Annotated in this window: 208 protein-coding genes and 2 pseudogenes (2 of these 210 only partly in view); 124 read left to right on the plus strand and 86 right to left on the minus strand. The window is 62.4% G+C overall.

The window, feature by feature from the left end; translation table 11 throughout:
• From V1292_RS18050 to V1292_RS18060, 3 genes are all read left to right on the plus strand, one after another.
• Positions 1-103, plus strand: the 3' end of a protein-coding gene (locus V1292_RS18050; protein ID WP_334374069.1) for a GNAT family N-acetyltransferase. It extends 326 nt beyond the left edge of the window; 103 of the gene's 429 nt are visible here — the last part of the coding sequence; its start codon lies off the left edge, out of view; its stop codon occupies positions 101-103.
• Positions 104-291: 188 nt separating this feature from the next.
• Positions 292-1518, plus strand: coding sequence for an acyl-CoA dehydrogenase family protein (locus V1292_RS18055; RefSeq protein ID WP_334374070.1), 1227 nt, complete (start codon positions 292-294; stop codon positions 1516-1518).
• Between the two features lie 10 nt (positions 1519-1528).
• On the plus strand, positions 1529-2080 hold the full coding sequence (locus tag V1292_RS18060; protein ID WP_334374071.1) for a flavin reductase family protein: 552 nt from the start codon (positions 1529-1531) through the stop codon (positions 2078-2080).
• A 46-nt stretch (positions 2081-2126) separates the two neighbouring features.
• Here the strand turns inward: V1292_RS18060 and V1292_RS18065 are convergent, their stop codons facing one another.
• Both V1292_RS18065 and V1292_RS18070 read right to left on the minus strand, forming a co-directional pair.
• Positions 2127-3008 carry a polysaccharide deacetylase family protein gene (locus V1292_RS18065; RefSeq protein WP_334374072.1) on the minus strand — a complete coding sequence of 294 codons (882 nt, stop codon included), beginning with the start codon at positions 3006-3008 and terminating at the stop codon, positions 2127-2129.
• Between the two features lie 18 nt (positions 3009-3026).
• The gene (locus V1292_RS18070; protein ID WP_334374073.1) at positions 3027-4133 is read right to left on the minus strand and encodes an LLM class flavin-dependent oxidoreductase; all 1107 of its coding nucleotides are present in this window, start codon (positions 4131-4133) and stop codon (positions 3027-3029) included.
• 170 nt (positions 4134-4303) lie between these two features.
• Between V1292_RS18070 and V1292_RS18075 the strand changes: the two genes are divergently transcribed.
• The 8 genes from V1292_RS18075 to V1292_RS18110 all read left to right on the plus strand — a co-directional run bounded on the left by V1292_RS18075 (position 4304) and on the right by V1292_RS18110 (position 11715).
• Positions 4304-5185, plus strand: coding sequence for an FAD binding domain-containing protein (locus V1292_RS18075; protein WP_334374074.1), 882 nt, complete (start codon positions 4304-4306; stop codon positions 5183-5185).
• Entirely contained in the window at positions 5182-5667 is a 486-nt protein-coding gene (locus tag V1292_RS18080) for a (2Fe-2S)-binding protein (RefSeq protein ID WP_334374075.1), read from the plus strand. The genes V1292_RS18075 and V1292_RS18080 overlap by 4 nt, the downstream gene beginning before the upstream one ends.
• Positions 5664-8057 carry a xanthine dehydrogenase family protein molybdopterin-binding subunit gene (locus tag V1292_RS18085; protein ID WP_334377087.1) on the plus strand — a complete coding sequence of 798 codons (2394 nt, stop codon included), beginning with the start codon at positions 5664-5666 and terminating at the stop codon, positions 8055-8057. The genes V1292_RS18080 and V1292_RS18085 overlap by 4 nt, the downstream gene beginning before the upstream one ends.
• 16 nt (positions 8058-8073) lie before the next feature.
• On the plus strand, positions 8074-8457 hold the full coding sequence (locus V1292_RS18090) for a TOBE domain-containing protein (RefSeq protein ID WP_334374076.1): 384 nt from the start codon (positions 8074-8076) through the stop codon (positions 8455-8457).
• 8 nt (positions 8458-8465) lie between these two features.
• Positions 8466-9299, plus strand: coding sequence for a phosphodiesterase (locus V1292_RS18095; protein ID WP_334374077.1), 834 nt, complete (start codon positions 8466-8468; stop codon positions 9297-9299).
• 110 nt (positions 9300-9409) lie between these two features.
• Positions 9410-10381, plus strand: coding sequence for a Bug family tripartite tricarboxylate transporter substrate binding protein (locus tag V1292_RS18100; RefSeq protein ID WP_334374078.1), 972 nt, complete (start codon positions 9410-9412; stop codon positions 10379-10381).
• A gap of 155 nt (positions 10382-10536) precedes the next feature.
• The gene (locus V1292_RS18105) at positions 10537-10914 is read left to right on the plus strand and encodes a hypothetical protein (RefSeq protein ID WP_334374079.1); all 378 of its coding nucleotides are present in this window, start codon (positions 10537-10539) and stop codon (positions 10912-10914) included.
• Between the two features lie 66 nt (positions 10915-10980).
• Positions 10981-11715, plus strand: a complete 735-nt coding sequence (locus V1292_RS18110; protein WP_334415139.1) for a Crp/Fnr family transcriptional regulator — start codon at positions 10981-10983, stop codon at positions 11713-11715.
• A 15-nt stretch (positions 11716-11730) separates the two neighbouring features.
• Here V1292_RS18110 and V1292_RS18115 read toward each other — a convergent pair whose 3' ends face one another.
• The 10 genes and pseudogenes from V1292_RS18115 to V1292_RS18160 all read right to left on the minus strand — a co-directional run bounded on the left by V1292_RS18115 (position 11731) and on the right by V1292_RS18160 (position 20574).
• Positions 11731-12417, minus strand: a complete 687-nt coding sequence (locus V1292_RS18115) for a cyclase family protein (RefSeq protein WP_334374081.1) — start codon at positions 12415-12417, stop codon at positions 11731-11733.
• Positions 12418-12449: 32 nt separating this feature from the next.
• A complete protein-coding gene (locus V1292_RS18120; protein WP_334374083.1) occupies positions 12450-13739 on the minus strand; it encodes a TRAP transporter large permease in 1290 nt (429 codons plus the stop codon).
• A gap of 5 nt (positions 13740-13744) precedes the next feature.
• Positions 13745-14266, minus strand: coding sequence for a TRAP transporter small permease (locus V1292_RS18125; protein WP_334374084.1), 522 nt, complete (start codon positions 14264-14266; stop codon positions 13745-13747).
• A gap of 99 nt (positions 14267-14365) precedes the next feature.
• Positions 14366-14803 carry a TRAP transporter substrate-binding protein DctP gene (gene dctP / locus V1292_RS18130; protein ID WP_334374085.1) on the minus strand — a complete coding sequence of 146 codons (438 nt, stop codon included), beginning with the start codon at positions 14801-14803 and terminating at the stop codon, positions 14366-14368.
• Positions 14804-14852: 49 nt separating this feature from the next.
• A pseudogene (gene dctP, locus V1292_RS18135) lies at positions 14853-15368 on the minus strand (TRAP transporter substrate-binding protein DctP); the annotation flags it as partial.
• A gap of 46 nt (positions 15369-15414) precedes the next feature.
• Positions 15415-16158: a GntR family transcriptional regulator gene (locus V1292_RS18140; protein ID WP_334374086.1), complete on the minus strand. Its 744-nt coding sequence runs from the start codon at positions 16156-16158 to the stop codon at positions 15415-15417.
• 116 nt (positions 16159-16274) lie between these two features.
• Positions 16275-16976 (minus strand): molybdate ABC transporter substrate-binding protein, encoded by a 702-nt coding sequence (locus V1292_RS18145; RefSeq protein WP_334374087.1) that lies wholly within the window; start codon positions 16974-16976, stop codon positions 16275-16277.
• Positions 16976-19114: a xanthine dehydrogenase family protein molybdopterin-binding subunit gene (locus V1292_RS18150; RefSeq protein ID WP_334374088.1), complete on the minus strand. Its 2139-nt coding sequence runs from the start codon at positions 19112-19114 to the stop codon at positions 16976-16978. The genes V1292_RS18145 and V1292_RS18150 overlap by 1 nt, the downstream gene beginning before the upstream one ends.
• Entirely contained in the window at positions 19111-19581 is a 471-nt protein-coding gene (locus tag V1292_RS18155) for a (2Fe-2S)-binding protein (RefSeq protein WP_334374089.1), read from the minus strand. Before V1292_RS18155 ends, V1292_RS18150 begins: the two co-directional genes overlap by 4 nt.
• 21 nt (positions 19582-19602) lie before the next feature.
• Positions 19603-20574 (minus strand): Bug family tripartite tricarboxylate transporter substrate binding protein, encoded by a 972-nt coding sequence (locus tag V1292_RS18160; protein WP_334374090.1) that lies wholly within the window; start codon positions 20572-20574, stop codon positions 19603-19605.
• Between the two features lie 168 nt (positions 20575-20742).
• On the opposite strand from V1292_RS18160, the gene V1292_RS18165 reads away from it, so the two are divergent.
• From V1292_RS18165 to V1292_RS18185, 5 genes are all read left to right on the plus strand, one after another.
• Positions 20743-21807 carry an ABC transporter substrate-binding protein gene (locus tag V1292_RS18165; protein ID WP_334374091.1) on the plus strand — a complete coding sequence of 355 codons (1065 nt, stop codon included), beginning with the start codon at positions 20743-20745 and terminating at the stop codon, positions 21805-21807.
• Positions 21808-21812: 5 nt separating this feature from the next.
• A complete protein-coding gene (locus tag V1292_RS18170; protein ID WP_334374092.1) occupies positions 21813-23186 on the plus strand; it encodes an MmgE/PrpD family protein in 1374 nt (457 codons plus the stop codon).
• A 6-nt stretch (positions 23187-23192) separates the two neighbouring features.
• Positions 23193-23945, plus strand: a complete 753-nt coding sequence (locus V1292_RS18175; RefSeq protein WP_334374093.1) for a 3-oxoacyl-ACP reductase family protein — start codon at positions 23193-23195, stop codon at positions 23943-23945.
• Between the two features lie 84 nt (positions 23946-24029).
• On the plus strand, positions 24030-26138 hold the full coding sequence (locus V1292_RS18180) for a molybdopterin oxidoreductase family protein (RefSeq protein WP_334374094.1): 2109 nt from the start codon (positions 24030-24032) through the stop codon (positions 26136-26138).
• A 71-nt stretch (positions 26139-26209) separates the two neighbouring features.
• Positions 26210-26992 carry an enoyl-CoA hydratase/isomerase family protein gene (locus V1292_RS18185; protein ID WP_334374095.1) on the plus strand — a complete coding sequence of 261 codons (783 nt, stop codon included), beginning with the start codon at positions 26210-26212 and terminating at the stop codon, positions 26990-26992.
• On the opposite strand, the gene V1292_RS18190 is transcribed toward V1292_RS18185, so the two are convergent.
• The 3 genes from V1292_RS18190 to V1292_RS18200 form a co-directional block, all read right to left on the minus strand.
• The gene (locus V1292_RS18190) at positions 26993-27421 is read right to left on the minus strand and encodes a GlcG/HbpS family heme-binding protein (RefSeq protein WP_334374096.1); all 429 of its coding nucleotides are present in this window, start codon (positions 27419-27421) and stop codon (positions 26993-26995) included.
• A 28-nt stretch (positions 27422-27449) separates the two neighbouring features.
• Positions 27450-30392 carry an FAD-binding and (Fe-S)-binding domain-containing protein gene (locus tag V1292_RS18195; protein ID WP_334374097.1) on the minus strand — a complete coding sequence of 981 codons (2943 nt, stop codon included), beginning with the start codon at positions 30390-30392 and terminating at the stop codon, positions 27450-27452.
• Between the two features lie 98 nt (positions 30393-30490).
• Entirely contained in the window at positions 30491-31216 is a 726-nt protein-coding gene (locus V1292_RS18200; RefSeq protein WP_334374098.1) for a GntR family transcriptional regulator, read from the minus strand.
• 82 nt (positions 31217-31298) lie between these two features.
• Between V1292_RS18200 and V1292_RS18205 the strand changes: the two genes are divergently transcribed.
• The 3 genes from V1292_RS18205 (at position 31299) to V1292_RS18215 (ending at position 34719) form a co-directional block, all read left to right on the plus strand.
• Positions 31299-32540 (plus strand): pyridoxal-phosphate-dependent aminotransferase family protein, encoded by a 1242-nt coding sequence (locus V1292_RS18205; RefSeq protein ID WP_334374099.1) that lies wholly within the window; start codon positions 31299-31301, stop codon positions 32538-32540.
• Between the two features lie 141 nt (positions 32541-32681).
• On the plus strand, positions 32682-33884 hold the full coding sequence (locus V1292_RS18210) for a pyridoxal-phosphate-dependent aminotransferase family protein (protein WP_334374100.1): 1203 nt from the start codon (positions 32682-32684) through the stop codon (positions 33882-33884).
• Between the two features lie 37 nt (positions 33885-33921).
• Positions 33922-34719, plus strand: coding sequence for an enoyl-CoA hydratase/isomerase family protein (locus tag V1292_RS18215; RefSeq protein ID WP_213253379.1), 798 nt, complete (start codon positions 33922-33924; stop codon positions 34717-34719).
• A 13-nt stretch (positions 34720-34732) separates the two neighbouring features.
• Here the strand turns inward: V1292_RS18215 and V1292_RS18220 are convergent, their stop codons facing one another.
• A complete protein-coding gene (locus V1292_RS18220; RefSeq protein ID WP_334374101.1) occupies positions 34733-35074 on the minus strand; it encodes a hypothetical protein in 342 nt (113 codons plus the stop codon).
• A 47-nt stretch (positions 35075-35121) separates the two neighbouring features.
• The gene (locus V1292_RS18225; protein WP_334374102.1) at positions 35122-35493 is read right to left on the minus strand and encodes a hypothetical protein; all 372 of its coding nucleotides are present in this window, start codon (positions 35491-35493) and stop codon (positions 35122-35124) included.
• A gap of 284 nt (positions 35494-35777) precedes the next feature.
• Between V1292_RS18225 and V1292_RS18230 the strand changes: the two genes are divergently transcribed.
• The gene (locus tag V1292_RS18230) at positions 35778-36725 is read left to right on the plus strand and encodes a Bug family tripartite tricarboxylate transporter substrate binding protein (protein ID WP_442894561.1); all 948 of its coding nucleotides are present in this window, start codon (positions 35778-35780) and stop codon (positions 36723-36725) included.
• 5 nt (positions 36726-36730) lie between these two features.
• Here V1292_RS18230 and V1292_RS18235 read toward each other — a convergent pair whose 3' ends face one another.
• Positions 36731-37381 (minus strand): class II aldolase/adducin family protein, encoded by a 651-nt coding sequence (locus tag V1292_RS18235; RefSeq protein WP_334374104.1) that lies wholly within the window; start codon positions 37379-37381, stop codon positions 36731-36733.
• Positions 37382-37472: 91 nt separating this feature from the next.
• Here V1292_RS18235 and V1292_RS18240 point away from each other — a divergent pair, with 91 nt between their 5' ends.
• The 4 genes from V1292_RS18240 (at position 37473) to V1292_RS18255 (ending at position 41686) form a co-directional block, all read left to right on the plus strand.
• On the plus strand, positions 37473-38348 hold the full coding sequence (locus V1292_RS18240; protein WP_334374105.1) for an S-methyl-5'-thioadenosine phosphorylase: 876 nt from the start codon (positions 37473-37475) through the stop codon (positions 38346-38348).
• Positions 38345-39448, plus strand: a complete 1104-nt coding sequence (gene mtnA / locus V1292_RS18245; protein ID WP_334374106.1) for an S-methyl-5-thioribose-1-phosphate isomerase — start codon at positions 38345-38347, stop codon at positions 39446-39448. The genes V1292_RS18240 and mtnA overlap by 4 nt, the downstream gene beginning before the upstream one ends.
• 60 nt (positions 39449-39508) lie before the next feature.
• Complete coding sequence (locus V1292_RS18250; protein WP_334374107.1) at positions 39509-40051, plus strand: tripartite tricarboxylate transporter TctB family protein; 543 nt, start codon at positions 39509-39511, stop codon at positions 40049-40051.
• Between the two features lie 123 nt (positions 40052-40174).
• Positions 40175-41686, plus strand: a complete 1512-nt coding sequence (locus V1292_RS18255) for a tripartite tricarboxylate transporter permease (protein ID WP_334374108.1) — start codon at positions 40175-40177, stop codon at positions 41684-41686.
• 106 nt (positions 41687-41792) lie between these two features.
• Here the strand turns inward: V1292_RS18255 and V1292_RS18260 are convergent, their stop codons facing one another.
• From V1292_RS18260 to V1292_RS18280, 5 genes are read right to left on the minus strand one after another with little or no spacing between them, the layout of a single operon-like run.
• Complete coding sequence (locus tag V1292_RS18260; protein WP_334374109.1) at positions 41793-42452, minus strand: hypothetical protein; 660 nt, start codon at positions 42450-42452, stop codon at positions 41793-41795.
• Between the two features lie 11 nt (positions 42453-42463).
• Complete coding sequence (locus tag V1292_RS18265; RefSeq protein ID WP_334374110.1) at positions 42464-42940, minus strand: type II 3-dehydroquinate dehydratase; 477 nt, start codon at positions 42938-42940, stop codon at positions 42464-42466.
• Positions 42941-42994: 54 nt separating this feature from the next.
• A complete protein-coding gene (locus V1292_RS18270; protein WP_334374111.1) occupies positions 42995-44275 on the minus strand; it encodes a TRAP transporter large permease subunit in 1281 nt (426 codons plus the stop codon).
• A 27-nt stretch (positions 44276-44302) separates the two neighbouring features.
• The gene (locus tag V1292_RS18275) at positions 44303-44818 is read right to left on the minus strand and encodes a TRAP transporter small permease (RefSeq protein ID WP_442895619.1); all 516 of its coding nucleotides are present in this window, start codon (positions 44816-44818) and stop codon (positions 44303-44305) included.
• Between the two features lie 16 nt (positions 44819-44834).
• Positions 44835-45854 carry a TRAP transporter substrate-binding protein gene (locus V1292_RS18280; protein WP_334374113.1) on the minus strand — a complete coding sequence of 340 codons (1020 nt, stop codon included), beginning with the start codon at positions 45852-45854 and terminating at the stop codon, positions 44835-44837.
• Positions 45855-46048: 194 nt separating this feature from the next.
• Here V1292_RS18280 and V1292_RS18285 point away from each other — a divergent pair, with 194 nt between their 5' ends.
• Positions 46049-46723: a GntR family transcriptional regulator gene (locus V1292_RS18285; protein WP_334374114.1), complete on the plus strand. Its 675-nt coding sequence runs from the start codon at positions 46049-46051 to the stop codon at positions 46721-46723.
• Between the two features lie 120 nt (positions 46724-46843).
• Here the strand turns inward: V1292_RS18285 and V1292_RS18290 are convergent, their stop codons facing one another.
• Positions 46844-48037: a CaiB/BaiF CoA transferase family protein gene (locus tag V1292_RS18290; protein WP_334374115.1), complete on the minus strand. Its 1194-nt coding sequence runs from the start codon at positions 48035-48037 to the stop codon at positions 46844-46846.
• Positions 48038-48375: 338 nt separating this feature from the next.
• Between V1292_RS18290 and V1292_RS18295 the strand changes: the two genes are divergently transcribed.
• The 9 genes from V1292_RS18295 (at position 48376) to V1292_RS18335 (ending at position 61062) form a co-directional block, all read left to right on the plus strand.
• Complete coding sequence (locus tag V1292_RS18295) at positions 48376-51798, plus strand: M10 family metallopeptidase C-terminal domain-containing protein (RefSeq protein ID WP_334374116.1); 3423 nt, start codon at positions 48376-48378, stop codon at positions 51796-51798.
• Positions 51799-52178: 380 nt separating this feature from the next.
• The gene (locus V1292_RS18300) at positions 52179-53726 is read left to right on the plus strand and encodes a lipopolysaccharide biosynthesis protein (protein WP_334374117.1); all 1548 of its coding nucleotides are present in this window, start codon (positions 52179-52181) and stop codon (positions 53724-53726) included.
• Between the two features lie 3 nt (positions 53727-53729).
• On the plus strand, positions 53730-55568 hold the full coding sequence (gene asnB / locus V1292_RS18305; RefSeq protein WP_334374118.1) for an asparagine synthase (glutamine-hydrolyzing): 1839 nt from the start codon (positions 53730-53732) through the stop codon (positions 55566-55568).
• 3 nt (positions 55569-55571) lie between these two features.
• On the plus strand, positions 55572-56660 hold the full coding sequence (locus V1292_RS18310; RefSeq protein ID WP_334374119.1) for a glycosyltransferase: 1089 nt from the start codon (positions 55572-55574) through the stop codon (positions 56658-56660).
• Positions 56661-56711: 51 nt separating this feature from the next.
• Positions 56712-57554: a hypothetical protein gene (locus V1292_RS18315; protein ID WP_334374120.1), complete on the plus strand. Its 843-nt coding sequence runs from the start codon at positions 56712-56714 to the stop codon at positions 57552-57554.
• Complete coding sequence (locus V1292_RS18320; RefSeq protein WP_334374121.1) at positions 57551-58120, plus strand: acyltransferase; 570 nt, start codon at positions 57551-57553, stop codon at positions 58118-58120. The genes V1292_RS18315 and V1292_RS18320 overlap by 4 nt, the downstream gene beginning before the upstream one ends.
• Positions 58110-58967 carry a class I SAM-dependent methyltransferase gene (locus V1292_RS18325; protein WP_334374122.1) on the plus strand — a complete coding sequence of 286 codons (858 nt, stop codon included), beginning with the start codon at positions 58110-58112 and terminating at the stop codon, positions 58965-58967. The genes V1292_RS18320 and V1292_RS18325 overlap by 11 nt, the downstream gene beginning before the upstream one ends.
• Complete coding sequence (locus tag V1292_RS18330) at positions 58964-59893, plus strand: NAD-dependent epimerase/dehydratase family protein (protein WP_334374123.1); 930 nt, start codon at positions 58964-58966, stop codon at positions 59891-59893. Before V1292_RS18325 ends, V1292_RS18330 begins: the two co-directional genes overlap by 4 nt.
• 230 nt (positions 59894-60123) lie before the next feature.
• Positions 60124-61062 carry a glycosyltransferase family 4 protein gene (locus V1292_RS18335; RefSeq protein ID WP_334374124.1) on the plus strand — a complete coding sequence of 313 codons (939 nt, stop codon included), beginning with the start codon at positions 60124-60126 and terminating at the stop codon, positions 61060-61062.
• Between the two features lie 62 nt (positions 61063-61124).
• On the opposite strand, the gene V1292_RS18340 is transcribed toward V1292_RS18335, so the two are convergent.
• Positions 61125-62465 (minus strand): hypothetical protein, encoded by a 1341-nt coding sequence (locus V1292_RS18340; RefSeq protein WP_334374125.1) that lies wholly within the window; start codon positions 62463-62465, stop codon positions 61125-61127.
• Positions 62466-62913: 448 nt separating this feature from the next.
• On the opposite strand from V1292_RS18340, the gene V1292_RS18345 reads away from it, so the two are divergent.
• From V1292_RS18345 to V1292_RS18380, 8 genes are all read left to right on the plus strand, one after another.
• A complete protein-coding gene (locus V1292_RS18345) occupies positions 62914-63978 on the plus strand; it encodes a Gfo/Idh/MocA family protein (protein WP_334374127.1) in 1065 nt (354 codons plus the stop codon).
• A complete protein-coding gene (locus V1292_RS18350) occupies positions 63975-64442 on the plus strand; it encodes an acyltransferase (RefSeq protein ID WP_334374128.1) in 468 nt (155 codons plus the stop codon). The genes V1292_RS18345 and V1292_RS18350 overlap by 4 nt, the downstream gene beginning before the upstream one ends.
• Before the next feature lie 11 nt (positions 64443-64453).
• Positions 64454-65554, plus strand: a complete 1101-nt coding sequence (locus V1292_RS18355; protein WP_334374129.1) for a DegT/DnrJ/EryC1/StrS family aminotransferase — start codon at positions 64454-64456, stop codon at positions 65552-65554.
• A 230-nt stretch (positions 65555-65784) separates the two neighbouring features.
• Positions 65785-66783 (plus strand): NAD-dependent 4,6-dehydratase LegB, encoded by a 999-nt coding sequence (locus V1292_RS18360; RefSeq protein ID WP_334377088.1) that lies wholly within the window; start codon positions 65785-65787, stop codon positions 66781-66783.
• A gap of 47 nt (positions 66784-66830) precedes the next feature.
• Entirely contained in the window at positions 66831-68015 is a 1185-nt protein-coding gene (locus V1292_RS18365) for a LegC family aminotransferase (RefSeq protein WP_334374130.1), read from the plus strand.
• Complete coding sequence (locus tag V1292_RS18370) at positions 68015-69403, plus strand: hypothetical protein (RefSeq protein ID WP_334374131.1); 1389 nt, start codon at positions 68015-68017, stop codon at positions 69401-69403. The genes V1292_RS18365 and V1292_RS18370 overlap by 1 nt, the downstream gene beginning before the upstream one ends.
• A gap of 50 nt (positions 69404-69453) precedes the next feature.
• Positions 69454-70779, plus strand: a complete 1326-nt coding sequence (locus V1292_RS18375; protein WP_334374132.1) for a lipopolysaccharide biosynthesis protein — start codon at positions 69454-69456, stop codon at positions 70777-70779.
• A 72-nt stretch (positions 70780-70851) separates the two neighbouring features.
• The gene (locus V1292_RS18380) at positions 70852-72381 is read left to right on the plus strand and encodes a hypothetical protein (protein ID WP_334374133.1); all 1530 of its coding nucleotides are present in this window, start codon (positions 70852-70854) and stop codon (positions 72379-72381) included.
• A 6-nt stretch (positions 72382-72387) separates the two neighbouring features.
• Here V1292_RS18380 and V1292_RS18385 read toward each other — a convergent pair whose 3' ends face one another.
• The gene (locus V1292_RS18385) at positions 72388-73347 is read right to left on the minus strand and encodes an NAD-dependent epimerase/dehydratase family protein (protein ID WP_334374134.1); all 960 of its coding nucleotides are present in this window, start codon (positions 73345-73347) and stop codon (positions 72388-72390) included.
• Between the two features lie 169 nt (positions 73348-73516).
• Between V1292_RS18385 and V1292_RS18390 the strand changes: the two genes are divergently transcribed.
• Positions 73517-74317: an FkbM family methyltransferase gene (locus V1292_RS18390; RefSeq protein ID WP_334374135.1), complete on the plus strand. Its 801-nt coding sequence runs from the start codon at positions 73517-73519 to the stop codon at positions 74315-74317.
• Between the two features lie 35 nt (positions 74318-74352).
• Here the strand turns inward: V1292_RS18390 and V1292_RS18395 are convergent, their stop codons facing one another.
• The 3 genes from V1292_RS18395 to V1292_RS18405 all read right to left on the minus strand — a co-directional run bounded on the left by V1292_RS18395 (position 74353) and on the right by V1292_RS18405 (position 77534).
• Positions 74353-75507, minus strand: coding sequence for a hypothetical protein (locus V1292_RS18395; RefSeq protein ID WP_334374136.1), 1155 nt, complete (start codon positions 75505-75507; stop codon positions 74353-74355).
• A gap of 90 nt (positions 75508-75597) precedes the next feature.
• Positions 75598-76791: a UDP-N-acetylglucosamine 2-epimerase gene (gene neuC / locus V1292_RS18400; RefSeq protein WP_334374137.1), complete on the minus strand. Its 1194-nt coding sequence runs from the start codon at positions 76789-76791 to the stop codon at positions 75598-75600.
• Positions 76788-77534, minus strand: coding sequence for an acylneuraminate cytidylyltransferase family protein (locus V1292_RS18405; protein ID WP_334374138.1), 747 nt, complete (start codon positions 77532-77534; stop codon positions 76788-76790). Before V1292_RS18405 ends, neuC begins: the two co-directional genes overlap by 4 nt.
• A 184-nt stretch (positions 77535-77718) precedes the next feature.
• Here V1292_RS18405 and neuB point away from each other — a divergent pair, with 184 nt between their 5' ends.
• Genes neuB through V1292_RS18445 form a run of 8 tightly spaced genes read left to right on the plus strand, consistent with a single transcriptional unit; the run spans position 77719 to position 84633 of the window.
• Positions 77719-78801 (plus strand): N-acetylneuraminate synthase, encoded by a 1083-nt coding sequence (gene neuB, locus V1292_RS18410; RefSeq protein ID WP_334374139.1) that lies wholly within the window; start codon positions 77719-77721, stop codon positions 78799-78801.
• Entirely contained in the window at positions 78798-79436 is a 639-nt protein-coding gene (locus tag V1292_RS18415) for an acetyltransferase (protein WP_334374140.1), read from the plus strand. The genes neuB and V1292_RS18415 overlap by 4 nt, the downstream gene beginning before the upstream one ends.
• On the plus strand, positions 79436-80476 hold the full coding sequence (locus V1292_RS18420) for a nucleotidyltransferase family protein (RefSeq protein WP_334374141.1): 1041 nt from the start codon (positions 79436-79438) through the stop codon (positions 80474-80476). The genes V1292_RS18415 and V1292_RS18420 overlap by 1 nt, the downstream gene beginning before the upstream one ends.
• Positions 80473-81285, plus strand: a complete 813-nt coding sequence (locus tag V1292_RS18425) for an SDR family oxidoreductase (protein WP_334374142.1) — start codon at positions 80473-80475, stop codon at positions 81283-81285. The genes V1292_RS18420 and V1292_RS18425 overlap by 4 nt, the downstream gene beginning before the upstream one ends.
• A gap of 37 nt (positions 81286-81322) precedes the next feature.
• The gene (locus tag V1292_RS18430; protein WP_334374143.1) at positions 81323-82501 is read left to right on the plus strand and encodes an N-acetyl sugar amidotransferase; all 1179 of its coding nucleotides are present in this window, start codon (positions 81323-81325) and stop codon (positions 82499-82501) included.
• 36 nt (positions 82502-82537) lie between these two features.
• Complete coding sequence (gene hisH / locus V1292_RS18435; RefSeq protein WP_334374144.1) at positions 82538-83176, plus strand: imidazole glycerol phosphate synthase subunit HisH; 639 nt, start codon at positions 82538-82540, stop codon at positions 83174-83176.
• Between the two features lie 10 nt (positions 83177-83186).
• Positions 83187-83963 carry an imidazole glycerol phosphate synthase cyclase subunit gene (locus tag V1292_RS18440; RefSeq protein ID WP_334374145.1) on the plus strand — a complete coding sequence of 259 codons (777 nt, stop codon included), beginning with the start codon at positions 83187-83189 and terminating at the stop codon, positions 83961-83963.
• 4 nt (positions 83964-83967) lie between these two features.
• Positions 83968-84633, plus strand: coding sequence for a hypothetical protein (locus tag V1292_RS18445; protein WP_334374146.1), 666 nt, complete (start codon positions 83968-83970; stop codon positions 84631-84633).
• A 4-nt stretch (positions 84634-84637) separates the two neighbouring features.
• Here the strand turns inward: V1292_RS18445 and V1292_RS18450 are convergent, their stop codons facing one another.
• From V1292_RS18450 to V1292_RS18475, 6 genes are all read right to left on the minus strand, one after another.
• On the minus strand, positions 84638-85951 hold the full coding sequence (locus V1292_RS18450) for an aminotransferase class III-fold pyridoxal phosphate-dependent enzyme (RefSeq protein ID WP_334374147.1): 1314 nt from the start codon (positions 85949-85951) through the stop codon (positions 84638-84640).
• A gap of 164 nt (positions 85952-86115) precedes the next feature.
• On the minus strand, positions 86116-87285 hold the full coding sequence (locus tag V1292_RS18455; protein ID WP_334374148.1) for a glycosyltransferase family 4 protein: 1170 nt from the start codon (positions 87283-87285) through the stop codon (positions 86116-86118).
• Positions 87286-87329: 44 nt separating this feature from the next.
• Positions 87330-87500 carry a hypothetical protein gene (locus V1292_RS18460; protein ID WP_334374149.1) on the minus strand — a complete coding sequence of 57 codons (171 nt, stop codon included), beginning with the start codon at positions 87498-87500 and terminating at the stop codon, positions 87330-87332.
• Positions 87481-88557, minus strand: a complete 1077-nt coding sequence (gene gmd / locus V1292_RS18465) for a GDP-mannose 4,6-dehydratase (RefSeq protein WP_334374150.1) — start codon at positions 88555-88557, stop codon at positions 87481-87483. The genes V1292_RS18460 and gmd (V1292_RS18465) overlap by 20 nt, the downstream gene beginning before the upstream one ends.
• A gap of 1071 nt (positions 88558-89628) precedes the next feature.
• Positions 89629-90129, minus strand: a complete 501-nt coding sequence (locus V1292_RS18470; RefSeq protein WP_334374151.1) for a D-glycero-alpha-D-manno-heptose-1,7-bisphosphate 7-phosphatase — start codon at positions 90127-90129, stop codon at positions 89629-89631.
• A 125-nt stretch (positions 90130-90254) separates the two neighbouring features.
• Positions 90255-91130 carry an NAD-dependent epimerase/dehydratase family protein gene (locus tag V1292_RS18475; RefSeq protein ID WP_334374152.1) on the minus strand — a complete coding sequence of 292 codons (876 nt, stop codon included), beginning with the start codon at positions 91128-91130 and terminating at the stop codon, positions 90255-90257.
• Between the two features lie 767 nt (positions 91131-91897).
• Between V1292_RS18475 and V1292_RS18480 the strand changes: the two genes are divergently transcribed.
• A complete protein-coding gene (locus V1292_RS18480) occupies positions 91898-92320 on the plus strand; it encodes a hypothetical protein (RefSeq protein ID WP_334374153.1) in 423 nt (140 codons plus the stop codon).
• 98 nt (positions 92321-92418) lie between these two features.
• On the opposite strand, the gene V1292_RS18485 is transcribed toward V1292_RS18480, so the two are convergent.
• Positions 92419-93645: a phenylacetate--CoA ligase family protein gene (locus V1292_RS18485; protein ID WP_334374154.1), complete on the minus strand. Its 1227-nt coding sequence runs from the start codon at positions 93643-93645 to the stop codon at positions 92419-92421.
• A gap of 89 nt (positions 93646-93734) precedes the next feature.
• Between V1292_RS18485 and V1292_RS18490 the strand changes: the two genes are divergently transcribed.
• Positions 93735-94895 (plus strand): AGE family epimerase/isomerase, encoded by a 1161-nt coding sequence (locus V1292_RS18490; RefSeq protein ID WP_334374155.1) that lies wholly within the window; start codon positions 93735-93737, stop codon positions 94893-94895.
• Between the two features lie 11 nt (positions 94896-94906).
• Here V1292_RS18490 and V1292_RS18495 read toward each other — a convergent pair whose 3' ends face one another.
• The 6 genes from V1292_RS18495 to V1292_RS18520 form a co-directional block, all read right to left on the minus strand.
• Positions 94907-95749, minus strand: coding sequence for an ABC transporter ATP-binding protein (locus V1292_RS18495; protein WP_028351617.1), 843 nt, complete (start codon positions 95747-95749; stop codon positions 94907-94909).
• Between the two features lie 187 nt (positions 95750-95936).
• Complete coding sequence (locus tag V1292_RS18500; RefSeq protein WP_334374156.1) at positions 95937-97217, minus strand: ABC transporter substrate-binding protein; 1281 nt, start codon at positions 97215-97217, stop codon at positions 95937-95939.
• 58 nt (positions 97218-97275) lie between these two features.
• Positions 97276-98349 carry a branched-chain amino acid ABC transporter permease gene (locus V1292_RS18505; protein WP_334374157.1) on the minus strand — a complete coding sequence of 358 codons (1074 nt, stop codon included), beginning with the start codon at positions 98347-98349 and terminating at the stop codon, positions 97276-97278.
• Between the two features lie 6 nt (positions 98350-98355).
• Positions 98356-99249, minus strand: coding sequence for a branched-chain amino acid ABC transporter permease (locus V1292_RS18510; RefSeq protein ID WP_334374158.1), 894 nt, complete (start codon positions 99247-99249; stop codon positions 98356-98358).
• 232 nt (positions 99250-99481) lie between these two features.
• Complete coding sequence (locus V1292_RS18515) at positions 99482-101413, minus strand: long-chain fatty acid--CoA ligase (RefSeq protein ID WP_334374159.1); 1932 nt, start codon at positions 101411-101413, stop codon at positions 99482-99484.
• On the minus strand, positions 101410-102231 hold the full coding sequence (locus V1292_RS18520) for an ABC transporter ATP-binding protein (protein WP_028351612.1): 822 nt from the start codon (positions 102229-102231) through the stop codon (positions 101410-101412). Before V1292_RS18520 ends, V1292_RS18515 begins: the two co-directional genes overlap by 4 nt.
• Positions 102232-102530: 299 nt before the next feature.
• Here V1292_RS18520 and V1292_RS18525 point away from each other — a divergent pair, with 299 nt between their 5' ends.
• The 3 genes from V1292_RS18525 to fcl all read left to right on the plus strand — a co-directional run bounded on the left by V1292_RS18525 (position 102531) and on the right by fcl (position 105317).
• Positions 102531-103205, plus strand: a complete 675-nt coding sequence (locus V1292_RS18525) for a Crp/Fnr family transcriptional regulator (RefSeq protein ID WP_334363816.1) — start codon at positions 102531-102533, stop codon at positions 103203-103205.
• A gap of 92 nt (positions 103206-103297) precedes the next feature.
• Positions 103298-104383: a GDP-mannose 4,6-dehydratase gene (gene gmd / locus V1292_RS18530; RefSeq protein ID WP_334374160.1), complete on the plus strand. Its 1086-nt coding sequence runs from the start codon at positions 103298-103300 to the stop codon at positions 104381-104383.
• Positions 104364-105317, plus strand: coding sequence for a GDP-L-fucose synthase (gene fcl / locus V1292_RS18535; protein ID WP_334374161.1), 954 nt, complete (start codon positions 104364-104366; stop codon positions 105315-105317). Before gmd (V1292_RS18530) ends, fcl begins: the two co-directional genes overlap by 20 nt.
• A 71-nt stretch (positions 105318-105388) precedes the next feature.
• On the opposite strand, the gene V1292_RS18540 is transcribed toward fcl, so the two are convergent.
• The 3 genes from V1292_RS18540 to galE form a co-directional block, all read right to left on the minus strand.
• Positions 105389-106090: a fumarylacetoacetate hydrolase family protein gene (locus V1292_RS18540; RefSeq protein WP_028348554.1), complete on the minus strand. Its 702-nt coding sequence runs from the start codon at positions 106088-106090 to the stop codon at positions 105389-105391.
• 99 nt (positions 106091-106189) lie between these two features.
• Positions 106190-108010 carry an ABC transporter ATP-binding protein gene (locus V1292_RS18545; RefSeq protein ID WP_334374163.1) on the minus strand — a complete coding sequence of 607 codons (1821 nt, stop codon included), beginning with the start codon at positions 108008-108010 and terminating at the stop codon, positions 106190-106192.
• A gap of 104 nt (positions 108011-108114) precedes the next feature.
• The gene (galE, locus tag V1292_RS18550; protein WP_334374164.1) at positions 108115-109128 is read right to left on the minus strand and encodes a UDP-glucose 4-epimerase GalE; all 1014 of its coding nucleotides are present in this window, start codon (positions 109126-109128) and stop codon (positions 108115-108117) included.
• 129 nt (positions 109129-109257) lie between these two features.
• Between galE and V1292_RS18555 the strand changes: the two genes are divergently transcribed.
• Entirely contained in the window at positions 109258-110304 is a 1047-nt protein-coding gene (locus V1292_RS18555; RefSeq protein ID WP_334374166.1) for a glycosyltransferase family 4 protein, read from the plus strand.
• Here V1292_RS18555 and waaF read toward each other — a convergent pair.
• Positions 110286-111353 carry a lipopolysaccharide heptosyltransferase II gene (gene waaF, locus V1292_RS18560; protein WP_442895534.1) on the minus strand — a complete coding sequence of 356 codons (1068 nt, stop codon included), beginning with the start codon at positions 111351-111353 and terminating at the stop codon, positions 110286-110288. The genes V1292_RS18555 and waaF overlap by 19 nt on opposite strands.
• Positions 111354-111517: 164 nt before the next feature.
• On the opposite strand from waaF, the gene rfaD reads away from it, so the two are divergent.
• The 5 genes from rfaD (at position 111518) to V1292_RS18585 (ending at position 118525) form a co-directional block, all read left to right on the plus strand.
• On the plus strand, positions 111518-112495 hold the full coding sequence (gene rfaD / locus V1292_RS18565) for an ADP-glyceromanno-heptose 6-epimerase (RefSeq protein WP_334374168.1): 978 nt from the start codon (positions 111518-111520) through the stop codon (positions 112493-112495).
• 18 nt (positions 112496-112513) lie between these two features.
• Complete coding sequence (gene rfaE1 / locus V1292_RS18570) at positions 112514-113986, plus strand: D-glycero-beta-D-manno-heptose-7-phosphate kinase (protein WP_334374169.1); 1473 nt, start codon at positions 112514-112516, stop codon at positions 113984-113986.
• The gene (locus tag V1292_RS18575; RefSeq protein WP_442895535.1) at positions 113983-115272 is read left to right on the plus strand and encodes an O-antigen ligase family protein; all 1290 of its coding nucleotides are present in this window, start codon (positions 113983-113985) and stop codon (positions 115270-115272) included. The genes rfaE1 and V1292_RS18575 overlap by 4 nt, the downstream gene beginning before the upstream one ends.
• Positions 115273-115357: 85 nt before the next feature.
• A complete protein-coding gene (locus tag V1292_RS18580) occupies positions 115358-117274 on the plus strand; it encodes an SDR family NAD(P)-dependent oxidoreductase (RefSeq protein ID WP_334374170.1) in 1917 nt (638 codons plus the stop codon).
• Positions 117275-117328: 54 nt separating this feature from the next.
• On the plus strand, positions 117329-118525 hold the full coding sequence (locus V1292_RS18585) for a glycosyltransferase family 4 protein (protein WP_334374171.1): 1197 nt from the start codon (positions 117329-117331) through the stop codon (positions 118523-118525).
• Positions 118526-118530: 5 nt separating this feature from the next.
• Here the strand turns inward: V1292_RS18585 and V1292_RS18590 are convergent, their stop codons facing one another.
• Positions 118531-119553 carry an MraY family glycosyltransferase gene (locus tag V1292_RS18590; protein ID WP_334374172.1) on the minus strand — a complete coding sequence of 341 codons (1023 nt, stop codon included), beginning with the start codon at positions 119551-119553 and terminating at the stop codon, positions 118531-118533.
• A gap of 28 nt (positions 119554-119581) precedes the next feature.
• Positions 119582-120541: a lysylphosphatidylglycerol synthase transmembrane domain-containing protein gene (locus tag V1292_RS18595; protein WP_334374173.1), complete on the minus strand. Its 960-nt coding sequence runs from the start codon at positions 120539-120541 to the stop codon at positions 119582-119584.
• Between the two features lie 181 nt (positions 120542-120722).
• Between V1292_RS18595 and V1292_RS18600 the strand changes: the two genes are divergently transcribed.
• From V1292_RS18600 to V1292_RS18635, 8 genes are all read left to right on the plus strand, one after another.
• Positions 120723-121712 (plus strand): NAD-dependent epimerase, encoded by a 990-nt coding sequence (locus tag V1292_RS18600; protein ID WP_334374174.1) that lies wholly within the window; start codon positions 120723-120725, stop codon positions 121710-121712.
• A gap of 7 nt (positions 121713-121719) precedes the next feature.
• A complete protein-coding gene (locus V1292_RS18605; RefSeq protein WP_334374175.1) occupies positions 121720-123132 on the plus strand; it encodes a mannose-1-phosphate guanylyltransferase/mannose-6-phosphate isomerase in 1413 nt (470 codons plus the stop codon).
• A gap of 170 nt (positions 123133-123302) precedes the next feature.
• Complete coding sequence (locus V1292_RS18610; RefSeq protein WP_334374176.1) at positions 123303-124319, plus strand: Gfo/Idh/MocA family oxidoreductase; 1017 nt, start codon at positions 123303-123305, stop codon at positions 124317-124319.
• Between the two features lie 32 nt (positions 124320-124351).
• Positions 124352-125503, plus strand: a complete 1152-nt coding sequence (locus V1292_RS18615) for a DegT/DnrJ/EryC1/StrS family aminotransferase (RefSeq protein ID WP_334374177.1) — start codon at positions 124352-124354, stop codon at positions 125501-125503.
• A 115-nt stretch (positions 125504-125618) separates the two neighbouring features.
• The gene (murJ, locus tag V1292_RS18620) at positions 125619-127169 is read left to right on the plus strand and encodes a murein biosynthesis integral membrane protein MurJ (protein WP_334374178.1); all 1551 of its coding nucleotides are present in this window, start codon (positions 125619-125621) and stop codon (positions 127167-127169) included.
• Between the two features lie 20 nt (positions 127170-127189).
• Positions 127190-127336 (plus strand): hypothetical protein, encoded by a 147-nt coding sequence (locus tag V1292_RS18625; protein WP_334374180.1) that lies wholly within the window; start codon positions 127190-127192, stop codon positions 127334-127336.
• A 187-nt stretch (positions 127337-127523) separates the two neighbouring features.
• The gene (locus V1292_RS18630; protein WP_334374181.1) at positions 127524-129833 is read left to right on the plus strand and encodes a xanthine dehydrogenase family protein molybdopterin-binding subunit; all 2310 of its coding nucleotides are present in this window, start codon (positions 127524-127526) and stop codon (positions 129831-129833) included.
• Positions 129834-129936: 103 nt separating this feature from the next.
• The gene (locus tag V1292_RS18635) at positions 129937-130383 is read left to right on the plus strand and encodes a c-type cytochrome (RefSeq protein WP_334374183.1); all 447 of its coding nucleotides are present in this window, start codon (positions 129937-129939) and stop codon (positions 130381-130383) included.
• Positions 130384-130588: 205 nt separating this feature from the next.
• On the opposite strand, the gene V1292_RS18640 is transcribed toward V1292_RS18635, so the two are convergent.
• Entirely contained in the window at positions 130589-131011 is a 423-nt protein-coding gene (locus tag V1292_RS18640; protein WP_334374184.1) for a CHRD domain-containing protein, read from the minus strand.
• A 169-nt stretch (positions 131012-131180) separates the two neighbouring features.
• Between V1292_RS18640 and V1292_RS18645 the strand changes: the two genes are divergently transcribed.
• Positions 131181-132110: a c-type cytochrome gene (locus tag V1292_RS18645; protein ID WP_334374185.1), complete on the plus strand. Its 930-nt coding sequence runs from the start codon at positions 131181-131183 to the stop codon at positions 132108-132110.
• Between the two features lie 21 nt (positions 132111-132131).
• Here the strand turns inward: V1292_RS18645 and V1292_RS18650 are convergent, their stop codons facing one another.
• Positions 132132-132929, minus strand: coding sequence for a J domain-containing protein (locus V1292_RS18650; protein WP_334374186.1), 798 nt, complete (start codon positions 132927-132929; stop codon positions 132132-132134).
• A gap of 249 nt (positions 132930-133178) precedes the next feature.
• Entirely contained in the window at positions 133179-133424 is a 246-nt protein-coding gene (locus V1292_RS18655; protein ID WP_065730617.1) for an Lrp/AsnC ligand binding domain-containing protein, read from the minus strand.
• A gap of 132 nt (positions 133425-133556) precedes the next feature.
• Between V1292_RS18655 and thiD the strand changes: the two genes are divergently transcribed.
• The 4 genes from thiD to V1292_RS18675 all read left to right on the plus strand — a co-directional run bounded on the left by thiD (position 133557) and on the right by V1292_RS18675 (position 137665).
• Complete coding sequence (gene thiD / locus V1292_RS18660) at positions 133557-134357, plus strand: bifunctional hydroxymethylpyrimidine kinase/phosphomethylpyrimidine kinase (RefSeq protein ID WP_334374187.1); 801 nt, start codon at positions 133557-133559, stop codon at positions 134355-134357.
• Positions 134358-134652: 295 nt separating this feature from the next.
• Entirely contained in the window at positions 134653-135465 is an 813-nt protein-coding gene (locus tag V1292_RS18665; protein WP_334374188.1) for a UDP-2,3-diacylglucosamine diphosphatase, read from the plus strand.
• Positions 135462-136520: a glycosyltransferase family 4 protein gene (locus V1292_RS18670; protein WP_334374189.1), complete on the plus strand. Its 1059-nt coding sequence runs from the start codon at positions 135462-135464 to the stop codon at positions 136518-136520. The genes V1292_RS18665 and V1292_RS18670 overlap by 4 nt, the downstream gene beginning before the upstream one ends.
• Positions 136521-136675: 155 nt before the next feature.
• Entirely contained in the window at positions 136676-137665 is a 990-nt protein-coding gene (locus tag V1292_RS18675) for a threonine ammonia-lyase (protein WP_334374191.1), read from the plus strand.
• A gap of 71 nt (positions 137666-137736) precedes the next feature.
• Here the strand turns inward: V1292_RS18675 and V1292_RS18680 are convergent, their stop codons facing one another.
• A complete protein-coding gene (locus tag V1292_RS18680; RefSeq protein WP_334374192.1) occupies positions 137737-139422 on the minus strand; it encodes a caspase family protein in 1686 nt (561 codons plus the stop codon).
• Positions 139423-139595: 173 nt separating this feature from the next.
• On the opposite strand from V1292_RS18680, the gene V1292_RS18685 reads away from it, so the two are divergent.
• Complete coding sequence (locus V1292_RS18685; protein WP_334374193.1) at positions 139596-140630, plus strand: AI-2E family transporter; 1035 nt, start codon at positions 139596-139598, stop codon at positions 140628-140630.
• Positions 140631-140759: 129 nt separating this feature from the next.
• On the opposite strand, the gene V1292_RS18690 is transcribed toward V1292_RS18685, so the two are convergent.
• Both V1292_RS18690 and V1292_RS18695 read right to left on the minus strand, forming a co-directional pair.
• Positions 140760-142538, minus strand: coding sequence for a metallophosphoesterase (locus V1292_RS18690; protein WP_334374194.1), 1779 nt, complete (start codon positions 142536-142538; stop codon positions 140760-140762).
• Between the two features lie 38 nt (positions 142539-142576).
• Positions 142577-144139, minus strand: a complete 1563-nt coding sequence (locus tag V1292_RS18695) for an AbgT family transporter (RefSeq protein WP_334374195.1) — start codon at positions 144137-144139, stop codon at positions 142577-142579.
• Positions 144140-144529: 390 nt separating this feature from the next.
• Here V1292_RS18695 and glsA point away from each other — a divergent pair, with 390 nt between their 5' ends.
• The 4 genes from glsA to V1292_RS18715 all read left to right on the plus strand — a co-directional run bounded on the left by glsA (position 144530) and on the right by V1292_RS18715 (position 149823).
• On the plus strand, positions 144530-145528 hold the full coding sequence (gene glsA, locus V1292_RS18700; protein ID WP_334374196.1) for a glutaminase A: 999 nt from the start codon (positions 144530-144532) through the stop codon (positions 145526-145528).
• Between the two features lie 73 nt (positions 145529-145601).
• On the plus strand, positions 145602-147254 hold the full coding sequence (locus V1292_RS18705) for an MFS transporter (RefSeq protein ID WP_334374197.1): 1653 nt from the start codon (positions 145602-145604) through the stop codon (positions 147252-147254).
• Between the two features lie 449 nt (positions 147255-147703).
• Positions 147704-148267 (plus strand): HdeD family acid-resistance protein, encoded by a 564-nt coding sequence (locus V1292_RS18710; RefSeq protein ID WP_334374198.1) that lies wholly within the window; start codon positions 147704-147706, stop codon positions 148265-148267.
• A 164-nt stretch (positions 148268-148431) separates the two neighbouring features.
• Entirely contained in the window at positions 148432-149823 is a 1392-nt protein-coding gene (locus V1292_RS18715; protein WP_442895620.1) for an amidohydrolase family protein, read from the plus strand.
• A gap of 28 nt (positions 149824-149851) precedes the next feature.
• Here V1292_RS18715 and V1292_RS18720 read toward each other — a convergent pair whose 3' ends face one another.
• Positions 149852-150793, minus strand: a complete 942-nt coding sequence (locus tag V1292_RS18720; RefSeq protein ID WP_334374200.1) for a diacylglycerol/lipid kinase family protein — start codon at positions 150791-150793, stop codon at positions 149852-149854.
• Positions 150794-150931: 138 nt separating this feature from the next.
• Positions 150932-152245: a hypothetical protein gene (locus V1292_RS18725; RefSeq protein ID WP_334374201.1), complete on the minus strand. Its 1314-nt coding sequence runs from the start codon at positions 152243-152245 to the stop codon at positions 150932-150934.
• Between the two features lie 76 nt (positions 152246-152321).
• Here V1292_RS18725 and V1292_RS18730 point away from each other — a divergent pair, with 76 nt between their 5' ends.
• Positions 152322-153521, plus strand: a complete 1200-nt coding sequence (locus V1292_RS18730) for an MFS transporter (RefSeq protein ID WP_334374202.1) — start codon at positions 152322-152324, stop codon at positions 153519-153521.
• Here V1292_RS18730 and dgcA read toward each other — a convergent pair.
• Complete coding sequence (gene dgcA, locus V1292_RS18735; RefSeq protein WP_334374204.1) at positions 153491-154486, minus strand: N-acetyl-D-Glu racemase DgcA; 996 nt, start codon at positions 154484-154486, stop codon at positions 153491-153493. The genes V1292_RS18730 and dgcA overlap by 31 nt on opposite strands.
• Positions 154487-154624: 138 nt before the next feature.
• On the opposite strand from dgcA, the gene V1292_RS18740 reads away from it, so the two are divergent.
• From V1292_RS18740 to V1292_RS18750, 3 genes are all read left to right on the plus strand, one after another.
• Positions 154625-155758, plus strand: a complete 1134-nt coding sequence (locus V1292_RS18740) for an MlaE family ABC transporter permease (RefSeq protein WP_334374205.1) — start codon at positions 154625-154627, stop codon at positions 155756-155758.
• 2 nt (positions 155759-155760) lie between these two features.
• The gene (locus V1292_RS18745; RefSeq protein ID WP_065749298.1) at positions 155761-156531 is read left to right on the plus strand and encodes an ABC transporter ATP-binding protein; all 771 of its coding nucleotides are present in this window, start codon (positions 155761-155763) and stop codon (positions 156529-156531) included.
• 110 nt (positions 156532-156641) lie between these two features.
• Positions 156642-157526, plus strand: coding sequence for an MlaD family protein (locus V1292_RS18750; protein ID WP_334374206.1), 885 nt, complete (start codon positions 156642-156644; stop codon positions 157524-157526).
• Positions 157527-157781: 255 nt separating this feature from the next.
• Here the strand turns inward: V1292_RS18750 and V1292_RS18755 are convergent, their stop codons facing one another.
• Positions 157782-163181 (minus strand): hypothetical protein, encoded by a 5400-nt coding sequence (locus V1292_RS18755; protein ID WP_334374207.1) that lies wholly within the window; start codon positions 163179-163181, stop codon positions 157782-157784.
• A 385-nt stretch (positions 163182-163566) separates the two neighbouring features.
• Here V1292_RS18755 and V1292_RS18760 point away from each other — a divergent pair, with 385 nt between their 5' ends.
• Both V1292_RS18760 and V1292_RS18765 read left to right on the plus strand, forming a co-directional pair.
• The gene (locus tag V1292_RS18760) at positions 163567-163980 is read left to right on the plus strand and encodes an Hpt domain-containing protein (protein WP_334374208.1); all 414 of its coding nucleotides are present in this window, start codon (positions 163567-163569) and stop codon (positions 163978-163980) included.
• Positions 163981-164075: 95 nt separating this feature from the next.
• Positions 164076-164396, plus strand: coding sequence for a 2Fe-2S iron-sulfur cluster-binding protein (locus tag V1292_RS18765; RefSeq protein ID WP_028348595.1), 321 nt, complete (start codon positions 164076-164078; stop codon positions 164394-164396).
• Positions 164397-164421: 25 nt separating this feature from the next.
• Here the strand turns inward: V1292_RS18765 and V1292_RS18770 are convergent, their stop codons facing one another.
• The gene (locus tag V1292_RS18770; RefSeq protein ID WP_334374209.1) at positions 164422-164877 is read right to left on the minus strand and encodes an acyl-CoA thioesterase; all 456 of its coding nucleotides are present in this window, start codon (positions 164875-164877) and stop codon (positions 164422-164424) included.
• Positions 164878-165034: 157 nt separating this feature from the next.
• Between V1292_RS18770 and V1292_RS18775 the strand changes: the two genes are divergently transcribed.
• Together V1292_RS18775 and V1292_RS18780 are read left to right on the plus strand one after the other, a co-directional pair.
• Positions 165035-166063, plus strand: a complete 1029-nt coding sequence (locus tag V1292_RS18775; RefSeq protein ID WP_334374210.1) for an NAD(P)/FAD-dependent oxidoreductase — start codon at positions 165035-165037, stop codon at positions 166061-166063.
• Between the two features lie 125 nt (positions 166064-166188).
• Positions 166189-166797 (plus strand): DUF2147 domain-containing protein, encoded by a 609-nt coding sequence (locus V1292_RS18780; protein WP_334377090.1) that lies wholly within the window; start codon positions 166189-166191, stop codon positions 166795-166797.
• Here the strand turns inward: V1292_RS18780 and V1292_RS18785 are convergent.
• Entirely contained in the window at positions 166794-168782 is a 1989-nt protein-coding gene (locus V1292_RS18785; RefSeq protein WP_334374211.1) for a hypothetical protein, read from the minus strand. The two genes, V1292_RS18780 and V1292_RS18785, sit on opposite strands and share 4 nt — an antisense overlap.
• Before the next feature lie 97 nt (positions 168783-168879).
• Complete coding sequence (locus V1292_RS18790) at positions 168880-169935, minus strand: lysylphosphatidylglycerol synthase transmembrane domain-containing protein (RefSeq protein ID WP_334374212.1); 1056 nt, start codon at positions 169933-169935, stop codon at positions 168880-168882.
• Between the two features lie 384 nt (positions 169936-170319).
• Between V1292_RS18790 and V1292_RS18795 the strand changes: the two genes are divergently transcribed.
• Complete coding sequence (locus tag V1292_RS18795; RefSeq protein ID WP_334374213.1) at positions 170320-170826, plus strand: YciE/YciF ferroxidase family protein; 507 nt, start codon at positions 170320-170322, stop codon at positions 170824-170826.
• Positions 170827-170998: 172 nt separating this feature from the next.
• Positions 170999-173401, plus strand: coding sequence for an EAL domain-containing protein (locus V1292_RS18800; protein WP_334374214.1), 2403 nt, complete (start codon positions 170999-171001; stop codon positions 173399-173401).
• 9 nt (positions 173402-173410) lie between these two features.
• On the opposite strand, the gene V1292_RS18805 is transcribed toward V1292_RS18800, so the two are convergent.
• On the minus strand, positions 173411-173845 hold the full coding sequence (locus tag V1292_RS18805) for a hypothetical protein (RefSeq protein WP_334374215.1): 435 nt from the start codon (positions 173843-173845) through the stop codon (positions 173411-173413).
• A gap of 71 nt (positions 173846-173916) precedes the next feature.
• Between V1292_RS18805 and V1292_RS18810 the strand changes: the two genes are divergently transcribed.
• The gene (locus V1292_RS18810; protein ID WP_334374216.1) at positions 173917-174549 is read left to right on the plus strand and encodes a hypothetical protein; all 633 of its coding nucleotides are present in this window, start codon (positions 173917-173919) and stop codon (positions 174547-174549) included.
• A 70-nt stretch (positions 174550-174619) separates the two neighbouring features.
• Positions 174620-175229: pseudogene (locus tag V1292_RS18815) on the plus strand (YdcF family protein).
• A gap of 2 nt (positions 175230-175231) precedes the next feature.
• On the opposite strand, the gene V1292_RS18820 reads toward V1292_RS18815, so the two are convergent.
• Complete coding sequence (locus tag V1292_RS18820) at positions 175232-176572, minus strand: aminotransferase-like domain-containing protein (RefSeq protein ID WP_334374218.1); 1341 nt, start codon at positions 176570-176572, stop codon at positions 175232-175234.
• Positions 176573-176751: 179 nt separating this feature from the next.
• Here V1292_RS18820 and V1292_RS18825 point away from each other — a divergent pair, with 179 nt between their 5' ends.
• The 4 genes from V1292_RS18825 (at position 176752) to V1292_RS18840 (ending at position 183366) form a co-directional block, all read left to right on the plus strand.
• Positions 176752-176988: a DUF1127 domain-containing protein gene (locus tag V1292_RS18825; protein ID WP_334374219.1), complete on the plus strand. Its 237-nt coding sequence runs from the start codon at positions 176752-176754 to the stop codon at positions 176986-176988.
• Positions 176989-177217: 229 nt separating this feature from the next.
• Positions 177218-180538: an autotransporter outer membrane beta-barrel domain-containing protein gene (locus tag V1292_RS18830; RefSeq protein WP_334374220.1), complete on the plus strand. Its 3321-nt coding sequence runs from the start codon at positions 177218-177220 to the stop codon at positions 180536-180538.
• A 192-nt stretch (positions 180539-180730) separates the two neighbouring features.
• The gene (locus tag V1292_RS18835) at positions 180731-181897 is read left to right on the plus strand and encodes a helix-turn-helix transcriptional regulator (protein ID WP_334374222.1); all 1167 of its coding nucleotides are present in this window, start codon (positions 180731-180733) and stop codon (positions 181895-181897) included.
• A gap of 230 nt (positions 181898-182127) precedes the next feature.
• The gene (locus tag V1292_RS18840) at positions 182128-183366 is read left to right on the plus strand and encodes a Bcr/CflA family efflux MFS transporter (RefSeq protein WP_334374223.1); all 1239 of its coding nucleotides are present in this window, start codon (positions 182128-182130) and stop codon (positions 183364-183366) included.
• A 142-nt stretch (positions 183367-183508) separates the two neighbouring features.
• Here V1292_RS18840 and V1292_RS18845 read toward each other — a convergent pair whose 3' ends face one another.
• Together V1292_RS18845 and V1292_RS18850 are read right to left on the minus strand one after the other, a co-directional pair.
• Positions 183509-183934: a universal stress protein gene (locus V1292_RS18845; RefSeq protein ID WP_057843980.1), complete on the minus strand. Its 426-nt coding sequence runs from the start codon at positions 183932-183934 to the stop codon at positions 183509-183511.
• A 157-nt stretch (positions 183935-184091) separates the two neighbouring features.
• Entirely contained in the window at positions 184092-184646 is a 555-nt protein-coding gene (locus V1292_RS18850; RefSeq protein ID WP_334374224.1) for a SixA phosphatase family protein, read from the minus strand.
• Between the two features lie 94 nt (positions 184647-184740).
• Between V1292_RS18850 and V1292_RS18855 the strand changes: the two genes are divergently transcribed.
• The 5 genes from V1292_RS18855 to V1292_RS18875 all read left to right on the plus strand — a co-directional run bounded on the left by V1292_RS18855 (position 184741) and on the right by V1292_RS18875 (position 192589).
• The gene (locus V1292_RS18855; RefSeq protein ID WP_334374225.1) at positions 184741-186225 is read left to right on the plus strand and encodes an NAD(P)/FAD-dependent oxidoreductase; all 1485 of its coding nucleotides are present in this window, start codon (positions 184741-184743) and stop codon (positions 186223-186225) included.
• A 63-nt stretch (positions 186226-186288) separates the two neighbouring features.
• On the plus strand, positions 186289-186789 hold the full coding sequence (msrB, locus tag V1292_RS18860) for a peptide-methionine (R)-S-oxide reductase MsrB (protein ID WP_334374227.1): 501 nt from the start codon (positions 186289-186291) through the stop codon (positions 186787-186789).
• A gap of 178 nt (positions 186790-186967) precedes the next feature.
• On the plus strand, positions 186968-188779 hold the full coding sequence (locus V1292_RS18865) for a flagellar hook-basal body complex protein (protein WP_334374228.1): 1812 nt from the start codon (positions 186968-186970) through the stop codon (positions 188777-188779).
• A 44-nt stretch (positions 188780-188823) separates the two neighbouring features.
• Positions 188824-190704 (plus strand): flagellar hook-associated protein FlgK, encoded by a 1881-nt coding sequence (gene flgK / locus V1292_RS18870; RefSeq protein WP_334374229.1) that lies wholly within the window; start codon positions 188824-188826, stop codon positions 190702-190704.
• 7 nt (positions 190705-190711) lie between these two features.
• Positions 190712-192589: a flagellar protein gene (locus V1292_RS18875; RefSeq protein ID WP_334374230.1), complete on the plus strand. Its 1878-nt coding sequence runs from the start codon at positions 190712-190714 to the stop codon at positions 192587-192589.
• Positions 192590-192659: 70 nt separating this feature from the next.
• Here V1292_RS18875 and flbT read toward each other — a convergent pair whose 3' ends face one another.
• Entirely contained in the window at positions 192660-193100 is a 441-nt protein-coding gene (gene flbT / locus V1292_RS18880; RefSeq protein WP_334374231.1) for a flagellar biosynthesis repressor FlbT, read from the minus strand.
• A gap of 121 nt (positions 193101-193221) precedes the next feature.
• Between flbT and V1292_RS18885 the strand changes: the two genes are divergently transcribed.
• The 3 genes from V1292_RS18885 to V1292_RS18895 all read left to right on the plus strand — a co-directional run bounded on the left by V1292_RS18885 (position 193222) and on the right by V1292_RS18895 (position 194432).
• Complete coding sequence (locus V1292_RS18885) at positions 193222-193527, plus strand: hypothetical protein (RefSeq protein WP_334374232.1); 306 nt, start codon at positions 193222-193224, stop codon at positions 193525-193527.
• A gap of 150 nt (positions 193528-193677) precedes the next feature.
• Positions 193678-194043: a flagellar biosynthesis regulator FlaF gene (flaF, locus tag V1292_RS18890; protein WP_334374233.1), complete on the plus strand. Its 366-nt coding sequence runs from the start codon at positions 193678-193680 to the stop codon at positions 194041-194043.
• 23 nt (positions 194044-194066) lie between these two features.
• Positions 194067-194432, plus strand: a complete 366-nt coding sequence (locus V1292_RS18895; RefSeq protein ID WP_334374234.1) for a hypothetical protein — start codon at positions 194067-194069, stop codon at positions 194430-194432.
• 7 nt (positions 194433-194439) lie between these two features.
• On the opposite strand, the gene V1292_RS18900 is transcribed toward V1292_RS18895, so the two are convergent.
• The 4 genes from V1292_RS18900 to V1292_RS18915 form a co-directional block, all read right to left on the minus strand.
• Positions 194440-194820: a hypothetical protein gene (locus V1292_RS18900; RefSeq protein ID WP_334374235.1), complete on the minus strand. Its 381-nt coding sequence runs from the start codon at positions 194818-194820 to the stop codon at positions 194440-194442.
• A 159-nt stretch (positions 194821-194979) separates the two neighbouring features.
• On the minus strand, positions 194980-195477 hold the full coding sequence (locus V1292_RS18905) for a hypothetical protein (RefSeq protein ID WP_334363738.1): 498 nt from the start codon (positions 195475-195477) through the stop codon (positions 194980-194982).
• A 19-nt stretch (positions 195478-195496) separates the two neighbouring features.
• A complete protein-coding gene (gene flgJ / locus V1292_RS18910) occupies positions 195497-195835 on the minus strand; it encodes a flagellar assembly peptidoglycan hydrolase FlgJ (RefSeq protein ID WP_334374236.1) in 339 nt (112 codons plus the stop codon).
• The gene (locus tag V1292_RS18915; protein ID WP_334374237.1) at positions 195835-196959 is read right to left on the minus strand and encodes a flagellar basal body P-ring protein FlgI; all 1125 of its coding nucleotides are present in this window, start codon (positions 196957-196959) and stop codon (positions 195835-195837) included. Before V1292_RS18915 ends, flgJ begins: the two co-directional genes overlap by 1 nt.
• A gap of 266 nt (positions 196960-197225) precedes the next feature.
• On the opposite strand from V1292_RS18915, the gene V1292_RS18920 reads away from it, so the two are divergent.
• Positions 197226-197639, plus strand: a complete 414-nt coding sequence (locus tag V1292_RS18920) for a flagellar assembly protein FliX (RefSeq protein WP_028348621.1) — start codon at positions 197226-197228, stop codon at positions 197637-197639.
• Positions 197640-197762: 123 nt separating this feature from the next.
• On the opposite strand, the gene V1292_RS18925 is transcribed toward V1292_RS18920, so the two are convergent.
• Positions 197763-198149 carry a winged helix-turn-helix transcriptional regulator gene (locus V1292_RS18925; RefSeq protein WP_057843965.1) on the minus strand — a complete coding sequence of 129 codons (387 nt, stop codon included), beginning with the start codon at positions 198147-198149 and terminating at the stop codon, positions 197763-197765.
• A gap of 114 nt (positions 198150-198263) precedes the next feature.
• On the opposite strand from V1292_RS18925, the gene V1292_RS18930 reads away from it, so the two are divergent.
• From V1292_RS18930 to V1292_RS18945, 4 genes are all read left to right on the plus strand, one after another.
• Positions 198264-198875, plus strand: coding sequence for an NAD(P)-dependent oxidoreductase (locus V1292_RS18930; RefSeq protein WP_334363734.1), 612 nt, complete (start codon positions 198264-198266; stop codon positions 198873-198875).
• A gap of 200 nt (positions 198876-199075) precedes the next feature.
• The gene (dksA, locus tag V1292_RS18935; protein WP_141686941.1) at positions 199076-199441 is read left to right on the plus strand and encodes an RNA polymerase-binding protein DksA; all 366 of its coding nucleotides are present in this window, start codon (positions 199076-199078) and stop codon (positions 199439-199441) included.
• A gap of 69 nt (positions 199442-199510) precedes the next feature.
• Positions 199511-200296: a 2-keto-4-pentenoate hydratase gene (locus V1292_RS18940; RefSeq protein ID WP_334374238.1), complete on the plus strand. Its 786-nt coding sequence runs from the start codon at positions 199511-199513 to the stop codon at positions 200294-200296.
• Between the two features lie 10 nt (positions 200297-200306).
• Complete coding sequence (locus V1292_RS18945; protein ID WP_334374239.1) at positions 200307-201119, plus strand: hypothetical protein; 813 nt, start codon at positions 200307-200309, stop codon at positions 201117-201119.
• Between the two features lie 4 nt (positions 201120-201123).
• Here the strand turns inward: V1292_RS18945 and V1292_RS18950 are convergent, their stop codons facing one another.
• Both V1292_RS18950 and V1292_RS18955 read right to left on the minus strand, forming a co-directional pair.
• Positions 201124-201483: a ClpXP protease specificity-enhancing factor SspB gene (locus V1292_RS18950; RefSeq protein WP_334374240.1), complete on the minus strand. Its 360-nt coding sequence runs from the start codon at positions 201481-201483 to the stop codon at positions 201124-201126.
• A gap of 1044 nt (positions 201484-202527) precedes the next feature.
• Positions 202528-202887, minus strand: a complete 360-nt coding sequence (locus V1292_RS18955; protein WP_334374241.1) for a PRC-barrel domain-containing protein — start codon at positions 202885-202887, stop codon at positions 202528-202530.
• Positions 202888-203320: 433 nt separating this feature from the next.
• Between V1292_RS18955 and V1292_RS18960 the strand changes: the two genes are divergently transcribed.
• On the plus strand, positions 203321-204916 hold the full coding sequence (locus V1292_RS18960) for an ATP-binding protein (protein WP_334374242.1): 1596 nt from the start codon (positions 203321-203323) through the stop codon (positions 204914-204916).
• A gap of 171 nt (positions 204917-205087) precedes the next feature.
• On the opposite strand, the gene V1292_RS18965 is transcribed toward V1292_RS18960, so the two are convergent.
• The 6 genes from V1292_RS18965 to flgF form a co-directional block, all read right to left on the minus strand.
• Complete coding sequence (locus V1292_RS18965) at positions 205088-205351, minus strand: GlsB/YeaQ/YmgE family stress response membrane protein (protein WP_028348629.1); 264 nt, start codon at positions 205349-205351, stop codon at positions 205088-205090.
• 43 nt (positions 205352-205394) lie between these two features.
• Positions 205395-205847: a YidB family protein gene (locus V1292_RS18970; protein WP_334374243.1), complete on the minus strand. Its 453-nt coding sequence runs from the start codon at positions 205845-205847 to the stop codon at positions 205395-205397.
• A gap of 228 nt (positions 205848-206075) precedes the next feature.
• A complete protein-coding gene (gene flgH, locus V1292_RS18975; protein ID WP_334374244.1) occupies positions 206076-206828 on the minus strand; it encodes a flagellar basal body L-ring protein FlgH in 753 nt (250 codons plus the stop codon).
• Positions 206829-206833: 5 nt separating this feature from the next.
• The gene (gene flgA, locus V1292_RS18980) at positions 206834-207916 is read right to left on the minus strand and encodes a flagellar basal body P-ring formation chaperone FlgA (RefSeq protein ID WP_334374245.1); all 1083 of its coding nucleotides are present in this window, start codon (positions 207914-207916) and stop codon (positions 206834-206836) included.
• Between the two features lie 10 nt (positions 207917-207926).
• The gene (gene flgG, locus V1292_RS18985; protein ID WP_065749261.1) at positions 207927-208715 is read right to left on the minus strand and encodes a flagellar basal-body rod protein FlgG; all 789 of its coding nucleotides are present in this window, start codon (positions 208713-208715) and stop codon (positions 207927-207929) included.
• An 18-nt stretch (positions 208716-208733) separates the two neighbouring features.
• Entirely contained in the window at positions 208734-209498 is a 765-nt protein-coding gene (gene flgF / locus V1292_RS18990) for a flagellar basal-body rod protein FlgF (RefSeq protein WP_334374246.1), read from the minus strand.
• 385 nt (positions 209499-209883) lie between these two features.
• Here flgF and fliL point away from each other — a divergent pair, with 385 nt between their 5' ends.
• Genes fliL through V1292_RS19010 form a run of 4 tightly spaced genes read left to right on the plus strand, consistent with a single transcriptional unit; the run spans position 209884 to position 212812 of the window.
• Positions 209884-210375 carry a flagellar basal body-associated protein FliL gene (fliL, locus tag V1292_RS18995; RefSeq protein WP_334374247.1) on the plus strand — a complete coding sequence of 164 codons (492 nt, stop codon included), beginning with the start codon at positions 209884-209886 and terminating at the stop codon, positions 210373-210375.
• Between the two features lie 18 nt (positions 210376-210393).
• Positions 210394-211596 carry a flagellar motor switch protein FliM gene (gene fliM / locus V1292_RS19000; RefSeq protein ID WP_334374248.1) on the plus strand — a complete coding sequence of 401 codons (1203 nt, stop codon included), beginning with the start codon at positions 210394-210396 and terminating at the stop codon, positions 211594-211596.
• Positions 211593-212030 (plus strand): DUF6468 domain-containing protein, encoded by a 438-nt coding sequence (locus V1292_RS19005; protein WP_028348637.1) that lies wholly within the window; start codon positions 211593-211595, stop codon positions 212028-212030. The genes fliM and V1292_RS19005 overlap by 4 nt, the downstream gene beginning before the upstream one ends.
• Positions 212027-212812 (plus strand): MotE family protein, encoded by a 786-nt coding sequence (locus V1292_RS19010; protein WP_334374249.1) that lies wholly within the window; start codon positions 212027-212029, stop codon positions 212810-212812. The genes V1292_RS19005 and V1292_RS19010 overlap by 4 nt, the downstream gene beginning before the upstream one ends.
• A 39-nt stretch (positions 212813-212851) precedes the next feature.
• Here the strand turns inward: V1292_RS19010 and V1292_RS19015 are convergent, their stop codons facing one another.
• Both V1292_RS19015 and V1292_RS19020 read right to left on the minus strand, forming a co-directional pair.
• Positions 212852-213295, minus strand: coding sequence for a hypothetical protein (locus tag V1292_RS19015; protein ID WP_375293125.1), 444 nt, complete (start codon positions 213293-213295; stop codon positions 212852-212854).
• 5 nt (positions 213296-213300) lie between these two features.
• Positions 213301-213522, minus strand: coding sequence for a hypothetical protein (locus tag V1292_RS19020; protein ID WP_028348639.1), 222 nt, complete (start codon positions 213520-213522; stop codon positions 213301-213303).
• A 398-nt stretch (positions 213523-213920) separates the two neighbouring features.
• On the opposite strand from V1292_RS19020, the gene V1292_RS19025 reads away from it, so the two are divergent.
• From V1292_RS19025 to V1292_RS19035, 3 genes are all read left to right on the plus strand, one after another.
• Complete coding sequence (locus V1292_RS19025; RefSeq protein WP_334374250.1) at positions 213921-217679, plus strand: tetratricopeptide repeat protein; 3759 nt, start codon at positions 213921-213923, stop codon at positions 217677-217679.
• A 123-nt stretch (positions 217680-217802) separates the two neighbouring features.
• Complete coding sequence (locus V1292_RS19030) at positions 217803-219137, plus strand: hypothetical protein (RefSeq protein ID WP_334374251.1); 1335 nt, start codon at positions 217803-217805, stop codon at positions 219135-219137.
• Positions 219138-219247: 110 nt separating this feature from the next.
• The gene (locus V1292_RS19035) at positions 219248-219598 is read left to right on the plus strand and encodes a DUF1488 family protein (protein ID WP_334374252.1); all 351 of its coding nucleotides are present in this window, start codon (positions 219248-219250) and stop codon (positions 219596-219598) included.
• 34 nt (positions 219599-219632) lie between these two features.
• Here the strand turns inward: V1292_RS19035 and V1292_RS19040 are convergent, their stop codons facing one another.
• A complete protein-coding gene (locus V1292_RS19040; protein ID WP_334374253.1) occupies positions 219633-221027 on the minus strand; it encodes an FAD-binding oxidoreductase in 1395 nt (464 codons plus the stop codon).
• A gap of 651 nt (positions 221028-221678) precedes the next feature.
• Between V1292_RS19040 and V1292_RS19045 the strand changes: the two genes are divergently transcribed.
• Positions 221679-221906, plus strand: a complete 228-nt coding sequence (locus V1292_RS19045; protein ID WP_334374254.1) for a hypothetical protein — start codon at positions 221679-221681, stop codon at positions 221904-221906.
• A gap of 222 nt (positions 221907-222128) precedes the next feature.
• On the opposite strand, the gene V1292_RS19050 is transcribed toward V1292_RS19045, so the two are convergent.
• From V1292_RS19050 to V1292_RS19065, 4 genes are all read right to left on the minus strand, one after another.
• Complete coding sequence (locus V1292_RS19050; RefSeq protein ID WP_334374255.1) at positions 222129-222452, minus strand: copper-binding protein; 324 nt, start codon at positions 222450-222452, stop codon at positions 222129-222131.
• A 190-nt stretch (positions 222453-222642) separates the two neighbouring features.
• On the minus strand, positions 222643-223623 hold the full coding sequence (locus V1292_RS19055; RefSeq protein ID WP_334377091.1) for a GGDEF domain-containing protein: 981 nt from the start codon (positions 223621-223623) through the stop codon (positions 222643-222645).
• A gap of 222 nt (positions 223624-223845) precedes the next feature.
• Positions 223846-224601, minus strand: a complete 756-nt coding sequence (gene fliP / locus V1292_RS19060) for a flagellar type III secretion system pore protein FliP (protein ID WP_334363709.1) — start codon at positions 224599-224601, stop codon at positions 223846-223848.
• Positions 224598-225623: a flagellar biosynthetic protein FliO gene (locus V1292_RS19065; protein ID WP_334374256.1), complete on the minus strand. Its 1026-nt coding sequence runs from the start codon at positions 225621-225623 to the stop codon at positions 224598-224600. The genes fliP and V1292_RS19065 overlap by 4 nt, the downstream gene beginning before the upstream one ends.
• A 433-nt stretch (positions 225624-226056) precedes the next feature.
• On the opposite strand from V1292_RS19065, the gene flgB reads away from it, so the two are divergent.
• The 6 genes from flgB to flhB all read left to right on the plus strand — a co-directional run.
• Positions 226057-226467, plus strand: a complete 411-nt coding sequence (gene flgB, locus V1292_RS19070) for a flagellar basal body rod protein FlgB (RefSeq protein ID WP_028348648.1) — start codon at positions 226057-226059, stop codon at positions 226465-226467.
• A 26-nt stretch (positions 226468-226493) separates the two neighbouring features.
• Positions 226494-226919, plus strand: coding sequence for a flagellar basal body rod protein FlgC (flgC, locus tag V1292_RS19075; protein WP_057846814.1), 426 nt, complete (start codon positions 226494-226496; stop codon positions 226917-226919).
• A gap of 16 nt (positions 226920-226935) precedes the next feature.
• Entirely contained in the window at positions 226936-227247 is a 312-nt protein-coding gene (fliE, locus tag V1292_RS19080; protein WP_028348650.1) for a flagellar hook-basal body complex protein FliE, read from the plus strand.
• A 109-nt stretch (positions 227248-227356) separates the two neighbouring features.
• Positions 227357-227620 (plus strand): flagellar biosynthesis protein FliQ, encoded by a 264-nt coding sequence (fliQ, locus tag V1292_RS19085; protein ID WP_057855657.1) that lies wholly within the window; start codon positions 227357-227359, stop codon positions 227618-227620.
• Positions 227621-227634: 14 nt separating this feature from the next.
• Positions 227635-228405, plus strand: a complete 771-nt coding sequence (gene fliR, locus V1292_RS19090; protein ID WP_334363705.1) for a flagellar biosynthetic protein FliR — start codon at positions 227635-227637, stop codon at positions 228403-228405.
• Positions 228406-228475: 70 nt separating this feature from the next.
• Positions 228476-228688 carry the beginning of a flagellar biosynthesis protein FlhB gene (gene flhB, locus V1292_RS19095; protein ID WP_334374257.1) on the plus strand. 861 nt of this gene lie beyond the right edge of the window, so 213 of the gene's 1074 nt are visible here — the first part of the coding sequence; it begins with the start codon at positions 228476-228478; its stop codon lies off the right edge, out of view.

Below are 228688 nucleotides of genomic sequence, written 5' to 3' on the forward strand. Positions count from 1 at the left end.
TTCATCAGCCAACAACTTCATTCGCGCGGGTTACCGCCTGTTCAGCCCAACGCATCCCTGGGCCTGGCCGAACACGCTTTATTGGCGCAAGGACATGAAATAGCTGCTTGGCATTTTCATGCCTCAAAATGCCTCTACTCGCCCGGTGGCCATCGGCCGCCGGGCCTTTTTGCGTTTTTTGAGCAACCTCTTGCGGCGGAGTAGCCATCCGCCCGTCTTGATCATTGGCCATCAGCCGGTAGACTGGCAAAGCGTGGGCGGCGCAAAGCAACGGAGCAGGCGAGGAAGCATATGGCGGAGGTCGGCCGCAAGCCGGATGCAGGTTCGCCCGCGGGACCGGGCTCGGACAGCTATGTCGCCATGGTTGCGCGTGCCAAGGCCCTGATTCCAGAATTGCGCGGTCGCGCTTCAAAGACGGAGGAACTCCGCCGCCTGCCACCGGAGACCGAACGTGATTTGCATGACGCCGGCTTGTTCCGGATCGTGCAGCCCAAGCGCGTCGGAGGTGCCGAGCTTGACTATATTGCTCTGGTCGATTGCTCCGACGCGTTGGCGCAGGCGGATGCTTCCGTAGCATGGAACTTCGCCAATCTTGCCAGCCACCACTGGATGCTGGGCATGTTTGACAAGCACGCGCAGGATGCGGTCTGGGGCAGGAATGTCGATGCGTTGATCGCCTCGTCTTTCATCTTTCCAGCCGGGCGCGCGAGAAAGGTGGAGGGGGGATACGTCCTGCGCGGTCATTGGCCTTTCTCCTCGGGTGTCGAGTCCTGCGACTGGAACATGCTTGCAGGCGTGGTGTCCTCGGACGATGAGGCTGAGGGTATCGAATATCGGATATTCCTGCTCAACCGGAGCGAATACAGGATCAACGACACCTGGAATGCGACGGGCCTGTGCGGTACCGGGTCGAACGATGTATGGGTCGAGGATTGCTTCGTTGCGGAGAACATGACCATCGCAGTCAGCGATCTGACTGGCGGACCGACGCCCGGAAGCGCCGTCAATCCAAATGCGCTCTATGCGCTACCGGTATTCTCGCTGTTTCCTTACGTATTGTCGGGCGTAGGTTTGGGCAATGCGCAAGCCTGTCTCAATGATTACGTCGAGTTCGCGCGGCATCGGGCCTCGACCTACAATCGGGCCAAACTCAGCGATCTGCAGACTACCCAAATCAAGATCGCGGAGGCGTCCGCCAAGATCGATGCGGCTCGTCTCGTGATGCGTGCGAACTGCATCGATGCGATGGCCGAGGCGAGGCGGGGCCATATTCCAGACCTTGCGGTCAAGACGAGGTTGCGGCGGGATGGCGCCTTCGCAGTGAACCTTTGCACCGAAGCGGTCTCGCTGTTGTTCGCGGCAAGTGGCGCACGCAGCCTGTTCACGTCAGGCGCGCTGCAGCGGCAGTTCCGCGACGCTCACGCCGTGAACTCGCACCTCGCATTCAATTTTGATGCGGCAGGAACCAACTATGGACGCGTGGCGCTTGGCCTGCCGTCCGAAAATCTGACGCTCTGAGGCCCGGCGGATGTCTGATGCACCCAAACATCCGGCCGATCCGGCCAATGAACTTGCCAGCGACAACTCGGCGATTGACCCACGGGATTTTCGCAATGCGCTCGGCACATTCGCCACCGGCGTCACCATTGTCACGGCATTGGCCGCGGACGGGAGGCCGTATGGCGTTACTTGCAACTCCTTCGCTTCGGTATCGCTCAATCCGCCGCTGGTGTTATGGAGCCTCGGGATGTTTTCGCAGGGGCTTACGATCTTCCAGAATGCCAGCCATTTTGCGGTCAACGTTCTCGGAGCTTCCCAGCAGGCGCTGGCGTCGCAGTTCGCAAAGTCGTCGGATGACAAGTTCGCCGGCGTGAACTGGACGCCGGGGCTTGGCAACGCGCCGGTGTTGACCGATTGCGTCGCCAATTTCCAATGCCGCGCGGCCAATCGGTATTACGGCGGCGACCACATCATCTTCCTCGGCGCCGTCGAGGCCTATGCCTATAATCGGCAGGAACCCCTGCTGTTTGCGCGCGGTAATTTCGGCCGGTTTATTGCTGGAGATGGTAAGTCCTCGTGAGCAACCGCCGAATCTCGCTGGGCCTTCGACGATGCTGCGGCAGACATCAAATCTGGATATTTGCCATCTCTGCGCGATACCAGTCGCCAATCTCGCTGGCTGTCATCAGGGCCACGCCGTCGTGACCCTGGACATAGTCGAGCAACTCCTCCAGATATTTGATGCGATGCGGCACGCCCGTGATGTACGGGTGAACTGAGATCGCCATGATTCGCGCGTTCGATGCGCCTTCGAGATATAGCCGATCGAACTGATCGGTGCAGCGTTTCAGGAATTGCTCGGAAGAAAGATGCTGCAGTGCGTGGATGACGATGTCGTTGGTTTCGACCGAATAGGGAATCGTCGTGATGGTGCCGTGAGGCGTAGCGATGTCCTGTGGCAAATCGTCGATCACCCAATCCGCAACGTATTCGATGCCGTTGAGGCGCAGCAGATCGAGGGTTTCCTCGGTCTCGGTAAGGCCGGGGCTTTCCCATGACCGCGGCGGCTTCCCTGCGAATTTCGAAATTGTCTCGACCGATCGTTTGATGGCATCGGCCTGATTCTCGACTTTGTGCATCGGCCCTTGCACGAAACCGTGACCCATGAATTCAAAGCCGGCGTCAAGCGCAGCGGAGGCGACCCGTGGGTAGGAGTTGCAGACATTGGCATTGAGCGCCAACGTCGCCGGTATATTGCGGTCGGTCAGTGCCTTGAGCTGTCGCCAGAAGCCGGCGCGCATCCCGTATTCATGCCAGGACCAGTTCGGCACGTCGGGCAATAGCGGCTGGCCCATCGGCGGACTCAGCACGGTGCGAGGCATCGCGTTCTCGATCCGCCACTCCTCGACATTGAGGATGACCCATACCGCGAGTCTCTTGCCGCCGGGAAGCGTGAGCTTCGGCCTGTCGACTTGCGCTTGATAGGGAACGCGGTCGCTCAGTGCCACGGCAAACTCCCCTGCGGATTATTCGGCGGCTTTAGAATCGCCGGATGCCCCGGCATTGATCCTCGGCATGACCTGTTCGGCCATTAGGACCATCGACTGTCGCCCCAGTTCGCGGTCTTTCCAGTCCTTGCCGGCATACAGCAACGTGCCGAAGGGGCCGGTCTCTTCCTGAAAAGCCAGCAGTTGATCCGCCACGCTGTCCGGCGTGCCATGAATGATCAGCTTGTCGCAGATCGACTCCAGCGTCACCTCGTCGTCCGGCTGATCGCGGCGGGACTTGAACAGCTCGATGCGACCGCTCCGCTTCAGCTTGGTGAGCAACGAGCGATAATAGTAGACGTAAGGTCCGTTTGGATCGGTGGCATAAGCCTTTGCGGTAGCTGCGTCCTTGGCTACGAACACGCTCTTGGCAACGCGCCAATTCGCTGGATCCGCAGGACGGCCGGCGCGTTCGCATCCCTCTACATATTTCGGCCAATGGCTCTTCACCCAGGCCGGCATCAGGAAATTTGCCGAGATTGGTTCCCAACCGCGCGCGGCAGCTTCTGTCACACCCTTTGAAAACGGCGCCACCGCAGTGACCACGATCGGCGGATGCGGCCGCTGCAGTGGGCGCGGAATGAAGCCTTGGCCGATGTCTTCGATCAGCGTCTTCTGCACCGATATATTCCAGAATTGACCCTGCAGATTATAGGGCGGCTCGCTGACCCAGATCTGAAGCACCTGATTGATCGCCTCCAGGAACATGGCATTCCTGTCCGCTTCGAGATTGCCAAACACTTCCGCGTCCGACAGCAGGCCGCCCGGGCTGATGCCGAAGATCAGTCGCCCGTCGAGCATATGATCGAGCATCGCTATCGAGGCTGCAATCGCCGCCGGATGAGCGTTCGGCATGTTGACAGTGCCGGTGCCAAGTTTGATCTTGCTAGTTGCGGTGGCGAGCCATGCAATGAATGCGATGCAAGATGTGATGTTCTCGGCTCTGTCCGTGGTGTGCTCGCCGACATAGCCCTCGGTGAACCCGAGCTCATCGGCCAGCAGGAAAGCCTCTCGATCCTCCTTGAGCGAAAGCCGCCAATCCTTGTCGACAGGATGGATCGGCATCGTAAAGAACCCAAGCTTCATGGTCGCTCTTCCCCAATGGCAGGCTTTTTATTTGCACAGAACGTGCGTCGTTCGTCGCTCGAAAACAAGCTCAAAGTCGAAATAATCATCTAACAAACTTGACCTTTGGCGGTCTCAGCCGTCTAATCCCGCGAAAATGTCGATAGTTGGCCGGGGAGGTCACGCCAAAAATGAAAGCCTCGGCTTTCGCTTATGCCCGCGCAACCAGTGTCGCCAATGCGCTGGAATTGCTGACCGCGTATGGCGAAAGGGCCAAGCTATTGTCGGGCGGCCAGAGCCTGGTGCCGGCGATGAATCTGCGCCTAGTCGCACCCGAACTCATTGTCGATATTGGCGAGCTGACCGAGTTGCGCGGGGTAGCGGTGAAGGGAGAGGTCCTCACCATAGGTGCGCTGACACGTCACGCCGATCTCTTGAAATCCTCCGAAATAGCAGCCCATGCCCCCTTGCTGAAGGATGCGGTCACCCATGTCGCCCATCCTGCGATCCGCAATCGCGGCACGATTGGGGGAAGCCTTGCGCACGCTGATCCGGCTTCGGAACTGCCGGCTTGCATGCTCACGCTTGGCGCTACCATTATTGCCCGCGGACCGGGCGGCGAGCGGCGGATTGCGGCAAACGAGTTCTTCGCCGGGATCTACGAAACTGCGCTTACGCCGCAGGAGCTGCTGGTTGCCGTCGAGCTGCCGCTGACTCCAAAGAACTCGACGCATTTCTTTCATGAGTTCGCCCGTCGGCATGGCGATTACGCCATTGTTGGCCTCGCAGCCCAGGCCTCCATCAAGGATGGGCGCTTCGCCGATCTTCGACTTGGCTTCTTTGCCGTCGGCGATCGCCCGTTGCTGGCCAAGTCTGCCAGCAAGCTAGTCGATGTCGCCGTCACCTCTGCGGTGTTGTCTGAGGCAGCTTCCGCATTGGACGATGAACTCGATCCGCTGGAGGATCAACAGGCGACACCCGCCATGCGTCGGCATCTGGCGAAGGTTCTGTTGAGGCGCTGTGTGTCGTTACTGCTTGCCCGGCCTGATCTTCGTGCGGGAGCGTCAGCGTGACGGCTACGGTTGCGATTGCGCTGAGCGTCAATGGCGAGCTCGTCGAAGCGAATGTACTGCCGCGCCTGAATCTGGCAGATTTTCTTCGCGAGCATCTCAAGCTGACCGGCACGCATGTCGGATGCGAACATGGCGTGTGTGGGGCATGCACGGTCCGCGTCAATGGCGACATCGTCCGCTCCTGCCTGATGCTCGCGGTTCAGACGCACAATGCAGCGATCGAGACGATCGAGGGACTGTCCGATAGCGGCGAGATTGCCGATTTGCAGTCAGCATTCCGGGAGCGTAACGCGCTGCAGTGCGGTTTCTGCACGCCGGGAATGCTGATGGCGGCGCAGGACCTGCTGAAGCAATCGCCGTGTCCGGATCGAGAGCAGATACGCGAACATCTTTCCGGCAATTATTGTCGCTGTACGGGCTACCAGGCAATCGTCGACGCCATCGAGAGCACGGCGTGGACGCGTACGGGACGCCGGCCATGACATCGGAGCGGGCAAATCCTCAAGCACTTTCTGCGCTGGACCGCCCGAACTCCTATATCGGCAAGACAGTGCCGCGGCCGAACCTCGATCGGCTGATGCAGGGACGCGGGCTCTATGTCAGCGACATCGAGCTCCCACGTATGGCGCATGTCGTGTTCCTACGCTCGCCGCACGCGCACGCGAGAATCGTTGGCATCGAGACTTCAGCGGCCAAGCAGATGCCCGGAGTCATCGCCGTCGTTTCAGGCAGGGAGCTATCTACCGTCATCACGCCGTGGGTCGGTGTGCTTTCGCATCTGAAGGGACTCAAATCCGCCCCGCAAAGTGCTATCGCTGTCGATCGAGTGTGCTGGCAGGGTGAAGCGGTCGCGGCCGTGGTGGCGGCCAGCCGCGCACAGGCCGAGGACGCCGCAGAGCATGTCTTAGTTAAATATGAAGAGCTGCACGCCGTAACGGATATGCGTACCGCGCTCGATCCGGCAACGCCTGTGATCCACGCCTCCCTCGGGGACAATCTGGCGTTCGAGCGCATTCACGACGCGGGCGCCGTCGATCGGGCCTTTGCCGAGTCCGACGAGGTGGCCGAAGCAGAGTTCGTTTTCGGACGGCACACCGGTGTGACGCTGGAGCCGCGCGCGGTGGTGGCAGACTGGAACGCTGCGGAAACCAGGCTGACCATCTATCAAGGCACGCAGGCGCCGCATATGGTGCAGAATATCGCGGCGCTCCATCTTGGCTTGAAGGAATCGCAGGTCCGCGTCGTGTGCAAGGACGTCGGCGGCTCCTTCGGTATCAAGGTCCACATCTATGCCGACGAGATGGCGACCTACGCACTATCCAAACTCCTGCGGCGTCCGGTGAAGTTCGTCGCCGACCGGGTCGAGAGCTTCAACACCGATATTCATGCCCGCGACCATCGCTGCAAGGGAAAGATCGGCGTCAAGCACGATGGCACCATCATGGCATTCGAGATCGACGATCTTACGGGCATCGGGCCTTATTCGATGTACCCGCGCACCAGCGCGATCGAGGCCAATCAGGTCGTCAATCTCGTCGGCGGGCCCTATGTGACCGGAAACTACCGGGCCCGTGCCCGCGTCGTATTCCAGAACAAGAACGTCATGTGCCAGTACCGTGCCGTTGGTCATCCGATCGCCTGCTCGGTGACGGAGGGCCTGGTCGATCTGGCGGCGATGAAGATTGCCATGGATCCGGTTGAAATCCGTCGCCGCAATCTGATTGCCGACGACGCCTACCCCTACGCCTCGCCATCAAGTCTGCGTTTCGAGCAGTTGTCGCACCATGCGGCGCTCGCCAAGCTCGTCCAAATGATGGACTACGATGCGTTGCGCGCTGAGCAGGCCGCCCTGCGAGTGAAGAACATCCATCGTGGCATCGGCATCGCGAGCTTCATTGAAGTTACCAATCCGAGCGCGGCGTTTTATGGCGTAGGTGGTGCGAAGATATCCTCGCAGGATGGTGTCGCGGTGCGGGTTGATGCGCAGGGGTCAGTGATCTGCCAAACAAGTATCACAGAGCAAGGGCAGGGATCGGAATCGCTTACCGCACAGATCGTTGGAAGCGTGCTTGGCGTCTCAATGGATCGCGTCCGCGTAATCCTGGGCGACACCGACAATACACCGTATGGTGGGGGCACCTGGGCTTCGCGCGGCGCTGGTATCGGTGGAGAGGCCGCGCTTCAAGCCGCCAAGGTACTGCGCAAGAACATCCTCGACGTAGCGGCTGCCGTCCTGCAATCGACGCCAAGCGAACTCGATATTGTCAACAACGCGGTAGTGAATGTCGTCGATGGCGCGCCGCGGATCGATCTGAGCGAGCTCGCGCGAATTGTCTATTTCCGCCCCGACACGCTGCCGCCGGGTATTCAGCCCGAACTGATGGCGACCAGGCACTTTGTCCCACGCGAATATCCTTTCGCGTTCACCAATGGCGTTCAGGCCTCATGGCTGGAGCTTGATCCCGATACAGGCTTTGTGAAGCTGCTGAAGCACTGGGTGGTCGAGGATTGCGGCACGATTATCAATCCGCAACTGGTTGATGAGCAGATCAGAGGCGGCGTGGTGCAGGGGCTTGGCGCCGCGCTATTCGAGAAATGTGTGTATGACGAACGTGGCCAACTCACCAACGCAAATATGGCCGACTATCTGGTTCCGATGTCCGGTGAAATACCGGACATCGACGTCGGACATGTGGTCACACCGACCCTCGAATCGGAACTGGGCGCGAAGGGCGCAGGGGAAGCCGGCACGGCAGGTGCGGCGGCCGCTGTGACCAATGCGGTCAATGACGCGCTCAAGCCGTTTGGGACAATCATCACAGAGATCCCCCTGACGCCTCAGGTTATTCTGACCGCCTTGGGACGCATCTAATGCGACCGCGATAGGTTTGATCAGGATCTATTTCACGCCGAACAGTCGCTTTGTCGCCGAATTCATCGGCGCGGCGAATATCGTCGAGGCGGCCATCGAGAATGGTCACTTGGTATTGCCGGGCGGACGTCAGCCGATTGACGGCGATGCAAATATGCCGGCCGCAGTGGCGATGATTCGCCCCGAGACCATACGCGTGCTGGCAGCCGAAAGCGCGCCGCTTTCAGGCGTAATCGACAGCGTCAGCTTCATTGGTGACAGGCAACGGCTGGTGGTCAGCGGCGTGTCCAACAGGTCGCTCACCGTCGATGCGCCGAATACGGTCCGGGCCAAGTCCGGAGAACGGATCGGATTATCGATTTCGCCGGATGCCGTTCGTCTGTTGCCGCCCGAAAGCTGAGAAGGTCGATGATGCCGGTTCATGTTGGCCAGATTTCTGATCTGCACATCAAGCCGCCGGGAGCACTTGCCTATGGCAAGGTGGATACTGCAAAGGCGCTCGAACGTTGCATTGCTGCCCTGAACGAATTCAGGCCTGCGCCCGATTTTGTAGTGATCTCCGGTGATCTGGCGGACACGCCGACGGCCGAGGAGTATCAATATCTCAATCGGCTGTTGGCGCCGCTCAAGCTTCCGTTCGCCGGCATTCCCGGCAATCACGACTCGCGCGAATTGATGCGTACCGCATTTCCTTCCGCGTCCTATGCCTTCGTATCAGGGCCGCTCAATCAGAAGATCGAGGTTGCCGGGCTCGATCTGCTGTTGCTGGATTCAAGCGTACAACGAAAGCCGCATGGCGAACTCGATGGCCCGACGTTGCAATGGCTTGACGGGATGCTGGCTTCGTCGCCCGACCGGCCGGCGCTGCTGTTTATGCACCATCCGCCGTTCAAGGCCGGCATTTGGCACATGGATCGCCAGAATCTCCTCAACGCAAGCGAACTCGCGCCCATCGTGCGCCGTCATCCCCGCGTGCAGTTGATCGCAACGGGGCATGTCCATCGCGCGGCACTGACCATGTTTGCGGGCGTGCCGACCACGATCTGTCCCGCCCCCAACCATGCTGTTGATCTCGATCTGGCCGAACTACGCGAACCTTCGTTCAAGGTGGAGCCGCCGGCCTTCCATCTCCATAGCTGGTTTCCGGGTGAGGGATTCGGCACGGTCGTTACCCATCAAGTCCCGATAGGTACGTTCGACGGCCCGCATCCGTTTTTTGGGCCAGATGGGAAGCTGCTGTAGCCGTGCGGCATTCCTTGGCCGGACCGATTGCATAAGCCGAAGATCGGGCGCAATCTTTCCCAAAATAGCGGCCGCAATCCTAAGGTTTGTGCCGCTCATATTGGGGGGAGATGATGCGGCCGCTTCATCTGGTGCTTCCAACGCTTGCCTTGCTCCTAAGCCATCATGCGATGGCGCAGGGGAGCTATCCGGACCGGCCCATCAAGATGATCGTGCCGCTGGCTGCGGCAAGTGCGGTCGACGTCGCGGCGCGGATCGTCACCCAAAAGATGGCCGACAATATGCGCCAGCAAATCGTGATCCTGAACCAGCCGGGCGCTTCGGGCCTGATCGGGGCGGAGGCCGTCGCCCGCGCCGAGCCGGATGGCTACACGATTGGCGGGTTCAATGACAGCATCATGACAATGGTGCCGAACCTGCAGTCCAAGATGCGCTGGGACATCCTGAAGGACTTCGAGCCGGTGTCGCTGGTCGCGACGGTGGAGTGGGGGCTGGTAGCCAACAATCAGGCCAGCTTCAAGAACGCAGCAGATCTGATCGCGGCCGCGAAGGCGACGCCCGGCAAGATCGACTATGGTTCGGGCGGGCCGGGCAGTCCGCAGCATCTGGCGATGGCGATGTTCGCGTCGGCCGCCGGCGTATCGCTGACGCATGTGCCCTACAAGGGCGCCACCCAGGCTGCAACCGACATCGCCGCCGGCCAAATTCCCGTAGGTTTCCAGGGCCTGGGCACGGTCGCAACGCTCGTGCGCGGCGGCCGACTGAAGCTGATCGGGGTAACCACCGAGAGGAGATTGTCGCAATTTCCCGATGTGCCGACCGTCTCGGAATCCGGTCTGCCCGGCTTCTTCTTCAATTCATGGTTCGCAATTCTTGCTCCCGCCCGTACCCCGAAGGATATTGTTGCCCGCCTGAATGCCGAGGTGCTGAAGGCGGTTGGCGATCCTGACGTGCGCCGCAAGCTTGAAGAGCTGGGTTTCGCCGTGTACGGCAGTTCAGCGGAAGAGCTGCGCGCCATGACGCGCGATCAGCTCGCGAAGTATGAGCGCGTGATCAGGGAAACGGGAATCGCCAAGGAATAGTCGCCGACCGATGCGCCACGGCGCCAGGGTCGGCAGCCTATTTTGTAATCAATAGCAGGCGTAACGGCGGCCGTTGCGGCCGACATAGTAGTCGGCGCCATCGCACAGGGACCGGCTCCCCACGCATAAGCACCGCGAATCTGACTGCGTAGCTGGTGGTCGCCGGTGCAATCGGACTCGGCGTTGCGTTTTCGGGAAGATCGATCGCAGGTCTTCTTACATATGTCGAAGAAGTTGTTGTTGCGGCATCCGGCCATTTCTACGCGCCGGGCCTGGTTTACGGGTTCATGGCCGCATTTGTGATGCCGTTTTCCGCCTACCAGGGATGGGGACAGGCGACGGCTCCGCTGCTTGTCAGCCTTTTGAGGTTTGCTATCGTATTGGCCGGCGGATGGATGCTGCAGCAGCACGCGCCTCGGCCCGAATGGCTGTACTATCTTGTCGCAGGTTCCACGGTTATTGGAGCGCTAACGCTGGGCATCGTTTTCGCATTCCGGCCGCCAAATCGACGTGTTTTGATGCTTTCCGGTTGAAAAGCTGACCGGCGTTGATTACGGAAGGGTTGCATCCCCTGCAGCTTTCTCTGGAGTTTGACTGACGTGCCTCAACGAAGGACGGGTGAAGCTCACGGATTTTCGAACGGCAAACTGTCGGTCTTGCGTAAGCACCCGATTTTTGCCGACCTCGAGCCAGAGGCTTTTGACCAGCTCTGCCGTTACGCCAAACACTCCACGCTGAAGCGGGGGGCCACGCTGTTCTCCAAGGGGGATCCCGGCAACAGCCTGTATGCGGTCATTTCAGGCACGGTGAAGATGAGCATTTCTTCGCCCGACGGCCGCAACGCGATCCTGAATATCATTGGACCTGGGGAAATTTTCGGCGAGATCGCGCTGCTCGACGGACAAGCCCGCTCGACCGATGCCATCGCAAACAGCAATTGCGAACTCTTCGTCATCGACCGACGCGAATTCATCCCCTTTGTGAAGGCTCAACCGGCGTTGGCAATGAAATTCATCGAATTGCTCTGTGAGCGGTTGCGATCGACCAGCGATCAGGTCGAGCAGATTATCCTGCAGAATCTGCCCGGACGGCTGGCCAGCGCGCTGCTTCGCCTGTCCGAAAAGCACACGTCTGCGCCGCAGGGTCGAACCATCGCGATAACCCAGCAGGAGATCAGCGAGATGGTCGGCATGACCCGGGAAAGCATCAACAAGCAGTTGCGCGCCTGGGCGGCCCGCGACTGGGTACGCCTCGAGCATGGCGCCATCGTTGTGTTGAATGCCGAGATGCTTCGTGATCTGGCCGAAGCCGGATCCGGAAGCGAAGGCGAATAGGCCTCTCATTTTCCTTCACAGGTCGAACACCGCAACCGCGCGGATCGGCGATGCTGTCCCGCCGCGCCACTTCATCGGCAGGCCGATGAACGTGAACTGGCCGCACCCCAACAGCGCTTCGAGATTGCACAGGCTCTCGATGTGCGTGATGTCGAGCTCGAGACAGGCCTTGTGGACGAGGGCATTCACCTTGCCCTCGGGTCCCGGCCGCATCGAATCGATACCGAAATGCACGACGCCCTGCTGCGCCAGCCATTCGGTGGCGGCGACGTTCACGCCGGAATTGTCGGTCGAATATTCCTTGTGGGGGAATGTCCGTTCGTGGTGACCGGTGCAGAGCAGGACGGTACCGCCCCTCGGCACCGGCACGCCGGCCTTTGCCACCGCCGCCTCCAGGTCGGCAGGCGTAATCTCGGCCCGCGGCGCGATGTGGCGCAGGTCGATGCAGATACCCGGCACGATACATTTTTCCAGCGGATATTCATCGATTGATATGCCGCTCTTGCCGAAATGTCGGGGCGCGTCGATGTGGGTACCGGCGTGGTCCACCATGGAGATGAACATCGACGCCAACCCGTGCACATTGCCTGATTCGGCGAAGGATTCTTCGTGGGTTTTCCAGACGCCGTGCATGACGGGAGGATGGCCGGGATAGCTCGGCGTGCGGTGATAGAGCTCTCGGCTGAGGTCGACGATCTTCACGCGGAGTCTCCATGACGCGAACTGCGTCTGTTCTAGAACCCGAACGCCCTCGGCAGCGCCAGCGACAGCCAGGGCACATAGGTCACGATCATCAGCACCGCAAACATCACGTAGTAGAACGGCCAGATGCCGCGCATCACCTCGTCGACCGAAACCTTGCCTATGGCGCACCCGACGAACAGCGTCGTCCCTACCGGCGGCGTCAGCAGGCCGATGCCGAGATTGAGCAGCATGACGATTCCGAAATGTACGGGATCGATGCCGAAGCTTTTCACCACCGGCAGCAGAATCGGGGTGCAGATCAGCAGCAGGGGGGCAAGATCGAGCGCCGTCCCCAGAACCAGCAGCATGATGTTCAGCCACATCAGCAGCACGTATTTGTTGCTCGATATGGCGACGAAGAACTCGGTCATCTTGGCCGGCATCTGCATCAGCGCGGCGACGTAGCCGAAGCACGACGCGGTTGCGACCAGGGTCAGGACCATGGCCACGGTTTGCAGCGTCTTGTAGACCAATAGCGGCAACTCCGACCATTTGTAGTCGCGATAGATGAACATGGTGACGAAGAACGCCCAGACGCAGGCGACCGCGCCCGCTTCGATCGGTGTGAAGACGCCGGTAAGGATGCCGCCCAGCACGATGGCCAACGTTACGATTCCCCACATGGCGTCGCCGAGCATCTTGAGGGCTTGGCGGATCGGTACAGGCTCACCCTTCGGGTGTTTGTCGCGATATGCGTAGAACAGACAGAGCACCATCAGCGAGAAGCCGAGCAGTAGGCCAGGGAGCACGCCGGCCAGGAACAGGCTGGTGATCGACACCACGCCGCCGGTCGCCAGCGAATAAATCACCGAATTGTGGCTCGGTGGGACGATAATGGCTTGTAGCGAGGCGCTGATGGTGACGTTGGTTGCGAAGACTCGCGGATAGCCTTTGTCGGCCATCTGGGGAATCATCACCGAGCCGATCGCGGAGGTGTCGGCGACCGACGATCCGGAGATGCCGCTCATGATCGTGGTCGCAAGGATATTAACCTGCGAGAGGCCGCCCCGTATTCGGGTGAACCCGACGACCACGGCTGCAAAGTCGACCAGCCGCCTGGCCATGCCCCCCTCGGCCATGATGGCGCCCGCCAGCACGAAGAAGGGGATGGTCAGCATCGAGACCTTTCCGACGCCGCTGGCAAATTGCTGCATGACCGCGCCAACCGGCAAATCGATCCAGAGCGCACCGACGAGCGAAGACAGTGCCAGCGCGTAGGCGATCGGCATGCCGATCGCGAAGAACAAGCACATGCTGAGAAGCAGAACGGCGATATCCATGGCAATTACTCGACCGGTACGTGGGCGTCAGCGCCATCGCGTGGCGGCGGGCCAATTGTCAGGCGTTCGATGACGAACAGGAGCATCATGGCGCCGCTGACTACGATCGGAAGATAGGTGATGCCGACCGAGAGCCATGGAAACTCATCCACCGAATTATCCCAGGTGGTACGGACCAGCCGCAGTCCCCAAACGACCATGAAGATTGCAATCACGCCCATCAATATTTCGCTGAGGAAAAGTGAGGCGCGGCGCAGCAGTGGCGGCAGCAGGTCGGTACCAACAGTCATATTCATGTGGATGCGCTGGCGATAGCAGTTCGCCGAGCCGATGAAGGTGATGCCGACGGTGAGCAGTACGGCCATCGGCTCGGGCCATGATGAAGCGCTGTTGAGAACGTAGCGGGTGTAGACGGCCCACGGAATCACCGCCGAGACCAGCACGAGTGCGACGCACGCGACCACGGCGCCGGTCCAGTAAACCGTATCGTTCACACGCCGGAAAATTCCGGCCGCAGAATTGGACATTTTGACCTCGGAGAGTAGCGGCGCTTCGAATCGTCTCTGTAGCTCGGAGGAGTGGTCGGAACGGAGGTCGCCCGGCCACCCGCCGCCCGCGAGCCGTACCTATTGGACCGCTTCGATACGCTTGACCATCGCGGCGTACTTCGCGCCGTACTTGTCCCAGACCGGCTTCACCGCATCCTGGAAGGGTTTCTTGTCGATATCGGTGATGATCTCGGTGCCGGCCGCTTTCATTTTCTCGATGGCCGCATTCTCCGCTTCATACCAGAGCACGCGCTGCTCTTGCTGCGCTTCCTTCGCAAATTTCTTGATCAGCGCCTGATCTTCGGGCGAAAGCTTCTGCCAGGAGATGCGCGAGAACACCAGAAGCTCTGGAATAATCAAGTGCTCGGTCATCGTGAAATACTTGGCCACCTGATAATGGTTTTGCGCGATGAACGATGGCGGATTGTTCTCCGCGCCGTCTACCACGCCTGTCTGCATCGAGCTGAAAACCTGATCGAAGCCCAACGCGACGCCGTTGCCGCCCAGCGCATTCATGGTGTCGACGAACGAGCGGATTGCCCATCATGCGAACCTTGAGGCCCTTGAGGTCGGCCATGGTCCGGATCGGCCGCTTGTTGTTATAGACGTTGCGTGAGCCGGCATTCATCCAGCACAGCGCGATCAGGCCGGTCTTTTCGTTCGCGGAAATCTTCGCCAGCAATTCGTCGCCGATCTCGCCGTCGATCACCTTCTCCATGTGTTTGGAGTTGCGGAAGACGAACGGCATGTTGAAGACGTTGACGTCGTCCACGACAGGGCCGACGGCACCGACCGAAATACGGGCGAACTGCAGCGCGCCGAGCTGGGCCTGCTCGATCATTTCCTTTTCGCCGCCGAGCTGCATCGAGGGAAACATCTGGATGGTCAGCCGGCCATTGGTGGCAGCTTCCAGCTTCTTGCCCATCCGGATGACGGCTTCGACTGTCGGATAGCCGAGCGGATGAACGTCCGATGCTTTCAGCACCATTTTCGTTTGCGCAAATGCCGATGAAAGCGGCGTCGCGGTCGCCATGGTAGCCCCGAGTCCTGCGCTCAACTTGATGAAGTCGCGGCGTTTCATGTTGTTCCTCCTGATGTTTGTTTATCGTTTATGGACTTTTCGAACTCTAAGGTCGTTCGTCGAAGTACTCCGGATTGATATGTTGAGTAGCCGAGATGTTCTCGAGAAGGCTTTCGAGATGGATTTCCATTGCCCGCCTTGCGCCCTCCGCGTCATGCGCCTCGATCGCGGTCAGGATGGCCTCGTGTTCGACGATGACCTTTGCGATCCTCCCGCGCTGGGGCAGCGTTAGCCGACGATAGCGATCGACGTGAACCTTCACCTGCTGGATATATTTCCAGATTCCGGGATAGCCGGCGACATCGGCGACTGTAGCATGAAACGCTTCATCGGCCTGATGAAACGTCTCGCTGTCTCCGGCCGTGCTGGCCTCGCGCTGTCGCTCCAGGATCGACCGTAGCGCCAGTTTCTGGCTCGACGTCGCACGTTCCGCCGCGAGCCTGGCGGTGGTTTCCTCCAGCGCCTTGCGGATGATGATGGCCTCGGGGAGTGCTGCGACCGGAATGCGCGAAACGAAGATGCCGGATTGGGGATAGATCTCCAGCAGCCCTTCATCCGATAATTTGAGGATCGCCTCGCGAACGGGGGTGCGGCTCACCCCGTAGGAGAGCGCGATCTGCGCCTCCGAGACCGCTTCCCCGGGCCGGCGCTGCAGCGACACCAGTTCGCCTCGAAGATCGGAATAGATCCTGGATGCCGCCGTCGCCGCACGCGGTCTGCCGCTTCGGCGCGTGCCGGCAGCAATTCGGCGAACCTTTGGATCAGTCTTTTTCGATGCGCGGGCGGGCATGGCTGCTTTCTCGATTGATATATTAGTATATGAATTTGCTTTGACAAACTAAAAATCGTGCCGCGCACCGGTTTGCGGCTGGATGCGGGCCCATCCACAGCCGAGCGGGTCTCGTTCTACCCGCTGATGAAGCCAGCGCGCTTCCGCAGTTCACGTTGTCCGTCGCCGATCAACAAGTCGATCAGATGCTGGGCTTGTTGCGGGTGGGCGGCGGCAGTGGTGATGCCTGCCGTGTACATCGTCGCAAGTTCGCAACCTGCTGGCAGTGAGCCGGATAAGGTTGCGCCTTTGGTGCTGATGATCTCGGTCGATTGCGTGCATCCGATCGGGCGCCGTGCCTTGGACGCCGCTAGCTCGCGCATCGCCGTCGCGCCATTCGGAAAAATCCTGAGTCGGGCGGCGAGCTCATCGGCGATGCCGAGCTGCCGAAGGACATTTGCAACGTGAATTCCGGCCGTCGAGGCTTTGGTATCCGGCACGAAGATCGCATCGGAGGCGAGCAAAACCTCGCGCAAGCTGGCGGCATCCTTGGCTACGGTCGGGGGATCGCCGGCGCGAACGGCGAGGGCGGTTTCGACCGGGCCGATATCGGCTATCGAAGCGGCAACAACCAGCTTCTCCTGCACCAGTTTGGCGAGGAGTGCCGCGGTCAGGATGACGATGTCGGCCGGTGTGCCCTTGCGCAATTTGTCGGCCATCACGCCGACCGCGCCGAACTCGCCCGCGATATCGAATCCGGTGTTAGCCTTGAAGGTTGGCACCAGGCTTCCGACCAGGCCCTGTGCGCCGCCGCCGCTCAGGAGGTTCAGGCTGCTCATCAGCTTAAGTCCATCGCTGCGATGATCCTGTCACGCGTGATGGGCAAATCGCGCACCCGCACGCCGAGTGCGTCGAACACGGCGTTGGCAATGGCCGCTGTAACCGGGCCGTGGGCGGCCTCGCCGGCACCGACCGGATCAATATCAGGCCGCTGGATGACCTCCACCTCGACATCGGGCACTTCGCTGAAGCGCAGGATCGGATACTCCGTCCAGCTCGTGCTGGTGATGCGTTCTCGGTCAAAGCGCACTCTCTCTTTCAACACCCAGCTCGTGGCTTGAATGGCACCACCTTCAATCTGGTTGATGACGCCATCCGGATTGATAGCTTCGCCGACGTCGACAGCCAGCGTCAGCTTCCTGACGCTGATCTCCTCGGCGCCCTCGATCTCGGCGATCGCAGCGCAATAGGCGCCGGTGTTCTTGTAGCGGCCAAAGCCTATGCCGTGCCCAATGCCGGGCTGCTTCTCGGGCTTCCACCCCGCGCGCGCCGCCACGGCGCGAATGACGTCCTTGGCCCGCTCATCCCGCAAATGGCGCAGCCGGAACGCGACCGGGTCCTCGCCGCGCTCGGCTGCGATTTCATCGAGGATGGATTCAATTGCAAACACATTGCCCTGCCCACCGAGCGTCCGCAGCGCGGAGGTGCGTATCGGCATGGTTGTCAGGCGGTGGCTTTCGATGTGCCAGGATGGAAAATCATAGAGCGGGATCGAGTTGCGATCGCCACCCCCGCCGTTGGCCTGCGGCGGATTGGTCGAGACCATGCGTGGAAACGGGCTCTCCAGTTCGAACGCTGCCAGCAAGGCGGGCTGAGCCGCGCGCCCCGGTCGCGCCGCATGCCCGTTGCTCCAGATGGAATGTCGCCAGTCGATAATTTCACCCCGCGCATCAAGGTCGGCCTCGATCTCGATCGCCATCGCTGCGCCAAACGGCGCATCCGACATTTCGCCCTGGCGCGACCATTGGGCCCGGACCGGCCGGCCGCCGGCCGATTTGGCGAGCAGTACGGCATCGAGCGCGACGTCGTCGGCGGCGTTGTGGCCGTAGCAGCCCGCGCCTTCCAGGTGCTCAACGGTGATGTTCTCGACCGGGAGATTGAGAACCAGCGCCAGATCGGCACGCAAGAGATAGACGCCCTGGCTGTGCGTCCAGACATGAACGCGATCGCCGTCCCACTGCGCGATCGCACAGGACGGGGCGATCGACGCGTGAGCAACATAGGGGCGGGTATACTGCCGCCGGATGGTCTGCGCCACCGTGCCGGGTGATGCGGCAGTTTTCTTGCCGATTACGGTGGATTCGGACGGTTGCGCCTTGAGGAAGCTTGCGAGATCGTTTTCGTCTGGCAGCATCTCGCCATCGGACCAGATCGCGCCCTTGCGCAACGCATTGAGGGCTGCCTCGGCGCCATGCTCGGTCTCGCTGACGACGCCTGCAAAACTGCCGTCGCGCACGATGGCAACGAGACCGGCCACCGCACGGGCGCCAACCTCGTTCAGGTCCCTGAGTTTCGCTCGCGCATGCTCCGGACGCAGCACGCGCCCGTGCAGCATTCCCGCCAGCGCGTGGTCGTGGATGAATCGCGGCCGGCCAAGAACCTTGTCCGGAATGTCGATCCGTTGGACCGAATGCCCGGCCAGCGTCCGGCTCGTTGCGATCTTGGACGTTACGCCGGGTGTGGCGTTGCGATCGAGCGAGACCTCATCGGCAAGTTCCCAATAGCTGGTCCTGACGTTGCCTGGGCCCGAAATGATGCCGTCCTCGATATGGAGGGCGTCGATGCCAACGCCCAACCGTTCGGCCGCCTGCTGAAGGAAGATATGGCGAACCTCGGCGCAGGCATGACGCAGCGCACGGCCCGATTGCTGGATGGAAAGGCTCCCCGATGTGACGCCCTCGTTGGGGCTGACGGCAGTCGACGCCCGGATCATCTGCACACGTGACACCTCGACATCGAGTTCGTCGGCGGCGATCTGCGCCAGCGCCGTCACGATGCCTTGTCCGATCTCCACCTTGCCCGGCGAGACCGTCACCTGTCCGCTGCTCGAGAACGTCAGCCACGACGATAATTTCGGGTTAGCCGCAAGGCTTACCGGCAAGGCGGGCGCGGAGGGAGCGGGCGCTGGCTGGTTCATCCTGCCGCCATTTCTTCGGCCGCGCGGAGCACCGCCCGCACCATGCGATTATGTGAACCGCAGCGGCAGAGATTGCGGTCGAGCGCTTCCTTCACCTCCCTGCTTGTCGGCGACGGATTTCGCCTCAGCAGCGCCGCCGCGCTCATCAGAATGCCGGAAACGCAATAGCCGCATTGCAGCGCCTGCTCAGCGATGAAGGCGCGCTGCAGCGGATGCGGCCGCTCGCTCGTTCCCAGCCCTTCGATCGTCGTGACATCCTTGTCCGCCACCGACCAGAGCGGCGTGTCGCAGGCCGATATCGCGCGATCACCGACGATGACGTTGCAGGCGCCGCATTCGCCGGCGCCGCAGCCGAAATGCGGTCCGGTCATACCGAGCTTGCCGCGCAGAATGTCCAGCAATGACCGGTCCGGATCGGAGTCAACCTCTGTCTCAGCGCCGTTGAGGCGAAATCGAACGCTCGGCATCGAACCTTCTCTCGCAGCTTCTTATTGCGGCGGCTTATCGAATTTCTTGACCACTTCCGCCCATTTCACGATATCGCCGCGCAGGAATTTGTCGAACTCTTCAGGCGTCATCGACATCGGGACCGCACCCTGCTGGGTCCAGAGCTTGACGATATCGGGCCGTTTCACGACCGAGTTCACCGCCGTATTGAGTTTGTCGATGATCGGCTTTGGCGTGCCTGCGGGCGCCATCAAGCCGAGCCAGATGGTGGCCTCATAACCGGATATGCCGGCCTCGATCACCGTCGGCGCATTGGGAAGGACGGTCGAGCGCGTCTTGCCGGTCGTCGCCAGCGCGCGGACCTGGTTTTCCGCGACGTTCGGGGCCATCGCCGGAACTGCGTCGATCATCATCTGAACCTGGCCGCCGATCACGCCGCTGCGCGCCTCGCCGCTGTTACGGTAAGGCACATGCACGAGGTCAATGCCGGCCATGGCTTTGAACAGCTCGCCTGCCATATGGTACGGCGTGCCCTGGCCGGAGGAAGCGTAGTTCAGTTTGCCGGGCTGCGATTTGGCGAGCGCGATGAATTCCTGCAGCGTCTTCGCCTGCACGGAAGGGTGAACCACGATGACGAGGTCGGAAGAGTTGACCGGCGCGATCGGCGCGAGATCACGCATCAGGTCGTATTTGCGCTGCGGCACCAACGATTCATTCGCCGTTTGGGTGTTCGACATCATCAGCAGCGTGTAGCCGTCCGGCGGCGACTTGACGACGTCCTGCGTGCCGATCACGCCGCCGGCGCCGGTGCGGTTCTCGATCACGAAGGCCTGCCCAAAGCTTTCCTGCAGGATGGCGCCGATCTGCCGGGCGGTGACGTCGGCAGGCCCTCCGGCGCCGAAGGGAACAATCACCTTCACCTGCCGCGACGGATAGTCCTGCGCCTGTGCACCAGTTGGCGATGTCGCGAGCAGAGTTGCAGCCAGAGCCAATGCAATCCTTGGACCCGTCATTTCCCATCCCCTGACGCTTGTTTTGTTTCTTGCCCCAAGCTTAGCTGCAATCGGAACGGGCTGTCGACGAAAGACTGGCTGCGCGCCCTTGGAATAAAAGATAATCTCGGGTGTATCGCACTGGAGCGAGCCCAATGAGAAGGCTCGAAAGACAATTGGGAGCGCCCAATGAAGAACTCGATCTCGCGACGCAATGTGCTCCAGGGGGCCGCAGCCGTTCTCGCAGGCGCAGCATTTTCCACGCGCGTGATGGCGGCTGCGCCGCCGCCGGAAGCGGTCACACCCGCGCTGATCGAAGCGGCGAAGAAGGAAGGCAAGGTCATCTATTACACCTCGACCGACTTGCCGGTCGCGGAGAAGCTGGCCAAGGCATTCGAGGCGAAATATCCGGGCATTGCGGTGCGTGTCGAGCGCACCGGCGCGGAGCGCTTGTTTCAGCGTATCGGCCAGGAATATTCCAGCAACATCCATGCCGTCGACGTGGTGAACTCGTCCGATGCCGCGCATTTCATCGTCTGGAAGCGTGACGGCATTCTGGCGCCTTACGTGACGGAGGATGTCGCAAAATTCTATCCGGCCGAACACAAGGATCCGGACGGCCAGTTTGCGAGCTTCCGCGTCTGGCTCAGCATCATTGCCTACAACACAAATCTGGTGAAAGCGGAGGACGCGCCGAAGAGTTTTGCCGATCTGCTCGATCCCAAATGGAAGGGCAAGATCGTCAAGGCGCACCCGGGCTATAGCGGCACCATCATGACGGCGACCTACCAGATGCAGCGCGATCTCGGCTGGAGCTTTTTCGAGAAGCTCGCCAGGCAGAACATCATGCAGGTGCAGTCGTCGGCCGATCCGCCGAAAAAACTCGATCTCGGCGAGCGCGCGGTGATGGCCGACGGCAACGAATACAACATCTTCCAGATGAGGGAGGCAGGTCGTCCGGTCGAGCCAATTTATGCCACGGAGGGCTCGCCGCTGATTATCGGGCCGAACGGCGTCTTCAAGGATGCACCCAATCCCAACGCGGCCAGACTGTTCCAGTCGTTCAGTCTCAGCCGGGAGGCCCAGCAATTGATCATCGATGTCGGTGGCCTGCGCTCGGTGCATTCTCAAACCGTCGAGAAGGCAGGGCGCAAGCCGCTCAAGGACATCAAGACCATGAAGGACGACGCCGCAGCAGTCGAGAAGGAAAGCGAGGCCATCAAGGCGCGCTATACCAAGATCTTTCGCATTTGACCGGGATGGCCTCCGGACTGCCAAGGATTTCGGTCGCCGAAACGCTTGCCGAAAGGATCGCCGCACTCAGACCTGGCGCGTTACCGGCTGAAACCGTCCGCAAATGCGAAGATCTGCTGATCGATGTGGTCGGCCTATGCGTCACCGCGCGCAACGAGGACTATGTCGGAAGCGCGCTGGCCGGTTGCGACGATGACGGTCCCTGCACGGCGATCGGGCACAAGCGCACGCTGAGCGCGGCCGGTGCCGCCTTCGTCAACGGCACTGCCGCGCATGGCGAGGACTTCGACGACACTTTTGAGGGTGGTCCGGTGCATGCCGGCGCCGTGATTGTCCCGGCACTGCTTGCCGCCTGCGAGCGGCATAATCCGGATGGTCGAATGGCGCTGATCGGGATTGCGGTCGGCACCGAAGTGCTGTGCCGGTTGAGTCTCGTGGTGCCGAAGGCGGTTCACAAGGCGGGCTTTCACCCGACTGCGGTCTTCGGCGCGATGGGCGCGGCCGCGGGTGTCGGTGCCGCCCTTGGCCTCAACGCCAGGCAGATCGTCGATGCGCTCGGCATTGCCGGCAGCATGGCCGGGGGCATCATCGAATATCTTGCCGAAGGCGCCTGGACCAAGCGGCTGCATGCCGGATGGGCGGCGCAATCAGGCATCCGCGCGGCGCTGTTGGCGCGGGGAGGGTTCGTCGGGCCGCGCACGGTATTCGAGGGGGTACACGGCTTGTTTCATGCCTTCGCACACACCACCGATGGCGATTATGGCGCGCTGATCGGCGATTTCGGCACACGCTGGGTGACGGACACGCTGGCGTTCAAGCCCTATCCATGCGGAACGATGGCGCAGCCCTATATCGATTGCGCGCGCCGGTTGGCCGCTCGCGGCATCAAACCAGAAGACGTGACCGAGATCGTCTGCGAGGTGGCGGAGGGAACGGTGCATCGGCTGTGGGAGCCATTGGCCGACAAGCAGCGTCCGCGCAACGGCTATGCCGCAAAATTCGCCGTGCCTTATCTGCTGGCCACCGGCTTCGTGCATGGCGGGGTCGGGCTTGCCGCGTTCACCGAAAGCGCGATCCGCGATCAGCAAGTGCTGGCGCTCGCCGTCAAGGTGAAATTCGTGATCGACCCGGACAATCCCTATCCGAACAATTACACCGGTCGCATCCGCGCCACGCTCCGCGACGGCAGCGTGGTGGAAGAGCGACAGCCATATCTGCGCGGCGGTGCGCAGGAGCCGTTGACGCGGCAGGACGTGATCGACAAATTCAGGCTCAACGCCGAGCATGGCGGCTGGAGCGCCATACAAAGCGACGCGGCGTTGAAGCTGTTGGCGGGGCTGTATAATGGCCGCATCGATCTTTCCTCATTGCGCGGGTAGCGGCTCATGACCAAAGAACTCGCCGGCAAAGTCGCCATTGTCACCGGCGCAGGCCGCAATATCGGCCGCGCGATCGCGCTGACGCTGGCGGAAGGCGGCGCGTTCGTCGTGGTGAACGCGCGCAGCAACCGCGCCGAAGCGGAGGCAGTCGCGCAGGAGATCGAAGCCGCCGGCAGCAAGGCGGTGGTTCATATCGGCGACGTCGCTGATGCTAACGCAGTGCAGGCCATGGCCGATGCTGCCGTGAAGCAATTCGGCCGTATCGATATCCTCGTCAACAACGCCGCGTTGCGGCGCGAAAAGCCATTCGCCGAAATAGACCATGCAGCGTGGCGCGAAATCCTCGACGTGACCCTCGATGGCGCGTTCCACTGCGTGAAGGCCTGTCTGCCGGCGCTGCGAAAGTCCGGCGCGGGGACTATCGTCAATATCGGCGGCCTTAGCGCGCACACGGGGGCAAAAAATCGCGCGCATGTGGTGACGGCGAAGGCTGGCATCATCGGCCTGACCCGCGCGCTGGCGCACGACCTCGCTGACGACGGGATCACCGTGAACTGCGTGGTTCCCGGCCTGATCGGCACACCCCGGCCGAAGGATAGACCGGAGCCGGCGCATCATTTGACGCATCAGACTATCACCGGCAATCGGGGACTGCCGGAAGACGTCGCCGCAACCGTGCGTTTCCTGTGCGGGCCCGGCGCCCGCTACATCAACGGGCAGGCGATCCATACCAATGGCGGCGCCTATTTGGGCGCCTGATGCATGGCTAAAGGCCGTTTTTGCAGACGTACTGCCGAGCAAAGCCTCTCGGCGACCGCGGCGTTTGATGTTACCTAGAAACGCATGAACCAGCATGCCAAGGTCGATATCCGCCACTCCACCTGTCCGCACGATTGTCCGTCGGCCTGCGCGCTTGACATCGAGGTGATCGACGGGCGTTCGATCGGACGGGTCCGAGGCTCCAAGCTGCAGACCTATACGGCAGGCGTCGTCTGCGCCAAGGTGGCGCGCTACGCCGAGCGCATTCATCATCCCGAGCGGCTGCTGTATCCGATGCGCCGGACCGGAGCGAAAGGCTCCGGTCAGTTTGCGCGGATTTCCTGGGATGAGGCGCTGGACGAAATCGCGGCGCGGTTCGATCAGGCCGAGCGTGAATTCGGCGCTGAGTCGGTCTGGCCCTATTACTATGCCGGCACCATGGGGCTCGTCATGCGCGACGGCATCAATCGCCTGGCGCATGTAAAGAAATATTCGCGCTTCTACTCGACGATCTGCGCCAACATCGCGCGCGTCGGCTTCGCCATCGGCACCGGCAAGATCGCCGGCGTCGATCCGCGCGAGATGGGCGTCTCCGATCTCGTCGTGATCTGGGGCACCAATCCGGTGAACACCCAGGTCAACGTGATGACGCATGCCTCGCGCGCCCGCAAGGAGCGTGGCGCGAAGATCGCGGCGATCGACGTCTACAACAACGACACCATGAAGCAGGCCGACATCAAGATACTGCTCCGGCCCGGCACCGACGGCGCGTTCGCCTGCGGCGTCATGCACGTGCTGTTCCGCGAAGGGTACGCGGATCGCGCCTATATGGATCGATATACCGACTGCCCCGACGAACTCGAGACGCATCTGGCGACCCGCACGCCGGAATGGGCTTCGAAGATCTCGGGCGTGCCGGTCGAGGAGATCGAGGCGTTCGCGCGCCTGGTCGGCCAGACCAAGCGTACGTTCTTCCGCCTCGGCTACGGCTTTACGCGCAGCCGCAACGGTGCAACGCAGATGCATGCGGCGCTGTGCATCCCGGCGGTGACCGGTGCCTGGCAGTATGAAGGCGGTGGCGCATTCTTCAACAATGCGGGGATCTGGAATTTCGACGAATCGATCATCGAGGGCCACGACGCGATCGATCAGACGACCCGCTGGCTCGACCAATCAAAAATCGGGCGCATCCTGACCGGCGATGCCGACGCCTTGAAGGGCGGCGGTCCCGTCAAGGCAATGTTGATCCAGAACACCAATCCGGTGACGGTCGCCCCCGAACAGGCACTGGTGCGCCGGGGCTTTGCGCGCGAGGACCTGTTCGTCGCGGTGCATGAGCAGTTCATGACTGAGACGGCGGTCATGGCCGACATCGTGCTTCCAGCCACCATGTTCATGGAACATGACGATCTCTATTACGGCGGCGGCCACCAGCATATTTCGGTGGGCGCGAAGCTGATCGATCCGCCCGGCGAGTGCCGTTCCAACCATGAGGTGCTGCAAGGCCTCGGCCGTCGCCTCAATGCCGTGCATCCCGGCTTTGAGATGACGCCGCGCGAACTGATCGATGCGACGCTGAAGAAGAGCGGTCACGGCGACATCGAAACGCTGGAAGCGGATCTGTGGCGCGATATCCAGCCGGATTTTCGAACCTCCCATTATCTCGACGGTTTTGCGCACCCGGACAAGAAGTTCCACTTCAAGGCCGATTGGGCGCACCCTCCGTCCGGTAAGCCTGGCCTAGGTCCGTGGGAGCAGATGCCGTCGCTGCCGGACCACTGGACGGTCATCGAGGAGGCGGATGAGGCGCATCCGTTCCGGCTCGCCACCAGTCCGTCGCGCAGCTTCCTCAATACCAGCTTCAACGAAACCCCGTCGTCGATCGCGCGCGAGGGCAGTCCGACCGTCATGATCCATCCCGAGGACGCGGCGTCACTCGGGATTGCCGACGGCGATGCCGTCGCGCTCGGCAACACGCGCGGCGAAACGACGTTGACGGCGCGGCTATTCGACGGCCTGCGCCGTGGCGTGCTGGTCGCGGAATCCATTCATCCCAACAAGGCCCATATCGGTGGCCGCGGCATCAATATGCTGACTGGTGCCGAAGCCGTCGCGCCCGTCGGTGGCGCGGCGTTTCATGACAACAAGGTCTGGGTGAAAAAGGTGACCTCAGCCAGTGGGCGCAAGAGTTAGATCGCTCTTGCAGTCCACCGTCATCCTGCCGCAAATGCTTCCCAGCATTTGACGAAAAGGCGAGCGGGACAATGACCGACCACAAAAGCGTAATCTGCGACAAGCGCGGGCAGGCGTTCTGGATCACCATTAACCGCCCGGACAAGCGCAACGCCATCAATGCCGACGTGGTCGCCGGCATCGCCCGCGGCTATCGCGACGCGCATGACGACAAGGACGTCCGCGTCATCGTGCTGACGGGGGCAGGCGACAAGGCGTTTTGCGCCGGCGCCGATCTGCAGAACAGCGGTGCTGCCTTCGCGATGGATTATTCGCGACCGAATGTCGACTACGCCGATCTGCTGCGGCTGTCGCAAAACGCCACTAAGCCTGCAATCGCGCGGGTGGGGGGCGTCTGCATGGCCGGCGGAATGGGCCTGTTGTGCATGACCGACATGGCGGTCGCCGCCGATCACGTGATTTTCGGTTTGCCGGAGGTGAAGGTCGGCGTGTTCCCGATGCAGGTGCTGAGCCTGCTGCAGTCGATTGCGCCGAGGCGGCTGGTCAGCGAGTGGTCGCTGACCGGTGAGCCGTTTGATGCGCACGCGGCACAGGCTGCCGGGCTCCTGAACTACGTGGTGCCGGCGGCCGAGCTCGACGCCAAGGTCGACTGGCTGGTCAGCCGCATTGTCGACAAGTCGCCGACGGCGATCCGCCGCGGCAAATATGCGATGCGCGCCATCGCCTCGATGTCGTTCGACGAAAGCATCGCCTATACCGAAAGCCAGATCGCGCTGTTGGCGATGACGGAAGACGCCAAGGAAGGCCTCAAGGCGTTCAGTGAGAAGCGCAAGCCGTCGTGGCCGGGCCGGTAATCAGCCTACGCTGGCCTTCAGTCCTGCAGCCTCGATGCCGGCGACCGCGCAGATCTCGTCATTGTCGGAGGTGTCGCCGCTGACGCCGACGGCGCCAAGCAGACCGCCGTCACCTTGGATCAGCACGCCGCCCGGCACCGGCACCAGGCGACCTTGTGCCAGCGCATTCACGGCTCCGACGAAGTAAGCCTGCTCCTGCGCGCGCTGGAACAGCGCCCGTGATCCCATGCCCATCGCGAGCGCGCCATAGGCCTTGCCGTGCGCGATCTCCGCCCGCATCAGGCTGGTGCCGTCCTGCGCCGCAGTGACCTTCACGCAGCCGCGGGCGTCCAGAATGGTGATCACCAGCGGCTTCAGTTTCTTCTCGACGCCTTTGGCAAGCGCGGCATCGAGAATCTTGCGGGCGACGTCGAGAGTGAGTTCAGCCATAAATGAATTCCTTTGCGATTAGGCAGGATTAACGGTTGGATTGCGCGCTGTCGAGGCTCATCGCAAGCACACGGGCGACGTGAAGCGGTGCACGGTTTGTGCCATCCTTGATCTGATGGCGGCATGAGGTGCCGTCGGCAACGATCAGCGTGGCGGTATCGGCGCGGCGCACCGCCGGTAGCAGCGACAGCTCAGCCATCTCCATCGAAGCCTGATAGGTATCGGCGCCGTAGCCGAAGGCGCCAGCCATGCCGCAGCAACTGGACTCGATGGTTTCGACGCCGAGGTCGGGAATGAGACGCAGCACCTTCTCGACCGGTTTGAACGCGCCGAATGATTTTTGGTGGCAGTGGCCGTGCACCAACGCTTTCGCCGGCATGGCGCCAAGCGGCAGCTTGAGGCGGCCGGCCTCCGCCTCACGAACCAGAAACTCCTCGAACAGCAATGCGTGCGTGCTGATGCGCTTGGCGTCATCGTCCGAGCGTAGCGAGAGCAATTCGTCACGGAGCGTCAGCAGGCAACTCGGCTCCAGCCCGACGATCGGCACGCCGCGTGCGGCGAAAGGCGCATAGGTGGCGACCAGCCGGTTCAATTCGTTGCGCGCCTGATCGACCAGACCCGCCGAAAGGAAGGTCCGTCCGCAGCACAGCGGCCGGGCGCGATCCGTCGGTCTCGGCAAGTGGACGCGGTATCCGGCTTCGACCAGAACGCGTAGCGCGGCGTCGAGATTCTCCCGCTCGTAAGCACGATTAAACGTGTCGGCGAACAGCACGACCTCGTGGCCATCTGCCGGGCCGAAGACTTCGGCTTCCGGCCTGAATACGTCGCGGCGGAATGCGGGCAGGGCGCGCTTCGCGCTGATGCCGGCAAACTGCTCGAACAGGGCACGCAACAGCGGACTGCTGTTGCGCCAGTTGGCCAGCGGGGCAAAGCGGGAGGCGAGATCCGCATAACGCGGCAGATAGCCGACCAGCCGGTCGCGCAGGGAAAGGCCGTGTTTCTCCGCGCGTGCGGCCAGCACCTCGATCTTCATCTTGGCCATGTCGACGCCGGTCGGGCATTCATGACGGCATGCCTTGCAGGACACGCAGAGTTTCAGCGTCTCCATCATTTCATCTGAAGCCAGCGCGTCAGGACCCAACTGTCCCGAGATCGCCAGTCGCAGCGTATTGGCGCGGCCTCGCGTGACGTCCTTCTCGTTGCGGGTCGCGCGATAGGACGGGCACATCACGCCGCCTTCGAGCTTCCGGCAGGCGCCGTTGTTGTTGCACATCTCGACCGCGCCCTGAAAGCCGCCGCCGGCGCCGGGATAAGCCGACCAGTCGAGCACGGTCTTCAGCTCGGTGACGCGATAGTCCGGCCGATAACGGAACAGCGAACGGTCGTCCATCTTCGGCGGATCGACGATCTTGCCGGGATTGAGCAGATTGTCCGGATCGAAGCGCTGCTTGACCTCCCTGAAATCGGCAACGATCCGCGAACCGAACATCGCTTCATGAAATTCGGAGCGAACCAGTCCGTCGCCATGCTCGCCGGAGTGCGAACCTTTGTATTCGCGCACCATCTCGAACGTCTCTTCGGCGATGGCGCGCATCGCCTTGACGTCCTTTTCCAGCTTCAAATTGAGGACGGGCCGCACATGCAGACAACCTTCGGAGGCATGCGCATACATGGTGCCCCGCGTGCCATGCTTGGCGAAGATGGCGTTGAGTCGCTCGGTGTAGTCGGCGAGGTGCGGCAGTGGCACGGCGCAATCCTCGACGAAGGAGACCGGCTTGCCCTCCTGCTTCATCGACATCATCACGTTAAGGCCGGCGGCGCGGAAATCGGCGATGCCGGTCTGCAAGCTTGGCTCGGTGATCTCGACCACGCCGCCCCATTTGCGCTGCGGCTTGTCCCAGCCAAACCCGAGATCGGCCATCAGTTCGCCGAGTTGCTTCAGTCGTTGCAAATTCTCGGCCTGATCTTCCTCGGCGAATTCGACGACCAGCACCGCATCGGGATCGCCGCGCACGGCCGTGGCGATGATCGGCTGGAACATCGCGATCTCGCGGCCGAGCGCAATCATGGTGCGGTCGACCAATTCGACAGCGATCGGCCGTAGCTTCACGAGATGCTGGGCGGCGTCCATCGCTTCATAGAAGCTGCCGAAATGGCATACGCCGAGCACCTTGTTGCGGATCACAGGCCACAGCTTGAGCTCGACCTGCGTTGTGAAGGCAAGCGTGCCCTCGGAGCCGACCAACAGGTGCGCCATGTTGTTGGGCGCGTTGCGCGGCACCAGCGCATCGAGATTGTAGCCGCCGACGCGGCGCTGCACCTTTGGAAACCGCTCGGATATCTCGGTAGCCTCGCGCTCGCCGAGATCGAGCATGTCGCGGAACAGCGCAAGCCCGCTCTGGGGCGAATTCACCCGCGCGAGATCCCGCGGCACCTCGCCGAAATGCAGGAGCGTGCCGTCGGCCAGCGCCGCATCCATCGACAGCGTGTTGTCGCGCATGGTGCCGTAACGCAGCGAACGGCCGCCGCAGGAATTGTTGCCGGCCATGCCGCCGATGGTGGCGCGCGAGGCGGTCGAGACGTCGACCGGAAACCAGAGCCCGTGCTTCTTGAGCTGGCGGTTGAGATCATCGAGCACGATGCCGGGCTCGACCACACAAATGCGGTTTTCGACGTCGAGCGAAAGCACCCGGTTCAGGTGCTTGGAGAAATCGACGACGATTCCCTCGTTGACGGTCTGGCCGCATTGCGAAGTACCACCGCCGCGCGGGGTGATGATCCGGCCCTCGTCCCGGCAAATGGCGAGCGCCTTGAGGGCCTCGTCCATGCTCCGGGGCACCACCACGCCCGCCGGCACGATCTGATAGAACGAGGCATCGGTGGCATAGCGACCGCGGTCGAAGGCGTTGAAAAGGACGTCGCCGGTCAGATCTGACCGCAGGCGTCGCTCGAGCGTTGAGGCGTTTTTCATCCCAAATCCAAGGCGATCCAAGAGGGCTGTTGTAACCCCTCAACGGGATTATGCACTTTTTCCAGGACGAATTGCATTATGAATTCATAATGGGCAAGCTAGTTGCCTGCGGCCGTCGTGGCATCCCGCGCCACGGCCAGATGTTCAATGGCTGCGGTTCGCTTGTTGCGCAAGTGCTGGAACAGGATGTCGCTCAGCTCGCTTGCGGCGCGGCGGCGCAGCGCATCCAGGATCGCCTCGTGCTCGCGCATGGCTTCGCCCCAGCGCTGCCGCTGGCGCGCGAAATTGGCGGAATAGCGGACGCGGCGGATCCGGCCGGCAATACTGGCGTAGGCCGCGCGCAGGGTCTCGTTGCGTGCGGCCGCAACGATGCTCTCGTGGATGCGCTGATTGACCTGAAAATAGCCGTGCATGTCGCTATTGAGGTAATGGCCGTACATCTCATAGTGCAGCCGCTCGATCGCGGCGATTTCCTCGTCCGTGATGGCCTCGCAGGCAAGGCGTCCGGCGAGGCTTTCCAGGCCGGCCATCACGTCGAAAAGCTCCTCCAGATCCCGCTCACTAAGCTGGCGCACGCGCGCGCCGCGGTTGGGCAGGAGTTCGATCAAGCCCTCCGCAGCCAGGACCTTGAGCGCCTCGCGCAGCGGTGTCCTGGAGATTCCAAGCATCTCGCAGAGCTGCCGTTCCGGAACACGTGCACCCTCTGGAATGTTGCCTTCGACGACGTAATCGCGAAGCCGCAGCAGGATTTCGCCGTGAAGTGAGGCCTCTTGGCGGTCGGACTGGACGATCGGCACCCCGGCTTCGGGAATCGTGGATTTCATTTGCATAACAGTAGTTTGCGGAATCTGCGGCGTCGACGATCTAGATTGAATACCAAAAATAGGTTGAAAAGACAAAAAATGAATGCAAAATAATGCTCAAAGCGCTCTTTGGGAGGTTGCCATGCGGCAAGGACGGCATTTTCTGCAGATTCCAGGGCCAAGCCCGGTCCCAGACCGCGTTCTCCGCGCCATGGACATGCCCGTGATCGATCACCGCAGCGCCCAGTTCGCCGAACTCGGGCGGGCCGTGCTCGGCGGCAGCCAGAAGATTTTCCAGACCTCGGGACCGGTGGTGATCTTCCCGTCGTCGGGGACAGGGGCCTGGGAAGCCGCCATCGTCAACACGCTGTCGCCCGGCGACAAGGTTCTGATGGTGGAGACCGGCCATTTCGCGACCCTGTGGCGCCAGATGGCGGGACGCTGGGGAATTGACGTCGACTTCCTGCCCGGCGACTGGCGCCGTGGCGCAGACCCGGCGGTCATCGAGGAAAGGCTGGCGCGCGACACATCCCATGCGCTCAAGGCGGTGATGGTCGTCCACAACGAAACGTCGACCGGTGCGACCAGCCGGATCGGCGAAATCCGCGCCGCGATGGACCGGGTCGGTCATCCGGCCTTGCTGATGGTCGACACCATCTCCTCGCTGGGATCGGTCGAGTACCGGCACGACGAATGGAAGGTGGACGTCAGCGTCAGCTGCTCGCAGAAGGGATTCATGCTGCCCCCCGGCTTGGGCTTCAACGCAATCTCGGACAAGGCCCGCGCTGCGGCCAAGATCAACAAAATGCCGCGGTCGTATTGGGATTGGGAGGAAATGCTGAAGCCGAATGCGAACGGCTTCTTTCCCTATACGCCGGCGACCAACCTGCTCTATGGCCTGCGCGAGGCCATTGCGATGTTGCTTGAGGAGGGGCTCGACAAGGTCTTCGCGCGCCATCAGCGGCTCGCCGCTGCCACGCGTGCCGCCGTCAATCACTGGGGACTGGAGGTGCTTTGCCAGGAGCCAAAGGATTTTTCCCCGGTGCTTACCGCCGTGCTGATGCCGCCGGGGCATGACGCGGACCAGTTCCGCAAGGTGGTGCTCGACAACTTCAACATGTCGCTCGGCTCCGGACTGTCGAAGGTGGCTGGCAAGGTGTTCCGCATCGGGCACCTCGGCGAATGCAACGAACTGACCTTGCTCGCTGCGCTGACGGGCGTGGAGATGGGATTGTCGGTCGCCGGCATTCCGTACCGCGCCGGCGGTGTCGATGCCGCGATGAAGTATCTGGAGCAGCGTCCCCAAGGCAATTCCCCGGCGCATCTCAAGGTCGTCGGCAGCTAGCCAGCAGCTCGCGCCTGCCGGCGACGCCGCTCCAGCCCTGCTCCTTGCGCATTGACGTGCTGCGTCCGGCGGGCGACAAGCCCGCCAAATGGTGATATTCGAGCGGCTCGAAACGCCAAGGCAATACCGGGAAGGACGCCCATGACGACCGTGCATACTGGAAGGCATTTTCTGCAGATTCCGGGACCGACCAATGTGCCGGACCGGGTGCTGCGCGCCATGGACATGCCGACCATGGACCACCGGGGTCCCGAGTTCGCCGAGGTTGGTTATGCCGTGCTGGCCGCCATGCAGCGGGTATTTCGCACCAAGCAGCCGGTAATCATCTATCCGTCGTCCGGCACGGGCGCATGGGAGGCGGCACTCGTCAATACGCTGCAGCCGGGCGACAAGGTGCTGATGGCGGAGACCGGGCAGTTTGCCGTGCTGTGGCGCGGCATCGCCGACAAGTTCAAGCTCGAAGTGGATTTCATTCCCGGTGACTGGCGTCATGGCGCCGACCTGGAGCAGATCGAGGCGCGGCTGTCGGCCGACAAGGCGCACAAGATCAAGGCCGTGTGCGTGGTTCACAACGAGACCTCGACCGGCTGCGTCAGCCATCCGCAGGACGTCCGCAAGGTTCTCGACCGCGTCAACCATCCCGCGCTGCTGATGGTCGACACCATCTCTGGCCTGGGATCGCTGGAATATGAGCACGACGCCTGGGGCATCGACGTGTCGGTCGCCGGGTCGCAAAAGGGCCTGATGCTGCCGCCGGGTCTCGGCTTCAACGCCATCTCGGAAAAGGCGCTCGCGGTGGCGAAGGCCAATCCCGCGATGCGCTCCTATTGGGACTGGCAGGAAGTCATCGCGATCAACAAGGCGGGCACCTGGCCCTACACGCCGGCAACGAACCTGCTGTTCGGGCTGCGCGAAGCGGTGAAGATGCTCGAGGAGGAGGGTCTCGAGAACGTCTTCGCCCGCCATAAGCGCCACAGCGCCGCGACGCGCGCGGCGATCAAGGTGTGGGGCCTGGAAACGCAATGTCAGGAGCAGGGCGCGCATTCGCCCGCGCTGACCGGCGTCGTCATGCCGGAAGGTCATGACGCCGACAACTTCCGCAAGGTCGTGCTGGAAAACTTCGACATGTCGCTCGGCACCGGCCTGAACAAGATCAAGGGTAAGGTGTTCCGTATCGGCCATATCGGGCACTTCAACGACCTGATGCTGATGGGCACGCTGTCGGGTGTCGAGATGGGTCTCGATCTCGCCAAGGTACCGCATCGCGGCGGCGGCGTGCTGGCGGCGATGGAAGTGCTCAAGGGACGCGATGTCGTGGCGATGCCGAAGGCCGCCGTTGCCTGAGGCCTGTTTGACCGAAACAAAAATAGAGAGAGCTGCGATGAACGCTCCGGTAGCTTCGACCGAAGACCTGATCTATTCCGTCGAGGACGGCATCGCCCGGCTGACGTTCAACCGTCCGCAGGCGCGCAATGCGCTGACCTTTGCCATGTACGAGCAGATGGCGGCGATCTGCGAGACCATCAACAATGATCGCTCGATCAAGGCGATGATCTTGACCGGCGCCGGCGACAAGGCGTTCGCATCGGGCACCGACATTTCGCAGTTCCGCGCCTTCAAGACCGCACAGGACGCGCTCGACTATGAGGCGCGGATCGACCGCGTGCTCGGTGCGCTGGAGGCCTGCCGGGTGCCGACGATCGCGGCGATTGCCGGCGCCTGCACTGGCGGCGGGGCTGGGATTGCGGCGTGCTGCGATATCCGCATTGGTACCGAAACAACGCGGATGGGTTTTCCGATCGCGCGTACGCTCGGCAATTGCCTGTCGATGTCCAATATCTCCAGGCTCGTTTCGCTGGTCGGCCCCGCGCGGACCAAGGACTTGATCTTCAAGGCGCGGCTGGTCGAGGCGCCGGAAGCGCTGGCGCTCGGGCTGCTCAATGAGATCGTGCCCGATGTCGCAACGTTGCAGCGCCGCGCCGACGAGACTGCGAAACTCGTTGCGAGCCATGCGCCGATCACGCTCGAAGTCACCAAGGAAGCGGTGCGCCGCATCCGGCGGACATTGACGCGTGACGAGGGCGAGGACCTGATCTTGCGCGCCTATATGAGCGAAGACTTCCGCGAGGGAATGGACGCATTCCTCAACAAGCGCTCGCCGAACTGGAAGGGCAAATAGGTTACCCAAGCGTTCAGAACCGCCCACTATGGTAGGCGGCCTTTTTTGCCAATTCCATACCGAGGTCGAGCGCCGCGATACCTATTCTGTCGGAGGGCGTGGTGAGGCAACGTTGATCCATCCATGCGATGATCGCGTCGAAATCGCCGCCACCCACCATGTCCCGCTCGCCGCTGATATTCAGGCCGCTGATAAATCCAACCAGCCAGGATTCAAAGCTTCCTTTGACGACCGCATTCTTCTTGCGGTTGGTCCAGGCCGTGCAGGTTTGAGAGCCCGCGCCAATTATTGAGGAACCGGCGTCCGCGGCGGTGGCAAGACAAGCCAGGAGAAAACCAATCGCGAACGCTTTCATGTTTCTTCGCCGACCATTATTCGTCGGATCGTAGCGCAACAGGGCGGCTACTTCTTGAGACAAAGACCAACGGCCGGACCCGTGCCGCACTTGGCGCCATCGGGGGTACCGCCGGACGGACAGAACACCGACACCAGGTTTTCATTGGCATCGCAGCCGACCTCGCCGCTGGCCTGAACCGACCTGATGGAAGTGCCAGCCGGTCCGGGATCGCCCTTCGGACCGGGCACACCCTGCGGTCCCTGTGGCCCTTGGGGACCCTGTTGCCCTTGAGGGCCGGGCACGCCTTGCAGGCCCTGTACGCCCTGCGGACCGGCCGGTCCTTGTGGGCCGGTATCCCCTTTCGGTCCTGGATCCCGTCCGCACCCCGCGAGGGTCAGCGCCGCACCCATGAGGGCGGTCACCAAAATCCTTCTCATTCAGCCTCTCCTCCTGATGTTTCTTGTAGCGTGCATTAAACGGGCTCACTCGCCGCCGCACAACGGAAAAGCGGCGAGACTGAATTCGGCTGTTCGTAGCAGCAGGCCCTCCTGCTGGAAGAATTTGCACCTGATGCGAAAGTCATGATGCGAAAGTCATGGGCGGCACATTGCGGTGCAGCTTGAACTCTGATCGGTTCGCTCGCAAGATGTGGCAACCATGCAAATACATAGGGAAGAAGCACGTGGGACAGATCCTCAAAGCCGCGGCCGCCTTGACGGCTATGATCGCAACCACCCCTGCGTTTGCCGCTTGGGAGCCGACCAAGCCGGTGGAAATCGTGGTCGCGGCCGGCGCCGGCGGTGCCTCCGACCAGATGGCGCGGATGATGCAGGCGGCGATCCAAAAGAACAACCTGATGAAGCAGCCGATGGTTGTGTCGCTCAAGGGCGGGGCGTCCGGCGCCGAGGCGCTGATGTACATGAAATCCAGCGACGGCGATCCCAACAAGGTGCTGGTCGCCTATTCGCTGATCTACATGCTGCCGCTGTCGGCCAAGATCCCGTTCAACTGGCGTGACCTGACGCCGGTGTCGGTGGTCGCGCTCGACCAGTTCGTGCTGTGGGACAATGCCGACGGCCCCAAGACGGTGAAGGATTTTATCGCGGCCGCCAAGGCGGCGAGCTCGCCGTTCAAGATGGGCGGCACCGGCTCCAAGCGCGAGGACCATGTGCTGACGGTTTTCATGGAGCAGAAGACCGGCGCGAAGTTCTCCTATCTGCCCTACAAGTCCGGCGGCGAGGCGGCGACGCAGCTTGTCGGCAAGCACACCGAAGCCAATGTCAATAACCCGTCTGAAAACCTCGAAGTCTGGCGCGCCGGCCAGGTCCGTGCGCTGTGCGTATTCGACAAGGAGCGCATTTCCTACAAGACCAAGGTCACGGAGACGCAATCCTGGAATGACGTCCCGACCTGCAAGGAGGAAGGGCTCGACGTGCAGTACCTGATGCTGCGCGCGATGTTCCTGCCCGGCAAGGTGACACCGGAGCAGCAGGCGTTCTATGTCGATCTGTTCCAGAAGGTGACGCAGACGCCGGAATACAAGGACTACATGGAGAAGCAGGCACTGAAGCCGATCTTCCTCACCGGCAAGGACATGCTGAAATTCCTCGAAGAGGACGACAAGCTGAATGCCTCGCTCATGAAGGAAGCGGGCTTCGTCGCGAAGTAACGCGCTTACTCCTCCGCGTGGCCGTATCCGGCCATGCGGAGGCGGACTTTTTCGATTTCCTCCTTTGAAAGGAGTGGCGGCGTGCCGATTTGCAGGCAGCCGTGATATTGCCGCGCCAGCGTCTCGACCTCGACCGCAAGCCACATCGCCTTTGCCAGCGACGGCCCGACCGCGATCATGCCGTGATGTTCGAGCAGGCAGGCCAGCCGTCCCTCCAGCGCGCGGACAGCGTGTTCGGAGAGCTCCTGGGTGCCGAAGGTCGCATACGGCGCGCAGCGGATGGTGTCGCCACCGGCGACGGCCACCATGTAGTGCACCGGCGGAATCTCCATGCCCATGATCGCCAGCATGGTCGAGTAGGGCGGATGGGTGTGGACGATCGCCTGCACCTCCGGGCGGGCCTTGAGGATGTCGCGGTGAAACCGCCACTCGCTCGATGGCCGCTGGGCGGGGTCGTGGTTGCCGTCGAGGTGCATGTAGACGATCTGCTCGGGCTTCATCGCCTCGTAGGGCGTGCTGGTCGGGGTGATCAGCATGCCATCGCCATGGCGCAGGCTGATATTGCCCGACGTGCCCTGATTGATGCCAAGCGCATTCATGCGCAGGCAGGCATCGATGATCGACTGGCGTTTTTCCCGGTCTTTCGTGGTCGGCATTTCGAACCCTCTTGCAGCCCGCGGACAATGCTTGAATATTGCGTCGCAGTATAGTCGAACATCTTCCGTGTAATCGTAAGTGGGAGAAGTCATGACGCGTGCCGTGCTTGGCATCATCGGTGGATCCGGCATCTACGACCTGCCGGGGCTGGAGGATGTCCGCGAGGAAACCATCGAGAGCCCCTGGGGCGAGCCGTCCGCGCCGCTGATGCGCGGCATCATCGCAGGGCTTCCGGTCGCGTTCCTGCCACGGCATGGCAAGGGGCATGTGCTCTCGCCCTCCGACATCAACTACCGCGCCAATATCGACGTGCTGAAACGGGCAGGGGTTACCGACCTGGTTTCGCTGTCGGCCTGCGGCTCCTTCAAGGAGGAACTGCCGCCCGGCACGTTTGTGCTGGTCGATCAGTTCGTCGACCGCACCTACCGCCGTGAGAGCTCGTTCTTCGGCAAGGGTTGCGTCGCCCACGTCTCGATGGCCCATCCGGTTTCGCCGCGGCTGCACGTGCATCTGGCGGCAGCGGCCGAGGCTGAGGGGATCGCGGCGGTGCGGGGCGGCACCTATGTCTGCATGGAAGGGCCGCAGTTCTCCAGCCTCGCGGAGAGCCAGACCTACAAGGCGCAGGGTCATTCGGTGATTGGCATGACCAACATGCCCGAGGCAAAACTCGCCCGCGAGGCCGAGATCTGTTACGCCAGCGTGGCGATGGTCACCGATTACGATTGCTGGCATCCTCATCATGAGGCCGTCACCGTGCAGGATATCATTCGCGTGCTGAACTCGAATGCCGGCAAGGCCAAGGCGCTGGTCGCGCGTCTCGCCCGGGATTTCCCGCGTGAGCATGAGCCGTGCCCGATCGGCTCGGACAAGGCGCTGGACACCGCCCTGATCACGGCGCCGGAAGCGCGCGATGCAAAATTGCTCGCCAAGCTCGATGCGGTGGCGGGGAGGGTGTTGAACTCATGAAGGTCGATGGCCGGCATTTTCGCAGCATCTGGCTCGAGGACGACGGCTGCACGGTCGGCGCGATCGACCAGCGGCGATTGCCGCATGAATTCGTGGTGGCGCGTATCGCGAGCGCCGCGGATGCGACCGAGGCTATCCGCTCGATGCTGGTGCGCGGCGCGCCGCTGATCGGCGCGACTGCGGCTTACGGCATGGCAATCGCCATGCGCACGGACGCTTCCGATGCGGCGCTCGATCGCGCCTATGCCATGCTGCTGGCGGCACGGCCGACGGCGATCAACCTGAAATGGGCGCTTGACGAGATGGCGCGCTTGCTTCGGCCGCTGCCGGCGTCGGAACGCGTCGCGGCAGCCTACCAGCGCGCCGGCGAAATCGCCGATGAGGACGTCGCGATCAACCAGGGGATCGGCCGGCATGGTCTGGCGCTGATCGAACAGATCGCGGCAACGAAGCAGCCGGGCGAGCCGATCAATATCCTGACCCATTGCAATGCCGGCTGGCTCGCGACGGTGGACTGGGGCACGGCCACGGCGCCGATCTACCTTGCCCATGATAGCGGCCTGAAGATCCATGTTTGGGTCGACGAGACCCGGCCGCGCAACCAGGGCGCTTCGCTGACTGCCTGGGAACTCGGGCACCACGGCGTGCCGCACACGGTGATCGCCGACAATACCGGCGGCCATCTGATGCAGCACCACATGGTCGATCTCGCGATCGTCGGCACTGATCGGGTGACAGCCAGTGGCGATGTCTGCAACAAGATCGGCACCTATCTGAAGGCGCTCGCCGCCCACGACAACGGCGTGCCGTTCTATGTTGCACTGCCGTCGCCCACCATCGATTTCAGCATCGACGACGGCATCAGGCAGATTCCGATCGAGCAGCGCAGCACGGAGGAGGTGGCGACCATGACCGGCCGCACCGCCGATGGGCGTGTCGAGACCGTGCGCGTGGTTCCCGACGGGTCGCCGGTTGCCAATTACGCCTTCGACGTCACGCCGGCGCGGCTGGTGACGGGCTTGATCACCGAGCGCGGCCTGCTGCGGCCCGATCGTGCTGCACTTGCGAGCGCATTTCCGGAGCGCAGCGCCGGACATTGACGCCGGCGACGTCGGCACGTATCCCCGTTTAGGACTGTCGTATCGGGGGTCACCATCTCCATGTCCAATACCGACATCGAAATCGTCGTCGAGGATCCGACCGCGCCGGAGGCGGACTCGCCTCAGATGGCGAGCGTTCGGGTGGTCGACGTGGTCGTCTGCCTTCTGCTTCTCGCGCTTGCGCTGACGCTCGGTTTTGACAACTGGCGGACAGGAGCGGGCTGGGAATCCACCGGTCCGCAGCCCGGCTATTTTCCGTTCTATCTGTCGATCATCCTCGGTAGCGCCAGCCTCTACGGCCTGGTTGCGGCGTTCCTGTCGCGCCGGGAAGCCTCCGAATCCTTCGTGACGCAAGCGCAGCTTCGCCGCGTGATGGCGGTGTTCGTGCCGACGGTTCTGTTCTGCCTCGCCACCCAATTCCTCGGGCTCTATGTCGCAAGCTTCCTTTTGATCTCCTGCTTCATGCGTCTGGTCGGCAAGATCGCATTGTGGAAGTCGCTGCTCACCGCCTTCGTGTTTACCGCTGCGATGTTCGTGACCTTCGACGTCGCCTTCGACGTCATCATGCCAAAGGGCCCGCTCGAAGCGGCGCTCGGCCGCTAATGGACCTGGCATGACTCTTTCCGTCATTGCGAGGAGCGAAGCGACGAAGCAATCCATTCTTGCTTTGCTGCACCATGGATTGCTTCGCTTCGCTCGCAATGACGAAATGTTGGGAATCATCTGATGGAAGCCCTCGGCCTCTTGATGCACGGCTTCGCTGTGCTGCTGACCTGGAAGACGCTGCTCCTGATGATGACCGGGCTGGTGCTCGGCATTTTCGTCGGCGTGCTGCCCGGCCTCGGCGGCCCGAACGGGGTTGCGATCCTGCTGCCGCTGACGTTCACGATGGACCCGACCTCGGCGATCGTGATGCTGTCCTGCATCTACTGGGGTGCGCTGTTCGGCGGCGCCATCACCTCGATCCTGTTCAATATCCCCGGTGAGGCCTGGTCGGTCGCGACCACCTTCGACGGCTACCCGATGGCGCAGCAGGGCAGGGCGGCGGAAGCGCTGACCGCGGCCTTCACTTCGTCGTTCATCGGCTCGCTGGTCGCGGTGATACTGATCACGTTCCTGGCGCCGATGATCTCGTCGTTCGCGCTGAGGTTCGGGCCACCCGAATTCTTCGCGGTATATCTGCTCACCTTCTGCTCCTTTGTCGGGCTCGGCCGTGAGGCCAAGCACAAGACCGTCATTTCGATGTCGCTCGGTCTCTTGCTCGCGGGCATCGGCATGGACACCGTGTCCGGCCAGTTGCGCATGACCTTTGATTCGGCGGAGCTGTTGCGCGGCGTCAACTTCCTGGTCGCGGTCATCGGCCTGTTCGGCATCAGCGAGATCCTGCTCACGATGGAGGAGCGGCTCGCGCTGCGCGGCCACGCCGCCGGCATCTCCCTGCGCGTGGTGCTGTCGGTGTGGAAGGACCTGCCGAAATACTGGGTGACGCTGTTCCGCTCGTCCTTCATCGGCTGCTGGCTCGGCATTACGCCGGGCGGCGCGATTGCCGCGTCCTTCATGGGTTACAACCTCGCCAAGCGCTTCTCCAAGGACCGGGACAGCTTTGGCAAGGGCCGCATCGAGGGTGTGTTCGCGCCGGAGACCGCAGCGCACGCCTCCGGCACCGCGGCGCTGCTGCCGATGCTCGCGCTCGGCATCCCCGGTTCGGGCACCGCGGCGATCCTGCTCGGCGGCTTGATGGTGTGGGGGCTCAATCCCGGGCCGCTGCTGTTCGTCGAGCACAAGGATTTCGTCTGGGGCCTGATCGCATCGATGTATCTCGGCAACGTCGTCGGCCTCGTGCTGGTGCTGACGACCGTGCCGATCTTCGCATCCGTCCTGCGCGTGCCGTTCGCCGCCGTCGCGCCGATGATCGTGGTGTCCTGCGCGATCGGCGCCTATGCGATCCAGAACGCGATGTTCGACATCTGGCTGATGCTGGGCTTCGGCGTCGTCGGCTACGTCTTCAAGAAGATCGGCATCCCGCTCGCGCCGTTCACGCTGGCGCTGGTGCTCGGCAACCGCGCCGAGGATGCGTTCCGTTTGTCGATGATCGGCGCCGGCGGCGATTTGAAGGTGTTCTGGTCGAACGGCCTGGTCGGCTCGATCACGACACTGGCGATCGTGTTGCTGTTCTGGCCCGTCATCGACAAGGCGTTCGGCAGCGTCACGCGCATGTTGCGGCCGGCAAAGGCTTAGCTGCGCTGGTCTAGATCTTGTGTTTTTGGATGGAGCGGGCCCCATTTCTACTTTGCATGGGGTTGTTTTCGCAGTTTTGCTGACCGTCGAATGTACGGCACCTCTCTTAGCCCGGTAGCAGCTGCTTCGGCAGGCTGAAGGCGAGCTGGTAGAGCGGCAGGTCGTCGATGGCCGCGTGATCGTCTGCAGGCAATGTCTTGCGCAGATGATGGAGCGCGTCGCGGACCGCGGCCTCGTCCAGCCCCTCGATCAGCAGCAGGGCGGCGAAGGAGCCGTCATTGCTTCGCATGCCTTTCTCGCGGGTCTTGATCGAGGTTTGCGCCATGTCGGTGCGCAGTACCCGCGCGGCGATGATGCGGTCGAGGTGGGTGAGCTCCGCGACAAGCGCGGCGGCATCCCAGGATGGCGCGGTGTCGAGGCGCAGGGGCGCGACGATGCCGCCCTGGCCAGTGCCGGCAGCCGCCGCGACACGGCCGCCGCCGCGCGCGAAATTGCCGAGCCGGGGCATGATGCGCTGCGACCATGGGGTCGGTGCGTTCAGCCGCGCCAGATAGTCCGGCCCGCCGACGACGCGCTCGTCCTCGAGTTCGTAGAGGATGAAGTAGCGGTTCACGGACGCGCCCAGCGCACGGAAGATGCGGCAGGCCAGGAAGCCGTTGATGCCGACGCGCTCGGCGGCATGTTCGCGCGTGATCCAGTGCGCCCAGTCGGTTTCGTCCTGCGGTGCAAGATCGCTCCAGATCGCGAGATAGCCGGATCCCTGCATGTCGGGCCTCCTTACTTTGGTCCGATGCGCATGGCGGCCGGAAGAGCCGCGGGCAGTTGGCTGGCCCCCTGCAGTGCGGCCTGCATCGCGACGATGTAGCCATAGGGGCCGAGGCCCGCGATCACGCCTTTCACGGCTGCCGAAAGCTTGGAGTGGCGGTGCAGCTCGTCGCGGGCATGAATGTTGGAGATGTGCACCTCGTAGATCGGCCCCTCGAAGATCTTCATGGCGTCGAACATCGCAATCGAGGTGAAGGAGTAGGCGGCGGGGTTGATGATGAGGGCGTCTGCCGAGGTCCGCGCGGACTGGATCAGGTCGACCAGCTCGCCCTCGTGGTTCGACTGGTGAAACGCCAGTTGCGTGCCGGTGAAGGCGGCGAACTCCTCGCACGAGGCCTTGATGGCGTCGAGCGTGGTCGAGCCGTAGATATGCGGCTCGCGGATGCCGAGCATGTTCAGATTCGGGCCATTGAGGATCATGATGCGCATGGAATGCCTTTCACGGGATAATGACGGGGCAGTGTAGCCGATCGCGGCAACATGTCAGCCGGTGAACCATTTCGCCGGCACGGTGACAATTGATGGAAACAGCACCATCAGGAATAGCACGATCAGTTGGGCGATCATGAAGGGCCAGACGCCCTTGATAATGTCCTCCATGCTGATGCGCGACACGCCGCAGACGACGTTGAGGACGACGCCGACGGGTGGCGTGATCAGGCCGATTGCGTTGTTGATGATGAAGAGCACGCCGAAATAGACGGGGTCGATGCCGGACTGCTTGACGATCGGCATCAGTATCGGGGTGAGGATCAGAATGGTCGGCGCCATGTCCAGCGCCATGCCGACAATCACCACCAGCAGCATGATCGCCAGCATCAGCAGCGTCTGGTTATCCATGAAGGGACGGACGAGGTCGACGATTTGGGTGGCGATTTCCGAAACGGTGATGAGCCAGGACGACACCAGCGCCGCCGCGACCAGGAACATGACGACGCTGGTGCTGAGAGCAGCCGAGACGAAGACTTCGTAGAGTTGGCCGATCTTGAGCTCGCGGTAGATGCAGGTCGCAACAAACAGCGCGTAGACGGCAACGACGACGGCGGCTTCGGTCGGCGTGAATACGCCGAACCGCAGGCCCACGATGATGATCGCGGGCAGCATCAGGGCCCAGAAGCCGTCGACAAAGGCCCAGACGATCTCGCGGAGCGACTTGCGCGGCGGGCTTTCGATATTTTCTTCGCGCGCGACCCACCACCAGGCGATGCACAATCCGACACCGAGCATGAGGCCGGGGAAGATGCCGGCGAGGAACAGTTTCGATATCGAGACGCCGCCGGCCACGCCGAACAGCACGAAGCCGATGCTCGGCGGGATCACGGGCGCAATGATGCCACCGGCGGCGACGAGGCCCGCCGCATACATCTTGCGGTGACCGGCCGCGACCATCATGGGGACGAGCAGCGCCGCCAGCGCCGCGGCGTCCGCCGCAGCAGAACCCGACAGCGACGCCAGCACGCAGGAGGCGAGGATGGCGACGTAGCCGAGGCCGCCTTTGACGTGCCCGACCAGCGCGAGCGCGACATTGACGATCCGCCTGGCGAGGCCGCCGCGGTTCATGACCTCGCCAGCGAGCATGAAGAACGGCACGGCCATCAAGGGAAAGCTGTCGGCGCCGTTGATGATGTTCTGGGCGACGATCTGCGAGTCGAAAATGTCGAGCGAATGCATCAGCGCGACGCCGCAGACGATCAGCGCGAAGGCGATCGGCATGCCCAGCGCCATCGCGCCGAGCAAAGAGAAGGTGAAGACCGCAAGCGTCATGCCCGGCTCCGCGCCATCGAAGGATGATCAGGTGTGCTCATCGCTTTCCTTCACAGCGATCAGATCTTGTTCCGACGCTGATCCGCTCATCACCCGCACGAGATCGAGCAGCAGGATCACGGCGGCCGACACGCCGAATACGAGCCCGGAAGAATAAAAGAACAGTCCGACCGAAATGCCTGAGGCGGGCGCGCTGTCGCCGAAGGTCAACACCGCCTGCTTCCAGCTTCCGAGCGTCAGCAGCGCGTCCACGTAGAGCATCAACAGATAGCTCACCACGAAGCAAATGAGCTTGCCGCGCGGCGGGAGCGCACGGACCAGCGTGTCAACGCCAAGATGGGCATGCAGGCGCAGCGCCACGATGGCGCCGAGGAAGGTCAGCCAGACGAGAAGCCAGCGCGACAGTTCCTCTGACGTCGCTATCCCTGAATTGAAGAGATAGCGCAGCACCACGTTGGTGAAGACCAGAACGACCATCGCAGCGAGGCAGATCGCGATCGCGAGCTTGAGCAGCCGGCAGTAAAGGTCGATCAGCCGCTCGATGGTGCCCATTGCGGGCCTACTTGGCGCCACGGATGCGCGCGACCTCGCTCGTGAATAGCTTTACGCGGGCGGGATCATATTCGGCCGAGAATTTTTCAACGACGGGTTTGGTGGCGTCCTGCATGCGGGCGTATTCGGCAGGCGCAATCTCGTTGAACTGCATGCCCTTGGCCTTCAGTTCATCCAGCGCTTTCTCCGCGGCGAGCTTGGTCTGATCGCGCTGATATTCGCGCGTCTCGGCAAAGCTGTCGCGCAGCATTTTCTGCTCTTCCGCCGACAGCCCGTCCCAGAACTTCTTGCTGACGATGATGACGTTCTGGGTGAAGGTGTGGTTGGTAGCCGAAACGTATTTCTGCACTTCGTAGAACTTGTTCGACAGGATGACGCTGTAGGGGTTCTCCTGGCCGTCGACGGTCTTGTTTTCCAGCGCGGTGTACAATTCGCCGAACGCCATCGGCACCGGGTTTGCCTTCAGCGCCTTGAAGGTTTCGAGATAGACCGGGTTCGGAATCACGCGCAGCTTCAGCCCGGAGAAATCCTCGACCTTCGCAATCGGGCGGCTGCTGTTGGTGGCGTTGCGGAAGCCGAGCCCCCAGTAGCCCAACCCGATCAGTTCCTTCTCGGGGAGCAACTCCAGCATCGCCTTTCCGAATGCGCCCTGGGCCAGAGCCTCGGCCTGCTCGAACGTGCTGACGGTGAAGGGGAAGTCGAACAGGCCGAGATCCTTGACGACGCCGGCGAGCGAGGTGGTCGACGCCGAGAGGATTTCCTGCGTACCGCCACGCACCGCCGACTGCTGCTGCATCTCGTTGCCGAGTTGCGAGGCCGGAAACTCGCGGATCTTCAGCTTACCGCCGCTCTTGGCCGCCAGCACCTCGGCGAACTTCTTCACGCCAAAGCTGATGGGGTGGTCGGTGTTGTTGAGATGGCCCCAGCGGATGGTGCGTTCCTGCACTTGGGCCGAGACTTGGGCGGAAGCCGGTGTCCCCAAGAGCGCGCAAACGCTGACAGCAGCGCACAGCAATCCGATCCGCATGGCGGTTTTCTCCCTGTTGGTACGCGATCTTCTCGACGTCGCGGTGAGGGAAAGTATTCATATGATAAAATCAAAGTCAAAATATAATTTTAGAATCCTCATATGAAATAGGTTATATAGGGTGAATAGTGGCGCTTGAGCGGAATCGGCTGACGTGGCACTTGCCGGTTGGCTGCCTGGCGCGTGGATTGGCAATGACACTGGTCGAGCGAACGGAAGAGCAGGAAGCGGTCGGCGATGACGGCTATCGCCGCATCCGCACCGACATCGTGTTCGGCCGCCTGCGTCCGGGGCAGAAGCTCAGGCTGGAAGGTCTCAAAGAGGACTACGGCGTCAGCGTCTCCACGCTGCGCGAAATCCTCAACCGGCTCGCCGCGGAAGGTTTTGTGCTGGCCGAGGGCAGGCGCGGCTTCGAGGTGGCGCCAATCTCGGCCGAAAACCTCCGCGAGCTCGCGGAGCTTCGACTGCTGCTGGAGCAGCACGCGATGGGCGTGTCATTCGCCAATGCCGATGTCGAGTGGGAAGGGCGCGTGGTTTCCGCACATCACAAGCTGGCATCAACGGAGCGGTTGATGGAAACCGGCCTGGGCGAGCTCGAGCAGTGGAAGCGCTATGACGGTGAATTTCATCAGGCGCTTATCTCCAATTGCGGCTCGCGCACGCTGATGGAGACGCACGCCTTGGTGTTCGACAAATATTTCCGCTATCAGATGGTGGCTTTCAGCTACCGCGGCAGCGAGCCTGCCGCCCAGCACAAGGCGCTGCTCGATAGCGCGCTGAAGCGCGACGCCGAGACCGCGACTGAGACGCTGCGCGCGCATGTGAACAATTGCGTGGAGCACGCGCTCGCAACGGCAACGCTGAAGTAAAACTGGAACGGATTAGCGACCCGTCCGCCGTAGCAAGAGCGAAGGCGGAAGCGAAATCCGCCGACCGTTTGCCGTGAATGGCGGATTACGCTGACACTAATTCGTCCTACGCACTACGGATCACACCACCTTGCGCTGGCGCAACTCTGCTATCTCGTCCTTCGCGAAGCCGAACTCGGTGAGCACCTCTTCCGTCTGCTCGCCGAATTCCGGCGGGCGCGCGGCCATCCTGCTTGGCGTGCGCGACAGCGTCACTGGCTGGCCGACGAGCTGGATTTGGCGGTTCTCATCGTTCGGCACGTGTTGCGCGATGCCGAGGTGCTTGACCTGGGCGTCCTCGAACATCTGGTCGATCGAGTAGATCGGGCCGCAGGGCACGCCGGCCTCGTTCAATTCCTTGACCCAGGTTTCCGTCGACTTCTTTTCGGTGAGCTTGCCGATCGTTTCGTTCAGCGCGCCGCGGTTCTTGGAGCGCGCGGGCGCGGTGGCGTAATCGGGATTGGTGATCAGTTCGGGGGCGCCGATCGCTTGCGCGCAGCGTTCCCAGATCCGCCCGCCCGTGGTCGCGATGTTGATGTAGCCGTCGGAGGTCTTGAAGACGCCGGTCGGGATCGAGGTCGGATGGTTGTTGCCGGCCTGCTTGGCGACTTCCTTCTCCATCAGCCAGCGCGAGGCCTGGAAATCCAGCATGAAGATCTGCGCCTGCAACAGCGAGGTCTGCACCCACTGACCCTCGCCGGAAACATCTCGCTCCAGCAGCGCCGTGAGGATACCGAGCGCACAGAACAGCCCCGCGGTGAGGTCGGCAACGGGGATGCCGACCCGCATCGGGCCCTGGCCCGGCGCGCCGGTGACCGACATCAGCCCACCCATGCCTTGCGCGATCTGATCGAAGCCCGGCCGCTTGTGGTAGGGGCCATCCTGGCCGAAGCCGGAGATGCTGCCATAGACGAGACGTGGGTTGACCTGGCGCAGGCTCTCATAGTCGACGCCGAGTTTTGCCTTTACGTCGGGACGGAAATTTTCGACCACCACGTCGGCCTTGGCGGCGAGGCGCTTGAACACTTCGAGGCCCTTCGGGTCCTTCAGGTTCAGCGTCATGGCCCGTTTGTTGCGGTGCAGATTCTGGAAGTCCGAGCCATGGCGCGGTCCGCCCGGCTGCTCGCCACCGCCATCTTCCAGGAGCGCGTCGATCTTGATGACGTTGGCGCCCCAGTCCGCCAACTGCCGCACGCAGGTCGGCCCCGACCGGACGCGGGTCAGATCGAGCACGGTGAAGCGGGAAAGGGCCTGCGAAGCGCGTGGGAAAGGCATTGAGAAACCTTGTTTTTTTGGATTTTCGCGGAGGGAAGAGCAGCCCGATCCGACTTAAACAAATCTCGCGCTGATTTCCAACTGCTTGTTCGCCCGGCAGGGGCGGTCATCGGGGCAGGGCGAGCCACCAATTTTTGGGGGGACCGGAAGCCGGCTGCCCGGCACGGCCCCGCAAGACTACGGATGGTGGCCTGAGATTCTGCTTTTCGCCGTAATGCACCGTAAAGCAGGCGCAGGCCAAGCCTGGCTGCTAAACAACCGTTAATGAAGGCGATTCTAGCCTTCCGTGTGCTTTGCGATTCTCGCGCAACCGAACGACCTGCTGACAGGCCTGATCGATGAAGAAGAATGATCTGTTTTCCGATGAGATCTGGCCCTTCCAGCCGTTCGCGTCCGGGGCGGGCGACCGCGCGCTTCAGCCTGAGGGGACGCAGGACCAAGAGTTTGGCGACGAAGGCGAGCCTTACCCGCTGGCGCTAGAGGCTGCCAGCGTGTCCAGCGGCGAGGCGTATGCGGCGAAGCCGGTTGCGTCGATCGCGACGCTCGCCGACTACCTCGTCAACGGCTTTTGGCAATACAACAACAACATCGCCCATCGCTTTGCTTCCAACACCATCACCTTCAATATCAACGGCCTGAATTCGGCGGAGCAGTTTCTGGCGCTATCGGCGCTGCAGGCATGGTCCGACGTTGCCAACATCAGCTTCGTCCAGACCTCCGGCTCCGCGAACATCACCTTCACCCACAACGGGACGATGCAGGCCTATAGCAGCGGTAGCTGGCCCGGGGGCTGGATCGCATCCGCGATCGTCAACATCAGCACCGACTGGGTCACCACCGACGGCGGCGCCAACGACGGCAAGACTGGCATCGATAGCTACGCCTACCAGACCTACATCCACGAAATCGGCCATGCGCTCGGGCTTGGCCACCAGGGGCCGTACAACGGCAGCGCGTCGTATTCGACCAATGCGATCTATGCCAATGACACCTGGCAATATTCGATCATGTCGTATTTCGGCGAGCACAATTATTCCGGGAGCTCGTACCGCTACGTGGTCACGCCGCAGATGGCGGACATCTACGCCATGGCTTCGATCTACGGGGCGGCGACTTCGACCAGGATCGGCGACACCGTCTACGGCTTCAGCAGCAACGCGGGCGCGGTCTTCAATTTCGGCAACTACACTTCGGCGCCGGCGCTGACGATCTACGACAGCGGCGGCAACGACACGCTCGATTGCTCCGGCTATTCGTCGGCCCAGACCATCGACCTGCACGCAGGCGCGTTTTCCTCGATCGGCAGCCTCGTCAACAATATCGGGATTGCACTCAACGCGATCATCGAGAAGGCCATTGGCGGCAGCGGCAACGACAGGCTGATCGCGAGCGATTCAGGTTGCACGCTGTCCGGCGGCAACGGCAACGATACGCTGGACGGCGGGACGGGCAACGACATCATCGTGGGCGGTTTCGGCACTGACGTTGCAATATTTTCAGGTGCCCGCAGCAGCTATGTCTTTACATATAATTCAGCCACACAGACGTTCACGGTAATCGACCAGCGTTCCTCCGGTCAACTCGACGGCGTAGATACCCTTACCGGCGTGGAGAACTTTCAGTTTTCAGACGGGACGTTTGCGAGCACGACATTCGTGAGCCCAACGGTCATTGAGGCATTTGGGGCAACCAGTCTGGTCCAGAATTCCTCTTATTACTTTCTTCAGAGCAACAGCAGCGGAGCCGGCCCTCAACTGTATTGTTTCGGAGCGCCGGTGGTCGTGGGCCAGTTTGGCGCCTGGACGCCGATCGCAACAGAGCAGACGAGTAGCGGCTATCAGGTTGTCTTGAAAAACGGGACGGCTGACAGCTATATCGTCTGGAGCCTCGACAGCAACGGCAACTACCTCACCAATACTGTGGCTGCATCGGGGGCCAGCTCTGGCATTGTTTCGCTGGAAACGAGCTTCCAGCAGGACCTCAACGGCGACGGCACGATCGGTGTTCCCGTCGTGTCAGGAACAGCCATCGAATCCTTCGGATCGACCAAGCTGGTCCAAGTCGGCAATAACTATTATCTCGCCAGCGTCAGCAGCAATACCGGACCCGAGCTGAAAATCTACGGAGCGCCGGTAGCCGTGGGCCAGTTTGGCGCCTGGACGCCGATCGCAACAGAGCAGACGAGTAGCGGCTATCAGGTTGTCTTGAAAAACGGGACGGCTGACAGCTACATCGTCTGGAGCCTCGACAGCAACGGCAACTACCTCACCAATACTGTGGCTGCATCGGGGACCAGCTCTGGCATTGTTTCGCTGGAAACGAGCTTCCAGCAGGACCTCAACGGCGACGGCACGATGGGCGTTCCCGTCGTGTCAGGAACAGCCATCGAATCCTTCGGATCGACCAAGCTGGTTCAGGTCGGCAACAACTATTATCTCGCCAGCGTCAGCAGCAATACCGGACCCGAGCTGAAAATCTACGGAGCGCCGGTAGCCGTGGGCCAGTTTGGCGCCTGGACGCCGATCGCAACAGAGCAGACGAGTAGCGGCTATCAGGTTGTCTTGAAAAACGGGACGGCTGACAGCTACATCGTCTGGAGCCTCGACAGCAACGGCAACTACCTCACCAATACTGTGGCTGCATCGGGGACCAGCTCTGGCATTGTTTCGCTGGAAACGAGCTTCCAGCAGGATCTCAATGGCGATGGCACACTCGGCGTTCCCGTCGTGTCAGGAACAGCCATCGAATCCTTCGGATCGACCAAGCTGGTTCAGGTCGGCAATAACTACTATCTCGCCAGCGTCAGCAGCAATACCGGACCCGAGCTGAAAATCTACGGAGCGCCGGTGGTCGTGGGCCAGTTCGGCACCTGGACGCCGATCGCAACAGAGCAGACGAGTAGCGGCTATCAGGTTGTCTTGAAAAACGGGACGGCTGACAGCTATATCGTCTGGAGCCTCGACAGCAACGGCAACTACCTCACCAATACTGTGGCTGCATCGGGGACCAGCTCTGGCATTGTTTCGCTGGAAACGAGCTTCCAGCAGGATCTCAATGGCGATGGCACGATCGGCGTTCCCATCGTGTCAGGAACAGCCATCGAATCCTTCGGATCGACCAAGCTGGTTCAGGTCGGCAATAACTATTATCTCGCCAGCGTCAGCAGCAATACCGGACCCGAGCTGAAAATCTACGGAGCGCCGGTAGCCGTGGGCCAGTTCGGCACCTGGACGCCGATCGCAACAGAGCAGACGAGTAGCGGCTATCAGGTTGTCTTGAAAAACGGGACGGCTGACAGCTACATCGTCTGGAGCCTCGACAGCAACGGCAACTACATCACCAATACCGCGGCAGCGTCGGGATCCAGCTCGACGATCGAATCGCTGGAGCCGAGTTTCCAGCAGGACCTCAACGGCGATGGCGTGATGGGCGTTGGATCGCCTACCGTAGTCAGCACAGCTTCGTCCCTCAATATATCGGAAGCTCCGGCCGTGTTCGGCTCTGATAGCTCATTCCTGTTTCGGGCGGATTTAGGTGTGCAGACCGGTGAAGCAAATTCGGTCGTTCTGGCGGAATTCTTAGCATTAGGCAGCAATCCGCGCCTGGAATCGTTCTTAATGAATGCAGAGGCGGATTCACTGCCGGCGTTACGTCACACAGCGAACGGCACTCAGGACGCAACAGTCGATACCTCCAACTATGACAGCGTAAAGTTTCAGGCGAGCGAATTGTATGCGGGGCATTTCATTCTGCACACTTGAAATCCGTGAACACACGTCATCCATTATCCGCTACTTCTGCTGAGCTTCAGCTTGCTTCATCCTTTGCTTCACAACCGTGGCTGGATAATATCGCTGATCGCAGTGACGGCTGTCCTCGTGCCGATCGCCTTTGTCGATTGATCGTCTTATTATACAAATATATTCAATAACTTATTCGGAATGCATTGCGGCCTCTTAGCCGCTCCTGTAAATGGGCTCGGGTGGGGCAACTCAAAAAACTCCTGGCTCGGTTCTTGACCAAGTCGGCAAGTGTTTGTGCTTCTTAATCATCTCGGCATGGCATGTTCCCTGGTCGTTGGGTAGGTGAGCCAACTCCTGATCGACCGATCCATGTCGCCGCGGCCTAAAGCTGATATGCGGTGAGAAAAAATCCGACCGATTTGCTGGGTAATTCTGCCTGGAACGCGATCGCCTTTATCGTGGCCGTGGCACTGAACTTGATTGTCCTGCCGTTCGTGGTGTTTCGCCTCGGTGTCGCTGCGTTCGGCGTCGCTGGGCTCGTTACGGCATGTGTTGCGCCCGCGCTGGCGTTCAGCAACGCTCTTGCATTGTCGATGACCCGGGAGCTGGCCCTGCGGCTGGAGCCGTCGGAGCGCCACGATGCGCGACGAATGTTCGCTACGGCGGCGATGCTGGCATTGGCAGCCGGCGGCGCGATCGCGATGCTGCTTGCTTTGGCCGGGGCACCGCTTGCGCGGCTTGGATTTCATTTGAGCGGGTCGTCCGCGGATGATCTGGGACTCGCATTTGCGCTGGCCAGCGCCGGATGGCTGTGCCAATGCCTGGCCGCCGTCTTCCTGGCCCTGTTCACGGCGCGCCAGGACTATCGAAGGGTTGCTTCGATCAGCATCGTCAGTACCGTGGTCGCAACAAGCTCCATGCTGTTGTTGATTCCGCGCTGGCCTCAGGCCTCGACGTTTCTCGGCTGTCAGGCGTTGGGTTTTGCAACGAGCCTTGTTCTGGCCTTCGGATGGTCCCGACGTGTCATAGGCGATTGGCTGGCGCGCCCGACGATCGATCGCGGGTCGCTCGGCAACCTCGTCAAGCTGGGTGGCTGGCAACTGGCCGCACAGAGTGGCGCGCTCATTGCCGCACAGGCGGATCGTTACTTGCTCGGAGCTTTGCTGCAGCCGCAATTCGTCGGCTTCTATACGATTGCGCAGCGGCTGGAGGAGGCGGTGTATATCGGCGTCCTGAAGGTCGGCGAAATCCTCTTCCCGTTCTTCAGCGCTCTGCAGAAGGAGACTGACGATCGCAAGGCCGATCTCCTGTTCCGCTCGTCCTGGATACTCAATGTGCTCGCCGCGAGTGCGCTTGGCGGCCTTATCCCCGTCGCCGGCCCGTTGCTTCATCTGTGGACCGGCGCCGAAGTGGCTGCCGAGGCCCAGCGTGTGCTGGTGATACTGTCGATCGCCGGCATCCTCGGGTCGAGCTCGAATGTCTTTGCTTTCTATCTTCTGGCGCAAGGGCGATCGAGTTCGAATGCCTTGATCGCACTGCTCACGGGCGTGTTCACGCTGGCGACCAGTGCGATCGCTTTGCCGTATTTCGGATGGCAAGCGGCGGGGTGGAGCGCCTGCATCGGCATGATCGTTCAGATGGTCACCGTCTTGATCTTGCTGCGCCGGCATTTCGGCCTCGCCGGTATGCGGTCGCGTCTGACCCACTTCGTGTTGATGCCGATTGGGATCGGCATCGCAACCGCGCTGGCGTTGCGATATGGCTTCCGCAACGCGCAACTCGACCAGGCAATTGGCTGGTGGTACGTGGGGGGCTGTTATCTGCTGGCGGCTGGTATCATCTTCGTCGTCACGGTCGCGGTTTCACGGGCCGGTCCCTATGGCGTGGCCTGCTGGCGGGATCTCCGCGCCATCGCCAGCCGTTTCCTGTCCCTCAAGGCGATCTGACAAATGTGCGGAATTGCAGGCATCGTGAACCTCCGCGGCAACGCGGTCGAACCGGCGGAAATCTCGCGACTGACGAATCTCCTCGCGCATCGCGGACCCTTTGGCGAGGGCAGTTGGTTCAGCGCGAACCGCAATTTGGCGTTCGGCCACCGCAGGCTCGCCATCATCGATCCTGGCGAAGGAGGCTTTCAGCCGATGGTCTCCGGCGACGGCCGCCATGTGATCGTGTACAACGGCGAGATCTACAACTTCCTCGAGCTGCGGCGCGAACTCGAGGCACAGGGCGCGGTCTTTCGCAGCCAGTCGGACACGGAGGTCATTCTGGCCGCATGGCAAGCGTGGCGGGAAGGCATGCTGGCGCGCTTCAATGGAATGTGGGCGCTCGCGATCTTCGATACCAAAACCGAAGAACTGTTTCTGGCGCGCGACCGCTTCGGCATCAAGCCGCTGTTGTATGCGCTGACATCGGAGCGCTTTGTCTTTGCGTCCGAGCAGCGCGCGTTGGTGCGAAGCGGCCTGATCAACGTGTCGCTGGATATCGACGTGGCGCGACGGCTTATGCTTGATGCCTTCGGAATCGAAGGAAGCGAACGGACCCTTTGCGGGGAGGTGCGCCGCCTTCAGGGCGGACATTGCATGTGGCTGCGCCAGGGCAAATTGGAGGTCCGGCGTTGGTGGCGGACGGTGGATCACCTGCCGGTGGTCCCGAACACCGAAGCCGAACAGGTGGAACGCTTTCGCGAACTGTTCCAGGACGCGGTCGCGCTTCGGATGCGCAGCGACGTGCCGATCGGGACCTGTCTGTCGGGAGGGTTCGATTCGTCGGCTGTGATCAGCACCATGGCCGCGCACGAAAAGGCCGGCATGGGTCCGCGGGACAGCACGTCGTGGCGCCACGCCTTTGTGGCGACGTTTCCCGGCGCCTCGAATGACGAGCGGCCGATGGCCGAGGAGGCGGCGGCGTGGGCGGATGTCGTGCCGACTTTCCTTGAGATTGGGCGGGCCGACGCGCTGACCGAACTCGACCAGATCCTCGACGACAATGATGACGTCTATATCGGACTTCCAAGCGCACCCTGGCTGATTTATCGAGAACTCAGGCGTCACAACGTGACGGTGTCGCTGGATGGCCATGGCGCGGATGAGTTGATGGGGGCCTATCTTCAGGAGGGGCAATCGGGGGCGTTCTGGATGCGAAACCTGCTCGCTGGATTTGCTTCCCGTTCGGCACCGGCGCGGCGAGGCACCGATCTGTTGCGGGCGCTGATGATCCGGCGCCAGGGAAACTATTTCCTGCGCGGCGGTCTGCGCGACGTGCCGGCGGAGCTTCCGCTGGTCGGAGCAGACGACGTGCTGCCGCGCGACTGGGGCGCATTGAACCGACGGCTCTACCGGATGTTTCACAGTACCGTGCTGCCGACCATCCTGCGAAACTTCGACCGCCTGTCAATGGCTCACGGCATTGAGGTCCGCATGCCGTTCATGGACTGGCGTCTGGTTACCTATGCGATGGCGTTGCCGGAATCCAGCAAGTCATCGAATGGCTATACCAAGGTCGTTGCACGAAAGGCGATGGCTAACCTGATGCCAGAGTCCATCCGGATGGGACGCCGAAAGGTCGGATTCAATTCGCCGATGCCCGAATGGTTGAACGGACCTCTGGCCGGCTGGACCGCGGGTTTGCTCGACCAGAAGGTACCGGCGTTTGCCGAGCTGGTGGATGAGGAACGCTTGCGCCGGACCGTTGGCCATTTGACCTCCTCGAAACAGTGGGATTGGGAGTCGGTCGGCCGCATCTGGCCGTATCTGAACATGAAATGGATGCTGATGAGGTTTGCGTGAGCGATGCGCTTGTTCCAAAACAGTGGGCTCTACCCGTCCTATCTCGCGCACCTGAACCAGCTCGCGGCGAAAGCTTCGAGTTTCGCAGAGCGTCGTCGTATCTTCCTGGACGACCGCTTTGGCGCGCTGCATTTTCTGAAGCCGGTGCTCGAGCAGGAACCCGAGGCGTTCTTCACCAATGGCGACGATGAAATCCTGCAGCGTCACTGGGCGCGGGAGCAGGGACTTCCGGGCAAGCCGACGCTCGAGGCCATATTGCTTGCCCAGATCGAGCATCACCGGACCGAAGTTTTCTACAATCTTGATCCCGTGCGCTATCCCAGCGCGTTCGTCGGCAAGCTGCCCGGCTGTGTCAGGAAGACATTTTGCTGGCGTGCCGCGCCATCAGGAAACGCCGATCTGACGGCCTATGGCGCGGTGCTCGGAAACTTTCCCTCCATCCTTGAATCTTGGCGCCAGAGAGGTTGCCGGGCAGAACTGTTTTTTCCGGCACTGGACCCTTTGATGGATGAGTATGGTCACGGCGAGCGTACGATCGACGTGCTTTTTGTGGGCGGCTATTCACGACATCATACCGCGCGTGCCAAGACGCTCGAACAGGTAGCGAGCCTGGCGGGCACGCGCCGGATCGTCTATCGTCTCGACGCTTCGCGGCTGACCAGGCTCGCCGAAAGCCCCATCGGCGCCTGGCTGCCGTTGCAAAAGCACCGGCGCCCCGACGCCATCGCCAGGATTGCAGAGCCGCCAGTGTTCGGCAGGCAGTTTTACGAATTGATCGGATCATCGAAGATCGTGCTCAACGGCGCCATCGACATGGCGGGCACCGATAGGGGAAACATGCGCTGCTTCGAGGCCATGGGGTGCGGCGCACTGCTGGTATCCGACGTCGGCGGTTATCCGGACGCAATGGAACCGGGAGTGACGATGGAGACCTACGGCTCGGCGCGGGAGGTGACCGAAGTCATTTCAAGGTGCCTGCGAGATTGGCCGGAATCGGCCGAAATGGCGGAGCGGGGAAGGACCCGGGTTGCGGAGACCTACAGCAAGGCTTCGCAGTGGAAACAGTTTGGCGATCTCGTCGCCGGGGTCTAGCCGTGCTAGAGCGGCTGCATAGCGGACGGACGGGCGGTTGATTGGGCGTCGATGATGCGTACGGATAGGCTTATTTATGGGGTCAAGTGGCTGCTCGATGGGGCAGCCGCGCCCGTGTTCAAGATGCGGCCGCGGCCCTTCGGTCCAGGCTATCAAACGGTGAAGCGCGGGATCATCACGTCGGCAATCGACAGCGGCCTGCTTCGCGACGGGAAAGAGCTGCCGCGCGGCTATGGCCTCGCCATGGACGAAAGGGTGGTGGAGTATCCCTGGCTGTTCTCGCGATTGTCCAAGGTCGGCACCATGCTCGATGCCGGCTCGACCTTCAATCACGACTTTCTCCTGCGTCGTCCTCCGTTTCGGGGCGCCGATCTCACCATCATGACCCTGGCGCCGGAAAAGCGATGCTATTGGCATGAGGGGTATTCGTACGTGTTCGGCGATCTCAGGAATACGATGTTTGCCGATTGTGTGTTCGACACGATCGCCAGCATCTCGACGATCGAACATATCGGCCTGGATAACAGGATGCTCTATACGGGAAAACCGGAGGATGCGGAATCCGATCAAGATGGCTTTGTCCCGGCCGTCAAGGAGTTCAAGCGCATTCTCAAGCCCGGTGGCAATTGCTTTATCTCGGTGCCATTTGGCAAGCGCGACAACCTCGGCTGGTATCAGGTTTTCGACCGAGCCATGGTTGAAAAGATCGTTGAGACCTTTGGTCCATCGTCGCACCAGATCGACTATTTCGGATATTCGCGCGATGGCTGGTCCCGGCAATCGGCCGCAGCGCTTGCGAACGCAACAGTATATGACGTCCATACGGGCAAGGGATGGGGCGATGACCTGGCGGCATCGTCACGCGCTGTGGCGTGCCTCCAGTTAACAGCATGAACGTCGATTACCTGATTCAGCGGCTGATCGGGCGGGCGACCTGCCGGTTGCAGCGCGACGCCGTGCTCGGCTCTCGGGCAAGGATCAGGAACATCCGGGGCGATACGGACAAGATCGTTGTCGGCCAACATAGTCGTATCCTGGGAGAGCTCTTGACGTTCGCGCACGGCGGAGAGATCAAGATTGGCGAGTGGTGTTATGTCGGAGAGGATAGCCGTATCTGGTCGGCCGCTTCCATCGCCATCGGCAATCGCGTCCTGATCTCGCACTCTGTCAATATATTCGACAACCTCACCCATCCACTTCGGGCGGCGAAACGGCACGAACAGATCAGGCAAATCTTCACCCACGGTCATCCGCGCGAAATCTCGCTCGATGAGAGCCCGGTGACGATCTGCGACGATGCCTGGATTGGCGCCGGCGCAATGGTCCTGCGCGGGGTGACGGTGGGTAAGGGCGGCGTTGTGGCAGCCGGCGCCGTCGTCACCAAGGATGTCCCGGCCTTTTCCATCGTGGCAGGAAATCCGGCGGAGCGCATCAGGGAGATTCCACCTGATGAAAGGTGAGCAGAAATTCACGACGTGGGAAGAAGCCGTGGTTTGGCTGCGCAATCAGCCGGACCAACGTCAGCTTGTGCTCGACGCGTTCTATGACGACCCTCTGATCGATGCGGCCGAGCGTTATTTTACCAGTGCCGAATGGCAGGCGGTTTCGAAGTTTTTGGAGAATCGAACCGGCAAGGCGCTCGACGTCGGCGCTGGGCGCGGAATTGCGAGCTACGCGCTGGCGCGAAGCGGATTTGCGGTCACAGCGCTCGAGCCTGATCCCAGCGCGGTGGTCGGGACGGCGGCGATCCGTGGTCTGGCGACCGAGGCTGGCCTGCCGATCGAGGTGGTCGAGGAGTTTTCCGAGCGCCTCCCGTTCGCTGACGGCGTGTTCGATGTCGTGTTCGCGCGGGCCGTGCTGCACCATATGCGCGATCTCGACAGCGCCTGCCGGGAAATGTTCCGCGTGCTTCGTCCCGGCGGAATGCTCATCGCCGCGCGCGAACACGTGATCAGCAGGGAATCCGATCTCGGGGCATTCCTCGATCAGCATCCCCTGCATCACCTCTATGGCGGCGAGCACGCGTATCTTCTCGATCGATATATCGGCGCGTTGAGGAATGCGGGATTTGCTGCGATCGACGTGCTCTCGCCACTCAAGAGCCCGATCAATCTGTTTCCCCATACAATCGAGACGCTGCGAGCGGCCGTCGTGGAAAGATTGACAGACAAGATTCCGGTCAAGCCCGTTTGGCGCGCCGCGCTCGCTTCCAGGAGCGTCTTCACCTCGCTGCTTTCGATGGCAGAGCGCTTTGACCACCGGCCCGGCCGGCTTTACTCGTTTGTCTGTCACAAGGCACAGTCATGAGCATGTGGGTTACCGGCGCCAATGGCTTCATTGGCCGGCATCTCGTTCGAGTGCTGGCCGATCGGGGCCATCGCGTTCACGGCATCGGTCACGGCGCGATCGGGGAAGCCGAACGGCATCGCATCGGTCTCGAGCATTGGCTGAACGGCGAGATCGATGCGGCCAATCTCAACGCACTTGCGGAGCGCGCCGGACTGCCATCGACGATCTTCCATCTGGCCGGCGGATCGTCGGTCGGATTGTCGATCGCGCAGCCGTTTGAGGATTTTTCTCGCACCGTTACGAGCACGGCCAGGCTGCTGGAGTGGCTGCGCGGGGCCGCGAGGGATTGTCGCTTGATTGTCGCGTCGAGCGCGGCAGTCTATGGAGACGGTCATGGGGGAGCGATTGCGGTAGATGCCGCAACGCTTCCGATGTCGCCCTATGGGCAGCACAAGCTGATGATGGAGCAACTGTGCCGCAGCTATGCCATCACGTTTGGGATTCGCAGTACGGTGGCGCGGTTGTTCTCGGTCTACGGCCCAAACTTGCGCAAGCAATTGCCATGGGACATCTGCTCCCGCTTGCAAGCTGGTGAGCGGAACCTGGTGTTGGGAGGAACAGGTGCGGAGGTGCGGGACTGGACCGATGTTCGCGACGTCGCCCGGCTGTTGTCCGTGATCGGCGGAACGCCACAGGCGGAGACCTTTCAAGTGATCAACGCTGGCTCCGGGCTTGGAACGACGGTGGCACGGGTTGCCGCCATGCTTGCAGAATGCTGGGGCGGAATCGTATCGGTACGATATTCGGGCATTGTACGCGCCGGCGATCCGTCCAGTCTGCTGGCGGACGACGCAACGGTCCGCGCTCTGCCCTTCGACTGGACGATCTCGCCTGAACAGGGCTTTGCGGACTATGTCTCGTGGTTCAAGGGTCATAGCCGGTGAAGGAGGGTGCGCCGCTGCGTCTCGCTTTTACGCATATTCCCCGCAGGCTCTGGGCCGGCGGCTACAACTATCAAAGCAATCTATTTCAGGCGCTGAGCAAGTTCCGCACCGGCGAGTTTGCGCCCGTCCTGTTTGCCGGGACCGGTGACGATGATGCCGATCTTGCGCCGCTTGCCGCGATACCTGATGTGGAGGTGGTGCGATCGGCGGCGTTCGACGGCCGTGCCGGTTTGGCTGCGGCGCTGGCATGGGGATTGGACCGGGAGGCGGCGGCAGAATTCCGGACGCATCGCATCGACGCCGTCTTCGAAGCTGCTCGCTTCTTTGGCTGGCGACTGCCTTATCCCGCAGTAGCCTGGTTTCCCGATTTTCAGCATCGACGATTGCCGCGGCTGTTTCCGGCGGCGGCGCGGTGGCGTCGCGAAGCCGGCTTCCGAATGCAGATCGCATCCGGGCGTACCGTCATGCTGAGCAGCGAAAGCTCGCATCGCGACTTCCGGAAGTTCTATCCCGGAGCGAAGAACCAGGTCTGTGTGGTTCGTTTCGCGACCGGGCCGTCGCCGGCGTTCCTGACCGCAAATCCGGCTGAGATCGTTGCGCAGTATCAGTTGCCTGAAAAATATTTTTACCTGCCAAATCAGTTCTACACGCACAAGAATCACCAGGTGGTCGTCGATGCGCTGGCCATCCTGGCGGAGCGAGGGTTCGATGCGGTCGTGTGCGCCTCGGGCAGCACCGAAGATCGTCGCGAGCGAGGCTATTTCGATGAGGTCATGGCGGGCGTCCGAAGTCGCGGGCTCGAAAAACACTTCCGTCATCTGGGAATGATTCCGCTTTCGCATGTCTACGCATTGCTGCGGGCGTGCACCGGGCTGATCAATCCGTCGCGATCGGAGGGATGGAGCACAACCGTCGAGGAGGCGAAATCGTTTGGCGTGCCAATGATATTGTCTGATCTTGATGTCCACCGCGAACAGACCAACGATACGGCGAGCTATTTCGCGACGGATGATCCCGCGACCCTGGCCGATCACATTGTGCGAGTCTCGCAGGATTCCGAAGTTTCGATCATTCGAAATCAGGTTCCGCATCAAAACGACCGCGTGGCTGCCTTTGCGGCTGATTTTGCCGATGCGCTTCGAACTGCAATGCAGCCATTTGGAAGATAGCATCCTGCCGTCGCGGCGGGCCACTAAGGCTCGCGGGATATCCTTGCGCGCCGGGACATAAATTAGCTCTTCGGCTCGTTCGCTGCCAAACCAAATGAATCTCGTGGCGTGATGTACCAGAGAAGGAAAAGGATGGAGCAACCGTGGGTGAGCAGCACTGTGGTCAGGGGCACGTTGAGAAGTGCCTGCACAATGACGGCGCCCGAGATCAGGATGAACCGTGGCGGCAAACCTGCAGAAACTCGATTGCCAAGCGCTATCACGAGCCCCGACACGAGCGCCGTAAATGGGGCAAAGAAGGCTCCCACGGAGGCGATACCTTCCGTCGCAAACAGCGACGCATTGAATTGTCCGCCAATGCCAAAAGCATTGTAAATGACGTTCGCCAACTGCTCCTGATAGGGGCAAGCGACGAAGGGTTTCAGCAAGAATACCTGACAGAAATTCGTTACGGGATGAGTGAAGAAAAAGCCATTGTAATAGTCCATGGCCAATGAGGGAATCGCGATCATCCGAAAGTTCACGAGCCCAAAATAGGGGATGGCCAGACTGTAAGGCAACATCCCCTGCTGGAACAGGATGATTAGCAACAATCCGACGGATATCGGCACCAGCAGCGAAAGAGTGACAGCAAGCTTGAAGTTGAAATACCTCGAAAGGGCCAACATTGCCACGAGCCAAAACGGCGTGAACAGGGCCAGTTTGCTCAGCGTGATCGGGTAGAACATCAACAACAGAAACAGAGCCGCGCCGGCGCGCCAAATATTTCCGCGTCCCACAAAACAGGCGAATGCAAATGGTAGCAGCGCGTTGGATGTTATTCCGATCACGTAGTTCAGAATCACCGGAAATCCAAGTTCGGAGCGGTAGTTGTAGATGTTTTCAATCGTGACAAATTTGAAGCTGTAGCTGGCACCGATGAGGATCGTCGCGAAACTCAGCGACAGAATCAGAGTGAGCAGACGGTCCAATCCCGATTGGGACAAAGTATAGATTTGGCGAATGGGCGAGGAGATGAACAGGGCCGGCAACAAGAACGCGATCGCCGATGCCGCAGCAGAAAGCCCGGCTAACCGATGATTGTAGACCAACTCTGAAAAACTATTCAGCCACAAATACCCCGTGAGCATCGTATAGGAATAGAAGCCGACGATGTAACCGAAGCTATTTCCGGCAAATGCAAAAAGCACTGAAATGAGGGCAAATGCAGCTATCAGGACGATAGCGTTAGGCAGGCGCGAAGGATGAAAGGATATGTAGTACTCCGAATAATAGTGGGCGGTATAAACGAGAGAAATACAGGATACCGCGATCAGAACCCAGTTCAGGAGGATCAGGCCCTGACGCTTCCCGAACAGAAGGTTTGGTACGGACATTTGCCTTTGCACGGTCAGATTTTCCATTTTTCGGGGGCCGGCATCTAGGTTTGCGATGGCTTACATTCGGGGTTTTCCGAGCTTAGGCAAGCGAAAGCTGGCAGGCACCTGCACCATTTGAGGAATCAACGAGGGTCAGCTTGCAATCTCCGTAGCCGAGCCAAGAGTGTCAGCGAAAAGGTTGGTTCGTAGTTCTTGCAATCGGCTGCTGAAACGTCGCGCCTTCTTGGCTGAGGTCGTCAGATTCGGGCCCTTGCGTCGCATGACGCAGTCCGGGTTCGGTAAGTCCGGTCTCCCGGGTTGACAATGTTTGAATAGCCAGTGAGGACATATTATGAATGTCGGCCGGCTAGGTCGTATCAGGCGATCAGATCCACGAACAAGTGTCTAGCGACAACAGTTGTTTGACTATCGAGAATGGCCTTGTTGCTTGCTAAGCTTGTCATCGCAATGTAGTCGGTCAGTATAGGGACGTATGATGATCAGATTTGGCCTGCTCGGGTGTGGGCGCATTGCCAAGCGTCATTCCGAGTTGCTCGGAGGCGGCTATATCAACGGAGCAAAGCTCGTCGCAGTCTGCGACCCGATCCGGGAGCGGGCTGACGCGATTGCATCGAAATTCGTCGTACCGGCGGATTATGATATCGATGCCTTTCTCGCTCGAACGGATATCGACGCGGTGGCGGTGCTGACGCCGAGCGGGATGCATCCTGCACATGTCATCGCCTGTGCCAAGGCCGGAAAACACGCCATCGTCGAGAAGCCGATGGCATTGCGGCTTCAGGACGCCGACGACATGATCCGCGCCTGCGACGAGGCCGGCGTCAAGCTGTTCGTCGTCAAGCAGAATCGCTTCAACGTTCCGGTGGTGAAGGCGCGCGAGGCGCTAGAGGCCGGCCGCTTCGGCCGCCTGATACTCGGCACCGTGCGCGTCCGCTGGTGCCGCGACCAGGCCTATTACGACCAGGATGCCTGGCGTGGCACCTGGGCTTATGACGGCGGCGTGCTCTCGAATCAGGCCAGCCATCACGTCGACATGCTGGAATGGTTTTTCGGCGACGTCGTCAGCGTTCACGCCCGCGCGGCGACGGCGCTGGCAAAGATCGAGGCCGAGGACACGGCGGTCGCGACGCTGAAGTTCCGCAACGGTGCGCTCGGGATCATCGAGGCGACCACGGCCGCGCGTCCAACCGACCTCGAAGGCTCGCTTTCGATTCTCGGAGAGAAGGGAACGGTTGAAATCGCCGGCTTTGCCGTCAACCAGATCCGGCACTGGCGCTTTGTCGAGGAACTTGCCTCGGACAGAGACGTGATCGAGAAGTTTTCCGTCAATCCGCCGAACGTCTACGGCTTCGGCCATCAGGCCTATTACCAGCACGTGATCGACTGCCTGGTCAACCAGCGCTCCGCGCTGGTTGATGGTCTCGAGGGGCGCAAGAGCCTGGAACTGATTTCGGCGCTCTACGAATCAATCGAGACGGGCGCCGAGGTGCCGCTTCGCTTCGCGCCTCGGCTGGGCCGGCTCGGTGTCGTGTCGTGAACCGGCCGGAGATGCATCAGGCGGGCGTGCGCGATGTCGCGTTCGGCGCGCGTGTCAAGATCGTCGAGCCGTGTAATCTCTACGGCTGCAAAATCGGCGATGATTGCTTTGTCGGGCCGTTCACCGAGATCCAGAAGGGCGTCGTGATCGGCGCCCGCACGCGGGTGCAGTCTCATGCCTTCATCTGCGAGCTGGTCACGATCGGCGAAGACTGCTTTGTCGGGCACGGGGTGATGTTCGTGAACGACACGTTTTCGACCGGCGGCCCGGCCCGCGGCAACAGGGATTTATGGCGCGAGACCGCGATCGGAAACCGCGTCTCGATCGGCTCCAACGCCACCATCATGCCGGTGAGGATCGCCGATGACGTCGTGATCGGCGCAGGCTCCGTTGTGACCAAGGACATCACGATACCCGGAACCTATGCCGGCAATCCGGCGCGACGGCTGCTGACGGACAAGTAGGAAGACGACCGATGCCAGTGCCTTTTGCGGATCTGCAACTGCAGTATCAGACCATCAAGAGCGAGATCGATGGCGCGATTGCCTCCGTCATCCGCGACAACGCGTTCATTCGCGGGTCCTACGTCGACGCGTTCGAACGGGAGTTCGCCGCTGCCGTTGACGTCAAGCATTGCGTGTCCTGCGCCAACGGCACCGATGCGCTGTATCTCGCCATGGCCGCGCTGAAGGTCAGGCCGGGCGACGAGGTGATCACCACGGCGCATTCCTGGATCAGCACGTCCGCAATGATCACGCATGCCGGCGCCACCGTGGTGTTCTGCGACACCGACGGCTCGACCTTCACGATCGATCCGGCGGCGATCGAGGCCGCGATCACGCCACGCACCGTCGGCATCATCCCCGTGCATCTGTACGGGCAGCCGGCCGACATGGACGCGATCATGGCCATCGCGAGCAAGCATAAGCTCTGGGTGATCGAGGACTGCGCGCAGGCGCATCTGGCGCGTTACAAAGGCCAGCAGGTCGGTACGTTTGGCGCGGCCGCGACCTATTCGTTCTATCCAGGCAAGAATCTCGGCGCGATGGGCGATGCCGGCGCCGTCGTCACCAACGACGGCGCGCTCGCGGAGCACATGACGATGCTGGCGCGGCACGGCGGTCTGGTAAAGCATCAGCATCATATCGAGGGCATCAACAGCCGGCTCGACGGCATGCAGGCTGCGATCCTGTCGGCGAAACTGCCGCATCTCGCGCAGTGGACCAAGGCGCGTCAGGACGCGGCAAAAGCGTACGACGCCGGCCTCAACCAGATCGAGGATGTGATCGTGCCTCAGGTCGCGCCTGACCGCACCCACGTCTATCATCTCTACACGATCAGGCATCCGCGCCGCGCCGCGCTGGCGGCGCATCTGAACGCGAACGGCGTGCAGACCGCGATCAACTATCCGACAGCGCTGCCGTTCCTTGCCGCGTATCGGCGGTTTGACCATCGTCCCGAGCAATTTCCGAATGCGTTCGCCGATCAGGGACGCATCCTGTCGCTGCCGATGTTTGCGGAAATCGCTACCGAACAACTCCAAAGTGTCATCGATCTCATCCGCGCGTTCCGCTGACCAGGGTCGATGCGGTATCATGGTAGTCGTCGATTCCCACCGCAGTCCCGATAATTGTTATTTGGATCAATGCGTTACGGGGAAAGGCAATTTGCCGAAGTAAGAGCTATGGTGCCTTTTTTCTGTGTGTTCCGGCTGGCCTCTCGCAGAAGGACTGTTTAGAAGCGGCCATACCAGATCGGGTACCTCATTCTTCAGGGTAGCTTGGCTTGGCGAAGGGAACCGAGAAGTTGCGGAAAATTTTGCTGACAGGCGCAGGCGGATTTATCGGATCCCACCTCGCGGAGGAACTGGTCCGCCTCAATTTCGCGGTCCGTGCGTTTGTGCACTACAACAGCATGGGCTCGCACGGCTGGCTTGATTCCTCTCCACCCGAGATACGCAAGGAACTCGACATATTCGCAGGCAACGTGTGCGATCCGAATGGCGTGCGCACAGCGATGAAGGGATGCGATGCCGTCCTGCATCTCGCAGCGCTAATCGCGATTCCCTATTCCTACCATTCGCCGGACACTTACGTCGAAACCAACATCCGCGGCACCCTCAATGTGCTGCAGGCGGCGCGAGATCTCGGCGTTGAGCATTTGGTGCACACCTCCACCAGCGAGGTCTATGGCACGGCCCAGTTCGTTCCGATCACGGAAGACCATCGTCTGCAGGGGCAATCGCCCTATTCCGCGACCAAGATCGGCGCGGATCAGCTCGCGCTGTCGTTCGAGCGTTCGTTCGGGACGCCGGTCACCGTGGTGCGGCCGTTTAATACCTACGGTCCCCGGCAATCGGCGCGCGCGGTGATCCCGACCATCATTACCCAGATCGCTGCGGGCGCGCGCAAGGTCAAGCTCGGCAGCATCCATCCAACGCGCGATTTCAATTATGTCGCCGACACCGTCGGCGGCTTCCTGGCGGCGCTCGACTCGAAAGCCGGTATCGGCGAGGTCATCAATATCGGTAGCGCGTTCGAGGTCTCGATTGGCGATGTCGCGCGCATGATCGCAGAATTGATGGGCGTGACGATCGAGATCGAGCAAGACGACGTCCGCGTCCGCCCCGAGCGCAGTGAAGTTGATCGCCTATGGGCCAGCAACGCCAAGGCGCATAAGCTTCTCGGCTGGTCGCCGCGTTTTGCCGGCGTGGATGGCCTGCGCAAGGGCCTCGAACAGACCATCGCCTGGTTCACCAAGCAGGAGAACCTGTCTCGTTATCGTGCCAATGCGTACACGCTGTGAATAACATGAGCACTTCCTCTGCCCAGGCGAGCCACAATCGTCCCGCCATGCCTGACCTCAAGCCTGTGCTCGACGCCGTGGATGCCGTGCTCGGTACGGCCGCTCGCCCCGTCGAGTTGCACGAGCCGCGCTTTGGTGAGCGCGAGCGTGAGCTGGTGCTCGATTGCATCGATACCAACTGGGTGTCGTCCGCGGGCAAATATGTCACTCGTTTCGAGGAAATGGTCGCCGCCGCGACCGGCTCGCGCCATGCGGTGGCGATCGTCAACGGTACCGCCGCGCTTCATGCCGCATTGGTGCTCGAAGGTGTCGAGCAAGACGACGAGGTGCTGCTGCCTTCAATCACCTTCGTCGCCACAGCGAACGCGGTGAGCCATGCCGGTGCCATCCCGCATTTCGTCGATTCGACCTGGGATACGCTGGGGCTCGATCCTCAAGCGCTCGAGGCGCACCTCGACGCTATCGCCGCGCGGCGGAATGGAGCATGGGTAAACAAGCAGACGGGCCGTCGGCTTCGCGCATTGGTTCCGGTGCACATCTTCGGGCATCCGGTGGACATGGCCGCACTGGGCGCGGTGGCCGCCAAATACGATCTCGCGATCGTCGAGGACGCGACCGAATCGCTTGGTTCGACCCTGAACGGGCAGGGCTGCGGCACCTTTGGCCATTCCGCCGTACTCAGCTTCAACGGCAATAAAATCATCACTACCGGCGGCGGCGGTATGATCGTGACCGACGACGAGGCGCATGCTCGTCACGCGCGACATTTTACCTCTACGGCGAAGAAGGCGCACGCCTGGGCATTCGACCATGACGAGGTCGCCTACAACTACCGCCTGCCGAATATCAATGCGGCGCTTGGTTGTGCGCAGATGGAGCGCCTGTCGGCGATGGTCGATGCCAAGCGCGTCCTCGCCGAGCGTTATCTGCGAGCTTTCAGCGATTTCCCCTGGGCGCGCATCTATCGTGAGCCGAAGGGCTCGCAAAGCAACTACTGGCTCAATACGCTCGTGCTCGATCGCGAATACGCCGCCGAGCGCGACCGGCTGCTCGGGGCCCTGCACGGTCACGGCATTCGCGCAAGGCCGCTGTGGACGCCCATGCACCTCTTGCCGATGTACCGGGACTGCCCGCGTTCGCCGCTTCCAGTCGCCGAAGACATGCATACGCGCTGCATCAACCTGCCGAGCAGCCCCTTTCTGGCCGAAAGCGCCAACAAGAACAAGATCTAATGCCCCGCGTTGTCTTCTTCACCATTCACAGCACGACGCCGTGGTGGAAATACCTGGCGTCGCGCATGGAGTTTGCCGAGGCGGTCGTGCTGAGCGACCTGCGGGATGACGGTGATTATTCACTGGTCGACGATTTCTACCGCTTTATCGATAAGGGAAATGCGGCCTCTGTCGCGCTTGCGCGGTTTGGCGAGGAAGGATGCGCCGATATCATCCTGCGCTGCCGCGTGCTCCGCAGCATCAACCGCGATCTCGCGCTCAAACTGATCGGCGGCATGACCCAGGCGATCGAGCAGGCTTTCGACAAGCTCGATCCGCATCTCGTGGTGACGTTTACCATCGACCGCTATGTCATGGACGTGATGGAGCGGATTGCGCGCCGGCGCGGCATCGATTTTCTCGAAATGACGACATCGATCATTCCCGACCAGGTGATGCTGATGCGTCGCGGACGTCCGGCCAAGTTGCGCGAGCCCTCGATCGAGGACATCGATGCCGCGATCGGTCAGCTCTGCGCCGAAGATTTCGCGCCCGCTTATGTGCGCGATGCCAAACGCTTTTCACGGGCCAGGTTCTGGCGCATATTCGGTTACTACGCCCTGCGTGGTGCCTTCTTCAATGTGTGGCGCTTCGTCAAGCGCGACCGCTACAATTGCCATTATCTCGATGCGCTAAAGCGACTCGAGCACAAGGTGCGCATCCGCGACGTTGCCGCGCTCAAGCTGCTCGACGATGGCTGGGATAAGCGGCTGGCCGATATGCCGCCCGAGCGGCGAGTGTTTCTCGGACTGCAGCTCTTTCCCGAAGCCTCGATGGACTATTGGCTGAAGTCGCAGGACATGCTTGCGCATGACGATGTGCTGGTGCGCTATTGCGAGGTGCTTGGCCGCGCGGGCTATCGCATATTCGTCAAAGATCATCCGCTGCAATTTGGCTTCCGCCAGCGCGAGTTGTTCGGGCGGCTGTCAAAGCTACCCTTCGTGACGCTGGTGCCCTATGATGTGCCGGCTAACCTGCTGATCGGAAAATGCGCGGTCTCGGTGACGTTCACGGGGACGATCGGGCTCCAGGCGGCGTTGGCAGGACTTTGTTCGGTCGCGACCGAACCCTACTATGCAACCGAGCAGCATTTCGTGCACATCCGAGATGTCGACGAAATCGACGTGCTTGCGGAGCGGCTTGCGCGATGGCGTCGGCCTGATGATCTCGCGACGACGCGGCGCGAGATCATGCGGCACCTCGCAGCAATTAGTGCTGCGGGAGATTATTTCGGCTGGCGCAATTTCGATCCTGAAGATGCTGCCGCGCGCGCGTCAGTCGAGCCATTGGCACGTTCGCTGAACGCGCACTTGCCGCACTTCCTGAAGTCCTGCAGAACCGCCGCCTGACGATCACGCAGGGAACACGCTGCAATGGCCGGTGAGGATGGAACAGCGTGATGCGATCCCGTCTCGTTGATCTCGTGACTCGGCCTGCGATTGCGGGCACCGTCTCGGCGCTTATCCTGCGCGCATTGACGCTGGCAAGCCGCTTTCTGTTGTCGCTGCTGCTGGCGCGCATGCTGTCGCCGGTAGAGATGGGGCAGTACGGCCTCCTGACCGCGACGCTGGCGTTCGCGCTGCTCGCGGTCGGGCTCGAATTCTACTCCTACACGCTACGCGAATTGGTGCCAGCGACGCCAGAACGGCGGGCACGGATCATCGCGGATCAGATGACACTTGGCTCGGTAGCGCTGCTTGCGATCGGTGTGATGGTTTTCGGTGCGATTGCCGCGGGTTGGTTTCCAAGCCGTCTCGCACCGTGGTTCGTCGTGATCCTGATCACCGAGCATGTCTCGTTGGAGGCAACGCGGATCCTGATCATCACCTGGCGGCCGGTGCGCGCCTATATCTGCGTGTTCCTTCGCGGCGGGATCTGGGTCTATGCAATGGCGCTCCTGATGTTCGCGGCACCTTCGACGCGGACGCTTGAGACCGTGCTGGTCTTGTGGGCGCTCGGCGGCGTGCTGTCGATCGCCTTTTCCGCTTTCTCGCTCACCGAACTTCCCTGGCGCGAACTGAAGGGATACCGGCCCGACTGGTCGACCATCGGCAGGGGTCTGCGAACGGCGCGCCCCTTCATGTTCACCGCGGTCGGCGCGCTGGTCATCTCCTATGTTGATCGCTTCGTCATTGACATCTTCGTTGGCCGGGATGCGCTCGGCATTTACACATTCTATTCGACGATCCTGATCGGACTGCTGTCGCTGGGCGGATCGGTGTCGCATCAGTTTCTGCCGAAGGTCATCGCGGGGTATGCGGCAGGCGTCGACGCCTACCGCGCTGCACTCCGCTCGTTCGTGTGGTCGATGCTGGCGCTGGCGTCGGGGACGGTGATCGTCAGTAGTGTCGCCATGGCGCCGATGTTGTCGGTGCTCGGACTATCCGCCTATGCGTCGGACATCGGTGTGTTTTATGCCATGCTGCCGGGAATCTTCCTGCGCATGTTGGCCGATGTTCCCTCCTACGCGCTCTATGCAGCGCGGTCGGACAACTATCTCCTGTTCTGCAATGTCGGTTCGGCTGTGGTGTCGACGTTGCTCAATGTCCTGCTGGTTCCCGTGTACGGAATCTTTGGTGCGGCGGTGGCCGGTGGCATCGCCAGCGCCATGCTGCTCCTGTCGCTGGTCGTACTGGCCATCCGGAGAATGCGCGAGACTCGCAGGGAACCCGCCAAATTGGATACTGTCGGCCTTCCAACTGATCCGGACATGCTCTATCCGTGAGCGGCGGGCACTGTCATTGCGGTGTCAAAGTGACTCTGCTATACAACTCTAGGGCGTGTTCCTGACGGCAAAATGCAGCGGCTTACTCAACTGGCGGGCGGTCTCTCGTCACCCGCGATCCTCATCCTTGTGATCTGGTGCGCAGCGCTATTCAGCGTCGCCGTCGGACCAATAGACTATCCGGGACAGCCGTCCATTGTCGTGCTTACCGTCGTCGGCTCGGGCATCGCACTCTTCCTGCTCGGCTATGGGGGGGGCAGGGTCCTCTTCGTCCGCTATTTTTCGCGTCAGGTCGAAATGCCTCCGCTTTCCAGGCGGACGCTGAATCGCATCGTGATCGCTACGTCGCTGTTCGGCATCGTCGGAATTGCGTTGGTCGCGCTTGACCGCACGGTGCTGAGCGGGGTGAGCAATAGTGCCTATTCGGAGCTGTTGCGCTGCGCGCCCGGGCTGGTCGACGCCATATCGATCAAGCGGACACCGCTGCTTTATGCCGGTTATGCGATGTTCTCCTTCGGCTTTGTGTCGGTGGTGCTGTTCTTGCTCAAGGGAGAGGAAATCACGGGATGGGCGGCGGCGCTGGCGCAATTGTCCATCGTCTCTCCAGTCGGTTATGCGGTGCTCTATTCAGGGCGCATGCCGATACTGTTCGTTCTCGTTCTGATTGCGGTGGCGATACTGGTCCGCCTCGCGCAGGGGCGCCCGCCGTTGCCGCGCGGCCATTATCTCATGGTCAAGACCGTCGCCGCGATCGGGCTGTTCGCCGTCTATTCGAGCGCGATCTGGGCGAGCCGGCAGAATTTCTGTATCCAGATGTCGCCACTGATCACCGAGCTGCAGCAAGAGATGGAGCTCAAAGCGCCTTCTGGCGTTGCCAACAAACCGCCCGAGACCGACGAGAAGATCACGGCAACGGATATTAGCAAGCGAATTGCAGGGGCGCGTGCGGCGCCGCCGCCGGAGCAAAAGTCGACTTCCGCAGATGCGGTCCTCGCGATGATGTTGGAAGCTTGGAACGTGAAGCCGCGGGGCTACGTCATCTCCGCGATCGAGTCCAATCGCCTGTCGGCACGTGGCGCGATGATCGGCCTGAGCACCTATTTCTATCTGACCCACGGGGTGCGCACGATCGATATCGTGTGGCACGCACGCGACAAGTTCACGCCGAAATGGGGAGTTTACGAGATCGGAGTACTTTCGCCACTGCTGCGGGTCTTCTTCCCGAACAACCAGCAGGTCGAGGCCCTGGAGGCCGAGCTGAAATCTGCCATGATCTACGGATTCTTCCCGACCGTGTGGGGCGCCGCCTTCATCGACTTCGGCCTTATCGGTGCAATCATTTACATCCTGATCTGGGGCGTCGTGGCAGGCTGGAGCGCGGCGGGAAACAAACGCTGCGACCTAATGACGCCGTTGCTGCTGTTGGTCTTTGTCCTTGCCAGCATCCTGCTCAGCGTGGTGCAGGGGCCGCTGGGTATGGCAAATTCGGCGCTGGTGCTGGTTTCGACGGTAGTGACTGGCTTTATGATCGACTTTGCCAGGCTGCGGTCGGGGTCACCGGAGGATGCCGGGGAGCTTCAGTTGAAGGGTTCGGCCACCTGAGACCGATCAGCGCGCCGGGATGTCGCGCAGCCATGCAACCGTGGCCGCGACGCCTTGCTCCATGTCAAACGGCAGATCGCCGCAGACCGAAGCCGTAGGCTTGAGGTCGAATTGATACTGCGTGAGCACGTTGTTGAGGCGGAATGAATTGAAGGGAAACTTCTTCATCCCGATCGCGTTCACAGCGTCGCCGCACAACGCCAATGCGCGCGCAACGGCGATTGGCAGATGCCGAACGGAGCGAGAGCCGAATGCGCGCTGAAAGGCGTCGCACCAGGCGATGAGATCGATCGGGGTGTAGTCTGCAAGATAAAATGTTCGGCGCTGGATCTGTTCGGCAGGTACCGCGAGCAGGCGCCAGTACTGGAATGCAATGTTGTCGATGTAGCTGTAGGACTTCCAGAGTGGTCCGTGCCCGACGTGGAAATAGGACCCGCGCTCGATCATGCGCAGGAAGCGTTGATAGTGCGCGCTCATGCCGGGCCCCCAGACGGTGGTGGGGCGCGCCAGACACCATTCGCGACCGGCGCCGTCTGCGCTGCGGACGATCTGTTCGGTGCGGACCTTGCTCTTTCCGTACAGTGTGTCCGCCGTGTAGTCGGTGTCACTCTTTGGTACATAGCCGACGCGGCAGACGAGCTGCGACGAGGTCCATATCCCCCGCCTGATCGACGGCGTTAGCCGTACCGCCTCGACCAGATTCTCGACGCCCTCAATGTTAGCGGCATAGCCCGCAAGATTGGTTTTCTCATCGAGGTCGATGCGCGCGGCGAGGTGGACTAGCGCATCCGGTGCCGCGTTCTGCACAGCCTCTTTGAGGCGATCGGCCTCCAGGATATCGCAGACAATATCGGTCGTGGTAGCCGGAACCTTGTCGAGCCCCACGACCGTACACCCTTCGGTGCGCAACCGCCGCACCAATGCCTGGCCGATGAAGCCGGAGCTTCCGGTTACGAGAATTTTCATGCTGATGTCGCTGTCACTGCAGAAGAGCGGTCGCTTGACCGGCTTGCCCGGCTGATCTACCAAATCGACCTATCGATTGCAAATTCCACCGGGATTCTCTCGCGGACAATGCATTTTGTGATCGATCTTGATTTGTCACCCCGGCTCTTGCCCAACTGGCGCACGCTTCATGAAGGCATTCGTCTCAGCCGCGTTCCAGGCGATCAATCGCGTGCTGGAGCCGATCGGCCTGCGCCTAATGCGCACCAACGCGCCGGTCCGGAACTTCGCGCTGTTCTTTAAGCACCTGAAGTCGCTGGGCTTCGAGGTCAAGACGGTGGTCGACGTCGGCATCGCTTTCGGCACCTCGCCGATTTACGACGCGTTCCCGCGCGCGAAGTATTTTCTGATCGAGCCGGTCGCGGAATGCCGTCCCGTGCTCGAGCAACTCAAGCAGCGTCTTGACGCGGAATATTTCCTGGTTGCCGCTGGCGCCGAGAATGGTGAGATCACCTTCAACGTCCATGACGATATCTCGGGCTCGAGCATCTTCGCGCAGGTCGAAGGCACGGCGCTCGATGGCGAAGCGCGGAAGACGCCAATGCGTCGGCTGGATTCATTGCTGCCGGAGAAGCTGGAGCATCCGGTATTCATCAAGGTCGATACCCAGGGTGCCGAGATCGAGGTGCTGAAGGGGCTGGGCTCGCGCATCAATGAAATCGACCTCATGATTCTCGAGACCACGATGATGCCGATGCGCCATGGCATTCCGCAATTCGCCGACATCGTTCGCTTCTGCGACGAGGCAGGGTTCGCGGTCTATGACGTGCTCGAGGGGCACATGCGCTCGCTGGATGGCGCGCTCGCCCAGATCGATCTGGCCTTTGTCCGCAAGGATAGCCCGCTGCGCAGCCAGTCAGCCTATTTCAGCCCCGAACAGCTCGCCGATTATCTCACGCGGCCGAGCAAGCTGCACCACGCGAAGAGCTGATCGCTCGTCGCGCCAGCATTTCACCAGGGCAGCGCTCAGATTTCCGCGAGCAGGATGAACAGGCAGCGGCGCTCGCCCTTGTTCACCATGCCGCCGCGATGCATCCCGTTGCCATCGAACAGCACGCAATTGCCGTAATTCGAGGTCGCGGCGAAATGTCCCTCGCGCAGCCGCGCTACGTCGGGGGAATTGTCGGGCAAGTCGCCGCCGAAATCGGCCTTCTTGCGCAGGAACGCCGGCAGCGCCATGAATTTCTTGCGCGCGTCGGGCCGCCGGCCCGAGAAGCCGCTGAAGTCGTTGGTCCGGCGCACCATGCCTTCGAACCAGCCGATCTTCGCATTCTGGCTGCCGCGGACGTAGCAGAACGGTCCGCCGTCGGGGCCGATCTCGTGGACATAGATCGCGCATTTCAGCATGCCGTAAGTGGCATCGATGTGCAGGTAGCTGCCCCAGGGGTCGGCGAGCTGCGTGTCCGGGAATACCCGCTTCCAGAACGCGAGATCCTGGTCGTTGATTTGCGCATTGACATGCTTCACGCCGGCCGGACGGCCAAGATAGGCGCTCGCGGCCTCCATGATGCCGTAACGCTTGAAGATGTTCTCCACTGCCGCGAAGGCCTCGGGATCGGCGGAGCGCGTGCACCAGTAGACGTTGTCGTCGAACTTGCGCTTCTCCGGCGCAATGCCGGCACGGCGCTCGTCGAGCTTGGCAAAGGCCGGATTGGTCACGCTTCGGATCTGATCGAGTTCATCCGGCGCGAGCGTCAGGCAGACGATGCCGTCGGACTTGATCTTGTTCAGCAACGCCGGGTTGTCGGGCACCGCAGGACGTCGTGCACCGGTCAGCGTGCCGATCGCCCGGCTGGCGCGGATGCGCGCATACATCGAGATGTAGCGCAGCGCCGTCCGTGCGTTGAGACCGCTAAAGCCGGCTTCCTTGGTCAGCAGCGGCATGTTGTCGTAATCGACGATGCGGCGGATGGTGACGAAGGCGAAGGTCCGCAGGAACACGTTCAGTGCGTAAAGCCGCTCGCGGAAAGTCGGTCGGGGGAACATGCCACCATAGGCTGGATGCGCATCATAGTCGATCGAGGGCAGGGTGTTGCCGCGATAGGGCGGGATTGGCAGCTCACTGATGTCGGCGGCACGTGCCGCGGGCACCGCATCCGTGAGGGAATCGATTGCCGTCATGTCACGCTTCTCCGGACCTGGCGAGGATCGTCATAAAGTCGCCCGATCTATACAACCTGCCGCGTTGTACAGGCAATGATGGCCGGCGGTTTATCCGTCCATCCCGGGGGGGTCCGGCGCGACGGCTAAATCGTGGAAATGCTTCGGGAAAGCGTCACGAAGGTCGATCTTTTGAAGGGTTCCAGCAATCTTCTCCGACGCACCCCCACGGCCATAGGGTGGCTCTACGCCCGGATCAGGGGGGAACTGACCTTCGAAGATGCGCGCTAGACCTGCGAGAATGGCGGCCGAATCGGCTGGACAATCGCGGATCGAGGCGGCGCGCAGCCGCCCCTTCTGGCGGTCGCCGATATTGATCGAGGGCACGCCGATAGCGGGTGCCTCCAGGATGCCGCTCGACGAATTGCCGACCACGGCGTCGGCAAGCCGTAGCGCCGCCCAGTAACGCTCGCTGCCAAGCGAGGTGAAGTGAAAAGCGTGGTCTGGCCGCGCCGCGACGAAGGCCTTAATGGCATCGTCGATCGCGCGATAGCCGGGATCGGCGTTGACGCCGGTGAAGATGATGCTGCGGTCCTTGACTTCGGCGAGCGCGCCGAGGAGTGCGGCAACGTTCGTTGCGTCCGTATCCGGCCGTGCCGTGGTTGGATGCAGCGTGACCAGGAGAAAGCGTTCCGGGCCACTGATGCCAAGCTCTGTGAACAGCGCGGTCCGGCTTAGCGCGGGCGCCGTGCTGGCGAGATCAAGGCCCGGTGCGCCGACATTGAAGACGAAATCAGGATTTTCGCCCATCTGGATCACGCGCTGCCTATAGGGCTCGGCCGCCACGAAATGCAGGCAGGCCATCTTCGTGATGGCATGGCGGATCGCGTCGTCGAAGGCGCCGGCGGTGATCTCGCCGCCATGGATGTGAGCGATCGGAATGTTCAACAGCGTCGCCGCGACCGCGGCAGCCAGCACCTCGTAGCGGTCGCCGAGCACGACCAGAACATCCGGCGCGAGCTGGGGAAGCACTTCGGCAAAGCCGGAAACGCCTATGCCGGTACCGCGTGCCACCGTCTCGGCGCGGTCGTCGTGCAGTTGCAGATCGATCTTCGCTGCGATTGAAAAACCGTCGGCCTCGATGGCTCGCCAGGTCTCGCCGAAGCGCGGCATAAGATGCATGCTGCAGGCGATAATGCTGAGTTGGACGTCAGCCATCTCCTTCAGCCGCATCAGGATGCCCCGCAACAATCCGTAGTCGGCCCGCGAACCGGTGACGACGGCGATGCGGCGACTTGCGGTCATGGGGATTTCCGCCATGGCGACGCATCGAGCATACGGTGTTCGATGACATAGGATGCGTAGGCGAGGTCGGCAGCACTCTCGATTTCGATCGAATGCAGGCGGTCCATCATGATGCCGTAGCTTGCGGAGGGATCGGCATAGATCTTTCGGTGCTTGCGCATGGCGTCCCAGCCGACGAGATAGAGCGCACCGTTCATGGTGACTTCAGGCGCCTGGTCCTGCCGTCGCTGCGCCGTCGTCTTCAGCATCTTCTCAACGATGCCGCCAATCGAGCCGTCCTCGCCCAGCGTCCCGACGAAGATTGAGGCCACTTCGGTCTCGCGCATGCCGACCACCAGGCTCGCCTTGCGCCTGGCGAACAGCTCGACCGCTTCGTCAAAATGTTCCGGCCGCGCGAAGGGCGATGATGGTTCCAGCAGCATGATGCCGTCGTAGCGCCGTCCTTCATGCGTCTCGATCCAGTCCATCGCGTGAACCACCACGTCGTTGGAGGAGGCTGTGTCGGTCGCAAGCTCGGCTGGGCGCTCGAACAGCACCTCGGCGCCATGCCGCTTCGCCTCGGCCCGGATCTCCGCGCTGTCGCTGGAGACGATCAGACGCGAGCAGTAGCGCGACTGCCGCGCCGCCCTTGCCTTGTAGCCGACCAGGCTGAGGCCGCCGATCTCGCGCAGATTCTTGCCGGGCAATCCCTTGGATCCGCCGCGGCCCACCAGTAGGAACAAAATCTCAGGCGAATTCGTCATTTACTCTCGACAATCCCGCTGTCAGCGCCGGACAAGGACCAGTGCGATTCGTCATCCGTCAGGGACCTAAAGGGAACACCTCAAGCCGCCTGCTTGCGTTGCTTTTACCAGTGTACTCGACTAAGACAACCGCTTGACGGGCGGGCGATTTCGATCGTCCCCCGCGCCCAGCGACGAAGACCGCATGCATCGCCGAACCCTGATCATTGCCGAGGCCGGTGTGAATCACAACGGCGATCGCGCGCGGGCGCTTGAGCTCGTGGAGGCCGCCGCGCGGGCCGGGGCCGACGTCGTCAAGTTTCAGTCGTTTCGTGCCGACAAGCTGGCGACTGCGGGTGCCGCGAAGGCGAGCTATCAGCAGGCGACCACGGGCAACGAGCAGTCGCAGCTCGAAATGCTGAGGGCGCTCGAGCTCAGCCAGGATGACGAGGAGCGCATTGCAGTCGCCTGTGCCGCAGCCGGCATCACCTACATGTCGACCCCATTCGATGCCGAAAGCGCCACGCATCTGGTCCGCCGAATCGGGGTCTCAACGCTGAAGGTCGGATCGGGCGATCTTACCAATGCGCCGCTCCTGTTGCATCTGGCGCGCTTTCGGCTGCCGATCATCCTGTCGACGGGTATGGCGACACTGGCGGAAGTGGAGCAGGCCCTCGGCGTCATCGCCTTCGGCTATTTCAGTGACGCGACTGCGCGGCCGGCAAGTGCCGATTTCGCAAAGCTTCTGCTCGACCGCGAGACCTGGACCGAACTGCGCGCCAAGGTCACGCTGCTGCATTGCACGACCGAATATCCGGCCGATCCGCGGTCGATCAACCTGCGCGCGATGGCGACGCTACACGATGCGTTCGGGCTTCCCGTTGGCTTTTCCGATCACAGTCGTGGGATCCATGTTGCGGCAGCCGCGGTCGCGCTCGGTGCGGCCGTGATCGAAAAACATCTGACGCTCGATCGCAATCTGCCGGGGCCCGATCACCGCGCCTCGATTGAACCCGACGAAATGGCCGCGATGATTGCGTCGATCCGCGACGTCGAGCTCGCGCTCGGTGACGGCCGCAAGGTGCCTGCGCCGGAAGAGATTCCAAATCGCGCAGTGGCACGGCGGAGCCTGGTTGCGATCCGCCCCGTTCGCGCCGGCGAGCGCTTCACGGAAGACAATCTCGGCGTCAAGCGGCCCGGTGACGGCATCCCGCCGATCGAATATTGGAGCTATCTCGGCAAGACGGCACAGCGCGACTATGGGGCCAACGAGGCGCTGGAGCCATGAGCCTGATCGTGCTCTGCGCCGGTGGTCATGCCCGCGTTGTCATCGAAGCATTGCGCAGTCGTGGCATATGTCCCGCCGCGGTGACGGATAGCGACCCCGCCCTCTTGGGTGACATGGTCGGGGGTATTCCGATCACGGGACCCGACGAAGATATCCTGAAGATGAGCGTGGATGCAGTCGAGCTTGTGAACGGCTTGGGCAACCGCGCCTCGCGCGCCGATTCGGGCATGTCCGGCCGGCGTACACTGTTTGGCCGTTTCGCAGCTCTGGGTTACCGGTTTCCAGTAGTCGCGCATGTCTCCGCGGCGATTGCCTCCGATGCGACACTCGGCGAAGGCGCTCAGGTGATGGCGGGTGCCGTCATCCAACCGGCGGCGCGGATCGGGCGGAATGCTCTGGTGAATACGCGCGCGGTGGTGGAGCATGACTGCATTGTGGGAGACCACGCACATGTCGCGCCGGGGGCGGTGCTCTGCGGCGGCGTGTCGATCGGCGAGAGCGCCCATATCGGCGCGGGCGCGGTGGTTCTGGTGGGCGTCAGCGTGGGAGCGGGAGCTGTAGTTGCCGCGGGCGCCGTGGTCGCAAAGAACGTCGAGGCCGGCGCCTTCGCCAGCGGCGACCGGATTGGTTCGTGATGAAAGAAATATTCGTCGTCAGTGAAGATACGCCTTTGATCGAGACGCTGCGGCGGATCGATCAGGGCCATTTGCAGCTCGCCGTGGTCGAACGTGACGGCAAGATCGTCGGCACCGTCACCGATGGTGACGTGCGGCGCGCGTTGCTCGGCGGCGTCGGGCTGGATGCCTCCGTCGACCTCGTGATGAACCGCTCGCCGATCACAGCGCCGGTCGGCATTACCAACCCCGCCGCGCTCAACCTGATGCGCAAGCATTCGATCCACCAGCTTCCGATCGTCGATACGGAGGGCAGGGTGGTCGAGGTCAAGCTGATCGACGATCTCGCACTGGCGCAGCAATCCGATCACTGGGTGGTCCTGATGGCCGGCGGCCTCGGCTCGCGGTTAAGACCTTTGACCGACGATATTCCAAAGCCCTTGATCCGGGTCGGCGAAAAGCCAATCCTGGAGACTGTGCTCGGCGGATTCGCCAAGGCCGGCTTCGGCAAGTTCTTCATTTCAGTCAACTACAAGGCCGAGATGATCCGCGATTATTTCGGCGATGGCTCGGCCTGGGGCGTCGAGATCAACTATCTCCAGGAGAGCGCGCGCCTCGGCACCGCGGGCGCATTGTCGCTGTTGCCCGAGCGGCCAACGCAGCCGTTTTTTGTCATGAACGGCGATCTGCTCACGACGGTCAATTTCGAGCAGATGCTGAAATATCATCGCGAGCATCAGGCGTTCTCTACCGTCTGCGTGCGCGAGCATTCGGTGACCGTGCCGTTCGGCGTGATCGATTTCGACAATCATCGCCTGCTCGGCATCCGCGAGAAGCCGACGCAGAAGTTTTTCGTCAATGCAGGTGTCTATCTCCTCGATCCCGGCGTGCTCGATCATCTCGACGGCAACCAGGCCGTCGACATGCCGGCCCTGATCGAGCGAACGATCGCCACCGGCAACCGCTCCGTGGTGTTCCCGCTGCGGGAGTACTGGATCGATGTCGGCCGACTCGACGATCTGCAGCGCGCTTCCGACGAGTTTCAGAGGATTTTCGGATGAGTACCGAGCGTTCGCTCCGCGAGATGATGTCACTCGACGGGCGCGTCGCTGTCATCACTGGGGGCGCCGGTCATATCGGCCGTGCAATTGCAGGCGGTCTGGCCGAGCTCGGCGCCACGATCGCGCTGGTGGATATTGCGGCGTCTGCGGGCAAGCAGGCTGCGGCGGAGCTCACGAAGAGCTGGCCGGTCAAGGCGGACATGTTCGATTGCGATTTCGAGCAAGGGGAGGCGGTGAAGGATCTGCCGCGACGGGTACGTGAGGCATTCGGCGGCATCGACATCATCGTCAATTGCGCGGCTTTTGTCGGCACCAGCGGCCTTCAGGGCTGGGCCGCGCCATTTGAGCAGCAATCAGATGTGACCTGGCGGCGCGCGCTCGAGGTCAACCTGACCGCACCATTCGTCCTGGTTCAGGCAGCAGCGGAAGATCTTGCCAAATCCGGTCATGGCAGCGTGATCAACATTTCCTCGATCTATGGGCTCGCCGGGCCGGATTGGCGGCTTTACGAGGGAACCACTCTGGGGAACCCCGCGGCCTACGCGGCGAGCAAGGGCGGCCTGGTCCAGATGACGCGCTGGCTTGCCACCACCATGGCTCCGAAAGTCCGGGTCAACGCGGTGGCGCCCGGAGGCGTCTTCAGGGCTACGCCAGAGCCCTTCTTGAGCCGGTATGTGGCCCGCACGCCGCTTGCGCGCATGGCGCGGGAGGACGATATGAAGGGCGCTGTGGCCTTTCTGGCGAGCGACTTGTCGGCCTATGTGACGGGCCAGTGTATTGCGGTCGACGGGGGCTGGACGGCGTGGTAAGCCGACGGCAAATCATGCAATCGCGAGAATCTCCGAAATGTTGAGCTGTAGCAAATGCTTGTTGCCGGAAACGGCTGAGGCAACATCGTTCGACGAGGCCGGTTCCTGCAGCGTTTGTCGTCAGATCGAGGTCCGTGACACTCAGATCGACTGGGACGATCGCTACAAGCAGCTCACCGAGTTGGTCGGCCAGTACCGCGACAAAGGCCTCTACGACTGCATCCTGCCCTATTCGGGCGGCAAGGACAGCGTGTTCCAGCTCTGGTACGTGGTGCGCAAGCTCGGTCTGAAACCGCTGGTCGTGCGTTTCGATCACTGGTTCTATCGGCCGCTGGTCGAGGAGAACAACACCAGCGTGTTCAAGCAGCTCGGCGTCGATGTCCTGAATTTTACGCCGAATTGGCATGTCGTCCGCGAATTGATGCTGGAATCACTGAAGCGCCGCGGCGACTTCTGCTGGCACTGCCACACCGGCATCTACGCTCACACGATGCAAATCGCGATCCGCTACGAGACGCCCCTTCTGATCTGGGGCGAGAGTCTCGCCGAATACCAGTCGTTCTATTCTTACGACGAAATGGAAGAGGTTGACGAGAAGCGCTTCAATCGCGCCATGAATCTCGGCATCACCGCCGACGATATGTACGAATTCCTCGGCGGCCGCGTTGCCAAACGCGACCTCTATCCGTTCGTATATCCGCCGCGCAAGGAACTGATGCGTATCAAGTGCCGCTCGGTCTGCCTGGGCAGCTACATCAAGTGGGACACCAAGAAACACGTCGATATCATCAAGAGCGAGCTCGGCTGGAAAGGCCAGGAGGTCGAGGGCATTCCGCCGGAATACGACTATGAGAAGATCGAGTGCTTCTTCCAGGGCGTGCGCGACTACCTGAAATACATCAAGCGCGGCATGGGGCGGACCAACCATCTCGCCAATATCGACATCCGCAACAAGCGCATGACCCGGGAGCAGGGAGAGGCCTTGGTGCGCGAATATGACGGCAAGCGGCCGCCGAGCCTCGATCTGTTCCTCGATTATCTGCAACTGACCGAAGAACAGTTCCTCGGCATCGCGATCAAGCACGAGGTCAGCCCGTGGCAGTTTTCCCCGAACGCGGTGGAGCCGGGCAGGAGAATGCCTGACATGGACAAGTGGGACCGGACCTCGGTGCCGTGGCCGAACCATCCGGGTGTCGAAATCGGCGGCAAGGGCTGATTTTTTCAACCGCGCTGTCGGCGGGGAGCTAAGGCGATGTCAGACGTTGCGATCGTCGACTACGGTATCAACAATGTGCGATCGGTCCGCAATGCTGTTGAGTACTGCGGCCACAATCCGATCGTGACCCACGACGCCGACGTGATCGCCGATGCCTCGCATGTGATCCTGCCCGGCGTCGGTGCCTTCGGCGACGCCATGCTCAACATCCGCGCCCGCGGCATCGACGAGTTGCTTGAACGTCACGTCCGTGAAAAGGGCAAGCCGTTCCTGGCCGTATGCCTCGGCATGCAATTGCTGGCGCAGTCCTCGGAAGAGCATGCCGATGACGGGGGCCTGCATCGCGGGCTGGGCTGGTTCGACGCCGATGTCGTGCGCCTGATGCCGAACGATCCCGCGCTGAAGATCCCGCACATGGGCTGGAACATAGTGGCTCGGGAGCGCGACCATCCGATCCTCGCCGGTATCCGCGAGAGCAATCTCGCTTTTTATTTCGTGCATTCCTTCGCTATGCGCTGCAAGAGCTCGGGCGACGTCGTAGGCCTTGCGCAATACGGTCAATCCGTGACCGCGATCATCGCGAAAGACAATATAGCCGCGACCCAGTTCCATCCCGAGAAAAGCCAGGACAGCGGCATCGAGCTGATGAGCAATTTCCTCCGCTGGAATCCGTAAAGCGCGCGCGATGCTGAAGAAGAGACTGATCCCAAAATTCCTGCTGCGCGACGGCAGGCTGGTGAAATACGTCAGGTTCTTCGAGAACGAGCGTGTCGCCGGCAATCCGGTGACGACCGCAAAAGTCTATAACGACTACGGCGTGGATGAGCTGATCGTGCTCGACATCGTGCCGAGCGAAGCCTCGCGCGGCCGCGTGGTCGATATCATCGAGCGGATGTCGGAAGAGATATTCATGCCGTTCACTGTCGGCGGCGGCGTCAAGACGCTTGAAGATGTCAACATGTTGCTGCGCGCCGGCGCAGACAAGGTTTCGGTCAATTCGGAAGCGGTGCGGCGTCCCGAATTCGTCCGCGACGCAGCGCGGGTGTTCGGCGACCAATGCATCACGGTGTCGATCGACTACAAGAAGATCAGCCCAAATCACGCCAGCGTGTTCATCGACGGCGGCCGCGAGCACGCTGCACTCGATCCGGTCGAATGGGCGCTGCGTTGCGAGGATCTGCATTGCGGCGAGATTCTGCTCGGCTCGATCGACCGTGATGGCACCATGTCCGGCTATGATTTGGACATGATCCACAAGGCGGCGAATGCACTCAGTGTGCCCTTGATCGTCTCGGGCGGTTGCGGTTCACTGCAGCACGCGATCGACGCGCTGGAGGCCGGCGCGTCCGCGGTGGCGATTTCGTCGATGTTTCTGTTCACCGACCACAGCCCGATCAAGTTGCGCAGCCATCTCTTTTCGCGCGGCCTCGATGTGCGGGCGAGTTCGAACAGCAGGAACTAGCACCGTGCAGCTCTCGCTTCAGCGCAATGACCTCGCCATCTACGTGCGGAAACAGTTCGAGAATCTGTTTCCAGATGGTGCCGATCTTCGCGACCTGCCGAAATTCGTGGATCTCGCGCTCGGGCGGATCGAGTACTGCTTCTCGCGCGTGAGGCTCAAGGGCTTCTTTGTCAATGGCGAGGCGCGGTTCTCGCATTGGCACTCCGACCAGTATGCGATCTTCCTCTACTACCTCGCAAACACCGTGTTTCGCGAGCGACCGGGCCATCCTATCGCCGACAAAGCCTACGCGCTCAACAAAGCCTTGCACGCGCTGGACGCATTCTACGAGGTGGAGTTGCCCGACATATTCGCGGTCCAGCATCCGGTCGGCACCGTGCTCGGCCGTGCCAGCTATTCGGATTATTTCATCTGCTACCACAACTGCACGGTCGGCGCGAATCTCGAGAACGACTACCCGTCGTTCGGCTGTGGCATCGTGATGTATGGCGGTAGCCGCGTGATTGGTAAGACAGACGTCGGCGACAACACCTTCTTATCCACTGGTGCAATCATCATCGATGGCGGCCCGCTCGCCGCCGACAGCGTGCTGCACGGCATCTATCCGAAGGCCGCGCGCTCGCCGACGTCGCGCAATGTGAGGCGCGAGATTTTCGGTGTGGGCGCCTGATCGATCAGGTCAGCCGCTTGAACCCGGAATGGGCGACCGGGCCGCGCAGCAATTGCTTGACGGCCTTCTGGTCCACTGCGGTGCGCAGCTCGCGGAACACCTCGTTCACGTTTTCCAGATAGCGATCGACATGGGCATCGGTATGCGCCCACATCGCATAGAACGAGCCGGTGGCAAGGATGCCGCGGTCGAGCATCATCTGCGTGAACAATGTGCGCACCTCCTGCGCGTCAGGCAGATCGAAGGCGAAATGCCCGAGCGGCGAGATACCGGAGACGTGCACCGGCAGGTCAGTTGCCCGCGCCGCATGAGTCCAGCCCTCCTGGATGCGGGTGCCGATGCGCATCAAATGCCTGGCGACATTCTGCTCGCGATGCTTGCGCAAGGTGGCAAGTGCTGCAACCGGGCCGACGCGCTCGGTCCACGCGGTCGAGCTGACAAATGTCTCCTGCGCCGCGTCCATCGACGACGCGCGGCCGACGATCGCTGCCATCGGATACCCGTTGGCAATGGCCTTTGCGAACACCGCGATATCAGGGTCGACGCCATAGGCGAGATGCGCGCCGCCGGAATTGATGCGAAAGCCCGACGTCACCTCGTCGAAGATCAGCACCGCGCCGCAGCGGTCGGCGAGCGCTCGTATACCCTTGATGAAGGCGGGTTCAGGCTCGCTAGAACGCACCGGCTCCATCACGATCGCTGCGAGCCGCTCGGCGTGAGCGGCAACGATCGCCTCGATCTCGTCGAGCTTGTTGAAGTGGAACGGATGCATCAACCCGGCGAGGCCGCGCGGCACGCCTTTGGTGTCGAGGCCCGGCAGCAGGTGGCCGTCGAGCGCGGTGGTCTCGCCGAGATTGGCGCTGAGATACCAGTCATGCCAGCCGTGATAGCCGCAGAATGCCACCATGTCGCGGCCGGTGGCCGCGCGCGCGATGCGGATCGCGATCGCCATCGCTTCGCCGCCGGCGCGGCCAAAGCGGACCATATCCGCCCAGGGATGCAGCTCGACCAGGAGTTCGGCGAGCTCGATATCCTCGGCGCAATTGAGCGTCGACATCGAGCCCATGTCTATCGCGGTCTTCACCGCGGCGTCGACGTCGGGATCGGCAAAGCCCAGGATGGTGGCGCCGATGCCGCAATAGCTCATGTCGAGATAGGTCCTGCCGTCGAGGTCGACAACTTCGGCGCCCTTGGCCGACTTGAAATAGGTCGGCCACTGCTCGGGCAGGAACATTTCGGGCCGTTTGGAGAGCAATTGCGTTCCGCCGGGCATGACCTTGCGCGCGCGCCGGTACAGCGTTTGGCCAGTGCTCGACATCGCATGTTTCTCCCGCAGGTAAAGCAGGCGGTGGATACCCCAAGCCCCCTGGTCAGGCAAGGTGCCGTACCTGGTTCACCGCTCGCAATCGAATTGCATAAAGGGGCGCGTCACGGCACCGTCTGCCTTGACGAGCAATACGTGACTTCTCCGGCCAAAGGTCTTCAGGTCGTTGGATCGTTTCTGCGGTCCATCCTTGCCTGCCGGACCTCGTTGACGACGCGGCGATAAAGGGCAAGCGCAGCTTCTTCCCGGTATTTGTAGGCGACGCTGGCCGCTCGCATTCCTTTTTCGGTCGTCGCCTGACGATCTCGTGCAGCCTCCCGGATCGCCCGAGCAAGCTCGACCGGATCCTGGGGCGGCACGACCCAACCGATGGCCTGTTCACCGAGCGCCAGAGCTCCTTCGGAATTTGCCTCTGACGCGATAACGACCGGCCGGCCGACAGCCAAGAGATTGTAGAGACGGCTCGGGATCGACACGCCGGCGATATTTCGACGATAGGGTATCACCCAAAGATCCGCCGCGGACAGGAACTCGATGAGCTCATCCTCGGGGACCGGGCTCAGGATCGTGACGTTGGTGAGGCCTTCCTGCGCGTACAGGTCATTCAATTCCTTCCAGCCGACGCCCCATCCGGACAGGATGAAATGAATGTCGCTCTCTGACTGCAGAAGTTTTGCTGCTTCAAACACCGTTGCAGGAGAGTGGGTGAAGCCGAGGTTACCTGATAATCCAACGATGAATTTGGAAGCATCCGGAGCGCGGAAACGGCTGGATGGGTCGATCTCCCGATATCCGATTGGGACCAGAGGCCAATTGGGGATGATGTGAAGCTTGTCTGGTTTGACGCCTGGGTACTTCAGGATCAGGGGCGGCACATCCCGTCCGATGACGATGATGCCATCCAGGCTTCGGAACAGGAGCGTGTTGGCGAGGCGGATGAGCCGGGCCGCAAAGGACCTGGATTGGATCAGGCCGGCTGCTTCGAGCGCTTCGGGGTAGAGATCGTAGATGAGGAGCAGCGTCGCGGCGCCGCGCAGTTTTGCAGCCAGAAGCACGGTGTACGGCAACGTAAAAGGAGACGTTACGCAGAAGACGATGTCGCTGGATGTTGCTCGCCTCAAGACCGAGAAGAACATCCGCGCGGCTAGCAGGCAAACCGCCGCCGCGCGTTGCACAAGTGCGGACTTGCGCGGACTCCAGTTTCTGATTTCGACAACGGTTGGATTGCTGCGCGGGTCCGCGCTGCGCGAATCCGGGTTGGCGGTGGCGGAAACAACGACAACCCGGTTGTCTGCCGCAAGCGTATCGGCGATCTTGCCCAGATACACCGCCGTCGTGCTCGTATCCGGAGGATAGAACTGAGTAGCGAGGATCAGCCTTGCAGAGCGGTGCATGTGTGAGGGCTGTCTGAGATGTGGAGCTCCGATAGTCGATCTGTCGACTGTTCCGCCCGGGTGTTGTTGGCAACGATGCCGCCGACCATGCCGCGGTGGCCGGCGAGGTAGACCGTCTTGCCCGTCAGCTCAAACGGCAGGCTTGCCATTGGCGACCTCCCGCTTCGCTTCGTCGAGATCGTTCGCCACCATTTCCTTGACCATCTGGGCGAACGACGTCTTGGGCTTCCAGCCCAGTTTCTGCCGCGCCTTGCTGGCATCGCCGACCAGAAGATCGACTTCGGTGGGGCGGAAATAGACCGGATCGATGCGGACCACGGTCTTGCCGGACCTGGTGTCGACGCCGGTCTCGTCAACGCCCTGGCCGCGCCATTCGATGCGGCGACCAACTTCGGCGAACGCCAGTTCGACGAATTCGCGCACCGAGCGGGTCTCGCCGGTCGCCAGCACGAAATCGTCCGCCGCATCGGCCTGCAAGATCCGGTGCATGCCCTCGATATAGTCGCGCGCATGGCCCCAGTCGCGCTTGGCCTCGAGGTTGCCGAGATAGAGCACCTCGTCGAGGCCAACCTCGATGCGGGCGACGCTGCGGGTGATCTTGCGGGTGACAAAGGTCTCGCCGCGGATCGGGCTCTCATGGTTGAACAGGATGCCGTTCGAGGCAAACATGCCGTAGGCCTCGCGATAGTTCACCGTGATCCAGTAGCCGTACAGCTTGGCGACGCCGTAAGGCGAGCGCGGGTAGAACGGCGTGGTCTCCTTCTGCGGCACCTCCTGGACCAGGCCATAAAGTTCGGAGGTCGAGGCCTGATAGAACCGCGTCTCCTTCTCCATGCCGAGAATGCGGATCGCCTCCAACAGCCGCAGCACGCCGATGGCGTCGGCGTTGGCGGTGTATTCCGGGCTTTCGAAGCTGACCCCGACATGGCTCTGGGCGGCGAGGTTGTAGATCTCGGTCGGCCGGATCTGCTGCATCAGCCGGATCAGGTTGGTCGAGTCGGTCATGTCGCCGTAATGCAGCAGGAACGGCACCTTGCGGGAATGCGGGTCCTGGTACAGGTGATCGATCCGCGCCGTGTTGAACGAGGACGACCGCCGCTTGATGCCGTGGACTTCATAGCCGAGGCCGAGCAGATATTCGGCCAAGTAGGCGCCGTCCTGGCCGGTGACGCCGGTAATCAGCGCAACAGGCGATTTCCGTGTCATAGCTCCAACCTATACAAAGGTTCTGGAATATCCCGACGAGACGCGTGACGCGAATCATTGGCAAGCAGGCCAACAGCCTAAAGCTTGCCGGCGCTTGCCGTGCTGGTTCGGTTGCCGTTCACGAGTTTATCCAAGCCGGCTTGGCCTCCTTAACCCAAAAAAGTTGGCAAATGCAAGCGAAGGACCCTGTTCATTCGGCCGTCGGCTTCGTCGTCTGCATTTCAGCGCCTATCAGGATAGCTCAGTCTACATCGCCGAGCCGGGCACATCGACAGTCGACGTGCGAAACACAAACAGTTAGAGTAGAAGGATTCCGCATCTGCATGATGTTTCGTGATGCAGAGGCGTCCAGTTGTGTATCTCATGGACGCACACACTATTTTCGTTCTGTCGAAAGACGGCTTTTGCCAACACGAACCGGTTGCCATAGGTTTTCACATTTGTGACCATTAGCCCCAGTGATCGTCTCATATAGGCTCATAAAGCTGTCCTGCGGTATCGCTGCAGTTTGCACCTATTTTGTTGCAGCACATTGGCTGCAGGTTACCTACGCGCCAGATCCAAACTTCGCTTTTGGTCCTGATGTTCCGGGTGTGAAGATCCGGCTCATGCCACCATTTGCGCAATTCGGAGGCTCGAAATTCGCAGTAGCGAAGGAGAGAAATAAGTTGTTCGACGAATTGGCCGACTCCGAAGATAACAAGGGCCGCTCCACCATCGAACTTTACGAGAATGACAGACGTCTTGGGCCGGCACACAGCGATCATTCGGACATCGCTAGGTTAGGTCGCGGCCGGTTTTCGCATTGGAGGAAGAATGGCACGACGGTATATTGGTCTTCAAGCGACAATACTGATCCAGCGACAAATGGTAGAGCTTACTGGGTGGTTAGACCCTCTCAATCTGAAAAACATTAGCACCATGCGCCAGATAATGTTGATGCTTTCACTGGCATCCCAACTCCGGAGTCGATGCTTATCATCTCTGGCCGCTAGATACTTTGATTGATGTTAGGCCTGCACCCATTCGATCTAGCACTCAGGGACGATGTGGACGAAGTATGCCAGGTCCTCATTCCAGGACCGACCTCAAGAAATGCTCGAGGTTATGGCTCGCAAACAGATACCCTTTTATTCCAGCCGCCCGTGCTGCTTCGAGATCGCTGGGCTTGTCGCCTATGAGAATGCTGCGACTGACATCCACCGGAAAGCGCTCCAACAGATCGTTGATCATGCCTGGAGCGGGCTTGCGTCGATGGCTTACGCGACGATACCGCTCTATCACGGCCTCGGGGTGATAAGGACAGAATTCGAATGCATCGACGTGTGCTCCAATTTTGGCCAAATCATCCATCATCACCTTATGTAATGCTTCAACGTGAGTTTCCTCGTAGAAGCCTCTGGCTACTCCCGATTGATTTGTAACGACGAATACAAAGTAACCAGCATCATTGGCTGCCTTTATTGCTTCGCGTGCGCCATCAATCCACCTCAGCTTACTGATGTCGAACACATAACCGCTATCCTCGTTCAGTACTCCGTCCCGATCGAAGAAAACTGCTGGTCTCTTCATTTCGCTACCTTGAAGCCACGGACTGCTATCGGCCACAGCTAACTAGATTGCAATTCTAGCTCTTAATGGTGCAGGAGTTTTGCTGCGTAGCAGCTGTGAAGACCTTGTTGCGCAGCGCAATTCGCTTAGGATGGCTCCCAGCCGATCGCGAGTAGTTTGGTTGGAGGAGCCACCAGGGGCCGCCCGATCCGTTCCCATATTGCGATCTGGCCTGTGGCCTTAAGCGCTACCCCAATCCAGCTTTCGGGTACTGGAATCAACCAAGGTGATCTGCCCGCGCCGACGCGGTAACGCGCGATGAGATCTGCGACCGTTACCGGTTCGGGATCCGATACGATAAAAGTTTCTCGCTTCGCGCGGGGATTATTGAGCGCCAGCTCGACCGCCGAGCTGAAGTTTTGAATCGACAGGACGGACCTTTGCGCGGTCAGGGACCCGAACGGCAGCGGGATGGGAAGACGCGAAAGCCGGTGAATGACCGCGAAGTTTCCTTTCTCGCCATCACCATAAATCACGACGGGCCGCAAGATCGTGAATGAAATGCCCGCCGCGCGAATGGCCTGTTCCGCGGCGAACTTGGATCGTCCATACGCATTATGAGGCGTTGGAAAATCATCCTCGGTAAGCTCATGATCTGCATAAGAGCCGGACTGGGCGGCGATCGAAGAAACGAACACCAGATGCTTTGTAGCGCCGCGGGATATCGCCTGCGCGAGCGCCGAGGTCGCACGATGATTGACGTGATCGTAAAGGCTATCATCGGCATATTTGTGCGCTACTCCGGCCAGATGTACTACGGTGTCGCATTGCGACAGGAGCGGCTGCCAGTCGAACAGCCTCGATATGTCCGGAAGAGAGACGGCGGCGATGTTTGGATTGTCAAAAGTAAATGTCGCTCTTGATGCCGCGATCACCCTGTACCCCCGCATGGCGAGGTGGCGAACGAGATGGCGTCCGACGAACCCGTCGGCGCCGGTCACGAGCACTCTGGGTTTTTCCATGTTGAGGCCATCCTGGCAGAAGGATGCCACCGCGCTATCTTGCGATCCGGCCGGCCCCGTAGCAGGCTCCTGTCGCGAGATCATTGGCCCGGTGACAGGCTTTGGCCAAATTTGCTGTTGCATGAAACCCGCATTTTAAGCTCTGGGCGACAAGCCTCAGGCAGCCAATATAGCCGCCCGAATCAGTTCTGGCCAACCAAGGGTTTAGCGAGGGAACTTCCAGCAAAGGCAAATTGATACCCGTGGAAGATGGATTGCAGTTGTGATCCGCTTGCCGTTGACAACCTCGAATTTAGTTTAAGAGCGTGTCACGGTTCCGTCAAAAGCTCAAAATGCGACAACTGTCCTCCTCTGACAACGCGGCGGGGTCTGGCCCGGCGACTTCACCATGGCCGCACCATTAGCTTGAAGAGGTGAGCTCGGCGCGACGGCCGGCGCGTTGAATTGGTCTTACGATTGTCCTCTCTCCATGCCCCGCTAGTAACGGCGGATGAATGGGCGAGCAACGTGATCAGATGAACGTGCACCATGGACCTGTGCATCTCAATCGGTTCAATCGCGCCGGACCTCAAGCGCTTCGCTCGGATACTGTACTCGATCGCCTCCTTGGCTTCCTCAGGGACGAGTTTCTTGAGCCCAGCTTTGACAATCTCGTGATTCTGGTGCGTGTGTCCTGTCATTCGAGGAAACTATGATCTCCTCAAAGTGATGGACACGTCGATCCACTCGTGATAGTTGTATGAGGCCACCGATGGAACCCACGCGGCATGCAGGCCAGTGGTAAATTGAAATGGGTAGTAGCAATAGCCGGCATCATCGGCTATTTCGCGCTCGCCTCTTACTTCAAGTATTCCTACCCTCTTTCAGGAAAAGAGATTGCTGTCCTTCGCGGCTTCGAGCGATTGGGAGATTCGCCCCATGCCGTGGTCGCACATAGTTGGATTCCCACAGGCGCGCGCTTAGGCGAACCAGATTCCGAGGACGACAACGAGCGCTCTCGCGTATTGATCTATGAAGACGACAAGCCGCTAGGCCCACCGCACAGCGTGCACGCAGATATTGCCAAGCTGGGCATGGGCCGTTTCTCACACTGGCGCGGTCAGGGTTTTGTGTTTTCCTCGAGCGACAACAGTGATCCGGCGACCAATGGTCGTTCATACCGAGCCGTTGTGCCGGAGACGACCGATTAGGCCGACTCCGAAACGGAAAGCCCGCCAGCTCTCGCTGGCGGGCCGCTGCTCTACCATCGGCAGCGCCGTGACGTCGTCTGCGGCATCCTTGTAACAAATCAGGTCCGCTCGTCCGCGATCACCTTGCCGTCGTTCGGCAGCGCGCCTGCGCCAACCAGTTCGACATTGCCGCCGAGCTTCGTCACCGCGCGCAGCGTTGCCGCGAGTTCGACCTGTAGCGCCTCGCCGGGCGACGCCGTTTCCGCTTTCAGCGTCATCAGATCGCTTTCGCCGGATCGCGTGACGACGAGGCGTAGTCTTCCGAGTTGCGGATGGCGCTTGCCGATCTCGGCGATCTGCTCGGGGCGGACGAACATACCCTTGATCTTGGTGGTCTGATCGGCGCGACCCATCCAGCCCTTGATGCGCATGTTGGTGCGCCCGCATGGGCTTGTTGCCGGCAGCGCCGCAGTAAGATCGCCGAGCGCGAGCCGGATCCAGGGATGCTGCGGATCGAGCGAGGTGACGACGATCTCGCCGACGTCGCCGGGTGCCACGGGATCGCCGGTGCCGGGACGCACGATCTCCATGATGATATCTTCGTTGACGACCATGCCCTCGCGCGCCGGCGTCTCGAACGCGACCATGCCGAGGTCGGCGGTGCCGAACGCCTGATAGGCGTCGATGCCGCGCGCCTTGACTTCGTCCTGCAGTGATTTCGGAAACGCCGCGCCGGAGACTAGCGCGCGCTTGATCGAGGAGACATCACGTCCGGCATTCGCGGCCGCGTCGAGCAGGATCTTGAGGAAATCAGGCGTGCCGCTATAGCCGACCGGGCGATAGGCCTCGATCAGTTCAAACTGCTGCTCGGTATTGCCGGGGCCGGCCGGAATCACCGCGCAGCCCAGCGCCCGCGCCGAGGCATCGAAAATGAAGCCGCCCGGCGTCAGATGGTAGCTGAAGGTGTTGAGCACCACGTCGCCGGGCCGAAAGCCCGCCGCGAACAGCGCCCGCGCGCCACGCCAGGGGTCGGCGTGAACGGGCTCGGGCTCGAAGATCGGCCCCGGCGAGGTAAACAGCCGTCCGAACGACCCAAGCGGCCCCGCCACAAACCCGCCGAAGGGCGGCGCGGCCTTGTGCAGGGCAGGGAGTTCCGATTTGCGCAGCACCGGCAACTCAGCAAGCGCGGCGCGGCTGGTCACGGAAGCGGGATCGATGCCTTTCAAGCGCTCGGCATAGGCCGGCGCGGCGAGCGCCTTGCGCAGGACGTCCGGAAGCTTTGAAAACAGCTCCGCCTCGCGTATGCCCGGCTCGCGCGTTTCAAGGGCGTCGTAGTGGTCGGTCATGGCTGATGCCTCAGGTGAGCGCCGATTGCGTGCCGCCTCTGACGTGCTATCAGACGGCTTCCACCGGTGTTGATGTTCCAGGGAACGCAATGGCTGAAAGAGATACCGCTGCGGCGGCAGACACGCTGGATTCGGCCGATATCGTCGCCAAGCTGAAGCTTCGCACGATCGACCACTGCCTGCCGCTGTGGTCGACCGAGGGGTGGGACGACGCAACGGGCGGCTTCATCGATCGGCTCAATCCGGACGGCCGTGCAGACCGCCTGGCGCCGCGCCGGGTTTTCGTGCAGGCGCGCCAGATCTATTGCTTCGCCAAGGCGGCGCAGATGGGCTGGTATCCGCAGGGGCGCGCGATCGCGCTCAAAGGGCTGGAGCACCTGCTGGCGAAGGCGAAAGCCCCCGACGGCAAGCCCGGCTTTGTGCATACGCTGAAGCCTGACGGCGCGGTGCTGGATCCGCTGCGGGATTCCTACGACCACGCCTTTATCCTGCTCGCCCTCGCAACAGTCTATGGCCTCGATCGCGACGCGCAGGTTCGCGCCGAGATCGACTCGCTCTGCCACTTCATCGAGACGCAGCTTCGCTCGCCGCATGGCGGGGTTCACGAGGGATTGCCGGTATCGATGCCGCGGCGGCAAAACCCGCAGATGCACATGTTCGAGGCGATGATTGCCGCGTTCGACGCGACACATGACCTCGTGTTCCAGAACAGGGCCGGAAATTTCTTCAGCCTGTTTCTGGCCAACCTCTACGATAAGCAGCGGCAGGTGCTTGGCGAATATTTCGAGGAGGACTGGTCGAAGATCGAGCCGGTCAGTGTCGAGCCCGGACATCAGGCGGAATGGGCGTGGCTGCTGAAAGGTTTTGAGCGCATCACCGGCTGTCCGACCGGGCGCTATCGCGGCGAATTGCTGGCAACAGCGCTGCGCCATCGCGACGAGGCGACCGGCTGCCTGATCGACGAAGGCGACGCCCGCGGCAACATCAGGCGGCATACGCGCCGGCTGTGGCCGCAGACGGAAATCGCCAAGGCGTGGATCGCGCAAGCCGAGGCGGGGGAAGCGGGAGCGGCCGATGAAGCGCGCGCGGCGCTGGCGCGGCTCGAACGGCACTATCTCAGCCATCCCGTCACGGGCGGCTGGTACGACCAATTCGACCGCGACGGGAACTCCCTGGTCGCCACCATTCCTGCGTCTTCGTTCTATCATGTTCTCTGCGCGGTCGCGGAAGCGGAGCAGGTGCTCGGTTGAGCACCTAAACCTCACAGCCACCGCTTTCGCCGCTTGAAGCTCTTGAGGTTCTTGAAACTCTTGCGCTGGTCGCCGGCGCCGCCGAGATAGAACTCCTTGACGTCCTCGTTATCGCGCAATTCGTCAGCGGTGCCGTCGAGCACCACCTTGCCCTGTTCCATGATGTAGCCGTGGCTCGCGACCGAGAGCGCCGCGCGCGCGTTCTGCTCCACCAGCAGGATGGTAACGCCGAGGTCGCGGTTGATCGCCTTGATGATCCCAAACACTTCCTTGACCAGGAGCGGGGACAGGCCCATCGACGGCTCGTCCATCAGGATCATCTTGGGGCGCGCCATTAGCGCGCGGCCGATCGCCAGCATCTGCTGTTCGCCGCCGGAGAGATAGCCGGCGAGCCCGGTGCGCTCCTTGAGCCGCGGGAAATATCTGAACACCATGTCGATGTCGGCGGCGATCTCGTTGTCGGTGCGGGTAAACGCGCCGAGCTTCAGGTTTTCGATCGACGTCATGTCGGCGATGATGCGGCGGCCTTCCATCACCTGGAAGATACCGCGGCGGACGATCTTGTCGGGGTCGATGCCGTTGATGCGCTCGCCATCGAAGACGATTTCGCCGCGGATCACTTCGCCGTCCTCGGTTTTGAGCAGGCCCGAGATCGCCTTCAGCGTCGTCGACTTGCCGGCGCCGTTGGCGCCGAGCAGCGCCACGATCGCGCCCTTCGGCACTTCAAGGCTCAAGCCGCGCAACACCAGGATGACCTTATCGTAGACCACCTCGATGTTGTGGACGCTGAGCAGCGGGGCGGCGGCTTGCGCGGCAGTCTTCGCAGGACGATTGAGTTCGGTTGCTTCAGTCATTTTCCCGATCCTGGCGTTGTCAGTGGAGCGGGGCGTCCGCTCCCCCACCGCCGTCATCACCCGCGTATGCGGGTGATCCAGTATTCCAGAGGCGCCTGCGATCAATCGAGAAGCCGCGGCGTACTGGATCCCCGCTTCCGCGGGGATGACAGTTGAGTGATGAGGCGACTACAGGCGCCTCCCGACCTCACCAGCCCAGCCAGTCGGGCTTGCGCGGCAGGTCGATCGTCTTCACCTTCTCCATCTTGATGCCGCCGCTCTTGACGAGCTCGTTGAGCGGGGCGTCGGTCGCACCTGCGACCTTCATGCGATACAGATCGACCTTGAGCGTGCCGCGGTGGTCCTTCTCGGTGAAAGTCGAGGGGTTGCAGATGCCTTCGCCGCCGGCGGGCACCCAATCCTTCTTCTGGTAGAAGCCCTTCTTGACGTTCTCGCCGGTGGCGCCGCCGTTCTTGGCGGCCCATTCGACGGCTTCCTTCATGTAGAGCGCGGTGCAGACGCCGGCGAGGTAATGCACGGGACGGTAGGCGGTACCGGCCGCGTCCGACATCTTGGAGATTTCCATAAACGCCTTCATGCCGGGCGCGTTGCCGCCCCAGGCGATCGCGGTGCGCAGCGGAAACACCACGCCGTCGGCGGCAGCACCGGCAGCCTTGGCGGCGTTCTCATCCATGCCCCAGACGTTGCCGAGGAACTGAACGTCGACACCGGCGGCCTTGCAGGCGTTGAGCACGGAGATGTTGGAGCCCGCGGTATTGCCGAGATAGGCGTAGTTGGCGCCCGAGCTCTTCAGCGTCAGGCACTGCGCGCTGTAGTCACCGGGCGTCAATGCGAACACGATCGGCGACAGCACTTCGAACCCGAGGTCGGTGGCAATTGCTTCGCCTGCCGCCTTCGGCGCGTTCGGATAGGGGTGGTTGGCACCCATGTGGACGTATTTCGGCTTGCCGGACTTGCCCTTGGCTTTCCAGTCCTCGGCGGCCCAGGTCAGCATGCCGCGAAGTGCGTCCGAGTAGCTGGGACCATAGAAAAAATTGTAGGGAGCGGGTTTGGCCTTTCCGCCGGCGCCGGTCGGATCGGAGAGTGCTGCGGCATAGGATGCCGAGATATCCGGGATCTTGTCCTGGGCCAGGAAACCCGTCAGCGCTTCGGTGTCGGCGGTGCCCCAGCCGAGAATGGCGGCGACCTTGTCGGCGCCCGACCATTTCTTGTACTGGGCGATGGCGCGCGGCACCTGATAGCCGTAATCGACGGTATCGAGGTTGACCTTGGCGCCGTTGATGCCGCCGCTCTTGTTGATCCATGCATAGGTGTCGGCGACACCCTGTCCGAACGGCGTTCCGACGTCCGAAGTTGGTCCTGAATAGTCGGTGAGATGCCCCAGCGCGACCGGCGCCTGGGCGGATGCCGCGGTAGAACCCAACAGCAAAGCAAGCGAGGCTGTGCTCAACAGAGTCTTCATCATCATAGACATAATCCTCCCGGTTACTTCTCGAGGTCTTCTCGTTGTTCGTCCCGTTCCGACCTCAATGCGAGAACGGGTAGAGTTTCCAGTATGCCTTGATCTGCCGCCATCGATGCGCAAGTCCATCCGGCTCGAACACCAGAAAGATGATGATGATCAGGCCGATGGCCATCTCGCGCAAGAAAGCGATATTGTTCTTTAGTCCGAGAAACTGGTCGATCGGGCTGTCGCGGAGCGCGACGCTGAGCCATTCCATCGATTCCGGCAGCAGCACCATGAAGGCGGTGCCCATCAGCGTGCCCATGATCGAGCCGAGCCCGCCGATGATGATCATGGCGAGGAAGATGATCGAGCGATCGATGCCAAAGCCTTCGTTGGAGACAACCTGATTGTAATGCGCATAGAGCGCGCCGCCGACGCCGGCAAAGAAGGCGGCGAGGCCGAACGACAGCGTCCGGTATTTGGTCAGGTTGATGCCCATGATCTCGGCGGACAGATAATGGTCGCGCACGGCGACCAGCGCGCGTCCGTCGCGCGAACGGATAAGGTTGGTGACCAGGAGATAACAGACGACGACATAGGCCAGCACGACGTAAAAGTACTGCTTATCGCCACGCAGCATGTATCCGAAGATCGAGAATGGCTCGGCACTGGCGGGAACGCTACCGCCGGTGAACCACTCGGCGCGGGCAAAGAAGTCGAGCAGAATGTATTGCGCCGCCAGCGTCGCGATCGCGAGATAAAGCCCCTTCAGCCGCGCCGCAGGCAGGCCGAAGACCAGACCGACCGCGGCCGTCACGACGCCGGCGAGCGGAATGCAGAAGAAGACGGGAATGCCGAACCGGTTCGAGAGATAGGCCGAGGTAAAGGCGCCGAAACCGAAGAAGGCAGCATGACCGATCGAGATCTGGCCGGTGAAGCCGACGACGATGTTCAGCCCAAGTGCCGCGATGCCGAAGATGCCGATCTGGATCAGCAGGCTGAGGATGTATTCGTTGACGACGTGTGGCGCAAAGCAAATCAGCACTACGCCGGCAATCATGGCGTTGCGGCTGGTCGTGGTCGGGAACACGGTGGTATCTGCCGCATAGCTGGTGCGGAAATCGCCGGCGGGAATGAGGGTCTGGCCTGCCATAATTGGTTACACCCGCTCGATGTCTTTGGTGCCGAACAGGCCGTACGGCTTGATCATGAGGATGATGATGAGCGCATAGAACGGCGCGATCTCGTAGAGATTGCCCCAGTGCAGATATTCGCTGTCGAGAAAGTGCGCGAGGTTTTCCAACAGGCCGATGATGATGCCGCCGAGCACGGCGCCGCCAACGCTGTCGAGACCACCGAGGATCGCCGCCGGAAACACCTTGACGCCATAGGCAGAGAGGCCTGCCGAGACGCCATTGACGACGGCCACCACCACGCCTGCGACGGCGGAGACGGTCGCCGAGATCGCCCAGGCCATCGCGAATACGCTTTTGACGGAAATGCCGAGCGACTGCGCCACCTGCTGGTTAAACGCGGTGGCGCGCATCGCCAGACCATATTTGGACAGCCGGAAGAACCACGCCATCCCAATCATCATAGCCACTGAGACGGCGAGGCTCATCAGATAGACGGTCTGTACCTGCAGGCCGAGAATGTTGACGTTCTGGGTCTGGAAGATGCGCGGGAATGGCTGCAAATTGACGCCGAACATCCACTTCATCAGCGCGGCGAACACAGTCGAGAGCGCGATCGTCACCATGATCACGGAAATGATCGGCTCGCCGATCATGGGGCGCAGGATGACGATCTGGATCGCGATGCCGAACAGGAACATGAACACCAGCGTGATCGGCATGCCCAGATAGAACGGCACCTGATATTTGGTCAGCAGCCACCAGCATACCCAGGCGCCCACCAGCAGCAGTTCACCCTGCGCGAAGTTCACCACCTGCGTCGCCTTGTAGATCAGCACGAACGACATCGCGACCACGCCGTAGAGCGTGCCGACCACGAGGCCGTTGACGAGGAGCTGGATCAGAAGCTGGGTGTTCATGCGGCCCTCTTTCCCTCTCCCCTTGTGGGAGAGGGTGGCTTCGCCAACGGGTCGGCGCGAAGCGCCGCCCGATGACAGGCTTCGCGAAGACGGGTGAGGGGTTCTCTCCGCATACGCGTATGTGGAGAGAAACCCCTCACCGCAGTGAGTTCGTGGTGAATGGCGGTGTAGCCCTCTCCCACAAGGGGAGAGGGCGCATCGACTGGCGCCGCACTGTGTTGCTGCATCAGCTTCATTCCGCGGCCTCCGCCATCGGCGCGGGTCCGCCTAGATCGACGACCCGCAGCGTGGTGCGGATGCGTTGGGTGCTGCCGTCCTGGAAGCGGATCACGGTATCGACGGGAATGTCGCTCTTGCCGCCGTAGATCGCGTCGATGATGTCTGCGTATTTTTCGTTGATGACGCTGCGACGGACCTTGCGGGTGCGCGTCAATTCGCCGTCGTCGGCGTCGAGCTCCTTGTAGAGCAACAGGAAGCGCGAGATGCGCTGCGCCGGCGGCAGCGTGGCGTTGACGCCTTCCACTTCCTTGCGCAACAGCGCATAGACCTCGGGGCGCGAGGAGAGGTCGGTATAGGTCGTGAACGAGATGCGGTTCTTCTCCGCCCATTTCGAGATGATCGAATAACGAATACAGATCATCGCCGCTAGCGCGTCGCGGCCGGCGCCGAGCACGACGGTCTCGGCGACGTAGGGCGAGAATTTTAGCTTGTTTTCCAGATATTGTGGCGAGAAGCGCTCACCGCGCGCGGTCTCGGCGAGATCCTTGATGCGGTCGATGACGACGAGTTGGCCATCATTGTTGAAGTAGCCGGCGTCACCGGAATGCATCCAGCCGTCCTTGATGTCGGCGGCCGAGGCTTCCGGATTCTTGTAATAGCCTAAGAACATGTTGGGGTGGCGCACGACGATTTCGCCGACGCCGTTGACATCAGGGTTGTCGACGCGGATTTCGATATCGCCGGCCATCGGCACGCCGGTCGTATCCGGATCGACCTTGCCGGCCGGATGCAGCGTGTAGGCGCCCAGCAATTCGGTCTGGCCATAGAGCGTGCGCAGCGGCACGCCCATGGCTTGGAAGAACTTGAAAGTATCGGGCCCGAGCGCGGCGCCGCCGGTTGCCGCCGAGCGCAGCCGGGTGAAGCCCAGGCGATCGCGCAGCGCGCGGAACAGGAGCTGATCGGCGAACATCGAATGCTTACCCTGCGCCAGCGCCGAGAGGCCCGTCTTCATTCCGATGTCGAACAGCTTTTGTTTCAGCGGGGAGGAATCCATCACGCTGGCGCGCACGTCGGCGGCGATCGATTCCCAGAGCCGCGGCGCGAACAGCACGAAAGTCGGCGCGATCTCGCGGAAATCGTGCATCATGGTCTCAGGCTCTTCGACGAAGTTGACCTTCATCCGGCAGAGCAGCCCTTTGCCGAGCGCGTAGACCTGCTCCATGATCCAGGGCAGCGGCAGCACCGAGACGTATTCGTCGTCCGGTCCCTTCGGATCGAAGGCGAGATAGGTCGCGCAATGTTTGAGGACGCGGCCCGCCGCCAGCATCGCGAGCTTGGGATTGGCCGTGGTGCCTGATGTCGTGCAGAGGATCGCGACATCCTCACCGCGGGTGGCGTCGACCAGCCGGTCGTAAAGGCCCGGCTCGCGCGCGGCGCGGTCGCGGCCCATCGTGGCGAGCTTCCCGGCTTCCATCAGGCGGGGATCGTCGTATTTCCGCATGCCGCGCGGATCGGAATAGACGATGTGCTTGAGGTTGGGGGCGCGATCGGCCAGCGCCAGCAGCTTGTCGACCTGCTCCTCGTCCTCGGCAAACACCAGCTTGGCCTCGCCGTAGCTGAGCAGATAGGCCGCTTCTTCGTCCAGCACGTCGCGATAAAGACCTAGGCTCATGGCTCGAATCGCATGCGTTGCGATTTCGGCGGCCACCCAGTCCGGGCGATTGTCGCCGATGATGCCGATGACGTCGCCGCGCCCAAGACCCAGCTCGACCAAGCCGAGCGCGAAATCATGGACGCGGGTCTGGTAATCGCTCCAGGTGAAGATGCGCCACAGCCCGAGATCTTTTTCGCGCAGCGCAATCTCGCCGCCGTGCTCCCTGGCGTTGAGGCGCAGCAGCTTTGGAAAGGTATCGGCTAGGGCGGCCCGCCCGGCGTAATCCATCATGCCACGCTCTCCCGAGGCGCCGGCGTGTCGTCGGGGTCGACGAGGACCTCATCCTCTTCGCCGAGATAGGCGCGTTTCACATGCGGATCGGCGAGAACGGAAGCGGGATCGCCTTCGGCGATCTTGCGGCCGAAATCCAGCACCATGACGCGGTGGGAAATATCCATCACCACGCCCATGTCGTGCTCGATCATCATGACGGTCATGCCGAACTCTTCGTTCAGGTCGACGATGTAGCGCGCCATGTCCTCCTTTTCCTCGAAGTTCATGCCGGCCATCGGCTCGTCGAGCAGAATCAGTTGCGGCTCCAGCGCCATCGCGCGGGCCAGCTCGACGCGCTTGCGCAGGCCGTAGGGCAGGGTGCCGGCGGTCGCCTTGCGCACCGACTGCAGGTCAAGGAAATCGATGATCTCTTCCACCTTGCGGCGGTGCTCGAGTTCCTCGCGCCGCGCGCCGGTCAGCCAGTAAAGCGAACCGGTGATAAAATTGTTCTTCAGAAGGTGGTGCCGCCCGACCATGATGTTGTCGAGCACGCTCATGTGGTGGAACAGCGCCAGGTTCTGGAAAGTGCGGCCGATGCCAAGCTGTGGCCGCGCGTTCGGATTGAGGCCGGTGATATCCTTGCCGCGGTAGAATAGCCGGCCTTCGGTGGGCTTGTAGCGGCCGGAAATGCAATTGACGATGGAGGTCTTACCGGCGCCGTTCGGGCCAATGATCGAGAACAATTCGCCCTCGTTCACGCCGAACGAGACCTCGGTCAGCGCACGGACGCCACCGAAGCGCAGCGACACGCCGCGCACTTCCAACGTATGAGCCACTCATTCCCTCCAGATAAGGCGCTTGCCGCGCTCTTTATCTATCGTTCGCAACTGCACCCGCAATCTTACATCCGGGGTGACCTTCCGGCCATCCGACTAACGATGCCGATCACGGCCGGCATCACGCGTGGTAACGCCGCACCCCAACCGGTAGCGCCATGGGCACACCCGCCGAGGTGGCCCTCCTTAGGGCAATGCGATAGTTTGAAATGTCTTTTGCCTGACAATTCGTCGGGAAATTTTGCCAAACTGTACTTCTGCTGCAGTGCAGCAAGTGGGGCGCGACGGTCGATGCGATCATGATTGCTGCGGATAACCTCAAGCGTATCGCGGCCTGGTCGCGCGAACTGAACGAGCGGGAAATCGAGGTCGCCCGTGCCGGCATCGTCGAGAAATCCTACCGCGCCAACGAGCATATCTTCATGCGCGGCGATCCCTTCGACTATTGGACCGGCATCGTCACGGGTCTTGCCCGGATGAGTACGGTGTCGAGCGGGGGCAAGGCCGCGACCTTCGCCGGCCTCACGGCCGGCGCCTGGTTCGGCGAAGGCTCGGTGCTCAAGGGCGAGCCGCGCCGTTACGACGTGGTGGCATTGCGCGACACCAGGCTGGCGCTGATGGACCGTAGCACCTTCTTTTGGCTGTTCGAGAACAGCGTCGCGTTCAACCGCTTTCTGGTCCGGCAGCTCAACGAGCGGCTCGGCCAGTTCATCGGAGCGGTGGAACATGGCCGCACGCTCGACGCAACCAGCCGCGTTGCGCGTTCCATCGCCTCGCTGTTCAACCCGATTCTCTATCCGGACATGACGCGCCACCTGGAGATCACGCAGGAGGAAATCGGAGCGCTCTCCGGTATTTCGCGGCAAAACGCCAACCAGTGCCTGAAGCGGCTCGAGAAGGAGGGCTTGCTGCGGCTTGAATATGGCGGCGTCACCATCATCGAACTCGAACGCTTGCGCCACCATGGCGATTAAGTGCCTAAGAGCCTGATTTCAAACGGCTTTGGCGATAGACTTGGCGCAGGTCGAATGCTATGGCCTGCGCGACAAGCGGGTTTGGAGAAGATATGGCGGCTCAAGATTCACAGCGGCGCGTGGCGCTGATCACCGGCGTCACCGGCCAGGACGGCGCCTACTTGGCCGAATATCTGCTCGGCCTCGGCTATGAAGTCCACGGCATCAAGCGGCGGTCGTCCTCGTTCAACACGGCGCGGATCGATCACCTGTACCAGGACCCGCATTCCCGCAAGGTGCCGTTCCTGCTGCATTACGGCGACATGACCGACTCGACCAACCTGATCCGGCTGATGCAGCAGATCCGGCCGACCGAGATCTACAACCTCGCCGCCCAGAGCCATGTCGGGGTCAGCTTCGAAAGCCCGGAATACACCGCCAACGCCGACGCCATCGGCGTGCTGCGGCTGTTGGAGGCGATCCGCATTCTCGGCATGGAGAAGGAGACGCGGTTCTACCAGGCCTCGACCTCGGAGCTCTACGGCCTGGTCCAGGAGGTGCCGCAGAAGGAGACCACGCCGTTCTACCCGCGCTCGCCTTACGGCGTCGCCAAGCTGTACGGCTACTGGATCACGGTGAACTACCGCGAGGCCTACGGCATGTTTGCCTCGAACGGCATCCTGTTCAACCACGAGAGCCCGATCCGCGGCGAGACCTTTGTCACCCGCAAGATCACCCGCAGCGTCGCCCGCATCGAGGTTGGCCTCGACGAGGTGCTCTATCTCGGCAACCTCGAGGCCAAGCGCGACTGGGGCCATGCGCGCGATTATATCGAGGGCATGCACCGGATCCTGCAGGCCGATGCGGCGGACGATTTCGTGCTGGCGACCGGCGAGACCCGCTCGGTGCGCGAATTCGTCGAACTGGCGTTCGCCGAAGTCGGCCGCCGCATCGAATGGCGCGGCCAGGGCGTCGACGAGACCGGGGTCGACGCCAAATCCGGCACCACCGTGGTCCGCATCGATCCGGTCTATTTCCGGCCGACCGAAGTCGATCTTCTGGTCGGCGATGCCAGCAAGGCGCGCGAGAAACTGGGCTGGAAGCCCAAGACGTCGTTCGCCCAGATGGTCAAGGAAATGGTGGCGAACGATCTCGACGAAGCGAAGCGGGAGGTCGCCAATGGCAAGCCTGCCGTTTGAGCTGACGGGCAAGACCGTCTACGTCGCCGGCCACCGCGGCATGGTCGGCGCCGCGCTGGTGCGCCGGCTGGCGCGGGAAGACGTCGAACTGCTGACGACGCCCCGCAATGAGGTCGATCTGCGCGATCAGGCCGCGGTCAACCGCTGGTTTGCCGCCAACCGGCCCCAGGCGGTGTTTCTGGCGGCCGCCAAGGTCGGCGGCATCGTCGCCAACAACACCCTGCGCGCCGAATTCCTCTACGACAATCTGGCGATTGCAGCGAACGTGATCCATGCCGCGCATGTCTACGGCGCCGAGAAGCTGATGTTCCTGGGCTCCTCCTGCATCTATCCCAAGCTGGCGCCGCAGCCGCTGCGCGAGGATTCCATGCTGACCGGCCCGCTGGAGCCGACCAACGAACCCTATGCGATTGCCAAGATCGCCGGCATCAAGATGGTGGAGGCCTATCGCAGCCAGTACGGCGCCGACTTCATCAATGTGATGCCGACCAATCTGTACGGAAGCGGCGACAATTATCATCCCGAATACAGCCACGTCGTCGCCGCCCTGATCCGCCGCTTTCACGAGGCCAAGGTTTCTGGCGCGAAGGAGGTCGTGGTCTGGGGCACAGGCACGCCGCGGCGCGAATTCCTCTATGTCGACGACCTGGCGGACGCCTGCATCCATCTGATGAAGACCTATTCGGAGAGCGAGCTGGTCAATATCGGCACCGGCGAGGACATCACGATCGCCGAATTCGCCCGCGTGGTCGCGGCGACGGTCGGCTACAGCGGCGAGATCGGTTTTGATGCCTCGCGCCCCGACGGCACCCCGCGCAAGCTGCTCGATGTCAGCCGCTTGGCAAAACTCGGCTGGCGCGCCAGCACGAAGCTCGAGGACGGCATCCGGCTCGCCTACCAGGCTTATCTCAGCGAGCACTCAATGACGCAGTAGAAATAGGCCTTCCTGCAATAAAAAAGCCCCGGATGTATCCGGGGCTTTTTGCTGTCGTAAGTATCGTCGGCTTATTCCGGCTTGCCGATATTCACCTTCAGCGTGCCGACGCCGTCGACGCCGCACTCGATCTTGTCGCCGGGATTGAGCTGCGAGACTCCAGCCGGTGTGCCGGTCATGATGATGTCGCCGGCGGCGAGTTTCACCTGCTGCGAGAGCTGCCAGATGATTTCGGGCACGCTCCAGATCAGTTCGGTGAGGTCGCCCTTCTGCGTTTCCTTGCCGTTGACCGTCAGCCAGATCTTGCCCTTGGCGGGATGGCCGATCTTGGATGCGGGCTGGATAGCGGAGCAGGGCGCGGAATAGTCGAAGGACTTTCCGACTTCCCACGGCCGCTCCTTCTTGCGCGAGGCGATCTGCAGGTCGCGGCGGGTGAGGTCGATACCGACGGCGTAGCCGTAGACATGATCGAGCGCCTTGTCGGCCGGGATGTTGAGGCCGCCGCTCTTCATCGCGACGATCAGTTCGACTTCGTGATGCAGGTCCTTGGTCAGCGGCGGATAGGGAATTGTGGCGCCGTCGGGCACCAGCATGTCGGCGTGCTTGGCGAAGAAGAACGGCGGCGCGCGCTCGTCATTGCCCATCTCGCGGATGTGCTCGAGATAGTTGCGCCCGACGCACCAGATGCGGCGAACCGGATAGGAGCCGGTCTCGCCGACGACGGGAAGCGTGGGCTGCGGGGCTGCTGATATGACGTAGGAGGCTGCGGTCATGAAAAGTGTCTCGGGTTACGGTGGAAATCTGGAGTCTTCTAGTTGAGCATGATCTTTTCGGAAAACCGGTGCCCACTTTTCCGGATCATGCTCTAGCTTTTACGCGGTTGCGCTGATCGGCGCCAGACTGGGCGGACCGGCTTCGCGCTGCTGCAGGCGGAAGAAGGAGGCATAGCGCCCGCCGCGGCGCAGCAAATCGTCATGCTGGCCGCGTTCGACGATCTCGCCGGCCTCGACCACCAGGATGGCATCGGCATGCATGATGGTGTGCAGGCGGTGGGCGATCACGATGGTGGTGCGGTTCTGGCAAAGATGCTCGATCGCCTCCTGCACGGCTTTCTCGGATTCGGAATCGAGCGCTGCGGTCGCCTCATCCAGCAGGATGATCGGCGCGTTCTTGATCAGCGCCCGGGCCACTGCGATGCGCTGGCGCTGGCCGCCGGATAGCTGCGTGCCGTGCTCGCCGACCGGCGTGTCGTAGCCGAGCGGAAAGCCCATGATGAAATCGTGCGCGCAGGCCGCCTTCGCGGCCGCCACGATCTCGTCCTGGCTGGCGCCTTCCTTGCCGAAGGCGATGTTGGCGCCGATGGTGTCGCGGAACAGATAGACGTCCTGGCCGACATAGGCGGTCTGCCGCCGCAGCGATTGCCGCGACACGCTGGAAATGTTCTGGCCGTCGACCAGGATTTCGCCTTGGTTCACCTCGTAGAGCCGCAGCAGCAGCGCGAGCACGGTGGACTTGCCGCCGCCGGAAGGGCCGACGAGCGCGGTGGTCTTGCCGGGCTCGGCGACGAAGCTCATGCGATTGAGGACCGGCTCGCCTGGCCGGTAGCCGAAGGTCACGTCGCGGAACTCGACCCGCGCGTCAGTGAGTTTCAGCGTCGGCTTGTCACTGTCGTCAGGCTCGCTCGGTGGGGTGTCGACGATTTCGAGCAGCTTGCGCGCGCCGATCAGGTTGCTGTTGAGCTCGATGTTGAGCCGCGCCAGCCGCTTGGCCGGCTCATAGGCCAATAGGAACGCGGTCAGGAATGAAAAGAACTGGCCGGGCGAAGCGCCCATCGCGACCACGCGATAGCCGCCATACATCAGGCCGCCCGCGATCGCGAAGCCGCCGAGGGTTTCCATCAATGGGCTGGAGCGGTTGGAAACGCGCGCCATCTTGTTGGCGTTGCGCTCGACCGCGGCGATACTGGCGTCGATCCGTTCGCGCATCGCCTGTTCGAGCGTAAAGGCTTTCACGGTGCGGATGCCCTGCAGCGATTCCTGCATCGTCTCCATGATGTCGGCGGTGCCGGAGAACTGGTTGTGTGCAAGACCCTTGATGCGCTTCACCAGCTTGCGCAGCACGATCATCGCCGGCGGCGCCACCGCAAAACCGAGCAGCGCCATCAGGGGATCGGTCATCACCATGACGACAACGAGCGCGATCAGCGACAGCAGATCGCGGCCGATGGCGTTGATCAGGAGATTGAGCACCTGCGTCACCGCGGTGGCGCCAGCAGTGAGCCGCGCCAGGAATTCCGATGAATGCCGCTCGGAGAAGAACGCGATGTTTTCGCTCATCAGCTTGGCAAACAGCCGGCGCTGGTTATTTGCGAGGATCGCATTGCCGATCTGCGACAGGATCACGGTGTGCCCGTAGGTCGCCGCACCCTTGATCGTAAAGATGACGACGGTGACCAGCGACAAGAGCGCAATCCCGCGCACATCCTTGTCGACATAGGCCTTGTTGATGACCTCGCCGAGCAGGTAGGCGGAACCCGCGGTTGTCACCGCCGCTAATCCCATCAGCGAAAAGGCGAGCAGATAGCGCCGCCAGTAGGCGAGCCCCTGTTCAGCGACGAGGCGCCGAATCAGGATCGCCGCACCATATGGGTCGTCGGTGATTTTCTTCGGAGTTTCTGTAGGAAGTTCGGTCATCCGCGTTCCATTGACGGCGCCTGGATAGCCCGGCGCGTCAGGGCTGCTGCGATGCCTCCTTGCCTGCGAAAGCGAGCTTTTTCAAGCCCAATAAGCGCTTGGTTTCAGGCCGATTCCGCGTGCTGCGGAAGGCCGCCGCGTTCGCTGAACAACCTCTTTTCCCAGGTCAGCGCGTGGCCGGCGATGGTTTCGAGATTGTCGAATTGCGGCGTCCACTCCAGCGTTGAGCGAATGCGGCTGGTATCGGCAACCATGGTCACGATGTCGCCGGGCCGGCGTGGCGCATATTGAACCGCGAAATTGCGCATCGAGACGCGGCGGACGGCCTCGATGGTTTCCAGCACCGAGTAGCCGCGGCCGTAGCCGCAGTTCAGCGTGATGGAGCTTCCGCCGCCTCGCAGGTACGACAGCGCGGCGCGATGGGCTTCCGCGAGATCGCTGACATGGATGAAATCGCGGATGCAGCTTCCGTCCGGCGTCGGGTAGTCGGTTCCGTACACGTCGACCTTGGCGCGCTGCCCGGTGGCGGCTTCGACCGCAATCTTGAGCAGATGCGTCGCGCCGACGGTCGAGAGGCCGCAACGGCCGTTCGGATCGGCGCCGGCGACGTTGAAATAGCGCAACACGACATACTGCATGTCGTGCGCACTGGCGACGTCATGCAGCATGATTTCGGTCATCAGCTTGGAGGAGCCGTAAGGCGACATCGGCCGCGTCGGCGCCTGTTCCGGCACCGGCACCTGGTCCGGATTGCCGTACACGGCAGCCGTCGACGAAAAGATGAAGCGGCCGACTCCGCCCTTCACCGCTGAGTTCAAGAGGCTGCGGGTCGTCATGGTGTTGTTGCGGTAATAGCCGAGCGGATCCCGCATCGAATCCGGCACTACAACGGAGCCCGCGAAATGAATGATGCTCTCGACGCGGTGCTGGGCGATCACGCCCTCGACGAGGTTTTCGTCGCCGGCGTCGCCGATGAACAGCGGCACGGGGCGGGGCAAAAGTGAGGAAAATCCGGTGGACAGGTTGTCGATCACGACGACGCTTTCGCCGGCGTCCACCAGCGCATGAACCGTATGACTTCCGATATAGCCGGCACCACCGGTGACGAGCACGGTCATGGGTCACCTCTCCCGATTTATTTGCGGGCGATGCTAGGGGGCTCGCGGTGAAGAGGGGGTTTCGGCACAGGCCGAACTGGCCACTATGCTTAATGTTGCGTATAGGAACTGGCCGAAACGGAGCCGGACGTGCCGATCGAGAACAATTTGGCCAGTGATCTGCAACTGATCGTGCCGAATCTGCACAGGCGCTATTCGGGCGTCACGGCGACCAACCGGATGGTGGCGCCGAAGCTTGCGCAGATGTTCCGCGCAGCATGGCTCGGGCCACACGCGCCCGACGGCATCGCGCGGATGGGTTTTGCGGATCTGTTAAAACTCTGGCGGCATCGCAACTCCCTGATCTGGCACGCGCGACGCAACGACGAGATGATTGTCGGCGTCTTGCTGCGTGCGCTCGGCTGGCCGCTGAAACTGGTCTTCACCTCGGCGGCGCAGCGGCATCACACCTGGCTGACGCGCTGGCTGATCCGGCAGATGGATGCCGTGATCGCGACCTCCGAATTGTCGGCGTCGTTCCTCAAGCGCGAGGCGACGGTGGTGATGCACGGCGTCGATACGATGCGCTATGCGCCGCCGGCCGACCGCGCGGCGGCGTTTGCCGAGGCGAACCTGCCGGGACATTACGCGATCGGCTGCTTCGGCCGGGTGCGCGCGCAAAAAGGCACGGATGTTTTTGTCGAGGCGATGTGCCGGCTGTTGCCGCACTATCCCGATTTCACCGCTGTCATCGTCGGCGCGGTCGTGCCAGAGCAGCAGGGTTTTGCCGACGGCTTGAAACGGCAGATCGAGGTGGCCGGGCTGCAATCGCGCATCGTCATCACGGGCGAGCTCGAAATCGAGGAAGTGCAGCGCTGGTATCCGCGGCTGACGATCTACGCCTTCACCTCGCGCAACGAAGGCTTTGGCCTGACGCTGATCGAGGCGATGGCGGCAGGTGCGGCGCTGGTGGCGGCGCGGGCAGGCGCAGCCGAATTCGTGGTTGAGGATGGCGTGACCGGCGTGCTGACGCCGCCGGGCGACGTCAATGCGCTGGTTGCCGCATTGGAGCCGCTGATGCGCGATCCGGTCTCGGCGCATGCGATGGGCGAACGCGCGCGTGCGCGTGTGCTGCAAAAGTTCAGCCTCGATGCCGAGGCGAATGCGATCGCCGCGGTCTATCGGACGCTCGGCTGACCGACCAGCAGGCGATGCGCGACATCGGCCACGTAGGTGGGGTCGATGTCGCGCATGCAGCGATGGTCGTTCATGGTGCAGACGGTGCGTTGGCAGGGCTGGCAGGGCAGCACGGCCTTGGTCTGAACAACAGTGGCGGCGAGGCCGTTCAGCGGCGCCCAGAGATAGGGGCTGGTGGGCCCGAAAATGCCCATGGTCGGCGTGCCGATCGCGGCCGCGATGTGCATCAGGCCGGAGTCGTTCGAGATGGCGACGCCGGCGGCTGCCATCGCCAGAATACCGTTGCGCAGGTCGGTGCCGGTGAGGTCGCGGACTTTGTCGCCGCCGGCGGTAACGATGTCCTGCGCCAGCCCCTTCTCGCCGGGACCGCCGACCACCCAGACGTCGAGCCCGCGTTCGATCAACAGCCGCGCGACTTGCGGATAATAGGTCCATCGCTTTGACGCGCCGACTGAGCCCGGCGCCAGCGCCACCGCAGGTCTGGTGCCGAGCCCGTTGGCCTGCCGCCAGCGGGCGATTTCCTCCTGCGGAACCACGAGCTGCGGCACTGGCCATTCCGGCGGCAGCGGCGCGCTGTCGGGCAGCGCCAGCGCGGCATTCTTGTCGATGAAGCGGGGCAGGGCCTTTTCGCCCCAGCGCATCCGGTTGATCAGCCCGAATCGCGCTTCGCCGAAAAAGCCGACACGCTCGGGGATCCCGGCCAGCGCGGGCGCAATCGCCGCCTTCCAGGTGCGGGGCAGGACGAGGGCGGTTCCATAGCCGCGGGCGCGCAGTTCGGTGGCGAGGCCCCGCTGCTTGGCCAGCGCAAGCCGGCTGCGCGGCAGGTTCCAGACGATGCCCGCCCGGACGCCGGGCATATAGTCGACCAGCGGTGCGCAAAGGGGGGTCACCAGGAGGTCGACCGGGCGGTTCGGCCAGCGCTGCTTCAACACCCGCACCACCGTATGGCCGCGGACGAAGTCGCCAATCCACATATAGGGAACGATCAGAATAGGCCTGGTGTCGGCGCTATCTTCCATTTCGATCCCATTTGGTGAATTAAAATTCATATCTTGGCTGTTTCGCCGCTAACCGATTGCCGGCCCGTCGGTAACCGCTCCAAGGCGACACGTAAAGCCGGTCGATTCGGTGTTGGATTCGCCGAGGAGCAAAGTTGCCTGCCGCGCGGGAGTGAGGCAAAGCTTTCGCCCGAACAATCATGGCAGGGGATGGCATGTTGCTGGTGACCGGGGGCGCCGGTTTTATCGGGTCGAACGTCGTGGCTGCGTTGAATGACGCCGGCCGGGACGTCGTCGTGTGCGACGTGCTCGGCCATGATGGCAAATGGCGCAATCTGGCCAAACGCCGGCTGGCCGATTTTGTACCGCCTTCGGAACTGATGGACTGGTTGAAGGGTCGCCGGCTGGAAGCCATCATTCATCTCGGCGCCATTTCCGAGACCACGGCGACAGACGGCGACCTGGTGATCGAGACCAATTTCCGCCTGTCGATGCGGTTGCTCGACTGGTGCACGGCCAACGCCACGCCGCTGATCTACGCGTCCTCGGCCGCGACCTATGGCGACGGCGAGCAGGGGTTTGGCGACGACCAGTCAATGGACGCGCTGAAGCGGCTGCGGCCGATGAACCTCTATGGCTGGAGCAAGCATTTGTTCGACATGGCGGTCGCCGAACGCTCAGCGCGCGGCGAACGGCTGCCGCCGCAATGGGCGGGATTGAAGTTCTTCAACGTGTTCGGCCCCAACGAATATCACAAGGGCACGATGATGAGCGTGCTGGCGCGGCGCTTCGACGACATCAAGGCGGGCCGTCCGGTGCAATTGTTCAAGTCGCATCGGGAAGGGATCGCCGACGGGGACCAGCGGCGCGACTTCATCTATGTCGACGACGTCGTGCGCGTCACGATGTGGCTGCTCTCGACGCCTGATGTCAGCGGCATCTTCAACGTCGGAACCGGCACGGCCCGCAGCTTTCGCGATCTGATGCTGTCGGCCTATGCCGCGCTCGGCATCGCACCGAACATCCAGTATATCGACATGCCCGAGCAGATCCGCGGTAGCTATCAATACTTCACCCAGAGCGAAGTCGATCGGCTGCTGAACGCCGGGTATAATGGCGGCTTCACTGCGCTCGAAGACGCGGTCGAGACCTATGTGAAGGTTTTTCTCGACCGTCCCGATCGCTTTCGCTGATGGGCACCAGGTAGACAGATGTTCGATTTTGAAGCGCTGAGCCAGGCGATCCCAAATCAGACCGTGCTCTGCGTCGGCGATCTCATGCTCGACGAGTTCGTCTATGGCGATGTATCCCGTGTTTCGCCGGAAGCACCGGCGCCCGTTATCGCGGTCCAGCGTAGCGAGACCAATGTCGGCGGTGCCGGCAATGTCGCGCGCAACATTGCGTCTCTCGGCGCGCGCTGCATCTTTGCCGGCCTGATCGGCGAAGACGAGGCGGGTGCGAAGCTGAAGGCCGATCTGGCGCGGGAAAGCCTGATAGAGGCCGTGCTGGTATCCGATCCCTCCCGCCCGACCACGCGCAAGGTGCGCTTCGTCTCCGAGCATTTTTCCACCCACATGCTGCGCGCGGATTGGGAGCAGGCCGTGCCGGCCTCGGCCGATGTCGAGCAGCGGCTGATCGGTGCGATCCTGCCGCTGGTCGCGCGCGCTGACATCGTGCTGCTGTCTGACTACGCCAAGGGCGTGCTGACGGCGCGCGTCATCCGCAACATCATTGACGCCGCGAAGAAGCTTGGCAAGCGCGTGATCGTCGATCCCAAGAGCGTCAATTTCGCGATCTATCGCGGGGCCACGCTGCTGACTCCCAACCGCAAGGAGTTTGCCGAAGCCACCCGCAGCCGCGCCGACACCGACCAGAACATTGCCGAGGCGGCGCAGGACGCGATGTACCTTGCCGACTGTGAGGCCATGCTGGTGACGCAAAGCGAACACGGCATGACGCTGGTGGTTCGCGGCGGCGAAGCGATCCATGTGCCGGCGCTGCCGGTCAAGGTACGCGACGTCTCGGGCGCGGGTGACACGGTTGCCGCGGTGCTGGCGCTGACGCTTGCGGCCCAAGCCGATTGGGAGACGGCGCTCAGGATGGCGAACGCCGCGGCCGCGGTCGCGGTCGGCAAGAAGGGCACCGCTACCGTGACGCCCGCGGAGCTGCGGCGGAAAATCCTGCCGCATGCGTCGCTGGCGGCCGAAGAGAAGATCGTGCCGGCAGGCGGCGATCTCGCCGTGCATCTGGCGGAGTGGCGCCGGCAGGGGCTGCGCATCGGCTTCACCAATGGCTGCTTCGATATTCTGCATCCCGGTCACGTCAAGGTGCTGACGGCGGCGCGCGGCGCCTGCGACCGCCTGATCGTCGGCCTCAACAGCGATGCCTCGGTGAAACGATTGAAGGGCGAGGGACGCCCGGTGCAGGATGAGCGGGCGCGCGCCGAAGTGCTGGCAGCGCTGGAGGCGGTCGATCTCGTCGCGATTTTCGCGGAGGACACGCCGATCGACCTGATCACGCGGGTGAGGCCGAGCGTGCTGGTCAAGGGCGGCGATTATACGCGCGAGCAGGTCGTCGGCCACGAGATCGTCGAGGCTACCGGCGGCGAGGTCGTGCTCGTCGATATCCTGCCGGGCCACAGCACGACGTCGCTGGTTGGCCGCGCCCGGGGAGGCAAGGCGTGAGCGCGAACGCAGCTTCGTCGCCGATCGCCAAGGCGCTGCCGATCTGGCGCGATCCGGCCGCATGGATGAAGGTGAGCGACGTCGTCGCGGTCCTGCTTGCGCTGTCGCTGCCATGGTCGACTTCGCTGGTCGGTATTTTCGGCGCTGTGCTTCTGGTCACGGTTGCGCCGACGGTCGAGTTGAAGAGCTTTGTTGCCTCGCTGAAGCGCCCGATTTCCGCGCTGCCGATCGTCCTGTTCGTTCTGGCGCTTGTCGGAACCCTGTGGTCGGACGCCGCTTGGGGCGCGCGATTCTATGCTGTGGGGCCGGCCGCGAAGCTCCTGGTGCTTCCGGTCCTGCTCTATCATTTCGAGCGCTCGGCGCGCGGGTCGTGGGTGTTTGGAGCTTTCCTCGTTTCGTGCACGCTGTTGATGCTGATGTCCTGGCTGGTGTTTTTGCGTCCCGAACTTTCGTTGCGGACGCCGGAGCTCGCCGCGCGCGGCATCTTTGTCAAGAACTACATCGCCCAGAGTCAGGAATTCACGCTGTGCGCGGTTGCGCTCGCCTATCCGGTCATCATGCTGCTGCGGGAAAAGCGGATTGCGCTGGCCGTGCTGCTCACCGCCATCGCCTTCGGCTTCTTTGTCAACATGGCGTTCCTGGTGGTGTCGCGCACGGCATTGGTCACGGTGCCGATCATGTTTGCGGTGTTTGCGCTGCTGCATCTGAGGTGGCGCAGCATCGTCATCATCCTGTGCGTAGCGGCCGCGTTCGCCGCCGTTGCCTGGCAGACCTCGCCAGCGTTGCGCCGGACCGCGGAGACGTTTGCCCGGGATTATCGGCTCTACAAGGAACAAAACATGCCGACATCGATCGGGCTGCGGCTCGAGTTCTGGCGGAAGTCTTTCGGTTTCTTTGCCGAGGCACCGCTGATCGGCCACGGCACGGGCGCGACGCGCGGCCTGTTCGAGCGCGTCGCCACGCACGACTCACACCAGGCCAGCAGCGAAGTGATCGGAAATCCCCATAACCAGACGCTCAACGTCGCGGTGCAATGGGGCATTGTCGGTGTCGTCATACTGTACGCGATGTGGCTGTTGCACCTGCTCCTGTTCCGTGGCGACGGGCTTGCGAATTGGATCGGGCTTTTGGTCGTAGTGCAGAATATCTTCACCTCGTTGTTCAACTCCCACATCTTCGACTTCCATGAAGGCTGGATGTATGTGCTGGGCGTCGGAGTTGCCGGAGGCATGGTGCTGCGCGCCAGGTCAGAGGCAGCGGAATCTTCCGGAACAGTCCGGCCATGATCGCTGGCGTGCACGCCGCAGATAAGATATCAGCGGGCGAGGGACGCCCCGCGAATCCCGATCGTTTCCGCAGCCGGCCAATGGAATGACGCCTCTTTCGCAACTGACCCGTCGCAATTACCTGATTGCAGCGCATGATGCGTTGGTGACCGCGCTCGCGCTGCTCGCAAGCTTCTACCTGCGCTTCGAGGGAGGCGACGGCTTCTATGCCCGCCTGCCGCTGCTGCTCAAGATCTTACCGCTGTTCGTCGCCTTCAGCATCGTTATCTGCTACGTCTTCAATCTGACGACGACGAAGTGGCGTTTCATTTCGCTTCCCGATGCGCTGAACATCCTGCGCGTGGCGACCATTCTGGCGGTAGCGCTCGTCGTGCTGGACTACGCCTTCATTTTCGCCGCATCGAACGGCAAGGCGCCGGTGCTGTTCGGCCGTGTCACCATTGTGCTCTACTGGTTCCTTCAGGTGTTCGCGCTGAGCGCGCTCCGCTTCGGATATCGCTATTTCCGTTACACGCGGGTTCGCCGCCATGCGCGGACCGAAGGCGCGTCGGCGACGCTGTTGATCGGCCGCGCCGCCGACGCCGAGGTGCTGTTGCGCGCGATCGAGAGCGGCGCAGTCAAGCAGCTTTGGCCGGTCGGCGTGCTGTCGTCGTCGGCCGCGGACCTCGGGCAGTCGATCCGCAACGTGCCGGTGCTGGGCGGGATCGATGACGTCGAGGACGTGGTCCGCGATTATGCCGGACGGGGAAAGCCGATTTCGCGGGTCGTCATGACGCCGTCGGCGTTCGAACCGGAGGCACACCCCGAGGCGGTTCTGATGCGGGCCAAGCGGCTCGGGCTGTTCGTCAGCCGCCTGCCGTCGCTCGAAGGCGGCGACGTGCCGCGGCTGACCAATGTCGCCGTCGAAGATCTTTTGCTGCGGCCAAGCGAGAAGATCGATTACGCGCGGCTTGAAGCGCTGGTGAAGGGCAAGGCGGTGATCGTCACCGGCGGCGGCGGCTCGATCGGTTCGGAGATATGCGACCGCGTCGCGACCTTTGGCGCTGCGCGGCTGTTGGTGATCGAGCACTCGGAACCGGCGCTTTACGCAGTCACGGAAGCGCTGACGGCACGCGCAGCCAATGCCGCCATCGAAGGCCGGATCGCCGACATCCGCGATCGTGACCGGATCATAAGCCTGATGCGGGAGTTCAAGCCCGATATCGTGTTCCATGCCGCCGCGCTGAAGCACGTGCCGATCCTCGAGCGCGATTGGAGCGAGGGCGTCAAGACCAACATCTTCGGATCCGTCAATGTCGCCGACGCCGCGCAGGCGGCGGGCGCCGAAGCCATGGTGATGATCTCGACCGACAAGGCGATCGAGCCGGTCTCGATGCTGGGCCTGACCAAGCGCTTCGCCGAAATGTATTGTCAGGCGCTCGACCACGACCTGATGACGCAATCGGAGGGCAGGCCGCACATGAGGCTGATCTCGGTGCGGTTCGGCAACGTACTGGCCTCGAACGGATCGGTGGTGCCGAAATTCAAGGCGCAGATCGAGGCCGGCGGTCCTGTCACGGTAACGCATCCGGACATGGTCCGGTACTTCATGACGATCCGCGAAGCCTGCGATCTCGTGCTGACCGCAGCCACGCACGCGCTGACGCCGGCGCGACCCGACGTCTCCGTCTATGTCCTCAACATGGGACAGCCGGTCAAAATCGTGGAGCTTGCCGAGCGGATGATCCGCCTGTCCGGCCTCGAACCGGGCGTCGACATCGAGGTGGTGTTCACCGGCATGCGGCCGGGCGAGCGGCTGAACGAGATCCTGTTCGCCAGCGAGGAGCCGACGGTCGAGATCGGGGTCGCCGGCATCATGGCGGCTAAGCCGAATGAGCCGCCGATGCAGATCTTGCGCAAATGGCTCGCGGCACTGGAGGATGCAATCGGGCGGGATGACCGCTCCACCATCCGCGCGGTGCTCAAGGATGCCGTGCCGGAATTCGGATCGAACGCCGCCTGATTTTGCTGCCTCGCCCGGTCGGTCCCCGCGGCCATTCGTGCCCCTTCGGAAGCCATGATGCAGAAGTCCGGAAAAGTCGTCGTCGTCAGCCAGCATTACCCGCCCGATCCGAGCACGACGGCAGCGATCATGGCCGCGATTTCCGACCGCGTGGCGCAGGAGGCCGAGGTGCTGGTGCTGTCGGGAACGGTGGGTTCCGCGATATCGGTGCAAGCGGGCAAGCCTGAGGTCGTCGAGGTCAAGAACTGGATGCCGGGCAAGGGCGCGCTGGGAAAGCGCGCCGTGGCCGAATTGCTGTTCACGGTCCGGATGTTTTTCGTGATGCTGGCGAGGTTGCGGCGCGGTGACGTCACGCTGACCGTGCCGGCACCCTTCATGCTGCCTTACGCTTTTGCCGCCGCGGCCAAATTGAAAGGCGCGAGATCGGCGCTGATCATGCACGATCTCTATCCCGACGTCCTCGTCATGGCTGGCCTGTTGAAGCCGCAGTCGATCGTTGCGAAAGCGATGCGCGCCTTGAACGCGCCGATGTTTCGCGCGCTCGATGCCGTCGTCATCATCGGCCGCGACACCGAGAAGCTGCTGCTGCGCTATGGCGGAATGACAAGCGACAAGATCCGCTTCATTCCAAACTGGGCGACACTTGCACGTGGCGTTCGCGCGATCGACCCGGACAATCCATACCGCCGTTCGCTTTCCGCCCGCTTCGTCGTCGGACTGTCAGGCAATCTCGGCTTTACCCACGATCCCGTCGTCGTGTTCGAAGCGGCGCGCCTGCTGCGTGACGACAAGGATATACACTTCCTGCTGTCGGGCTGGGGGATCGGGTTCGACCAGTTGAAGGCCATGCAGGCTGAGGCAAAGCTCCCGAACGTTACCCTGGTCGATCGCGTCGAGGAGGAGCAGCTGGAGGCGTTTCTTTCGGCGGCGGACGTCTGGATCATTCCCTACCGCAGGAACGTCGCCGGCGTGTCGGTGCCCAGCCGGTTCTACAATCTGCTGGCGATCGGCCGTCCGGTGATCCTGGTTTCCGAAGCGGATGCCGAGGCGGCGCTGACGGTCATCGAGCACGATGTCGGCTGGGTGGTGGAGCCCGGCAACGCCGGCGAACTGGCGAAAGCGGTCAGTCGCGCCGCCCGGGCCGACGACCCACAGCGGGCCGAACGCGCGGCTGAAATCTCCAGGCGTTTTGATTTTGAGATCGCCATGGACGACTATTGCGGGCTGATCCGCGAACTCGTGCAGAAGTAGCTGGATCAGACGCGAGACGGTTGCCGACGTGAGAAACGGTGCATCAAGAGCGCCGTCACGGCGCCTCCAGCACCGAGCAGCAGGCCGGCGATCGCCGTCGACGAGGTCATGACCGAGCCGACCGCCAGCGCAGCCAGCACGAGGTTGAGCGCGAACACCTCGCTCACCACGCGCCACACCGAAAAGCCGTTGTCGGTGGCGCGCTGATAGAAGTGGGTGCGATGCGCGGCCCAGAACGGCTCGCGCCGCGCGACGCGCCGCAGCAGCGTGACGGTCGCATCGGCGAGGTAGTAGAGCGGCAACAGCAGCGCCGCTGCCACTTGCTGGTGCCAGGCGAGCTGCAAGAGACACCAGCCGGCCAACAGGCCGATCGGCAGGCTGCCGACGTCCCCGAGAAAGATTTTTGCTACCGGCCGGTTGAAGGGCGCGAAGCCGAGCATCGCGCCGAACAGCGCTGCGGCGGCGACCGTCGTCGATGCCGGAAGTCCGCCGAGCCAGCCGAGCAGAACGAGTGCGCCGGTGATGGGCACGATCTCGGCGACCGTCATCAGGTCCAGCCCGTCCATGAAGTTGACGAGGTTCACGAACCACAGGCCTGCGAGGATCAGGAGGCCGCGCTCGAGCCAGAGCGGGCAGGCAGGAACGATCCGTAAGCCGTCGGGGGCCACCAAGATCACCGCCGCGACGGCTAGTCCCTGCAGCAATAGCCGCGGCACCACGGGAAGCGAATTGACGTCATCGGCAAAGCCGACGGCCGCGATGAACAGCGTCGCGCCGAACACGGCTATGGGGATTTTCATCTCCGCCGTGCCGGCAAACGCGATGACTGTGACGGCCGCGATCAGCGTGGCCGCGATCACCGCGATGCCTCCACCTTGCGGCGTCGGAATCCGATGGGAAGAGCGCGCATTCGGTTTTGCCAACGCTATTCGCGCGAGTAGCGGCCGGACCGCCCAGGTCAGCACGGCCGACAACAGCACAGCCGACGCCGCGGCAGCAAACGACAGCAATAATTGCGAATTGGTCATTCTGTCCGTGCGGAAAGCTACTCGAAGGTTATTTGGGAACCTCGATCGGCGCCGTGCCCTGCGCGGCCTTCTCGGCGCTCAATATCCAGACCAGCCCGCCGATCGCGCCGACGATGAAGGATACTGCGCCATAAAGCAGGGAGATGTTGACGCCCTCGTTGGCCATCAGGCCGGCATAGCCGAACGCCAGCCCCATGGTGGCTTCGCGGACGCCCCAGCCGGCAATCGAGATCGGCAGCATGGTGATCAGCATGACGGGTGGAACGAGCTGGAAGATCTGGCCGAACATCACGGGGGCGGCGATCGACTGCACCACGCACCAGGCGATGACGACGGCAAGCACGTGCACCAATAACGACAGCACCGCGACTTTGGGGCCGTGAGTGCGGCTGAACAGCACGCGATTGGCGATCACCGAGCAGGCGTGGATGTGATGGGTACCCCACCAGTGCTTCAGCCACGGCCACCGCAGCCTGCCGAGCAGGAGAAATCCGAGGCCGCCGGCAAGCGCTGCGAAATCGACGAACAGCAGCGCCGACCTGCCGTGGGGATCGGTGATCAGGCGATAGCTCCACGGCAGGCTCGCAACGATGACGACCGCGAGCGCGATCAGGCCGATGGCGCGGTCGACGAAGATGGAATAGGTCGCCGCCCGCCAGCCGGCGCCGTTGCGCGCGACGAGCCATAGCCTGACCGCATCGCCGCCGATCGAGGACGGTAGCGTCTGGTTGAAGAACATCCCGATCACGTTGAAGCGCATCGCCTGCCGGGTCGGCAGCGGCGCGCCGCATTCCGCCCCGATCTCGCGCCAGCGCAGGACGCCGACGAATATCTGCAGGAACGTCACGGCGATCGCCACGCCGATCCAGCCCAGGCTGGAAACGTCGATGCGGGCCGCGAGGTCGGCGAGGTCGACCTTGCGCAACGAGAAATACAAGAGCGCCGCCGAGACCAGTATCTTCAATGTCGAAAACAGGATTCGGCGCATCTCGCCCGTGCCGGGTTTGAGAAGAGGGTGCAAAAAGCGATGCAATTCGGCGCCTTGGTATGGTTTTCGGGCCGATCTGGCAATAGCTGGGCTGGTAGGTGTTGCGGTGGCCTCGGCAACGCAGGTAAAGAGGCCTAGCGACAGAAATTTCAGCCATTGAGCGGCGCCTTCCAAGGATACGATGCCGGATCAACCCATATTGGTCACCGGAGCTGCGGGTTTCATCGGCTTCCACGTTGCGCGCCGGCTGCTGGCCGAAGGCCGCGCCGTGATCGGGCTCGACAGTCTCAACGATTATTACGATCCGGCGCTGAAGCGGGCGCGGCTGGACGTTCTGCGCCCAGAGCAGGGTTTCACATTCGAGCAGATCGATCTCGCCGATCGTACGTCAGTGGAACGCCTGTTCGCCAAACACCGCTTTCCCAGGGTGGTGCATCTGGCGGCGCAGGCCGGCGTGCGCTATTCGATCGATCATCCGCATGCCTATGTCGATGCCAATCTCGCAGGCTTCGTCAATGTGCTGGAAGGTTGTCGGCATCATGGCTGCGGCCATCTGGTCTATGCGTCGTCCTCATCGGTGTACGGCGCCAATACGAAACTACCGTTTTCGGTGGACGACAAGACCGACCATCCGATCAGCCTATATGCCGCCACCAAGAAGGCCAATGAGCTGATCGCGCATTCCTACAGCCATCTCTATCGTCTTCCGGTGACGGGCTTGCGGTTCTTCACCATCTATGGGCCGTGGGGACGGCCCGATATGGCGGTTTTCCTCTTTACCAAAGCAATCGTGGAAGGCACGCCGATCCGGCTCTTTAACCATGGCAGGATGCGGCGCGACTTTACCCATATCGACGATGCGACGCGCGCCGTGTTGCGGCTGGTCGACCAGGCACCCGGCGACGCCGGTGGGGCCGCCGGGGCGCCAGCAAAAGTTTACAATGTCGGCAACAATCGTCCGGAAGAGCTGACCCATGTGGTAGCAGTTCTGGAACAGGCGCTGGGCCGCGCGGCGGTCAAGGAGATGCTGCCGATGCAGCCCGGAGACGTGACCGAGACCTTTGCCGATGTTGCGGAACTGATGCGCGACACCGGCTTCAGGCCGCAAACCTCGATCGAGGACGGGCTTGCCGATTTTGTCGCCTGGTATCGTGACTATTACAGGATTTGAGACGCCGATGAACCGACGAATTATTCCCCTGATCATGTGCGGCGGCGCGGGAACGCGGCTGTGGCCGGCCTCGCGCGAGGTTCATCCCAAGCAGTTCCTGTCCCTGTTCGGCGCGCGTTCGACGTTCCAGGATACGCTGTTGCGGGTTTCGGATGCTGGTCTGTTCGAACGGCCCGTCATCATCACCAACAACGCCTATCGCTTCATGGTGCTCGAGCAACTGGCGGAGATCGGACTGGAAGCCGACGTGCTTCTCGAACCGATGCGGCGAGATTCCGGGCCTGCGATCGCGGCCGGCGCCGCCTTTGCACAGGCGCGCGACAAGGATGCCATTCTGCTGGCGCTCGCCGCCGACCACGTCGTGCGCGACACGTCCGCTTTCCTCGCCGCCTGCCGCGAGGGGCTGGCCGCGGCGGAAGCCGGGCACATCGTGACGTTCGGCGTGCAGCCCGAACGCGCTGCCACCGAATATGGCTACATCAATCCCGGCGAGGTCATTTCCGGCAAGGTTCGCGCAGTCGCCAAGTTCGTCGAGAAGCCCGATCCGACAACCGCGGCTGATTACGTCAAGTCGGGCTATCTCTGGAACAGCGGCAACTTCATGTTCCGCGCCGCCGTGCTGTCGGATGAGTACGGCAAGGTTGATGCGGACAGCGTCCAAGCCGTCAGTGATGCAGTGACGAAGGCAGGCACCGACCTTGGCTTCGTCAAGCTCGACGAGGCCGCGTTCGGATCGGCGAAATCGATCTCGATCGACTATGCGGTGATGGAGAAGACCTCGCGTGCCGCGGTCGTGCCGGTCTCGTGCGGCTGGTCCGATGTCGGCTCCTGGCATGCGGTGTGGGAATTGTCCGGCAAGGACGGCGAGGGCAACGCGGCGCGCGGCGCAGCCGTGTTTGAGGATTCGCGCAATTGCAACGTATCGACTGATCGCGCGCTGGTCGCGCTCGAAGGCGTCGACGACCTCGTGGTGGTCGCAACCCAGGACGCCGTGCTGGTTAGCCGGCAGAAGGACGCCAACGGGCTGAAGCGGCTGGTCGCGAAACTGAAGACAGTGGCGCCGCAGGTGACGGAAGACCACATCAGGGTACATCGGCCCTGGGGATCCTATCAGTCGGTCGACAATGGCGACCGGCATCAGGTCAAGCGCATCATCGTCAAGCCGGGCGGGCGGCTGTCGCTGCAGAAACACCACCATCGTGCCGAGCACTGGATCGTCGTGCGCGGAACGGCGCAGGTGACGGTCAATGAACTGGTCAAGACCGTGCACGAGAACGAATCGATCTACATCCCGATCGGCGCGGTGCACCGGTTGGAAAATCCGGGCAAGATCCAGCTCGAGCTGATCGAGGTCCAGACCGGCAGCTATTTCGGCGAGGACGACATCATCCGCATCGAGGACGACTACCAGCGCAGTTGAGCCGACCGTAGTTTTACCGGGCCGGGGTTGTAATTCTTTGAATCAAAACGTGTCCGAAAACCGTCGATCGCGTTCGCCACATCTGTGATGGCGTGCTAGAGAACCGCCGGGGATACTCCGGCGCAGTTCTGCTTAGAATCCGCCTAAAATCTGCTTGGGGTCGACAAATCATGAGTTCCAAAGGGTCCGCATTCGATGCGAAGGCCGACGCAAAACGCGGCTTGCGCGTCGGCGTGGTCGGCGCGGGTGTGATGGGCAGCAACCATGCCCGCGTGCTGGCCGGTCTGCCCGGCGTGACGCTGGTCGGCATTGTCGATCCGTTGCCCGAACACCGTGCGCGCGCCACCGCGCTCGCCGGCTGCCGTGCGTTCGCCGAACTCGACGAGCTGTTTGACGAGGGCGTCGATGCCATTACGATCGCGGCGCCGACCCATCTCCATCACGAGATTGCGCTCGCCTGCATCACCCGCAACATCCACCTCCTGGTCGAGAAGCCGGTGGCCTCGACCGTCGAGGAAGGGCAGGACATCGTCAATGCGGCGCGTAGTGCCGGCGTGACGCTGATGGTCGGCCATGTCGAGCGCTTCAATCCAGCGGTCGCCGCGATCAAGCAGGCGATCTCGGGCGAGGACATTCTTTCGATCGGTATCACCCGCGTCGGGCCATTTCCGCCGCGGATGTCCAATGTCGGCGTCGTGATCGATCTCGCCGTCCACGATATCGACCTGATCCGCTGGTTCACCGAGTCCGATATCGTCGAGGTGCAGCCGCAGCTCTCCAGCGCGGTCGCCGAGCGCGAGGACATCGCGCTGCTGCAGTTCCGCACTGCCTCCGGCGTGCTCGCCCACATCAACACCAACTGGCTGACGCCGTTCAAGGCGCGCAGCGTTACGGTCGCAACCCGCGGCAAATATGTGATGGGCGATCTCCTGACGCGGCAGGTGACCGAGTGCTTCGGCTTCAAGCCCGACGGCAGCTACTCGATGCGGCATCTGCCGGTCGGCCATGATGAACCGCTGCGCGCCGAACTGATCGCATTCCTCGATGCCGTCCGCACCGGCAATATGCCGGCGGTTTCCGGCGACGAGGGCGTCGCCAGTCTCGAGATCGCGATCCGCTGCCTCGAGCAGCCCGCCAAGCCTGCGGCGTCTGCCGCGCGCAAGGGACCGCGCCGCATCGCCGGCTGAGAACCTCTCACTTTAGATTTCTGCAAGGCTCCATGAACCAGCACATGCGTCCAGAACCCGTTCCCTTCTATGACCTCGCCTCGCAGCGTCGTCGGCTCGGCACATCGATCGATGAGGCGATCTCGCGTGTGACGAGCCATTGCCTCTTCATCAATGGTCCGGAAGTCGCCGTGCTGGAAAAGGCCTTGGCCGATTTTTGCGGCGCCAAGCATGTCGTGAGCTGCGCGAGCGGCACCGATGCGCTTTTGATGGTGCTGATGGCCAAGGAAGTCGGCCCGGGGGACGCCGTGCTGTGTCCATCGTTCACGTTCTGCGCGACCGGTGAAGCGGTAGCGCTGACCGGCGCAACGCCGGTGTTCGTCGACGTCGATGAAGCAACCTTCAATATGGATGCCGCCTCGCTCAAGCGCGGTATCGCGACGGCCAGGCAGCGCGGCCTGAAGCCGCGCGCCGTGATCCCCGTCGACCTGTTCGGCCAAAGCGCCGACCACGATGCGATCGCAGAGGTCGCGCAGGCCGAGGGCCTGTTCGTGCTCGATGACGCCGCACAGGGTTTTGGCGCGAGCTACAAGGGCCGCCATATCGGCTCCTTGGGACTTGCGACCGCGACCAGCTTCTTCCCGACCAAGCCGCTCGGCTGTTTCGGTGATGGCGGCGCCATCTTTACCGACGATGACAAACTTGCCGAGACGTTGCGCAGCATCCGCGTGCACGGCCAGGGCTCCGACAAATACGACAACGTACGCCTTGGCCTGACCGGACGTCTCGACACCATGCAGGCGGCGGTCCTGATCGAGAAGTTGAAGATTTTCGAAGACGAGATCGCGGCCCGCAACCGCGTTGCCGAGCGCTATGCGCGCGGTCTTGGCAATTTGGTGACGGTGCCGCGGTTGGCTTCCGGATGCACCTCGGTTTGGGCGCAGTACACCATCCGCCTGCCAAAGGGGACCAATCGCGACGGTTTTGCGGCAGCGTTGAAGGTGCAGGGCGTTCCGACGATGGTCTACTACACGAAATCGATGCATCAACAGACCGCCTACCGGGATTTTCCGATTGCGGATGGCGGGTTGCCGGCGAGCGAAAAGCTCTCGGACGATGTCATCAGCCTGCCGATCCACGCCTATCTCGACGAGCCGACGCAGGATCGCGTTATCGAGGCCGTGCGCGGCGCGCTTCAGGCATGATGGCGACCCGAAGGGCCGCGTCAGCGCGAGACGGCCTTCGGGTTTTCGGACCGGATCATGCCTAAACGTTAGCTGCCCGATTTCCCCGTCTCGCGATATGCGCTAGAAGCGGCGCATGCTCGGACGCATCTTCACCGTCGGCGGTTATACGCTGCTTTCGCGGCTGACCGGATTCGCGCGCGATATCATGCTCGCCGCGATTCTCGGCGCGGGTCCCGTCGCGGACGCGTTTTTCGTGGCGCTGCGGCTGCCCAATCATTTTCGAGCGATCTTCGCCGAAGGCGCCTTCAATGCCGCCTTCGTGCCGGCTTACGCGCATCTGCACGGCAAAAGCGAAGCATCGGCAAAACTGTTCGCCGATCGGATCTTCACGCTCTTGTTCGCCGCCCAGGTTGTTTTGCTGGTTGTGGCCTGGGTGTTCATGCCGGAAGTGATCGCCATTCTTGCGCCGGGGTTCAAGGACGATCCGGCGCGTGGCGAGCTGGCGATCTCGTTGACGCGGATCACGTTTCCGTATTTGCTGCTGATCACGCTGGTGACGCTGTACGGCGGCATGCTCAACGTGATGCATCGTTTCGCCAGCGCCGCCGCCGCGCCGATCTTCCTCAATCTGTCGATGATGGCGACGCTGGCGCTGGCAGCGTTCTTTCCGGGCGCGGGCTACGCCGCCGCATGGGGCCTTCTGCTCGCTGGCATCCTCGAGTTCCTGCTGCTGGCGGGTGATGCGGCAAAGACCGGCATTCTGCCGAAATTCGCTTCGATCAAATTCGATGAAGACGTGCGCGCGTTCTTCCGGGCGCTGGGGCCTGCGACCATCGGCTCGATGGGAACGCAGATCGCGTTGTTCGCCGATACGATCATCGCGACCTTTCTGCCGGCGGGCGCGCTTTCGGCGTTGTATTACGCCGACCGTCTCAACCAGTTGCCGATCGGCGTGATCGGGATCGCGATCGGCACCGTGTTGCTGCCGGAAATGTCGCGGCGCCTTGCGGCGAACGATATCACCGGCGCATCAGCCGCGCAGCGGCGGGCATTCGAATTCTCGCTGTTGTTTTCGGTGCCATTCGTCGCCGCCTTCCTGACCGTGCCTGATGTGATCATGCGCGCGATGTTTGCGCGCGGCGCGTTCTCGAACGCGGATGCGGTGGCTGCCGGCGCCACGCTGGCCGCTTACGCAATCGGACTCATCCCGTTCGTGACCATCCGAAGTGCGGTAGCAACCTTCTATGCCCGTCAGGACACCGCGACGCCGGTCAAGGCGGCGCTGACCGGCGTTGCCGTCAACGTCGCGCTGAAGGTCGCGCTGATGGGCGCACTGGCGCAAATCGGCCTGGCGCTCGCCACCGCCATTGGGGCCTGGGTCAATCTTTTGCTGGTGCTCGCCTTCGCGGTGCGGGCGGGCTACCTCGAACTCGACCGCGCCTGGATGACGTCGCTCGCCAAGTTCGCCGCGGCCGGTGTCGTGCTCGGCGCTGCGCTGTGGGCCACCGCGCGATTCGCGAGCTTCTATTTCGCGCAGATGCACACGTTCCGCGATGAGACCGCATTGGCGTTGCTGATCGTGACCGGTGCATTCGTGTACGGGGTCGCAATCATGCTGCTGTTTGGCCGGGGGTGGATATTCTCGCTGCTGCGTGACCGGAGGTCTGGTCCTAAACGGCTGTAAACAAATGGGAATGCCTCTACATGGATTTCGACAGCTGCCGTGCGCGTAGCTTCATGCTCGCACCGGCCAGCGCGATCCGGGCCGACGTAGATACGCGCTTCCACGGCCACGTCCTGCGGGTCGGCCTGAACTACACCTTCGGCGGCCCAGTGGTCGCGAAGTATTGATTGCGGCGTTATCTTCCTTCCATCCCGGCATTGGCCGGGCTTTTTTGTTGTGCAGCCGCGAAAAGGGTCGCGGTGCGCAGCGATCTGCTTGCGCCGGTGCTGTGGTTATTCGGGCGAAAGCGGTTTGCGCTGAGCCGACAACCGCTGCAATATGGCGCCGCTGGAAAAACCGGGAATTGGAGATACGATGGCTGCTCCCATCAAGTTCGGCGTCGGTCAAAGCGTCCTCCGCAAGGAGGACGACGCGCTCATTCGCGGCAAGGGCCGCTATACCGACGACCATTCGCCACAGCCGGCGTTGCACGCGCTGATGCTGCGCTCGCCGCATGCGCACGCGAAGTTCACCCTCAACGTCACCAAGGCCCGCGGGATGCCGGGCGTGGCTGCGATCCTGACCGCCGACGACGTCAGGGATCTCGGCGACCTGCCGTGCCTGTTCAACCTGGAAGTCGATCCGTTCACCGGCCCGCCCTATCCGATTCTTCCCAAGGACGAGGTGCGCCATGTCGGCGACGCCGTCGCCTTCGTAGTCGCCGACACCATCGACCAGGCCCGTGACGCGATCGAGGCGATCGACGTCAAATGGACGCCGCTTCCGTCGGTGGTCGGCGTCGTCAATGCCGTGAAGAAAGACGCGCCGCTGGTCTGGCCCGACAAGCCCGGCAATGTGCTGTTCGACGTGTCGGTCGGCGACAAGAAAGCGGCTGAGGCCGCCTTTGCCAAGGCGCATGCGATCGCAGAGATATCGATCGTCAACCCGCGCGTCATCACCAACTTCATGGAGACGCGCGCCGCGGTCGCTGAATACGATGCCAAGCGCGATCATCTGACGCTGACCATCGGCAGCCAGGGCAGCCATCGCCTGCGCGAAATCCTGTGCGGCATGGTGTTGAAGATTCCGATGGAAAAGATGCGGGTGATCTGCCCCGACGTCGGCGGCGGCTTCGGCACAAAACTGTTTCCCTATCGCGAATATGCGCTGATTTCGGTGGCGGCGCGCAAGCTGCGCAAGACCATCAAATGGACCGCCGATCGCTCCGATCACTTCATGGGCGACGCGCAGGGCCGCGACAACGTCACGACGGCTAAGATGGCGCTGGCCGAGGACGGCAAATTCCTCGGCATGGACGTCGATCTGATGGGCGACATGGGTGCCTATCTCTCGACCTTCGGGCCCTACATCCCGCATGGCGGCGCCGGCATGCTGCCCGGGCTCTACGATATCCAGGCCTTCCACTGCCGCGTCCGCACCGTGTTCACCAATACCGTGCCGGTCGACGCCTATCGCGGCGCCGGGCGCCCCGAAGCGGCCTATGTGGTCGAGCGTCTGGTCGATGCGGCCGCGCGAAAGCTCGGGATGACGCCGGATGCGATCCGGCGCAAGAACTTCATTCCGCCGAAGGCGATGCCCTACAAGACAGCGACCGGAAAGGTCTACGATTCCGGCGACTTCACCGCGCATATGAAGCGCGCGATGGAAGTCGCCAACTGGAAGGAATTTCCGAAACGCGCCAAGGCGGCGAAGAAGCAAGGTCTCGTGCGCGGCATCGGCATGTCCTGCTATGTCGAGATCTGCGGCACGATGGGCGAGGAGACCGCTAACGTCGCGCTCGATCCCAATGGCGACATCAACATCCTGATCGGCACGCAGTCGAGCGGGCAGGGCCACCAGACGGCCTATGCGCAGCTCGTCGCCGAACAGTTCGGCGTAGCTCCGGAGCGCGTTCACGTCCTGCAGGGCGATACCGACAAGATCCCTACGGGCCTCGGTACTGGCGGCTCGTCGTCGATTCCGACCGGCGGCGTCAGCGTCGAGCGCGCCACGCGCGAACTCGGCAACAAGCTGAAGGAGATCGCGGCCGAAGCGCTGGAGACCAGTGCCGGCGACCTCGAGATCAGCAATGGTGTCGTGCGCATCGCCGGCACCGATCGCTCGATCAGCTTCGCCGACCTCGCGAAACGGCCAGGCGTCGATCCGTCAAAACTGAATGCGAGCGCGACGTTTGCGCAGGCCGACGGCACCTACCCGAACGGCACGCATCTCGCCGAAGTCGAGATCGATCCCGCCACCGGCATCATCAAAATCGTCAACTATGTCATCGTCGACGATTTCGGGGTCACGCTCAATCCGTTGCTGCTCGCCGGCCAGGTGCATGGCGGGGCGATGCAGGGCATCGGTCAGGCCTTGATGGAACACGCGGTCTATAGCGCAACCGACGGCCAGCTCGTCACCGGCACTTTCATGGATTATGCGGTGCCGCGCGCGTCCGACGGCCCGTCATTCCATTTCGAAACGCACAACGTGCCGTGCACGACCAATCCGCTCGGCGTCAAGGGTGCGGGCGAGGCGGGCGCGATCGGCTCATGCCCCGCGGTGGTCAATGCGATCATCGAGGGGTTGTGGCGCGAGTACAAGATCGACCACATCGATATGCCGGCCACCGCCGAACGGGTCTGGATCGCGATCCGCGAGGCGCAGAAACGGCATAACCTCTGATATTTTGTCGCATGCGGAATGATGCGCCGAACGCGGTGTTTGCAAACAGCCAGCCTGCACCATCTTGGGGCCGGAACAAACCCGAATTGAAGGGAATTTGCCAATGAAGCGGATCGTCATCGTCGCAGCCGTGCTTGCATTCAGTGCCGGTGCGGTCGTTGCACAGCAGGACCAGCTCAAGCGGACCCAGGCCATGATGAAAGACAATGGCAAAAACGCAGGCGCGTTGTCGGCGATGGTCAAAGGCGAAAAGCCTTACGACCAGTCGACTGTCAATGCCGCGCTGGCCCAGTTTGATGACACCGCCAAGAACCTTCCGACGCTGTTCCCTGAGAGCATGAAAGGTGTCAAGTTCGAGGGTGATTACGACCCCTCGCCGAAAATCTGGGCAGACAAGGCCGGCTTCGAGTCCCAAATTAAGAGCTTCGCCAAGGTCGTCGCCGATGCGAAGGGCAAGGTCAAGAATCTCGAGACGCTCAAGGCGGAAATGCCCGTCATCGGCAAGCAGTGCAGTGGCTGCCACGAGACATACCGGATCAAGAAGGGCTGATCGCATTCTAGCTTTGAGCATGATCTCCGCGCAAACGCGTTCCGCGTTTGTCGCGAAGGAAAACCGCTACACACTTTTCCGGATCATGCTGTGGCCTCAGAAAAGGGCGGACGCCGCGAAGCGTCCGCCCTTTTGTGTTAGCGTTTCTTGTTTGCTCGCGTTCGAACCTACCTACTTCGTCACCAAATTCACTTGGTGACTTGATTTATTTGGTTACCTGGCCGCGGATTTCGCCGCCCGGATTGGCTGCGGTGTGGATGTTGATGTAGTACCTGCCTGCCACGAGATCGGCGGCCTGCGCATCGGTCAACGTCGCGCTGCCCTCGACCGGGCTCGACGTCGCATTGGGAATGGCGACAGCGACGCCGGCATTTTTGCCAGCTTCTGCGGGCCCGTGGAAATGCGCAGCGGTGGCAGGGCCGGACAGGCCGGAATAGCTCAGCTTCCAGCTCAGCTTCTTGCTGGCGGGATCGTAGTCGATGTCGGCGGCACCCTTGGCCGCGCTGGTGCTGGGCGGCACCTGGGACTTGCCGTCGAGTGTCGCCTTCATCTTGTCGGCAGACGCGGGTCCGGAAAAAGCAATCGCTGCCCCCAACGCAAGCGTGACAAGCATGGTCTTGTTCGACATGGTGTTTCTCCCTGTGGACGTCAAAACGGTGATGTCAGCCTCAAAACAACGCCTTTGCGAATTTATTCCCGAAACGCAGACAAAGGCTCGAAATTTCGCAGACGCCTATGGCGCAAAGTGCGTCCATACTGGTTGTTGAGTTTAGGACTCCCTGACAACGGATCAGTGAATGCTGCGACGAATTCTCCTTGGCTTGATTTTGGCTGGCGTCGCCGGCGCCGGTGTTTTCTGGTGGCTCACGATCCCGGCGGTCGTTGCTCCAGCTTCGCTTCCTCCCCGCACGCCGAACCTTGCCAACGGCGTTGCAACGTTCAATGCCGGAGGCTGTTCCTCCTGCCATGCCGTTCCCAACCAACCCGATCGGCTGCAACTGGGCGGCGGGCTCGCAATGCCGTCTCCGTTTGGGACGTTCTACGTTCCCAACATCTCGTCAGATCCCACTTACGGTATTGGCCGGTGGAGCGAAGCGGATTTCGTGACGGCGGTGCTCAAGGGGACGTCGCCGGACGGCGTGCATTACTTTCCGGCCTTTCCATATACGTCCTACCAGAACGCTACCGTCGACGACGTGCGCGATCTATTTGCCTACCTGAAGACGCTTCCAGCGGTGACCGGCAAGACGCGCGATCACGACGTGCCGTTTCCATTCAACATCCGCCGCAACATCGGTGTCTGGAAATGGTTGTTCATGAACGGAAAGCCTCACATAGCAGACGCCGCACATTCGGCGTCGTGGAATCGCGGGACTTACCTCGTCAACGGTATGGGCCATTGCGCCGAGTGTCACAGCCCGCGCAATTTCCTCGGCGGCATCGTCGAAGCGCAACGCTTCGCAGGCGGGCCTAATCCGGAAGGAGAGGGCTGGGTACCCAACATCACCCAGAAAAGATTGGAGGAGTGGAGCGCGAAGGATATCGCCTACTTCCTCGAAACGGGGCAAACGCCGGATGGCGACAGCGCCGGCGGATCGATGGTGCGCGTGATCAAGAACACCTCGCAATTGCCGCCAGAAGATCGCGATGCCATCGCGGAGTATGTCAAGTCGCTACCGCCGGTCGAAGGACCGCCGCGGCCGAAGAAGGAAGCAGAAAAGTCATGACGGAAATAGGTTCGCGCGCCGTCAGGGCGTAATGGCCGCGGTGATCGGTTGTCGCGGTTCCGGCAAGGAAGGCACGATCGTCAACGGCGGCTTGCGCGGCGCGGGCGTGGCGTTTTTGGTCCGTTTCAAATCCGTGGCACGTTTGGCCGACGCAATGTCGCCGAACGATTGATCGAAATCGCCGGTCCGGTACAGCACCACGCCGCGATCGAAATAGGCGGTTGCGAAGCGCGGATAATATTGAACGCCCAGATTGTACGTGGCAAACGCCGGAACAGGCTCGAAGCGGCCGATGGGGGCGGCGCCCGATTCCTTGGCTGCGGGTACTGCGGAGGCGAGCGCGACCGCTCCGCCGGTTAAAACCTCTCCCCCGCGTTGGATGCGCAGTTCGTCCTGCGCCGGAGCGTCGGGCTGCACGGCCGCAACTTGCTGCGCGCCGCGGCTGTCCTCCGGCATTTCTGCGGCACCCGGTGGTTTTGAAAACAATCCGAACACGGTGTAGCCGCCGACCAGCACCGCGGAAATGATCGTTGCCGCCATCGTATTGGAGGCGACCTTTCGTACGGTCTCGTAAGTCTGGATCGCCTTCGTGGCAGGCGGCTGCAGCGCAATGGCGAGCAGTTGATCGTAGGTCGCGCGCTGCTCGTTGTCGGTCAGGATGTCATAGGCGCGCATGAGTTCCCTGAACCTCAGCGCGGCCTCGGGATTGTCGGGATTGATATCGGGATGAGTCGCCTTCGCGGCCTTGCGGAATGCCTTCCGCAATTCCTCGGCGTCGTCACTCGGAAGCGCTCCGAGCAAATCGTACAGCGTCCCCATGGTGGTACTCGCGACCGTTTCCCCCTCGGACCGTCCCCGCCGCGGAACTTCCGATTGACGACGCGCTAGATAATCAAAAATATCAAGGCGGTAGGATGATCCCCTTATGGCAAAAGCATGCCATGGTTAACGTCGTTAACCATGCGCTGCGGTTGGGGCGCTCAATTGGCGTGGCAGGGGGTAGGGCTGGCAGCCCCTCCATCACAGGCGGGCCAATCGGCCGCGCCAGGGACGCAGCCTTAAGCGTGCCTAGCCCGTGCCGAACGCCTTGAAGGTGATGATGGTGTGGGTGTCCTGGATCCCTGGAATCACCTGCACCTTCTCGTTGACGAAATGGCCGATGTCGGTGTCCTTATCGACGTAGAACTTGACCAGCAGATCGTAGTCACCGGCAGTGGAATAGATCTCCGAGGCGATCTCGGCCTCCGCGAGCGCATTGGCGACGGCATAGGATTGGCCGAGTTTGCATTTGAACTGGACAAAGAAGGGAACCATCGCTGTCGTCTCCGAATTGGTTGGTCCCAATAGGCCAAAAACCGCTGATAATGGCAAGCCAGCTTGCTGCCCATGCCATGGCGCGGTAGGAGATTCCATGGCCTTCAACCCACGACTTGCACGAGGCTTGCGATGACGGCGCCAATCGCGCTGACCATCGCCGGCTCCGATTCCTCTGGCGGTGCCGGTATCCAGGCCGACCTGAAGACGTTTGCCGCGCTCGGTGTCTACGGCGCCTCCGTGATTACGGCGCTGACTGCACAGAATACCGAAGGCGTCAGCGGCATCCATCAGGTGCCGGCGGAGTTCGTGACCGCGCAGATCGATGCGGTGTTTTCCGATCTCGACGTCGGAGCGGTCAAGATCGGCATGGTGGCGCAGCCATCGGTTATCGACGCCATCGTCGCCGGCCTCAAGCGCTGGTCGCCGAAGCACGTCGTGCTCGATCCTGTGATGGTCGCAACCTCCGGCGACCGGCTGCTGGCTGCGGAGGCGGTCGAGGCGCTCAGGACAAAACTCATTCCGCTTGCTTCGGTCATTACGCCCAATTTGCCTGAGGCCGCCGCGCTGCTCGACGAACCGGTGGCTGCGGGTGAGGCCGCCGTCGAAAGCCAGGGCAGGCGATTGCTGGCCATGGGGTGCAAGGCGGTGCTGATCAAGGGCGGCCACGGGGAGGGCGCCGAGTGCGTCGACTATCTGATCGGCACGAGCGGCACCATCGCGCTGGCCGCGCCGCGCATTGCGACGAAAAACACCCATGGCACCGGCTGCTCATTGTCCTCGGCGATCGCGGCGGAGCTCGCGAAGGGCGAGGGCATGGAAACCGCCGTGCGTAACGCCAAGGCGTGGGTCAGCGCTGCGATTGCGGAGGCAGATAGCTTCAGCGTCGGCCACGGTCACGGCCCGATCCACCATTTTCATAAGTTTTACTAGCTGAACTGTCGTCCTTGCGAACCAGGGACCCCGAGCGTGAGCGCAATCGCGCCCATCGCGCCGCGGCTTATCAATTGAAGCAAGCGGCTCGTTATCTTCTCCAACAATGAGCATCGGTGGTTATCGGTCCCTGCGTTCGCAGGGATGACATTGAGTTGTCGCCGCCGCCGTGTCGCTTGCCTGTCGCATCACGCTGCTATCCGCGAGAGCCAAGGGCGCGGTATTGATTCTCGTGAGGCTATAGGTCGCGTGATCAGTCATCGCCCTGTCACAGAAATCTGGTAGGTGCACAGATATGGGCAGTGACTCCTTGAGTGAAGAGAGCCCCGAACGGCGCTTTCGTACTTTGTTCATCTCCGACGTCCATCTCGGAGCCCGCGGCTCGCAAGCCGACCGTTTGCTGGACTTCCTCAAAAGCCACGACGCCGACACCATCTATCTCGTCGGCGATATCGTCGATGGCTGGGCGCTGAAGTCGAGCTGGTACTGGCCGCAATCGCACAACGACTTCGTGCAGAAGATGCTGCGCAAGGCGCGCAAGGGCGCCAAGGTCATCTACGTGCCGGGCAATCACGACGAGTTCCTGCGCAACTACTACGGCACGCATTTCGGCGGCATCGACGTGGTGGAAAACACCATCCACACCGGCGTCGACGGCAAGCGCTATCTCATCATCCACGGCGACATCTTCGATCTCGTGGTGCAGAACGCGCGTTGGCTCGCCCATCTCGGCGACAAGGCCTACGACTTCGCCATTCAGATGAATCGCCTCGTCAACTTCTTCCGCCGCATGTTCGGCGTGCCCTATTGGTCGCTGTCGCAATGGGCGAAGCTGAAGGTCAAGAACGCCGTGAACTACATTGGCGCGTTTGAACAGACGCTGGCCGGCGAGGCGCGACGCCATGGCGCCGATGGCGTGATCTGCGGCCACATCCACTACGCCACCATCCGCGACGAGCACGGTATCCGCTACATGAATTGCGGCGACTGGGTGGAAAGCTGCACCGCGCTCGCCGAGCACGAGGACGGCCGGTTCGAGATCATCACCTGGACCGATCCGCAGCGAAGGGCGGCGCCCGTTCCCCGCGTCGCGGCGCGCGCGGCATGACGCATATCCTGGTCGCGACCGATGCGTGGCATCCCCAGGTCAACGGGGTGGTACGCACGCTGACCGCGCTGGCGGAGGCGGCCAGGGGGCTTGGCGTCGAGATGAGTTTCCTGACGCCGCAATCGTTTCGCACCTTTGCGATGCCGAGCTATCCCGACCTGCGGCTGGCTCTGCCGCTTCCCGGCAAGATCGCGCAACTGATCGAAGCGGCAAAGCCCGACAGCATTCATATCGCGACCGAAGGGCCGATCGGGCTGTTGGTCCGGCGCTATTGCCGCAAGCGCGGCTTGCCGTTCACCACGAGCTTTCACACCCGGTTTCCGGAATATGTCTCGGCGCGCTCGCCAATTCCGGAATCCTGGGTTTGGTGGGCGCTGCGTGCCTTCCACCGGCCGAGCCGGGCAGTGATGGCGGCGACGCCGGCGCTGGCGGCTGAGCTGCGCCTGCGCGGCTTTCGCAACGTGGTGCTGTGGTCGCGCGGCGTCGATACCTCGCTGTTCCATCCGCGCAGCGCCGATCTCTGCCTTCCGACGCCGGTATATCTCAGTGTCGGCCGCCTCGCGGTCGAGAAGAATCTCGAGGCCTTCCTCGATCTCGATCTGCCCGGCACCAAGCTCGTGGTTGGCGACGGGCCGGCCCGGATGGCGCTGGAACGGAAATATCCCGACGCCATGTTCCTCGGCGCGCGGCATGGCGAGGAACTGGCCGAAATCTATGCGGCGGCCGATATTTTCGTCTTTCCCAGCAAGACCGACACGTTTGGCTTGGTGCTGCTGGAAGCGCTGGCCAGCGGCTTGCCGGTCGCGGCTTTTCCGGTCACCGGTCCCCGCGACGTGATCGGCTCGGCGCCGGTTGGCGTGCTGAACGAGGATTTGCGCACGGCCTGCCTGGAGGCGCTGCAGATTTCGCGAGAAGAATGCGTGGAATTTGCCGCCGCCCATACCTGGCAGGCCTCGGCACGGGTTTTTATCGACCATGCCCTCAACCTTGGTCCCCTGCAGCCGGAAGGCGAGCTGCTCGAATTTGCGGCCAAGGACCCGCATTTCGCCGCCTAGAGCCATTTCGGTTCTGATTGAATCAGAACCGGGCTCTAGGTTTTTGTTTTGACGCGTTTTCTTCACGCGAACCGGCGCCCACTTCGCTGGAAAACGCTCTAATATCACCTGAATCTGTATTGCCCGCCGGTCCGCTTGCGCGATACAAAGTGCGCATGACGGAAAAAGCCTCAACGGCACCGGTCGGTGCTGCAGATATCGACGCGGCGGCGCGAGTAGTCGGCCCGTTTGCGGTGCGGACGCCGCTGTTGTCGTTCCCCGTTCTCAACGAGCGCGTCGGGACCAGGGTCTTTCTGAAGCCCGAAATGCTGCAGCGGACCGGATCGTTCAAGTTCCGCGGCGCCTTCAACAAGCTGGCCTCGATCCCGCAGGACAAGCGCGGCGGCGGGGTGGTCGCATTCTCTTCCGGCAACCACGCCCAGGGCGTGGCGGCGGCGGCGCAGATCCTCAACATGCAGGCCACCATCGTGATGCCGGCAGACTCTCCGGTCACCAAGCGCGAGCGCACCAAGGGCTATGGCGCGGAGGTGGTGCTCTACGACCGCGACAAGGAGGACCGCGAAGCGATCGCCAACGGTATCGCCGGCAAACGCGGTGCGACGCTGGTCCGGCCGTATGACGATCCCTTCGTCATTGCAGGGCAGGGCACTGCGGGCCGTGAAATCGCCGAGGACATGACAGCGCTCGGGCTCGTGCCAGATATCGTGGTAGCGCCGGCCTCCGGCGGCGGGCTGATCGCCGGCGTTGCGACGGCCGTGAAGGCAAAATTTCCGCAAGCGCAGGTCATCGTCGCCGAGCCCAAGGACTATGACGATCACGGCCTCTCGCTCCGCGCCGGCCATCGCGAGGCGCATCACGCCGCCGGCCGCACCATCTGCGACGCGCTGATGGCGGCGATGCCTGGCGAACTCACCTTCTCGATCAACAGCAAGCTGCTCGCAAATGGCGTGACCGCATCCGACGAGGAGGTCGGCGCGGCGGTGGCCTATGCCTATCGTGAATTGAAGCTGGTGGTCGAGCCCGGCGGCGCCGTCGGCCTCGCGGCACTGTTGACCGGCCGCATCGATGCCAGGGGAAAGAACGTCGTCATCGTGCTTTCCGGCGGCAATGTCGACGCCGACCTGTTCGCCAAACTGGTCGCCTGATCATCACATCTTAAACGGAAGCGGGCAGAGCATGTGATCTGCCCGCTTTTTTGTTGTCCTGAGCTCCTTATTCAGCGCCTGAAGCCGCCGCCGCCGAATGACCCGCCGAACGAGCTGCGGGACGGGCTTGAGGCGAAGCGCTGGCTGAAACCTCCTCCGCCGCCCATGCCGCCGCTGAACCGACGCGGCGCTGTGGTCATCATGGGCTTGGTCATCATGGGCCTGGTCGTGATGGGTTTGGTGACCCGTATCGGATTGTTATGAATCCTGGGCGGCAAGGTCGTGACCTTGCCGACCTTGCTGCTGTTGTTGCCGGCATTGACAGGCACCGGGTTGATCTTGCCGGGCAGGGTCGTGGCCTTTCCGCCAATGCCATTACTGTTGCCAGTGAGCTTGCCAGGCAGGGTCGTGACCTTGCCCATCTTGCCGTTGTTGATGCCGCCATTGATCGGGTTATTCGTTGCCGTGCCCTTGGCAGGCAGCGTGATGATCTTGGAAGGCGCCGGCATGTGGGCCTGGGCACCAAGGTTGTGCTTGGAGATGCCGAGGATGGGTGAATTGCCGATGTTCGCCGGTTTGAAGTTCGGCGACTGCTTCGCCAGATGCGTGAACTGCATCAGGGGCACGGCCTTCGGCGCGACCTGCAGCTTCAACGCGGACTTGGCGTAGGGGCTGTTGGAATAGTTGTCATGGAACGTCTTGTAGGCGAACGGCGAGTTGGCGACCACCGCTTTGTGCCACGCCGTTGCCATCCGCAGATTGCCGAGCAGCATGCGGATGTGGTCGCATAGCGGGTCATGCGGGTAAAGGCGGATGAATTCCTCATAGTACTCGGGCGAGCCTTCCGACAGCACGTAGTCGTAAGCCTGGCGCACCGAACGCGACGGCAGATTCGACGCGGCCTGGACGATCGGGCGGCGATCCGGCGCGCGGCCTGCGGCGACCGCGGTATCGCCGAAGAAATAGAAGTCGGAGGTCAGCGATGAGCTTTCCCACGGTGTCTGCTTTCCGGAGGTGGTGTTGTTCACTTCGAGCCGGACGCGCTTGAACAATTGCTCGATCGGCAGGTTCGGCTCGCGTGCGACATTCAGGAAAGCTGACGTATACGGGCTGTGGTTGCCGTCGCCGTCCTGCGCTTCCATGCCCGGCGCGGTCGAGTAGCCGACGATCGAGCCGCGGGGCGCATCGACGATCGCCAAGCCCCGCCCGGCGTCGTTGATCTCGGGGAACGGATTGTTGCGGCAGGCGTCGAGCACCACGATGCGCATCCGGCTCGGGATCGATTCCAGCGTGCCCATCACATCGACCAGCCGGACCGAATTGCCGTCAAGATCGGACGGCGAAGCGATCTTCGCATCGACCGGAAGCAGATAGTTCTCACCCGCCACCTGCACGCCGTGACCGGCATAATAGATCATGGCGACGGTGCCGGGGCCGCGCTCGGCGACCCTGGCGGAGAAGTCCTGTACGACCTTGACCATGTCGCTGCGCGTCAGGTCGGTGGCCTGGGTGACCTCGAAGCCGGCAGAGTTCAAAAGCTGCGCCATCGATTGCGCGTCGTTGCCGGGATTGGCGAGCTTTGGCGCGATCTGGTAATTCGAATTGCCGATCACCAGCGCGACGCGCTGGTCCGCCGGCGGCGTTTGCATGCCGTTGCGGATGTCGACGTTCGGGGCTTCGGCCAACGCTGCACCGGCGAAGCCGAGCAGGCCTGCCAGCAGGCCGGCACCCAATAGCGATGACTTAAAACGGGACATGGCTGCCTCCTCAGGCGCGACCTCGTTGCGAGATTTGCTGCTGGGGACGCTAAGCCGGGCGCGGGCTGTCGTACGTGACCGCGATCACGGTTGCAGCGCGCGGCGCTTCCACGCTTGCCGCCGCGCGATACCGCTGACAATCTCGGGTTGCTGAACGGTCGAAGGAACCCAAAATGGGCTTCGGGCTAAAGACCACCACAGGAATCATCGCGGGCGTGCTGGTCACGGCGGCGCTGGCTCAGGCGAGCAAGGTGTTCGCGCCGCTTGCGGCGGCATTGTTCATCATTGCGATTGTGTGGCCGATCCAGAAGCAGTTGCAGTCCTGGATGCCAAAACTTGCCGCGCTGGCGATCACCATCGTCGCCACCGTGGCAATCTGCCTCGGCTTCGCCTCGCTCGCAGCCTGGGGATTTGGTCGGGTAGGGCAATCACTGCTCGCCGACCTGGCGCGCTACCAGGCCCTTTATGCAGCGACCGTCAATTGGCTGGACGGCCACGGCGTCTCGGTTGCGGGGTTGTGGGCTGAACATTTCAACGTAAGCTGGCTGCTGCGCGCCACGCAATATGTCACCGGACGGGTGAACACGACGCTCAGCTTCTGGGTGATTGCGCTGGTTTACGTCATGCTCGGGCTTCTCGAAGTCGAACACATCAGGCGAAACATCGAACGGCTGGATAACCGTACCGCAGCACGCGTGCTGCTCGACGGCGGCGAGGCGACCGCGGCGAAATTCCGAAAGTACCTTTTGGTGCGGACGCAGATGAGCGCGGTCACAGGCCTGCTGGTCGGCAGCTTCGCCTGGATTACCGGGCTGCCATTCGCGTTCGAATGGGGCGTGATCGCGTTCGTGCTGAACTATATCCCGTTCATCGGCCCGTTCGTTGCGACACTGTTTCCAACCCTGTTGGCGATGACGCAGTTCGAGACCTGGCCGGCGGTGCTCGGCGTATTCGTGTGCCTGAACATCATTCAATTCGCGGTCGGCAGCTACATCGAGCCGCGGGTGGCCGGCAGCCTGTTGTCGATCTCGCCAGTGGTGGTGCTATTTGCAATCTTCTTCTGGACGTTCCTGTGGGGCCTGTTCGGGACCTTCATCGGCGTACCCATCACGCTTGCCATACTCACCTTCTGTGCCCAGCATCCGTCGAGCCGCTGGATTGCCGATCTGCTCGGCGGACCGGAGCCGGAGAAACCCGGCAAGCTCTAGTCTTGCTGTGTCATAAGCCCCTCATGGTGAGGAGCGCGAAGCGCGTCTCGAACCATGAGGCCCTGTCTGTGGCCTACATCCTTCGAGACGCCCGCTCTGCCGGCTCCTCAGGATGAGGGGTTGAGAAAGTTAGTCGTCGATGTCGCCCTCGATCTCTACCCGCTCGGGCGGCAACAGGCCCAGCCGGCCATCCTGGCCGGCCGTCAGTGAATGAATGTAGAAGTACGTCGCTGCAGCGTCGGTCGCACCCATCACGGGCGAGGGAGCGGAGATGATTTTTAACCCGCCGCATGCGCCGATCCAGTCGATATGACGGTGGCCATGCATCACGACGGCGCGATCTCCCAGCGCTTCCAATCTGCGGACGAACCAACTGCCGTTTATCAGCGCCGTTCCGATGCGCTCGGAAAATGCTTTTACCGGCATGGGATATTCCGCCAGGTGGTGGTGCAATGCGACGATCCAGCGCGCCCGCGGAAAACATCCGATCGCTGCCTCGAGGCGATGCGCCTGTTCGACGGATACCAGTCCAAGCGCGTTGGTGAAGGAAAAATGGGTCTTTGCATTCGAGTTCAGGATCGCGATTCCGAGGCCATCTTCCGGTTCCGGCGGCAGGATCATCGGAAACTGGTCGTCGAACAGGCTGCGCAGCGCGGCGACACGGCGCAAACCTCCAAACTCAGCAACGGCCACGATCGCGTCGCGGTAGAGCGCCAGCGCCTGTTGCAGCGTAGCGGCCGGTCTTCCCTTGGCATCGACGACGTGTACCCGTTCGCCTTGCACGGCCGCCATCGCCGACAGCGTCCGGATTTGCCGCAGCCGCTTGCCGGTGCTGAACGGCAGGTCGAGCCGGGCCGGATTGGCGCGGTCGACGATGTTGACGTCGTGATTGCCCGGCAACAGGATCGTGCGCGCGGCAAGCTCCGGGTGGCGCGCCAGCGCTTCGAGGACTAATGCCCATTCGCTGGCGCGACCGGCGTCGGTCATGTCGCCCGTGACCAGAACGTGATCGAGCGGATTGCTGGCATGGATGGCGGCCAGCCGCGCGAAGATTCGATTGAGCCGGCCATTGCCGCGCGGGCCAGCCCGTCCGCTTTCGATGCGAAAACCATATTGCTCGGCGATCACATGAAGATCCGACAGATGCGCAACGCGCCAGATCCGGCCTTCGGACGGGGCGGCATCGAACATGGCAAGATCGTGCGGTTGAGGCATGCTGGCATCGGCAAAACCCCAAACCAGCGATGCGATCGCCAGATAGCCTGCCATCAGTACAACAGCATTCGCAAGCGTGGGCATGGCGAGCCGATGCAGCAAGAGCAGATCGCTCCAGTTACCAGCCCAACGCGAGGCAGGCCAGGCGAGTATCGCGATCACCGCCGCGCATGCGGACAACATGATACCGGCGCCAACCGAATTGGCGCTGCGCAAGCGCGCCCGGCCGGCAGGAGTGAAGTTTTTTCCTACGATCAGTTCCGTCAGATGACGCAAGGCTTCGCGCGAAAACGCATAGCCCGGCTGCACCGCGAGTGCATTGAGCGACCAGAAATTGATCTCGGCGATCCGAAGCAGCGGGCGCCATCCGATCCATCCCACCGCGACGATCGCGGCCAGCAACAGCGCGGTGCCGATTTCGGTCAGCTCTGCAAGCTGTTCCGACAAGGTGGAAAACCAGGCCGAAGCCAGCAACGGCGCCAGACCGAGCAGCACCGACGGCAACAACAGCAAGACCGTCCAGGCGAACAAGAGCTTCGGCAAACTGATTTCGACCAGCAGGCTTCCGGCGATTGCCAGCAGCGACCGCTGTCCCGGACTGGCGGCATCATCCTCAATATCGCCGTTCCGCGGATCGACCAGCATATTCTCTGCGGCTTTGGTGGCGTGTCGCTCGGAGATCGGCTTCGTCATTGCTCAATACCGCATCCTGCCGCTCGCGCCGTCTTCGGCTAAACGCCCCAGGGGAGGCCCATCAGGTACCACGCGACAAAAAGAAGTGTCCAAAGCGCGGCCATCCAGAGCACATAGGGCAGCATCAGCGCGATGACGGTGCCGACGCCTGCCTTGCGGTCGTACTTCTGGGCAAAGCCGACAACGAGCGCGAAGTAAGGATTGAGCGGAGTGATCGAGTTCATCGGCCCGTCTCCGACCCGGTATGCAGCCAGCACCGCCGCCGGATCGACGGCCAACTGCACGAACAGCGGGACGAACACCGGCGCAAAGATCGCCCATGTGGCGATAGCCGGCGTGAAGACCAGATCGAGTATGGCAACCACCGCAATGAGTCCCAGCAACAGCCATAGCGGGCCGATGCTCGCGTCCTTCAGGGTATCGGCCATCTTGACCGCGAGCAGCGTCGGAATGTTGCTGTAGGTGAAGTAATCCACGAACTGGCTGATGACCAGGAACAGCAAGATCGTGCCGCCCATTCCGGAGACCGCCTTGGTCATAGCATCGACGACGTCGGTAGCGTGCCTGATTGTTCCTGCGCCGATGCCATAGGCGATGCCGGTCACCAGGAACAAGATCATGACGAGGCCGATCAGCCCGTTCATGAAGGGTGAATTGCCGACCAGCGCTCCGGTCGCGGGATCGCGGAGAGGGGCCCATGGCGGCAGCGCCAGCAGGCAGAAGACGAGCGTGACGGCCAGTAGTCCTGCGGCGGCATACCTCAAGCCGCGCGTCTCTCGTGCGGAGAGTTGTCCGCCCTCGTGCGGGGGCAGCATTGCGCTGGCCTGATCCTCGCGATACGCGCCAAGGCGCGGTTCGATGATCCGCTCCGTGATCAGGGCAATCACGATCGTCAATACGACGACAGACACAATCGAAAACCATAAATTGGCGGTCACTTCGATCGAGAGTGACGGGTTGACGATGTGAATGGCGTCGTTGGTCAGTTCGGTGAGGACGGCATCGAGCGGTTTGATCAGCATGTTCACGCTGAAGGCGCTGGCCACGCCTGCGAAGCCGAGCGCCAGACCCGCCAGCGGATGCCGGCCGACGCTCATCAGCGCCGTGCCGGCCAGCGGGATCAGCACGAGGTAACCCGCATCGGAGGCCACGCTCGAGAGGATCCCGACGAAGGCAAGAATGTAGGAAAGCGTCCAGCGCGGTGAGGCGGCGACGAGCTTGCGGATGCAGGCGTTGACCAGGCCCGATTCCTCGGCGACGCCGACGCCGATCATGGCGACGATCAGCAGTCCGACCGCGCTGAAGCCCATGAAATTGGGCACCAGCCGCGTATAGATGTGCCTGATACCTTCCGTCGTCAGCAGGCTGTTGGCGCGGGCTGTCACGGTCTCCGTGCCGTGGGTCGCCGGATTGATGATTTGGTAGGAAATCGACGCGTCGAGCAAATAGAGCAGGTGCGATGCGATCACCGCAATGGCGATCAGAATCAGGAAGATCAGAACCGGGTGGGGAACGCTGTTGCCGATCCGCTCGATCGCGTCGAGCATGGCCGGCGTGGTTGCCCTGGCCGTCTCAGTGCTTGCTTCGCTTGCGCGGCGCATGAAAGCCGTCCTTACCGAGCGCCTCCTTCGAAGGCGCTCGGCATGGTTTTGACCGTATCACAACCTGCGAGCGAGCGGATCACGGTTCGCTGATCGCTCTCACCAAACCATGACAGCGCTCGGTCAAATTGGTCGCTAATTTGCGGAGGTTTTTCCATGCGATGCCATCGGCGTTCTCGTGATCTTTCACAAAGTTGTGTAGCGGAACACACCCGACGCAAACGTACTTTAAGGTTGTGTGATTGACTCGATGCACTTTCGAGCGTTACGGTGCGTGGAAGTCAAACGAAGCTGAGACGGTCAACGCAGACCGTCTATCAGCATGTAACTCGTGTTGCCGAACGGCTTGATCATCTGCGCGCAGCATGTCGGGCCGGATGGAGGAGTCCGATGGACTCACCTTCGATTTCGGAACTTATAGAGCGCCCTTACATCTCGACAGGACACCTGCCAGAACCCGAGCTGGTGCAAGAGTTGGTGTCGGACGCGCACCGGCGCTTCAAGTCGAACGGAGACGGACAGAATTCACAGGTCTATCCGGCCCTTGCCAGGGTTCCCCGCGAACTGTTCGGGATTTGCGTTGCCGGCACCAGCGGACGCATCTACGAGGCGGGAGACACCGGCTACGAATTCTCGATCATGAGCGTATCGAAGCCGTTCGTGTTCGCGCTTGTTTGCGAGACGATCGGCCCGGAAGAGGCGCGCAGAAGACTTGGGGCGAACGCCACCGGATTGCCCTTCAATTCTCTCGCGGCCATCGAGCAGGGCGGTGGCCGCACCAACCCGATGGTCAACGCGGGCGCGATCGCGACCACCAGCCTCGTGCCGGGCCTGACGGCTGAAGGCCAATGGCAATTCATTCATGACGGGTTGTCGCGGTTTGCGGGGCGCAAGCTCACGCTCAATGAAGAGGTGTACGCCTCGGCGTCGCAAACCAACTATCGCAATCGCAGTATCGCCCGGCTGCTGCAGAGCTACGACCGCATCTATTGCGACGCCAAGCAGGCGACCGATCTCTATACCAAGCAGTGCTCGCTGAATGTGAGTGCGCGGGATCTGGCGGTCATGGGCGCGACGCTGGCGGACGGCGGCGTCAATCCGGTTACCCGGCAGCGCGTAGTGGATGCTGCGGTCTGCCACTACGCGCTCACCGTGATGATTACCGCTGGCCTATACGAGACCTCGGGCGACTGGCTCTACGACATCGGCCTGCCGGGCAAGAGTGGGATCGGCGGCGGCATCGTCGCGGTCTCTCCCGGGAAAGGCGGCTTCGGTACATTCGCGCCGCCGCTCGACGCGGCCGGCAACAGCGTGAAGGGGCAACTCGCGGCAAAATTCCTGTCGCAGCGGCTGGGAATGGATCTGTTCGTATCGCAACCGGAAAACTGAAGCAGATGCAAAGAGTGGCTCGATCGAGCCGATAGCTCGATCAATCCGGAACCGAGCCGCTCGGGAGGACACCATGGCGACGCACTCGATGTCGATCGGAGCAATCCGGGAAGAGGCGCGGGAATCATGGGTACCGATGATCGCCATCGCGCTCGGCCAGATGATCATGTCCTACAACGTCGCCTCGCTACCGGTGGCGCTCGGCGGGATGGTGAAGAGTTTTGGCGTCCCGCCGACGACGGTTGCGACCGGTATCGTGGCCTATTCCATGCTGGTGGCCGGCTTCGTGATGCTTGGCGCAAAACTCGCGCAGCGGTTCGGCGCGCTGCAGGTGTTTCGCTTCGCCGTCATCCTGTTCTGCGCGTCGCAGATATTGATGACATTCAGTCCCACGGCGACGTTGATGATCACAGCGCAAGCGCTTTGCGGCGCGGCCGGCGCCGTGATCGTGCCGTCGCTGGTGGCGCTGATTGCCGAGAATTACACGGGACGGCAGCAGGCGACGGCGGTGGGCGCACTCGGCTCCGCGCGCGCGGCGGCCGGCGTGCTGGCGTTCATCATCGGCGGCGTGCTCGGCACCTATATCGGCTGGCGGCCTGCATTCGGTATCCTGATCGCGGTTTCTGCGATTGTTTTCCTGTTGAGTTTCCGTCTCAAGCGAGACTATGGCCGCCCGGATGTGCATATCGATCTCTTCGGCGTGGTCCTGGCGGCATCGGCGATCGTTCTCATCAGTTTCGGCTTCAACAACCTGAACGGATGGGGGCTGGCGCTGGCCACCGCCAATGCGCCGTTCGATCTGCTTGGCCTTTCGCCGGCGCCGATCATGATCGTTCTCGGCGTCGTGCTCGGGCAGGCATTCCTGATGTGGACGCATCGGCGTCAGGCCGCCGGGAAGACCCCGCTATTGGCGCTCGAGGTGATCGACTCGCCGGAAGAGCGTTGCGCGGTCTATGCGCTGTTTGCCGTGGTCGCGCTGGAGGCGGCGCTTAATTTCTCGGTGCCGCTGTACATTCAGATCGTGCAGGGCCGCTCGCCGCTTGCGACTGCGATCGCGATGATGCCGTTCAATCTGACCGTGTTCTTCACGGCGATGCTGATCGTCAATGTCTACGACCGGCTGACGCCGCGGCAGATCGGCCGCTACGGCTTCCTGCTGTGTACGGTTGGCCTGGTGTGGCTGGCCGTTGTCGTGCGCAACGACTGGAGCGAGATTCCTGTGCTGATCGGCCTGGTTCTGTTCGGGATCGGGCAGGGCTCGCTGGTGACGCTGTTGTTCAACGTGCTGGTCACCGCCTCGCCCAAGGAACTCGCAGGCGACGTCGGGTCGCTGCGCGGCACCACGCAAAATCTTGCCGCTGCGGTTGGAACGGCGGTGGCGGGTGCGCTTCTGGTCGGTCTGTTGAGTGCGATCGCGCTCAGCAGTATCGCGGCCAGCCCCGAACTGCCGAAGGAGATCCAGAGCCAGGTCGATCTCGACAACATCACTTTCGTCAGCAACGACCGGCTGCGGAGCGTGATGGAAAGCACGACCGCGACGCCGCAGCAGGTCGAGGAAGCGGTGCGCGTGAATACCGAAGCGCGGCTGCGTGCGCTGAAGATCGGACTGCTGATCATGGCCGGTCTTGCGCTGCTGGCGATCATCCCGGCGGGCCGGCTTCCGAATTATCTGCCGGGCGAGATACCGAGCGATGCGTCGGCTGCCGAGCGCCCGAGATCAGCCTGATGTGAAACAAGAGCTTCGGAGCTGGGCAAAGGGACATCCGGAAAGGAGACCAGGTAATGGATGCAATCGATCGCCGCACGGCGCTGCTTAGCCTTTTTGGTGGTGTGGTCGCCGCAGGATTGGGCGCGGACATATTGGGCGGTTCGGCCGAGGCGATGCCACTCGCGATGCAGAAGGATCCCGGAAAGAAGTCGGGTGATTTCAAGGAAGAAGCTCAGGCCGTGGTGACCCGGCCGCCACGGCGGCCTCCTCCTCACTGGCGCCGGCGTCCTCACTGGCGCCGGCGTCGCCCGCGCCGCGTCTGCTATTGGCGTCGCGGCCGGCGTGTCTGCGTCTGGCGATGACGATCATTGAGCCGGCGGGCGCGGCGGCGGCCGAACTTCGCGCGAACGCGCTAGCCACGACTCTCGCCGGCTTCGCTCCAAATAGACCAAATAGAGGAGGCTGACATGACCACAGTTGACAACAGCTCGCCGATGGGCGTCACCAACCTGCCTGCGCCGCCGTTCTGGATCTGTGTTCTGCTTGGTCTCGCCTTGATCCTGGCCGGCTTCCTGGTTCTCGGCGACGTCATGCTCGTCACCGTGATCAGCACCATCTTCATCGGCTGGGTTTCGATCATCGCGGGCGCCTTCGAGATCGTCCATGCATTCTGGACCAAGGGGTGGGGAGGTTTCGTATGGCAGGTGCTTCTCGGCATCCTGTACATCGCCTTTGGCGTCGTGCTGGTGGGCCAGCCGGTCGCCAGCGCCTTGATTCTCACCTACGTCCTGGGCCTGGTGTTGGTGATTTCCGGTTTCGTCCGCATCCTGATCGGCATCAGTCATTGGCGAGACGCAGGCTGGATCATGCTGCTGTCCGGCGCGTTTGGTGTAGTGGCTGGCCTCATCATTCTGACCGGATTTCCGATGACCGGCCTGTGGGTCCTCGGATTGCTGCTCGGCGTCGATCTGATTTCCCATGGCATCGGATGGTTGGCTTACGCGTGGCAGCCTACCACCCGAAGCGCGTAGCTCCTCCCTGCCTACTAGAGCGAGATGGCTTTCTTCAAATCGCTATCTCGCTCCTTTTTCTGTTTGAGCATGATCTCCAGGCAAACACCTCCCAACATCGCTCGTTACGGTCGCGATGTTTCTGGTCCTTGCCGAACCCCTGCGTTATTCAGCCGAGGTCTTCCATGTCTTGGCATCGAGTCGTCAAAATTCTTGCAGTCGTTGCGTCGACGGCATTGAGCCTCACGGCGGGTTTACTTCCTGCACAAGCTCAGCAAGGCGCGGCTGTGCTATTTCAGAACGTTCGTATCTTCGATGGAAGAAGTGACACGCTTTCAGCATCGTCCAATGTGCTGATCAGGGACAACAAGATCGAGAAGATCTCGCCCGCAGCGATCACCGCAGACGCCGCGCCAACGGCCGTCATTGACGGCGGAGGACGCGTGCTGATGCCGGGACTGATCGACGCGCATTGGCACGCGATGTTGATCCGCCCAACGCCGGCGGCCGCCATAGCGGGCGACGTCGGCTACAACAATCTTCTTGCGGCTGCGGAAGCGACGGACACGCTCATGCGGGGCTTCACCACTGTTCGTGACGTGGGCGGGCCGGCCTTTGGACTCAAGCAAGCCATCGATGAGGGCGTCGTCGCCGGCCCGCGCATTTACCCGTCCGGCGCAATGATTACGGTCACCAGCGGCCATGGCGACTTCCGGCAACTTTCCGATCTGCCTCGAACGATCGGCGGCGTGCTCACCCGCATGGAGCAGATCGGCGGTGCCATGGTCGCCGATAGTCCCGATGAGGTGCGCGTGCGCGTGCGCGAGCAACTCATGCAGGGAGCGTCGCAGATCAAGCTGACGGCGGGCGGCGGGGTGTCATCGCCCTTCAGCCCGATCGATGCCGTCACCTTCACCGGGCCCGAGATGCGCGCCGCGGTGGAAGCGGCCGAGAATTGGGGCACATACGTTGCCGCGCATGCCTTTACGTCGGCTGCAATCCAACAGGCTATTGCCGCCGGCGTGAAGTGTATCGAACATGGGTTCCTGATGGACGATGCAACCGCCAAGCTGATCGCCGAGAAGGGCGTTTGGCTGAGCTTGCAGCCGCTCCCCGAAGAGATGAGGACAGGCCTTCCCGAGGGTTCGGTTCAGCGAGCCAAGGCCGATGAGGTGTGGCCGGGCATTGGCAGGACTTACGAGTTTGCGAAGAAGTACAAGCTCAAGACGGCGTGGGGCACCGATGTTCTCTTCTCCCGCGCGCTGGCCCAGCGCCAGGGGGCCATTCTGGCCTCGCTTGTCCGTTGGTACACCCCCGCCGAAGCACTCGCCATGGCGACTGCGACGAACGGCGAATTGCTGGCGCTATCCGGCAAGCGCAATCCCTATCCGGGAAAGCTCGGCGTGGTGGAGGAAGGGGCGTTGGCTGACCTGCTGCTGGTTGACGGCAATCCAATCGAGAACATCAAGCTGATTGAGGATCCGGCCAAGAATTTCCTGGTCATCATGAAGGACGGGAAAATTCACAAGAACCTCGTCGGGGATGACAAGGCTAAGCCAGAACAGACGTCTCGGTGAGCGCGAAGTCGCAGGAGGCGAATTCGGGTTAGATTCGATTGATCGCCGCCACCTTCAAATGGAACGGCAACATCGTCACCGACATCGGCAGTTGTCCGATGCTTTCGCCGTCGACGTCGGCGCGGACCATACGGTCGCTGTCGATGGTGATCCGCGTCGCGTGGCGCCGCGAGACCTTCGGATGCGCCAGATAGCTGCCGTCGCCGAGGTTAGGGACGATCTTGGTCAGGGTCTCCCAATGTCCGATGTCGCCGACCATGATCAGATCGAGCTTGCGGTCGCCGGGGTCGGCGCCCGGCGCGAGCATCAGGCCTTCGCCTGCACCGTCGAAACTACAGAGCATCAGGGACCACATCGCCAGGTTCTGTTCGTCCTCGTCGTCGATCCTGAGGCGGTAGGGGCGCGGGCTGTAGGTTAGCGACGTGAACGCCGTCATCAGCACGTAGCTGATCGGGCCGAGCCGCTTCAAAAGCGGCACGCGTTGCGCGCGCCAGGAAATCGTGGCGGCGGCGCCGACGATGGCGAGCACGAAGCCGTAGCGCGTCACTTGGTCGCCTGCATAGCCCTTGGCATCAGCGCGGAATACGTCGATGTCTCGCGTGTGTCCCATGGCGATGGCCTTGCTGGCCTGGTCGAGCGAGAGTTGTCCGAACGAGCGGGAGAGTTCGTTCGAGGTGCCGCCCGGCAGTTGCGCCAGCACGAGGTCGGGCGCGATCGGCCGATCGTCCGAGATCAGGCCATTCATCATCTCGCTGAAGGTGCCATCGCCGCCGACGGAGATCAGGCGCTGGTAACCGGAAGCGACGGCTTCCTGCGCCAGCTTCGTTGCGTGGTTGCGCGCGCAGGTCATCGCAATGTGGTCGCTATCGATCGGGCCGAGATGCTTTTCGAGTTCGGCACGTATCTGCGGCCAACGCTTGCCGCAGTTACCCTTGTTGGCCATTGGATTGACAATGATCCTGGTTTTCACGGCTATCTCCGCAGGGAAGACAATCGTGCCAGCTTGATCTCGGCGGTGAGGCGAATCAACCGGAAAGCGAACTATTCGCAGGTGCAACAAATGCTGCGGGCGCGTCGTCGATGCCGGCGAGCTTCAGGCGGCAGCGCTTTACGAGAAGAACGCGATCTTCTCGGCTTGGCTCATGCGCCGGATCGGCGCCAGCGGGTCGTTGGCCGCCGTGACCGGCTTTCGCAGCATCCCGCTCGCAATGAGGGTCGAGCCGAGCGACACTTCCACCGCTGGCGTGGGCGCCGGCGCGGCGGCGGGCGGTGGCGACGGTTGAACCGGCTGCGGCGACGCCGTGGCGACCGGTTCGGGCGCCTTAGCGACGATCTTGGGAGCAATCGGCGCAGGCTCCGCCAGACGGACCTGCTCGGCTATCGCTTCGGCGATCTCCTCGTCGCTGATCGGATCCGGTGCACCCATCTCCATCGCGATCATGTCGAGGATCGCCTCGTCTTGCGCATCAGCGTCCTGGGCATCAGCGTCTTGGGCGTCGGCGTTCCGGACGGAGTTGTCTTGGGCGGCTGCGTGCTGGGCGGTCGCGTCCTGCACAGCGGTATCTTGGACCGAGGCCTCTGGAGCCGTGGCGCTTTCGGCGGACAGCGGCGTTTCCGCTTCCGTCAGCACGGCTTCCGCCGCCGCAAGCACGGCCTCCGCGGATGCGGCCATCGAAGCGAACGGCGTCTCGGCAGTTTCCGGTGCTTCCTGCGCGAAGGTTGTCTCCGCTGCCGGCGGCATTTCCTGCGCGGCCGGGGAAGGCGCCGCCGCCTCGGACTCGGCAGCCGGCACTGGCGCGCCGTCCTCGTCCCCGAATTCCACAAGCCGGCCTTGGAGGGCGGCAAAGGCCGCACGCAGCGCTGCTCGCGCCTCCTCGGAGGAGAACTGTTCGGTGCCCTTTTCGATGACGGTGACCTGTGAATCGATCAGGTCGCAAATTCGCCCGTCATTGCCGATTTCGCGCAGCCGCCAGGCGATTTCGCGCAGCACCCGCGCGCCCTTACGGACCGGGGCCAGCCGCTGCTCCAGCGCGAGGCTGTCGAGCGCCTCGACCGCCGATTCCTCGGCCGCCTCGACCGCGCCGCGGATAGCGGCAAGCGCCTCGGTCAGGCGCTCTTGCGCCGCGGCAGCCGCGGCGACGGCCTCGGCCGCCTGCTGCGCCGAAAGGCCTTCCTCCCGCTGGAGGCTTGCTTCCCGCTGAAGGGTCTCTTCCCGCTGGGCGGTGAGGCTTTGCTCGATCCGCGCCACTGCGTCCAGCACCATGCGGGTGTCGGCATTGCGGTTGCGCTTGGCGTATTCGGTCAGGAACCAGCGGCCCCGCGAAGTCTCCATGAAGGCTTCGGCGATTGCAGCATAGTCCTCCTCGCTCGGCAGCGCGGCGCGTGCTGAGATCGGCGAAAGGGCGAATGCTTCGTCGGCCATGTCAAACTCTTCGCGCAAATCGGCGCGCATTGCGATAACGAAACAACACGATATTGACCGAATCGCAATTGAATTGATGCCAAGCGAATCACAAATCCCCATCGCTTCTCAAGGTGCATCGAAGCGATTCGCGACCCGGGTGGCGCTGTTTTACGGCACGCTGTTCGGCATGACCGGCACCCATCTGCCGTTTTTCACGGTATGGTTGAAGGCGGTCGGGATCGATGCGTTTTGGATAGGGCTGATCACGGCCGTGCCGCCGGTGAGCCGATTTACCGTCCTTCCGGTGGTGACGGGCCTTGCGGAACGGCGGCAGGCCTTGCGCGGCGGCATCATCTTGACCGCCTTCGCCACCGCTTTGGGCTTTTTCGTGCTGGGCACCCAGCATTTGCCGGTGCTGGTGTTCCTGATCTACGCGCTGACCTGCTGCCTGTGGACGCCTATGGTGCCGCTCACGGATGCCTATGCGTTACGGGGAGTGAAGCGCTACGGCCTCAACTACGGACCGTTGCGACTGTGGGGCTCGGCCGCCTTCGTCTTGGGCGCGCTGGTCTGCGGAATGTTGCTCGACCTCATCGCCGCCCGAAACCTGATCTGGATCATCGCCGGCTCGGCGGCGCTCGGGGCGCTGGCCAGCCTTGCGCTGGAGCCGCTGGACGAAGTCAAGAGCACACGCCCGGCCGCCGGCGGCGCGCGTGCATTGCTGCGCGACGGCGGCTTTCTCGCGATCATCGTGGCGTCGGCGCTGATCCAGGGCAGCCATGCCGCCTACTACATTTTCGCGTCGATAGCCTGGCAGCAAGCCGGGTTCGACGGGCTGACGATTGCAGTTCTGTGGGTGCTCGGCGTGATCGCCGAGATCGTGCTGTTCGCCCTGTCGCCGCGGTTCACCCTGCAGCCGTCGATGCTGGTGGTGATCGCGGCGCTGAGCGCGGCCACACGCTGGGTGTTGACGGCGCAGGACCTGCCGCTCGCTGTTCTCGCGATCGTCCAGCTCGCGCATGCGCTGAGTTTCGGGCTGACGCAGGTCGGCATCATGGGATTGATGCTGCATCACGTGCCCGGCCACGTGATGGCGCGCGCACAGGGCTATCTGACCGCCTGCGGCGGCATCGTCGCCGGCCTCGCCTCGGTCGCGTCAGGCACGATCTACGAGACCTTTGGGCAGGGCATCTATTACGTGATGGCGGCGATGGCCGCTCTCGGCGGGCTGGTGGTCTGGCTGGCGCGGGACCGGCTCGCGCATCAGCCCCACAAGGCGGCTTCCGGCGGATAGACCAGGCTGCCGTCGTAGCGCAGGCCGCCGTCGCGGTCGCGCGCCAGCAACAGGGGGCCATCGAGATCGACGAATCTCGCTTGCTGCGCGAGCAGCATGGCCGGCGCCATCGCCAGCGAGGTCGCGACCATGCAGCCGATCATGATCTCGAAGCCGAGCGCCTGGGCGGCATCCGCCATCGCGAGCGCCTCTGTCAGCCCGCCGGTCTTGTCGAGCTTGATGTTGACGGCATCGTAGCGCGCGCGCAGGCCTTCCAGCGAGGCGCGGTCATGCACGCTTTCGTCGGCGCAGACCGCGACCGGGCGCTTGATGCGGGCCAACGCCTCGTCGCGCCCGGCCGGCAGCGGCTGCTCGACCAGCGTGACCCCGGCGTTGGCGCAGGCGGCGAGGTGGTATTCGAGGTTGTCCGGCGTCCAGGCTTCGTTGGCATCGACGATCAATTCGGATTGGGGGGCCGCCTTGCGGACCGCCGCAATCCGCTCGTCATCGCCGTCGCCGCCGAGCTTGATCTTAAGGAGCGGCCGATGCGCGGCCTTGGCGGTTGCCGACGCCATAGCCTCCGGCGTGCCCAGCGAAATCGTGAAGGCGGTGGTGCAGGGGCCCGGCGCCGGCCGTCCGAGCAGTGTCCAGACTCGTTGGCCGGAGCTCTTGGCCTCAAAATCCAATAGCGCGCAATCCAGCGCGTTACGGGCGGCGCCGGCCGGCATCGCCGCCTGCAGGGCCGCTCGGTCCAGTCCCTTGGCAAGGGGCTTCTGCATCGCATTAAGTGCTTCAAGCGTCGCCTCCGCCGTCTCGCCGTAACGCGGGTAGGGCACGCATTCGCCGCGCCCGCTACAGTCCCCCTGGCTCACGATGGCGACGACGGTGACGGCCTCGGTTTTGGCGCCGCGGCTGATGGTGAACGCGCCTGCAATGGGCCAGCGTTCGATGCTGACGGCAAGCTTTCGAGATAGGCTGGAAGTCATTTTAAAATCTGGCAATTTCCTGAACCGCAAGCTTGCCCGCCGCTACCAACTATGGCTGGTTAGGGGCAGATTCGACAAGGCAATACGGCGCGCGGAACCCAAGGGATTCGCATCGGTATCGGCCGAGGGGTGGGCATTGTGAGCGGCGACCCGACATTGGAGCGGATAGCCAGGGGCAACGGGCTGGCGCTGTGCGCGGCCGGCTCGTGGACGGCGCGCTTTGCCCCGGTGCTGGAACGGATGGTCGCCGACGCCGAGAAGCTCGGCGGCACCCGGCCCAACATCTCCATCGACGTCTCGCAGGTGTCGAAGCTCGACACTTTCGGCGCCTGGCTGATCGAGCGGCTGCGCCGCAGCCTGACCCATGGCGGCGTCGAGGCGCAGATCGCCGGGCTCTCGGCCAATTATTCCAGCCTTGTCGACGAGGTGCGGCGGGTGAAGGCCGAGCCAATCGTTGAGACCGACCGACTGACGATCACGGGCATGCTGGAGCAGATCGGCCGCGCCGTGGCCGGCATCGGCGGCACCTTGATCGGGCTGATCGATATGCTTGGCGCGGTGCTCGCCGCGGCCGCCCGTGTCCTGATTCGTCCCCGCCACTTCCGCCTGACCTCGACCATCCATCACCTGGAGCAGGTGTGCTGGCGCGCGGTGCCGATCGTGGTGCTGATCACGTTCCTGATTGGCTGTATCATTTCGCAACAGGGCATTTTCCATTTCCGCAAATTCGGCGCCGACATCTTTGTGGTGGACATGCTGGGTGTGCTGGTGCTGCGCGAGATCGGCGTGCTCCTGGTGGCGATCATGGTAGCGGGACGCTCGGGCTCGGCCTACACCGCCGAACTCGGCTCGATGAAGATGCGGGAAGAGATCGACGCGCTGCGCACCATGGGCTTCGATCCGATCGAGGTTTTGATCTTGCCGCGGATGCTGGCGCTGGTGCTGGCATTGCCGATATTGGCGTTCCTTGGCGCGATGGCGGCGCTTTACGGCGGCGGGCTGGTGGCGTGGCTCTATGGCGGGGTCGAGCCCGAGGCTTTCCTGCTGCGGCTTCGCGACGCCATCTCGATCGACCATTTCGTCGTTGGCCTCATCAAGGCGCCGGTGATGGCGGCTGTCATCGGCATCGTCGCCTGCGTCGAGGGACTGGCCGTGCAGGGCAGTGCCGAGTCGCTCGGGCAGCACACGACGTCCTCGGTGGTGAAGGGAATCTTCTTCGTGATCGTGATGGACGGCGTGTTCGCCATCTTCTTCGCGTCGATCGGAATGTGACCATGGTGGGTGAGATTTCCGACGCGATCATCCGGGTCCGCGACATCACCGTGCAGTTCGGCAAGACGCGGGTGCTCGATGGACTCAACCTCGACGTCAAGCGCGGCGAGATCTTGGGGTTTGTCGGCCCGTCGGGCGCCGGAAAATCGGTGCTGACGCGCACCATCATCGGTCTGGTGCCCAAGCTCAGTGGACGCATCGAGGTGTTCGGCGTCGATCTCGATGCAGCGAGCGCCTCCGAGCGCCGCGGCGTCGAGCGCCGCTGGGGCATCCTGTTTCAGCAAGGCGCGCTGTTTTCTTCTCTCACCGTGCGGCAGAACATCCAGTTTCCAGTGCGCGAATATCTCAACGTCTCGCAGCGGCTGCTCGACGAGATCATGGTGGCCAAGCTCGGCATGGTGGGCCTGCGGCCCGAAGTCGCCGACCGCTATCCGTCCGAACTGTCGGGCGGCATGATCAAGCGCGTGGCGCTGGCGCGCGCGCTGGCGCTCGACCCCGAGCTGGTGTTCCTGGACGAGCCGACCTCGGGGCTCGATCCGATCGGCGCCGGGGACTTCGACGAGCTGGTGCGCACCCTGCAGCGTACTTTGGGCCTGACGGTTTTCATGGTAACCCATGATCTCGACAGCCTTTATACGGCCTGCGACCGCATCGCGGTTTTAGGGAACGGTAAGATCATTGCCGCAGGATCGATTGCCGACATGCAGGCCTCGCAGCATCCCTGGCTGAGGCAATATTTTCACGGCAAGCGCGCCCGCGCGGTCATGGGCTAGGGCCCCCAAAAGTGTGATCGGTTTTTCGGATCAGATCGTGCTCAAACATGAGATAAATGACGGGTCTATCGGCGACGCTGGATAGATCTGATTTCGGAGTACCTTGAATTATGGAAACGCGGGCGAATTACGTCCTGATCGGAGCCTTCACGCTGGCGGTGATCGCCGCCGCATTCGGCTTCGTGCTGTGGTTTCAGAGCCTGCACACCACCAAGCAGCGCAGCCCGATACGTATTGTATTCGAAGGCCCGGCGTCCGGGTTGCGCAACGGCGGCAGCGTCAACTTTAACGGTATTAGAATAGGGGAAGTTGTCTCGGTCAAACTCGACAACCCGCGGCGCGTGGTCGCACTGGCGATGGTCGAGAACAATGCCCCGATCCGGAAAGACACCCTCGTCGGTCTCGAATTCCAGGGGCTGACCGGCGTCGCGGCGATCTCGCTGAAGGGCGGCGAGGAGACCGCGCCTGCCGTGCCGCTCGATGAGGACGGCGTGCCGATGCTGACCGCCGACCCGGGCGCGCTCCAGGATGTCACGGAGTCGATCCGCGCCACGCTGCAGAACGTCAACCGGCTTGTCGCCGACAATCAGGAATCGGTGAAGAACTCGCTGCGAAACCTCGAGACCTTTACGGCTGCGCTCGCGCGCAACTCCGAGAAGATCGACAACGTCATGCTCAGGGTCGATGGCGTCATGGGCAAGGCCGACAGTCTCATGCTCGGGCTTAACACCATCGCTGGCGGCGCCGCCGGCGGCGAACTGAATCTCATGGTCAAGTCGATCCGCGAACTGGCCGAGGATTTCGACAAGCGGTCGGGCGCGCTGATGGCCGATGGCCGCCGCACACTCTCCGACATCAGCCGCGCCGTGAACAATTTCGACCGCAACCCGACCCGGGTGATCTTCGGGGGAGGCAGCAGCAACAGCCAGGCGGCGGCGCCGCCACCAGCGCCGGCGGCACCGGCGAGGGCACCGAGCGGGCAGAAGCGGCAGTAGGCAACGAATGGCTTGCCTCACTTTGTCACCGCCCGCGAAGCTGCGCTTTCGCCGCGTTATTGCGAGCCAACGGGTCGCACGAACGCGCGCCCGATGACAGGCTCCGCGAAGCAATCCATGCCTTCACGTAAGAAAGAATGGATTGCTTCGTCGCTTTGCGCCTCGCAATGACGAACATATCCGCATCTTGAACGAAAAACGGAGGCCGCGAGGCCTCCGTTTTCCATTCGCAATTTGCCACTCGCTATTCGCTGCTTACCCCAGCCGTCCCGCTGCGTGCGCGAGCAGGGTGTAGACCAGCCCGGTCTCCGAGGTGAGGTGGCCGCGCAGCGCCTGTGGTCCGCGATCCTCGCGTGCAACTTCGTCCAAGAGCCGTTCGAACTCGGCGATATAGCGGTCGACCGTCTGCTTGAAGCTGCGGTCGGCGCGATATTTGCGGGCGACCTCATCGAACGCCTTCTGGCCGGCCGGCGTGTAGAGGCGTTTGCTGAACGCCTTGCTCTCGCCGCGCTGGTAGCGATCCCACATTTCGGCGGCGAGATTGCGATCCATCAGCCGGCCGATGTCGAGCGACAGCGACTCCAGCGGATTGGCCGGGGTCTGCGGCGAGCGGCCACGGGGAGCCTCGCGTCCCGTACCTGCGTCGGTGCGGTGGAGCAGGTCGGACAGCCATCCGTCGCCGCGTCCGGCATCCTGGCTCACCGGACTGACCGGCGGGGCTTCGGCGCGGCGCGGGGCGGGCATGCCGAGATCCGGCGGCGGCAGCGTCGACGCGCTGCCGGCGTCGCGCATCCGCACTTCGTTGCGGCCGCCGGCGGCCGCTGCCATCACGGGCTCTTCCTGGCGTTGCACGCTGGCGCGGCCGGAAGTCACGACGTCGAGACCGCGGCCATGATGCGCGACAATCCGGTTGAGCTCGGCAAGCGCCTCGATCTGGTCGACGATCACCTTGCGCATCTGCGCGGTGTTGTCGGCCGCCTCCTGCGGCATCTCGAGCACGCCGCGGCGCAGCTCGTTGCGTGTCGCCTCGAGCTCCTGATGCATTTCGGCGGCCATCTGCTTCATGGACTGCACCATTGTAGCGAACTTCTCGGTCGATTGCTTGAACATCGCATCGGTTTCATGCGTGCTCTGCTGGTACAGATCGTTCATGGCGTCGAGGGTCTGCTGCCGCTCGTTTTCGGCCGCAGCGCGCACGGCTTCGAACTGGCGGCTAATCGCGGCCGATCCTGCGCCGGCAGTTTCCGCCACGACGCGCGCGATATCGCGGGCGCGTTCTTCCGCCGCGGCAAGCGATTCGTCGAGCAGGCCGGTGAAGCGCGACAGCCGCTGGTCGAGGTCGGTTGTGCGCAGGTCTATGGTAGTCACCAGCGATTCGAGCTGCGACTTGCGGTCGGCGACCGACGTCGAGGTGGAGCGGTTGGCCTGTTCGACCACGCCGGCTGCTTCGACCAGCTCCTTGCCGTGCTTTTCGAACTCGATCGACAGCGCGCCGAGATCCTCCAGCGCCTTCGTCGTCTTGGAGTTGAACACGGTCAACTGGTCTTCCAGCGTCTGGGTCGCGACGCCGTTGCGCGCGGTGACGTCGTTCATCGCGGATACGAAGTCGGCCACGCGGGTCACCAGCGCGCGTTCCAGCGAGTTGAGATTGTCGTGGGCGCCGGTGAGCACTTCCTGCAGCAGGATGTTGCCTTCACGCAGCCGCTCGAACAGCGCCACCGTGTCGGTGCGCAGGATCTTGCTGGTCTCCTGCATTTCGGTGACGGCGGCGATCGATACCTGGCGCGACTGGTCGATGGCCGAGCGCGACGCCTGTTCGAGGTCCTTCAGCGACTTGGCCACCGCGCCGGTGGCGAGGTCGCCTGCGGTGGTAATCGTGCGCGCGACTTCCGAACCGTGGGTCGACATCGATTGCGAGAACGCCTGGCCGCGTATTTCGATCGATTTCAGGGCGTCGCCGGTGACACGGTCGATGTCTGTCGTCAGTTGCGTGGTCCTGGCGCTGAGCGCCTCGACCAACGAACCGCGGCGGCTGTCGACGATCTGCGCCAGACGGTCGGTCTGCTGCTGGACGTAGGTCACGATTTCGTCGGTCTTGCCGGTCATCGTCGAGCCGAAATTGCTGCTCGCGGCGAGCACCGAACGTTCGATATCGGCCGAGGTCGATTTGACCTTGGAGCTGACCTCGTTCGTTGCGGCGACCAGCACGCTCTGCGCGTTCTGCGCCGTGGTCTGGATGGTATCGGTCGTGCTGGCGGTGACGGTGCCGAGCGAACGCTCCATGTCGGCGGCGATCGCCTTGATCTGATTGGCGGCCTCGGCAGAGGTCGCAGAGAACGAGTTCTGGGCTTCGCGCGCGGTGCCGAGGATGGAGGCCGCGGTGTCGGTGCCGACGGAAGTCAGCGTGCGTTCGACGTCGATCGCCAGCGACTTGACGTGGTTGGCGGCCTCCGTGGACGCCGTGATCAACGCGTTCTGGGCTTCGCGTGCGCCCGACGTGATCGATTCGGCGGTGGCATTGCCGGCCATCGAGAGCGAACGCTCCATGTCGGCGGCGAGCGCCTTGACCTGGGTCGATGCGTCGGCTGACGCGTTCATCAGGGTATTCTGGGCCTCGCGGGCGCCTGCCGTGATCGCCTCGGCGGTCGCCGTTCCGGCGATCGTGAGCGAACGCTGTACGTCGGCCGCAAGCGACTTAACCTGATTGGCGGCCTCGGTGGAGGCGGCAACCAGCGTGCTCTGCGCCTCGCGGGCACCTGCGGTGACAGCCTCGGCGGTCGCCGTGCCGGCGATCGTGAGCGAACGCTCGACGTCGGCTGCAAGCGACTTGACCTGATTGGCGGCCTCGGTAGAGGCGGTGACCAACGTGCTCTGTGCTTCACGGGCACCTGCGGTAACGGCTTCAGCGGTTGCCGTCCCGGCGGCCGACAGCGAGCGCTCGACGTCGATGGCGAGCGACTTGACGTGGCTTGCGGCCTCAGTGGACGCGGTCACCAGCGTGGTCTGCGCCTCGCGCGCGCCGGCGAGAACCGATGCGGCCGTGGCGTCGCCTGCGGCCGAGAGGGTGCGCTCCACGTCGGCGGCGAGAGATTTGATTTGGGCGGCAGCCTCGGAGGACGCGGACACCAGCGAGGTCTGAGCATCTTTGGCGCTGGTCAGGATCGAATTGGCCGCGCCGGTGCCCACCGCGGTGAGGGCGGCCTCGACCTCGGCCGAGGTCAGCTTGAGTTGCGCGCCGACATCGGAGGAAACCGTCAGCAGCGCCTGCTGCGCGCTGCGTGCACCGGTCTGGATGGTCTCGGAGGTATTGACCACGAGGTTGGTCAGAGAACGCTCGGCGTCCTCGACATGCGACTTGATGCCGGAGGACAGCATTTCGGCGCGCGACATCATATCTTCGCTTGCCTGGCGGCCGCTGCTTTCGATCCGGCCGGCCACAGCCTCGATGCGCGAACCGAGCAGATCCTCAAACTGCGCCACGCGGGTGTCGATGTCGCTGGCGATGGCGCCGACCCTGGTCTCGACGCCGTTGGCAATGTCGCCGACGCGGGTTTCGATGCCCTGATGAATGTCCTGGAACCGCGCCTGGATGGTGTCGGTCAAATGGGCGCTGCGGCCGTCGATGGTCTCGGTGACGTTGGCAATGCGATGGTCGACCGCGGCAATCGCCTGTGCGGTGCCCTCGGTCAGCGAGGAGGTGAGCAGGGTGAGCCGCTGGTCGATCGACTGGATCGCCTGCGTCGCGCCATCGGTCAACGAGGTTGCCAGCGTATTGAGGCGGCCGTCGATGGTTTCGGTGACGGATTTGGCGCGGGTGTCGAAGGTGGTTTCCAGCGATTTCAGGCGGCCGTCGATGGTCTCGTCGAACGACTTGATCTTGTTGTCGAGCGAAGCGTCGAGACTGTTGACCCGGGTGCCGAGCTGGGTTTCGAACTGCAGCAGCCGCTGATCGAGCGAAGCGGTGATCTCGCCGCTGTTCGAGACCAGGCGGGTGTCGAAGGTGTCGACATAGTTCTTCAGGTTGTCTGATATCTCCTGGGTCCGCTGGCCCATGCGCTCGACGATGTCGCCGCCAAAGGTCTTGACGGTGCGATCGAACTCGGAGATGTGCCGCGTGATCAGCGCGCCCAGCGTGCCGCTGTCACGGGCGAACTTTTCCGAAAGCTCCGAGCCCTGGTTCTTCACCAGCTCGTCGAAGGCGCTCATCTGCAGGGCGAGGCTGTCGTGCGCGTTCTCGGTCTGGCTGATCACCTTGGCGACCAGCGTGTTCACGGTCACGTCCAGCGCGTCACTGGCCTTGTCGCCGGAGGTGAGAATGCGGCTCGCGAGGCGGTTGCCGGCGTCGTCGATCTTGCTGACGAGATCACCTGAGCGCAGCTCGAGTTCGAGCAAGAGCGAATCGGAGGAATTCTTCAGGGAGTCGTGGACCTGCTCGGTGCGGTCCGAGATGCCGTCGACGATGGTCGAGGAGCGCTGCTCGAATTCGCTGGTGATGCGATCGAGGCGCTCGTTCAGCATCTCATGGACGCGATCGGCCAGATCGACGAACTCGTCATGGACGTGCCCGGTCTTGAAGTTGAGGCTGGTGGTCAGCCGCTCGGAAGCGTCGAGCACGGCACGCGTGGTCTCGGCGCTGGCTTCTTCCAGACGATCGAGCAGGTCGCCGCCGCGCTCGCCAAGCGCGAGGATCATGTTGTCGCCGGCATGGCTCAACGCGCTCGTGATGTGCTGGCCGCGCTCTTCCAGTGCGCCGGTGATGCTTTTTGCGACCTCGTCGACGCGTGAGGCGATCGCGTCCGAGATCAGCGCGATGTCGTGGCGCAAGTCGATCTGGACGCCGGAGATGGCGCTGCGAACCTGCTCGGCCTGGCCGACCAGATTGTCGCGCTGATGGGCGATGTCCTGCAGCAGCGCGCGAATGCGCACTTCGTTATCGCTATAGGCGCGCTCCAGCGCTGCGACTTCATTGGCGACCAGCGTTTCCAGCTCGCCGGCGCGCGCGATCGCGCGCTCGACGCCGTCGCCCATCGCGGCGACTTCACGGCGGATTGCCTGACCGACCGTCACCATCGAATCGGCGGCGGCCCCCTCGGGCTCGGAGAAGCGGATCGCGACCTGCGCCATCGACTGCGCGATCATCCGCATTTCCTGGCCGCGCCAGGCAAGGCTGGCGAGGAAATAGAACAAGAGCACCGGCGCAAAGAACAACGCCGCAAGCCCGGCGAGCACCAGCACGCCGCCGCTCTGTCCGATCGCCGCCTGCAGCGAGGGCAGGAAGCTGGCGGTCAGAAGGGCGCAACCGAGCACCCAGACGCCGCCAAACACGGTGGCAAGCGTGTAGACGCTGCGGGCAGGATGGTTCTTCTGGATCGCCTGCAGAATCTGTCCGATGGTTTCGCGATCGTCGTTGGCGGCGCGACGGGGGCCGCGCGGCTCGTCGATCGAATCAAACGCCGGCCGCTCGGCGCCGGCGCGCGTGTCGAACTGCGTTTCTGAATAGGCCGGCGCGGCGGAGGGCATGATCGGCGGCGTGAGTTCGCCGCTGATCGAATTTCGGCTGGTATCGATGGGCGTGTCGCTGATGTTGAGCGCTTCCTGAATAGCGGAGAGCGCGACTTCAGTGGGATCTTTGACCTTCTTGGGATTGTTCGCCATGTGCAGTCCGAGCCCTCTTAAACTTACGCATCCGGCCGCTCTGGCAAAAATGCCCCCGCAAGCTCGAAGCCGGATTCATAATCCCCCGCGGACCGCAAGCATGCCCGCCGGCAGCTTGTCCGCTCATCCGCGAACATCCTATTGGTTGAGCGATACGAATGAAATGGCCGTGATTAAGACTTTCTTAATCATCGTTAACAGCTTTGTTCCTTAAGGCCCTAAGGATACACAGTTTTTTGGAACCGAATCTGGGATCAGGGCAGATTGTCGGCAAAAACAAGGCAAAGTTGCGGCGTATTCCGAGAACGTTCCGTTAACTCCTGTCGTGATTGGCTGGCCAAAATGCCCTCCGAGAATCACGCGGCGGGGCGATCCGGACCTTGCCATGTCGCTTCATCTCGAACGGGTAGAATGGATGCCATCGCCACCGCTGGTTCCCGGCGACGGGCCGATCGATTTCGAACATCTCGACCGCATGACGTTCGGCGATGCTGGCCTCGAGCGGGAGGTCTTGACGATGTTCTCGGCCCAATCGGCAAGACTGCTGCACAGGCTCGCCGCCATGCCTGCTGATGCCGGCGCGCTGGCGCACACGCTCAAGGGTTCGGCCCGTGCGATCGGCGCGTTTGCGGTCGCCGACGCCGCAGCCCGGCTGGAGGCGGCAATCGGTGGTGGCTCCGACGCATCAGCGCCGCTCGCCGACCTGGGCGAGGCGGTTGAGCAGGCGCGGGCAGCGATCAAAGCGGTTCTGCATCGTTCCGGAACGGAAAGCGGTCCGGAACGGCCAAAATCCCGGTAAAATGCTGCCTCAGGTTTTCGTCCCGACCGCTGGCGCTGTGCGGATCGACCCGTTATAGGACTGCCGGGACTCCTATTCCGGCAGCACGAGCGATCATGGCCAAAATCCACTTTATCGACCACACGGGCGAAAAACGAACCATCGAAGTCGAGAACGGCGCGACCGTGATGGAAGCCGCGATCCGCAACGCCATTCCAGGCATCGAAGCCGAATGCGGCGGAGCCTGCGCCTGCGCAACCTGTCACGTCTATGTCGACGAAGCCTGGCGCGAGAAGGTCGGTGCACCTACTCCGATGGAAGAAGACATGCTGGATTTCGGTTTCGACGTGCGGCCGAATTCGCGCCTGTCATGCCAGATCAAGGTGAGCGACGACCTCGACGGCCTCGTGGTGTCGACGCCGGAACGGCAAGCCTGAACTCCGGAAGACGTCGCCGCGAGCGTCATGTCGGCTTTGCTCCGCGGCGAATCCAGCGCTGAAAATTGGCCAGTATGTCCGGCGTCAATGGCGTTGGCTGGCGCGTAGCTTCGTCAAGCAGCACCGAAACCGATTGCGCCGATGCAACGCATTTGCCTTCGGAGAAAACCACCTGATCGAAGGTGACCGAAGTTCGGCCGAACTTGACGACGCCCAGTCCCATTTCGATCGTACCAGGCCAGCGCAATTCAGCGCGGAAATGCATGTCGAGCCGGACCATGATCCAGGTGACGCCGTCCGGCATCAGCCCGTAGCTGCGGTCCTTCATCAGCGTGACGCGGCCGGTTTCGAAATAGGTCGCGTAGACTGCGTTGTTGACGTGCTGGTTGGGGTCGAGGTCGGCAAATCTCACATTGTCCGACAAGCGGTACGGAAAATCCTCCAGACGCGGGGTCGCGTCGGGACGCAAGTGGGCATTCACGGGGCCATCTCCGAAAGTCTCATTTCCTTACAGCCCACTTGTCGAGTGACGGCAAGGGGTTGCCGCGGCCAGGAGTGCGATATTTGGCTTTCCTGTTGCCGCTGCCTTGGCTAGACAGATGCGGCATTTCGCCAGGTTCAACCGAAAAGAAGCTGATATGAGCGAAGCGATCAAAACCGATGTGCTGATTATTGGCGCAGGTCCGTGCGGCCTGTTCGCCGTCTTCGAATTGGGCCTGTTGGACATGAAGGCGCATCTGGTCGACATCCTCGACAAGATCGGCGGCCAGTGTGCCGAACTCTACCCGGAGAAACCGATCTACGACATTCCCGGCATTCCGTTCGTCACCGGGCAGGGCATCACCGACGCGCTGCTGGAGCAGATCAAACCGTTCGGTCCGACCTTCCATCTCAACGAGATGGTGGAGACGATCGAAAAGATCGGCGATCCGCTGTTCCGCGTGACCACCGATGCCGGCAAGGTGTTCGAGTGCAAGGTGGTGGTGATTTCCGCGGGCGGCGGTTCGTTCCAGCCGAAGCGTCCTCCGGTGCCGGGCATCGAGGCGTATGAAGGCAGCTCGGTATTCTATGCCGTGCGCAAGATGGAGCAATTCCGCGACAAGAGCATCCTGATCGTCGGCGGCGGCGATTCCGCGCTCGACTGGACGCTCAATTTGCATCCGATCGCGAAGCGCGTGACGCTGCTGCACCGGCGCGACGATTTCCGCGCCGCGCCGCACAGCGTCGAGCAGATGCGTGCGCTGGTCGCGAGCGGCAAGATGGATCTGAAGATCGGTCAGGTGACGTCGCTCGAAGGCGATGGCGGCAAGCTGTCCGCGGCGATGATGAAGGGCAACGACAATGCGGTCTCGAAGATCGAGTGCGATACGATGCTGCCGTTCTTCGGGCTGACGATGAAGCTCGGTCCGGTTGCGAACTGGGGCGTCGCGCTCGAGAACAATCTGGTGCCGGTCGACACCGCGGCGTTCGAAACCAATGTCCCCGGCATCTTCGCGATCGGCGACATCAACACCTATCCCGGCAAGCTCAAGTTGATTCTATCCGGATTCCATGAGGGCGCGCTGATGGCGCAGAAGGCGCACCGCTACGTCTATCCGGACAAGCGGCTGGTGTTCCAGTACACCACCTCGTCGTCGAGCCTGCAGAAGAAGCTCGGGGTCAACTGATTCCCAAAAAATGACGGTTGGGCTCGCGGAGCTTTGTCGGGGCGCGCGGCGATCATCGCTGGAGCCGTCCGCGAAATGGCCTTAGTCTGCGGCCATTCCTTTAGCGAACGGATCAGGTGATGACGATGCGCAAGCTGGCCGGATTTCAACTGATACTCCCGATCGTGATCGGGCTCGCGTTTGCCGCTGAACTCGCCGCGCAGCCGGCGGAACCTTCTGCTGCCGGGCTGTGGGAGAAGGTCGAGAAGGGCAAGCCGGTCGGATGGTTTCTCGTCGTTGATCGCAATGGCGCCTTCGAGGGCGTGTTCGCCAAGCTCTTTTCCGAACCTGGCGATGCTCCCAATCCGACCTGCTCGAAATGCACCGACGATCGCAAGGATGCGCCGTGGCTCGGGCTCTCCTTCATCCGCGACATGAAGCGCGACGGATTAAAATACGAGAACGGCAACGTGCTCGATCCGCGCGATGGCAAGATCTACAAGGCGAAGATGACGCTCAGTCCCGATGGGCAGACGCTGACGATGCGCGGCTATCTCGGCATCTCGCTGCTCGGCAGGGATGAGATCTGGACGCGGCTGCCGGATACGGCGTTGGCGCAAGTCGATCCTGCTGTCATCGCAAAATATCTGCCGGCGCATGCCGCGGTCACGAAGCAGCCCGCAGGTTCGGCGAAGGCCCCCGCAGCAGCCAAGAAGACCACGGCGCCAGCACCGGTTCCTGCACCTGCGCGCTAATTCAATCCGGTTCTGCCTGGTGGACGCGGCACATCCGGCAAAACCGGTATCGGCTGCATTGGTTGCGAGGTGACTTCAGGCACCGCCGCATCGAGCTGCAGCACGGCGGCGGCCGCCGGCACCGCGGCATCCGCCATCGCGGCGTGGCCCTCGGCGCTAGGATGCACCGCGCCGCCATAGACCGCGGACAAGACGCCCCAGGTCGCATCGTGGATATCGGATGGCTGCTGCGATGCCGGCAGGCCCTGCGGGTAGGTCATCGCCGCGAAGTAGCTGTCGTTGGCGTCGCGAATCCAGCGCGCGCGCGGCAGATAGGCGCGGTACTCGCCGGCGCTGCGGCCGCACAGCATCGGCTGGTTGGCGGCCGTGACGAGATCGGGATCGAAGCTGTCGCCGGTCGCCGAGAAACATTGCCGATCGAATTCGGGATCGCTTTCGGCGCGTGCGCAGAAGCCGTGGCTGGCAAAACTGGCTTGATGGTTGTCGACGAAGGTCATGCGGTCGGCGCGCGGATTGCGGCACAGGATGCCGCCCTCGCAGAGCGCCAGCGCTCGCAACTGCGGCAGGAATTCGCTCTCGACGAAGTTCGACACGGCGGCGAGCCGCTGCGGCTGGGCGTTGAACGAGGGATGAATGTCGAAGCCGGCGCGTCCGCCGGGGCAGGGCGCGCCGCCATTCGACAGCGTCGGATTGGCGTAGGCGGTGTAGACCACCCGCGACAGGTCGCCGCCGAGAAGCGGCTTCAGCGCCTCGCGCAGCTTGGCAAAGCCCTGCGGCAGGTCCCGCGTCATCGCACTGCGTGCGTCGTCCACCGAGGCCATCACGCCGCTGCGCCGAAACAGCGCGCGTTCGGTCGTCGTGTCCACGATGACGTCAGCGACAAGGCCGGAAAAGTAGATGTCGTTGGCGCCGATCGACAGCAGCACCAGGTCGAGCTGGCGGTCCGACTGGCGGCGTTTCGCGGCGGCGACGGCCTCACGCAGTTCGGCCAGTTGCCCGTTGACGGTGCCCTGGCACGCACCGCCCGATTTCGACGGCAAGCAGTCGCGGGCGCGCTGCGAGCCGAACAGCCCGTCGGCAATGGTGGCGCCCGTGCAGGCCAGCGGCAGATAGGTCACCGCGATGTGCGGATATCGTACGGCAAGGGCCAGCGCGGTCCGGGTCTGATAGCTGTAGAGCGAACGGTGGCAGGCAGGGTTGAACCAGAGCGCGCTCTGCCGCTGCCAGACCGTCAGCAAATCGGGCGCCTCGCACGCGCGCCCGCCCTTGTAGCCCGCGCGGCTCGGCCGGTAATATTGCGAGGCCGCTGTTCCGAGATAGGAGCGGAAGCAGAAGCCTTCGTCGGCGAGCGCAATTGGGCGGTCCGGATTTCCCTCGCCGGACGCGATGCTGTCGCCGAGACCCGCTATGAAGATGTCGCGTACCGCGATCTCGGTGAAAGCGCGCTGACTGCCCTCCGAACTGGATATGTCGGCGGTCACGACTGTGGTGCGGCCATAGCGGACGCGGAGATTGACCGGTTCGGCGCAGTCGAAAGCGGAAGTTTGCGGGCCGTCACCGTCGTCGACCGTCCAGGCGCAGGTGGCGCCGACCGGCACCGGGCCCGTCAGGCGGATCACGACCGGATGATCGATCGGCGTCAGATAGCTTTCTTTGGTGTTGTCGCGCGTGCAGGGCTCGCTGACGCGGCCCGCAAGATCGATACAGAGCCGGTTCACGGTGTTGCGCGCCCAGCCGCGGCCGTCGCTCTGGATCGCCAGCACCTGCTCCGAAGCCAGCACGCTGCGGCCGCGTCCGCTTTCGGCATGCAGCAGGAAATCCCGCTCCTCACGGAACAGGCGGAAGCGGTTACGCACCTCCCAGGAAATCTGCAGCGGCCCATAGCCGCCGGCGGTCTGGGCTTCCGCAGCGGACGTGAATATTCCAATCAGCACGCCGGCAAGCAGCGCGGCCGACATCATCGAACGTAGGAGAATTCCAGCCATGGCGTCGTTTGACGTTAGTGGTAAGGCAGAAATAAGAGAATGGGGCAGCTCCGGCTCAAAACACCAGACGGCGCAGATAACGACGCCGTTACCAGCTTCAGGGTTGCCGGCCGTTGATCGGGTGCCGCACCCTGGCCTTGGCCGTACAGGCTTCGCTGAGCCGGCGCCGTTCCTGCCAGGGCTGCACCACGCTGAGCCAGACTTCGCGCGTTCCCATGATCGAAATCGAGATACCGAAGGGGATCAGGAAGTAGAGGATCCGGAACACCACCAGCGTCGCCAGCAATTCTTCCCTGCCGAACTGCGGCAGCGCCACCAGCATCGCCGCGTCGAACACGCCGATGCTGCCGGGCGCATGGCTGGCAAAACCGAGCAGCGTCGCCAGGATGAATACCACCGCCAGCGAAACGAAATCGATGTGCGGCGTCATCGGCATCAACAAATACATCGCCAGCGCGCAGAAGCCGAGATCGACGACGCCGATGAGGACTTGCAGCAGCGTCAGCCGGGCGGAGGGCAACACGACCTTCCAGCCGTTCTGGCCGAGCTCACGGCGGCCTTCACCCATCAATAGCCAGACGAAATAGGCGGCGATGCCGGCAAGACAGCCGATCGCGATCAAGCGGTTCATGGCCGGCGGCAACAGGTCCATCGCCGACGCCGCCTCGGGATGCCAGGCCATGCCGAGGCCGAGCACGAACAGATTGCCGAGCCAGAAGGTGAGACCCGAGAGGAAGCAGATTTTTGCGACATCGATTGCCGTCAGGCCGTAGTCGGAATAGATCCGGAACCTGATCGCGCCGCCGGTAAACACGGTGGCACCGATATTGTGACCAATGGTGTAGCTCGTGAAGCTCGACAGCGCGGCGATGCGATAGGGCACGTGCGTCTTGCCAATGGTTCGCAAGGCAAAGAAATCATAGAAGGTCAGCGTGCAAAACGCCCCCACCACGCAGAGCGCTGCCAGCGCGATGCGATGCGGTGCTATTTCAGTCAGCGCAGTTAGAATGATCCCGGTGTCGACGCCCTTGAGGGTGCGCACCAGATGGGTGATCGCAAGAGCTATGATGAGAAGACTCGCGACAATTCCCAGCCGTTTCCAGCCGATCTTCTCCTTGAAGCCACGCCTGAGCGCGGTCAGCAGCCGATGCATTCATCCTCCCGGCGGGGCGGCAATACGTAAAGATGGGGCCTGTCACGACGGGTGACAGTCGACGGTCAGAGGCACCGTGCGCGAAACCCATAAGCCAAAACCGGGCCGTTGTGCAGCCCTTGACAAGCATGCCTTTTGGCGTCGTTCGCCGCCTTTGTCATACGCCATACATATGTCGCGGCGTTAACGAATTTGAGTCGCAACGAGGTCCGTTCCGCGGGTGCTTTTTGCCGCGCCGTTCCGTTCGTTCCATCGCGGCGCTTTCGCGGCTTTCAGGAACGTCCATCTCGCAACCAAGTTAGCCTTTAACAGCACCGAATATGAAGCGCGCCCGGCCAGCACGGGGCCTGCGCCGTGCGTGTTCCCAAATGGAGGAGAACCGCAATGGGACTGTTCACCAAAGACATCAAGACGATGAATGACCTGTTCATCCATCAATTGCAGGATATCTACTATGCCGAGAAGCAACTCGTGAAAGCACTGCCAAAAATGGCCGAAAAGGCCACCGACAAGCAGCTCAAGCAGGGCTTCCTGAGCCATCTCGACGAAACCAAGACGCATGTGCAGCGCCTCGAAGAGATATTCCGCATGCACGGCGCCGAGGTGAAGGCGGCCGATTGCCCGGCGATCGACGGCATCATCGAGGAAGCCGACGATGTTGCGGGCGACATCGCTGATAAGGCCGTATTGGACGCGGCCCTGATCAACGCTGCCCAGGCTGCCGAGCACTATGAAATCACCCGTTACGGCAGCCTGGTCGCGTGGGCACGGCAGCTCGGCCGCAACGATTGCGCCAGCATCCTGCAGAAGACGCTCGACGAGGAAAAGACGGTCGACAAGAAGCTGACATCGCTGGCGGAAGGCAAGGTTAACCTGCGAGCCGCAAGCTGATCCATCGCGCCATTGAGGCAAAACGCCGCGCGGGAACGTAGCTCGCGCGGCGTTTCCGCGCCGGCATGCCTGGCATGCCAAAAAGCGTTTGTTCACCATCCGCGCAACTGCGTCGCGGCGGTTACGCCAAATATACCAATAGGGGTGCTGTTACAGGCCTTCGGGGGTCTGTATGTACCGCGTCCTAACTTGCCTCACTTCCGAGCATGACTGGCGCCTGGTCGTGCTCGCCGGTGTCATTTGCTGGCTCGCCAGTGCAGTCGCCATCAGCCTGTTTCATCGTGCCAGGGCCTCGCGCGGCCGTACGCGTGCGATCTGGATCGGCCTCGACGCAGCGGTCGGCGGCTGCGGAATCTGGGCTACCCATTTCGTCGCGATGCTGGCCTACGATCCCGGCGCCGGAGCCGGATACAGCATTCCCGTTACGCTGTTGTCGCTGGTCTTCGCGATAGGCATCGTCGCCGTCGGTCTGTGCATTGCGCTGTCGAGCGCACGGTGGCCGGTGGTTGCGATTGGTGGCGCTGTGATTGGCGCGGGCGTCGCAGCGATGCATTATACCGGCATGGCCGCACTCGAGCTTCCGGCGTTCATTGTGTGGTCGCCCGGCATCGTTGTGGCCTCGATCGTGTTTGGCAGCGTGTTTGCGGCCATGGCGCTTCTTGTTGCCGTGCGTCGCGATCATCCCGCCTATACCATGGGCGCCACCGGGCTGCTGACGGTTGCCATCGTTTCGCATCATTTCACGGCGATGGGCGCCGTCACGCTGATTCCCGACCCCACGCTCGGGACCGACGGGCTGTCGATTTCGCCGACCGCGCTTTCCTTCCTGACAGCGGTGGCGGCGTTCGCCATCCTCGGGCTATCGCTGCTGGCGGCCATGATCGATCGCCGCGCCAAGGGCGAGCTGCATCAGCAGAAAGTGCTGCTCGATACCGCGCTCGACAACATGTCGCAGGGACTTTGCATGTTCGATGCGGACGGCCGCATCCTGCTGTTCAACCAACGCTACGTCGAGCTGATGGACCGGTCCGGCATGCCGCTGCAAGGCCGGTTGCTGATCGACGTTCTGCGCCAACTGAAATCGGTCGGCGAATGGGACGGCGATCCCGATGAATTCTTCGCTGCGGTGGTAGCGGATGCCAAGGCCGGCAACACCGTGACCAAGTCGATCGGCCGCAATGGACGTTCGCTCCGCGTCGTCGACCAGCCGATGAAGGGCGGTGGATGGGTCGCGACGTTCGAGGACATCACCGAATGGCAGGCTGCCCAGGAACAGATTTCCCACATGGCGCGCCATGACGCGCTGACCAATCTGCCGAACCGGACGTTGTTCCGCGAGCAACTCGAGAAGGCGTTGCGGCTCGCCAAACGCAGCGATCAGCTTGCGGTGCTCTGCCTCGACCTCGACCACTTCAAGGATATCAATGATTCGCTCGGCCATCCGGTCGGCGATGCGCTCTTGAAGGAAGTCGCCCGCCGTCTCGGCGAATGCATCACCGAGAATGACACGGTGGCGAGGCTGGGTGGGGACGAATTCGTGATCGTGCAGTTCTGCAACGATTGCGACCCGTCGGCCGTTTCCTTGCTCGCCAGCCACGTGGTCGAGAAGGTTTCGGCGCCCTACGAGATTGCCGGCCACCAGCTCGTCATCGGGGTCAGCATCGGCATTTCGCTGGCGCCGGAGGACGGCAAGAACCCCGACGAGCTTCTCAAGAAGGCCGACCTCGCGCTCTATCGCGCCAAGGAGGACGGCCGCGGCACCTACCGCTTCTTCGAGACCGGGATGGACGCCCGCGCGCAGGCAAGGCGGCTCTTGGAGCTCGACTTGCGCGCCGCGCTGCAGCGCGGAGAATTCGAAGTCTATTACCAGCCGATCCGCGACGTCGCCAAAGATGTCGTCGTCGGTTTCGAAGCGCTGGTGCGGTGGAATCATGCGCTCCGCGGCATGATCTCTCCGGCCAACTTCATTCCGCTGGCGGAGGAAACCGGCCTGATCGTGCCGATCGGCGACTGGGTGTTGCGCCGAGCCTGCCTCGACGCGGCCCAGTGGTCGCAGGATGTCGGCGTCGCCGTCAATCTGTCGCCGGTGCAGTTCAAGAATCCCAATCTGGTATCGACGGTGACGGAGGCGCTGAAAGACTCGGGCCTTCCGGCGCACCGGCTCGAGCTCGAGATCACCGAATCGGTGTTACTGCAAAGCAGCGAGGCCACGCTCTCGGCTCTGCACGAGCTTCGCGCCCTTGGCGTCCGGATTTCGCTCGACGACTTCGGAACCGGATATTCGTCCCTCAGTTACCTGCGCAGCTTCCCGTTCGACAAGATCAAGATCGATCGCTCGTTCATCACCGAACTGGCGACACGCGATGATTCGATGGCGATCGTCCGCGCCGTGACCGGCCTGGGCAAGAGCCTGGGTATCATCACCACGGCTGAAGGCGTCGAGACCGACGCGCAGTTCGAGCTCTTGCGCCAGGAGGGCTGCACGCAGGCGCAAGGCTATCTGTTCAGCCCGCCGCGTCCCGCTGCCGAGGTGGAGACGATGCTGTCGAAGCCACGGGCGCGGGTCGTCGCTTAGTTTCTCTCTTTAAGCCTCGCGCAACGCGAAATGCGCGCCGCAGAATGCCATCACGGCGCCGAGGCATAAGGCCGCAAGGCCGGCGAGCACGCCCGACACCGTCGGGACCGGGCTCGGCGACGAGGCGGCCTGTCCGGCGCCGGCAAGGATCAGCACGCCGACCGCGATCAGGAACTGTCGCATCCGCTGCGGAATTTGGCCCGAGGCCGCGCTGTGCATCAGGTTGGCGGTAAAATAGCCGCCGGAAAAGCCCACGGTCGCGATCAGCCACCACGCGATTGCCGCGCCCGCGGGCATGAATTCGCTTGTGTCTGTTCGCCACAGGCCGCCGAGATCGAGCCCGTAACGTGCGCCCAACATGTGCACGGCCAGCGCCAGCAGCACTCCGGAAACAATCGCGCCGGCCAGGATCAGGCGACGCGGAAAATAAGTCGTATCGGCCATGGCCCGCTTGTAAGGTAAAGCCAGCTCGCCGCGCAAGCAGGCCGCGTTCAACTCACAACGGGATTTTTGGATTGTCCACCGCACGACCGGAACAGACAGCGACAGCAGGCGAGAGCACGCTCGGGACCCGCTACGCCTACAAGGCATCGCTGATCGGATCAGCGCATGAATTTGAACTGACGGAACAAGGCCTGTCGTGGGAGGCGAGGGGAAAATCCGGGATGTGGCCCTATGCCGATATCGCCGCCGTGCGCCTGTCCTATCGGCCGATGTCGATGCAGTCGCGCCGCTTCCGCGCCGATATCGAGCACAAGAGCGGCCAGAGCATTTCGGTTTTTTCGACGACTTGGCAGACGGTTGCGCTGATGGCGCCGCAGGACCGCGACTACCGCGCCTTCATCGAACTGTTGCACGCGCGCCTGAAGGCCGCAGGCGGCAGGGTCGCGCTGGTCGGCGGCATCGGGCCGATGACCTATGCCGGCGGCTGTCTGCTGCTGGCGCTGGTTGCGATCGCGATCGCAGGATTGCTCGCGCGCGCAGTCGCTACGGGTGAATTCGCCGGCGCCTTGTTCCTGGTCGGGTTCGCCGCCCTGTTCGGATGGCAGATGGGCGGCTTCATCCGGCGCAACAAGCCGCGGCTGTACACGTTCGATGAGCTGCCCGAGACGTTGCTGCCGCCGGCGCCTCGCAATCCGGCGAAATGAAATGTGACTTCGCCCGACGCAGGACGCGCGGCATCATGATCGGATCGTTTTCGTTATCAGACGAACTGCCGTGACGGATCGAAACAGGCGATCGCCAACCGAGGCCGAAATTGCCGCGATCAACACGCGGCATCTGATCGAGACGCCGTTACGGCCGGCCGACCTGCTGTTCGTATTCGGAACGCGCGAGGATGTCGAGGAGCGCGTCGATGAAGCCTGCAGGCTGTGGCGCGACGGATATTTTCGCTGGGCGATCGTGAGCGGCGGGCGTGACGCCGGGATCGGATCTGTCGGAATGCGAGGTCATTGCGGGTGCCATGATCGCGCGGGGCGTTCCGGCCGACATCATCCTGAGAGAGGAGCGCGCGATGAACACCGGCGAAAACGTGATCCTTTCGCTGCCGATCATCGACGCTGCCCTCGGCCTCGCCAACATCCGCAGCGTGATCTGTCTCGGCAATACTTGGACCGCGCGCCGCTATCCGATGACGCTGCACCGACACTGGCCGGAAGTGGAGAAGATGCTGGTCATGGTCGACAGCTTCACAACGCCGCGGGCGCTCTGGCACACCGACGCCGAATTCAGCCGCCGCATGCTCCGCGAATGGGACAAGATCGAGCCGTACAAGGCGAGGGGCTTCATCGCGGAATGGCCGGCAAGCCGGGCAGGCGACCGATAGTTCTACTCGGTCGTATCGACGTCTTCTTTCGCAGTCAGCATTCCCGACAACGTGCGTAGCGCCAGATCGAGCTGTTCGGTGCTGGGGGCGCCGAGCGCCAGGCGGACAGCGTTGGGGGCGTGTCCCGGACTTACGGCGAAGGTGGTCGAAGGGGTCAACGCGATGTCGCGTCGGGCCGCGGCCGCGACGAATGTCTGCGAGCGCCAATGCTGGGGCAGGGTCAGCCAGAGATGGTAGGATTTGACGTTGGCCTGAACATCGAATCCGGCGAGGTATTTGGCCGCCATCTGCTGACGTCGTGCCGCATCGATCCGTTTCAGGCGTGACAGCTCGCTAACGGTGCCATCTGCCATCAGCCGCTGTCCGGCGGCAAACGCAAATCCCGAAGCCGTCCACCCACCCGATCGAACCGCGGACATGACGCGTTCGCGCAGCCGCGGCGGCGAAACGATGAAGCCGAGGGCAAGGCCGGGCGCCACCTTCTTCGACAGGCTGTCGAGCGTGATGCAGCTATCCGGCGCGAGCGCGGCCATCGGAGTTTCTTCGTCAAGAAAGCCGTAGACCGTATCCTCGATGACGGTGAGGCCGAGCTTCTCGACCACGCGCAGCAAATCGGCCCGACGCGCCGCTGGCATGGTCATGCCGAGCGGATTTTGAATCGTCGGCTGAACGTACAGCGCCGACAAATGCGCTTCGCGGTGAGCCTTCTGCACCGCGTCGGGGCGAACGCCGTACTCATCCATCGCAAGCGGCACCAGCGTCACGCCAAGCCGGACGGCGATGTCCTTGATGAACGGATAAGTCAGCGCCTCGACGCCGCAGCGGCCGCCGCTCGGCACCACCGCCGCTAGCGCCGCGGCGATGCATTGCCGCCCGTTCGCGGTGAAGACGAGTTGGTCGGGGGCAGGAGACCAGTCCTCGCGAGAGAGAAACTCGGCGGAAATGGTCCGTGCGGCAAGAGTGCCTGCCGTGGTCGAGTGCCGCAACGCGAGGTCGAGCACCTCGGGGCGTTCCAGCCCTGCAAGGCTTCTCGCGATCATCGCCGATTGTGTCGGCAGTATCGGATAGTTCACTTCCAGATCGATGCGCGCGCCGCGCGGTTCTGCCGGCATGGCGATGCCGCGGCGCGTCTCGCCAGACACGAACGTGCCGCGCCCGACTTCGCCGACCACCAGGCCGCGGCGCAACAACTCGGTATAGACGCGGCTCGCGGTCGAGACCGCGATCTTGCGCTGATAGGCGAAACTGCGTTGCGGCGGCAGGCGATCGCCGGGCTTGAGCGCGCCATTGGCGATCTCGGCGGCGACGGTATCGGCAAGCTTTAAGTACTCGAACTTCGACATTATTGCACCGAGAGCAATGTTTTCCTTGCACCGAGAAATGTATCGGATCATTTTGAACCCATCAAGCCCGTGATTGCACTGAGAGGGGTGCAAGCAATCAGAACTCAATAGGTGCAAGCGCTTAGGCGGCGTTTGCGCCGGCGGCAGCGCTTTGCCGCTCGCAAGCAAGGAGAAAGGCGATGACGACGATATCCCAGACGGCAGGTCAGCCTGCTTCCCGAAACGTGCGGACCGGATTTTTCGGCCTGCTCGGACGCTGGGTGAACGGCATCGTCACCTATTTTGCGCACCGCGAAGCGGTCAAAACGCTGAGCGAACTGGACGATCGCGCGCTCCGCGACATCGGCGTCGAGCGCAGCCAGATCGAGGTGGCCGTGCGCGGCATGATCGATCCGATGTACGGACGGATGATGTGAGGCGTCTGAATTAATCGCCAGTAGATCAAACGGCCCGGTCGATCGATCGGGCCGCTTTTTTGTCGGTCACATGCCGCGCCACGCTCGATCACGTAGCGTGGCTAAAATATCCCACCACCCAGAATAGAATGGAAGCGAACAGACGTCTCATAGGTTCGTAGGACGCAGATTTCGCGCGCGATCGGTACGCAAACGATCAGCGCGGAATCAAACGAATCTGGAGATGAAGATGAGATTGTTAGCCCAACGTCATTCTTTGCTGCTGCAGGCGACCGCGCTAGCGCCGTTGATTGCGCTGGTCGCTCCGATCGGCCGCGCAGAGGCGGCATGCGACGCGGCGTCGCCGGTCAACAACACCGTCATCACCTGCACGGGGGCCACGGTCGATGCCAACGGGACCACCGGCTTCGGCAGCAGTTCGGATACCGGCAACACATACAATATCGTCCCGGGCGCTTCGGTGACGGGAAGGCGCGAGGGCCTCGCCTTTAGCCGCGGAACCGTGAACAATTCGGGCACCATCTCGGCCGGGGGCGTCGCAGTCCTCGGCAACGACGATACCGTCGTCAACAATTCGGGCACCATCTCGGCGAATGACTTCAACGGCAGGGGCGTCACGGGCTCTTCCTTCCACGTCACCAACTCCGGAAGGATCGAGGCGAACGGCTTGGAAGGCACGGCCATCAGGGGCGGCGGCGTCAACGACCTAACTAACACCGGCACCATCTCGGCGAACGGCGTGAGCGGCGTTGCCGTTCTGTCCAACGATGTCCTCAATGCGAACAACTCTGGAAACATTACCGCAAGCGGCGCGAATGGCGCGGCGGTCATTTCCGATGGGGTGAACATGTTCAATTCCGGCTTCATCGGCGGGACCAAAATTGGCATCAGGGGGGACGTTTTTGCCAATGTCACAAACACCAGCGGCGGCTCCATTGTCGCGGCTGGTCCAAACGGCATCGCCATCATCGGCAACAGCGCCGTGACAGACAACGCTGGTCAAATTTCGGCCGCTGACGCGACAGGCATCGCCATCAAAGCCCTTAGGGTCGATTTGATAAACCGAGGCACCGGGACCATCTCGGGCGGATTCGCTGGCATCGAAGCCACAACGCTTGCGAATGTAGCGAATGCCGGCACCATCTCAGGCGGCAACTTTGGCCTTGTCGGCGTCATTAACGGCGACATCAACGTGACCAGCAATACGGGTACCATCACAGGCGTCAATCGAGGTATTGGTACCGTCGGTTCCGTTACCGTAGACAACGCTGGTACCATCTCAGGGACAGGCGCGAGCGGCGTTGGCATTGATGGCGATACCGCCGTCACCCTGAACAACGCTGGCTTCGTCTCGGGCGGGGCATTCGGCATCAGAGCTTTGGGCGTCGCGAACGTGGCGAACGCCGGCATCATCTCGGGTGGCAGCTTTGGCATTTTCGGCTTCACGAGCGGCAACATCACCGTGACGAGCAATACCGGCACTATCTCCGGCGGCAATGCCGGCGTTGGTAGCGGCGCCGCCGTGACAGTGAACAACGCCGGCGCGATTTTCGGGGTGAACGGCGTTGCCATCGAGGGCGACACCGCCACCGTGAACAACGTGCATCCCGGCATTATCTCGGGCCGGCAATTCGGCATTTTCGCCCGCGTCGCCAGCGTAGAGAACGCAGGCATCATCCAGGGGACGGCTGCAGACAGCACCGGCATTCGGGGAGTCGACATCGCCAACATTGTGAATTCCGGCACCATCGCGGGCGGAAACAGCGGCATCACTGCCTTCACGCGCGCGACCGTGAACAACGGCGGCATCATCTCCGGCGGCGTGTTCGGCATCGCCGCCGGTAACGGTGGTAATGGCACGATCGACCTCACCAATTCCGGGGGCATCACCTCGCGCGACATCGCGCTCTCGGCCGGCACCGTCAACGTCAACAATTCCGGCAACATCTCCGGTAGCAACAGAGCGATCAGCGCGAACAATATCGATCTCGTCAATTCTGGCGCAATGTCTGGCGGCGAATCGGCTGTTTCCGGCGACAACGTCAAGGCCATCAATTCTGGTTCGATTGCGGGAGGTAGGTTCGGTGTCGCAGCAGACACAGGGACCATCTCCAATTCCGGCAGCATTTCGGGAGGGATCAGCGGCATCCTTGTTGGTGGCGGCACGATAGCCAATTCCGGTACCGTGTCCGGCGACATTGGCGTGCTCTCCTCGTTTAACGGCGTCACCATCGACAATTCTGGGACCATCGCTGGCACCGGCGGCACCGCCATCAAGTTTACCTCCGCCGCCGACACACTCACGCTACGAACCGGTTCGCAGATCATCGGCGTGGTCGACATGGGTTTTGGCGACGACGTCGTCAATGTGGCGGTCAGCGCGCCCAATACGCGGGTGTCGTCACTGACGTCAGTGGCGCTTCCGACTTTCATCAATTTCACCGGCGTCCTCAACACCAGCTTCTCGACGGGCAACAGCAATCCGGCGGTCTCGGCCGGGACCACGCTCGCCACGCTGGATTCCACTGCGCTCGCACTGGCCGACCGCGCGCTGATGGATTTCACCGGCGGCGTGTCGTCGCTGGTGCAGGGCCGTCTCAACGGGGTGCCGCCCTCGGCAAACGGGTCGATGATGGCGATGGCTTACGCAGCGGACAGCAGCGATACCGGGCGCTTCGTCAAGGCGCCCCGCGCTTCCGGCTGGAGCAATGCCGCGCCGATCACGGTATGGGCCAATAGTTTCGGCGGTCAGCGCACCCAGGACGAAACGGCGGCCACCTTGCGCGCCACCAACACCGCCTGGAGCAGCGCCATGGGCATCGACCGCAGGATACGGCCGGACTGGCTGGTCGGCGCCTTCATCGGTGGCGGCTCGGGACGGCTCGCAGTCGATCTCGGCTCGCAGCGCGTCGATACGGATTATTTGTTCGCCGGCGGCTACAGCCGCTTCGAATGGGTCTCGCAGTTCCTCGATTTCACCGTGCAGGGCGGCAGCTCGACCAACAAGTCGGATCGGCTGGTGCTGAACAACGGTGCTGCGGAGACGGCAAGAGCGACGTATGACGGCTGGTTCATCAGTCCGGAACTGGCCTATGGCATGCGCTATCAGATCGGCAATGGCTATGTGCTGACGCCTACGGCACGCGTGCGCTATATCGCCGGCTTCTTCGACGGTTACTCCGAGACAGGTTCAGCCCAGGGGCTGACGGTCGGCAGCCGCACGCTGCAGAATTTCGAGGAGCGCGGCCAACTCGAAGTGTCGAAGACGACGAACTTCTTCGGCGGCGACCACACGCTGAAGACCAGCGTGCATGGCGGCATAATCGCACAGCAACGCGTCGGCGATACCACCGTCAACACGGTGCTGATCGGCCAGAACCTTTCCTTCGCGACGCCCGGCAAGGGCAGCACTGTAGGCGCGGTGTTTGGCGCGGGCTTCGACTACCATACCGCCAGGAACGTCGCTGTGTTCGGCGCGGTGGAAGGGGTTGCGATGTCCGACCAGAGCCGCATCGGGACCGCCAGAGGCGGCATTCGCGTCGCATTCTGACGGGGCGCCGGACACCTCGCACCGACAAGGCGTGATCTTGATGCGCCGCAGCACCGAACAGCCATCCTCCAATCGGAGGATGGCTGTTATTCCCGGCGACCGGATCAATATAATTTGAGGCGACGATGAGCCCGGATCATCGCAAGTACGCAAGCGCGTCATCATGACGCCTGCACCGGGAAGCGTTTCGGAATGAACACAGTGTCACATCTGCGGTCGGTCTCCGAAGGCGCTTTCCATAATCAGCAACAGCTCAGTGACCTGATTGGCATCGTTTATGATGCCGCCATTGATCCATCGCTTTGGCAGCGCACCCTCGAAAGGGTCGCCCTTTTTGTCGGCGGCTCCGGCGCCGGACTTTTCTGCAAGGACGTCGGAGTGCCGCACGCCGCGATTCCGCACAGCGTGGGCTTTGAGCGGCCGTTGCCCGTTGCCCTCTTTCGACAGATCTACTCGGCTGCGGAGGGGCACTTTCTCGGCGATCTCGAAGTGCCGATTGCGACCACCGACCTGATGCCTTTCGCAGACTATGCCCAGACCGACTTTTATCGACAATGGGCCGAGCCTCAGGGCCTGGTTGATTTCCTGAGCGCGGTCCTCGACAGGACGGTAATCAGCTCAGCCATCTTCGGAGTGTTCCGCCACAAGCGAAACGGCATGGTCGACGACTACGCGCGCCGGCAGATGAGGCTGATCGCTCCGCATATCAGGCGCGCCGTGTTGATCGGGCGGCTGTTCGAGTTCAAGGCGGCGGAAGTGGCGACGTTCGTCGATACGCTCGATGGGCTTGGTGCGGGCATGTATCTCGTCGATGCGGCAGGGCGCCTCATTCACGCCAATGCCGCCGGCGACGCCATTCTTGGCACCAGCGACATTCTGAGTTCGGTGGGCGGGCGGCTGGCAGCCAATGATGCGCAGGTCGACCGCGCCTTGCGAGACGTCTTTGCGGCTGCAGGGCAGGGCGATGCGGCGCTCGGCAACAAGGGGATCGCCGTCCCTCTGATCGGAAGCGATGGCGAGCGCTATGTCGCCCATGCGCTGCCGCTGACTTCGGGCGCGCGCCGCCGCGCCGGTGTTGTCTATACCGCTGCCGCGGCTTTGTTCGTTCGCAAGGCGACCCTGGCGGTCTCGTCCGCGCCTCAAGCCATCGGCAGCGCGTTCAAGCTGACGCCGACCGAACTTCGCGTCTTGCTGGCGATCGTCGAAGTCGGCGGCATTCCGGAAGTCGCGATCGCATTCGGCGTTGCCGACACCACGATCAGGACGCATGTCAGCCGCCTGTTTGAAAAGACGGGCACCGCGCGGCAGGCCGATCTCGTCAAGCTCGTCGCGGGATATGCGACACCGCTGGCTGACTGAGCGCGACCGGGATCGTCACGCTACATCGCCTCTTCGATCTGGGTTGTCGCGCTAACGGGCATGCGTAACGCCGCGATGCTGACGAATCAACAATTCCTCCCGTATTCGTAGGACGACAGCCGAACGGCAATTGTTCAGGATCGCAAGCGCCCGGACGGAAGCGCTGTGGCAACGCAGGCGATCAGATATTCGATCCTTCTGCGTTCCATCAAGCTCGGGAACGCAAAGCAATGAGCATTGAAGCCATTCCGAGCAAGGCGTCGGCAACAGAACCCAGGCAGCGAACAGCGACAGCCCGCAGAGCGGTGATTTGCGCGTTCGCGGCGACGGGAGGCCTGGCAACCAACATCTTTCTACCCTCGCTGCCGGCAATCGCGGCCGATCTGCGTGTCTCCAGCGCTGCCGTCACTTCGAGCATAACGGTTTTTCTGGCGATCTTTGCCGTGGGACAATTGATCGTCGGCCCGGTGTCGGACCGGTTGGGACGACAAATGCCGATCCTGATCGGGCTCTGCATTTTCGTGCAGGGAACGATATGGTGCGCTCTCGCAGGCGATCTGTTGGGTCTGCTGATCGGCCGATCGATACAAGCTGCCGGAGCATGTGCGGTCGCCGTGCTGTCGCGCGCTATTGCGCGGGATCTGTTCGACGGCCAGGCGCTCGGAAAGGTCATGGCGTCGATCACGATCGCCACCGCGGCTGCGCCGGGATTCTCGCCCCTTGTCGGCAGTGCGCTCGATCAACTTTTCGGCTGGCGCTATGAATTTGCTTTTGTCGCGGTTTTCGCCATCTGCGCCGGAGCGGCGTATGTTGTCTTCGTCGGCGAAACCAAGGCAGCCGCCGAGAATTCGCTGCATCCGCTCAAGATTGCCAGTTGCTATCTCGGCCTGATCCGAGACGCGCGGTTTGCTGCGCCTGCCAGAACCGCAAGCCTTCTGATGGCCGGCGTGTTCGCTGTCTTCTCGGGCGCGCCGCGCGTGCTTCTCGAAGGTTTCGGCTTGTCGCCGATCACGATCGGCTCGCTGTTTGCCAGCGTTGTCGTTCTGGTGTTCGGTGCCGGCATGCTGGCGCCAAGACTATCGGCGCGGTTCGGTTCCCGTCTTGCGACGTTGGCTGGGTTGGCATTGGCGGCCATCGGAGCTCTCTTGCTGCTTGCCGTGGTGCTGACCGGGAACGACGCGCTGCTGCCGTTTCTCGCCACCGCTTCGCTCTTCCTGTTCGGGATGGGAATCGCGAGCCCGCTGTCAAGCGCGGCCGCGCTATCGCCATTTGGCGACAGGGCCGGCCTCGCGGCAGCCTTGTTCGGCTTCTCGCAGATGGCGGGGGCGGCATGCGGCGTGTCGCTCGCGGCGATTCTCTCCAGCGACCCGGCCATCGGGCTTGGAGCCGTGTTGGCCCTGACATCTCTTGTCGCGCTGGTCCTGCACGGGTGGGAAGGGCAACTGAAACAATCGCACCTTCAATTATAGCGAACGAAGTCGAATGCGGTTGCGCTGCACGACTAAACAGTGACGCAAGCGGGGTGAGTGCGAGCCGGGGGGGCCCATTCTACTTTGCATGGGGTTGTTTTCGCGTTTTTGTGTCTGGACCCTGCGGTGTGAAGGACCACATCTAGTGCCGGACCACCAGCACCGAGCACTTGGCATAGCGCACCACATGGCCGGCATTGGAGCCGAGAAAATAGGTCCGCATCGCCGGCCGGTGCGAGGTCATCACGATCAGGTCGGCCTTGACCGCCGCCGCCTCTTCAAGGATCTCGTGATAGATGCCGCCTTTCCGCACTGCGGTGGAAATGCGCGGCGCCTCGATGCCGGATTCCTGCGCCACGATCGCGAGCGCTTCCTCCGAGGTCGCGCGCTGCTGGGCGTCGAAATCGGCCGGCACGTATTCCGCCAGCATCACCGGCGTCATCGGCAACACATTGAGCAATCGTACCGAGCCGCTCCAGGTTTGCGACAGCGTTGCGGCGGTCGCGATCGCGGGCTTGGCCAGATCGGTATCAGCCAGATCGATCGGCACGAGAATCGACTTGAACATCGGAGCCTCCCGCTGCAGCCATCCGGTTCTGATTTGTCAGAACCCGACTCCAGCCCTTTGTTTTGACGCGCTTTCTTTTACGCAAACTTGTTCTTAATTCGCTCGAAAGCTGCGTCGTGGCGAGCTTAGCACGGGAGAGCCTGGATGTCCGCGCGCCTCAATCGTCCAGCGCCTGCTTCAGCAATTTCGGGCTGGTGAAGCGCACGAGCTTGCCGCGGCGGAACGCCACCTCGCTCCAGTCCTCGGTGGCAAAGTCGAGGATCGCCAGTCCCGCGGTCGGCAGATTGTCCTCGAGCGCCTTCTTCGCCGCCGCGTCGCCGCTGCCGGCGAGCATCAGCGCCAGCTCATGCATGCCGGGATTGTGGCCGATCAGCATCAGGCGCGCGGGGTCGGTGGCCTCGGCCATGCGGATGATCCGCAGGAGTTGCGTCGGCTCGGCGCCGTAGAGTTCATCGAGCAGTTCGACCTCCGGCTTCGGCGGCCGTTCCCGCACTGCATCCTTTATCGCATCGCGTGCGATTTCCCAGGTCTGCCGCGCCCGCACCGCGGTCGAAACCAGAACGGCGTCGGGAAAAGGCGGATGCCGGCCGATCCAGGTTCCGATAGCGACGGCGTCCCGCCGGCCGCGCTCGTCGAGTCGGCGGTCGTGGTCATGGCCCGAAGGCGCGTCGTGTTCGGTCTTGGCGTGGCGCAGCAGCATCAAACGGAGCATTGGCGCGATCTCGATTCGGTCTTAGTCTGGACTAATCTACAAGCTCATGTCTGGGACGAGGTGACAAGCGCTGCAGCCGGCCGTAAGAAACGCCATGCCCGAGACTTTCTCAAGTGCGACCAACAGCCCCGACGACGGCCCTTTTCGCTCGCGTCTTTCGTTCGACCTGGATGTCGACATTTGCGTGGTGGGAGCCGGACTTGCCGGTCTTACGGTAGCGCTGGAGGCCGCGCGCCGCGGCGCCAGCGTGGCCGTACTCGAAGGCCGGCATGTCGGCTGGAACGCGTCCGGCCATCAGCTCGGTACGGTCATGCCAGGCTACAGTCTTCCGATCGGGGACCTGATCGAGCGCGTGGGCATCGAAGACGCGCGCGAATTGTGGGCGCTGTCGAAGGAGGGCGCCGATTACGTTCGCGCCGCCGCAACCGACGAGGCGATGCCGGGAATTGCGCTTACTGAAGGCGCGCTGGAGGTCTCCAACGTCGATGCTGGCGAGACGCTGATCAGCCGGCTGCAGACGCTGAGCGAGGATTTCGAGACCGAAGTCGAGGGATGGCAGGTCGATCGCGTTCGCGATCAGCTCGGGACGGCACGCTATTTCCACGGCATCTATTATCCGCGCGCATTCCAGATCGACGGCCGCAAATACATCCATGGCCTTGCCGCGCAGGCAAGGCGGGCGGGCGCGCGCATTTTCGAAGATACCCCGGTTGTCAGCATCGATCCGTCGGGCATTCGCAAGCGCATCGTGACGCCGTCGGCGCGGCTGCGCGCCTCTCATATCGTGCTTGCCGGCAACGTTCATCTCGGCGCCCCGTTACGCCGCCTGTCGGAGACGCTGCTGCCGGTCTGGCGCTATGCCGCGGTGACGGAGCCGCTCGGCGAACGGCTCGGCGAGGTGATCGCCTTCAGGGGCTCGGTGGCCGACAGCGACGGCATCGATCATTTCCGAATCATCGACGGCGACCGGCTGATGTGGGCGAGCCCGGAAACCACCTGGGAAGCGCGGCCGCGCCGCTTTGCCCCCCTCATTCAGCGTCGCATTGCCACCATCTTCCCAAGGCTCGGCAAAGTCCCGATATCAGACGTGTTCGGCGGCGCGGTCGGGGTGACCGTGCACGGCATGCCGCAGATCGGCCAGTTGCGCAAAGGGCTGTGGGTTGCCAGCGGCTTCGGACGCCACGGCCTGAACACTTCGGCGATGGCGGGGCAGGTCATCGCGCGCAGCATCCTGTGGGGGGAGGACCGCTGGAAACTGTTCTCGCCATTCGAACTGGTCTGGGCGGGCGGCGCCACCGGCCGCGTAGCCGGCCATTTGATCGGCCTGTGGGGGCGGGGCCATTCCGCGGCGGCGGGCGCGCTGGCCCGTTACCGCGAAGGCGCCCGCGCCCGGGAACGGGTGCGCGAGGCGCGGTTGGCGGAGGCCAACCGGCAGGCCGGAACCAGGCCGCCGCGCCGTCCGCCGGTCGCGCCGCGCCCCGTGCGTCCACCGCCGCCACGGCCGGCAGAGGCCCGGGACGGCGGGATGCCGGTCGCTCCCTCGCAGGAAAGTGAGAAAGTCCGGGACGGATCGGTGTAACTTCGGCGCTTCCGGGCCGTACTTGATGGCGAACCGTTAGGCCCGCCTCGCACGGAGAATTCCATGTTCGACCGCCGTATCCTGCTCGCATCCGTAGCCGGCCTGTTTGGCTTGGCCGCTTTCCGCTGGCTGCGCACCACGCCGGCGCAGGCTGCCGGGAAATTCGAGGTGGAAAAGACCGACGCCGAATGGCGCGCCCAGCTCACGCCGCAGCAGTATGAAATCCTGCGCAAGCACGGCACCGAGCGGCCGGGCTCGAGCCCGCTCCTGAAAGAAAAACGCAAGGGCATCTTCGCCTGCGCCGGTTGCGATCTGCCGCTGTTCTCCTCGGATACCAAATATGACAGCGGCACCGGTTGGCCGAGCTTCTGGCAGCCGCTCGACAACGCCCTGGGCAAGACCGAGGACCGCACTTACGGCATACTGCGCACCGAGGTGCATTGCCGCCGCTGCGGCGGCCACCTCGGACACGTCTTCGATGACGGGCCAAAACCGACCGGCTTGCGCTATTGCATCGATGGGTTTGGGCTGGTGTTCCACCCGGCGGGGCCGTCGGCATCATAGCGGCCACGGCTCGGCAATTGTTGCCCGCCCGGCAAATGTGCCCCGGTCTTTGGACCGGGGCTTTTTTCTTAAAGCATTGATTTATATTGGTTTTGCTGTTTGGCACAACGCTTGCGACATCTTCTCCCGACGCGGCCTGCACCGGCGAGCCGCCCGGATCGAATTTGGAGAAAATGTCATGGGTATCTTCGGCGCTCTCACCACCGCGGTCGGCGGCCTCCGCGCCAACTCCTACGCGCTGGAAAACGTCTCGGGCAACATCGCCAACTCACAGACCACGGCGTTCAAGCGCGTCGACACCTCCTTCCTCGATCTGATTCCGCAGACCTCAGCGACCGCACAACTCGCGGGCGGCGTCACCACGCAATCCCGCTCCACCAACTCGGTGCAGGGCGACGTGCAGACGGCCTCGGTCGCGACCTTCATGGCGATCAACGGCAACGGCTTTTTTGCGGTGCAAAAGCCTGGCAACTTCACCGACGGCACGCCGGTGTTCGACGGCGTCGACCGCTATACCCGCCGCGGCGACTTCCAGCTCGACAAAAGCGGCTATCTCGTCAACGGCGCCGGCTATTACCTGCAGGGTGTGCCGATCGACCCGACCACCGGCAACCCATCCGGCAGCTCGCCGCAGGTCCTCCGATTCCAGAACGACTTTTTGCCGGCGCAGCAAACCACCAGGATCGACTATCGCGCCAACCTCGCCAGCTATCCGCTGACCACCAAGCATGACGTTTCCGTTCCCGGATCGGAATTGATCGTGCCGGGATCATACAGCGCCGGACGTAACCCGCTGGCGCTCGGCACGCCTGCGGCGCCCTATACCGACGCCTCCAGGAGTGGCACCAGCCAGAACAACAAAGCGACGCCGTCGGTGGCGAATACCGCCGCGACCCTGCTCAGCGGCGCGGCCGGCACCAACTCGATCTCCACCAACTTCGTCGCGGGCGACACCATCACGGTCAACGGCCAAACCCTCACCTTCATGGCGTCGGGCACCGCCGCCGGCCCCAACCAGATCGACGTCGACGCCAGCATCGGCACCTTGCTGGGCAAGATCGACGTGCTCCAGGGAACGTCAGTCGCATCCACAATCAGCGGCGGCTCGATCACGCTGCATTCCGGCACCTCCTTCAATCTCTCGATCTCAAGTTCGAACACCGCAGCCTGGGCTGCGCTCGGCTTTACCGGCACCGTGACGGCAACGCGCGGTGGCGGTGGTGGCGTCGGCACCGGTCAGGTCGTCGGCAACGACAATTCGACGTTCCTCGCCGAGTCGATCGCGGGTGGTGCGGTTACGACCTACGACGTCTCGGGCGCTCCGGTGAACCTGCAGTTCCGTTGGGCCAAGGTCGACAGCGCCTCGCTCGGTGCCGGCCATACCGACACCTGGAACCTGTTCTACCAGGTCAATCCCAACGCAACCGGCACTCAGGTCGCGTGGCAAAACGTCAACACCAATTTCACCTTCTCTGCCTCAGGCCAGATGACGCCGGCGATTCCGTCCGTGGAGCTCACCAATGCCGTCGTCAACGGCGTCGCGCTGGGTAGTCCCGTCATCAACTTCGGCACCGGCGGCGTCACCCAGTTCGCGGACGCCAACGGCAACGTGCAGGTCAACCAGATCCAGCAGGACGGCTTCCCGGCCGGCCAGTTGCAATCCGTCGGCGTCGGCACCAATGGCCGCATCGTCGGCAACTATTCAAACGGCCGCAACCTCGACCTCGCCGAAATCTCGGTCGCGACCTTCAACGGCACCAACTTCCTCAAGCGCGTTAACGGCGGCGCATTCGAAGTCACCGACGCATCCGGACAGGCGCTGTTCGGCAAGGCCGGAACCATTGTCGGCTCGTCGCTGGAAGGATCCAACACCGACATCGCCGACGAGTTTACCAAGCTGATCGTCACTCAGCAGGCGTACTCGGCCAACACCAAGGTGATCACGACTTCCAACACGATGGTGCAGGATCTCCTGAACGTGCTGCGATAGTTTGCCGCGACGCTCACGATGCGATTTGAGATGGGCAATTAGTCATGGGTTTGAGTCAAGCTCTCTCCACCGCAATGTCCGGCCTGCGCGCGACGCAAGCCGCGATCTCGCTGGTCGGATCGAACGTCGCCAACGCGGAAACGCCCGGTTACGTCAGGAAAACGATCATCCAGTCCGCCGGCGTGACCGGCGATTACGGCTCGAGCGTTCTGCTCCACGGCGTCGACCGTCAGCTCGACCAGTATTTGCAGACGCAACTGCGCACGGAAACCTCCGGCGCAGCCTATGCCGATATTCGTTCGACCTACCTCCAAAATTTGCAGAACGTCTACGGAAACCCGTCCGAAACCGGCACGATCGAGGATGCATTCAACAAGCTGCTGACCGCATTTCAGGGCCTGTCCACCAGCCCGGACTCGCAGTCGGCGCGGATCGGCGCCGTCAGCGCCGCGCAGACGATGGCGCAAACGCTCAATGCGGCGACACAGGGAATCCAGGCTCTGCGCGCCAACGCCGAGATGGGCATCAACGATTCCATCATCACGGCGAACAACGCGATGGCCCAGATCGCGTTCATCAACAATCAGCTCCAGAACAACGGCAAGACGGACGCGGCGACGGCATCGCTGCTGGACCAGCGCGACCAGTACATCACCCAGTTGTCGAGCCTGATGGACATCAGAACCGTCGTCAACGACCTCAACCAGGTGACCGTGTTCACGAATTCCGGCGTGCAACTGGTCGGCACCGAGGCGGCGCAGCTTTCGTTCAATCCCCAGGGCACGGTGACGCCCAACACGCTGTACAATCCCGACCCGACCAAGAACAACGTCGGCACCATCACCATCAACTTCCCGCACGGCGGCAGCTACGATCTGGTGTCGACCAACTCGATTCGTTCGGGCAAGATCGCTGCCTATCTCGAGCTGCGCGACAACACGCTGGTGAAGGCGCAGGCGCAGATCGACCAGTTCGCGGCGTCGATGGCGAGCGCACTGTCGGACAAGACGACGGCCGGTTCCGCTGCTCCGGCGTCCGTGCTGCCGCAGGCCGGCTACGATCTCGATCTCACGGGCCTGCAATCCGGCAACGTCATCCACGTCACCTACAAGGACAACACCACCGGTGTTACGCACAATCTGTCGATCGTGCGCGTCGACGATCCGAGCGTGCTGCCGCTGAGCAATACTACGACCCTCGATCCCAACGATGAGGTGCTCGGCATCAATTTCGCCGGCGGCATGGCGTCGGTGGTCTCCCAGCTCAACGCCGCACTCGGGTCGAGTGATCTGCAGTTCTCAAACCCGTCGGGATCGACCCTGCGCGTGCTGGATGATGGCGCGCCAAACCGCTCCGACGTCCTGGCGGCGTCGGTCACAACGACCATGTCGTCGCTCACCAGCGGCAACCCTCAGCTTCCACTGTTCACCGATAATGGCGGCCTGTTTTCCGGTGCGATCACCGCCAATGGTTCGCAGCAGACCGGCCTTGCCGGCCGCATCAGCGTCAATCTCGGGCTGCTCGGCGATCCCTCGCGCACCATCGTGTTTTCCACCAGCCCGCTGACGCCTTCGGGCGACACCACGCGTTCCGATTTCATTCTCACGCAACTGCAGTCGGGGAACTATCGCTATTCGCCGCAGACCGGCATCGGGACCACCGGCGCTCCGTTCACCGGCACGCTGGTCAACTTCGCCAAGCAGTTCATCAGCCAGCAGGGCGAAGCCGCAACCGCCGCGAAGCAACTCGCCGACGGTCAGTCTGTAGTGCTGAACACCCTGCAGAAGAAGGTGACCGATGCCTCAGGCGTCAATATCGACGACGAGATGGCGCATCTGCTCGCGCTGCAGAACGCCTATTCCGCCAACGCGCGCGTAATGTCGTCCATCAAGCAGATGTACGACACGCTGATCCAGGCTATGTGAGGGTATCATGTCGATCGATGGCGTTAACGGCAGGACGTCCTATATCGGGACCTCGATCCTCAATATCCGCAAGCAACTCGATGATCTGACGCAGCAGCTTGCCAGCGGCCGGGTCTCGACGACCTATGCAGGGCAGGGCGCCAATCGCGGCTTTGCGCTTAGTTTGCGCGCGCAGGTCAGCAGCATCGACGCGTTCAAGGACACCGCAACCAACGTCAACACGAGACTCAACGTCGTCAACCTTGCGCTGCAGGGATTGGCCGATATCGGCACGTCGGTAAAGAAAGCGGCCAGCACTTCGACCATCGTGCTCAACGACAACGGTCAAACCTCCGGCCAGATCACGGCGCAGGCGGCGTTCTCGAATGCGGTGTCGCTGCTCAACAGCCAGACCGGTGACCGCTATCTGTTTTCCGGCCGCACCACCGACACATCAGCGACGGTGCCGGCCGACGTCATGCTTGACGGTGTGGGAACCCAGGCCGGGTTGAAGCAACTTATCAACGAACGCCGCCAGGCCGATCAGGGCGTCAGCAACATGGCGCATCTGACGGTCTCGTCGCCGCCGTTGATGACCACCGTGACCAGCCTGGCCGAGGATGGTTCATCGTTCGGGTTGAAGCTCGGTTCAATCAGCTCATCGCTGACGGGAGCGACCGTGACGCAGCCGGCCGGCGCGCCGCCGGCGGCCACCGTCGCTCTCGGCGCCGTCAATCCGAACAATGGCGACAAGATCACGTTCAACTTCAACCTGCCCGACGGCACCACGGAGTCGATCGCGCTGACCGCGACGACCACCGATCCACCGCCTACCGGCTCGTTTCTGATCGGTGTCGGTCCCGTCGAGACGACTACGAACCTCCAGGCTGCGTTGACGTCTTCGATCAAGACGCTGAGTGACACTGCGCTGGTCGCCGCGTCGGCGATCGAGGCTTCCAACAATTTCTTCAATCCATCGGCGACGGTCGTTGGAGGTACGGCCAACAACAAGGACACGGTGCCGGCGCCGATTACTGGCGCCACGCTGCTTTACGGCGCTGCGAATACGGATTCGCTGGCCGTAAACTTTGCAGCGGGCGATACCATTACCGTCAACGGCACGCCGATTACCTTCGTCGCTGCCGGCGCGACCGGCAACCAGCTCAATATCACCGACAGCGTTCAGACCCTGCTGGCCAAGATCGATTCGATCACCGGCACCGGTACCCCGTCGACCGTCACCGGCGGCGTGATCGCGCTGCATGGCGGTGACGGCGCGAGCCTGACTGTTTCCAGTTCGAACGCGGCCGCATTCGCGGCGCTGGGCTTCAGCGCCCCGACGAGCGCAAATCCGGCGCCGCTGCGCGTGAACGGTCCGCCGTTTGCCACCGCCACCAATCTGATCGGCGGCACAACCGCCAACACCGTCTCGTGGTACACCGGCGAAGTCGGCACCGATCCGCCGCGCGGCACGGCGATCGCGCGCATCGACCAATCCATCACGGTGCAATACGGCGCGCGCGCCAACGAGCAGGCGCTGCGCTACGAGTTGCAGAACATCGCGGTGTATGCCGCGGTCACGACCAATGCCGCCAACCCAAATTCGAAAGCGCAGGTGAACGCGCTGCAACAGCGGATTTCGGCAAACCTGGCGCCGCAGACCGGCCAGCAATCGATTCAGGATATGCAGGCGGAGTTCGCCGGCGCGCAGAATGCCATCAAGGCTTCGACCGATCGCCAGACCCAACTCAAGGGAATGGCGCAGACCATGCTGGACCAGATCGAGGGCATCAACCAGGACGAAGTGGCGACCAAGATCCTGGCGCTGCAGACAAGTCTGCAGGCCTCGTATCAAACGACATCGATGCTCTACCAGACCACGCTGACCAAGTTCCTGCCGATCTGAAGAAAACTTGTTCGCTTCAAAGCAAAAGGCCTCCTTGCGGAGGCCTTTCCATTTTTGAGCGATGCGATGGCTATGCGGATTTACGATCGGGCTCTTCGTGTGATTGCTCGTGTGATTGCAATTTCCGGGCGCTTTCCAGGATCTGCTCTTCATGGCTGATCAGTTTCTTCGATTCCTTCAGCGCGTGGTAGAGATCGCCATTCAGAATGAAGTTGTTGATCCCTTCGATGAAGGGCCAGGCACTCGGCATCGCGGTCAGGATGTCGCGCACGAGGCTGAAATAGGTCGGATGGTGCGCCATCGGATCCGGTGACAGGTACATGAGCTGTACAGCGAGATAGACGAGCTTGGCCGGCGTGTCGGCGCTCCCGGGTGTGAGAATGTCTTTCTCGCGCAGGATCGGAATCCTGTCGCCGTCGATCAACAGCCTGGCGCGCTGATCGGTATTGGTGACTACGCAGGCACCGATGATGATTCGCTCGTGCGGTTTGAGCTCGACTTTCAAGGCCATGCCTGTTCTCCGTTTGACGCTTTTCGCGCGTTGTCGATTGCCCGCCGGCAGATTCGCATCCTTCCCGATGATGGTTAACCAATGGTGAACATACCAATAGTGCCCATTTGGCGGGGCTTTCTTGCGCCTGACCAGTAGGAATACGGAGCAGATTCCGACCCGACGAATTAATTGCACAGGCGTCAACTTCAACGCGGCCGGTGTCGGTCTCGCCAACTTCATCGACAACGCAGCGACTAACAATGTCGTTGCCAACCTGGCCAGCGCTTCGACGTTGCTGCGCACGGAGGCGTCAGCCTTGGGTTCGAACCTGTCGATCGTGCAGATCCGTCACGAAACTTTTCCGCTCGAGAAGAAAAATCTCGGCATGAAGAAAAGTACCGAAGGTGAGAATTTGGGCTTCGATGTTAATTCCATCAGAACCTGATGGCCGGCATGCTGACGAAAATGTGGATTTCTGCCGGACTACCGACACAATCGGTAACACTTGCTAACCATATTTAAAGGCGCAACCTGTATGAAAGTTGGGCAGTTTTTCTGCAGTCCCGCGGTCAACCGCTCCCATCGAGGTTAGTGAATGTCTAATGCAGCCCAAGCCTACGCGCGTACATCGCAAACGACGACGTCTCCCCGTGAAATCGAAGCGCAGGCGCTGCTGAAGGCCGCACGGCAACTTCAGGAAGTTCAGTCGAACTGGAACGGCCCCGACAAAGCGATGCACAATGCATTGCTGTTCAACCGTCGGCTATGGTCGATCTTCATGAGCGCCGTTGAGGCGAACGAGAACCCTCAATCGATCGAAGTGCGGCAGAACATCGCGAACATCGGCGTCTTCGTGATGAAGCAGACTGTCGACATGCAATTGAACCCGGATCCGGCCAAGCTGAAGTCGCTGATCGACATCAATTGCAATCTCGCCGCCGGCCTTTCGGGCCGCGGCTAACCGGTTCGAGGAAGCGGGCCAAGATGGCTGACCTTTGGAGCATCATATCGGCCAACTACAAGGCGGTGGGATTGACCGTTCCGTCCAAGACTCCGTACGTGGCGGTCGATCCCAAGCTCTACGAAGGCACCTGGACCGGGAAATATGCCGATAACAAGACGTTCAAGTTCACGGTCTCGAACGTCACCGGCTTTCGCGCCAAGGTGCAGTACCAGAGCGGCGGCACAAACAAGTTCCAGGAAGTTCTGATCAAGGATCTTTCGTTCCGGATCGGCGACACCAAGTTCACGCTATCCGCCCTCGGGAAAGCGGAGATCAAGAACGTCGTCACCGATCCGTCGAGCGGGCAGACCTATCTCGACCAGGCCTACGCCTCACGCTCCGGCTGAAATCGGCTCAGGCCTTGCGGTCGGTTGCGCGAAGCCGCGTCGGCGCGTCCTTGGTCAGGTCGAGCGTGTGGAAATAGGCCCGCCGGCGCAGCACGGCTTCCTCCGGAAACTGCTTCACGACCTGGCTCGTCTTGACGTCGACTACCTGATAGACGACGGCGCGCGCATCGCGGTCGATCACGACCTGGTTCGATACTGCAGGACTTGAAATGGAGACGCGGACCGCAGCGGAATCCGTGCTGGCGCGCGCGCTTGAGTCGACTGCCGAGACGCTCTGGCTCGCCGGCAGTTCGGTTGCGACCGCATGTTGTGCCGCCTCGCTCACGTGCTGAACGATCGGCGCGGCAACCGGTGCCCCCACCGGTTTGATGTTGAAATCTGTACTCATGGCAGCCTCCAGGCTTGCTGCGAGTCAAATCCCAACCCCTCGTCGGTTGCAATATAGCCCTCTACATCTCAACGTGATGTTAGGGAACACGCTGAATTCCGCTCTGACGCGAGCGCGCAAATTTAATGAAAATTGTAGATAGTCGAAAACGGCGATCGCTTACAGCGAACGGCTGACCGAGAGCGGGGTGATGTTGCGTGGTCCCGGCGCGGCCCGTTGTCCCGAAGCCGTATAGGTATTCGGAATGTTCTTGCGCTGGATCTCGGCGTTGACGCCGCGCACGATGCCCTCCGACACCGCGTGCGCGGTCGCAAGCACGGTGAGATTGATCTGCAGCATCGCGCGGAAGGTGTCGTGATGGCGGCGCAACGTCGTCAGCAATTCCGGCGATACCTGCGCCAGATATTTTTGCGCGTTCTTCAGATTCTCGACCGCGACCATGTAGCGGCGTGACAGCTCGCCCTTTTGCTCTTCCAGCCGTATCGCCTCGCGCACGTTGCCGGCGCGAACCAGTTCGGTTTCGCGCTCGATGATGCCGAGCAGGCCGCTCATCACGTCCATCAGTTCTTCCGCGAGCTTGCGCGCCTCGGTCGGCGTGGAGATCGCTCTTGCTGGCGCGGGGGCCGGTGCGGGCCTGGCCTGAGGATGCTGATTCATGTCGGGGGGTTCCTTTGGATCAGCCGACGCGGTTGGCTTGCTGGAGGATCAAGGTGCGGAAGACATCGTTGGAGATACCGATGCCGCCGGACTTGGCGAAGGATTTCGAATACTCATCCGTCAGCATCGAGCGCCAGACGCCGGTGCCGGTCGTGTCACCGAACGGCCCTTCGCCTTTGACGCCGGTGGTCATCTGCGAAAACATCGTGTTGAGGAACATCGCCTCGAACTCCTCGGCCTTGGCGCGCGTCTTTTTCTGCGCTTCCGGCGAAATCTTGGTCAGGGCGTCGGCAAGCAGCGGGTCCTTGCGGCCGTTGATCAGCGAGGTCTTGTCGTAGGGATTGGCGATGCCGTTCATCACATCACCTCGATATCGGCCTGGATCGCGCCGGCGGCCTTGATCGCCTGCAGGATGCCGATCAGGTCGCGTGGGCCGATGCCGAGACCATTTAGGCCGTCGACGAGTTGCTGCAGCGAGACGCCGTCCTTCACGACCGCGAATTTCTTGCCGTCCTCGGAGACGCTGACGCCGGTGCGCGGCGTGACGACAGTTCGGCCGCGCGACAGCGGATTGGGCTGGCTGACCTGCGGGCTTTCGGAAATTGTCACGGTAAGATTGCCTTGCGCCACCGCCACGGTGGCGACGCGAACGTCCCGCCCCATCACGATGATGCCGGAACGTTCGTCTATGACGATCTTGGCGGCGAGATCGGGGTCGACCTGCAATTGCTCGATCTCGGTAAGAAAGGCGACGACGTTGCCCTTGAATTCGGCGGGGATCGCCAACTGCACCGTGGAGGGGTCGATCGGCTCGGCAGTCTTGACGCCGAGGAAGTCGTTGACGGCCGCCGCGATGCGTTTGGCGGTGGTGAAGTCGGCGTTGCGCAGCGCGAGCCGCACATTCGGCAGGCGATTGAGCGCGAATTCGATCTCGCGCTCGATGATGGCGCCGTTGGCGATGCGGCCGACGGTGGGCACGCCGCGCACGATCTTGGCGGCTTCGCCTTCGGCCTGGAAACCCGAGATCGCCAGCGAGCCCTGGGCTACCGCATAGACGTTGCCGTCGGCGCCGAGCAGGGGGGTGACGAGCAGGGTGCCGCCCTGCAGATTCTTGGCGTCGCCGAGCGCGGAGACCGTGACGTCCATCCGCGTGCCCTGGGTGCCGAAGGCCGGCAGATTGCCGGTGACCATGACGGCGGCGACGTTGCCGGTGCGGATGGTGGCGCCGCGGATGTTGACGCCCATGCGCTCCAGCATCGCCTGCAGCGACTGCTTGGTGAAGGGGATGTTGTTCAGCGTGTCGCCGGTGCCGTTGAGGCCGACGACGAGGCCGTAACCGATCAACTGGTTCTGTCGCACGCCTTCGATATTGGCGAGATCCTTGATCCGCGACGTCGCGCCCGCGGACGAGGGCGATAGCGCCAGCGCCAGCAGCGCGGCGCAGGCCACCCAAATTACTCTTGCCGAACGGATGCCGGGCATCCTGTGCTCCCCTCGAGGTCTTCCACCGGACCGCAGGCGCCACTCCCATGACGACGGTCCGGCATTAACTATGCGAGCGCCGTGCCACACCGCATTTCCGATGCAATGCATTGATATTGCTGGGTCTTCGTCGGAGGCGCGAGGTCGCGGCGGCTTCACCACGATGGGCGAAACTGCCGCATGTCGGCAGATTTTGCCGGGCCGTTTACGCGTCATTAACCATAAGAAGGCGAAGGTCGCTCTATTCTCAGGGCGAGATCACCACGATGCGCATCTACGGACCGAACGGCACCACGCTTGGATCGCCCGCAAGTCATACGCGGCGAACCAGTTCGACCGGCTTCTCGCTGCCGGAGACGCCGACCACGCCCGAGGAGCCGCGCGCGGCTGTGGCGCCCAAAGCCGCCGGCAACATCGACGCGCTGCTCGCCCTGCAAGGTGTCGAGGATCCGACGGAGCGCCGCAAGCGTTCGGTAGCACGGGGCAGGGGCGCGCTCGACGTGCTCGACGAGCTCAAGATCGGCTTGCTCTCCGGCAATCTCGATGCTTCTACGGTGAACCGGCTGCGCGATGCCGCTGCCAATCTGAAGTCGTCCTCCGGCGATCCCGGCCTCGATGCGGTGCTGGCCGAGATCGAGCTGCGCGTTGAAGTCGAACTGGCGAAGGCCGGGCGGTTCTAGCTCCTGATGTCATTTCCGGGCTGGCCGGGCAACCCATTATTCCAGAGACGTTCGTGCTCGACCGAAAGGCCGCGACGTATTGGATGCCCCGCTTGAAGCGAGGCATGACGGCGGTGGATTGATTCACGCCGCCATATCCTTGCGCGCCGCGTCGTAACGGCGCTGCGCGTTCAGCACCTCCTTCAGGTTCTTCTCCGCCCAGTCCCGCAACGGATCGACCGCGTCGGCGAGCGTCGCGCCGAGCGGTGTGATCGAATACTCCACCGTGACCGGCACGGTCGCGATCGCGCGGCGTTTGATTAATCCGTCGCGTTCGAGCGATTTGAGAACCTGGCTCAGCATCTTCTGCGAGATGCCTTCAATGGTGCGGCGTAACGCATTGAAACGCATCGGCTCGTGCCTGATGAGAAGCAGGATGAGTACGGCCCATTTGTCACCGACGCGATCGAGAATCTGCCGCGTCGGGCATTGAGCCGAATAGGCGTTCGGGGTTTTGGCGCTGGCTTTCACGGCGGTTACTCCGGCGTAATCAGGTGACCCAAAAGTGCTCTCTTAACACTTACATTCATTTCGCTATCTAGTCACCATTGGATACCATATCCATCAACTCGCAGGGAGACCTCCATGAAAATCGCCGTCATCGGGGCGTCCGGCAATGCCGGTTCGCGCATCACAGCCGAACTCGCCCGCCGCGGCCACACTGTGACCGCCATCGCTCGCCATCCCGAAAAGATCGCCGCCCAGGCCAACGTGACGCCCACCGCGGGCGATGCCATGGACCAAGCGGAACTGGCCCGGCTGCTCGCCGGTCATGATGCCGCGATCAGCTCGATCCACTTTCTCGCCAGCGACCCGGCCAAGCTGATCGGCGCTGCCAAGGATTCGAAGGTCGGCCGTTACCTCGTGGTCGGGGGCGCCGGCAGTCTTGAAGTGGCCCCGGGCGTTCGGCTGGTCACCACCCCGGGTTTTCCCGTGGCATACAAGGCGGAAGCCGAGAAGGGCGCCGCCTTCCTCGATCTGCTCCGAGCCGAGAAGGAACTCAACTGGACCTTCCTGTCGCCCTCCGCCCTATTCACCGCCGGCGAGCGAACTGGCAAGTTCCGTCTCGGGACCGACCAGCTTTTGACCGCTGCCGACGGCAAAAGTTCGATTTCCTTCGAGGATTTCGCAGTTGCACTCGCCGACGAGATCGAGCGTCCCGCCCATATCCGCCAGCGCTTCACGGTCGGCTACTAGGCGCTAGGTGGTCCCGATAACTTTGCCTGTGCAAGGCCTTGGGGGAGGTACCCCCAAGGAGACGGCCTATATTGTCTGTCACAACCCGCCGCTATATAAGGCCCGCGCGGACGGACAATTTTCCGCCCCGCCTTGCACGTGAAGATGGGCTGGCCTTGGAAAAGTTGAAGAATTATCGACCCTCCGAAAAAGAGCCTTTCATGAACGACCGCCAGCGCGAGTATTTTCGCGCCAAGCTGCTGGCGTGGAAGGACGAGATCCTGAGGGAATCGAAGATCACTCTGCAGACCCTTCAGGAAGAGAACGTCAATCATCCGGATCTCGCTGATCGCGCCTCTTCCGAAACCGATCGCGCCATCGAACTGCGCGCCCGCGACCGCCAGCGCAAATTGATCTCCAAGATCGACGCGGCGCTGCAACGCATCGAGGACAACACCTACGGCTATTGCGAGGAGACCGGTGAACCGATCTCGCTCAAGCGGCTGGAGGCTCGCCCCATTGCAACGCTGTCGGTGGAAGCGCAGGAACGTCACGAGAAGCGCGAGAAGGTTTATCGGGACGAGTAGGACAGGGCCTGGCGGCTGACCGCGACGGGCGGTCAGCGCTGCAGGCTGCAACCATGAAAGCCGCCGCTGATGGACAAGATTCTCGCGGCCGCACAGAACATCGCTACCGCCCGCCGCAATCGCGCGCCGCTGGCCGCGCTGCCGCCTGAGCTAGCGCCTGCCGATGAAGCCGAAGGCTATCAGATCCAACGCGCCGTCCACGATCTGCTGCTGCCGCAGACCGGCGCGCTGGTCGGCTACAAGATCGGCTGCACCAGTCCGGTGATGCAGGAATATCTCGACATTCCCCATCCTTGCGGCGGTGGCGTGTTCGCCAAGGGCGTGCATGACTCCGGCGCCAAGCTGCGCTTCGGCGATTACGTCCGCGTCGGCGTCGAATGCGAGATCGCGGTGCGGCTGGCACGTAGCCTCGCGCCGTCAGAAGCCCCGTTCACCGCGGAGTGGGTGATGGAGGCAATCGAGGCGTATCACCCAGCAATCGAGATCGTCGACGACCGGTACGTCAAATGGGAGACGATGGGCGCGCCGACGCTGGTCGCGGACGATTTCTTCGCCGCCGGCTGCGTGCTCGGCAAAGCGGTGGCGCGCACCAAGGCGCCGGACCTGCTCAAGGCCAAGGGCCGTGCCGTTGTCAACGGCAAGGAGGCCGGCCGCGGCACCGGCGCCGACGTGCTCGGCGACCCCCACAACGCGCTGGCCTGGCTTGCCAACCATCTCGCCGAAGAGGGCGTGGGGCTGCATGCCGGGCAGATCGTTCTCACCGGCAGCCTCGTGAAAACCGTGTGGCTCGACCAGGGCGACGCCGTCAAAATGGAGCTCGACGGTTTGGGCATAGCGGAAGCCAAATTCACATGAAATGACAGCAATGGCTGAGAGCGTTCCGTCGGTTCTCGAATCCGAAGCGAGAGGCGAAATCGCAGACATCTATGCCGACATCCGCAAGGTGCTCGGCACCAGCGTGGTCAACCTGATCTGGCGCAACCTCGCGACCATGCCGGGTGCGCTGGAATGGACGTGGGCGACCGTGCGACCGCTCTATCTCGGTGACGCGCCATTGCACGCCGAAGCCGTCAGGCGAACGATCGCGCTGCCGGATTGGCCTGGCTTCTCCATCGACACCTTGCTTGCCGCCGGTGTGGACGAGGCCGAACGCGCACTGATTCGTGACGTGCTCGACAGCTATCAATATACCAATGCGCTCGCGCTCGTCGTGCTCTCGGCGTTGCTGGCGCATTACGAGCCGCCCCCGGCCGATGCTGTGACGGCCGTCGATATGGCGCCAACGGCGCCCGGCACAAAAATTCCGGAGCTGCCGCCGATGGAGGCGCTGGACCCCGAGGTGGCGGCGCTGGTCGCCGAATTGAATTCCTTTGGAGAGGACACCGAACCGCAACTGATTGCGAGTATGTACCGGCACCTGGCGTACTGGCCGTCCTATCTGGCGCTGGTGCGAACAATGCTGGCGCCACTGCAGTGGGAAGGGCGGCTGAACGCGCTGACGCTTTCGACTCGCGCGCTCGGGCGCGCGCATGGTGCGACTCTCGCAAAGCAACTGAAGCCGGCGCCGCCGCCGGATACGCTCAAACCCGCACTCGTCTCCTGCCGCCTGTTCGTCGAACATCCGATCGCGCGGATGACAGGGCTCTGCGCCCTGATCCGGCGCGCGACGCCGGAGTGAGGCATCAGCCGTCGGAGCACTTCAACTCGGACTTATCCCAGAATGATTTGATTGCATTGAAGGGGACGGTGACCCGTTCCCGAGCCCCCCGCAATCGCAGCAGGACATCGAAGCGGTCATCCTTTACGTTCAACTGCTCGAAGTCACTCTGCAGGATGATGGTCATATCGTCGGGATATTTCGTCTTGAGGCCGATCGATAGTTTCACGCCGTCGGCGCCAGTGCGAAACGTGAGATTGACAGGCCGCTGCTCCGAGGCGAGGCGGAGCGTCTCGGCAATCTTGGAGCGCGCCGTCGGCTTGCTGCACGGCTCGGCGAATGCAGGCGAGGCCGGAATCAGGATCACGAGGAAGAGAAGCAGCATGGCCCCACAAGAAATGGTCACACCCCGCACTTGCGGGGTAGCCACTACGCCGCGACCTGTCGTTTCCATCACTGCGGTCTCTGGAATACTCGAGCGCCTGCTTCTCGGGCGAATGACAAATGGGTGTATGCTCGCGTCCCCGCGGCTTGCCGGGTCATGCTAACGGGTTCCCTCAAAAAAGAAAGAGGGCGCGGGAGCGCCAGATGCCCGCAGCACCCGCCGTCCGTGTGTATTGGTAGTAAGGATACGGTAATCATCGCAGTTGTGCCTATCACCGGCGGTGCGCTGCGCAATGAGCCTAACGGCTTATATCGGGTTTTCCTCGGCCGTCTCCCCGGCCATGAATCCATCTTGCCATCGTCGTCGGCGAATTAATGGTTAATTGAAAACCTTGCCGGGCTCGAAGAACCGTCACCGCTCGTCCGCGCGGTTGCTCGCTCAGTTGATGCCGCCCTGCGACAAACTTGCGCACCCGAGGTGCCGCTACCGGCGGAGTCGCCATGAAGAACGGCGCAACGGGCAACACGACCAGCAATTCCAGGTCTTCATCCAGGACGCCAGCACGCAGGGCGCGGGGACTGCAGGCGCCGTGGACAAGAAGGGCGATGCTACTTTCTCCCGCAGGAACCATGAAGAAGTAACGTTCGGGCGGGGAACGATTCTTGGTCGGGAAAATTATGCAATCGTGTTTTTGAACACGCGGCTACCCTTCAGGCTCTGGCGCGATCTTGCCCCCGAGAGGCGCCGGGGCCTGCTTTTTGGCTGACCAGTGGCCGATTCCACGCCGGGCGCTGTTTGATCGAACTGTTTGGCAAGCCGTATCGCTGTCACAGGCTGATGACGTATGCACTCATCGCCAGCAAAACGGCGACGCTGACAGCGATAATGATCAAGAAGAATTTTCCCATTGCTCCGCCTTTCGCAGATCACAACGCAAGGCAGCAGGAATAGTTCTCTGCTGACAGGCGAACGCAGGCCCTGCGTTCGCGCCTGCCAGGCAAAGAAAAGCCCGCCACTGCGGCGGACCCCAAGGAGCTACCACGATCAGATCGCGATGCCGTAGTAGTCGTTGATGGCGCGGGTCCGGGTCGGATCGCTCCAGTTCCAGGCGTTGTCGTTGCCGTAATGCGGTGCGCTCTTGAGCTGCGCTTCCGTCACGCCGGTGACGTAGCCACCGAGCGAGGTATCGTATTTCAGCGATTGCCAGGGTAGCGGATAGTGGTCGTCGCCGATGCCGAGAAAGCCGCCGAAGGAGAGCACGGCGTAGGACACCCTACCGCTCTTCTTGTCGATCATGACGCGCTCAATCGAGCCGATCTTGTTGCGATCGGCGCCATAGACGGCAGTTCCCTCAACCTTGTCGCTGCCGATCAGGTTGCCGGTTTCGTTTGCGTCTAGTGCCATGGGATTCTCCTCCTGCTAGATGGATGAACGAAAACAAGGGGCGGGGGGAGACGTTCCGGAGTGTGGCAGCTACCCATCGACGCATCGATGTGGATGTGGCGCGTCCAGCCGCATGTCGGTTTGCCCACGATACCGACAACAGTTGGTCTGGTAGACATGTCCGCTAAAAGCCACTGACATCCGAGGCTTGGCCGGCACACCAGCGGAGGGCCGTTCCTAAAGCCGATGCTAAGCCTCGATGAGCCCTCCGCCTGGTTGTTCCCGGGAATGCAACATGCGGGCTTGATGGCTCTCGGACGGGCGCAGCAACATTCGCCGAGGCCAGCGCTGCGCTTGTGCGGGTGGCGAAAAACCTGAATAATTTCTGTCGCTCCGACGCACGGATCGGAGGATTGCGGTTGCATGCTTGCAGCCGCTTGTTGGAGCTATCCACATGTCGACGCTCACCGCGCACGGCGCGTGCTTATTGTGGAAGCCGGAACTGATCTGGCTGAATGTCATTTCCGACGCGATGCTCGCCGGCGCCTTCTTTGCCACGGCGTTCGTCCTCGCGTTCTTCGCGTGGCGGCGCTACCGCGAGCTTATGTTCCGGGGCGTATTCTTGACATTCGCGATCTTCGTCGCGGTCTGCGGAGTTACCCGCCTGCTGTCGATCTACACCATGTGGGTGCCGGCTTATGAAATCGAGGCCCTGACCAAAGCTTTCCTGGCGCTGATCTCGGTCGTGATCGCGGCAGCACTGCTACTGCTGCTGCCGCGGATCCTGGTGCTGCCCACGCGCATCCAGCTTGCGGGTGCCTATGCGGCACTTGAGGAGGAGGTCAAGCAACGCCGCGAAGCTGAGGCCATGGTCAGGCGTTTTGAGGAGAAAGAGGCCACCGAATCCAAGGTCCGGCAAGCGCAGAGGATGGAAGCCATCGGCCAGCTCACCGGTGGCGTCGCGCACGACTTCAACAACATTCTGACTGTGATCACCGGGACCATCGAAATCCTCAGCGATGCGGTCAAGGATCGTCCACATCTCACTCAGATCACCAATCTGATTAGCGGAGCCGCAGCAAGGGGAGCTGAGCTGACGAAGCATCTGTTGGCCTTCTCCCGTCGACAGCCGCTGCAGCCGCGCAATACCGATGTCAACGCGTTGGTAATCGATGCAGCGAGTCTGCTACGACCGACCCTCGGCGAACACATCGAAATTGAATCGATGCTGGCGCACGATTCCGCGCCGGCTCTGATTGATCCCAGTCAGCTCTCGACCGCGATCCTGAACCTCGCCCTAAATGCGCGCGACGCCATGCCTAACGGCGGCAAGCTGACGTTAGAAACCAAGAATGTGGTGCTCGATGAGAACTACGCTCGCCTGAACAGCGAGGTTAGACCGGGCAACTACGTCATGATTGCAGTAAGTGACACGGGGGACGGAATTCCCAGCAGCCTGCTCGAAAAGGTGTTTGAACCATTCTTTACCACCAAGGAGGCCGGGAAGGGATCGGGGCTCGGCCTCAGCATGGTCTATGGCTTCGTTAAACAGTCGAATGGACACATCAAGATCTACAGCGAAGAGGGCCACGGCACGACCGTGAAGCTATACCTGCCGCAGGCCACGGGTGGTGGCCCGGAGGCACCCGCCGGCGAGACTGGCGGGTATGCGGGCGAACACGGCGATGAGTCTATCCTGATTGTCGAGGACGACCCGCTGGTTCGGGAATACGTCGTGGCGCAGATCACCCGTTTCGGGTTCCACACGCTCGCCGCCGGCAATGCTGCCGAGGCGCTGGCAATCATCGATGGACCCGAACGCATTGACCTGCTGTTCACTGACGTAATGCTCCCCGGGGGAATGAATGGCCGCCAGCTCGCGACCGAGGGGGTCAAAAGGCGCCCAGGGCTCAAAGTGCTTTATACCTCTGGCTATGCGGAGAATGCCCTCGTACATCACGGCCGTCTCGATGCTGGCGTGCTGCTGCTGCCGAAGCCTTACCTCAGCGCCGATCTCGCGCGGATGCTTCTAACCGCGCTGGCATCGTGAGTTCTGCTGGACGAGCAGGCGTTTCCTTGACTTCGACGTACGCGCGGTCTCCGCCCAAGGAACTCACGGAGACCGCGTTGATCATCGTCTCGTGCCTGAGTTCGCTAGGGGACGACGGACCGCTCCGCTCATCCACACCCAAGCCTAACGCTGAAACCATCAGGCCAGTTCTTAAATCGATCGCCGTTGCCGGCCGGCGAAGAGGCCGTAGACGAAGAGCACAATGATGGCGCCGACCACCGCACCGATCAGGCCCGCGCCTTCTCCGGGCCGATACCATCCGAGCGCCTGGCCGAGATAGGTCGACACGAAAGCGCCGACGATGCCCAGTATGGTGGTTAGAATGAAGCCCGAGGGCTCATTGTCTCCCGGCATAATGAATTTCGCAATCACGCCGGCAATGAAACCAATGATGATCGTCCAAATTATGCCCATCTCGATGCTCCCTGTTGTTTGCCCCAACGTCACGTCCATTGACTCATGCTGTGGGCAAACGGCCGTCCGGCGTGTACCTGTCGACGGCTGCCGGAAGCTCGCGAGACAATCTCGCCAGAATCTCTTCCTGCGAAAGTCCGGTCTGCTGTTCGAGTTGTGCCAGAACGTCGGACCCGATCGCTTGCTTCAATTCCGGAGGCGAGACATCCTTGTTCGGGCCTTGGTTGATCCAGGATTCGGCCTTGTCACCCTGGCCGTTTTGCTTGAAACTTTCGAGCAACTCGCCGATCCCGCCGTTGAGCAGGCCGCCAACCCCGGCGCCGCCCAACATTCCGCTCAAATTACCCAGCAAGCCGCCCGGCGGCTGCTGTCCCCCGCCTGTGTTCGGCTGGCCCCCAACGCCCTTGAGAAGTTCTGCCAGTTTGTCGCGGTTCTGATATCCCGCAATGGCGAGCAGCCCGAGCAGAGCAGTCATCGATGGCATTCCGCGGCCCATGATTAGCCTCCGTGCAGATCGTTGCTGTCAGGAACGCCGGCGGGTAGGTTCGGTTCCAACTCGGGAAGACGACAAGGGGCAGGCGGCTTGGCTGGAGCAAGCTCCAAGATGATACGGCTCCTTGGATCACAAAACGACCACGGCCTCCGCCAGGGGAGCTGACGGAGGCCGCGTTGATACACTTCATCGCGCCTAGGTTCGCGATGGAGTGTGGGAGCTCGGGAGAAACTAGAACGGCAGCAGCACGTCCATCACCTGTTGCCCGTAACGGGGTTGCTGCACGTCGGTGATCTGGCCGCGGCCGCCATAGGCGATGCGGGCCTGCGCGATCTTGGTGGAATCGATGGTGTTGTCGCTCTGGATGTCTTCGGGGCGGACGATGCCGGCGACGATCAGTTCGCGGATTTCGAAGTTGACGCGAATCTCCTGCTTGCCTTCGACCACGAGATTGCCGTTCGGCAGCACCTGCGTGACCACGGCTGCGACGTTGGTCTGCAACGCTTCCTGGCGGTTGACCGAGCCCTTGCCGTCGCTCGACGACGTCGAGTCCGTGGTCAGGATCTTGCCGGGCAGGATCTTGTTTGCCTGCGTGATCGTGCTTGACCCAATGAAATCGGTGATCCCCGAGTCTTCCTTGGCGGAGCGGCTGCGTTGGGTCTCGTTGGACAGGTTGGCCTTGTCGGTGATGTTGACGGTCACCGTCAGGAGGTCGCCGATACGCGCCGCGCGCTGATCCTTGAAGAAGGCGCGAGAGCCGTTCCGCCACAGCGAGTTGGCGTTATAGGAGGCCTGCTCCGGCTTCGGCATCGGCATCTGCACCGGCTTGTAGCCGGGCTGCGTAGTCGGGTTTTCGATCTCCGTCAGCTTCGGCTTTTCGCCGATCTGCGACAGACGGTCGATCGAGGAGCAACCGCTCGCCAAGGCGGCCAGCGACAGCATGGCGCCGGAGAGAGCGAGGCGGTTGAGACGGGTGACTGACATTTACATTACTCGGCTTTTGGAGCGACTGGCGAACTGACGGTAGCTACGGCGACGGGTGCGGGTGCTTTGCCGAGCGAGGAGGTGGCATCGCTGGTCTGTGGCAGGCGAGACGCCGGCGGTGAGATCGAGACCTGCCCACGGCCAGTCACGGTGCCGGACACCGTGCGCTTCGACTGCAGGTTCATGACAGTGACGACGTCGCCTTCGGTGCCGCTGTCCAGCGCCTTGCCGCGCATGGTGAGGTAGATTCCGGGCGTCTCGTAGATCAATATGACGTTCTGGTCGCGCTGTACCAGATCGGGCTTGGCGAGATCTGTGGTCCTGATGGCCTGGCCGGCGCGGAGCTGGCGGCGGGCCTGCATGCCCACCGTGCGATCGCGCGCAGCGGCATCAGGGCCGACTTCCGTCTTGGGGCGGCGCTCGATCATCACGTCGGACGATTTCAAGACCTCATTGCGCTCGACGTTGCGCGCCAGCACCGCGGCCTCGACGGTCTCGATCGCCGTGCCGGCAAAACGCAGCTTGGCAGCAGCGGCGCCGTTCTCGTTGGCGATCTCAAAGGTGACGTCGAAGCGGCCGTTGCGGTTGTCGTAGCGCACGATGGCCGCCTGCAGGCTGCCGCTGAAGCCGGCATCCAGCCTGACGTCGCCGGGATCGCGATCGAAGGTCAGCGACAGATTGGCGGCGTCGCCGAGACCATTGCGGCGCTCCAGCGCGCGCGCAACCTGCAGCTCGATGTCCCTGCCTTCGAGCGTGCGGGCCAGACGCGTTACCGAAATTTCCCTGAGGTCGCGGGTGTCGACGCCGATCACATGATGGGCACGAAGGGTGTTGAGCACCTGCGCTACCGGCAGCGAGCCGGTGGTGCCGAGATCCGGGGCGCGATAGATCGCGATCTGCGCGGCGCTGCCGGCATTGTCGATCACGTCGCCGATCCGTACGAGATCGCCCGACACCTGCACGTTGGCACGCAGCATGGGCGTGGCGATCACGTTGCGGTTCGCGAAGCTTTCCTGGGTCTGCGCGACAGCCGCCGTACTCGATGCGGCGATCAGGGCGGCGGCCAGGAGGAGGGCGCGGGCGATCATGACCAGTCCTTTAGCGGAACATGTTGGAGGTGGATTGCAGCATCTGGTCGGCCGCGCTGACGACCTTGGCGTTCATCTCATAGGCGCGCTGGGCGGCGATCAGGTCGGAGATTTCGGTCACCACCTCGACATTGGCTTGTTCGAGGTTGCCCTGCTGCATGTCGCCAAAGCCGTCGGTGTTGGCGATGCCGTCCTGCGGCGTGCCGGAGGCCGGGGTGTCGGTGAACAGATTGTCGCCGATCGGATTGAGGCCGGCCTTGTTGATGAAGCGGGTCAGGCCGATCTGGCCGACCAGCGTCGGCGTGGTCGAGCCCGGCAGCATCACCGTGAGCTGGCCCTGCGCGTTGATGGTGATCTGCGAGGAATTCTGCGGGATCGTGATCGTCGGCTGCACCGGGTTGCCCTGGGCGGTGACGACGCGGCCTTGCGCGTCCATCATGAACGAGCCATCGCGGGTATAGGCATAGGTGCCGTCGGGCACCTGGATCTTGAAGAAACCTTCGCCGCGGATCGCGACGTCGAGGTCGTTGCCGGTCGGCGACAATGTGCCCTGGCCCATCAGCCGCGGCGTGCCGACAGTCTTGACGCCGCCACCGATATCGACGCCGACCGGCAGGATGGTGCCCTGGTCGGAAGCCTGCGCGCCGACGCGGCGCACATGGTCATAAATCAGGTCCTGGAACGCCGCGCGCTGCTTCTTGTAGCCGGTGGTGCGCATATTGGCGATGTTGTTGGAGATCACCTGAACGTTGAGTTCCTGTGCCGCCATGCCGGTCGCTGCTGTGTAAAGTGCGCGCATCGATCTATGCCTTAAGCGTTATGCCGGAACGTCGGCGAGTTTCTCGACTGCGGTTCGGTGCAGGTCGTGCTGCTGCTGCAGCATTGCCGAGATCTGCGTGTAGGTGCGCGTGATCTCGATCATGCGGCTCATTTCGTGGACCGAATTGACGTTCGACTTTTCGATGAAGCCCTGGCGCACCCGCGAAGTGGTGTCGGGCTGGGCGGCGACGCCCTGGCCCGCCGAGTAGAGGTTGCCGCCTTCCTTGACGAGCTTCTGCGGGTCGGCAAAAGAGACCAGCCGCAGCTTGCCGCGAATGGAGTCGGTGCTGCCGGTGCCCTCGAGAACCGTGATATTGCCGTCGGCTGCGATGTTGATCGCCTTGTCGGTCGGCTGGAACACGATCGGACCGGAGGTCCCCAGCACCGGATCGCCGCTCGCGGTTACGAGCTGGCCCTGGTTGTTGATCTGCAGGCCGCCGTCGCGGGTATAGCGCTCGCCGGCGGCCGTCTGCACGACCAGAAAGGCGTTGCCGTCGATTGCGACGTCGAGCGGGTTCTTGGTCTGCTCGGAGGGGCCGGCCGAGAAATCGTGGAAGGTGGCGCGGTCATGCACGAAGGAGACGCGGCGATCGGCGCGCATGAAATTGTCTTCATGCGCCGGCGAGCGCAGATATTCCTCGAACAGCGATCGGTCGGCCTTGAAGCCCGTCGTGTTGATGTTCGCGACATTGTTGGCGACGACGTCCAACTGCCGTTCCAACGTCATCTTTCGCGAAAGTCCGACGAGAAGCATATTCTCCATCGGTGGTTCTCCCCTTGATCGATCCGAAGCAGGCTCTCCCAAGCCCGTAATCCGGATCCGTCGTAACCTTTGGGCTCTCCCAAGCCGGCGGGTCACGCCGTTTACTCAGCGAAAGCCGTGCCAAGTCCGAAAATGCTGATTTCTTAAAGGGTTAGGCATTTTTCTGCGGGCGGCGGGGGCGGCAGAAAGGTCTTGTTGACCATGTTTGCCCGGCAGATTTTTCCCAGTTGGGCGCGAATGGAAAGGTTCCGTTAACCATTATTACCCTAGCGTTGCACGTGTAGAGGGCGCGTGTGCGCTGGCGGCTTTTGTTTCGCGTTGTGGGGGCATTGTTACCCAGGCTGGTGGCAACCGCGTTCGTTCCTAGATGGAAGCGGGCGGGGCAATGGCTGATAACGAGCAGGCGGAAGGCGCAGACGGCGCAGACGCCGCACCGTCGAAAAAGGGCAAGCTCAAGCTGATCATTGCGGTCGCCGGATTCGTCGCCATCCTTGGCGCCGGCGCCGGCTGGTTCTTCCTGATGCGCGGCCACGGCGAGGAGAAGCACGCCGAAGCGCCGCCGCCGAAGCCGCCGTCCTTCATTGAAGTGCCCGATATGATGGTCAACCTGGTCGGCGCCCCGGGCGAGCGGGTGCAATATCTCCGCGTCAAGGTCGTGCTCGAGATCAAGGAAGAGAAGCAGGTCGAGGCGATCAAGCCGAACCTGCCGCGCGTCACCGACCTGTTCCAGACCTACCTGCGCGAATTGCGTCCCTCCGACATCAACGGTTCGGCGGGCCTGTTTCGCCTCAAGGAAGAGCTGACCAAGCGTGTCAACAACGCGGTGGCGCCGCAGCAGGTGAGCGCCGTGCTGTTTAAGGAAATCGTCGTGCAGTGATGGGGCGGATCTAGCATCATGGCCGGCAACCAAGACCAGATGGACCAGGACGCCATTGCCGCGCAATGGGAAGCCTCGCTGGATTCCGAAGATCCCGCGGCGGCTGCGGAAGAGGCTGCCGCCAATGAACTCTCCGAGAGCATGGCGCTGCAGTGGGCGGCCATGGTCGAGGATGGCGGCCGCGAATTCGGCAACAAGAATTCCGGCGAGCGGGTTCTGTCGCAGGAAGAAATCGACAATCTGCTCGGCTTCACCGTCGGCGATGTCAATCTCGACGACAATTCCGGCATTCGCGCCATCATCGATTCCGCGATGGTGTCCTACGAGCGTCTGCCGATGCTCGAAATCGTGTTCGACCGCCTGGTGCGGCTGATGACCACGAGCTTGCGCAACTTCACCTCCGACAACGTGGAAGTCTCGCTCGACCGCATCACCTCGGTCCGCTTCGGCGACTACATGAACTCAATTCCCCTGCCGGCCGTGCTCAGCGTGTTCAAGGCCGAGGAGTGGGAGAATTTCGGCCTTGCGACGGTCGATTCCAGCCTGATCTATTCGATTATCGACGTGCTGCTCGGCGGCCGCCGCGGCCAGACCTCGTTGCGCATCGAGGGCCGGCCCTACACCACGATCGAAACCAACCTCGTCAAGCGGCTGGTCGAGGTGGTGCTTTCAGACGCCGAGCAGGCGTTCCGGCCGCTGTCGCCGGTGACGTTCTCGATCGACCGGCTGGAAACCAATCCGCGCTTCGCCGCGATCTCCAGGCCCGCCAACGCCGCGATCCTGGTGCGGCTGCGCATCGACATGGAAGACCGCGGCGGCAACATCGAATTGCTGCTGCCCTATGCGACCATCGAGCCGATCCGCCCGGTTCTGCTGCAGATGTTCATGGGCGAAAAATTCGGCCGCGATCCGATCTGGGAAGGGCACTTTGCCACCGAAGTGGCGCAGGCCGAGATATCGGTCGATGCCGTGCTGTATGAAGCCGACATTCCGCTCAAGCATCTGATGAAGCTGAAGGTCGGCGACACGCTGCCGCTGGAGATGCGGCCCGATGCGCTGGTGTCGGTCCGCTGCGGCAACGTCACCCTGACCGAAGGGCGGATGGGCCGGGTCGGCGACCGCGTCGCCATCCGCGTCACCAAGCAATTGCGCAAACCGAATACCACCTTCGCGATGTTCGAGAAGGCCGACGAGCAAACCAAGTTGATGGAGGCACAATGAGTCATTTCCTTGGCATTGTGATCGAGAGTCTGGTGGCGGTTTTGCTACTGCTCACGATCGGTTACTGCATGCTGCTCAACAAGCGGCTGAAGCGGCTGAAGGCGGACGAACATTCGCTGAAAGCCACCATCGCGGAACTGATCACGGCAACCGAAATCGCCGAGCGGGCGATCGGCGGCCTCAAGCACACCGTGCGCGACGTCAACGAGAATCTCGGCAGCCAACTCGCCGCCGCGACTCAGATGGCGGGGCACCTGAAGGGCATGCTCGCCGAAGGCGACGGCGTCATTCGACGGCTGTCCAAGATCGCGATCGCGGCGCGGCCCTCGCAAGAAGCCGAACCCGCAGCACCCAGGGTCTCTACGGCCAAGGCGGTAGCCGCGGCGGCTGAAGCATTCTCCGAACGCCGAAAGGCCAGTGGCCTCGCCGCATGAAGTCGTTTCGCGATATCCGTGTCATTCCGGTCGTGCTGGTCGCGATCTTCGGCCTTGCAGTGCTGAAGGTCGCCGGCCTCGTGATCGATGGCGGATACGTGTTCGATTATCAGGTCAGCCAGCCGGCCAAGCGCTCCTGGGCGCAGGACAATCTGGGCTATCCCGGCGCCCGCGGGCCGGACCCCGCCGACATCACCGGTTCGGTCAAGAAGGAGGAGAAAAAGGAAGAGGCGCCGAAGCCGGCAGCGCCGGCTACCGAGGCACCGAAGCACGACGGCGTCGTGGTGTTTCCCGACCAGAACCCGCAATCGGTGTCGCCGTCGGAGCGCGCCATCCTGGAACGGCTGCAGGCGCGGCGCCAGGAACTGGAGCAGCGCGCGCGTGAAATCGAAATTCGCGAAAGCCTTCTGAAATCGGCCGAGAAGCGCATCGAGGGCCGCGTCGAGGAAATGAAGGCCACCGAGGCGCGGATCTCGACAGCGAGCGGGCAAAAGGCCGAACAGGACGCTGCCCGCTTCAAGGGCATCATCACGATGTACGAGGGCATGAAGCCGAAGGACGCCGCCAAGGTGTTCGACCGGCTGGAAATGTCCGTGCTCTACGAAATCGCCTCCCAGATTGCGCCGCGGAAGATGTCGGACATTCTGGGCCTGATGCAGCCGGAAGCGGCCGAACGGCTGACGGTCGAACTGGCCCGCCGCGCTGCCGGCACCGATAAGTCCACGTCCACGGCCGAGTTGCCGAAAATCGAAGGCAAGATCCTGCAGCCAAAGCCGAACTGACGCAGGATGCGCCGCCGGCCACGGTAGTAACACGTCCGGTCAGAACCTGCGCGGCCCTGACGAGACAAACGAGCGGTGGGCTACGGCGAGCGCGCCGCGCTCGTTGGTTTCAAGGGCGATTTTCTGCGCCAGCATGACATCGCCGGCGACGAGGTCGCCATCGGGAACGAAGCACCATTTGCAGACATGTTGGCCGGTGCCGCTGATTTCCTCGATGTTCGTCTGCGTCCCATGATGGATGCGGTAGCGCGTCCCGGTGTGGCTGCCGACGACGTCGAAATACCGGAATCGCTCGTAAGAGGCGCGCTGCTTCGGCGACAGCCAATCCTTCAAGAGCGTAAGGGCTCGCGCCTCAGTCTCGAAGCGAAACGATTTGCTGCAGGAGCCGGACCGCGCCACTGCCAGCGAAAGCGCCGACAGCAGCACCGTACCGAGCAAGGCCAGCACAAATGAGCAAATCGCAAGGACGATCTGCTGGGTCACTGCCGTCAGCCGCCAACGAGACGCGGATAAAATAGCGTTTCTTCCGCCGTCGGATCGAAGGAGCGGATAACCCGTTGCTCGCCGGGTCCCGTTCGAACCGCTGCGGTAAATCCTGCGCCGGTCAATTCCATAAAGCGCCGCTCGGCCTTTTCGACCTCCGCGCGGTCATGGACGTCGAAAGTATGCCGGGTGTCGCCAGTACGATCCATCACGATCTGGGTTGCCATTTCACGCACTCCGAATTGGCTGCCTGAGGCAGGTTAGCGACCCGGGGAGCATTGGTTGATCGACTGCCGGCCCCGCTTCCCGGGTCCATTGTTTCCCTAAGACGGAACCGCCGATGTTAGTTCCAACGCTGCGTGAGATAAATAATGCAGATCAATCATGGCACGGGCGTGATGGTGATCGCTGCGCCCCGAGGCTCGCGACGTCCGAGCGGTGACCCCGAGAAAGGTCCGGATACCGACCCATTACGATGTGTAATTGCTCGAGGCCGCAGCCCATCGTCCCTTCAATGAAATCAATTGGTTGACGTTAACAAAGCCTTAAGCCGGCCAATCCAAGATTCAAACGTGCGGGCGAGAGCGCTTCGCCGAAGAATTCATCGAGGCACGAGATCTTCTGGATGGGGCAAAGGGCTGCCGCTGAAACTGGGTCGCCGGGCCGCGCATTGGCGCGGGCGGCGCGGCGTTGCCTTCACAACTATCTCGGCCAGCCCCTTGCTGTTGCTTTGTTATTCGCCGGCCTGACGCTTTCGCAGCCCTGCCGGGCCGACGATCCCGTGCGGGGGGAGGCCACCTTCACGTCCGGAGGCGGCTTCGCGCGGCTGGTATTGAAACTGGCCGAGGACGTCGAATCCGACGTTTCGACCGCGGGTTCGATCATAATCATCCATTTCAAGCGCCCGGTGGATATTCCCGTCGACAAGCTGTCGGACGCCGTCCCCGATTATGTCGGCTCGGCTCGGCGCGATCCCGACGGCACCGCGATCCGGCTGTCGCTGGCGCGGCGGGCAACCGTCAACACCATGACGGCGGGGGAGCGGATCTTCGTCGACTTCCTGCCCGATAGCTGGACCGGGCCGCCGCCCCCGCTTCCTGCCGCGGTCGTTCGCGAACTGGCGGAGCGGGCGCGGGCCGCCGAGCGCGCGCTGCGCGCGCAGCTTGCGGTGGCGTCCGCGAAAAAGAAGCCCCCGGTGCGTGTCCGCGCCTCGGTGCAGCCGACTTTCGTCCGCTTCGTGTTCGAGATGCCCGACGGCGTCAACGTCTCGTCGGTGCTGAATGATCAGAAGCTGACGCTGCAGTTCAACAGCGTGCTCAATTTCGACCTGGCGGATGCGAAGGTGGCGGCGCCGCCGAACATCGCCTCGATCAACCAGCGCGCCGACGTCGATTCTTCCGCCGTCGACATTCTGCTGATCGGCGAGGTCGACGTGCATTCCTTCCGCGAGGAAAAGAACTATGTGATCGACGTAGCCTTCCAGCAGCCGGAAAAGCCCGCGCTGGCCGAGCCGCAAGCCGCGGCCAAACCGGTCGTGCCGGCCAAGCCCGGACCCGCCTCGCGGATCGCGCGCGACAAGGCCCTGAAGGAATCGCCGCCACCACAGCAGCCGGCCGAGATTCCGCCCGTCACATCGGAGATGATTGCCGAACAGGCCAGGATCGAGATCAAGCCCGCGCAGGTGAACGAAGCACCGGCCGCTGCGGAGGCCGCAATGCCTGGCGTCGAAAAGGCGCCGCCGGCCAATGGCAACGCTATCCCTCCGACCGAGAAGATGGCCGTTGCACCGGAAAAGACGTCGCCTCCGGCGGAAGTCGCGAAAGCGGCGCACCCCACCGAACCGGTCCAGGCCGCTGCGGCGGAAGCGCCAAAGCCCGTGGCATCCAAGCAGACTCAGTCTTCGGCAGAGCCGTCGGAAAGTGGTGCCAAGGACAAGACCCCCGCCGTCGAGGCAAGGCGTGACAGTGACGGCCTGCGCGTGACGTTCTCCTTTGCCGCGCCGACCCCGGCTGCGCTGTTTCGCCGTGCCGACACGGTATGGCTGGTATTCGACCAGACCAAGCCGGTCGATATCGAGCCGATCCGTAGCAAGGGCGGCGCCATCATCGGCGATGTCAGCCGGCTGCCGCTGGAAAAGGGCCAGGCCGTCCGCATCCGCCTCAACCGGCCGCAGATCCCTTCGCTCGAAAGCGAAGGCCGCGCCAACGGCGCCGAGTGGACGCTGACCTTCGCCGACCGCGGCCAGACGCCGCCGCTGCCGCTGATGGTGCTGCGGAATATTACCGATCCCGCGCTTGCCAATGTCACCGTGCCGCTGGCCAATCCCGGCGCGATGCACCGGCTGGTCGATCCCGACGCAGGCGATACGCTGTGGGTCGTGACCGCGCCGCCACCGACCCGCGGCCTCATCAAGCGGCAGGATTTCGTCGAATTGTCGCTATTGGAATCGGTGCATGGCGTGGTGGTGCATCCGAACTCCGACGATATCAACGCCGAGGTCGGCGCCGACAAGGTGATGTTCGGCCGGCCCGGCGGATTGACACTGTCGTCCGCCGACGTCGCGGCCGAACGCGCCACCGCGGCGGTCAGGCCGCTGTTTGACGCCGATGAATGGCGCAAGAACCGGGAAGAAAAATTTCTTGTCCGGCTGGATGCGCTGATCAAGGCCGCGGCCGCCGCGGGGCCTGAGCAAAAGACGCACGCTCGCCTCGAACTTGCGAACTTCTACATGTCGCGCGGCATGTATCAGGAGGCGAGAGGGGTGACCAACCTCATCCTCTCCGAAACCAACCCGGGGAACGAAGACGGCGCCGTGCTGATGGTGCATGCGGTCGCCAGCATCTTGATTGGCCATCCCGAGCACGCGCTGAAGGACCTTGCCAATCCGGCGATCGGCAACGGCTACGATTCCCAATTGTGGAAAGGGTTCGCGTTCGCCCGCCAAGAAAAATGGGTGGACGCGCGTGAAAAATTCAAGAACGCCGAATTCTCGATCGCCGCGCTGCCGTTGGAGCTGCAGCGCATCATCATTACCGACGCGATGCGGGCCTCGCTCGAGGTGAAGGATTATGGTGGGGCCTCGCGGCGGCGCAGCGAACTGGAAGTGATCGGCATTCCCAACGAGATGAAGCCCGAGATCGCCGTGCTGCGCGGGCGTCTTGCCGAGGCATTGGGGCACGACAAGGACGCGCTCGACGCCTACAGATTCGCGGCGCAGTCCAGCGACCGGGAGGCATCGGCGGAGGCGAGCCTGCTGCAGACCCTGCTGCGGCACCGGCGCGGCGAACTCGGCCAGGCCGAGTTGATACATGAACTAGAGACCTTGTCGGTGATCTGGCGCGGCGACGCGATCGAGTTGAAGGCATTGAACAAGCTGACGCAGCTCTATGCCGAAAACGGGCGCTATGCCGAGGCGCTCTCCGCCGCCAAGACCGCGACGAAGCTGCAGCCCAACTCCGAACTGTCGCGGCAGGGCCAGGATGCGGCGTCCGCGCTGTTCACGGACCTCTATCTCGGCCAGAAGGGCGACGACATGAAGCCGGTCGATGCGCTCGCCATGTTCTATGAGTATCGCGAATTGACGCCGATCGGCCGGCGCGGCGATGAAATGATACGGCGCCTCGCGGACCGGCTGGCCGCCGTCGACCTGCTCGACCAGGCCGCCGAACTGTTGCAGTACCAGGTCGACAAACGCCTGGAGGGCGCCGCGCGCGCGCAGGTGGCGGCCCGGCTTGCCATGGTCTACCTGGCTAACCGCAAGCCGGACCGGGCGATCATGGCGCTGCGCCTCACGCGGATCTCCGATCTGTCCGGCGAATTGCGTCAGCAGCGGCTACTCCTGGAGGCACGGGCCCAGAGCGATGTCGGTCGCCACGACCTCGCGCTCGATATCATCTCCAACCTCACCGGCCGCGAAGCAATCCGGCTGCGCTCCGACATCTATTGGGCATCCCGGCAGTGGCGGGAGGCTTCCGAACAGATCGAATTGTACTACGCCGACCGCTGGCGGGACTTCAAACCGCTGAATGCCGCCGAGAAGAGCGACATAATCCGTGCCGTGGTTGGCTATGCGCTGGCCGAGGACGCGATCGGCCTTGCCCGTTTCCGCGAGAAATACGCGCCCCTGATGATCGGCGAGGCCGACCGGTTCGCGTTCGAGACCGCGAGCAAGCCGGCCGCCTCCAGCAGCGCCGAGTTCGCTTTGATTGCCAAAATGGCCGCCAGCGTCGACACGCTCGACGGCTTCATCCGTGAAATGAGGATCCGCTTCCCGGATGCCACCGCCCGCGCGCCGCTGTCGCCGGAAATCTCCAGGGGCGAGCCGGTTCACACCGGCGCCTTGCCGGCGATTGGCCGCATCAGGCGGATCGGCGCGGCAAGATAGCGCCAACTCGCAGTTTGAAGTCGGAGACGGTTTGCCCGCCCGAGCACCGATGCATTTTCTATGGCGTGGACCCAAGGCCCTCCCGGCACGTTATCGCAGGGCAGGGTTGGTCGAAAGCCAGCCATGGAAACACTTGAGGCTTATCTCGACAGGAAATACGAGGAAATCACGTTGCTGAACGGTTTCCTTGAGACTCCTTTGGCGCTGCAGCGTCCGACCTCGGTGGCCGAGGTGATTGAACAAAAATTTCACATCGCCGCCGCCCTGAAGGCCCAGCATGCGCTGCACGATTGGGCGTTCACGGAGACAGCTTGGGCACATCCGGGCCGGCTGCGTGCCGGGCCGTTCACGTTCAGCTACGATTATCAGCGTGCAGACCTCGAAGTGCGCGGCCCATCCTTTTATGACCATTCGACATCGGCGAACCAGACGATCTATACGTCCTCCGGGATGGCGGCGATATCGGCACTGCTGCTGGCCTTCGCACGCTTGGCATCTGAGGCGGACATCCTGGTTTTGCCTGGCGCCTATGGCGAGACCCTTGAGCTGATCGAAAATCATGCACGTCAGTTTCGCCTGGTCCCGCTGAAAAGCTCTCCCGACGAGGTCGCCGGCGGTGCGGACCAACCGCGACTTCTTCTGTTCGATTCATGTACGCCCGCTGCCGCATTCGAGGCGACCCTCCGTTGCGCAGGGCCGCGCCTCGATCTCGTGATTTTCGACACGACCTGCTTCTCGACGGGCTCGGGGCGGATCCGCCGGGTTGTGAGCTGGGCGCGACGTTGGGAAGTCCCGATCGCGCTGGTGCGCAGCCATACCAAGCTCGACTCCCTCGGGGTGGAGTACGGCCGGCTCGGCTCGGTGGTTTTCGTCGCTTGCGAAAAGCACGTCGTTCCGGCCAAGCAGGAGCGGCTGGAGGACCTCGCCAACGAAACGCGCAATGCGGTGCGACTGTTCGGCGGCGCGGCGGTGCCTGCGCATTTCCCGCCCTACGTCGGAACGAAGGCCTATCGGGCTCTGACTGACAGGCGGATGGCGGCCATTTTGCGTAACAGCAGGCGGACGGCGCGCTGTTTTGCATCCGGGCTTGCCGGCTCGTCGGCGGAGCTGCATTTCGCGCACGGTCTCTATGTCACACTGGCGCCGAAGCAAATGCTCGACGAGAAGCAGACGAAGCAAGTGGCGGCGGATTTGTGCGATGACCTGCGAAGAGCCGGATTGCCGCTGCGGCATGCGGGGAGTTTCGGCTTCGATTTCGGCGCAGCGGAATGGTTTCGCGATACCGCACGCAATCGTCACGTGGTCAGGATCGCGGTGCCCGATCTTCCGACGCTGCTGTGGGACCAGGTCGCTCGAGCCGTGGTGGAATGGTGGTCGGCGCACGAGGGAGAGCCCCAACAGCCATACCGCGCAGACGACCGCGCCTATTCCAATGAGCCCGAGGACGTAGCCAGGTAGCGGATTTGGCCGCAGGTCCGGCCAATTTTTGACGTGTTGGCACATTACGAAAGCTCTGGCGCCCTCTCACCCGCTTCTAGCCACGCCTACCGTTCAAAGCTGATCTTCCGATGCCGTTGACCCGGGACAGAATTGTTGGACATGACAGAGAACGCCTTGCGTTCAGGTTCACCATGCTGAACGACGGTGAGACGGTCGAATGCCAGATCAGCGATGCCGCGATGGATGAGCTCGGAGGTGTCAGGGGCACCGAGAGCATCGCAAGGCAGGCGCAGTTCGTGGCCTTGCGGGACGCCGTGGAGGAGATCGCGTCCGATCTCTTCGACAAGCTGCCGCCCGTCAAAGGTCGCGTCATCCGGATATTCACCAAGCATATCCCGACACAGCCGGCTCCGGACAACTTGCCGGCCGGGCCGCCACCTGCTTCTGCGGCCGACGATCATCTCGGCATCAGTTCGTAGAGCTGACGCTCGATATACGATCGCCAAAGCGCCTTCACACCGTAAAAATTCGCCCCGGGTTCAGGATGTTCTTCGGGTCGAGCGCGCGCTTGAGCGTGCGCATGGTTTCGATCTCTTCTTCGGTGCGACTCATTTTCAGATAGGGGCGCCTGAGGATGCCGATGCCGTGTTCGGCCGAGATCGAGCCGCCGAACTCGCCCGTGAGGTCGTAGACCAGCTTCTCGAACTCATCGTGCTTGTCAGGCGTATGTTCGTGATACACGCTGGGATGCAAATTGCCGTCGCCGACGTGTCCCATCACGATGGTGAAGGCTTGCGGATCGATCGCTTTGACGCGTGCATCCAGCGTATCCACATATTCCTCCATCCTGTCGATGGCCACACTGACATCGAACCCCATCCGTGCCGTGAATGGAAAGCTGCGACCGAGTTCGACGCTGGAATCGCGGATGCGCCAGATCGCAGCCACAGACGCGTTCGAGGTCGAAAGCGTGGCGTCGAGAATCAAATTATCTCCCATCGCCGTCTCCAGCATCTTCTCGAGGCTGTCCCGAATGCGTTCAGCGTCGCTTCCTGAGGCCTCCAGCAGCACATAGAAGGGATGGTGGGTCGACAGCGGGCCAACCACCCCCCTCACACGCTCGACGGTCTGGCGGTAGTAGGCATTCCACATCACCTCGAACGCGGTCAGATCGCCGCCGAGCGATTTTCGCGCCAGCTTCAGGAATGCCATGACCTGGCCGAACGAGGGCAGGGCGCACAGCGCCACCTGCCGCTCCGCGGGCGCGGGAAACACACGCAGCGCAGCACGCGTTACGACGCCGAGGATGCCTTCGCTGCCGATGAAAAGCTGCTTTAAGTCGATGCCGGTGTTGTTTTTGATGTATTTGCGGAGGCCCTTCAGCACGGTGCCGTCGGCGGTGACGACCTCAAGACCGAGAATCAGGTCTCGCGTCATGCCGTAACGGATGACGCGGTTGCCGCCGGCATTGGTCGAGATGTTGCCGCCGATGGTGCAACTGCCGCGCGCGCCGAGGTCTAGCGGAAACATCAGGCCGTCCTGCTCGACACGCTCCTGCAGTTTTTGCAGTGGCGTGCCGGCCTGCGCGATGACGACCCCGGCGGAGGCATCGACCTCTTCGACGCTGTTCATGCGCTCCATCGACAGCACGATTTCGTTCGCATTCGGCAGCGCGCCGCGCACCAGCCCGGTCATGCCGCCCTGGGTCGTAACCGGTACGCCCTCGCGGTGACAGAGCCGCAGCAGCAGGGAGACGTCCTCCGTCGTTCTGGGGCGGACGACTGCGCGCGGTTTGGGCACCGGATTGCCGGCGAGGTCGTGGTGATAGCGCGCGTCGATATCAGCGCCTGACAGCACCGCGCCCTTGCCGAGCGCGTTGTGCAGTTCGTCAATGAAGCCCTCGGACATGCCCTGCCTCTTCTTCATGTGGAGTTTGGCCGAAGCTATACATGCGGCATTCCTGAGATGAAACCCGGTCCAGCCGCAATCGCGGCGTTTTCCAGGAATTAGGAAAGTCGCGCTCTGAAGCCGGCGATCAGTGTGGCTGTCGCCGGGGGACCCTGTGCGGAGCCTTCTTGCTGCGCGACTTCGGCATCGGCGGGGTGACGGTAGGGCTGATGGTGGGGCTGTCCTGCCGCTCGGGCTCGATCGAAGTGATCTGGTTGCAGGTGTCGCACTTATAAACGTAGACGAGAGGACGCAGTCCGATCCGGGGCAGCTTTCCGATCTGGACCGTACCACCGCCGCAGATCTCGCAGCGCGGCGGCAGACCGGTTTCTGAAGGCTGGGCGGGCATATCGAACTATCGCTGAAGCAACAAACGACTCAATTCAGCAATGCTGGTTGCCGATTGCATCCTAATCGTGGACAGAAAGTCCGTAAGACTACGAGGTCGTGCCACTCATTCGCCGCCGGCGTCCGTGTTTTGCCACCAAATCGACCCCGGCCGGGCATCCAACCAACACACTGTGCGGTGCAAAGTCGGAGCACCAGCGCGCCAGCACAGAAGAGTTCGCCGAATCGAATCCGGCCCGATTGTGCATTTGTGAGGCGTGCAAAATGTCTTCCACCGACGGTCGCGACACATCGATGCAAGCAGCGCTGGCAACCGCAGAGGCTGCTGCGTCCCGCCCATCGCCCGCCGACAGATTTAATATTGATCGGGAAGGGCCGGCGAAGCGCGCCGTCAGACTCTTGGCGCTGCAGCAACGATTCCAGAAATTAAGCGAGTATTGCGACGAGGCGGCCGCTGAAATTCGCGCTTCGCTCGAGCGGTCGCCGCGCTAGTGGGTGATTTGCGGCAGATCAAGGCAACACCGGCCCGATTGCCTTAAGGTGCGTTTGTGCCGAGCGGCTCCTTGATACGGATGGGGCGGCTCAGGTGACGACGAGGCCCGGACTCCCCAAGCAAAATGACGTTTCGAAGGAAACGTCATTTGCCCTAGGGCACTCCGGGCCTCGCTGTCCTTGATCGAAGCAATGCATCACAAAGTGGGATGCTGCTTCGCCTCACTTCTTCTCGATCTTGGTGACCGCGTCCGTCTTGTCGATCTTCGTGATGGTCTTGGTCCCCGGCGTGTCGTTCACGGCGAAGGTGACCCTGTCGCCGGCGTGCAGGGCGTTCAGCCGCGCGCCATCCTGGATCTTGAATTCTTCGGCTGCAGCGCCGGTATTCGCGCCGGTGGTGCCTTCAGGCATATCCTTGATGGTGATGGTGCCGCTGATCCGGTCTATTCTCGTCACCATTCCGGTCCGCGGTTGCTGGGCAAGAGCCGACGTCCCGGCGATGCTGAGGGCCGCGGTGGCAGCCATAATCATCCCTGCGATTTTCATGAAACACTCCCGGCTGTAAGGGGGGTCTACCATAAGCCGGGATTGCGGCGTTTGTTCCACGCCGGAGTGGACTGCCGCCGTTTTGTTTCGCAGGAATTGGGGCAATGATGGCTTACCGAGCGAAGCCGAAGCAGATCCGCGCAACGAAGATGATGGGCGGCGTTTGTGATGGGTCGGAACGAAGGAGACTTTACGCCGCGCCGGCCTCGGGCTCGAGCTCGGTTTCCGTCACCGTGCGGTTGCGGCCGAGTCGCTTGGCTTGATAAAGCCCGCGGTCGCAGCGCTCGATCATGGCTTCCGCGGATTCGGCGAGGCGGAATTGTGACACGCCTATCGATACCGTAATGCTGCCGATCTCCTTGCCCGTCGCACGGCGTGTCAGCTTCGCTTCGGCAATGCGCCGGCGAACGCGTTCGGCAACGGCCGTGCAAGCCTGCAGATCGGCGCCTGGCAGCACCGCGATCAACTCCTCGCCGCCGTAGCGGGCGGCGAGATCGACTTCGCGAACGCCTTCCTGCAAGACCTTGGCGACCAGCCGAAGCACCTGATCGCCGACCTGGTGGCCATAATCGTCGTTGAATTTCTTGAAGTGATCGATGTCGATCAGGAAGACGCTGAGCGGCTCGTCCTTTTCCATCGCTGCGATCTGGGCGAGGCGAAGGAATTCATCCATCGAGTGGCGGTTGGCCAGCCCGGTCAACGCATCGGTGTTGGAGCGTTGCTCGGCCGCTTTCAGCGAGTCGCGGATGCTGTCCAGTTCCTCCGACGTGGCGGCGAAATTCGCCTCCAGCTTGGCGGCCCGGGCCGTCGCCTTCGACAATTCATCAACCAGTTTTGCAATGATCGTCCGGGGATCGCCGGTACCAGCGGCCTCGGAAGACACTTCATCGAGCGCCTCGATGTGGCTGCGGTTGTCGGTGACGGCAGTGTTGAGGAATTGCTGCGCGGTCTCGATCAGCCCGCTCAATTGATCGGGAAGGTCGCCAAACGGATCGGTACCGGCCTGCGCCACATAGGTGACATAGAGTTCGTGGTTGGTTGCCGGGTCGAATTTGCGCTTGCCCGCAATCAGAATGTCGATGGTCTTTCGCAGCGCCAGCGAACTGCCCAAGGAATATTCGAACCAGACGGCGAAATTGGTTGGGGTGGGAGGGACCGACTGCTGCGACATCAACCGCATAGCGCGGTCGGCAATCGTCGTGGCGTATTCGACGTCCATGTCGCCGATCGGCTGGCCTGCCATCTTTAATCCGGTGATGCGTTTGGTAAGTCAGTTCTTGGCATCCATTGTGCACGAAGGAACTAATCTCACCTTAAATTCCCTGCGAAACTCCGCTGCAAATACGTAACCAATATTGACCTATTTGCGCGCGGAACCGGCGGGAACCGGGCGCTAACTCCCGCCGTAGCTCTGCACCAGGCTTCCTGCCACCAGCGACCAGCCGTCCACCAGCACGAAAAAGATCAACTTAAACGGCAGCGACACCACGACCGGCGGCAGCATCATCATACCCATCGACATCAGCACGGATGCGACCACAAGGTCGATAATCAGGAAGGGGAGGAACAGCAGGAAGCCAATCTCAAAGGCGCGTTTCAGTTCGGAGATCATGAAGGCCGGGACCAGAATCCGCAGCGACAGGTCTTCCGGCGTCGCCGGCGGCGGCTCGCCGGAGAGGTCCACAAACAGCTTCAGATCCTTTTCGCGGACATTCTTCTGCATGAAGCCGCGCAGCGGCACAGAGGCCTTTTGCAGCGCTTCCTCGACGCCGAGTTCGTTGGCGACCAGCGGCTTGATGCCGTCGTCATAGGACCTCTGAAGGACGGGGCCCATCACGAAAGCGGTCAGGAACATTGCAAGCGCGATAATCACGGAGTTGGGCGGGGCGGTCGCGGTGCCCAGCGCCGTGCGCAGCAGCGACAGCACGACGACGATCCGTGTGAACGACGTCATCATGATCAGGATCGAGGGCGCGATCGACAGCACCGTCAACAGCGCGATCAACTGGATCGCGCGCTCAGTCACCCCGCCGCCGCCCTGGCCGAGATTGATGCTGATGTCCTGCGCCAGCGCCGGATCGGCGAGCGATCCGGCGACGGTCAGGATTAAGAAAAATAAAACTCTACGCGGAGAAGTCGCCGGCCTCACGAAGGGTTCTTCGGACGGCCCAGCAATGACGCCATCTCGTCTTCGAGATTCTCGAAGCCGCTCTTCTGCGGAGCGGGTGTGGGAGGAGCGGGGGGTTCGCTGCGGGAGGTACGGGCAGGCGGCGTTTCCGGCGCTACCGGCGGCGCCACGGGTTCGGCCGGCCGGCGCAGGGCGGCTTCCAGCCGCTGCGCCATCTCGGCGAGATTTTGGTCGGCACTCGACGGTGCGGGGGGTGGAGGGGGTGGCGGCGGCGCCGCGGCCGCACGTTCCGGCGCTCGGGTCGGCGCCTCGCGGACGGGCGGCACCTCACGGATAGGCGGCGCTTCGCGGGCTATCGGTGCCTCGCGGACCGACGCTGCCTCACGAACTGGCGGCGCCTCACGGACCACCGGCGGTGCCTTGGGCAACTCACGCTGCGGCAACTCGCGCTGCGGCCGCGGCATCAGCGGTTCGTTGCGGGTCAGGCGCGGCGGGGCCGCTTCGGGACGACCGGTGATCGATTCCGGCGCAAAGCCCGTCAAAGGATCGCTGCGACGCTCCGGCGGCGGCGCGGGCCGGCGGAGATCGTCTGCGAAGGAGGGACGTGCGGGGCGCGGCGGCGGCTCCGGCATTTGCGGTTCGGCGTGATGATCGAAGCCGTCCGTCGGCCGCAAATCGGCTCTTGCCGCTTCCTCGCTCCAAGCAGCATCGGGCAGCGGGGCAATCCGCGGCGGCTGCTCGCCGACCGCCGGGCGAGGCGCCATCTGATCGCGATTGGGCATTGCGCGCACGATGTTGGGTTCGACCACGATGTCGCTTGGACCGCCGATCATCAGGAGATGCTCGACATTGTCGCGCCGTACCAGCACGAGGCGCCGGCGGCCGTCCACGGCGGCGGCGTCGATCACGGCAAGCCGCGGCATCCGCCCGCGCTGGGTGTTGGCGCCGAGGCGGTTGTTGGCGAAGCGGCGGACCAGCCATGCGGCCACGCCGATCAGCGCCAGAACGGCGATGAATGCGAAGAGGAATGTCAGTGTCTGCATTCTTTAGTCCCCGGCCACGGGCCGTTCTCTTGCTGCTGGCTTCGACGAGTGCGGTCTAGGTCTTCCTGTCCGGGCATGTTCCCTTTGGGAAAGCGGTTCCCGTTTGCCGGATCATGCCCGGAACGATCCGCAACCGGCGAATCATGCCCGAGATCAGCCATATTTCTTAATCCCCACGGCGAACGCCGCCATCCGGGTTAATTAATAGACCAAGAATCGTTTGACCCAAAACGACTTCTGAGCGCCCCACGCCGGGTTGGTTGCTGCTGGTTAACGCAGTTTTCGTGGCGAAAATGCGCTCGTTTCGTCGCTGTCAGCGGGCATTGGCCGACGTCCACGGCCGCAGGCGTGACTTTAACCAGCCGTTAACCATACACCGGGCAAATTCTGCCTACCTCGCGGCGTCTGCCAGAGGTTAACGGGGAACAGCTCGATGGCCATCAACGATCTTCCGATCCTGTCGGCGCTGCGTACCAAGATGCAGTGGCACCAGGAACGCCAGCGGGTGCTCGCCGAAAACGTATCCAACGCCAACACCCCGAATTTCAGGCCGAGCGACCTGGTTGAGCCGAAATTCGACAACAAGGGCACAGATGTCGGCGGCGCGATGGGCTCGCTCGCCATGCTGCGCACCAGCGCCACCCATATCGGCGTCTCCGGCGGCCGCCAGAGCTTCAGGGGGGACGGCGGCAGGAGCGGCTTCCTGACCAAGCCTGCCGGCAACTCGGTCAATCTGGAAGACCAGATGTTGAAGGTCTCGGCCAACCAGATGGATTACGCGGCCGCCACTTCGCTCTACAGCCGCAGCCTCGGCCTGCTCAAAACCGCCATCGGAAAGCGCTGACGCGGCGCGATTAGGAGAACCGGATCATGGCAGATGATGGAAGCGATTTCGCCCGCTCGATGAGCATCGCGACCTCCGGCCTGCGCGCGCAGGCGGGGCGGATGCGAGTGATCTCGGAAAACATCGCCAATGCGGAATCCACCGCGCCATCGGCGGGCGGCGATCCCTATCGCCGCAAGGTGCCGACATTTTCCTCGGCGCTCGACCGCACGCTGGACGCCCGCGTGGTGACGCTCGGCAAGGTCAGGGCTGACCAGTCGGCGTTTCGCGTCAAGCACGAGCCGAGCAATCCGGCGGCGGATGCTGCCGGCAACGTCAAATATCCGAACGTCAATCCGCTGGTCGAAATGACCGACATGCGCGAGGCGCAGCGGTCCTATGAGGCCAACCTCAACATCATCAGCGCCACGCGCCGCATGATTCAACGCACCCTCGACATCCTCAAGGCCTGAACAGGAACCATAGAAAATGGCTTCACCGACCGTTGCAGCAAACGCCTACGCCGCGCTTTCGCGCATCATGGAATCCGGCGGCGCCGAGAAGGGCGGCCAATCCACCGGCGGCCCGTCCTTCAGCGCGCTGCTCAAGGACGCGGTGGGAAGCGTGCTGGATGCCGGCAAGAAATCCGACGCCCAGACCATGGCTATGACCGCGGGCAAAGCCAATGTCATGGACGTGGTGACGGCGGTGGCGGAGACTGACGTCGCGGTCTCGACGCTGGTGTCGGTGCGCGACCGGGTGATCCAGTCCTACGAAGACATCATGAAGATGCCGATTTGATTGATGCTGTCATTCCGGGGCGCGAAGCGAACCCGGAATCTCGAGGTTCCGGGTTCGATGCTTCGCATCGCCCCGGAACGACGTAGCAGGCGAAGCGAGAGAGCAAACAATGACCGGTGCCGAAACCCTCGACGTGGCGCGCGATGCGATCTGGACCATCGTGGTGGTGTCGTCGCCCTTGATGGTGATTGGCCTGGTGGTCGGCGTCGTGGTGTCGCTGTTCCAGGCACTGACGCAGATTCAGGAACAGACGCTGATCTTCGTACCGAAGATCCTCGCGATCTTCGTGACGTTATTGCTGGCGTTACCGTTCATGGCCGATTCGATGCACAGTCACATGATGCGGATATCGTCGCGAATCATAGGCGGTTGATGCATTGTGGATAAATGCGCGTCGACATATCGCTGCTGCCGGCCCTTGCCGCCACCTTCATGCTGGTGTTCGCTCGCGTTGGGGCCATGGTGATGCTGTTGCCGGGGTTTGGCGAGAGCAACATCCCGGTGCGCATCAAGCTCGCGATCGCGTTGCTGTTGACGTTGATCATTCTGCCGCTCCACCGCACCGCTTACCAAGTCGATCTGACCTCGATGACGGCGATCGGGGTGCTGCTGGTGCACGAGATCGCCATCGGCATCGTGCTCGGCGCCACGGCGCGCGTGACGCTGGCGGCGCTTGCGGTGGCGGGCTCGGTAATCGCCCAGCAGCTCGGCCTCGGCTTCGTCACCGCCGTCGATCCGACGCAAGGGCAGCAGGGCGTGCTGATCGGCAACTTCCTCTCCATTCTCGGCATGACGCTGCTGTTTGCGACCGACACCCATCACCTCGTCATCGCGGCGCTGAACGAGAGCTACCGGATCTTCTCGCCGGGCGAGCTGATGCCGAGCGGTGACGTGGCGGCGCTTGCCACGCGCGCCTTCGCGACCGCCTTCAAGATCGGCATACAGCTCTCCGCGCCGTTCCTGGTGTTCGGCCTCGTCTTCAATATCGGCCTCGGCGTGCTGGCGCGGCTGATGCCGGCGATGCAGGTCTATTTCGTCGGCGTGCCGCTGTCGATCATGGTGGGCTTTCTGATCTTCGCCCTCGTACTCACCGGAATGATGGCGACTTATCTCAACTACTTCATCGGCGTGATGCACGAATTGACGCCGCTGAAATAGAGCATGATCCGGAAAAGTGGGTACCGGTTTTCCGAGAAGATCATGCTCAAACGAAAACTAGAGCGCCGCGATGGCCGACGATACCGACGACAAAACAGAAGACCCTACGCAAAAACGTCTCGACGATGCGCTTGCCAAGGGCGACGTTGCCAAGAGCCAGGAGGTCAACACCTGGTTCATCATCGCGGGCGGCACACTGATATTATCGACGTTCGCGGGATCGATCGGCGGCGGCATTTTGATGCCGCTGCGCAACCTGATCGCCAATGCAGGCCAGCTTCGC

This window comes from Bradyrhizobium sp. AZCC 1719, from assembly GCF_036924525.1.
Taxonomy (GTDB): Bacteria; Pseudomonadota; Alphaproteobacteria; order Rhizobiales; family Xanthobacteraceae; genus Bradyrhizobium.

What these genes read in the sequence shown, in the direction of transcription:
- V1292_RS18635 (WP_334374183.1), top strand. Translation starts at nt 129,937, where the DNA reads ATGAAGCGGATCGTCATCGTCGCAGCCGTGCTTGCATTCAGTGCCGGT.
- V1292_RS18505 (WP_334374157.1), bottom strand. Translation starts at nt 98,349, where the DNA reads ATGGCAGGCCAGACCCTCATTCCCGCCGGCGATTTCCGCACCAGCTAT.
- V1292_RS18100 (WP_334374078.1), top strand. Translation starts at nt 9,410, where the DNA reads ATGATGCGGCCGCTTCATCTGGTGCTTCCAACGCTTGCCTTGCTCCTA.
- V1292_RS18960 (WP_334374242.1), top strand. Translation starts at nt 203,321, where the DNA reads ATGTCGACGCTCACCGCGCACGGCGCGTGCTTATTGTGGAAGCCGGAA.
- V1292_RS18150 (WP_334374088.1), bottom strand. Translation starts at nt 19,114, where the DNA reads ATGAACCAGCCAGCGCCCGCTCCCTCCGCGCCCGCCTTGCCGGTAAGC.
- V1292_RS18800 (WP_334374214.1), top strand. Translation starts at nt 170,999, where the DNA reads ATGTACCGCGTCCTAACTTGCCTCACTTCCGAGCATGACTGGCGCCTG.
- V1292_RS18375 (WP_334374132.1), top strand. Translation starts at nt 69,454, where the DNA reads ATGCGATCCCGTCTCGTTGATCTCGTGACTCGGCCTGCGATTGCGGGC.
- V1292_RS19020 (WP_028348639.1), bottom strand. Translation starts at nt 213,522, where the DNA reads ATGGCAACCCAGATCGTGATGGATCGTACTGGCGACACCCGGCATACT.
- V1292_RS18545 (WP_334374163.1), bottom strand. Translation starts at nt 108,010, where the DNA reads ATGACCGAACTTCCTACAGAAACTCCGAAGAAAATCACCGACGACCCA.
- V1292_RS18155 (WP_334374089.1), bottom strand. Translation starts at nt 19,581, where the DNA reads ATGCCGAGCGTTCGATTTCGCCTCAACGGCGCTGAGACAGAGGTTGAC.
- V1292_RS18600 (WP_334374174.1), top strand. Translation starts at nt 120,723, where the DNA reads ATGCCGGATCAACCCATATTGGTCACCGGAGCTGCGGGTTTCATCGGC.
- V1292_RS18795 (WP_334374213.1), top strand. Translation starts at nt 170,320, where the DNA reads ATGGGACTGTTCACCAAAGACATCAAGACGATGAATGACCTGTTCATC.
- V1292_RS18755 (WP_334374207.1), bottom strand. Translation starts at nt 163,181, where the DNA reads ATGGCGAACAATCCCAAGAAGGTCAAAGATCCCACTGAAGTCGCGCTC.
- V1292_RS18540 (WP_028348554.1), bottom strand. Translation starts at nt 106,090, where the DNA reads ATGACCGCAGCCTCCTACGTCATATCAGCAGCCCCGCAGCCCACGCTT.
- V1292_RS18280 (WP_334374113.1), bottom strand. Translation starts at nt 45,854, where the DNA reads ATGCGGATCGGATTGCTGTGCGCTGCTGTCAGCGTTTGCGCGCTCTTG.
- V1292_RS18230 (WP_442894561.1), top strand. Translation starts at nt 35,778, where the DNA reads ATGATCGCAACCACCCCTGCGTTTGCCGCTTGGGAGCCGACCAAGCCG.
- V1292_RS18200 (WP_334374098.1), bottom strand. Translation starts at nt 31,216, where the DNA reads ATGAAATCCACGATTCCCGAAGCCGGGGTGCCGATCGTCCAGTCCGAC.
- V1292_RS18895 (WP_334374234.1), top strand. Translation starts at nt 194,067, where the DNA reads ATGGCTGACCTTTGGAGCATCATATCGGCCAACTACAAGGCGGTGGGA.
- V1292_RS18715 (WP_442895620.1), top strand. Translation starts at nt 148,432, where the DNA reads ATGTCTTGGCATCGAGTCGTCAAAATTCTTGCAGTCGTTGCGTCGACG.
- V1292_RS18220 (WP_334374101.1), bottom strand. Translation starts at nt 35,074, where the DNA reads ATGAAAGCGTTCGCGATTGGTTTTCTCCTGGCTTGTCTTGCCACCGCC.
- flgF (WP_334374246.1), bottom strand. Translation starts at nt 209,498, where the DNA reads ATGGAGAATATGCTTCTCGTCGGACTTTCGCGAAAGATGACGTTGGAA.
- V1292_RS18930 (WP_334363734.1), top strand. Translation starts at nt 198,264, where the DNA reads ATGAAAATCGCCGTCATCGGGGCGTCCGGCAATGCCGGTTCGCGCATC.
- V1292_RS19005 (WP_028348637.1), top strand. Translation starts at nt 211,593, where the DNA reads ATGAGTCATTTCCTTGGCATTGTGATCGAGAGTCTGGTGGCGGTTTTG.
- V1292_RS18645 (WP_334374185.1), top strand. Translation starts at nt 131,181, where the DNA reads ATGCTGCGACGAATTCTCCTTGGCTTGATTTTGGCTGGCGTCGCCGGC.
- V1292_RS18170 (WP_334374092.1), top strand. Translation starts at nt 21,813, where the DNA reads ATGGCCTCCGGACTGCCAAGGATTTCGGTCGCCGAAACGCTTGCCGAA.
- neuB (WP_334374139.1), top strand. Translation starts at nt 77,719, where the DNA reads ATGCATCGCCGAACCCTGATCATTGCCGAGGCCGGTGTGAATCACAAC.
- V1292_RS18180 (WP_334374094.1), top strand. Translation starts at nt 24,030, where the DNA reads ATGAACCAGCATGCCAAGGTCGATATCCGCCACTCCACCTGTCCGCAC.
- flgK (WP_334374229.1), top strand. Translation starts at nt 188,824, where the DNA reads ATGGGTTTGAGTCAAGCTCTCTCCACCGCAATGTCCGGCCTGCGCGCG.
- hisH (WP_334374144.1), top strand. Translation starts at nt 82,538, where the DNA reads ATGTCAGACGTTGCGATCGTCGACTACGGTATCAACAATGTGCGATCG.
- V1292_RS18490 (WP_334374155.1), top strand. Translation starts at nt 93,735, where the DNA reads ATGGCTGAAAGAGATACCGCTGCGGCGGCAGACACGCTGGATTCGGCC.
- V1292_RS18195 (WP_334374097.1), bottom strand. Translation starts at nt 30,392, where the DNA reads ATGAAAAACGCCTCAACGCTCGAGCGACGCCTGCGGTCAGATCTGACC.
- V1292_RS18070 (WP_334374073.1), bottom strand. Translation starts at nt 4,133, where the DNA reads ATGAAGCTTGGGTTCTTTACGATGCCGATCCATCCTGTCGACAAGGAT.
- V1292_RS18725 (WP_334374201.1), bottom strand. Translation starts at nt 152,245, where the DNA reads ATGGCCGACGAAGCATTCGCCCTTTCGCCGATCTCAGCACGCGCCGCG.
- V1292_RS18840 (WP_334374223.1), top strand. Translation starts at nt 182,128, where the DNA reads ATGAGCATTGAAGCCATTCCGAGCAAGGCGTCGGCAACAGAACCCAGG.
- rfaD (WP_334374168.1), top strand. Translation starts at nt 111,518, where the DNA reads ATGTTGCTGGTGACCGGGGGCGCCGGTTTTATCGGGTCGAACGTCGTG.
- galE (WP_334374164.1), bottom strand. Translation starts at nt 109,128, where the DNA reads ATGACCGTGCTCGTCACCGGTGGTGCCGGCTATATCGGAAGTCATACG.
- V1292_RS18330 (WP_334374123.1), top strand. Translation starts at nt 58,964, where the DNA reads ATGAGCATGTGGGTTACCGGCGCCAATGGCTTCATTGGCCGGCATCTC.
- waaF (WP_442895534.1), bottom strand. Translation starts at nt 111,353, where the DNA reads ATGAATTTTAATTCACCAAATGGGATCGAAATGGAAGATAGCGCCGAC.
- V1292_RS18605 (WP_334374175.1), top strand. Translation starts at nt 121,720, where the DNA reads ATGAACCGACGAATTATTCCCCTGATCATGTGCGGCGGCGCGGGAACG.
- V1292_RS18670 (WP_334374189.1), top strand. Translation starts at nt 135,462, where the DNA reads ATGACGCATATCCTGGTCGCGACCGATGCGTGGCATCCCCAGGTCAAC.
- V1292_RS18830 (WP_334374220.1), top strand. Translation starts at nt 177,218, where the DNA reads ATGAGATTGTTAGCCCAACGTCATTCTTTGCTGCTGCAGGCGACCGCG.
- rfaE1 (WP_334374169.1), top strand. Translation starts at nt 112,514, where the DNA reads ATGTTCGATTTTGAAGCGCTGAGCCAGGCGATCCCAAATCAGACCGTG.
- V1292_RS18425 (WP_334374142.1), top strand. Translation starts at nt 80,473, where the DNA reads ATGAGTACCGAGCGTTCGCTCCGCGAGATGATGTCACTCGACGGGCGC.
- V1292_RS19025 (WP_334374250.1), top strand. Translation starts at nt 213,921, where the DNA reads ATGGGGCAAAGGGCTGCCGCTGAAACTGGGTCGCCGGGCCGCGCATTG.
- msrB (WP_334374227.1), top strand. Translation starts at nt 186,289, where the DNA reads ATGTTCGACCGCCGTATCCTGCTCGCATCCGTAGCCGGCCTGTTTGGC.
- V1292_RS18765 (WP_028348595.1), top strand. Translation starts at nt 164,076, where the DNA reads ATGGCCAAAATCCACTTTATCGACCACACGGGCGAAAAACGAACCATC.
- V1292_RS18440 (WP_334374145.1), top strand. Translation starts at nt 83,187, where the DNA reads ATGCTGAAGAAGAGACTGATCCCAAAATTCCTGCTGCGCGACGGCAGG.
- V1292_RS18750 (WP_334374206.1), top strand. Translation starts at nt 156,642, where the DNA reads ATGGAAACGCGGGCGAATTACGTCCTGATCGGAGCCTTCACGCTGGCG.
- V1292_RS18850 (WP_334374224.1), bottom strand. Translation starts at nt 184,646, where the DNA reads ATGCTCCGTTTGATGCTGCTGCGCCACGCCAAGACCGAACACGACGCG.
- V1292_RS18845 (WP_057843980.1), bottom strand. Translation starts at nt 183,934, where the DNA reads ATGTTCAAGTCGATTCTCGTGCCGATCGATCTGGCTGATACCGATCTG.
- V1292_RS18395 (WP_334374136.1), bottom strand. Translation starts at nt 75,507, where the DNA reads ATGACGGCAATCGATTCCCTCACGGATGCGGTGCCCGCGGCACGTGCC.
- V1292_RS18175 (WP_334374093.1), top strand. Translation starts at nt 23,193, where the DNA reads ATGACCAAAGAACTCGCCGGCAAAGTCGCCATTGTCACCGGCGCAGGC.
- V1292_RS19055 (WP_334377091.1), bottom strand. Translation starts at nt 223,623, where the DNA reads ATGTCGCAGCAGTCGGTCCCTCCCACCCCAACCAATTTCGCCGTCTGG.
- V1292_RS18125 (WP_334374084.1), bottom strand. Translation starts at nt 14,266, where the DNA reads ATGTCCAATTCTGCGGCCGGAATTTTCCGGCGTGTGAACGATACGGTT.
- V1292_RS18085 (WP_334377087.1), top strand. Translation starts at nt 5,664, where the DNA reads ATGACATCGGAGCGGGCAAATCCTCAAGCACTTTCTGCGCTGGACCGC.
- flaF (WP_334374233.1), top strand. Translation starts at nt 193,678, where the DNA reads ATGTCTAATGCAGCCCAAGCCTACGCGCGTACATCGCAAACGACGACG.
- V1292_RS18255 (WP_334374108.1), top strand. Translation starts at nt 40,175, where the DNA reads ATGGAAGCCCTCGGCCTCTTGATGCACGGCTTCGCTGTGCTGCTGACC.
- fliL (WP_334374247.1), top strand. Translation starts at nt 209,884, where the DNA reads ATGGCTGATAACGAGCAGGCGGAAGGCGCAGACGGCGCAGACGCCGCA.
- flgG (WP_065749261.1), bottom strand. Translation starts at nt 208,715, where the DNA reads ATGCGCGCACTTTACACAGCAGCGACCGGCATGGCGGCACAGGAACTC.
- V1292_RS18430 (WP_334374143.1), top strand. Translation starts at nt 81,323, where the DNA reads ATGTTGAGCTGTAGCAAATGCTTGTTGCCGGAAACGGCTGAGGCAACA.
- V1292_RS18210 (WP_334374100.1), top strand. Translation starts at nt 32,682, where the DNA reads ATGACGACCGTGCATACTGGAAGGCATTTTCTGCAGATTCCGGGACCG.
- V1292_RS18185 (WP_334374095.1), top strand. Translation starts at nt 26,210, where the DNA reads ATGACCGACCACAAAAGCGTAATCTGCGACAAGCGCGGGCAGGCGTTC.
- V1292_RS18775 (WP_334374210.1), top strand. Translation starts at nt 165,035, where the DNA reads ATGAGCGAAGCGATCAAAACCGATGTGCTGATTATTGGCGCAGGTCCG.
- flgA (WP_334374245.1), bottom strand. Translation starts at nt 207,916, where the DNA reads ATGATCGCCCGCGCCCTCCTCCTGGCCGCCGCCCTGATCGCCGCATCG.
- V1292_RS18485 (WP_334374154.1), bottom strand. Translation starts at nt 93,645, where the DNA reads ATGACCGACCACTACGACGCCCTTGAAACGCGCGAGCCGGGCATACGC.
- V1292_RS18340 (WP_334374125.1), bottom strand. Translation starts at nt 62,465, where the DNA reads ATGGAAAATCTGACCGTGCAAAGGCAAATGTCCGTACCAAACCTTCTG.
- V1292_RS18680 (WP_334374192.1), bottom strand. Translation starts at nt 139,422, where the DNA reads ATGTCCCGTTTTAAGTCATCGCTATTGGGTGCCGGCCTGCTGGCAGGC.
- V1292_RS18075 (WP_334374074.1), top strand. Translation starts at nt 4,304, where the DNA reads ATGAAAGCCTCGGCTTTCGCTTATGCCCGCGCAACCAGTGTCGCCAAT.
- V1292_RS18190 (WP_334374096.1), bottom strand. Translation starts at nt 27,421, where the DNA reads ATGGCTGAACTCACTCTCGACGTCGCCCGCAAGATTCTCGATGCCGCG.
- V1292_RS18610 (WP_334374176.1), top strand. Translation starts at nt 123,303, where the DNA reads ATGAGTTCCAAAGGGTCCGCATTCGATGCGAAGGCCGACGCAAAACGC.
- V1292_RS18160 (WP_334374090.1), bottom strand. Translation starts at nt 20,574, where the DNA reads ATGACGGGTCCAAGGATTGCATTGGCTCTGGCTGCAACTCTGCTCGCG.
- V1292_RS18365 (WP_334374130.1), top strand. Translation starts at nt 66,831, where the DNA reads ATGCCTGACCTCAAGCCTGTGCTCGACGCCGTGGATGCCGTGCTCGGT.
- V1292_RS18785 (WP_334374211.1), bottom strand. Translation starts at nt 168,782, where the DNA reads ATGGCTGGAATTCTCCTACGTTCGATGATGTCGGCCGCGCTGCTTGCC.
- V1292_RS18580 (WP_334374170.1), top strand. Translation starts at nt 115,358, where the DNA reads ATGACGCCTCTTTCGCAACTGACCCGTCGCAATTACCTGATTGCAGCG.
- V1292_RS19045 (WP_334374254.1), top strand. Translation starts at nt 221,679, where the DNA reads ATGTCTTCCACCGACGGTCGCGACACATCGATGCAAGCAGCGCTGGCA.
- V1292_RS18265 (WP_334374110.1), bottom strand. Translation starts at nt 42,940, where the DNA reads ATGCGCATCATGATCCTCAATGGCCCGAATCTGAACATGCTCGGCATC.
- V1292_RS18240 (WP_334374105.1), top strand. Translation starts at nt 37,473, where the DNA reads ATGACGCGTGCCGTGCTTGGCATCATCGGTGGATCCGGCATCTACGAC.
- V1292_RS19035 (WP_334374252.1), top strand. Translation starts at nt 219,248, where the DNA reads ATGCCGTTGACCCGGGACAGAATTGTTGGACATGACAGAGAACGCCTT.
- V1292_RS18690 (WP_334374194.1), bottom strand. Translation starts at nt 142,538, where the DNA reads ATGACGAAGCCGATCTCCGAGCGACACGCCACCAAAGCCGCAGAGAAT.
- fliQ (WP_057855657.1), top strand. Translation starts at nt 227,357, where the DNA reads ATGACCGGTGCCGAAACCCTCGACGTGGCGCGCGATGCGATCTGGACC.
- V1292_RS18140 (WP_334374086.1), bottom strand. Translation starts at nt 16,158, where the DNA reads ATGCCCGCCCGCGCATCGAAAAAGACTGATCCAAAGGTTCGCCGAATT.
- V1292_RS18685 (WP_334374193.1), top strand. Translation starts at nt 139,596, where the DNA reads ATGGGCTTCGGGCTAAAGACCACCACAGGAATCATCGCGGGCGTGCTG.
- V1292_RS18820 (WP_334374218.1), bottom strand. Translation starts at nt 176,572, where the DNA reads ATGTCGAAGTTCGAGTACTTAAAGCTTGCCGATACCGTCGCCGCCGAG.
- V1292_RS18480 (WP_334374153.1), top strand. Translation starts at nt 91,898, where the DNA reads ATGCAGGCCAGTGGTAAATTGAAATGGGTAGTAGCAATAGCCGGCATC.
- V1292_RS18745 (WP_065749298.1), top strand. Translation starts at nt 155,761, where the DNA reads ATGGTGGGTGAGATTTCCGACGCGATCATCCGGGTCCGCGACATCACC.
- flgJ (WP_334374236.1), bottom strand. Translation starts at nt 195,835, where the DNA reads ATGAACGGCATCGCCAATCCCTACGACAAGACCTCGCTGATCAACGGC.
- V1292_RS18920 (WP_028348621.1), top strand. Translation starts at nt 197,226, where the DNA reads ATGCGCATCTACGGACCGAACGGCACCACGCTTGGATCGCCCGCAAGT.
- V1292_RS18235 (WP_334374104.1), bottom strand. Translation starts at nt 37,381, where the DNA reads ATGCCGACCACGAAAGACCGGGAAAAACGCCAGTCGATCATCGATGCC.
- gmd (WP_334374150.1), bottom strand. Translation starts at nt 88,557, where the DNA reads ATGACACGGAAATCGCCTGTTGCGCTGATTACCGGCGTCACCGGCCAG.
- fliE (WP_028348650.1), top strand. Translation starts at nt 226,936, where the DNA reads ATGGCTTCACCGACCGTTGCAGCAAACGCCTACGCCGCGCTTTCGCGC.
- V1292_RS18705 (WP_334374197.1), top strand. Translation starts at nt 145,602, where the DNA reads ATGGCGACGCACTCGATGTCGATCGGAGCAATCCGGGAAGAGGCGCGG.
- V1292_RS18475 (WP_334374152.1), bottom strand. Translation starts at nt 91,130, where the DNA reads ATGGAAAAACCCAGAGTGCTCGTGACCGGCGCCGACGGGTTCGTCGGA.
- V1292_RS18970 (WP_334374243.1), bottom strand. Translation starts at nt 205,847, where the DNA reads ATGGGCCGCGGAATGCCATCGATGACTGCTCTGCTCGGGCTGCTCGCC.
- V1292_RS18695 (WP_334374195.1), bottom strand. Translation starts at nt 144,139, where the DNA reads ATGCGCCGCGCAAGCGAAGCAAGCACTGAGACGGCCAGGGCAACCACG.
- V1292_RS19040 (WP_334374253.1), bottom strand. Translation starts at nt 221,027, where the DNA reads ATGTCCGAGGGCTTCATTGACGAACTGCACAACGCGCTCGGCAAGGGC.
- V1292_RS18225 (WP_334374102.1), bottom strand. Translation starts at nt 35,493, where the DNA reads ATGAGAAGGATTTTGGTGACCGCCCTCATGGGTGCGGCGCTGACCCTC.
- V1292_RS18780 (WP_334377090.1), top strand. Translation starts at nt 166,189, where the DNA reads ATGCGCAAGCTGGCCGGATTTCAACTGATACTCCCGATCGTGATCGGG.
- V1292_RS18405 (WP_334374138.1), bottom strand. Translation starts at nt 77,534, where the DNA reads ATGACGAATTCGCCTGAGATTTTGTTCCTACTGGTGGGCCGCGGCGGA.
- V1292_RS18495 (WP_028351617.1), bottom strand. Translation starts at nt 95,749, where the DNA reads ATGACTGAAGCAACCGAACTCAATCGTCCTGCGAAGACTGCCGCGCAA.
- V1292_RS18145 (WP_334374087.1), bottom strand. Translation starts at nt 16,976, where the DNA reads ATGAGCAGCCTGAACCTCCTGAGCGGCGGCGGCGCACAGGGCCTGGTC.
- V1292_RS18290 (WP_334374115.1), bottom strand. Translation starts at nt 48,037, where the DNA reads ATGCCTTTCCCACGCGCTTCGCAGGCCCTTTCCCGCTTCACCGTGCTC.
- V1292_RS19065 (WP_334374256.1), bottom strand. Translation starts at nt 225,623, where the DNA reads ATGCAGACACTGACATTCCTCTTCGCATTCATCGCCGTTCTGGCGCTG.
- V1292_RS18370 (WP_334374131.1), top strand. Translation starts at nt 68,015, where the DNA reads ATGCCCCGCGTTGTCTTCTTCACCATTCACAGCACGACGCCGTGGTGG.
- V1292_RS18460 (WP_334374149.1), bottom strand. Translation starts at nt 87,500, where the DNA reads ATGGCAAGCCTGCCGTTTGAGCTGACGGGCAAGACGGTCTACCTCGCC.
- V1292_RS18655 (WP_065730617.1), bottom strand. Translation starts at nt 133,424, where the DNA reads ATGGTTCCCTTCTTTGTCCAGTTCAAATGCAAACTCGGCCAATCCTAT.
- V1292_RS18415 (WP_334374140.1), top strand. Translation starts at nt 78,798, where the DNA reads ATGAGCCTGATCGTGCTCTGCGCCGGTGGTCATGCCCGCGTTGTCATC.
- V1292_RS19010 (WP_334374249.1), top strand. Translation starts at nt 212,027, where the DNA reads ATGAAGTCGTTTCGCGATATCCGTGTCATTCCGGTCGTGCTGGTCGCG.
- V1292_RS18585 (WP_334374171.1), top strand. Translation starts at nt 117,329, where the DNA reads ATGATGCAGAAGTCCGGAAAAGTCGTCGTCGTCAGCCAGCATTACCCG.
- V1292_RS18640 (WP_334374184.1), bottom strand. Translation starts at nt 131,011, where the DNA reads ATGTCGAACAAGACCATGCTTGTCACGCTTGCGTTGGGGGCAGCGATT.
- gmd (WP_334374160.1), top strand. Translation starts at nt 103,298, where the DNA reads ATGGCGGCTCAAGATTCACAGCGGCGCGTGGCGCTGATCACCGGCGTC.
- V1292_RS18470 (WP_334374151.1), bottom strand. Translation starts at nt 90,129, where the DNA reads ATGAAGAGACCAGCAGTTTTCTTCGATCGGGACGGAGTACTGAACGAG.
- V1292_RS18450 (WP_334374147.1), bottom strand. Translation starts at nt 85,951, where the DNA reads ATGTCGAGCACTGGCCAAACGCTGTACCGGCGCGCGCGCAAGGTCATG.
- V1292_RS18940 (WP_334374238.1), top strand. Translation starts at nt 199,511, where the DNA reads ATGGACAAGATTCTCGCGGCCGCACAGAACATCGCTACCGCCCGCCGC.
- V1292_RS18165 (WP_334374091.1), top strand. Translation starts at nt 20,743, where the DNA reads ATGAAGAACTCGATCTCGCGACGCAATGTGCTCCAGGGGGCCGCAGCC.
- V1292_RS18060 (WP_334374071.1), top strand. Translation starts at nt 1,529, where the DNA reads ATGTCTGATGCACCCAAACATCCGGCCGATCCGGCCAATGAACTTGCC.
- V1292_RS18855 (WP_334374225.1), top strand. Translation starts at nt 184,741, where the DNA reads ATGCCCGAGACTTTCTCAAGTGCGACCAACAGCCCCGACGACGGCCCT.
- thiD (WP_334374187.1), top strand. Translation starts at nt 133,557, where the DNA reads ATGACGGCGCCAATCGCGCTGACCATCGCCGGCTCCGATTCCTCTGGC.
- V1292_RS18295 (WP_334374116.1), top strand. Translation starts at nt 48,376, where the DNA reads ATGAAGAAGAATGATCTGTTTTCCGATGAGATCTGGCCCTTCCAGCCG.
- V1292_RS18310 (WP_334374119.1), top strand. Translation starts at nt 55,572, where the DNA reads ATGCGCTTGTTCCAAAACAGTGGGCTCTACCCGTCCTATCTCGCGCAC.
- V1292_RS18515 (WP_334374159.1), bottom strand. Translation starts at nt 101,413, where the DNA reads ATGATGGATTACGCCGGGCGGGCCGCCCTAGCCGATACCTTTCCAAAG.
- V1292_RS18095 (WP_334374077.1), top strand. Translation starts at nt 8,466, where the DNA reads ATGATGCCGGTTCATGTTGGCCAGATTTCTGATCTGCACATCAAGCCG.
- V1292_RS18710 (WP_334374198.1), top strand. Translation starts at nt 147,704, where the DNA reads ATGACCACAGTTGACAACAGCTCGCCGATGGGCGTCACCAACCTGCCT.
- V1292_RS18945 (WP_334374239.1), top strand. Translation starts at nt 200,307, where the DNA reads ATGGCTGAGAGCGTTCCGTCGGTTCTCGAATCCGAAGCGAGAGGCGAA.
- V1292_RS18260 (WP_334374109.1), bottom strand. Translation starts at nt 42,452, where the DNA reads ATGCAGGGATCCGGCTATCTCGCGATCTGGAGCGATCTTGCACCGCAG.
- V1292_RS18730 (WP_334374202.1), top strand. Translation starts at nt 152,322, where the DNA reads ATGCCAAGCGAATCACAAATCCCCATCGCTTCTCAAGGTGCATCGAAG.
- glsA (WP_334374196.1), top strand. Translation starts at nt 144,530, where the DNA reads ATGGACTCACCTTCGATTTCGGAACTTATAGAGCGCCCTTACATCTCG.
- V1292_RS18320 (WP_334374121.1), top strand. Translation starts at nt 57,551, where the DNA reads ATGAACGTCGATTACCTGATTCAGCGGCTGATCGGGCGGGCGACCTGC.
- V1292_RS18355 (WP_334374129.1), top strand. Translation starts at nt 64,454, where the DNA reads ATGCCAGTGCCTTTTGCGGATCTGCAACTGCAGTATCAGACCATCAAG.
- V1292_RS18865 (WP_334374228.1), top strand. Translation starts at nt 186,968, where the DNA reads ATGGGTATCTTCGGCGCTCTCACCACCGCGGTCGGCGGCCTCCGCGCC.
- V1292_RS18315 (WP_334374120.1), top strand. Translation starts at nt 56,712, where the DNA reads ATGATGCGTACGGATAGGCTTATTTATGGGGTCAAGTGGCTGCTCGAT.
- V1292_RS18525 (WP_334363816.1), top strand. Translation starts at nt 102,531, where the DNA reads ATGATTGCTGCGGATAACCTCAAGCGTATCGCGGCCTGGTCGCGCGAA.
- V1292_RS18420 (WP_334374141.1), top strand. Translation starts at nt 79,436, where the DNA reads ATGAAAGAAATATTCGTCGTCAGTGAAGATACGCCTTTGATCGAGACG.
- fliM (WP_334374248.1), top strand. Translation starts at nt 210,394, where the DNA reads ATGGCCGGCAACCAAGACCAGATGGACCAGGACGCCATTGCCGCGCAA.
- V1292_RS18325 (WP_334374122.1), top strand. Translation starts at nt 58,110, where the DNA reads ATGAAAGGTGAGCAGAAATTCACGACGTGGGAAGAAGCCGTGGTTTGG.
- V1292_RS18790 (WP_334374212.1), bottom strand. Translation starts at nt 169,935, where the DNA reads ATGCATCGGCTGCTGACCGCGCTCAGGCGTGGCTTCAAGGAGAAGATC.
- V1292_RS18390 (WP_334374135.1), top strand. Translation starts at nt 73,517, where the DNA reads ATGAAGGCATTCGTCTCAGCCGCGTTCCAGGCGATCAATCGCGTGCTG.
- V1292_RS18905 (WP_334363738.1), bottom strand. Translation starts at nt 195,477, where the DNA reads ATGAATCAGCATCCTCAGGCCAGGCCCGCACCGGCCCCCGCGCCAGCA.
- flgB (WP_028348648.1), top strand. Translation starts at nt 226,057, where the DNA reads ATGGCCATCAACGATCTTCCGATCCTGTCGGCGCTGCGTACCAAGATG.
- V1292_RS18900 (WP_334374235.1), bottom strand. Translation starts at nt 194,820, where the DNA reads ATGAGTACAGATTTCAACATCAAACCGGTGGGGGCACCGGTTGCCGCG.
- V1292_RS18055 (WP_334374070.1), top strand. Translation starts at nt 292, where the DNA reads ATGGCGGAGGTCGGCCGCAAGCCGGATGCAGGTTCGCCCGCGGGACCG.
- flbT (WP_334374231.1), bottom strand. Translation starts at nt 193,100, where the DNA reads ATGGCCTTGAAAGTCGAGCTCAAACCGCACGAGCGAATCATCATCGGT.
- V1292_RS18510 (WP_334374158.1), bottom strand. Translation starts at nt 99,249, where the DNA reads ATGAACACCCAGCTTCTGATCCAGCTCCTCGTCAACGGCCTCGTGGTC.
- V1292_RS18615 (WP_334374177.1), top strand. Translation starts at nt 124,352, where the DNA reads ATGAACCAGCACATGCGTCCAGAACCCGTTCCCTTCTATGACCTCGCC.
- V1292_RS18205 (WP_334374099.1), top strand. Translation starts at nt 31,299, where the DNA reads ATGCAAAATAATGCTCAAAGCGCTCTTTGGGAGGTTGCCATGCGGCAA.
- V1292_RS18665 (WP_334374188.1), top strand. Translation starts at nt 134,653, where the DNA reads ATGGGCAGTGACTCCTTGAGTGAAGAGAGCCCCGAACGGCGCTTTCGT.
- fliR (WP_334363705.1), top strand. Translation starts at nt 227,635, where the DNA reads ATGCGCGTCGACATATCGCTGCTGCCGGCCCTTGCCGCCACCTTCATG.
- V1292_RS18250 (WP_334374107.1), top strand. Translation starts at nt 39,509, where the DNA reads ATGTCCAATACCGACATCGAAATCGTCGTCGAGGATCCGACCGCGCCG.
- V1292_RS19050 (WP_334374255.1), bottom strand. Translation starts at nt 222,452, where the DNA reads ATGAAAATCGCAGGGATGATTATGGCTGCCACCGCGGCCCTCAGCATC.
- asnB (WP_334374118.1), top strand. Translation starts at nt 53,730, where the DNA reads ATGTGCGGAATTGCAGGCATCGTGAACCTCCGCGGCAACGCGGTCGAA.
- V1292_RS18630 (WP_334374181.1), top strand. Translation starts at nt 127,524, where the DNA reads ATGGCTGCTCCCATCAAGTTCGGCGTCGGTCAAAGCGTCCTCCGCAAG.
- murJ (WP_334374178.1), top strand. Translation starts at nt 125,619, where the DNA reads ATGCTCGGACGCATCTTCACCGTCGGCGGTTATACGCTGCTTTCGCGG.
- V1292_RS18875 (WP_334374230.1), top strand. Translation starts at nt 190,712, where the DNA reads ATGTCGATCGATGGCGTTAACGGCAGGACGTCCTATATCGGGACCTCG.
- V1292_RS18805 (WP_334374215.1), bottom strand. Translation starts at nt 173,845, where the DNA reads ATGGCCGATACGACTTATTTTCCGCGTCGCCTGATCCTGGCCGGCGCG.
- V1292_RS19030 (WP_334374251.1), top strand. Translation starts at nt 217,803, where the DNA reads ATGGAAACACTTGAGGCTTATCTCGACAGGAAATACGAGGAAATCACG.
- V1292_RS18120 (WP_334374083.1), bottom strand. Translation starts at nt 13,739, where the DNA reads ATGGATATCGCCGTTCTGCTTCTCAGCATGTGCTTGTTCTTCGCGATC.
- V1292_RS18650 (WP_334374186.1), bottom strand. Translation starts at nt 132,929, where the DNA reads ATGGGGACGCTGTACGATTTGCTCGGAGCGCTTCCGAGTGACGACGCC.
- V1292_RS18625 (WP_334374180.1), top strand. Translation starts at nt 127,190, where the DNA reads ATGGATTTCGACAGCTGCCGTGCGCGTAGCTTCATGCTCGCACCGGCC.
- V1292_RS18915 (WP_334374237.1), bottom strand. Translation starts at nt 196,959, where the DNA reads ATGCCCGGCATCCGTTCGGCAAGAGTAATTTGGGTGGCCTGCGCCGCG.
- V1292_RS18595 (WP_334374173.1), bottom strand. Translation starts at nt 120,541, where the DNA reads ATGCGCCGAATCCTGTTTTCGACATTGAAGATACTGGTCTCGGCGGCG.
- fcl (WP_334374161.1), top strand. Translation starts at nt 104,364, where the DNA reads ATGGCAAGCCTGCCGTTTGAGCTGACGGGCAAGACCGTCTACGTCGCC.
- V1292_RS18345 (WP_334374127.1), top strand. Translation starts at nt 62,914, where the DNA reads ATGATGATCAGATTTGGCCTGCTCGGGTGTGGGCGCATTGCCAAGCGT.
- V1292_RS18270 (WP_334374111.1), bottom strand. Translation starts at nt 44,275, where the DNA reads ATGACGCTTGCGGTCTTCACCTTCTCTTTGCTCGGCGCGATGGCGCTG.
- V1292_RS18825 (WP_334374219.1), top strand. Translation starts at nt 176,752, where the DNA reads ATGACGACGATATCCCAGACGGCAGGTCAGCCTGCTTCCCGAAACGTG.
- V1292_RS18955 (WP_334374241.1), bottom strand. Translation starts at nt 202,887, where the DNA reads ATGGCACTAGACGCAAACGAAACCGGCAACCTGATCGGCAGCGACAAG.
- V1292_RS18590 (WP_334374172.1), bottom strand. Translation starts at nt 119,553, where the DNA reads ATGACCAATTCGCAATTATTGCTGTCGTTTGCTGCCGCGGCGTCGGCT.
- V1292_RS18500 (WP_334374156.1), bottom strand. Translation starts at nt 97,217, where the DNA reads ATGATGATGAAGACTCTGTTGAGCACAGCCTCGCTTGCTTTGCTGTTG.
- dgcA (WP_334374204.1), bottom strand. Translation starts at nt 154,486, where the DNA reads ATGACTTCCAGCCTATCTCGAAAGCTTGCCGTCAGCATCGAACGCTGG.
- flgC (WP_057846814.1), top strand. Translation starts at nt 226,494, where the DNA reads ATGGCAGATGATGGAAGCGATTTCGCCCGCTCGATGAGCATCGCGACC.
- V1292_RS18285 (WP_334374114.1), top strand. Translation starts at nt 46,049, where the DNA reads ATGACACTGGTCGAGCGAACGGAAGAGCAGGAAGCGGTCGGCGATGAC.
- V1292_RS18760 (WP_334374208.1), top strand. Translation starts at nt 163,567, where the DNA reads ATGTCGCTTCATCTCGAACGGGTAGAATGGATGCCATCGCCACCGCTG.
- V1292_RS18385 (WP_334374134.1), bottom strand. Translation starts at nt 73,347, where the DNA reads ATGAAAATTCTCGTAACCGGAAGCTCCGGCTTCATCGGCCAGGCATTG.
- dctP (WP_334374085.1), bottom strand. Translation starts at nt 14,803, where the DNA reads ATGAATGCGCTGGGCGGCAACGGCGTCGCGTTGGGCTTCGATCAGGTT.
- V1292_RS18380 (WP_334374133.1), top strand. Translation starts at nt 70,852, where the DNA reads ATGCAGCGGCTTACTCAACTGGCGGGCGGTCTCTCGTCACCCGCGATC.
- dksA (WP_141686941.1), top strand. Translation starts at nt 199,076, where the DNA reads ATGAACGACCGCCAGCGCGAGTATTTTCGCGCCAAGCTGCTGGCGTGG.
- neuC (WP_334374137.1), bottom strand. Translation starts at nt 76,791, where the DNA reads ATGACCGCAAGTCGCCGCATCGCCGTCGTCACCGGTTCGCGGGCCGAC.
- V1292_RS18950 (WP_334374240.1), bottom strand. Translation starts at nt 201,483, where the DNA reads ATGCTGCTTCTCTTCCTCGTGATCCTGATTCCGGCCTCGCCTGCATTC.
- V1292_RS18675 (WP_334374191.1), top strand. Translation starts at nt 136,676, where the DNA reads ATGACGGAAAAAGCCTCAACGGCACCGGTCGGTGCTGCAGATATCGAC.
- V1292_RS18215 (WP_213253379.1), top strand. Translation starts at nt 33,922, where the DNA reads ATGAACGCTCCGGTAGCTTCGACCGAAGACCTGATCTATTCCGTCGAG.
- V1292_RS18965 (WP_028348629.1), bottom strand. Translation starts at nt 205,351, where the DNA reads ATGGGCATAATTTGGACGATCATCATTGGTTTCATTGCCGGCGTGATT.
- V1292_RS18835 (WP_334374222.1), top strand. Translation starts at nt 180,731, where the DNA reads ATGAACACAGTGTCACATCTGCGGTCGGTCTCCGAAGGCGCTTTCCAT.
- mtnA (WP_334374106.1), top strand. Translation starts at nt 38,345, where the DNA reads ATGAAGGTCGATGGCCGGCATTTTCGCAGCATCTGGCTCGAGGACGAC.
- flgH (WP_334374244.1), bottom strand. Translation starts at nt 206,828, where the DNA reads ATGTCAGTCACCCGTCTCAACCGCCTCGCTCTCTCCGGCGCCATGCTG.